General features: G+C 28.5%; 224 protein-coding genes, 3 tRNA genes, 2 pseudogenes, 1 CRISPR repeat array and 2 riboswitches (2 of these 232 only partly in view). Of the genes and pseudogenes, 88 read left to right on the top strand and 141 right to left on the bottom strand.

The window, feature by feature from the left end; all coding sequences use genetic code 11:
• The 24 genes from LN42_RS03485 to LN42_RS03370 form a co-directional block, all read right to left on the bottom strand.
• Nucleotides 1-445, bottom strand: the 5' portion of a protein-coding gene (locus tag LN42_RS03485; RefSeq protein ID WP_014296137.1) for a bifunctional ADP-dependent NAD(P)H-hydrate dehydratase/NAD(P)H-hydrate epimerase. Its footprint begins 1061 nt before the window's first position; 445 of the gene's 1506 nt are visible here — the first part of the coding sequence; it begins with the start codon at nt 443-445; its stop codon lies off the left edge, out of view.
• Between the two features lie 120 nt (nt 446-565).
• Entirely contained in the window at nt 566-2419 is a 1854-nt protein-coding gene (locus LN42_RS03480) for an FAD-dependent oxidoreductase (RefSeq protein ID WP_075780371.1), read from the bottom strand.
• A gap of 13 nt (nt 2420-2432) precedes the next feature.
• Nucleotides 2433-3545 (bottom strand): NADH-quinone oxidoreductase subunit D, encoded by a 1113-nt coding sequence (locus tag LN42_RS03475; protein ID WP_075780370.1) that lies wholly within the window; start codon nt 3543-3545, stop codon nt 2433-2435.
• Nucleotides 3542-4057, bottom strand: coding sequence for an NADH-quinone oxidoreductase subunit C (locus LN42_RS03470; protein WP_075780369.1), 516 nt, complete (start codon nt 4055-4057; stop codon nt 3542-3544). The genes LN42_RS03475 and LN42_RS03470 overlap by 4 nt, the downstream gene beginning before the upstream one ends.
• Complete coding sequence (gene nuoB, locus LN42_RS03465) at nt 4041-4586, bottom strand: NADH-quinone oxidoreductase subunit NuoB (RefSeq protein ID WP_075780797.1); 546 nt, start codon at nt 4584-4586, stop codon at nt 4041-4043. The genes LN42_RS03470 and nuoB overlap by 17 nt, the downstream gene beginning before the upstream one ends.
• Nucleotides 4587-4624: 38 nt before the next feature.
• Nucleotides 4625-5536: a respiratory chain complex I subunit 1 family protein gene (locus LN42_RS03460; RefSeq protein WP_014296132.1), complete on the bottom strand. Its 912-nt coding sequence runs from the start codon at nt 5534-5536 to the stop codon at nt 4625-4627.
• Nucleotides 5533-7374 (bottom strand): proton-conducting transporter membrane subunit, encoded by a 1842-nt coding sequence (locus LN42_RS03455; protein WP_075780368.1) that lies wholly within the window; start codon nt 7372-7374, stop codon nt 5533-5535. The genes LN42_RS03460 and LN42_RS03455 overlap by 4 nt, the downstream gene beginning before the upstream one ends.
• A gap of 1 nt (nt 7375) precedes the next feature.
• On the bottom strand, nt 7376-8776 hold the full coding sequence (locus LN42_RS03450) for a complex I subunit 5 family protein (RefSeq protein ID WP_075780367.1): 1401 nt from the start codon (nt 8774-8776) through the stop codon (nt 7376-7378).
• On the bottom strand, nt 8769-9113 hold the full coding sequence (locus LN42_RS03445) for a sodium:proton antiporter (RefSeq protein WP_014296129.1): 345 nt from the start codon (nt 9111-9113) through the stop codon (nt 8769-8771). Before LN42_RS03445 ends, LN42_RS03450 begins: the two co-directional genes overlap by 8 nt.
• The gene (locus LN42_RS03440; RefSeq protein ID WP_041638790.1) at nt 9114-9869 is read right to left on the bottom strand and encodes a Na(+)/H(+) antiporter subunit B; all 756 of its coding nucleotides are present in this window, start codon (nt 9867-9869) and stop codon (nt 9114-9116) included.
• A complete protein-coding gene (locus LN42_RS03435; RefSeq protein WP_014296127.1) occupies nt 9869-10114 on the bottom strand; it encodes a hydrogenase subunit MbhD domain-containing protein in 246 nt (81 codons plus the stop codon). The genes LN42_RS03440 and LN42_RS03435 overlap by 1 nt, the downstream gene beginning before the upstream one ends.
• Nucleotides 10101-10445, bottom strand: coding sequence for a monovalent cation/H(+) antiporter subunit G (gene mnhG, locus LN42_RS03430; RefSeq protein WP_075780366.1), 345 nt, complete (start codon nt 10443-10445; stop codon nt 10101-10103). Before mnhG ends, LN42_RS03435 begins: the two co-directional genes overlap by 14 nt.
• Nucleotides 10442-10690 (bottom strand): cation:proton antiporter, encoded by a 249-nt coding sequence (locus tag LN42_RS03425; RefSeq protein ID WP_014296125.1) that lies wholly within the window; start codon nt 10688-10690, stop codon nt 10442-10444. Before LN42_RS03425 ends, mnhG begins: the two co-directional genes overlap by 4 nt.
• Entirely contained in the window at nt 10687-11172 is a 486-nt protein-coding gene (locus LN42_RS03420; RefSeq protein ID WP_083635636.1) for a Na+/H+ antiporter subunit E, read from the bottom strand. Before LN42_RS03420 ends, LN42_RS03425 begins: the two co-directional genes overlap by 4 nt.
• Before the next feature lie 79 nt (nt 11173-11251).
• Nucleotides 11252-11563, bottom strand: coding sequence for a helix-turn-helix transcriptional regulator (locus tag LN42_RS03415; protein WP_014296123.1), 312 nt, complete (start codon nt 11561-11563; stop codon nt 11252-11254).
• A gap of 233 nt (nt 11564-11796) precedes the next feature.
• Complete coding sequence (gene fusA / locus LN42_RS03410) at nt 11797-13878, bottom strand: elongation factor G (RefSeq protein WP_014296122.1); 2082 nt, start codon at nt 13876-13878, stop codon at nt 11797-11799.
• A gap of 27 nt (nt 13879-13905) precedes the next feature.
• Nucleotides 13906-15768 (bottom strand): phosphodiester glycosidase family protein, encoded by a 1863-nt coding sequence (locus LN42_RS03405; protein ID WP_014296121.1) that lies wholly within the window; start codon nt 15766-15768, stop codon nt 13906-13908.
• On the bottom strand, nt 15768-17087 hold the full coding sequence (locus tag LN42_RS03400; protein ID WP_014296120.1) for a pyrimidine-nucleoside phosphorylase: 1320 nt from the start codon (nt 17085-17087) through the stop codon (nt 15768-15770). The genes LN42_RS03405 and LN42_RS03400 overlap by 1 nt, the downstream gene beginning before the upstream one ends.
• Nucleotides 17062-18357 (bottom strand): cell wall metabolism sensor histidine kinase WalK, encoded by a 1296-nt coding sequence (locus LN42_RS03395; protein WP_041638465.1) that lies wholly within the window; start codon nt 18355-18357, stop codon nt 17062-17064. The genes LN42_RS03400 and LN42_RS03395 overlap by 26 nt, the downstream gene beginning before the upstream one ends.
• A 59-nt stretch (nt 18358-18416) precedes the next feature.
• Nucleotides 18417-19145 carry a response regulator transcription factor gene (locus tag LN42_RS03390; protein ID WP_014296118.1) on the bottom strand — a complete coding sequence of 243 codons (729 nt, stop codon included), beginning with the start codon at nt 19143-19145 and terminating at the stop codon, nt 18417-18419.
• Between the two features lie 30 nt (nt 19146-19175).
• Nucleotides 19176-19598 (bottom strand): thioesterase family protein, encoded by a 423-nt coding sequence (locus LN42_RS03385; protein WP_014296117.1) that lies wholly within the window; start codon nt 19596-19598, stop codon nt 19176-19178.
• Nucleotides 19573-21480 (bottom strand): ATP-dependent zinc metalloprotease FtsH, encoded by a 1908-nt coding sequence (ftsH, locus tag LN42_RS03380; protein ID WP_075780365.1) that lies wholly within the window; start codon nt 21478-21480, stop codon nt 19573-19575. The genes LN42_RS03385 and ftsH overlap by 26 nt, the downstream gene beginning before the upstream one ends.
• Nucleotides 21467-22417: a tRNA lysidine(34) synthetase TilS gene (gene tilS / locus LN42_RS03375; protein ID WP_014296115.1), complete on the bottom strand. Its 951-nt coding sequence runs from the start codon at nt 22415-22417 to the stop codon at nt 21467-21469. Before tilS ends, ftsH begins: the two co-directional genes overlap by 14 nt.
• 119 nt (nt 22418-22536) lie before the next feature.
• Nucleotides 22537-22611: transfer RNA gene (locus LN42_RS03370), tRNA-Thr, on the bottom strand.
• Between the two features lie 121 nt (nt 22612-22732).
• Between LN42_RS03370 and LN42_RS03365 the strand changes: the two genes are divergently transcribed.
• The 7 genes from LN42_RS03365 (at nt 22733) to LN42_RS03335 (ending at nt 29022) form a co-directional block, all read left to right on the top strand.
• On the top strand, nt 22733-23623 hold the full coding sequence (locus LN42_RS03365) for an HD-GYP domain-containing protein (RefSeq protein ID WP_014296114.1): 891 nt from the start codon (nt 22733-22735) through the stop codon (nt 23621-23623).
• 64 nt (nt 23624-23687) lie between these two features.
• Entirely contained in the window at nt 23688-24380 is a 693-nt protein-coding gene (locus LN42_RS03360; RefSeq protein ID WP_075780364.1) for a response regulator transcription factor, read from the top strand.
• Nucleotides 24358-25794, top strand: a complete 1437-nt coding sequence (locus LN42_RS03355) for a HAMP domain-containing sensor histidine kinase (protein WP_175421113.1) — start codon at nt 24358-24360, stop codon at nt 25792-25794. The genes LN42_RS03360 and LN42_RS03355 overlap by 23 nt, the downstream gene beginning before the upstream one ends.
• Nucleotides 25787-26557, top strand: a complete 771-nt coding sequence (locus LN42_RS03350) for a DUF3919 family protein (protein ID WP_014296111.1) — start codon at nt 25787-25789, stop codon at nt 26555-26557. Before LN42_RS03355 ends, LN42_RS03350 begins: the two co-directional genes overlap by 8 nt.
• Nucleotides 26558-26594: 37 nt before the next feature.
• Nucleotides 26595-27725: a 1-deoxy-D-xylulose-5-phosphate reductoisomerase gene (gene dxr / locus LN42_RS03345; RefSeq protein WP_232223918.1), complete on the top strand. Its 1131-nt coding sequence runs from the start codon at nt 26595-26597 to the stop codon at nt 27723-27725.
• Nucleotides 27726-27743: 18 nt separating this feature from the next.
• Entirely contained in the window at nt 27744-28340 is a 597-nt protein-coding gene (locus tag LN42_RS03340) for a class I SAM-dependent methyltransferase (RefSeq protein ID WP_075780362.1), read from the top strand.
• 1 nt (nt 28341) lies between these two features.
• Nucleotides 28342-29022, top strand: a complete 681-nt coding sequence (locus LN42_RS03335) for a YjjG family noncanonical pyrimidine nucleotidase (RefSeq protein ID WP_075780361.1) — start codon at nt 28342-28344, stop codon at nt 29020-29022.
• 128 nt (nt 29023-29150) lie between these two features.
• Here LN42_RS03335 and LN42_RS03330 read toward each other — a convergent pair whose 3' ends face one another.
• The 4 genes from LN42_RS03330 to LN42_RS03315 are packed head-to-tail and all read right to left on the bottom strand — an operon-like array spanning nt 29151 to nt 33672.
• The gene (locus tag LN42_RS03330; RefSeq protein WP_075780360.1) at nt 29151-29957 is read right to left on the bottom strand and encodes an ABC transporter permease; all 807 of its coding nucleotides are present in this window, start codon (nt 29955-29957) and stop codon (nt 29151-29153) included.
• Nucleotides 29950-30741 (bottom strand): ABC-2 family transporter protein, encoded by a 792-nt coding sequence (locus LN42_RS03325; RefSeq protein ID WP_075780359.1) that lies wholly within the window; start codon nt 30739-30741, stop codon nt 29950-29952. The genes LN42_RS03330 and LN42_RS03325 overlap by 8 nt, the downstream gene beginning before the upstream one ends.
• Entirely contained in the window at nt 30728-31687 is a 960-nt protein-coding gene (locus tag LN42_RS03320) for an ATP-binding cassette domain-containing protein (protein ID WP_075780358.1), read from the bottom strand. The genes LN42_RS03325 and LN42_RS03320 overlap by 14 nt, the downstream gene beginning before the upstream one ends.
• Nucleotides 31688-31722: 35 nt before the next feature.
• Nucleotides 31723-33672, bottom strand: a complete 1950-nt coding sequence (locus LN42_RS03315; RefSeq protein WP_075780357.1) for an ABC transporter ATP-binding protein — start codon at nt 33670-33672, stop codon at nt 31723-31725.
• Between the two features lie 616 nt (nt 33673-34288).
• On the opposite strand from LN42_RS03315, the gene LN42_RS11105 reads away from it, so the two are divergent.
• Entirely contained in the window at nt 34289-34489 is a 201-nt protein-coding gene (locus LN42_RS11105; protein ID WP_232223916.1) for a hypothetical protein, read from the top strand.
• 48 nt (nt 34490-34537) lie between these two features.
• Here the strand turns inward: LN42_RS11105 and LN42_RS03305 are convergent, their stop codons facing one another.
• The gene (locus LN42_RS03305) at nt 34538-35275 is read right to left on the bottom strand and encodes a PfkB family carbohydrate kinase (RefSeq protein WP_075780356.1); all 738 of its coding nucleotides are present in this window, start codon (nt 35273-35275) and stop codon (nt 34538-34540) included.
• Nucleotides 35276-35277: 2 nt separating this feature from the next.
• Entirely contained in the window at nt 35278-36393 is a 1116-nt protein-coding gene (locus LN42_RS03300; protein WP_075780355.1) for a DUF362 domain-containing protein, read from the bottom strand.
• Between the two features lie 151 nt (nt 36394-36544).
• Here LN42_RS03300 and LN42_RS03295 point away from each other — a divergent pair, with 151 nt between their 5' ends.
• From LN42_RS03295 to LN42_RS03250, 10 genes are all read left to right on the top strand, one after another.
• Nucleotides 36545-38017, top strand: coding sequence for a GGDEF domain-containing protein (locus LN42_RS03295; protein ID WP_075780354.1), 1473 nt, complete (start codon nt 36545-36547; stop codon nt 38015-38017).
• Between the two features lie 178 nt (nt 38018-38195).
• A riboswitch (Lysine riboswitch) is annotated at nt 38196-38372 on the top strand.
• A gap of 109 nt (nt 38373-38481) precedes the next feature.
• Nucleotides 38482-39450 carry an aspartate-semialdehyde dehydrogenase gene (locus LN42_RS03290; protein ID WP_075780353.1) on the top strand — a complete coding sequence of 323 codons (969 nt, stop codon included), beginning with the start codon at nt 38482-38484 and terminating at the stop codon, nt 39448-39450.
• Entirely contained in the window at nt 39451-40689 is a 1239-nt protein-coding gene (locus LN42_RS03285; RefSeq protein WP_014296097.1) for a diaminopimelate decarboxylase, read from the top strand.
• On the top strand, nt 40682-41554 hold the full coding sequence (dapA, locus tag LN42_RS03280) for a 4-hydroxy-tetrahydrodipicolinate synthase (RefSeq protein WP_075780352.1): 873 nt from the start codon (nt 40682-40684) through the stop codon (nt 41552-41554). Before LN42_RS03285 ends, dapA begins: the two co-directional genes overlap by 8 nt.
• Complete coding sequence (locus LN42_RS03275; protein ID WP_014296095.1) at nt 41551-42204, top strand: 4-hydroxy-tetrahydrodipicolinate reductase; 654 nt, start codon at nt 41551-41553, stop codon at nt 42202-42204. The genes dapA and LN42_RS03275 overlap by 4 nt, the downstream gene beginning before the upstream one ends.
• Nucleotides 42205-42221: 17 nt before the next feature.
• On the top strand, nt 42222-42914 hold the full coding sequence (gene dapD, locus LN42_RS03270; RefSeq protein WP_075780351.1) for a 2,3,4,5-tetrahydropyridine-2,6-dicarboxylate N-acetyltransferase: 693 nt from the start codon (nt 42222-42224) through the stop codon (nt 42912-42914).
• 8 nt (nt 42915-42922) lie between these two features.
• Nucleotides 42923-44113, top strand: coding sequence for an aspartate kinase (locus tag LN42_RS03265; RefSeq protein WP_014296093.1), 1191 nt, complete (start codon nt 42923-42925; stop codon nt 44111-44113).
• Complete coding sequence (locus LN42_RS03260) at nt 44110-45249, top strand: aspartate aminotransferase family protein (protein ID WP_014296092.1); 1140 nt, start codon at nt 44110-44112, stop codon at nt 45247-45249. Before LN42_RS03265 ends, LN42_RS03260 begins: the two co-directional genes overlap by 4 nt.
• Nucleotides 45243-46352, top strand: a complete 1110-nt coding sequence (locus LN42_RS03255; RefSeq protein WP_075780350.1) for an amidohydrolase — start codon at nt 45243-45245, stop codon at nt 46350-46352. The genes LN42_RS03260 and LN42_RS03255 overlap by 7 nt, the downstream gene beginning before the upstream one ends.
• A 130-nt stretch (nt 46353-46482) precedes the next feature.
• Nucleotides 46483-47637, top strand: a complete 1155-nt coding sequence (locus LN42_RS03250) for a hypothetical protein (protein WP_014296090.1) — start codon at nt 46483-46485, stop codon at nt 47635-47637.
• 44 nt (nt 47638-47681) lie between these two features.
• Here the strand turns inward: LN42_RS03250 and LN42_RS03245 are convergent, their stop codons facing one another.
• Complete coding sequence (locus LN42_RS03245) at nt 47682-49397, bottom strand: phospho-sugar mutase (protein WP_075780349.1); 1716 nt, start codon at nt 49395-49397, stop codon at nt 47682-47684.
• A gap of 245 nt (nt 49398-49642) precedes the next feature.
• On the opposite strand from LN42_RS03245, the gene LN42_RS03240 reads away from it, so the two are divergent.
• Nucleotides 49643-50185 (top strand): DUF996 domain-containing protein, encoded by a 543-nt coding sequence (locus tag LN42_RS03240; protein WP_075780348.1) that lies wholly within the window; start codon nt 49643-49645, stop codon nt 50183-50185.
• Nucleotides 50186-50211: 26 nt separating this feature from the next.
• Here the strand turns inward: LN42_RS03240 and LN42_RS03235 are convergent, their stop codons facing one another.
• Nucleotides 50212-50652 carry an OsmC family protein gene (locus tag LN42_RS03235; RefSeq protein ID WP_075780347.1) on the bottom strand — a complete coding sequence of 147 codons (441 nt, stop codon included), beginning with the start codon at nt 50650-50652 and terminating at the stop codon, nt 50212-50214.
• A gap of 165 nt (nt 50653-50817) precedes the next feature.
• Here LN42_RS03235 and LN42_RS03230 point away from each other — a divergent pair, with 165 nt between their 5' ends.
• The gene (locus LN42_RS03230) at nt 50818-51204 is read left to right on the top strand and encodes a helix-turn-helix transcriptional regulator (RefSeq protein WP_075780346.1); all 387 of its coding nucleotides are present in this window, start codon (nt 50818-50820) and stop codon (nt 51202-51204) included.
• 20 nt (nt 51205-51224) lie between these two features.
• Here the strand turns inward: LN42_RS03230 and LN42_RS03225 are convergent, their stop codons facing one another.
• The gene (locus LN42_RS03225) at nt 51225-53318 is read right to left on the bottom strand and encodes a heavy metal translocating P-type ATPase (RefSeq protein ID WP_075780345.1); all 2094 of its coding nucleotides are present in this window, start codon (nt 53316-53318) and stop codon (nt 51225-51227) included.
• Between the two features lie 185 nt (nt 53319-53503).
• Between LN42_RS03225 and LN42_RS03220 the strand changes: the two genes are divergently transcribed.
• Complete coding sequence (locus LN42_RS03220; RefSeq protein WP_075780344.1) at nt 53504-54454, top strand: M23 family metallopeptidase; 951 nt, start codon at nt 53504-53506, stop codon at nt 54452-54454.
• A gap of 390 nt (nt 54455-54844) precedes the next feature.
• Here LN42_RS03220 and LN42_RS03215 read toward each other — a convergent pair whose 3' ends face one another.
• From LN42_RS03215 to LN42_RS03150, 14 genes are all read right to left on the bottom strand, one after another.
• Nucleotides 54845-56110: an IS256 family transposase gene (locus tag LN42_RS03215; RefSeq protein WP_075780256.1), complete on the bottom strand. Its 1266-nt coding sequence runs from the start codon at nt 56108-56110 to the stop codon at nt 54845-54847.
• 108 nt (nt 56111-56218) lie between these two features.
• Entirely contained in the window at nt 56219-56473 is a 255-nt protein-coding gene (locus LN42_RS03210) for an SHOCT domain-containing protein (RefSeq protein ID WP_075780343.1), read from the bottom strand.
• Nucleotides 56474-56484: 11 nt separating this feature from the next.
• Nucleotides 56485-56919: a SoxR reducing system RseC family protein gene (locus tag LN42_RS03205; protein ID WP_075780342.1), complete on the bottom strand. Its 435-nt coding sequence runs from the start codon at nt 56917-56919 to the stop codon at nt 56485-56487.
• A 40-nt stretch (nt 56920-56959) separates the two neighbouring features.
• Nucleotides 56960-57160 carry an SHOCT domain-containing protein gene (locus LN42_RS11195; RefSeq protein WP_198029631.1) on the bottom strand — a complete coding sequence of 67 codons (201 nt, stop codon included), beginning with the start codon at nt 57158-57160 and terminating at the stop codon, nt 56960-56962.
• A 15-nt stretch (nt 57161-57175) separates the two neighbouring features.
• Entirely contained in the window at nt 57176-57469 is a 294-nt protein-coding gene (locus LN42_RS03195) for an SHOCT domain-containing protein (RefSeq protein WP_075780341.1), read from the bottom strand.
• 18 nt (nt 57470-57487) lie between these two features.
• On the bottom strand, nt 57488-57871 hold the full coding sequence (locus LN42_RS03190) for a DUF302 domain-containing protein (protein ID WP_075780340.1): 384 nt from the start codon (nt 57869-57871) through the stop codon (nt 57488-57490).
• 83 nt (nt 57872-57954) lie between these two features.
• Complete coding sequence (locus LN42_RS03185; RefSeq protein WP_075780339.1) at nt 57955-58185, bottom strand: hypothetical protein; 231 nt, start codon at nt 58183-58185, stop codon at nt 57955-57957.
• 152 nt (nt 58186-58337) lie between these two features.
• Nucleotides 58338-58613, bottom strand: a complete 276-nt coding sequence (locus LN42_RS03180; protein WP_075780338.1) for a metal-sensing transcriptional repressor — start codon at nt 58611-58613, stop codon at nt 58338-58340.
• A 24-nt stretch (nt 58614-58637) separates the two neighbouring features.
• Nucleotides 58638-58844 (bottom strand): heavy-metal-associated domain-containing protein, encoded by a 207-nt coding sequence (locus tag LN42_RS03175; RefSeq protein WP_075780337.1) that lies wholly within the window; start codon nt 58842-58844, stop codon nt 58638-58640.
• A 12-nt stretch (nt 58845-58856) separates the two neighbouring features.
• A complete protein-coding gene (locus LN42_RS03170) occupies nt 58857-61349 on the bottom strand; it encodes a heavy metal translocating P-type ATPase (protein ID WP_075780336.1) in 2493 nt (830 codons plus the stop codon).
• A 172-nt stretch (nt 61350-61521) separates the two neighbouring features.
• Complete coding sequence (locus LN42_RS03165) at nt 61522-62955, bottom strand: GGDEF domain-containing protein (RefSeq protein WP_075780335.1); 1434 nt, start codon at nt 62953-62955, stop codon at nt 61522-61524.
• A 2-nt stretch (nt 62956-62957) separates the two neighbouring features.
• The gene (locus LN42_RS03160; RefSeq protein ID WP_075780334.1) at nt 62958-64223 is read right to left on the bottom strand and encodes an amidohydrolase family protein; all 1266 of its coding nucleotides are present in this window, start codon (nt 64221-64223) and stop codon (nt 62958-62960) included.
• 2 nt (nt 64224-64225) lie between these two features.
• A complete protein-coding gene (locus LN42_RS03155; protein ID WP_014296083.1) occupies nt 64226-65692 on the bottom strand; it encodes a GGDEF domain-containing protein in 1467 nt (488 codons plus the stop codon).
• A 58-nt stretch (nt 65693-65750) separates the two neighbouring features.
• Nucleotides 65751-66521 carry a metallophosphoesterase gene (locus LN42_RS03150; protein WP_075780333.1) on the bottom strand — a complete coding sequence of 257 codons (771 nt, stop codon included), beginning with the start codon at nt 66519-66521 and terminating at the stop codon, nt 65751-65753.
• Nucleotides 66522-66778: 257 nt separating this feature from the next.
• On the opposite strand from LN42_RS03150, the gene LN42_RS03145 reads away from it, so the two are divergent.
• The 15 genes from LN42_RS03145 to LN42_RS03075 all read left to right on the top strand — a co-directional run bounded on the left by LN42_RS03145 (nt 66779) and on the right by LN42_RS03075 (nt 82541).
• The gene (locus LN42_RS03145; protein WP_014296081.1) at nt 66779-67099 is read left to right on the top strand and encodes a hypothetical protein; all 321 of its coding nucleotides are present in this window, start codon (nt 66779-66781) and stop codon (nt 67097-67099) included.
• A 17-nt stretch (nt 67100-67116) separates the two neighbouring features.
• Entirely contained in the window at nt 67117-68157 is a 1041-nt protein-coding gene (locus LN42_RS03140) for a V-type ATPase subunit (RefSeq protein ID WP_075780332.1), read from the top strand.
• A gap of 4 nt (nt 68158-68161) precedes the next feature.
• Nucleotides 68162-70018 carry a V-type ATP synthase subunit I gene (locus tag LN42_RS03135; RefSeq protein ID WP_075780331.1) on the top strand — a complete coding sequence of 619 codons (1857 nt, stop codon included), beginning with the start codon at nt 68162-68164 and terminating at the stop codon, nt 70016-70018.
• Between the two features lie 19 nt (nt 70019-70037).
• Entirely contained in the window at nt 70038-70472 is a 435-nt protein-coding gene (locus tag LN42_RS03130; RefSeq protein ID WP_014296078.1) for an ATP synthase subunit C, read from the top strand.
• A gap of 2 nt (nt 70473-70474) precedes the next feature.
• Complete coding sequence (locus tag LN42_RS03125; protein WP_014296077.1) at nt 70475-70789, top strand: V-type ATP synthase subunit F; 315 nt, start codon at nt 70475-70477, stop codon at nt 70787-70789.
• Nucleotides 70782-71366, top strand: coding sequence for a V-type ATP synthase subunit E (locus LN42_RS03120; protein ID WP_014296076.1), 585 nt, complete (start codon nt 70782-70784; stop codon nt 71364-71366). Before LN42_RS03125 ends, LN42_RS03120 begins: the two co-directional genes overlap by 8 nt.
• Nucleotides 71356-73107: a V-type ATP synthase subunit A gene (locus LN42_RS03115; RefSeq protein ID WP_075780330.1), complete on the top strand. Its 1752-nt coding sequence runs from the start codon at nt 71356-71358 to the stop codon at nt 73105-73107. Before LN42_RS03120 ends, LN42_RS03115 begins: the two co-directional genes overlap by 11 nt.
• An 11-nt stretch (nt 73108-73118) precedes the next feature.
• Nucleotides 73119-74495: a V-type ATP synthase subunit B gene (locus LN42_RS03110; RefSeq protein ID WP_014296074.1), complete on the top strand. Its 1377-nt coding sequence runs from the start codon at nt 73119-73121 to the stop codon at nt 74493-74495.
• Nucleotides 74496-74525: 30 nt separating this feature from the next.
• On the top strand, nt 74526-75134 hold the full coding sequence (locus tag LN42_RS03105) for a V-type ATP synthase subunit D (protein ID WP_014296073.1): 609 nt from the start codon (nt 74526-74528) through the stop codon (nt 75132-75134).
• 131 nt (nt 75135-75265) lie between these two features.
• Entirely contained in the window at nt 75266-75658 is a 393-nt protein-coding gene (locus LN42_RS03100; protein ID WP_014296072.1) for a methylglyoxal synthase, read from the top strand.
• A complete protein-coding gene (locus LN42_RS03095; protein WP_014296071.1) occupies nt 75655-76311 on the top strand; it encodes a hemolysin III family protein in 657 nt (218 codons plus the stop codon). The genes LN42_RS03100 and LN42_RS03095 overlap by 4 nt, the downstream gene beginning before the upstream one ends.
• Before the next feature lie 9 nt (nt 76312-76320).
• Nucleotides 76321-77226 carry a phospholipase D-like domain-containing protein gene (locus LN42_RS03090; RefSeq protein WP_014296070.1) on the top strand — a complete coding sequence of 302 codons (906 nt, stop codon included), beginning with the start codon at nt 76321-76323 and terminating at the stop codon, nt 77224-77226.
• Nucleotides 77227-77315: 89 nt separating this feature from the next.
• On the top strand, nt 77316-78362 hold the full coding sequence (locus LN42_RS03085) for an ABC transporter substrate-binding protein (protein WP_075780329.1): 1047 nt from the start codon (nt 77316-77318) through the stop codon (nt 78360-78362).
• On the top strand, nt 78359-80179 hold the full coding sequence (locus LN42_RS03080; RefSeq protein ID WP_014296068.1) for a diguanylate cyclase: 1821 nt from the start codon (nt 78359-78361) through the stop codon (nt 80177-80179). Before LN42_RS03085 ends, LN42_RS03080 begins: the two co-directional genes overlap by 4 nt.
• Before the next feature lie 172 nt (nt 80180-80351).
• On the top strand, nt 80352-82541 hold the full coding sequence (locus LN42_RS03075; protein WP_075780328.1) for a methyl-accepting chemotaxis protein: 2190 nt from the start codon (nt 80352-80354) through the stop codon (nt 82539-82541).
• 37 nt (nt 82542-82578) lie between these two features.
• On the opposite strand, the gene LN42_RS03070 is transcribed toward LN42_RS03075, so the two are convergent.
• From LN42_RS03070 to LN42_RS03045, 6 genes are all read right to left on the bottom strand, one after another.
• Nucleotides 82579-82977, bottom strand: a complete 399-nt coding sequence (locus tag LN42_RS03070; protein WP_014296066.1) for a secondary thiamine-phosphate synthase enzyme YjbQ — start codon at nt 82975-82977, stop codon at nt 82579-82581.
• Between the two features lie 14 nt (nt 82978-82991).
• Nucleotides 82992-83285, bottom strand: coding sequence for a hypothetical protein (locus LN42_RS03065; protein ID WP_014296065.1), 294 nt, complete (start codon nt 83283-83285; stop codon nt 82992-82994).
• A 5-nt stretch (nt 83286-83290) separates the two neighbouring features.
• Nucleotides 83291-84115 carry a septum site-determining protein MinD gene (gene minD, locus LN42_RS03060; protein ID WP_014296064.1) on the bottom strand — a complete coding sequence of 275 codons (825 nt, stop codon included), beginning with the start codon at nt 84113-84115 and terminating at the stop codon, nt 83291-83293.
• Between the two features lie 175 nt (nt 84116-84290).
• Entirely contained in the window at nt 84291-84473 is a 183-nt protein-coding gene (locus tag LN42_RS03055) for a ferredoxin (protein WP_014296063.1), read from the bottom strand.
• Between the two features lie 81 nt (nt 84474-84554).
• The gene (locus tag LN42_RS03050; RefSeq protein ID WP_014296062.1) at nt 84555-85484 is read right to left on the bottom strand and encodes a D-2-hydroxyacid dehydrogenase; all 930 of its coding nucleotides are present in this window, start codon (nt 85482-85484) and stop codon (nt 84555-84557) included.
• 1 nt (nt 85485) lies between these two features.
• Complete coding sequence (locus LN42_RS03045; RefSeq protein WP_014296061.1) at nt 85486-86634, bottom strand: alanine--glyoxylate aminotransferase family protein; 1149 nt, start codon at nt 86632-86634, stop codon at nt 85486-85488.
• Between the two features lie 198 nt (nt 86635-86832).
• Here LN42_RS03045 and LN42_RS03040 point away from each other — a divergent pair, with 198 nt between their 5' ends.
• The 5 genes from LN42_RS03040 to LN42_RS03020 all read left to right on the top strand — a co-directional run bounded on the left by LN42_RS03040 (nt 86833) and on the right by LN42_RS03020 (nt 93579).
• A complete protein-coding gene (locus LN42_RS03040) occupies nt 86833-87420 on the top strand; it encodes an isochorismatase family protein (RefSeq protein ID WP_014296060.1) in 588 nt (195 codons plus the stop codon).
• A gap of 131 nt (nt 87421-87551) precedes the next feature.
• Nucleotides 87552-87926: a DUF2089 domain-containing protein gene (locus tag LN42_RS03035; RefSeq protein ID WP_014296059.1), complete on the top strand. Its 375-nt coding sequence runs from the start codon at nt 87552-87554 to the stop codon at nt 87924-87926.
• The gene (locus LN42_RS03030) at nt 87923-88858 is read left to right on the top strand and encodes a DUF4097 family beta strand repeat-containing protein (protein WP_014296058.1); all 936 of its coding nucleotides are present in this window, start codon (nt 87923-87925) and stop codon (nt 88856-88858) included. The genes LN42_RS03035 and LN42_RS03030 overlap by 4 nt, the downstream gene beginning before the upstream one ends.
• Nucleotides 88855-91515, top strand: coding sequence for a M1 family aminopeptidase (locus tag LN42_RS03025; RefSeq protein WP_014296057.1), 2661 nt, complete (start codon nt 88855-88857; stop codon nt 91513-91515). Before LN42_RS03030 ends, LN42_RS03025 begins: the two co-directional genes overlap by 4 nt.
• A 225-nt stretch (nt 91516-91740) precedes the next feature.
• The gene (locus LN42_RS03020) at nt 91741-93579 is read left to right on the top strand and encodes an alpha-amylase (protein WP_014296056.1); all 1839 of its coding nucleotides are present in this window, start codon (nt 91741-91743) and stop codon (nt 93577-93579) included.
• A gap of 51 nt (nt 93580-93630) precedes the next feature.
• Here the strand turns inward: LN42_RS03020 and LN42_RS03015 are convergent, their stop codons facing one another.
• The 5 genes and pseudogenes from LN42_RS03015 to LN42_RS02990 form a co-directional block, all read right to left on the bottom strand.
• Nucleotides 93631-94128: a hypothetical protein gene (locus LN42_RS03015; RefSeq protein WP_014296055.1), complete on the bottom strand. Its 498-nt coding sequence runs from the start codon at nt 94126-94128 to the stop codon at nt 93631-93633.
• Nucleotides 94121-94714 carry an ATP-binding cassette domain-containing protein gene (locus tag LN42_RS03010; RefSeq protein ID WP_014296054.1) on the bottom strand — a complete coding sequence of 198 codons (594 nt, stop codon included), beginning with the start codon at nt 94712-94714 and terminating at the stop codon, nt 94121-94123. The genes LN42_RS03015 and LN42_RS03010 overlap by 8 nt, the downstream gene beginning before the upstream one ends.
• A gap of 24 nt (nt 94715-94738) precedes the next feature.
• A complete protein-coding gene (locus tag LN42_RS03005) occupies nt 94739-95224 on the bottom strand; it encodes an integral membrane protein (protein ID WP_014296053.1) in 486 nt (161 codons plus the stop codon).
• A gap of 1334 nt (nt 95225-96558) precedes the next feature.
• A pseudogene (locus LN42_RS02995) lies at nt 96559-96838 on the bottom strand (uberolysin/carnocyclin family circular bacteriocin).
• Between the two features lie 602 nt (nt 96839-97440).
• On the bottom strand, nt 97441-99891 hold the full coding sequence (locus LN42_RS02990) for a hypothetical protein (protein WP_075780327.1): 2451 nt from the start codon (nt 99889-99891) through the stop codon (nt 97441-97443).
• Nucleotides 99892-100697: 806 nt separating this feature from the next.
• Between LN42_RS02990 and LN42_RS11215 the strand changes: the two are divergent.
• Nucleotides 100698-101212: pseudogene (locus tag LN42_RS11215) on the top strand (transposase).
• Between the two features lie 374 nt (nt 101213-101586).
• Here the strand turns inward: LN42_RS11215 and LN42_RS02980 are convergent.
• The 11 genes from LN42_RS02980 to LN42_RS02930 all read right to left on the bottom strand — a co-directional run bounded on the left by LN42_RS02980 (nt 101587) and on the right by LN42_RS02930 (nt 116840).
• Nucleotides 101587-103335, bottom strand: coding sequence for a M3 family oligoendopeptidase (locus tag LN42_RS02980; protein ID WP_075780326.1), 1749 nt, complete (start codon nt 103333-103335; stop codon nt 101587-101589).
• A gap of 18 nt (nt 103336-103353) precedes the next feature.
• Nucleotides 103354-104472, bottom strand: coding sequence for an MFS transporter (locus tag LN42_RS02975; protein WP_014296049.1), 1119 nt, complete (start codon nt 104470-104472; stop codon nt 103354-103356).
• Between the two features lie 115 nt (nt 104473-104587).
• On the bottom strand, nt 104588-106042 hold the full coding sequence (gene guaB / locus LN42_RS02970) for an IMP dehydrogenase (protein WP_075780325.1): 1455 nt from the start codon (nt 106040-106042) through the stop codon (nt 104588-104590).
• A 14-nt stretch (nt 106043-106056) separates the two neighbouring features.
• Nucleotides 106057-107571: a glutamine-hydrolyzing GMP synthase gene (gene guaA, locus LN42_RS02965; RefSeq protein WP_075780324.1), complete on the bottom strand. Its 1515-nt coding sequence runs from the start codon at nt 107569-107571 to the stop codon at nt 106057-106059.
• Between the two features lie 65 nt (nt 107572-107636).
• Nucleotides 107637-107738: riboswitch (purine riboswitch) on the bottom strand.
• 66 nt (nt 107739-107804) lie between these two features.
• A complete protein-coding gene (locus LN42_RS02960; RefSeq protein WP_075780323.1) occupies nt 107805-108563 on the bottom strand; it encodes a TlyA family RNA methyltransferase in 759 nt (252 codons plus the stop codon).
• An 82-nt stretch (nt 108564-108645) separates the two neighbouring features.
• On the bottom strand, nt 108646-109737 hold the full coding sequence (locus LN42_RS02955) for an ABC transporter ATP-binding protein (RefSeq protein ID WP_075780322.1): 1092 nt from the start codon (nt 109735-109737) through the stop codon (nt 108646-108648).
• Nucleotides 109738-109742: 5 nt separating this feature from the next.
• Nucleotides 109743-111947 carry an iron ABC transporter permease gene (locus LN42_RS02950; RefSeq protein ID WP_075780321.1) on the bottom strand — a complete coding sequence of 735 codons (2205 nt, stop codon included), beginning with the start codon at nt 111945-111947 and terminating at the stop codon, nt 109743-109745.
• 63 nt (nt 111948-112010) lie between these two features.
• Nucleotides 112011-113000 carry an ABC transporter substrate-binding protein gene (locus LN42_RS02945; RefSeq protein WP_075780320.1) on the bottom strand — a complete coding sequence of 330 codons (990 nt, stop codon included), beginning with the start codon at nt 112998-113000 and terminating at the stop codon, nt 112011-112013.
• Between the two features lie 26 nt (nt 113001-113026).
• Nucleotides 113027-114103, bottom strand: a complete 1077-nt coding sequence (locus LN42_RS02940) for an ABC transporter ATP-binding protein (protein WP_075780319.1) — start codon at nt 114101-114103, stop codon at nt 113027-113029.
• 15 nt (nt 114104-114118) lie between these two features.
• Complete coding sequence (locus LN42_RS02935; protein WP_014296041.1) at nt 114119-115810, bottom strand: iron ABC transporter permease; 1692 nt, start codon at nt 115808-115810, stop codon at nt 114119-114121.
• Nucleotides 115811-115856: 46 nt separating this feature from the next.
• A complete protein-coding gene (locus tag LN42_RS02930; RefSeq protein WP_075780318.1) occupies nt 115857-116840 on the bottom strand; it encodes an ABC transporter substrate-binding protein in 984 nt (327 codons plus the stop codon).
• A 251-nt stretch (nt 116841-117091) separates the two neighbouring features.
• On the opposite strand from LN42_RS02930, the gene LN42_RS02925 reads away from it, so the two are divergent.
• Complete coding sequence (locus LN42_RS02925; protein WP_014296039.1) at nt 117092-117988, top strand: 3-hydroxyacyl-CoA dehydrogenase; 897 nt, start codon at nt 117092-117094, stop codon at nt 117986-117988.
• 21 nt (nt 117989-118009) lie between these two features.
• On the opposite strand, the gene LN42_RS02920 is transcribed toward LN42_RS02925, so the two are convergent.
• On the bottom strand, nt 118010-118885 hold the full coding sequence (locus LN42_RS02920; RefSeq protein WP_014296038.1) for a LysR family transcriptional regulator: 876 nt from the start codon (nt 118883-118885) through the stop codon (nt 118010-118012).
• Between the two features lie 99 nt (nt 118886-118984).
• Nucleotides 118985-119059: transfer RNA gene (locus LN42_RS02915), tRNA-Gln, on the bottom strand.
• Nucleotides 119060-119165: 106 nt separating this feature from the next.
• Between LN42_RS02915 and LN42_RS02910 the strand changes: the two genes are divergently transcribed.
• The 6 genes from LN42_RS02910 (at nt 119166) to LN42_RS02885 (ending at nt 127549) form a co-directional block, all read left to right on the top strand.
• A complete protein-coding gene (locus LN42_RS02910) occupies nt 119166-120821 on the top strand; it encodes a nucleoside kinase (RefSeq protein WP_014296037.1) in 1656 nt (551 codons plus the stop codon).
• A gap of 36 nt (nt 120822-120857) precedes the next feature.
• Nucleotides 120858-122108 (top strand): S41 family peptidase, encoded by a 1251-nt coding sequence (locus tag LN42_RS02905; RefSeq protein ID WP_014296036.1) that lies wholly within the window; start codon nt 120858-120860, stop codon nt 122106-122108.
• 1 nt (nt 122109) lies between these two features.
• Nucleotides 122110-122805: a hypothetical protein gene (locus LN42_RS02900; RefSeq protein ID WP_014296035.1), complete on the top strand. Its 696-nt coding sequence runs from the start codon at nt 122110-122112 to the stop codon at nt 122803-122805.
• Entirely contained in the window at nt 122805-123230 is a 426-nt protein-coding gene (locus tag LN42_RS02895; RefSeq protein WP_014296034.1) for a hypothetical protein, read from the top strand. The genes LN42_RS02900 and LN42_RS02895 overlap by 1 nt, the downstream gene beginning before the upstream one ends.
• A gap of 5 nt (nt 123231-123235) precedes the next feature.
• A complete protein-coding gene (locus tag LN42_RS02890) occupies nt 123236-125599 on the top strand; it encodes an RND family transporter (protein WP_014296033.1) in 2364 nt (787 codons plus the stop codon).
• Between the two features lie 219 nt (nt 125600-125818).
• Nucleotides 125819-127549: a HAMP domain-containing histidine kinase gene (locus LN42_RS02885; RefSeq protein ID WP_075780317.1), complete on the top strand. Its 1731-nt coding sequence runs from the start codon at nt 125819-125821 to the stop codon at nt 127547-127549.
• 44 nt (nt 127550-127593) lie between these two features.
• Here the strand turns inward: LN42_RS02885 and LN42_RS02880 are convergent, their stop codons facing one another.
• The 26 genes from LN42_RS02880 to LN42_RS02755 form a co-directional block, all read right to left on the bottom strand.
• The gene (locus LN42_RS02880; RefSeq protein ID WP_014296031.1) at nt 127594-127941 is read right to left on the bottom strand and encodes a (Fe-S)-binding protein; all 348 of its coding nucleotides are present in this window, start codon (nt 127939-127941) and stop codon (nt 127594-127596) included.
• Nucleotides 127942-127954: 13 nt separating this feature from the next.
• Nucleotides 127955-128530 (bottom strand): electron transport complex subunit RsxA, encoded by a 576-nt coding sequence (gene rsxA / locus LN42_RS02875; RefSeq protein WP_014296030.1) that lies wholly within the window; start codon nt 128528-128530, stop codon nt 127955-127957.
• A complete protein-coding gene (rsxE, locus tag LN42_RS02870; RefSeq protein WP_014296029.1) occupies nt 128527-129144 on the bottom strand; it encodes an electron transport complex subunit RsxE in 618 nt (205 codons plus the stop codon). The genes rsxA and rsxE overlap by 4 nt, the downstream gene beginning before the upstream one ends.
• Nucleotides 129144-129851: an RnfABCDGE type electron transport complex subunit G gene (locus LN42_RS02865; RefSeq protein ID WP_075780316.1), complete on the bottom strand. Its 708-nt coding sequence runs from the start codon at nt 129849-129851 to the stop codon at nt 129144-129146. Before LN42_RS02865 ends, rsxE begins: the two co-directional genes overlap by 1 nt.
• Nucleotides 129848-130831, bottom strand: coding sequence for an RnfABCDGE type electron transport complex subunit D (locus tag LN42_RS02860; RefSeq protein WP_075780315.1), 984 nt, complete (start codon nt 130829-130831; stop codon nt 129848-129850). The genes LN42_RS02865 and LN42_RS02860 overlap by 4 nt, the downstream gene beginning before the upstream one ends.
• Nucleotides 130828-132156, bottom strand: a complete 1329-nt coding sequence (rsxC, locus tag LN42_RS02855) for an electron transport complex subunit RsxC (RefSeq protein WP_014296026.1) — start codon at nt 132154-132156, stop codon at nt 130828-130830. The genes LN42_RS02860 and rsxC overlap by 4 nt, the downstream gene beginning before the upstream one ends.
• Nucleotides 132157-132169: 13 nt before the next feature.
• Nucleotides 132170-133057: a radical SAM protein gene (locus LN42_RS02850; RefSeq protein ID WP_075780314.1), complete on the bottom strand. Its 888-nt coding sequence runs from the start codon at nt 133055-133057 to the stop codon at nt 132170-132172.
• A gap of 1 nt (nt 133058) precedes the next feature.
• Entirely contained in the window at nt 133059-133322 is a 264-nt protein-coding gene (locus LN42_RS02845) for a hypothetical protein (protein ID WP_014296024.1), read from the bottom strand.
• On the bottom strand, nt 133322-134350 hold the full coding sequence (locus tag LN42_RS02840) for a DUF4899 domain-containing protein (RefSeq protein WP_014296023.1): 1029 nt from the start codon (nt 134348-134350) through the stop codon (nt 133322-133324). Before LN42_RS02840 ends, LN42_RS02845 begins: the two co-directional genes overlap by 1 nt.
• Nucleotides 134351-134361: 11 nt before the next feature.
• Nucleotides 134362-135606, bottom strand: coding sequence for a glucose-1-phosphate adenylyltransferase (locus LN42_RS02835; RefSeq protein ID WP_014296022.1), 1245 nt, complete (start codon nt 135604-135606; stop codon nt 134362-134364).
• Nucleotides 135607-135622: 16 nt separating this feature from the next.
• Nucleotides 135623-136735, bottom strand: a complete 1113-nt coding sequence (gene glgD / locus LN42_RS02830) for a glucose-1-phosphate adenylyltransferase subunit GlgD (protein WP_075780313.1) — start codon at nt 136733-136735, stop codon at nt 135623-135625.
• A 4-nt stretch (nt 136736-136739) separates the two neighbouring features.
• A complete protein-coding gene (locus LN42_RS02825; protein WP_075780312.1) occupies nt 136740-137387 on the bottom strand; it encodes a hypothetical protein in 648 nt (215 codons plus the stop codon).
• 4 nt (nt 137388-137391) lie between these two features.
• Nucleotides 137392-138558 (bottom strand): class I SAM-dependent rRNA methyltransferase, encoded by a 1167-nt coding sequence (locus LN42_RS02820; protein ID WP_014296019.1) that lies wholly within the window; start codon nt 138556-138558, stop codon nt 137392-137394.
• Nucleotides 138555-139001: a nucleoside-diphosphate kinase gene (gene ndk / locus LN42_RS02815; protein WP_014296018.1), complete on the bottom strand. Its 447-nt coding sequence runs from the start codon at nt 138999-139001 to the stop codon at nt 138555-138557. The genes LN42_RS02820 and ndk overlap by 4 nt, the downstream gene beginning before the upstream one ends.
• A gap of 2 nt (nt 139002-139003) precedes the next feature.
• A complete protein-coding gene (locus tag LN42_RS02810) occupies nt 139004-139639 on the bottom strand; it encodes an ABC transporter ATP-binding protein (RefSeq protein ID WP_014296017.1) in 636 nt (211 codons plus the stop codon).
• Nucleotides 139629-140702 carry an ABC transporter permease gene (locus LN42_RS02805; protein WP_014296016.1) on the bottom strand — a complete coding sequence of 358 codons (1074 nt, stop codon included), beginning with the start codon at nt 140700-140702 and terminating at the stop codon, nt 139629-139631. The genes LN42_RS02810 and LN42_RS02805 overlap by 11 nt, the downstream gene beginning before the upstream one ends.
• Entirely contained in the window at nt 140699-141883 is a 1185-nt protein-coding gene (locus tag LN42_RS02800) for an LCP family protein (protein ID WP_014296015.1), read from the bottom strand. The genes LN42_RS02805 and LN42_RS02800 overlap by 4 nt, the downstream gene beginning before the upstream one ends.
• A 4-nt stretch (nt 141884-141887) precedes the next feature.
• Nucleotides 141888-142613, bottom strand: a complete 726-nt coding sequence (locus tag LN42_RS02795; RefSeq protein WP_075780311.1) for a hypothetical protein — start codon at nt 142611-142613, stop codon at nt 141888-141890.
• Nucleotides 142614-143189 carry a bis(5'-nucleosyl)-tetraphosphatase (symmetrical) YqeK gene (gene yqeK, locus LN42_RS02790; protein ID WP_014296013.1) on the bottom strand — a complete coding sequence of 192 codons (576 nt, stop codon included), beginning with the start codon at nt 143187-143189 and terminating at the stop codon, nt 142614-142616.
• A 9-nt stretch (nt 143190-143198) separates the two neighbouring features.
• Complete coding sequence (locus LN42_RS02785; RefSeq protein ID WP_041638455.1) at nt 143199-143477, bottom strand: DUF503 domain-containing protein; 279 nt, start codon at nt 143475-143477, stop codon at nt 143199-143201.
• A 2-nt stretch (nt 143478-143479) separates the two neighbouring features.
• Nucleotides 143480-144007 carry a cob(I)yrinic acid a,c-diamide adenosyltransferase gene (locus LN42_RS02780; protein ID WP_014296011.1) on the bottom strand — a complete coding sequence of 176 codons (528 nt, stop codon included), beginning with the start codon at nt 144005-144007 and terminating at the stop codon, nt 143480-143482.
• Between the two features lie 139 nt (nt 144008-144146).
• Complete coding sequence (locus tag LN42_RS02775; protein WP_014296010.1) at nt 144147-144422, bottom strand: thioredoxin family protein; 276 nt, start codon at nt 144420-144422, stop codon at nt 144147-144149.
• A gap of 94 nt (nt 144423-144516) precedes the next feature.
• On the bottom strand, nt 144517-145200 hold the full coding sequence (locus LN42_RS02770) for a metal-dependent hydrolase (protein WP_075780310.1): 684 nt from the start codon (nt 145198-145200) through the stop codon (nt 144517-144519).
• A gap of 12 nt (nt 145201-145212) precedes the next feature.
• Nucleotides 145213-146166: a calcium/sodium antiporter gene (locus LN42_RS02765; protein ID WP_255370594.1), complete on the bottom strand. Its 954-nt coding sequence runs from the start codon at nt 146164-146166 to the stop codon at nt 145213-145215.
• A gap of 6 nt (nt 146167-146172) precedes the next feature.
• Nucleotides 146173-146997: a hypothetical protein gene (locus LN42_RS02760; RefSeq protein WP_075780309.1), complete on the bottom strand. Its 825-nt coding sequence runs from the start codon at nt 146995-146997 to the stop codon at nt 146173-146175.
• Nucleotides 146952-147488 (bottom strand): hypothetical protein, encoded by a 537-nt coding sequence (locus LN42_RS02755; protein ID WP_041638453.1) that lies wholly within the window; start codon nt 147486-147488, stop codon nt 146952-146954. Before LN42_RS02755 ends, LN42_RS02760 begins: the two co-directional genes overlap by 46 nt.
• A 158-nt stretch (nt 147489-147646) precedes the next feature.
• Here LN42_RS02755 and LN42_RS02750 point away from each other — a divergent pair, with 158 nt between their 5' ends.
• From LN42_RS02750 to LN42_RS02725, 6 genes are read left to right on the top strand one after another with little or no spacing between them, the layout of a single operon-like run.
• Entirely contained in the window at nt 147647-148060 is a 414-nt protein-coding gene (locus LN42_RS02750; protein ID WP_014296006.1) for a PspC domain-containing protein, read from the top strand.
• Nucleotides 148057-148917 (top strand): hypothetical protein, encoded by an 861-nt coding sequence (locus LN42_RS02745; RefSeq protein ID WP_075780308.1) that lies wholly within the window; start codon nt 148057-148059, stop codon nt 148915-148917. The genes LN42_RS02750 and LN42_RS02745 overlap by 4 nt, the downstream gene beginning before the upstream one ends.
• A complete protein-coding gene (locus LN42_RS02740) occupies nt 148917-150293 on the top strand; it encodes a S41 family peptidase (protein WP_014296004.1) in 1377 nt (458 codons plus the stop codon). Before LN42_RS02745 ends, LN42_RS02740 begins: the two co-directional genes overlap by 1 nt.
• 59 nt (nt 150294-150352) lie before the next feature.
• On the top strand, nt 150353-151255 hold the full coding sequence (locus LN42_RS02735; RefSeq protein ID WP_014296003.1) for an ABC transporter ATP-binding protein: 903 nt from the start codon (nt 150353-150355) through the stop codon (nt 151253-151255).
• Nucleotides 151256-151266: 11 nt separating this feature from the next.
• Nucleotides 151267-152412, top strand: a complete 1146-nt coding sequence (locus LN42_RS02730) for an ABC transporter permease (protein ID WP_075780307.1) — start codon at nt 151267-151269, stop codon at nt 152410-152412.
• Nucleotides 152405-153454 (top strand): ABC transporter permease, encoded by a 1050-nt coding sequence (locus LN42_RS02725; protein WP_075780306.1) that lies wholly within the window; start codon nt 152405-152407, stop codon nt 153452-153454. Before LN42_RS02730 ends, LN42_RS02725 begins: the two co-directional genes overlap by 8 nt.
• Nucleotides 153455-153516: 62 nt before the next feature.
• Here LN42_RS02725 and LN42_RS02720 read toward each other — a convergent pair whose 3' ends face one another.
• The 13 genes from LN42_RS02720 to LN42_RS02660 are packed head-to-tail and all read right to left on the bottom strand — an operon-like array spanning nt 153517 to nt 165499.
• Nucleotides 153517-154722: an acetyl-CoA C-acetyltransferase gene (locus tag LN42_RS02720; RefSeq protein WP_075780305.1), complete on the bottom strand. Its 1206-nt coding sequence runs from the start codon at nt 154720-154722 to the stop codon at nt 153517-153519.
• 35 nt (nt 154723-154757) lie between these two features.
• Complete coding sequence (fabG, locus tag LN42_RS02715; RefSeq protein WP_014295999.1) at nt 154758-155495, bottom strand: 3-oxoacyl-[acyl-carrier-protein] reductase; 738 nt, start codon at nt 155493-155495, stop codon at nt 154758-154760.
• Between the two features lie 26 nt (nt 155496-155521).
• Nucleotides 155522-156322, bottom strand: coding sequence for an OAM dimerization domain-containing protein (locus tag LN42_RS02710; RefSeq protein WP_075780304.1), 801 nt, complete (start codon nt 156320-156322; stop codon nt 155522-155524).
• Nucleotides 156319-157875, bottom strand: coding sequence for a lysine 5,6-aminomutase subunit alpha (locus tag LN42_RS02705; protein WP_075780303.1), 1557 nt, complete (start codon nt 157873-157875; stop codon nt 156319-156321). The genes LN42_RS02710 and LN42_RS02705 overlap by 4 nt, the downstream gene beginning before the upstream one ends.
• Nucleotides 157868-159220 carry a DNA mismatch repair protein MutS gene (locus LN42_RS02700; RefSeq protein WP_075780302.1) on the bottom strand — a complete coding sequence of 451 codons (1353 nt, stop codon included), beginning with the start codon at nt 159218-159220 and terminating at the stop codon, nt 157868-157870. Before LN42_RS02700 ends, LN42_RS02705 begins: the two co-directional genes overlap by 8 nt.
• Complete coding sequence (locus LN42_RS02695) at nt 159208-160185, bottom strand: hypothetical protein (RefSeq protein WP_075780301.1); 978 nt, start codon at nt 160183-160185, stop codon at nt 159208-159210. The genes LN42_RS02700 and LN42_RS02695 overlap by 13 nt, the downstream gene beginning before the upstream one ends.
• Before the next feature lie 17 nt (nt 160186-160202).
• Nucleotides 160203-160610 (bottom strand): MaoC family dehydratase, encoded by a 408-nt coding sequence (locus LN42_RS02690; RefSeq protein ID WP_014295994.1) that lies wholly within the window; start codon nt 160608-160610, stop codon nt 160203-160205.
• Nucleotides 160607-161896, bottom strand: coding sequence for a lysine 2,3-aminomutase (ablA, locus tag LN42_RS02685; protein WP_014295993.1), 1290 nt, complete (start codon nt 161894-161896; stop codon nt 160607-160609). The genes LN42_RS02690 and ablA overlap by 4 nt, the downstream gene beginning before the upstream one ends.
• A 35-nt stretch (nt 161897-161931) precedes the next feature.
• On the bottom strand, nt 161932-162966 hold the full coding sequence (locus LN42_RS02680; RefSeq protein WP_014295992.1) for a zinc-binding dehydrogenase: 1035 nt from the start codon (nt 162964-162966) through the stop codon (nt 161932-161934).
• Nucleotides 162967-162979: 13 nt separating this feature from the next.
• Nucleotides 162980-163798: a 3-keto-5-aminohexanoate cleavage protein gene (locus LN42_RS02675; protein ID WP_075780300.1), complete on the bottom strand. Its 819-nt coding sequence runs from the start codon at nt 163796-163798 to the stop codon at nt 162980-162982.
• Complete coding sequence (locus tag LN42_RS02670; RefSeq protein WP_014295990.1) at nt 163791-164192, bottom strand: hotdog domain-containing protein; 402 nt, start codon at nt 164190-164192, stop codon at nt 163791-163793. The genes LN42_RS02675 and LN42_RS02670 overlap by 8 nt, the downstream gene beginning before the upstream one ends.
• A gap of 3 nt (nt 164193-164195) precedes the next feature.
• Nucleotides 164196-164846: a 3-oxoacid CoA-transferase subunit B gene (locus LN42_RS02665; RefSeq protein WP_014295989.1), complete on the bottom strand. Its 651-nt coding sequence runs from the start codon at nt 164844-164846 to the stop codon at nt 164196-164198.
• Nucleotides 164846-165499 carry a CoA transferase subunit A gene (locus tag LN42_RS02660; RefSeq protein WP_014295988.1) on the bottom strand — a complete coding sequence of 218 codons (654 nt, stop codon included), beginning with the start codon at nt 165497-165499 and terminating at the stop codon, nt 164846-164848. Before LN42_RS02660 ends, LN42_RS02665 begins: the two co-directional genes overlap by 1 nt.
• Nucleotides 165500-165803: 304 nt before the next feature.
• Between LN42_RS02660 and LN42_RS02655 the strand changes: the two genes are divergently transcribed.
• From LN42_RS02655 to LN42_RS02635, 5 genes are read left to right on the top strand one after another with little or no spacing between them, the layout of a single operon-like run.
• Nucleotides 165804-167276 (top strand): glycerol kinase GlpK, encoded by a 1473-nt coding sequence (locus tag LN42_RS02655; RefSeq protein ID WP_075780299.1) that lies wholly within the window; start codon nt 165804-165806, stop codon nt 167274-167276.
• 38 nt (nt 167277-167314) lie between these two features.
• On the top strand, nt 167315-167704 hold the full coding sequence (gene tsaE / locus LN42_RS02650; protein WP_050899148.1) for a tRNA (adenosine(37)-N6)-threonylcarbamoyltransferase complex ATPase subunit type 1 TsaE: 390 nt from the start codon (nt 167315-167317) through the stop codon (nt 167702-167704).
• On the top strand, nt 167701-168780 hold the full coding sequence (ychF, locus tag LN42_RS02645; RefSeq protein WP_014295985.1) for a redox-regulated ATPase YchF: 1080 nt from the start codon (nt 167701-167703) through the stop codon (nt 168778-168780). Before tsaE ends, ychF begins: the two co-directional genes overlap by 4 nt.
• An 18-nt stretch (nt 168781-168798) precedes the next feature.
• The gene (gene queA, locus LN42_RS02640; protein WP_014295984.1) at nt 168799-169833 is read left to right on the top strand and encodes a tRNA preQ1(34) S-adenosylmethionine ribosyltransferase-isomerase QueA; all 1035 of its coding nucleotides are present in this window, start codon (nt 168799-168801) and stop codon (nt 169831-169833) included.
• An 18-nt stretch (nt 169834-169851) separates the two neighbouring features.
• Entirely contained in the window at nt 169852-170727 is an 876-nt protein-coding gene (locus tag LN42_RS02635) for a DMT family transporter (protein ID WP_014295983.1), read from the top strand.
• A gap of 32 nt (nt 170728-170759) precedes the next feature.
• Here the strand turns inward: LN42_RS02635 and LN42_RS02630 are convergent, their stop codons facing one another.
• Both LN42_RS02630 and LN42_RS02625 read right to left on the bottom strand, forming a co-directional pair.
• Nucleotides 170760-171524, bottom strand: a complete 765-nt coding sequence (locus LN42_RS02630; RefSeq protein WP_014295982.1) for an exodeoxyribonuclease III — start codon at nt 171522-171524, stop codon at nt 170760-170762.
• Between the two features lie 14 nt (nt 171525-171538).
• A complete protein-coding gene (locus LN42_RS02625) occupies nt 171539-172312 on the bottom strand; it encodes a TIGR00266 family protein (RefSeq protein WP_014295981.1) in 774 nt (257 codons plus the stop codon).
• A 285-nt stretch (nt 172313-172597) separates the two neighbouring features.
• Between LN42_RS02625 and adhE the strand changes: the two genes are divergently transcribed.
• From adhE to LN42_RS02590, 7 genes are all read left to right on the top strand, one after another.
• Nucleotides 172598-175186, top strand: coding sequence for a bifunctional acetaldehyde-CoA/alcohol dehydrogenase (adhE, locus tag LN42_RS02620; RefSeq protein WP_369804766.1), 2589 nt, complete (start codon nt 172598-172600; stop codon nt 175184-175186).
• Between the two features lie 15 nt (nt 175187-175201).
• Nucleotides 175202-175474 (top strand): (2Fe-2S) ferredoxin domain-containing protein, encoded by a 273-nt coding sequence (locus tag LN42_RS02615; protein ID WP_075780296.1) that lies wholly within the window; start codon nt 175202-175204, stop codon nt 175472-175474.
• A complete protein-coding gene (locus LN42_RS02610; RefSeq protein ID WP_075780295.1) occupies nt 175467-175967 on the top strand; it encodes a PAS domain-containing protein in 501 nt (166 codons plus the stop codon). Before LN42_RS02615 ends, LN42_RS02610 begins: the two co-directional genes overlap by 8 nt.
• A gap of 13 nt (nt 175968-175980) precedes the next feature.
• Nucleotides 175981-177144: a SpoIIE family protein phosphatase gene (locus LN42_RS02605; RefSeq protein ID WP_075780294.1), complete on the top strand. Its 1164-nt coding sequence runs from the start codon at nt 175981-175983 to the stop codon at nt 177142-177144.
• A 12-nt stretch (nt 177145-177156) separates the two neighbouring features.
• A complete protein-coding gene (locus LN42_RS02600) occupies nt 177157-177408 on the top strand; it encodes a (2Fe-2S) ferredoxin domain-containing protein (protein ID WP_075780293.1) in 252 nt (83 codons plus the stop codon).
• Between the two features lies 1 nt (nt 177409).
• The gene (locus LN42_RS02595; RefSeq protein ID WP_075780292.1) at nt 177410-178819 is read left to right on the top strand and encodes a monomeric [FeFe] hydrogenase; all 1410 of its coding nucleotides are present in this window, start codon (nt 177410-177412) and stop codon (nt 178817-178819) included.
• 211 nt (nt 178820-179030) lie between these two features.
• The gene (locus tag LN42_RS02590) at nt 179031-180266 is read left to right on the top strand and encodes an iron-containing alcohol dehydrogenase (RefSeq protein ID WP_075780792.1); all 1236 of its coding nucleotides are present in this window, start codon (nt 179031-179033) and stop codon (nt 180264-180266) included.
• A gap of 55 nt (nt 180267-180321) precedes the next feature.
• On the opposite strand, the gene LN42_RS02585 is transcribed toward LN42_RS02590, so the two are convergent.
• Genes LN42_RS02585 through argS form a run of 4 tightly spaced genes read right to left on the bottom strand, consistent with a single transcriptional unit; the run spans nt 180322 to nt 184399 of the window.
• Nucleotides 180322-181053: a hypothetical protein gene (locus LN42_RS02585; RefSeq protein ID WP_075780291.1), complete on the bottom strand. Its 732-nt coding sequence runs from the start codon at nt 181051-181053 to the stop codon at nt 180322-180324.
• Nucleotides 181053-182234 carry a TIGR04013 family B12-binding domain/radical SAM domain-containing protein gene (locus tag LN42_RS02580; protein ID WP_075780290.1) on the bottom strand — a complete coding sequence of 394 codons (1182 nt, stop codon included), beginning with the start codon at nt 182232-182234 and terminating at the stop codon, nt 181053-181055. The genes LN42_RS02585 and LN42_RS02580 overlap by 1 nt, the downstream gene beginning before the upstream one ends.
• The gene (locus LN42_RS02575) at nt 182231-182677 is read right to left on the bottom strand and encodes a hypothetical protein (RefSeq protein WP_075780289.1); all 447 of its coding nucleotides are present in this window, start codon (nt 182675-182677) and stop codon (nt 182231-182233) included. Before LN42_RS02575 ends, LN42_RS02580 begins: the two co-directional genes overlap by 4 nt.
• A 15-nt stretch (nt 182678-182692) precedes the next feature.
• Nucleotides 182693-184399 carry an arginine--tRNA ligase gene (argS, locus tag LN42_RS02570; protein ID WP_014295976.1) on the bottom strand — a complete coding sequence of 569 codons (1707 nt, stop codon included), beginning with the start codon at nt 184397-184399 and terminating at the stop codon, nt 182693-182695.
• A 310-nt stretch (nt 184400-184709) separates the two neighbouring features.
• Here argS and dnaK point away from each other — a divergent pair, with 310 nt between their 5' ends.
• Nucleotides 184710-186530 (top strand): molecular chaperone DnaK, encoded by a 1821-nt coding sequence (gene dnaK / locus LN42_RS02565; RefSeq protein ID WP_075780288.1) that lies wholly within the window; start codon nt 184710-184712, stop codon nt 186528-186530.
• 30 nt (nt 186531-186560) lie between these two features.
• Here dnaK and LN42_RS02560 read toward each other — a convergent pair whose 3' ends face one another.
• Nucleotides 186561-187667: an alanyl-tRNA editing protein gene (locus LN42_RS02560; protein WP_075780287.1), complete on the bottom strand. Its 1107-nt coding sequence runs from the start codon at nt 187665-187667 to the stop codon at nt 186561-186563.
• Nucleotides 187668-187693: 26 nt separating this feature from the next.
• Nucleotides 187694-188407, bottom strand: a complete 714-nt coding sequence (locus LN42_RS02555; RefSeq protein ID WP_075780286.1) for a M48 family metallopeptidase — start codon at nt 188405-188407, stop codon at nt 187694-187696.
• A 153-nt stretch (nt 188408-188560) separates the two neighbouring features.
• Here LN42_RS02555 and LN42_RS02550 point away from each other — a divergent pair, with 153 nt between their 5' ends.
• The 6 genes from LN42_RS02550 to LN42_RS02525 all read left to right on the top strand — a co-directional run bounded on the left by LN42_RS02550 (nt 188561) and on the right by LN42_RS02525 (nt 193326).
• The gene (locus LN42_RS02550; protein ID WP_014295972.1) at nt 188561-189304 is read left to right on the top strand and encodes an ATP-binding cassette domain-containing protein; all 744 of its coding nucleotides are present in this window, start codon (nt 188561-188563) and stop codon (nt 189302-189304) included.
• On the top strand, nt 189301-190260 hold the full coding sequence (locus tag LN42_RS02545; RefSeq protein WP_014295971.1) for a SufD family Fe-S cluster assembly protein: 960 nt from the start codon (nt 189301-189303) through the stop codon (nt 190258-190260). Before LN42_RS02550 ends, LN42_RS02545 begins: the two co-directional genes overlap by 4 nt.
• 72 nt (nt 190261-190332) lie before the next feature.
• Nucleotides 190333-191379 (top strand): Rpn family recombination-promoting nuclease/putative transposase, encoded by a 1047-nt coding sequence (locus LN42_RS02540; RefSeq protein ID WP_014295970.1) that lies wholly within the window; start codon nt 190333-190335, stop codon nt 191377-191379.
• Nucleotides 191380-191410: 31 nt separating this feature from the next.
• On the top strand, nt 191411-191590 hold the full coding sequence (locus LN42_RS02535) for an HTH domain-containing protein (RefSeq protein WP_014295969.1): 180 nt from the start codon (nt 191411-191413) through the stop codon (nt 191588-191590).
• A 73-nt stretch (nt 191591-191663) separates the two neighbouring features.
• Nucleotides 191664-192941 carry an NAD(P)/FAD-dependent oxidoreductase gene (locus LN42_RS02530; protein WP_014295968.1) on the top strand — a complete coding sequence of 426 codons (1278 nt, stop codon included), beginning with the start codon at nt 191664-191666 and terminating at the stop codon, nt 192939-192941.
• A gap of 73 nt (nt 192942-193014) precedes the next feature.
• Nucleotides 193015-193326 carry a helix-turn-helix transcriptional regulator gene (locus LN42_RS02525; protein ID WP_014295967.1) on the top strand — a complete coding sequence of 104 codons (312 nt, stop codon included), beginning with the start codon at nt 193015-193017 and terminating at the stop codon, nt 193324-193326.
• A 443-nt stretch (nt 193327-193769) separates the two neighbouring features.
• Here the strand turns inward: LN42_RS02525 and LN42_RS02520 are convergent, their stop codons facing one another.
• From LN42_RS02520 to LN42_RS02495, 6 genes are read right to left on the bottom strand one after another with little or no spacing between them, the layout of a single operon-like run.
• Complete coding sequence (locus tag LN42_RS02520; protein WP_075780285.1) at nt 193770-194897, bottom strand: family 1 glycosylhydrolase; 1128 nt, start codon at nt 194895-194897, stop codon at nt 193770-193772.
• Between the two features lie 21 nt (nt 194898-194918).
• Complete coding sequence (locus LN42_RS02515) at nt 194919-195371, bottom strand: secondary thiamine-phosphate synthase enzyme YjbQ (protein ID WP_014295964.1); 453 nt, start codon at nt 195369-195371, stop codon at nt 194919-194921.
• A gap of 10 nt (nt 195372-195381) precedes the next feature.
• On the bottom strand, nt 195382-196452 hold the full coding sequence (locus LN42_RS02510; RefSeq protein ID WP_014295963.1) for a YqeG family HAD IIIA-type phosphatase: 1071 nt from the start codon (nt 196450-196452) through the stop codon (nt 195382-195384).
• Nucleotides 196427-196684, bottom strand: coding sequence for a DUF4911 domain-containing protein (locus tag LN42_RS02505; RefSeq protein ID WP_014295962.1), 258 nt, complete (start codon nt 196682-196684; stop codon nt 196427-196429). Before LN42_RS02505 ends, LN42_RS02510 begins: the two co-directional genes overlap by 26 nt.
• Nucleotides 196685-196744: 60 nt before the next feature.
• Nucleotides 196745-198028 (bottom strand): PhoH family protein, encoded by a 1284-nt coding sequence (locus tag LN42_RS02500; protein ID WP_075780284.1) that lies wholly within the window; start codon nt 198026-198028, stop codon nt 196745-196747.
• A 2-nt stretch (nt 198029-198030) separates the two neighbouring features.
• The gene (locus LN42_RS02495; RefSeq protein ID WP_014295960.1) at nt 198031-198597 is read right to left on the bottom strand and encodes a PolC-type DNA polymerase III; all 567 of its coding nucleotides are present in this window, start codon (nt 198595-198597) and stop codon (nt 198031-198033) included.
• Nucleotides 198598-198785: 188 nt separating this feature from the next.
• Here LN42_RS02495 and rpsF point away from each other — a divergent pair, with 188 nt between their 5' ends.
• The 8 genes from rpsF (at nt 198786) to LN42_RS02455 (ending at nt 203264) form a co-directional block, all read left to right on the top strand.
• Nucleotides 198786-199172: a 30S ribosomal protein S6 gene (gene rpsF / locus LN42_RS02490; RefSeq protein ID WP_014295959.1), complete on the top strand. Its 387-nt coding sequence runs from the start codon at nt 198786-198788 to the stop codon at nt 199170-199172.
• Between the two features lie 11 nt (nt 199173-199183).
• Nucleotides 199184-199690, top strand: coding sequence for a single-stranded DNA-binding protein (locus LN42_RS02485; protein WP_014295958.1), 507 nt, complete (start codon nt 199184-199186; stop codon nt 199688-199690).
• Between the two features lie 12 nt (nt 199691-199702).
• A complete protein-coding gene (gene rpsR, locus LN42_RS02480) occupies nt 199703-199927 on the top strand; it encodes a 30S ribosomal protein S18 (protein WP_014295957.1) in 225 nt (74 codons plus the stop codon).
• Between the two features lie 107 nt (nt 199928-200034).
• Complete coding sequence (gene rplI, locus LN42_RS02475) at nt 200035-200487, top strand: 50S ribosomal protein L9 (RefSeq protein WP_014295956.1); 453 nt, start codon at nt 200035-200037, stop codon at nt 200485-200487.
• A gap of 16 nt (nt 200488-200503) precedes the next feature.
• On the top strand, nt 200504-201334 hold the full coding sequence (locus tag LN42_RS02470) for an MBL fold metallo-hydrolase (protein WP_014295955.1): 831 nt from the start codon (nt 200504-200506) through the stop codon (nt 201332-201334).
• Nucleotides 201335-201361: 27 nt separating this feature from the next.
• Nucleotides 201362-201787: an NfeD family protein gene (locus tag LN42_RS02465; protein WP_014295954.1), complete on the top strand. Its 426-nt coding sequence runs from the start codon at nt 201362-201364 to the stop codon at nt 201785-201787.
• 16 nt (nt 201788-201803) lie between these two features.
• Entirely contained in the window at nt 201804-202730 is a 927-nt protein-coding gene (locus tag LN42_RS02460; RefSeq protein ID WP_014295953.1) for an SPFH domain-containing protein, read from the top strand.
• 18 nt (nt 202731-202748) lie between these two features.
• Nucleotides 202749-203264 (top strand): hypothetical protein, encoded by a 516-nt coding sequence (locus LN42_RS02455; RefSeq protein ID WP_014295952.1) that lies wholly within the window; start codon nt 202749-202751, stop codon nt 203262-203264.
• Nucleotides 203265-203302: 38 nt separating this feature from the next.
• Here the strand turns inward: LN42_RS02455 and LN42_RS02450 are convergent, their stop codons facing one another.
• The 11 genes from LN42_RS02450 to LN42_RS02400 form a co-directional block, all read right to left on the bottom strand.
• Complete coding sequence (locus LN42_RS02450; protein ID WP_075780283.1) at nt 203303-204472, bottom strand: ATP-binding protein; 1170 nt, start codon at nt 204470-204472, stop codon at nt 203303-203305.
• Nucleotides 204473-204668: 196 nt separating this feature from the next.
• A tRNA-Val gene (locus LN42_RS02445) sits at nt 204669-204743 on the bottom strand.
• Nucleotides 204744-204782: 39 nt separating this feature from the next.
• The gene (locus LN42_RS02440) at nt 204783-205934 is read right to left on the bottom strand and encodes a glycosyltransferase (protein ID WP_075780282.1); all 1152 of its coding nucleotides are present in this window, start codon (nt 205932-205934) and stop codon (nt 204783-204785) included.
• Nucleotides 205931-206941 (bottom strand): lysylphosphatidylglycerol synthase transmembrane domain-containing protein, encoded by a 1011-nt coding sequence (locus tag LN42_RS02435; protein WP_014295949.1) that lies wholly within the window; start codon nt 206939-206941, stop codon nt 205931-205933. Before LN42_RS02435 ends, LN42_RS02440 begins: the two co-directional genes overlap by 4 nt.
• On the bottom strand, nt 206925-207932 hold the full coding sequence (locus LN42_RS02430; protein ID WP_014295948.1) for a glycosyltransferase family 4 protein: 1008 nt from the start codon (nt 207930-207932) through the stop codon (nt 206925-206927). Before LN42_RS02430 ends, LN42_RS02435 begins: the two co-directional genes overlap by 17 nt.
• 10 nt (nt 207933-207942) lie before the next feature.
• Complete coding sequence (locus LN42_RS02425; protein WP_014295947.1) at nt 207943-209229, bottom strand: cyclic nucleotide-binding domain-containing protein; 1287 nt, start codon at nt 209227-209229, stop codon at nt 207943-207945.
• Nucleotides 209230-209249: 20 nt separating this feature from the next.
• Nucleotides 209250-210530 carry a Crp/Fnr family transcriptional regulator gene (locus LN42_RS02420; protein ID WP_075780281.1) on the bottom strand — a complete coding sequence of 427 codons (1281 nt, stop codon included), beginning with the start codon at nt 210528-210530 and terminating at the stop codon, nt 209250-209252.
• 135 nt (nt 210531-210665) lie between these two features.
• Complete coding sequence (thrS, locus tag LN42_RS02415; protein ID WP_041638749.1) at nt 210666-212588, bottom strand: threonine--tRNA ligase; 1923 nt, start codon at nt 212586-212588, stop codon at nt 210666-210668.
• A gap of 36 nt (nt 212589-212624) precedes the next feature.
• Nucleotides 212625-213425, bottom strand: coding sequence for a RidA family protein (locus tag LN42_RS11030; protein WP_198029627.1), 801 nt, complete (start codon nt 213423-213425; stop codon nt 212625-212627).
• Nucleotides 213426-213438: 13 nt separating this feature from the next.
• Nucleotides 213439-214509, bottom strand: a complete 1071-nt coding sequence (gene prfA, locus LN42_RS02405; protein WP_075780280.1) for a peptide chain release factor 1 — start codon at nt 214507-214509, stop codon at nt 213439-213441.
• A gap of 62 nt (nt 214510-214571) precedes the next feature.
• Nucleotides 214572-216113, bottom strand: coding sequence for an iron ABC transporter permease (locus LN42_RS02400; RefSeq protein WP_014295942.1), 1542 nt, complete (start codon nt 216111-216113; stop codon nt 214572-214574).
• 56 nt (nt 216114-216169) lie between these two features.
• Between LN42_RS02400 and LN42_RS02395 the strand changes: the two genes are divergently transcribed.
• Entirely contained in the window at nt 216170-217300 is a 1131-nt protein-coding gene (locus tag LN42_RS02395) for a metallophosphoesterase (RefSeq protein ID WP_075780279.1), read from the top strand.
• A gap of 171 nt (nt 217301-217471) precedes the next feature.
• The gene (locus LN42_RS02390; RefSeq protein WP_075780278.1) at nt 217472-218470 is read left to right on the top strand and encodes a LacI family DNA-binding transcriptional regulator; all 999 of its coding nucleotides are present in this window, start codon (nt 217472-217474) and stop codon (nt 218468-218470) included.
• On the opposite strand, the gene LN42_RS02385 is transcribed toward LN42_RS02390, so the two are convergent.
• From LN42_RS02385 to LN42_RS02365, 5 genes are all read right to left on the bottom strand, one after another.
• On the bottom strand, nt 218467-219138 hold the full coding sequence (locus LN42_RS02385) for a Crp/Fnr family transcriptional regulator (protein ID WP_075780277.1): 672 nt from the start codon (nt 219136-219138) through the stop codon (nt 218467-218469). The genes LN42_RS02390 and LN42_RS02385 overlap by 4 nt on opposite strands.
• A gap of 113 nt (nt 219139-219251) precedes the next feature.
• Nucleotides 219252-219581: an AAA family ATPase gene (locus tag LN42_RS02380; RefSeq protein ID WP_075780276.1), complete on the bottom strand. Its 330-nt coding sequence runs from the start codon at nt 219579-219581 to the stop codon at nt 219252-219254.
• 147 nt (nt 219582-219728) lie between these two features.
• Nucleotides 219729-220762: a CRISPR direct-repeat array (repeat unit 36 nt; unit sequence GTTTCTATCTCTTTCAGAGAGCAGTTATATTCGGAT).
• Between the two features lie 634 nt (nt 220763-221396).
• Nucleotides 221397-221909 carry a YkvA family protein gene (locus LN42_RS02375; protein ID WP_075780275.1) on the bottom strand — a complete coding sequence of 171 codons (513 nt, stop codon included), beginning with the start codon at nt 221907-221909 and terminating at the stop codon, nt 221397-221399.
• Nucleotides 221910-221936: 27 nt separating this feature from the next.
• Entirely contained in the window at nt 221937-222821 is an 885-nt protein-coding gene (locus LN42_RS02370; protein WP_075780274.1) for a hypothetical protein, read from the bottom strand.
• Nucleotides 222818-224182: a hypothetical protein gene (locus LN42_RS02365; RefSeq protein WP_075780273.1), complete on the bottom strand. Its 1365-nt coding sequence runs from the start codon at nt 224180-224182 to the stop codon at nt 222818-222820. Before LN42_RS02365 ends, LN42_RS02370 begins: the two co-directional genes overlap by 4 nt.
• A gap of 131 nt (nt 224183-224313) precedes the next feature.
• On the opposite strand from LN42_RS02365, the gene LN42_RS02360 reads away from it, so the two are divergent.
• From LN42_RS02360 to LN42_RS02345, 4 genes are all read left to right on the top strand, one after another.
• Nucleotides 224314-226638: a S1C family serine protease gene (locus LN42_RS02360; protein ID WP_075780272.1), complete on the top strand. Its 2325-nt coding sequence runs from the start codon at nt 224314-224316 to the stop codon at nt 226636-226638.
• Between the two features lie 20 nt (nt 226639-226658).
• Nucleotides 226659-227525, top strand: a complete 867-nt coding sequence (locus tag LN42_RS02355) for a hypothetical protein (RefSeq protein ID WP_075780271.1) — start codon at nt 226659-226661, stop codon at nt 227523-227525.
• Complete coding sequence (locus tag LN42_RS02350; RefSeq protein ID WP_075780270.1) at nt 227522-229714, top strand: DUF4230 domain-containing protein; 2193 nt, start codon at nt 227522-227524, stop codon at nt 229712-229714. The genes LN42_RS02355 and LN42_RS02350 overlap by 4 nt, the downstream gene beginning before the upstream one ends.
• Before the next feature lie 117 nt (nt 229715-229831).
• Nucleotides 229832-230572: a sulfite exporter TauE/SafE family protein gene (locus tag LN42_RS02345; protein WP_075780269.1), complete on the top strand. Its 741-nt coding sequence runs from the start codon at nt 229832-229834 to the stop codon at nt 230570-230572.
• A gap of 57 nt (nt 230573-230629) precedes the next feature.
• Here LN42_RS02345 and LN42_RS02340 read toward each other — a convergent pair whose 3' ends face one another.
• A protein-coding gene (locus tag LN42_RS02340) for an AAA family ATPase (RefSeq protein ID WP_075780268.1) crosses the window boundary here: on the bottom strand, nt 230630-230686 show its final stretch. Its footprint extends 1611 nt past the window's final position; only the last 57 of its 1668 coding nucleotides appear in the window; its start codon lies off the right edge, out of view; it ends in the stop codon at nt 230630-230632.

The following is a 230686-nucleotide window of genomic DNA, read 5'->3' as shown; positions in this document are numbered from 1 at the left end:
TTATTATATCAATAACGCCTTTAATTAAATCATTTGTATTTCCATTTAAACCAATACCAATTAAACCGTCAATTATACAATCTGCAGTGCTAACATGATTTTTGAAATCAACATTAAATTCAAAAAAGTCTAAGAATCCAAATTGTTTTAAAGTGTTTAATTGCTTTTTAAATAATCTACTACCTTTATTTTCATCACCTATAATACATACCTCTATGTTTTCATATCCTTCATTGTGTAGAATCCTTGCTGCAGCTAAAGCATCTCCACCGTTATTTCCAGTTCCAACCATAAATAATAAATGGGAATTTTTATTAAAGTCTTTTTGAATTTCACCAACAATGGCCATGGCAGCCTGTTCCATTAATACTTCTTCTGTGATTCCAAAATCTGTTGAAGTTTTTTTATCAATTTCTTTCATTTCAGTTGAGGTTAAAACATGCATTACAAAATGCCTCCTTTTTTTGGATGGTATAATTTAAGTCTCAATTTAATTTTACCACACAATGGAGTATTAAAAAAAACCCGAGAATTTAAATTCTCGGGTTTTTTAAAACAAATATTGTTATTGTTCTTTTTTGTCTTTATTATAACCAGTTAGGTAGAAATCTATACCTTGAGCTGCAGCATGACCGTCGGCTATACCGTGGATAATATCAGGTCCGTGTACAATGTCTCCACCAGCAAATAACCATGGAACACCAACTACTTGATTGTATTCATCTGTTTTAATTCTTCCTCTTACTATTTCAATTTTTTCTTTGATTTCTTCTGGTAAATAGGAATAATCAGGCATCTGACCTATTGATTCTACTACAAGATCTGCTTCTAATTCAAGAATTTGTGATTCATCATATTTTGGATTAAATCTTCTATTTTCATCAAATATAGATAATACTTTCTTAAATCTTGCTTTTTTAATCTTATCTCCATCTGTTACTATTTCAATTGGACCCCAACCTGGATGGAAGATTATGCCTTCTTCTCCACCTTCATGTTTTTCGTCCCAATCAGCTGGCATTTCATCCAAAGTTCTTTCTAAACTTACTACATGTACTTCTGATTTTCCATATTCTATGTTCTGTAATCTTACCATTGTTCTGGCAACGTCCATTGCAACGTTACCTCCACCGATTACTACAAGCTTCTTTGGAATATATGGTTTTGGTCCGTCACCAATAAGATAATATTTCATTTCTTTTAGTACAACCATAGCCTGTTTTACCATTGGATGTTCTGTTCCAGGTACTCCTGTTGTCCTTCCAAGAACAAAACCTGATGAAAGGAATACGGCGTCATAATTATCTTTTAATTCTTCAAGAGTTACATCTACTCCAACTTTTGTATTTAATCTAAATTCTACTCCTAATGATTCAATGTATTTCCAGTCTTTTTCAAATGATTCAAGAGGTAATCTGTAGATAGGTGCACCGTAATTTAAAACACCACCAGGTCTTTTTTCTGCTTCAAATACTGTAACTTCGTATCCCATAAGTACAAGATAATAAGCTGCTGACAAACCTGCAGGTCCTCCACCAACTACAGCTACCTTTTTATTAACTTTTTTGATTATCTGTTGTTTGTGTTGTAATACTCTATCATATTCTTCAGCAGGAATCTGATCTACAATGTATCTCTTTAACCATCTTATTGAAACAGCTTCACCTCTATGACCAATAGTACATGCAGTTTCACATCTGTGAGTACACATTTTACCACAAACTAAAGGTAATGGATTTGTTTTATATAACCATCTCATACCTTCTTCTACATTGTCATCATATACTGTTCTTATATAATCTGGAATATCCATATGTGCAGGACATGTTTTTGTACATATACCACAATCCACACATCTTGCAGCTTCTTCTATAGCCTGTTGCTTTGAGAAACCTTTTACTACTTCTAAGAATGATTTTTTTCTTGTATCTGCGTCGAGTATTTCCATAGGAACTCTTTCAAGATCAAGAAGTTCAGATTCTTCTGTTCTTTGATATGCTTTATCGAATTTAATTTTATGTATACCATCTTCTTTTGGTAAAAAGAAGAATGAATTTGGATCTTTTGAAAGATGAACATATTCTTTTGACATATTTAAAGAACCTGTAGTACAGATATCAACACACAAACCACAGAAAGTACATCTTCCGTAGTCAAATGCTGGTCTTTCAGGTTTTGATCCTTCTTCATCTGGTAATTCTGGTATTCTAACCATAGTTATAGCTTCAGCAGGACATATTCTTGAACAAGTTCCACAACCTATACATGTTTGCCAATCATTTGTATGAAAACCTCTATAATTGTCTGCAGCTTCTCTTGGATTATCAATAATATTTTCTAAAGGAATTGATATTGGTTTTTTTGTTAAATATTTCCAAGCTTTTGCTGGTGAAAAGAAACTTTTATTTATTTCAGCCATTTTCTCACCTCACCTACCTATCAATTTCTGGAGCACATACGCCCATAGTGTCTAACCATATTGCAACGTCATCAATTCTTGTTCCTGGTAAATATTTTTCTACTCCAAGTAGTCCCTGTGGATATGATGCTCCTCTAACTGCAATTCTATATGGCATATTTGAGCCATCTGATACTATATAATAACCATACTCTCCACGAGCACATTCAATATGGCTGAATACCTGTCCTTTTGGAACTCTCCATCTTAATGCACTACCTCTTGAGAAACTAACTCTAACAGGACCTTCTTTTGGCATTTTATCCAATACCTGTCTTAAAATTCTTATACTCTGTTGTATTTCTTTATATTTTATTGTTAACCTTGTATATGCATCAGAATATGTTGCTGTTGGAACGTCAAATTCAACTTCATCATATCTTGCATATGGATCAACTTTTCTTATATCATATGGTTTTCCTGATGAAGATCTTAATCCAATACCAGTTACACCAAGTTCCCAACATACTTCTTCTGGAAGGATTATATTATCTTTTGTTCTTGCCTGAACCATAGGATTTTTAAGAATTAAATCTTCATATTCTGGCAATCTCTTTTCTAAGTAATCTAAATATTTTTCTAATTTCATTTCAAGACCTTTTGGAAGATCTTTTCTAACACCACCAGGGACAATATACATATGATATATTCTTGCACCTGTAATTTCTTCAAACATATCAAGAATTAAATCCCTATCTGAAATAGCCCAGTTTGGACCTGTGTATAATCCAGTTGGACCACCAATTCCACCTAAAGCCATTAAGTGATTGGCAATTCTTGCAAGTTCGAGGATAATCATTCTTATCCAATGAGCTCTTTCTGGAATTTCGATATTTGCAAGAGCTTCTACACCTTGGGCATATACCATTTCATTGATATCTGGTTCTGGAACACATATTCTTGGTATTAAAGCAAGATTATTCATCCATAATCTTCTTTCCATTAATTTTTCAAATCCACGATGAAGCATTCCAGGTAATGGTCTTGCTTTTTCAACTATATCACCATCTACGTATAAATGAACACTAAAGTTACCATGCATACCTGGATGGTTAGGACCTAAGAATAACTTTACCTGTCTTTTCATTCTGCTTCACCTTCTTTCGGAATAAAATCAACTTTATATTCTCTAACATCGAATTTTTTCTTTGAATAAGCAAGTGGATCAAAATCTTTTCTCATTGGCGGTATATCATCCCATAATTCTAAGAATAAAGGTTTATTTGCCTTTTCATTTCCTTCAAATACTACACCAAAGAATTCATGTACATCTCTTTCATAATATTCTGCTCCAGGGAAGATGTCTATTATAGTTCTGAAATTTGGTTTGTCCCTATCTATTTTTGTTCTAACCTGTATAGTAATACCTTCATCCCAGTTAAAAAGAAGGTATACTAACTGGAATTTGTTTTCTTTTATCCAGTCTACACATGTAAGCATTGTTAATTGTTTCCAACCTTTTGATTTTAAATATGCCAATACTGAATGTATTTGATCGCTTTTAAAATCAAAGGATATTTGATTTTTCTTTGGTATTTCATGAAATTCTGGATTAAACTTTGCTTTTATATCTTCAATTATATTATTCATGGAATTCATCTTTTACATACACCTCCCCAAGGGCACGAATCTGATTCTTTTTATACCAATCATAGTACTTTTGATATCTTTTCCAGCCTAATGCTTCACCCTTTTTAATCATATCCATTAATTTTTTGAAACCGCTCATTACTGCTTCTGGTCTTGGCATACATCCAGCTATATATAAATCTACTGGCAAATAATAATCAAGTCTTGATATAACAGCATATGAGTCATAATATACTCCACCATTTAATGTACATGAACCAAAACCAACAACATATTTTGGATTTTGCATTTGTTCATATGTGTAAATAACCCTTCTTAATGTTTTAACACTTAAGTATCCTGTGATTAAAAGGACATCAGCCTGTCTTGGTGTTGCCATTGGTGCCATACCAATTCTTTCCATATCAAATCTTGAAGTCATTGTTGGAGGCAATTCCATAGCTCCACATCCTGTACAGTAGTGAAGCATCCAGATTGATTTACTTCTAAATATATTTCCAAATTTTTCCCAGAATGTAAGTGTATCTCTACAATCCATTTCATTAACATCTATTTCATTTATTTTTTCATTTTCATTTAAAGCCATATGCTCACCCCCAAACCGGTGAAGATTATAATTGCTGTTTGAATAAAGGCTAATGCAAGAGGTACTTTATAGTAAAATGCAACTAATTGATCAATTTTAAACCTTGCTACTACTGAAGAAATCATTGTTGCAAAAATATATACTACAAAATATTTGATTAAAAATTCTACAATTGTTCCACCACCAAGGAATAAATTTACAAATAATCCAACTTCAACAAATGTTGCAAAGTCGTGTTGAAGCATAAGCATACCAAGATGTTTTCCACCATATTCTACCAATGGACCTGAAGCAATTTCTGCAGGTGCAACAGGTGTATCATATGGTTTTTTACCAAGCATACCCATTAATGATATAAATCCAACTATTGTTCCTAAAGGCATTCTAAATAAATTCCAACCTAAAATGCCCATACCTTGTTGTGCTGCTGCAATAGCAGAAATAGATGCAGTTTTATTTGCAAAAATAATTCCAAATACTGTCATTATATATGGTAATTCATAACCGAGCATCTGAGTTAAAGCTCTCATAACACCTATTGAAGCCCATGGGTTTCCAGAACCAACAGCACTCATAGCCATACCCAATGAACCAACTGCTAAAAGATATACAATAACAAAGAAATTATCGAGATTTTTAAATACAACGATATTTCCCGCTGGAACGAAAATTAAAGTTGCTATTGTTCCTCCCAAAGCCATTAAAACACCGAAATCATATATAAAACCGTGTGAAATTGAACTTTTACTGAAAGCTTTGAATAAATCAATAAAGTTCTGGTACCATGGAGAACCAACTCTCATGTGTATTTTAGCAACTACTTTTCTTTGAATACCTGAAAGGGTTACCTGCCAGAAGAAGGCTAATAATACTAACCCTGTGGCCATAAAGAATGTTGTCATATTTTATCACCCCACATAAATATTGCAGTTATTACAATTGAAATCCAGAAAACAGTAAATGCTGGATTTTCATTGAAGAACCATGTTCTTACCAACTGTCCAAGTTCTTTTACCCTTAATGCAATTGCATCATAGAACTTTTCAACAGAAGGATGATTTGCATATAATCTTTCAAATGGGGCATAGTAATTTGCTGAATAGTGATATAAATCTGGATCATGAATAAATTCTGCTGATGTATAAGTATCCATTAATCCTACAGATTTTGATTTTGGTAATACGAAATAAAGTATTGTAGCTACAATAAATCCTGCACCAAATACCAATGTAACTATCCATGAATCCCACATACCATTTGGTGTCATAACTTTGAAACCATCAACTACTATAGGCTTAATTCCTACAACTTCCTGAATTTTAGCAATATATCTTAACATTAATCCTGGATATACACCATATAACAATGTTAAACCAGAAATAATTAACATTGGTAATTGCATCAAGAAAGGAACTTCTTTTACATCTTCATGTTTTGGAGATAATTGACCTAAAAATGCTCCTGCTAATGGTCTAAATACATACATAAATGATCCAACACTTCCAAAGAATGCAGCAAATGCAATGAACATATTTCCTTTTCTAATTAATCCCTGGAAGATTAACCATTTTGATGCAAATCCACTCATAGGTGGTATACCTGCTAAAGAAATAATTGCAATAAGATATGCTGTGAATGTTACAGGCATTTTTTTAATTAATCCACCAAGTTCTGAAATTTTTGTTGTTCCAGTTCTGTAAGCTACTGCTGCAAAAGCAAGGAACATTGCTGCTGAAGCCATAGCGTGATTAAATACGTGCATCATACCTCCAGCAAATGCTGTTTGATCTGTTAATGCAAGACCTATTAATATATAACCACTATTACTTACTGTTGAGTAAGCAATTAATCTCTTTGCATCGTCCTGTTTTATAGCCATTAATGTTCCAATTATTATACTAATTCCACCGAGTAACATTAAAATATAATTTTCAAATGGATGTCCCATAATCTGGAAATGATTTGAGAATACTTTAAATGTTGGGAATACAGCTGTCATTAAAAATGCAACAAAACCACCCATTTTTACAAGACCACCTGACAATACAGGTGAGAATGTATGTGGAGCATTACCGTGTGCAATTGGTAACCATGTATGGAATGGGAAAATACCCAATTTTGTTAAACCAGCCATTACAATTAAGAAGAAGAATAAAACTGCAAAGTTTGGATCTTCAGCCATTTTTGATACTGTTGTTGAGATATCAAATGTTCCGTATTTTGAATTTAATAATAATATTGCATATAACATTGAGAATGAACCTATTGTACTAATTCCATAATATACAACTGAAGCTCTTCTGGATTTACCTAAAGGAATAATAAACATTGATGACCAAACTACTAATTCCCAGAAGATGAATAAAGTTAAAAAGTCTTTTGAATAAAATACACCTATAGTTCCACCTAAAGATAATACATAGAAAAGATTATATGCTGCTGGATGTATTACCTTTTCCATCCAGTATGGATTAAAGAATGAAACCATTGCATATACAATAACCATTACAATTGAGAAGAACCATGCATATGATGAAGTTACAAGATCAAGTGAATAATTCCCGTATGTAAATACATTAAGTACTTCACCTGCTGAATCCTTTAATGTATATACAACAAATAATGCAACAACTGAGATTAATATTGTTAAATAAGCTCCTGCTTTATCATTGAACTTTGAAACTGCATATGTAACCAATCCGCCGAGTAATATAAATAAGATTAATGTATTTAAAGCCACGTCACATCCCTCCCGCTATGTTGGAAAGGTAATTGCTTATGCCTTGAGTAATAAATTCAGGATTAAAACTTACATAAATGATAAATGCTGCAACTACAACAGCTAAAAGTGCATAAGCAAATGTGTTTTCCAAGGATAATTTTGTTGTGTATTCGTCTTTTGATTCTTTTCCTTCTTCACCAGGATTCCAGAGTTTTACCAACATTCTGATGTAATAAATACCTTCAATTAAACTTGCAAATAAGATAAATGCAGGAATCCAGAAACTTTTTAATGTAAATAATGTTGATAAAGCAAATATCTTTACGTAGAAACCGTAGAATAGAGGTAATCCTACCAATGATAATGCTGCAACACTAAATCCAAAACCAATTAATTTATGTTTTTTAAATAATCCCTGTAATTTTTCTACATTATCTGTTCCAGTATATACAAACATTGCACCGGCTATTGTAAACATTATTAATTTTGCTAATGCATTATTAGCAACCTGCATCATTGCCCCGCCAGTTACACCTGATAAGAACAATGTTGCAATTAAACCAGCCTGTCCAACACTTGAAAATGCAAGAATACCTCTTACATTTCTTTGAGCAAATGCTGCAATTTCTCCAAACACAAATGTCAATACTGCAATTGTTAAGAATATTGTTTTAAGTGTTCCATCGACAACAAGGATTTGTGTAAATAATCTACCAAATACCATTATTGCCGTTGTTGCATATGCTGAAGCAAAAATAGCGCCATTTAAGTCATTTGTGTTTCCATAAACCATTTTTACCCAACCGTTAAATGGTAATAATTTAGATTCTACTGCAAAACCAGCAAAGATAAATGTAAGTGCTAATAATAATACATCGCTATTTATTCCAGAGAGTTTTGCGTGCATGTCAGCCATATTTAATGTTCCTGCAGTGGCATAAAGGATAATTATACCTAAAAGGTATAAATTTGAACCCAAGGCACCGAGGATAATGTAATTAAATGTTCCTTTGTAATTTTTTGTCATTGTAGAAAGAATATATGCTGAAATTGATGCAATTTCAAGGAAAACGAATAAATTGAATAAGTCACCTGTCATGAGCAAACCGTTTAATGAAGTTAATGAAACCAATAATACAGTTGAATATTTTTTAATTGATGACATTGAAGTTAATACTGCAAGTGCAAATACAACATTTACTATCATCAATCCATAAGCTGCATATTGATCAACAACAAGATTAATACCGAAAGGAGGCTTCCAACCACCTACGATAATAGTTCCCTGTTGTAAAGCAAATGAAGCAAATGCATTAAATAAAACAGCAATTATTAATAATGTTTTATCTAAAGTTTTAAACATTACAGATAAAAATGCGAATAGTAATGGTATCGCGATTAATAAGATAGGATTAATCATTGCTTTCACTCCCCATCTCGTCCAATTCTAATGTGCCGTATTTTGCGTATAATTTTCTTACAACTGTTAATGCCAATGCTGTTACACCAACACCAATAACAATAGCTGTAAGTACCAATGCTTGAGGTAATGGATCAACAAAAAGACTGTTTGTTGTTTTTACACCGTTGAATAATATAGGAGCAACACCATCATTTACATAACCAACTGAGATTATGAAAAGATTAACTCCTACTTCCAAAACATTTAAAGCTACAACAAGCTTTATTAGATTTTTTTGAGTTAAAAGACCATATATACCAATTAATATTAAAATTATAAATATGTATTGTATCATTTATTTCCCCTCCTCTGAGAGAAAATCTGAGATCAAGTTTGAAAGCTCAGATCCTACTTTTAAACCAACAAAGATGTAAATAATTGGAACAATACCTGCACTGAACAATTCACCAACAGTTCCTGTTGGAAGGAAGTTATAAAGGAAGTATCCTCCATATGCTAATCCTAATAAACCGAATATAAGATATAAACTTCCAGCAGTTCCTTCTAATAATTTAAATGATTTCATCTTTGTTTTAAATTCATCATCTGATAAATAGAATAATAATACTGCTGAAGCGATCATAGAACCGCCAGGAAAACCTCCACCAGGGGTAAGATGCCCATGAATGAAAATGTAAACACCTGTAATTAATATTACTCCAGCAATAACCCTAACTGCAGATTTTAAAATGAAATTAGGCGGTGTTTTAAATTTCATTCTTGATTTTCCGCTTAATAATAATCCAACACCAAGAGCAGAAACAAATAATACAGTAACTTCTCCTAAAGTATCAAAAGACCTGTAATTTACGACAATAGAAGTAACCATATTTGCTGAACCACTTTCTGGGTCTTTTGTTTCTTTATAAACAACTTCACCGTTATCACCGGTTACATTCTTTTTTACAAATTTGTCTGAAACCCTTTCACTTAAATTTGCCTTTCCAAATTCTGGAAAGAATTTTCCTTCACTGCTTTTTGGAGCATAAAGGCTTGTGAAGATAAATATTCCTAAAACTATTACAATTAAACCTGCAATAACTCTTTTCATCATTCTTTATCACCAGCCTTTTTCATGGAAAAGAGTGTAAAGATAAATACAGCGGTTACAAGACCTGAACCAATTACTGCTTCTGTAATTGCAACATCAGGAGCCTTCATAAAGATAAATGAAACAACAGAAAGCATACTTAATATTGATAAATAAATAACTGAAGTAATAATCTTTTTTGATTCAATTGCCAATATTGCGAATACTATTAATGTAATACCTACTAATAACTCAATTATCTGCATTTTCATCACCTCTACTTTTGTTGTAGAGTTCGTCTAACTCATTTTTTACTAATTTAAAAGGTTTTGCGCCGTAAATATATGAAGCCTTAGCTAATACAGAACTTCCAACAGGGTTGGTAATTGTAAGAAATACAACAATTAACAAAGTTTTAATAAACCATGCTGGTTGAACTATACCTACACCTAAAACCAATGAAAATGTTCCAAGGGTTGTAGCTTTTGTTGCTGCCTGAAGTCTATTGTAAACATCAGGCATTCTGTATAAACCCAAACCACCTAAAACATAAAAGAGCGCACCTATTATCATTAATATATATCCTATAGCACTCATTTTTTCCCCTCCAAATAACGAGCAATTACCACTGTTTCAAGGAATGATAATGCTCCATAAACTAATGCAATATCAAGATATAACTCACTTTTGAATAAGAAAGCAAGGAAAACTATTGATCCTGTGATAATAACGTTTAAAGTGTCGATAGCAACAACTCTATCAGGTGTCGTTGGACCTTGAATTAATCTGATAATAGAGAAAAAAGCTCCAATTGCGATTAATAAGCCTATTAATGTATTCATTCATAAATCCCTCCCAAAATCTTTTCAAATTTTCCAGAAACATACTTCTGATATTCTTCGGGAGTTTCACCTTTTACATCAATCCAGTGGATGTAAATATAATCGTCATCAGCATCAATAGATAATGTACCTGGAGTTAATGTAATGGAATTTGCAAGAGTTAATTTTCCAACGTTTCCTTTTAATTTTGTTGGAACCTTAACAAATCCAGGGTTTAATGGTAATGCTGGATTTAAAACCCTTGCTGCAACGTCGAAATTCGCCTTTACCATTTCAACAATAAACACAGGAACATAGATGAAAACAAACTTTAAAACCTTTGGAATTACAGAAAAACCAAATTCATAATCTACAGTTTTAGCTATAATTCCAGCTAAAACTAAAGATACAACTAGCCCTGTAAGTAATTCTGGAGTGCTGAAATTTGTTAGAGCAATCCAGATAACCCATAGGGTCAAAAATGTGGAAATAAATTTTTTCAATGTACTCCCTCCTTTAGGAAAAATTTGTGAAAAATATCTTTATTTTTGATAAAACCACTTTTTATTTCACAAAAAGCAATCAGGAATTCTTTATGATATCATGAGCTTCATTCAATTCTTGTGAAATTATTCTTTTTCCGTGGGATAAAAGTTCCAGTACACATTGATATTTTAGAATACAATATACAGAATTTCCTCGTTTCTTTTTTACAATGATACCGTTTTCTTCAAGGATTTTAAGATGTTGTGAGATACTTGATTGACTTGTTCCTAACCTTTCAACAATTTCATATACAGATAGTTCTTTTTCACTTAATAATTTTACGATTCTTAAACGAATAGGATGTGCGAGACTTTTGAAAACGTTTGATATTAATTTGCATTCATCCAAAATATCATCCCCTTATAGAAAATAAAAGAATATTAGAAAATTCTAATATTATTATATTACAAAAACACCAGATATTAAAACTATGATTTTAAACTGTTATTATCTATAATTACCTATAATACATTTTAATCTGCTATATTCATAAGAAATGCTAAAAAATAAAAAAAGAGCGCAAAATGCGCTCTTTAATCATATTTTTACAGGTATTTAATCTAAGACCAGTTATATCCTAATTACTGATTTTCTTTCTCTCTTTCTCTTTCCTGAATTATTTTTTGTTGTATATCAGGTGTTACTTCCTGATAAGTTGAAAATTTCATTGTAAAGTATCCTTTTCCACTTGTAATTGAGCTTAATCTTGGCGAGAAATCAAGCATTTCTGCAAGAGGAATTTCTGCTTCAATTTTATCAGTTCCTCTACCTAATGATTGCATTCCCATTGGCCTTCCGCGTTTTGAGGAGATTTCACCCATTACATCACCGGTATATTCTGTTGGTGTGTAAATTTCAACTTTCATTACTGGTTCAAGAATAACAGGATTTGCATTCTTCATACCATCTTTAAATGCCTGTCTTGCTGCAATCTGGAATGCTATATCTGATGAGTCAACTTCATGATAAGAACCGTCATATAGTGTAACCTTAATATCAACAACTGGATATTCAGCAACAACACCTTTTTTCATAGCTTCTTTTATTCCTTTATCTACTGAAGGAATAAAGTTCTTTGGAATTACACCACCAACGATTTTATCAACAAATTCATATCCTTCTCCTCTTGGAAGTGGTTCTAATTCAATTTTTACGTGACCGTATTGCCCATGACCACCAGTTTGCTTTTTATGTTTATATTCTGCTTTAACCTTTCTTCTAATTGTTTCTCTGTAAGCAATCTTAGGTTTTCCAACTTCTACATTTACCTTAAATGTTTTCTTTAATCTTTCTATCATAATTTCAAGATGTGTAGTTCCAAGACCAGAAACAATTGTTTCACCTGTTTCTGGATCAAATTCCCATGAGAATGTAGGATCTGATTCCTGTAATTTGGAAAGTGCATTATTAACTTTGTCAATTTCATTTTTGGAAGTTGGTTTTACTGATTTAGAAATCATTGGTTCAGGGAATTCAGGTACATCAACTTTTACCTGTCTGGAATTATGAGCTACAGTATCATTGATTTTACTCTTTTTAAGTTTTGGAACAACGATTATATCACCAACTCCAGCTTCTGATACTTCTTCATTTTTATCAAATCTAGGTATATATATATGAGATACTTTTTCATTGGAATCTTCCTGAACTTCAACAAATGAATCACCTGATTTTACCGTTCCAGCAAGTATTCTAATGTATGTAAGTTTTCCCACAAATGGATCAACGGCATTTTTTACAACAAGACCTACAAATGGCTCATCTTCTTTTCCTTCTATTACCAATTCTTTATCTTCATATTTTGCATTAAATGTTCTTTCATCTGGATGCATACCAACAAGATAAATCATTTCCATAAATCTATCTAAACCAATATTCTTTTCTGCTGAAGCAACAACTATTGGTACAACTTCATCATCTTCAAATGCTACGTGTAAAGCTTTAAAAACATTTTCAGGATTTAAAGCTTCTTCTCCCTCTTCTAAATATTTTTCCATTAATGCTTCATTTGTTTCAACAACATCTTCCATTAATTCCTGATGATATGCTTCATAATATTCTTTTGCTTCGGCTGGTATTTCATCTAATTTTTTATCTTTTCCACTTTGATCGGTTTCATAAACAAATGCTTCATGTGTTAAAAGATTTACAAGTCCTTTAAATTCAGGTCCTTCGCCAATTGGAACCTGTAAAGGAACAACCTTTACACCATCTTCAAATAATTCCTTTAATTCAGAAACTACATTACCAAAATTTACGCCTTCTTTATCCATCTGGTTTATTAAAATAAAGATTGGCTTTTTATTTTCCCTTGCAATTTTCCATATTCTTTCTGTTGTAACTTCAACACCTGATGAAGCATTTACAACAAGAACAACGTTGTCAACAGCATTTACTGCAACATCAATGTCTCCGAGAAAATCTGCCATTCCTGGAGTATCAAAGAAATAAAATCTTGAATCTTTATAATCTACTGACACAATATGATTTGAAAATGTTGAACCTTTGTCTTTTTCTACTTCTTCAATGTCTAAATAGCGCTGTCCAATCCTATCTGCGCTATCAAAGTTTTTTAATATGGCATCCATTAATGTGGTTTTTCCACATCCATGATGTCCAAATAACCCCACTATCCTTTTTTTATCTGACTTGATCATTCCCATATCAATGCACCCCCACTGTAGTAATCTTTATCTATCTTTTTTAAATACCCCTAAAAAAGCAGGTATTTTACTTCTCCAGTTTTCTGATCGATAATTTAAGATGGACCCGTTGTAATAGAATATAGAAGAACTTCCCCCATCAAGCATCATAGCCTGTTTTATATTTCCTATTTTTTCAAGGAGCAATATTGCTTCGTCATAATTTATTCCAGGATTTGATTCCATGTATCCATCTACTACAATAAATAATACCATATCATCGTTATTAATTGCAACTATCGTTCGAGGTGTTTTTCGGTTAATAATGCTCCATGAATAGGCTAATTTCTCTTCTTTCATCGCTTCTGGCATTATATCATTACTTTTAAGTAACGGTCCGCTTTCAATTAACTCTTTTATAGCAATATTTTGATTTATATCTATATCAAATATTACTTCATCTCCTTCTGCGACATCTTTTATGTACTTCAGGTATTTTCTTTCAATTAATAATAATTTTTGATTATTTATGGGTCTTTTTTTACCAATATATACAATATAATCATTTTCTATTAAAAGGAATAAATAATCATCTTCACTTTCTTTTATTTTTCCTTTATATGCACTGGTATATAGCTTTACATCCCCTTTCCATGCTGTATTTATAGCTTTTATCCAGAATGGGACACCTCTTATGTATATTGTGTATTCCATATTTACCTTTTTTATATACGGAACTCCATATTCATCAACAATAAAGCATGGTCTATAATATGAAGAAATGTGCTGAATTTTTCCATCTGTAATTATTTTTCCTATTGGTTCCAGAGTTGAAACATCAAAATATCCAGCATTAATTGCAACTAATGGATTTTCTTCATTTAAATATTTTTCAGCGTCTTCAGGATTTCCAAGATTGTTGAACATAACCTTTATTTCTAATTCTTTTGGATTAATTGTGGCGATATGCACAGGAACAATTCGACCGTTTAAGTCTATCATTTTATTTTCCACTTTTAAAAGTTTTGTATCAATTTGCAATTTTTTAGAGTTTTTTTCCTCACTTGCGTTATTATTGTTTGCTTTTTTATTTTCATTTATGGTGTTAGAATTATTTACTAAATCATTTTCTTTGGTTTCAATATCATTTTTATTTTCAGTTTTTTCGTTGATATTGTTTTCGATATTTTTTTTCTCAACTACATTATTACTTGAATTGACAGTTTTAATATTTTCAGGAGAATTATTGTTCTTCTGATTTAAAGTTAAGATTATACTTCTTCCTGAAATTTGAATATCATAATTATTAAAATCTTTTATTTCATATTCAACAACATTATCTCCCAGCATTTTAAAGTTAATATCTGATGGAACAGAATATTCATTAATAGCTGGAACTATTACTATACCGTTTTTATTTTTTATTACCATTTCTTTATGTACTATATGACTCACTGAGAAGATAATTTTATTTACCGAATAGTCTATCTTTATTATTCGAGGAATAGAAGCATAAATATAAGTATTTCCATTATAATCGAATTTTTGATATCCCATAAATTTCACAAAAGCATCAACAAGAAGATAATATTGATCATTGTTTTTTAACACTGCAGATGCAAAAGAATCATTAATATTAAAATTGATTCTAACAGTTCCGTTTATTAAATTTAGTTCAAGAACATCCATTTTACTTCCAATATGTCTGATGAGATAGATAATGTTTTTAGAAGGACTTTTCTTGAGGTTGAAGATTTTGGAAATCTCTTCAACCTCAAGATATTTGTTATTGGAAAATGTAATATAATTTAATTCTGTAGATTCTTTTGTTAAATCAACATAAATTATTTTTCCATATGAAATAATAGCAAATAATAAAATGCTTAATATAAAAAGCAATTTTTTAGGCATTATTTACCTCCTGAAATTTTTTCATATATTAATTTCATTTTATGTTCTGTTGGAGGATTGTCTGTAATTTCGTATGCTTCTTTCATTAATTCAAGCGATTCTTCTACATTACTTTTATCTGATACATATAATAAAGCAATAGTATCTCCTTTTTCAACCTTTGCACCTAATTTCTTCATAACCTTTATTCCAACTGAATAATCTATTTCATCTTCTTTTTTCTTTCTTCCAGCACCTAACACCATTGAAGCAATTCCAACTTTTTCTGCATCTATATGTGATACATATCCAGATTTTTCTGCTTTGAATTCAACGATATTTTTTGAAATAGGCAATATTTCTTCTGGATTGTCAACTACTCTTTCGTCTCCACCTTGAGCTTTTATCCATTTTCTCATAATTTCTAAAGCTTTTCCATTTTTGATGTTTTCTTCTAATATTTTTCTTGCTTCTTTATATTCATATATACCTGCAAGGTCAATCATGCTTGCGGCAAGTTCAAGACATAATTCAGTGAAATCTTCAGGACCATTTCCTTTTAATGTTTCTATTGCTTCCCATACTTCAAGGGAATTACCAACCATTTCACCAAGTGGTTGATCCATATTTGTTACAACAGCAACTATTTTTCTATTATTGAGCTCAGCAATTTCAACCATTGATTTTGCAAGAGCAACGGCATCATCAAGATTTTTCATGAAAGCTCCACTTCCAGTTTTTACATCTAAAACAATCCCATCAGAATTTACAGCAAGTTTTTTACTCATTATACTTGCAGAAATCAATGAAATTTCATCTACAGTATCTGTAACGTCTCTTAATGCATATAATTTTTTATCTGCTGGTGCAATATTTCCTGTCTGGCCAGCAACAACCATTCCTACTTCATTGGCAATTTTAAAGAATTCATCTTTTGAGATAGCTGTTTTAAATCCAGGTATGGATTCTAACTTATCTATAGTTCCACCAGTATGACCAAGCCCTCTTCCTGAAAGTTTTGATACCTTTAATCCAGCAGAAGCTACAAGCGGTCCTACAGCAAGAGTTGTTTTATCTCCTACACCACCGGTAGAATGTTTATCAATTTTAATTCCTTCAATTCCTGATAAGTCTATTATATCCCCGCTATTTCTCATGGTCATGGTAAGATAATATCTTTCTTCCTTATTCATTCCATTAAAATATATTGCCATTAGCCATGCAGAAATCTGATAATCTGGAATGCTTCCATCTACATATCCATTTACCATAAATTCTATTTCTTCTTTTGTATTAATTCCACCATTTCTTTTTTTATGAATTATGTCTACTGGTCTCATTTAAACTCCTCCCTTTAAATATAATCTTTATTAACGTACCCTGTTGTTCTTCACTATCTACTTCAATATATGCTCTATGTTTTTCAAGTATTTGTTTTACAATATACAATCCTATACCGGTTCCTGGAATTTGTCTTGATCTTGATTTATCAACTCTATAGAATAGATTAAATATTTTATTCCTTTCTCTTTCTGGAATTCCAATACCTGTATCTTCAACTTCGAATATTATTTCATCTTCTTTTCCAGAATACAATCTAATAAATATTTCTTTTGGACCATTTTCTTTTATATAGGTAAATTTCACAGCATTATCGAGAATATTGTAGGCAACTTGCATAAGCCTGTCTTCATCACCGGTAATAATTAATTCCTTTTCTATATCAAGATAAAGTTTTACATCCATATCTTTTACCAGAGATTCAAATATCATATATACCTTTTTTATTAAATTGGAAATATTTAATTCTTTGAAATGATATTCATAGTCCTTTCTTTCAAGACGACTTATATCCTGTAAATCATTAATTAATCTTGTTAGTCTTGAAGATTCATCTTCAATTATTCTCAAAAATCTAATTGCCTGTGGAGACATATTTTCATCGCTCATAAGCAATGTTTCTGCATATCCATGTATAGCAGTAAGTGGTGTTTTTAATTCGTGTGACATAACGGTGAGAAATTCTCTTCTCATTAAATCGAGTTCCTTTTCTTTCGTGATATCTCGTAAAATAACTATTCTATAGTTTTGTTCATGTTCTGTATCTAAAGTTACTTTTTTTATCTCGCAATTAAAGAAAGATTTTTTAGGGCTATATATAATGATCTCTTCCTTTAAGTTCTCATTTTTTCTATAACTTTTTAAAATTAAGTCTATAAGTGTATGATCTTCAAGGATTTCTGATAACGTTTTCCCTAAAAAATCAGAAGTTATGAAAAGATTTTGAGCTCCTTTGTTGGCATAATCAAGTATTAATCTATCAGAACTTTCATTATAAAAGACGAGCATTATAGCTTCAGAGATATTATTCAAAATAGAATAGATATTTTTTCTTTTTCTTTTTTCTATATCCATTTTTTTATTTAAGTCTTTTATCTTTTCTTCAAGAGAATGTACCAAAAATTCAGTGGCAGGATCGCTGGCACTGATTGATAATACTCTTGATATAGATGATTTTAATTTCGAAGTTTCTTTTTTTAAAGACATATATGCGGTTACAACATAATATAGTACAACCAAAAAAATGGATATTAATAAAAAGTATGTCACCATTTTATCACCTATTTCAAAAAAGCGACAGAAATCCTTCTGCCGCTTTTAGTTTTTTATTAGTCTAATTTTTCCTTTCCAGGATCTCTGAATTTATAACCTTTTCCTCTAACTGTAATTATGTATTTTGGATTTGAAGGATCTTCTTCGATTTTTGTTCTTAATCTTCTTATATGTACGTCAACTGTTCTTGTGTCTCCAAAATAGTCATAACCCCATAATTTATCCAATAATACATCTCTGCTGAATACTTTTCCTTCGTTTTTAGCGAGGAAGGTCAATAATTCAAATTCAAGAGGTGTTAATTCAACAGGGTTACCTCTAATAAGAACTTCATATCTTTCTGTATCAATTTCAAGATCCTTTGCAATAATCTTCTTTGGACCTTCTTCTTTTATTTGCATTGCCTGTTGTTGTCTTCTGAAAATTGATTTAATTCTTGCAATTAATTCTCTTACGTTAAAAGGTTTTGTTACGTAGTCATCACTTCCGAGTTCAAGTCCAGCAACTTTATCAGCTGGATCATCTTTTGCACTTAAAATAAGAACAGGTGCATTTTTGAATTTTTCATTGCTCTTTATTGTTCTTATGAAATCAAATCCATCCATTGAACCAGGTAACATAATATCAACTATGAAAAAGTCTACATCCTTTTCTTCTATTACCTTTACTGCTTCATCTGCATCTGAAGCTAATACAACATCATAACCTTCCTTTGTTAAATTAAAATTCAGCATTTCGGAAATTGCTGGATCATCTTCAATGATCATAATAACCTTTTTACCCATTTTAATTTCCTCCCTTCGAATATTGAAAATTTACATTAATTTTGTTGATTTGTCGTTTGTTCTTCTTTTTAAAGCTTTGCTGTTGACTATTACACGTTTAAATTCTACTTCTGCAATTTTTTCCATTTCATCAAAAACTTCTACAAAGAATTTTATCTTATTTCCCTTTACATATACAATCTTTATTTTCATATATACTTTAAAACCATATGGTGTTGGAGCGATATGATTTATTTTAGCCGAGGATACAACCATTACATGTTCAGGAATTAAAGGACTGACTATTTCTGTAGAAGCCCTAAAAACCTCTTCTAATAATGCTGTTGTTGATAATAGATGAAAATCTTTAAACTCTTCTTTTTCAGACCATAAGAAGCTTTCATCATTAACGGAAAAAGAGTAGTTAAATTCTTTCCCCTCTAATTCCTTAACTTCTTTCCAGATCACCTCCATCGTTTTCCACCCCCTCGGAATCTTCAATAGGTGAATCTTCATTTTTGGAATTTGATACACCCAATAACTCGTTTAATTCTTCACCGCTTAATGTTTCCTTTTCAAGCAATATTGCAGCAATAGAATCAAGTTTATCTCTATTGTCAGATAAAATCTTTTTTGCTTTTTCATAAGACTCTATAATAATTCTTTTTACTTCATTGTCTATTTCGCTAGCGGTTTCTTCACTGTAGTTTTTCATTTTTGCTAATTCTTTACCAAGGAATACTTCTTCTTCTTCAGCACCCCAGGCTACTGGACCAAGTCTTTCACTCATTCCAAATTTTAAAACCATAATTCTTGCATATTCTGTAGCTTTCTGGAGATCATTTGCTGCTCCGCTTGTTATTTGATTAAATACAAGTTCTTCTGCAGCTCTTCCGCCTAAAATACCTGTTATTCTATCCAATATCTCTTCTTTTGTCATTAAATATCTATCTTCAAGAGGTAATTGCAATGTAAAACCTAAAGCCTGATGACCTCTTGGAACTATTGTAACCTTATGGACTGGATCTGCATTTGGCAATAATGCACCAACTATAGCATGACCTAATTCATGATAGGCAATAATCTTTCTGGTTTTTTCAGATATTACCCTGCTTTTTCTTGCTGGACCTGCAATTATTCTATCAATAGCCTCTTCCATTTCTTCCATTTCAATAATCTTTTTACCCTTTCTTGCAGAAAGTAATGCCGCTTCATTAATAAGATTTTCAAGATCTGCACCTGAAAATCCTGGAGTTCTTCTTGCAAGTACATCAACATCAATATCTGGAGAAATAGGTTTTCCTCTCATATGTATTTTTAATATTTGAGCTCTTCCTTTTACATCAGGCATATCAAGGACAACTTTTTTATCAAATCTTCCAGGTCTTAATAATGCCTTATCTAAAATATCCGGTCTGTTTGTAGCAGCCATTATAATTATACCTGATCTTGGATCAAAACCGTCCATTTCAACAAGTAATTGGTTAAGTGTCTGTTCTCTTTCATCGTGGCCGCCACCAAGTCCTGCGCCTCTTTGACGACCGACGGCATCTATTTCATCAATAAATATAATTGCTGGAGCATTAGCTTTAGCCTGAGAGAATAAATCCCTAACTCTTGCAGCACCAACACCAACAAATAATTCAACAAAATCGGAACCACTTATATAAAAGAAAGGTACTCTGGCTTCTCCTGCCACAGCTCTTGCAACCAATGTTTTACCTGTACCAGGAGGTCCAACAAGTAAAATTCCCTTTGGCATTCTTGCTCCAAGTTTGTTAAATGATTGTGGATTTTTTAAAAACTTTACTATATCCTGTAATTCTTCTTTTGCTTCGTCAACACCAGCAACATCATCAAATGTAACTCTTTCCTTTTCTGGATCATATTTTCTTGCAGGACTTTTTGTAAAGTTCATTCCCTGTGGTCCTCTACCGGTAAGAGGTCTTAACATTATCATCCACAGGAATATTAGTATTACAAATGGAACTACATAGCTTAAAATTCCATATATCCATCCAGAAGTTACATCCTGTTTGAAATCAACTTCCACTTTATTTTGAATGAGTTTATCAATAAAGTCGTTATCTTTTAAAACAACTGGAGCAAAAAGTTCATAATTCTGACCATCAATAGTTTTTATTTTTACTTTACCTGTATCTTCAACAATTACCTTTGAAACTTTATGGTTATCAACGAGATCTAAAAACTGTGTGTAACTAATAGTAAGATTTGTTGTATCAACTGACATACCTTTTATAATAAAGAATATAATCAGACCAATTACTAAATATACAGAAATAATTCCTATATGCTTTTTGAAATTTTTTCCATCATTATTCTTATTTTCCGCCAAGAGAATTTACCTCCTTTGATATCTCTAACTTATCTTTATTCTTTATTATTATTAATCCGTTGATTTTTCTTTTTCCTTTTGATTTCATTTTTAATAATTTTTCTGTTTCTTCTTTTGAAGGTGGTAACTTGTTTAATTTTAAAAAAATAAGCCTTAGAATTTCATTGTCAATAAAGTCATTTTCTAAAGAAAGAATGTAAATGTTTTCTTTTATTTCAACTCGCGAATTAAAGATATTTTCTACGAAATTCCTGTATTCCCATGTTATTTCAGCAAATCTAAATATTGCATTTTCGTATTCTTCATTTATTTCTTTGAAATAAGGAAGGATTTTATGCCTTATTTTATTTCGGGTATATTTTGTATCAAAATTCGACTGATCAATTACATAGTTAACATTGTTAATTGTAACATATTTTTCGAGATTTTCAAAATTTAAAATTAATATCGGGCGTGTAACATTTTCGTTTATGGGAAGCAATCCTCCAATGCCATATATTCCTGTACCTTTTATCAGTCTATAAACTACAGTTTCGCTTAAATCTCTGGAATAATGAGCTATAGCTATTTTATTATATTTTTCTTTTTTTAAAATTTCCCTAAAATAATTATATCTTAAAGTTCTTGCAGCCTCTTCAATGCCAATTTTATGCGTTTTTGCATAGTTTTTAACATCTTCTTTTTTAGAATAAAATGTAATTTTTCTTTTTAATACTTCACTTTTTACAAAATCTTCTTCAGAATCTGCTTCTTTTCTGAGCGAATGATTAAAGTGCGCAACTCCTATCTCTATTTTCAAAATATCTTTTAATTTATCCATTATATCAAGCATTACCATTGAATCACGTCCGCCGGAAACCCCTAATAATACCCTATCTCCCGGAGAATACATATTATATTTTCTAATAAATTTTAATACTTTAAATTCAATTTTCATAAAATCACTCCATTTCAAAATTAATTATAACATAAAATTAACTCAGGAAAATGATATACAAAAAAGAATTATTATAATGAAAAAAACAAAAAAATCTCCTGTTTTAATACAGGAGATTCTGGAGCCGGTGAAGGGAATCGAACCCCCAACCTACTCATTACGAATGAGCCGCTCTACCGTTGAGCTACACCGGCAAGAATATTGACGAAATAATTATATATTTTAAAGATGATTTTGTCAAGTATTTATGCTTAAAAAACATAAATATGGTATAATTATATAGAAATAACATTTTTTTTGAATGGAGGCATGAAGATGGGATTCGAAAAACATAAAATCTACGATCCTACAGGATTAAGTAGAAAGGTTTTAAATAAATTTTTATTTGAATATGTAGATACCCCTAAAAATACGGTTATAAGAATTTCCGATAAGCAGATGGAATGTGAGATGCCCTACATTTTGATAAAAGATAAAGAAATACAGTTAATTAATGATGAAAGGTTTCCGAAATCAATTCCAAATTCTGAAAAGGCATTTCAACTTCTCTTATTGAGTATGTTATCTGATTCATTTGAGGAAGCTCCATTTGAACTTTTATATTTGCTTGAAGAAAAAAGAAAAGAGGTTGCAGAGTTTATAAAAAATTTAATAGTACTTCTTGAAGTTGAAGATAAAAAGACAAGTATGAGTCATACACAACGTGTAGCATTTTATTCAAAAAAATGGGCGGAATATATGAAAAAAGATCCTGAAGAAATTGAATTAATATATGATGTAGCTATGTTACACGATGTAGGAAGAATTGGTATTGAACAATTAATGCTATTTTCAAAAACAAGGGTTTTTGATTTAGAACAATGGGATTTAGAACATACAGTAGCAGGTTCTGTATTTTTAGGAAATAGAAAAGAACTCTGGTATGCCATGGATGTAGTAAGATCTCACCATGAGTTCTGGAATGGAACAGGATTTCCAGATCACCTAAAAGGTGAAGAAATTCCATATCATGCACGTTTAATAGGAATTGTTGATTGGTTTGATTGGGCCACTCACACAGCGACTTCTGAACATTTTGGAATTTTATCTCCGGAAGAAGCTTTAAATTATATTGAGTTTAATCTTGGAAAGAAGTTTGATCCAAATCTTGGACAATCATTTATAGATTTTATGAAAGATTTTCTTAAGACAGAAAAATTTATTTAAGTATTAAATATCCCCCATTTTCAAAAAGATGGGGGATATTTTTGTTAAAAAATGGGGGGATATAATGAAAATACTTATAATTGAAGATGAAAAAAGCATTCTTGATCTTATTAAAATGAATCTTATTTTAGAAGATTTTGAAGTTATTTCCTCAGAAAGAGGAGAAGATGGGATAAATTTGTTTAAAAGCGAAATGCCAGATCTTGTTATATTGGATTTAATGCTTCCTGATATTGATGGATTTGAGGTTTTAAAAGAGTTGCAAAATATGGATTATAATATTCCAATTATTATTTTAACTGCTAAAAATAATCAAAATGATAAATTATTAGGTCTGGAATTAGGGGCGGATGATTATATTACAAAACCATTTGACAGCAAAGAATTGATATTAAGAATAAGAAATATATTAAAAAGAATAAAAAAATCAAGATTTTCTAATGATGATAAAACAGCTCTTAATGTGAGGAATAAAATTTTAATTTATCCTGATGAAAGAAAGGTATTAATAGATTCAAAGGAAATATATTTTACAAAGAAAGAATTTGAATTATTCTATTTGCTTGTAAAAAATACAAACAAAGTTTTATCAAGAAATGCTATATTGGAAAAAATCTGGGGGTTTGATTCATCTATAGACACAAGAGCTGTAGATATGACTGTTCAAAGAATAAGAAAGAAGATAGGCATATGTGGATATTTAATAAAATCTTTATATGGAGTTGGTTATAAATTTGAAATTTCAAATGAAGAATAGCATTAGAAATGAGATATTATTTTTGAATATTTCTCTCACATTTACCATATTATTAATTATATTTTTTGTTATTCTGAATATTTTTCAGAATAACATTCTGGATAATGTAATAAAAAAAATGATAAAAAATAGTCAGGAATCACAGATATATATAATGGATACATTAAAAAATTTCAGTTTTGAAGATGTATATTTTCAACTTGAAGAACTCTCGCCATTTCTTGCCGATTATATCTCTAATAAATACAATCTTCGGGTTCAATTGTATAATAACAAAAAAAGACTGTTATTTGATACTGCTTTTTCAAATAAAAAGTATTTTGTTTATCAGGATATACATTATGCATCAAATAATATGAAAAATTATATAATAAAAAAATATGGAAAAGAAAAAATTCTTTTCTTTTCCTCACCCATATTATTTAAAAATGAGGTAATAGGGGTTATCAGATTTATATATCCAATGAATAATGAATTTAGAATAATAAATTCTATAGCTAGAAAGCTTATATTTCTTGATTTCATAGCTATAATTTTTGTTATATTATTGAATTATTATTTTTCTAACAGTATAGTAAGGCCAATAAAAAAATTAAAGTTAGAAACAGAAAAAATAGCAAATGGTAATTTTGACTCAAGAATATATATAAAAAGCAATGATGAAATAAATTCACTTGTTAATTCATTTAATAAAATGGCAGAAAACCTTGAAAAATATATATATTCTTTGAAAGAAGAAAAAGAAAAACAAAAAATGTTTATAGATAACGTAACTCATGAATTAAAAACACCCATAACCTCTATATTAGGACATGCTGAATTAGTAAAAAGATTAAAAAACAAAGAAGATATAAATAAATCCTTAGATTATATCCTTTCAGAAGGACATAGACTTTTAGATATGGTAGAAGAAGTATTATATCTTTCTAAAATAAACAAAAATTCATTTGATTTTGAATTTTCATTTATAAGAATCGAGGAACTTATAAATGATGTTATCTCTTTATTGAATCCAAGATTTAAAAAGTTTGGTATTAAAATAATAAAAAATTTTAAAGAAGAATTATTATGTATAGATTATCTCAAGATAAAAGAGGTTTTATTAAATATTCTGGATAATTCAATTAAACATAGTAAATGTACAGAAATATTTATCTCATCTTATAAAGAGTTAAATTATTATTGTCTGGTAATATCAGATAATGGAATTGGTATCGATGAAAAAATAAAAAAAGAAATTTTTCAGCCATTTATTTCGTCAAAAGGGAAAAACAGCTTTGGTCTTGGACTGACAATTTCAAAAGAGATTATGGCAAAGCATAATGGTGAAATTCAAATGGAGTCTTCGAATACCGGAACAAAAATAGTATTAAAGTTTCCGCTTGATAAAAAGAGGTGCAAAGATAATGAATAAAACCATAAAAAAATATATAATAATATTTTTATTTATAACGATTTTTATAGGTTTTTGGGGCGTTATTTCATTAAATAGAGTATTTGATAAAGTTTATTTTATAAATGATTCAAATGAAGTATTAAAAAAATATATGTCTTCAACACCAATAAAAATAACGTTTAAGATTGATTATTTGCCTCAATGTGAGATTACAGAGCCGGAGATTATTTTAAATGTATGGCGAAGAATTTCAGAACTTCCTGTATATAAATATATAGAAAGTTCTAATAATCCTAATTTGACAATAATTGGAAGTATCTTTTTTCTCGATGGTTCAAAAAAAGATTTTTTGGTTAATAAAGACCTTAAAATTGGAAAATATATATATGGTTCAGATGAAGATATAGAATTCTTTAAGGAGATATTGAAAGAAAAATTATTCAACATTTCAAATATTTCAAAATTACTTTTTGACAATAGGGCTAAAATAATTTTTTTTGATAAATTAAATGGTGCTTTAATAAATGATGAGAAGCTAATAATGGAAATATATAATACAATAAATACATCGCTTCAAATATATTCTTCAGAAAAGATAGGGAAAATTCTTCAAAATAAAAAAAATTCCATATATAAAGTAAAAGTTATTTTTGACAATATAGATGTTATAACCTTTGAAATATTTGATGCAGAGACTTTTGCTGTATATTATATGGACAAATTTTTGTATCTCAGAAAAGGAAACATATTAAAGGTATTGGAATTTGGGAGTAAAGAATAGTATGATATAATAAAATGTTAAAAAGAAATAATTAGAGGTGATAGTCTTGAAAATAGCTATAACAGGAGTTACTGGTTCTATTGGCACTCAAACGCTTGAAGTTTTGGAATTTCTTAAAAATAAAGGGTTTGATTTTGAAATTGTTGGAGTAAGTGCAGGTTCAAACGATAAAAAATTAATAGAAATTATAAAAAAATGGAATCCTGGATATGCAGCAATAGAAAATAAAGAATTACCTGAAAAAATAAACAATACAAAAATATTTTCTGGCAGTGGAGCAACATTGAAAATGCTTAAAAATTCAAAACCTGATTTTACTCTTGTTGCAACTGGTGGTGCAGCCGGGATACGCCATACATTAAAAGCAATTGAAGTTTCAAAAAGAATAGGCCTTGCAAATAAAGAATCAATAGTATGTGGTGGAAATATGCTCTTAAATTATGCAAAAGAGCATAATACTGAAATAATACCTGTTGACAGTGAACATAGCGCGCTTTTTCAATTAAAAAACGGTGATGATATTCCATATAAATTAATAATAACAGCATCAGGTGGTGCATTAAGGGATGTTCCACTGGAAGAATTAGAGAACGTAACAGTTGAAGATGTGTTAAATCATCCTGTATGGTCAATGGGAAAAAGGATTACAATTGATTCAGCAACAATGGTTAATAAGGGATTAGAAGTAATAGAAGCATATTATCTTTTTGGAATAAAGAATATAGATGTTGTAATAAATAGAAATAGTCACATTCATAGCATAATTGCATATAAAGATGGGGTTATGAAATTTCATTACGGTCTTCCAGATATGAAAATACCTATTGCATATTCAATTACATATCCAAAAAGAATATTTGAATATAAATTGCCAGATATAACCTTAGAACCTGTAAAGTTTGAAAAGGTGGATTATAATAGATATCCGGCATTAAAACTTGCTTTTGAAATTTTAGGGAATCAAAAGCTTCAGATAACTTTTAATGCAGCCGATGAAATTGCAGTTAAATTATTTCTCGAAAGAAAGATTAAATATACAGACATCTATAAAATTGTAAAGAACAGTGTTGATTATTTTGAAAAGCAAAATATAGTTTTAAATGACTTTGAGGATATTATTAATCTTGATAGAGAAGTTAGGATATACGCTGAAAAAATATTTTCTTAATTTGTGGAGGGGATTTAAATGACCCGATATGATTTTATTTCAAAACATTATGATACATTTTTAAGAAGCCTTGAAAGAAATACATTGGATATGTTCAGACAAAGATTTGTACCGATGATAAAAGGATATACACTCGATCTTGCAGTTGGAACCGGGAATAATATAAAATATTATCCTGAAAATTCAAAAGTTGTTTTAATAGATAAAAGTGTTAAAATGCTGGAAATTGCAAAACAAAAGTCTTTAGATAGAAAAGATCTGGATCTGAAATTTATAAACACATCTGTTGAAAATATGCCTTTTGAAGATGAGACATTTGATACTATATTATCTATAGACGTATTTTGTTCGGTAAAAAATCCATTTAATTCTATGTTGGAGGTTAAACGAGTTTTGAAAAACGGTGGAACCGGGATATTTGTTGAACATGGATTAACAGGAAATATTTTAAAGGATTTTATGTTATATCTTACAACGCTTATTACCTATCCGCTTGCAGGTTCTTCGATGGTTAGAAAACCTCTTGACTATATTAAGCATGCTGAAATTCAAATAAAGGAATATGGATATCTTAAAGGTTCTTTTTATTATTTTATTGTAAGGAAGGAGTTTTAAAATGAAATATGAAATAGTATATTTTGATTTAGATCATACGTTATTGGATTTTCCAAAATCTGAAAGATACGCATTATTTGAAGTGTTAAAATCTTTAAATGTTGAACCTAAAGAAGAATTTATAGAAATATATGTACCTATAAATGAAAAATGGTGGAAATTATTTTCTGAAGGGAAATATCCTAAAGAAGTGATTATAGTAGAAAGATTTAAAGAATTTTTTAAAGAAGCGGGCATAAATAAAGATGTGGATTTTCAAAAAATTTCTAATTTATATCTTGAAAAGCTTTCAAAAGCCGGTTTTTTCTTTGATGGAGCTGAGGAATTTCTATTTAAGTTAAGAGAAATGGGACAAAGAATGGCAGCAATTACAAATGGTGTTGAAAAGGTTCAACAGGGAAGAAGCAAAATTTTAAAATTAGATCGTTTTTTTGAATTTGTCTTAACTTCTGAAAAAGCTGGAAAACCAAAACCTGACCCCATTATTTTTTATAAAGCTGCAGAAATTTCTGGTGTTCCAATTGAAAAATCAATATATATTGGTGATAATCCTGATTCTGATTATCTGGGAGCCAAAAACGCCGGAATGGATTTTATACTATATGATCCAGAAGATATTCATCAGGATTTACAATGCAAAAGAGTAAGAAATTATGAAGAAATATTAAGGGAGTTATTATAAAAAATCCTGCACATAGAAGTGCAGGATTTTTTATAATAATATCCAACACTCTCGCAAATTTCATCAGGATTTATTTTTTTAATATTTGACACACCTGCATCAATAATGTATAGAACTATGCTGAGACACTAGTTTGAACCTACTGACCTGTATTTTTCAGTAAAGATTTGAAATAATATTATTCCTGTTAAAAATAAAATTATAGCCAGTAGTGTTGAAATACATAAATAATTTATTTTCACATTTTTATTCAGTATGAAAGAAATTGGTAAATAGGATATATAAGCATATGGAATAAAATAGGTTAGCAATATCTGAATGAACTTATCAAAAAAGCTTAATGGATACTTTGCAAATCCTGTTATAAGCGTTAAAAATGATGCTGGTGATTGCCTTGTTTTCATCACAAAACTAAATGAAGTTAGAATTATTGTCAATCCAAAAAGTATTAAAAATCCTGTTATTATATTCCAAAACATTAAAAATAAAGATAATATATTTAATTTTACATGTATCATTATCCCAAATATTATTGTAAGCGCTATATTGAAAATTAATGGAATTAATCTATAGAGAGATATATTTTCAAATATTAAAAGGCTTAATGTATTAAATGGATATGCAAGTAATTTATCAAATTTTCCGCGATGAATATACATATATGGCAATGTGAATAATCCACCGCTGAATATATAATATATATCCAGTATTATACTGGTATAAGAAAACAAAAACAATAATTCATACTGACTCCAGCCATTAATGATTATATCGTTTTTATATACAGTAAATATCAAAATTAAATTCATTAATTGAAATACAAGCGTTTGCAGGGAAGATATATATACCATATTTTTAGCTCTTTTTAACTTCCTAAATTTTATTTTTATATATTCCATAAATATTGTTGTATAATATCTTATTTCGCTATCCATTTATATACAACCTCTCTCCTATATGATTATGTATCCACTTTACAATAATATATAAGATTACTATCCAGAATATTTGAATTCCTATAATCCTGAAAAATATATTTTTATTAAAAGATATAAAAAGTATTATTGGTTCATATGCCATATATCTAAATGGTAAAATACTGGCTATTTTTTGCAACCATAAAGGAAAGAAATTTAACGGTATTAAAAAACCGGAGAATATTGAATATATCATTGTATATATATGCTTTACCATAGTTCCATATGTATTTGAAAAGCTTATAATGCCTATTATATAATATATAAAAAAATTCATTGTATATATTATTATTATCTCTATATACAATAATAAAAGCAGTTTTATCGATAATGAAAAATGAAAGATAAATGCCATTATTAAAATTGTAGGAATTCCCATTAAAATTGTATTTCCTATAACGTTTGAAAATGCTCGCGAGAAATAGTGTAAAATATAATTCATTGGTTTTGAATGAATTAATACCATTTTTCCATTATAATAATCATTTTTAATTGAGGCATGTACTTCTGTAAAGGTCAATTGTGAAATCAGAAAATTTATAATAAAGTATTGTAAAAGATTTTCTTTTGTAAAACCATTTATTATTTGTTTTTTGGCATAAAAAAGATTGGAAAATAAAGCGTACTGAATAAAGACCATTGTTACATTCATTATTAACATCATTATATATTCCTGTGTATATAAAAAATATCGCTTTAATTCTATTTTGAAATTTTCAAAATAATAATTAAAATTGGCCATATTTTTCACTTTCCTTTTTTGTGATTGAAATTATTATATCTTCAAGTTTTTTATTTGTCATTTCATTTATTCTCACCACATTATAATTCTTAAAGCAATAATTTATAAATTCAATATGGACATTATGATTATTTGATACAAAAGATATTTTATTATCGCTTGTTTTAAACTCAAGGAATTTATCTTTAAAATCTAAAAAGTTATTTATATCAATCTTCTTATCAAATTCAATCATAAATGATTCCGGTATTTTATAATTTTGTTTTAATTTTTCAACCTCACCTGAATATATTTTCTTTCCTTTATCTATTAAAATTAATTTTGTATTTACCTTTTCCACCCAGCTTATATCATGCGTGGTTATAAAGAATGTGGTTTTATTTTTCTCATTATGTTCCTTTATAAATTCGAATATTATCTCTTTTGATAATATATCAACCCCTATTGTTGGCTCATCAAGATATACAATTTCAGGTTCATGAATTAAAGCACATATCATATCAGATTTTACTCTCTCACCAAGAGATAAAAACTTTGCAGGTTTATTCAGTACATGTGTGATATTTAACTTTTCGGCCATATATTTTATCCGTTCATCTGATACTTTTTCAGGGACTTTATATAATTTCCCCACCAATTTAAGCGATTCTATAACTGGAATGTCCCATATTAAATGGGACTTGTTACCTATACTTATTCCGATTCTTTTCAAATATTCTTTTTTATATTTTTTCTTTAATTCATTATTGTTTATTAATATTTTTCCATCATCTGGTTTTAATATTCCAAGCAATAATTTTATTGTTGTTGATTTCCCAGCTCCATTTGGCTCGAGATAAAAACAGATATCTCCCTTTTCTATTTCAAATGAAATTCCTTTAAGTGCTGTTACCGCCTTATCTTTTTTTAACTTATATTCTTTTACAACATTTTCAAATTTTATCATTTTCTTCACTCCTGTTTACTAATATTATATATTAATTATACATTTTTCATTTTCACAAAGTTTTTATGTATTTTGCTATAAAGCTTTTGATTTTGAATTAATTCATCGTGTGTTCCTTTTTCAATTATTTTTCCTTTATCTATAACTATTATCTCATCTGCTAATTCTTTTATAATATTTATCTTATGAGATATTATTATTCCATTTTTGTTTTTTATATATTCTTTTAATATTTTGAGATTTTTTTCTTCAGATATCGCATCAAGACTTGTAAATGGTTCATCTATTATAAATGGCCCATTATGTTCTGGCAACAAAAATCTTGCCATACATACTCTATTTTTTTCACCACCGGATATTTTTTTACCTCTTTGCCCTAATTTTCTATTTCCCAATTTCTCAAGTTCCAATTCTTTTATTATATTTTCATATTTTTCCAGTATGTAGTAATCACGCGAGAATAATATTTCAGCCACAAATGAGACATTAATTTTGTTATCTTTTATTTTTTCAATTATTTCATATAGAAGATTTTCTTTCTCTACATAACAATCATTAATATTAAAGATTTCATATATCATATTTATATATTCATAATCAAGATTTTTTAAATTTAAAGGCTCTTTCATTGTCTTTATTTTTTTTATAAGTTTAAATAATTGTGCTTCATAATTTTTTAATTTTTCCATATATTCATTTTTAGATAGTCCAATTTTTCCAAGGGTTACATTAAAATTTAAATCTTCATCGAATATTTCCATTTCCTGTGAATAATATCTTATACTGGAATAAACAAAAGGTTTATGTATATTTCTTACATCTTTATTTCCAAATTCCACATATCCTCTAAGCGGTGAAATTTCTCCAAAAATCATTTTTAATATTGTGCTCTTTCCCTCTCCTGATAATCCAACAAGCCCTATTTTTTTATTTATCTCTAAATTAAGATTTTCTATTATTTCTGTATTAGAATATGAAAATGAACAATTGCTTATTTTTATTTTATTGTTCTCAGGTAAATCCAATTTAGGTTTCTTTAAAAGATTGTCTTCTATACGTTTGTAAAACATTTCGAATTTATTTATATTGGAATATATTTCCTGAATTGAATCTATGGGTTTAAACACTATAGGGAAATATGATAATATTGCTATAAATGCTGATAATTCAAGATTTCCTTTCTGTATTTGAAACATTGAAAGTATAAAAAATATTGTCAATACTATATTTTTTATTGCTACTATTGATGAATTACCAAATATTGATGCATATGATGCTTTTTTAAAATAATTATCTCTTTCTTCAAATAATTTATATATCCTATTTTCAAGCTTTAATATATTTCCATATCCGCTTATACTCCTTTTGTTTTCAATAAATTCCAGTACTTTTGGATTTGTTTCAAATACCAATTCTCTTGCTTTATTGAAATTACTTATATGAATTTTGTTTGTTATCTTTATTATTGAAAAAATCAATATATAAGAACCTACAATTAATAATGGAAAAGTTAATGTCCATTTTGCCGAAATTATCAATGCAAATAAACTTACTATAATACCTATAATCATAGAAAAATAATTCTTTTTTAATAGCATAGATATCTGTTCTGAATTACCAAAAAGACCTGTCATATATGCGCCAGGTCCTCTTTGGTCAATAATTTTATTATTTTGTCTTGTTATGGAAGTCAATAATTCATATTGTACGCGTCCCTTCAAATTTCTAAATAGTTTTTCTAATAATAATGATTCAATTATATATATCAACGAAATGGTTAATCCTGATATAAGAAAAATAAATATTAATCCATTTTCTAAATTACTCTTAACAATAGCGTCTATTATATTTTTTTGGAACAATGGCAAAATAATGGCAAGAATATTTGCAATTAGTGAGACTATTATTATTAAAAATACGTTCCTTTTTATTTTATTTCCTAATCTTGAATATATGAAATTTATAATATTTTTTATCTTTTTCATATTCAACTCCTTTCAAGAGAATATAAAAAACAAAAACGTGTATTTGTCAGTTAATATTTAAATTTTTGTAATTTTTTTATTTCTCTTCCATTTTTTAGAGGTCAGGCCGATTTATATATTTAAAGAAATATAAAGCATTTATTTAATGAAATTTATTTAGATAATTTAAATTTCACCTCTTATTTTGAATTTTACCATTTCTAACATGACTTGCAAGTGTTTTTTCAAAAATAAAAATCCGCTTTTTATCAGTATTTCAGAAGTTGATTTTTATTACATTTTAATTAACTCATGTAACATCGAAAAATCCGGGATTTTATTTCGTTTTTTAAAATACTTTTATATTCATTATTTTGTCTTTTTCTTAATTTTTTATTATGTTACAAGAGAATGTTAATTTTAAAGTTTCTTACTTTCAAAAAAGATTAGTAAAAATAGTTTTAACTTTTTGTAAGTTGGAGATTAAAAGAGTATTTGAAGAAAACTGAAAGGAAATTATTGAATTCTGAAGATGTTGAAGATACAGAATATAATATTTCAGCATTTTATTTAGCAAGAAAAAATTGAGAAATTTAAGGAATTTGTTTTTAATTATTTTAAGCTCAGCGATGAGGAAATGAAAGTTTTTGATGTGTTTTTAAGAAATTGTGTTCGATACGATATTAAATGGCCCATTACTCCTTATCCAAAAGGTAAGGTTAGGGATTTTGCCCTTAAATATGGTTTAGGTTATAAGCGTGTTGCTCTTGGTTATTACTCTTTTGAAGATGATGAAAGAGTTTTGATTGATGAGATCATTGATAGATTTTTAAAATAACCCTTCCAGAAATCTGGAAGGGTTATCAGATTGAAGAATCCTGCACTTCTATGTGCAGGATTCAATTTTTTGGTATGGAGTAGGTATATCAAGTACTTTTTCAACAGCGGTTATAGCATTATATACAGAGTTTTCAATATCGAAATTTTTAATATAATTATCGATAAAAAAAGCATCAAAAATATCTCCAAGTCCGGTGGTGTATTTTGCCTTTTTACCATTTGAAGGATATAATTTATTATTATAATAAACGCCGCGTATTCCTGCTTTTATAATATCAATTTTTTTATTAAATAATTTAGCTTCATTTTCATTTCCTAAAATAAAGACATTTTCAGAAAAGGAAATATCATTAATTAAAAAAGGTCTTGGTCCTATATCTATAAATATATAATCATAGTTTAAAGCTAATATTTTTTCAATATTTTTTATAGATATTTCACTTGTTATTACAGCAACTTCGCCATGTTTTTCAAAATCAGAAAATTCAATATCATTTATTTTTCTTTTTACTGCCAGTGGAATATCGTTTTTGGAAATGAAAACAGCTGTTTCCTGATTTTTAATTTCCTTTATATTCTTAAAAGGTGTTTTTTCTTTTAAAAAGTTTCCCTTAAAGTCATTTCCTATAACTCCATTGAAATAAACCTCATTTCCTAATTTATATAAAGTATAGGCAATATTAAAACCGGAACCTCCAGGAAATTCTAAAATCTCACTTTTATGTGGTTCTTCTCCGTAAATATAAATGTCATAAAATATAGCGCCATATACATCTATTTTCATAATTATACCTCAATTAATTCATAATTTCTTGATCCAAGTCCTATTTTCTCTCCGTGAATTAAACCAGCTTCCCAATCGGTATTTGGGTGAACAAATTTAAATTTATCCTCGCCTACAAATTCTTGTTGATGTTCGTGTGAATAAATTTTACTTCCAGGAAGTACCGGAGCACTTTTTACAAGATCAACACTGGCCATGTCAAGAGCAATTGGATCAAAAGATGCAGCAATTCCAATATCAGGAACAAGTGGATAATCATTATGTGACCAGCAATCACAATCTGGAGAGACGTTCATAATAAAATTAATATAAAATGCAGGTTTATCCTTTACAATAGCATAAGTATATTCAGCAATTTTTTTATTCATAATTTCTGAAGCCTCATCCCATACTACCTGAGCTGCATTATATTGGCAAACAGCCACACATTGACCGCATCCCACGCATTTGTCATAATCAATTACAGCAACTTTATTTTCGTTTAAATGAATAGCGTCATAAGCACAGCTATTTACACAAATACCGCAACCCACACAATTTTTGGTTTTTATAACAGGTTTTGAAGTAGAATGTAATTCGAGTTTTCCACCACGTGATGCACAACCCATTCCAAGATTTTTTAATGTTCCACCAAAACCAGCCTGTTCATGTCCTTTGAAATGGGCCATGGAAATTATTACATCACTTTCTGCAATTTCAGTTCCAATCTTTGCGGTTTTACAATATTCAAGATTTATTGGAATCTCTTTATAATTTGTCCCTTTTAAACCATCTGCAATTACAACATGACAACCAAGAGTATGTGGGTTAAAACCATTTTCATAGGCACTTTCTAAGTGGTCTAAAGCATTTGAACGTCTTCCAGTATATAGCGTGTTTGCATCAGTTAAAAAAGGCTTTCCGCCCAATGACTTTATAATTTTTACCAATCTTGCAGCGTAATTAGGTCGTATATAAGCAAGGTTTCCAGGTTCTCCAAAATGAATTTTTATTGCTACAAACTTATTTTTAAAATCTATATTTTCAATTCCAGCTTTTTTCACCAATCTTTCGAGTTTATCAAGCAAATTCATTCCAGGTCTTGTTCTTAAATTAGTAAAATAAACCTTTGATGACATATTAACACCTCCAGTATTTAAATCCATTCAATATCAATTATAACATAAAATATGTGTTGAATATTATGGATAATATACCTTGATTTTTTGTGAAATTATATTTATGATATAATATTAAATATAAAATATATTCAAATATTTGAGGTGAGTTATGAAAAAGAGTATTTTAAATACTATGGCTATAATCCTTGTTTTTTTAGGTATTTTAGCAATTTCAGGTAACTTTTTTTTACAAATCCAAAAGGAACAAAAAAGCCTGGTTATTTTAAAAAAATCAATAGAAGTTATTAAAAATACATCTAATGCGATATTTCATCTTCAAAAGGAAAGAGGATATATGAATATGCATATATGTGGAGATGAAAATATTATTGAAAAAATAAAACATGAGCAAAAAGAAGTTGATTTTTATCTCAATAATATAGAAAAAGCTTTTGTGGACGATAGTTGTTGTACAAATATTGAAAAAATCAAATACTCTATTGAAAATATTAGAAAGGAGAATTTTCAGAAAAAGAGTAATATAGATATATTTGTTGAATATACCAATATCATAAATGAATTATTGAGATTTTATTATTATCCATTAAAAGAAGATTCTTTTCCTGAGACAGCAAAAACTCTTTTATCTATATATCTAATAGAGGAAAATAAGGAATTTATCGGTGAATTTAGAGGAATTTTTTCTGCTCTGATTGTTGATAAAAGGCCACCATCAGAAAGAGAATTATATATCGTTAATAAGAGCTATTATGGATTAACAGAAATAATTAATTTTATGGAATTTCCATTTAGAGAAGAAACATTAAAAAAATTAAAAAATATTAAAAATATGGATCAATATAAAGATCTTGAAAATTATTACAAATCTCTTTTTAATTTAACTTATTATCATTTAAATGCTGGAGAGGTATTTGACAATTTATCAGAGCTTATTTCTTATACACAGGAAATAATTAATATTGAAATTAAAGAACTTGAAAGTAATGTGGCAAGTATATTAAAAGAAAAACAGAAGATGATAGTTCTTGATGCGGGATTTATATTATTTAATATAATTCTATTGACATTTATAGTATATAATTATATGGCTTTAAATAAAGTAAAAGAAAATCTTGACTACACGGCAACACATGATTCGCTTACAAAATTACCAAATAGAAAATTCTTTTTTGATAATGCAGAAAAAATGCTGGAATTGGGAAAAAGAAATAATTTAAAGTATGCAGTTTTATTTATGGACCTTGATAATTTCAAATCAGTAAATGATAATTTTGGACATGATAAAGGTGATGAATTACTAATTGATTTTGCCAATATTTTAAAAGCACATATGAGAAAATCAGATTTAATAGCAAGATTTGGTGGAGATGAATTTGTTGTTTTAATGCAATATAAAGAAATAGAAGATATAACTCTTGTTATAAAAAGGATTCAGGAGAGTACAAAAAGGGAATATAAAATAAAAAATAAAAGCTTTATTGTAACTACGAGTATAGGAGTTTCATTATTTCCTGAACATAGTCAGAAAATTGAAGAATTGCTTAAATTAGCGGATATGGCTATGTATAAAGCTAAAAAACAAAAAAATACCTACGTAATATATGAAATGGAGGAGAAATAATGACATTTTTTGAAAGATGGAAAATGAGATGTCCCATAATTAGATTTATTGAAAAAATAAGGATGAGAAAAGTTAAAATAAAAGTAAAGGATATAAACTTAAAAAAATAAATTTAATATTTAATTAAAATTTTTGTAAATCTTTTTTGTTAAACTACAGCAAAAGTTAATATGTATAACGAACAAACGGAGGCGCAACCAAGAAGAGTAATCTATCTATCGCCCGGGTAGGCTTGGGATAGATGAAAGGCGAGGTTGCCGAAGGGTACAGGACTTACCCATCCTGTATGCCTGGTTATATGGGGAATACCCATGTAACTGTCGCATTTGAGAAAATGCGGAGAGCCGTTTGGAATAAAGGTTGTTATATGCTGAAATAGTATATAACATAGATTATTTCAAATATAGGGTCTTCCGTATTTTCGGAAGACCTTTTTTTATATAAATTTTTAAGGAGGAGAGAGAATGAAGGTTGGAATTGTAGGCGCTACAGGTGAGGTAGGTAGAACAATGATAAAAGTTCTGGAAGAATCGAATTTAAAAGTAGATGGATTAAGGCTATTTGCTTCAAAAAAATCAGCAGGTAAAAAATTAAAATTTAAAGATAAAGAATATACAATTGAGGAAATATCAGAAAATGTTATGAGAGAAAAATATGATTATTTATTGTTTTCGGCAGGTGGAAATGTTTCAAGGAGATATGCACCAATTGCTGCTGAAGCTGGAAATGTAATTATTGATAATTCATCAGCTTTCAGAATGCAGGAAAATATACCATTGGTTGTGCCAGAAATAAATGGTGAAATAATAAAAAATTACAAAGGAATAATTGCAAATCCAAATTGCTCTACTATTCAAATGGTCCTTGCATTATCTGAAATTCAGAAACAAATAGGAATAGAAGAAATATTTGTAAGTACTTATCAGGCAGTTTCTGGAGCAGGTAATAAAGGAATTCAAGAATTGTTAAATCAACAAAATGGAATTAATAATACAGCCCATTTTCCGGATATAATTATAAATAATGTAATTCCGCAAATTGGTCCTATATTGGAAAATGGTTTTACTGAAGAAGAGATGAAAATGGTTAATGAAACAAGGAAAATTTTTAATGATGATTCGATAAGTGTTTATCCTACTGCAGTTAGAGTTCCTGTATTATATGGGCATTCAGAAAGCGTAGTTTTCAGGATAAAGAAAGATATTCCTTTAGAAACAATTAAAAATCTTATTTCCGCAACAGAAAATGTTGTATATACAGAAAAGTTGTTAACTCCTTTAATGGTTGCTGGAAGTAATATAACCTATGTTTCACGTTTAAGAAAAATGGGAAAAAATACCTTTTTAATTTGGATAGTTGCCGATAATGTAAGGGTTGGAGCTGCAACAAATGCGGTAAGAATATTATTAAAACACCTGGAAATGAGGGATTAAATGAAAAAAATACCTATACCTGAAGAAAAAATTTATGAATTATCTAAAAAATATCCAACACCATTTTATATATATGATGAAAAAGGAATCATAGATTCATTAAAAAGTCTTCAAAATGCATTTAATTGGTGTAATTACAAGGAATACTTTGCGGTAAAAGCAACGCCTACTCCATATATATTAAGAAAATTAAAAGAAAACAATTGCGGTATGGATTGTAGCTCTATGACAGAATTAATACTTTCAGAAAGGGTAGGAGCAGTGGGTGAAAATATTCTATTTACTTCAAATAATACTCCTATGGAAGAGTATAAAAAGGCATTGGAATTAAAAGCGATAATTAATTTTGACGATATTAATCACATTCAAAAGCTTAAAAGATTATATTCTCTTCCTGAAATTGGTTCTATACGGTATACACCTGAAAAAGCATATGGAACGGGAATTATAGGGAATCCTAAAGAAGCAAAGTTTGGGGTGCCATATAACAGGTTAATTGAAGGATATGAATTATTAAAACAAGAAGGAATTAAAAAATTTGGATTACATGCCATGATAATTTCAAATACTCTGGACATAAATATAATTGCCAGAAATACAGAATTGATTTTTGAAGCAGCTTTAAAAATATCCAAAAAATTAAATATAAATTTTTCTTTTATAGATATTGGTGGCGGATTTGGTATTCCTTACCATCCGCAGGAGAAAGAAATTAATCTTGAAGAATTGAGTATAAGGATTAAGGACTTATACTTTGAGTATTTTATAAAAAACAATATGAAACCACGTATTTTTACAGAAAATGGAAGATATATAACAGGTCCTCATGGTTACTTGATAACAAAGGTTTTGTATATAAAGGAAAGTTATAAAATATATGCCGGGGTAGATGCAAATATGTCCAGTTTGATGAGGCCTGCAATATATGGAGCGTATCATCATATAAGTGTGTTAGGAAAAAGCAAAACAAAAAAAGTTAGAAAATATGATGTTGTTGGATCATTATGTGAAAATAACGATAAATTTGCTATAAATAGAGAATTGCCAGAATTAGAGGAAGAAGATATTTTGATTATTCATGACGTTGGAGCACATGGCCATTCAATGGGATTTAATTATAATGGAAAATTACGTCCTGCGGAATTTATTTATGATGGTAAAGAATTTAAAATGATTAGAAGAGCAGAAACAATAGATGATTATTTTTCAACAATACAGGGAGGCGATATTTATGTTTAAAGGTGTAGGAACTGCAATTATTACTCCATTTGATAAAGATAAAAAAGTTGATTTTAAAGCATTAGAAAAATTTGTTGAATTTCAGGCAAAATATGTAGATGCAATTATAGTTCTTGGAACTACCGGTGAAGCACCAACAATTTCAGAGTATGAAAGAGAAAAAATTGTTAATAAAGTTGTTGAAGTAGTAGATAAAAAAATACCTGTAATTGTGGGGACTGGTTCAAATAATCCAGAACACGTAATTACGAATAATATGCTTGCTAAAAAGTCTGGTGCAGATGGGTTATTAATAGTTAATCCGTATTATAATAAATCCACACAAAATGGACTTGTTGAATATTACACATATATAGCCGAAAGAACAGATTTACCAATAATCTTGTATAATGTTCCTTCAAGGACAGGATCAAATATTTTACCAGAAACAGCAGTGAAAATATTTGAAAAAAATGAAAATGTAATTGGAATAAAAGAAGCAAGTGGAAATATATCTCAAATTGCAGAATTAATTTCAGTAAAACCGGAAGATATGAAAGTTTATTCCGGGAATGATGATCAGGCTTTACCTCTGATGGCTTTGGGAGGAGATGGGGTTATATCAGTATTTTCAAATGTTTTACCGGAAGTTATGAAAAAACTTACTCATGCGATAATAAAAAATGATTACAAAACTGCACAGGAAATAAATAAAAAATATAATGTTTTAATGAGAAAGCTATTTATTGAAGTGAATCCTATACCGATAAAATATGCCGTTTCAAAACTTGGATATTGTAAAAATATTTTAAGATTACCGCTTGTTGAATTAAGTGAAAATTCAAAAAAGATAATTGATAATTTGTTTAAGGAGTTGGGAATATGAAGTATGGATTAATTGGAAGAAATGGAAGAATGGGAAATGAAATATATAATTTATTTTCTGAAAAGGGACATCAGCTTGTTTTTTCATATGATAAATCAGGTGAGTTTTTTGAAGAAAAACCAGAAATATTAATAGACTTCTCTTTGCCAGAAGCTTTTAATAAAGTTATAGAATATGTTGATAAATTTAAGGTTCCTTTAGTAATAGGAACAACAGGATTAGATGAAAATCAAATTAAACAATTACATGAAATTTCGCAAAATATCCCTGTTGTTCAAAGCTATAACTTTTCAATTGGAATTCAGGTTTTATTAAGGCTAACAAAATTAGCAGATTCATTATTAAAAGATGTAGATATAGAAATTTTAGAAACGCATCATAGATTTAAAAAAGACAAACCTTCTGGTACTGCTAAAATGCTAAAGGATGTGTTAAATAAAGATGTAAATATTTCTTCGATAAGAGTTGGAAATGTTCCAGGAGATCATACAGTTTATTTTGGTACGCTTGGTGAGGTAATTACTATTTCACATAGAGCATTGTCGAGAAGGACATTTGCAGAAGGGGTTTTGAAATCTGCGGAATTTGCAATAAAAAGCATAGCAGGATTTTATACATTCAATGATGTGTTCAATCTAACAATAAATTAATAAATGAGGTGATATCTATGAATTCATATGAGATTATAGAGTATATTGCAAAATCAAAAAAAACAACTCCTGTTAAAGTATATTTAAAAGGAGATCTTAAAGATTTACCTTTTGATGATTATTTTGGCGATGAAAAAAGAGGGGTTTTATTTTGCGAATTAGAAGAGTTTGAAAGTTTTTTATCTGAAAATCGAGAAAAAATAGAAAATTATAAAATAGAATTAGATAGAAGAAATTCTGCTATACCTTTATTGAATTTGAAAAAAATTAATGCTCGAATAGAACCAGGTTCAATAATAAGAGATCTTGTGGAAATTGGAGATAATGCTGTAATTATGATGGGTGCTGTAATAAATATTGGGGCTAAAATTGGAAGCAAAACTATGATTGATATGAATGCGGTAATTGGTGGAAGAGCAATTATAGGGAACAATTGTCATATTGGTGCAGGTGCAGTTATAGCCGGTGTAATAGAGCCGCCAAGTGCAGATCCAGTAATTATAGCAGATAATGTATTAATTGGAGCAAATGCAGTTATTTTAGAAGGAATAAAAATAGGGGAAAATTCCGTTGTTGCAGCAGGTGCAATTGTAACCTCTGATATTGAGCCTAATTCGGTTGTAGCAGGAGTTCCAGCAAAAATAATAAAAAAAGTAGATGAAAAAACCAAGAGCAAAACACAAATTCTTGATGCTTTAAGAGAATTATAGGTGATAATATGAATATAGTTGTTCAAAAATATGGAGGTTCATCTGTTGCAACACCAGAAAAAATAAAATTTGTGGCGAAAAAAATTTCTAATAGAGTTCAAGAAGGCTTCAAAGTAATTGTAATAGTTTCTGCAATGGGAAAAACCACAGATAAGCTGATAGAGCTGGCAAAAAAAGTTTCCAATTCTCCACATCCAAGGGAATTGGATATGCTTTTAACAACTGGAGAACAAATGTCTGTTGCGTTATTGTCCATTGCATTAAATGATTTAAATATTTCATCAAAATCGTTAAATGCTTTTCAGGCAGGTATTTTTACAACAGGTGATTATAACAATGCAAGAATTCAAAAATTCAAAACAGATAAAATACTTTCTCTTTTTAAAATATATGATGTTCTTGTTATTACAGGATTTCAGGGAATTAATGAAGATGGCGACTATACCACACTTGGTAGAGGAGGTTCTGATACATCTGCAGTAGCTATAGCTGCTGCTTTAAATATTAATTGTGAAATATACAGCGATTTTGCAGGTATTTATACATTTGATCCTAAAATATATCCAGAAGCAAAAAAATTAAAATATATTACATATGATGAAATGTTGGAAATGGCAAGTTTAGGAGCTAAGGTGTTACATAGTCGAGCAGTGGAAGTAGCAAAAAAATTTAATGTAAAAATATACTGTGCCTCGACTTTTTTAAATGAGGAGGGAACATACGTGATAGCAGATAATATAGAAAATCCAGTTGTTACAGGAATGAGCATATTGGAAAATCAAACTCAGGTAACAATAACAAATCTACCACTTGATCATGAAAAGGTGTATAATATATTTGATAAGATTGCCCATAAAGGTTTTAATGTGGATATGATATCTATAATAAATATAAATAATAAATTGAATCTTTCGTTTACAATAATAGAAGAAGAAATGGAACATTTTGATAGATATTTAAAAGAAGCTCTGGAAGATGTAGATGGTTCTGAAATAAATTATGAACACGGATATGTTAAGGTTTCTGTTGTAGGAATTGGTATGAAAACAGAAAAAGGAGTTGCTTCAAGATTTTTTAGAGCTTTGAGAAATATACCTATAAAAATGGTTACAACATCTGAAATAAAAATTTCATGTTTAATTGAAAAGCAATATCTTTCAGAAGCTATAAATTCTATAACAAAGGAGTTTGAATTATGATTCTTGAAATGTATGATTATTTTGATATTGAAGTTGAAAAAGCAGAAGGAATATATATATACGACAAAAAAGAAAATAAGTATATTGATACATTTTCTGGAATAGGAGTAATGGCATTTGGACATTCATACAAACCATTATTACTAAAATTTCAGGAAAAAATGAAAAAATATATGCATATTTCAAATTTTTTTCTTGATGAAGATGCATTATATGTTGCAGAAAAACTCATATCTTTTACTGGTAAAAAAGGGAAAGTCTTTTTTACTAATTCTGGAACTGAAGCAGTGGAAGCAGCTCTAAAAGCAATAAAAAAGATTTCTCATAATAAAAAGAATAAAATAATTTATTTTAAAAACGGATTTCATGGAAGAACATTGGGAGCATTATCTATAAATGGTTTTGAAAACTTAAAAGCTCCATTTAGACCGTTGCTTTCAAAATGTCAGGAATTTTTATTTAATGATGTCAACGGATTTAATGATTATATGGAACATCATGGGGAAGAGGTTATTGCAATTTTTGTAGAACCAATTCAGGGTTCAGGAGGAATTATCCCCATAACTGATGATTTTTCAAAAGCAATTAATTTTTGGAAAGAAAAATATAATTATTTAATAATATCTGATGAAATACAGGCTGGAATAGGAAGAACAGGAAAATTTTATTCATATGAACATTTTAATTTGAAACCTGATATAATTACATTGGGGAAAGCCCTTGGTGGAGGATTACCATTAGGAGCTACATTATTTCTTGAAGAAACAGCTGAAATTTTAACAAAGGGTGATCATGGTTCAACATTCGCACCTAATCCAGTTTCAATAGCTGGTGCAAAATATATTGTTGATAATATTCCTCATATGTTAAATGATATTGAAGAAAAAGGTAATTATTTCTTTGAAAAATTAGAAAATTTAAATTCATTTAAAATTATGGATATTAGAGGAAAAGGTTTAATGATAGGAATCGAATTAGATGATTCATATCATGAATTAAAAAAGATTGCATTAAGTAAAGGATTATTATTAAATATGATTCAGAACAATTTTGTTATACGATTGCTGCCAGCATTAAATATCAAATATGATGAAATAGATAAAATAATTAATATTATGGAGGGTTTGATATGCTAAATGCTGTTGAATTAAGACATATTTTACATCAAAATCCAGAATTGGGATTTCAGGAAATAAAAACTACTGCAATGCTCAAAAAGTACATATCTAATTTAGCAGAAGCGTATGAAGTCGATATAAAAATTCATACACCATTAAAAACAGGATTGATTATAGAACATAGCCCTCTGGAAAATGAAAATGAATATATTTTATTTAGAGCGGATATTGATGCATTACCTATAAAAGAAGAAACAAATGCTATATTTAAATCATATAATGGAAATATGCATGCATGTGGTCATGATGTTCATATGGCAATTTTATATGGATTGATAGATTATGTTTTGAAAGAAAAAATTCAAAAAAATATTTTATTTTTATTTCAACCTGCAGAAGAAGGTGGAGGAGGAGCTTTAAAAATTATAGAAAGTGGTATATTGGATAAATTTAATATAAAAAGAGCTTATGCGCTTCATGTTACTGATGAATATGAAAAAGGAATTATTGCCACAACAGAAAGTATATTATTTGCATCGGCTGTTGAAATAGATATTGAATTTTTTGGTAAAAAGTCACATATAGCATTTCCACAAGATGGAATCAATGCATTTAATGCGTTAAGAACATTTCTTGATAATGTAGACAGATTGAATTTAAACCCTGTTGAGCCAATATTATTTGGAATTGGAAAGATAAAATCAGGAGATGTTAGAAACGTTATTCCTTCATATGCAAAAATAGAAGGAAGTATAAGATCATTAAGTTTGGAATATACAGATAAATATATAAAAAAATTAGAAGAAATTCTTAAATCAATTAAACAAAGCATGGGAATAAATTATAAAATAACTATTGGTTCAAGGTATAAGGAAGTAATTAATAATAAAAAATTGTATAAGGATTTTATAGAAAAAGTTTCAGATGATTTTAAAGTTATAGATTGTGGATATAAAATGACAGGAGAGGATTTTGGGTTTATTGCTGAAAAGTATCCGTCATTAATGTTCTGGCTTGGTACCAGAACTAATAAAAGAGTAGGTTTACATTCACCCCTTTTCTTACCCGATGATAATATTATTGAAATTGGAATAAAGGCATTTCAAAAAATATTAGTTTGATTTTTATAAACAAATTAGTTTCAATTTTGTAATTTTTGTGATATAATAAAAATGAGGAGCGATTATAATTAAAGTTTTTATAATAATAGGCGATATATATATTTGAAATTTTTGAAAGGGGTGGTTTAAAATGAAAAGAAACATTATTTTTATCCTTACCATATTTATGGTTATTACAGCATTTTCTGCCATTAACGCATTATCGCCATGGAACCGGGAAGTGAATCCGGCTTTAATAGCATGGTCAGCAAGAAATAATATTGAATTAGGAGGAACTTTAAACTTAGGAATAGTACAGGATGCAAATTTATCCTTTGAAGAAGCAATGGACTTGAATCTTGTTGGAAATATATCTGGTTTATATGATTTAGAAGAAGCTAATATTCTTGGAAGAAAACAAATTCTTGATTTATATTCAAAACTAAAGTTAGGTGCATTAGTAGTGGCTCCTGAATTAAATATAACAAATAAGGATTTTATCGATTATAACAAATTTCTTGAAAATTCATTATGGGTAACAGGAGGAGTTTATTTTGGATTAAAAGGAAAGGATTTTTCATTTGGAGCAACTGTAAAAAGTCATGTTCCTGTGTTTGATGTGAGATGTGATAGTGAAAGCGAAAAATTTATTGTAGTATCAGCATTTAAAGGAAGAATCCATGAACTTCCATATGACTATTCCCTTTTATTTGATGATATGAAGATATTTGAAGATATTGAAGATTTATCAGATAAACTTATGAATAATGGAATAATCACAATGGACATAGGATTTGTAGCAGGTAAAAATTACCCTGCAATAGGTTTTGGATTAAAGGATATTACAATTTCTCAGGGTAGTGATATATATAAATATGATACAAATTTTGTATATGGAGAAATGGACACTGAATATGTTGAATTTACAAACTTTGAAATAGGTAGCTTAACAAATGAAGAGCCATTTAAAAGTATGCCTCCATGGAAAATGACCTTCTTCCTGACATTACCTATAATATTTGATTTTGTTCCATTTATTGAATATGCACCAGATACAGAGGATACAGTATGGGGCGTTTCTGCGGGAAAAGCTTTATTCTGGGGATTATTACCAGTATGGGCAGAAATAAGAAATTACTCATATGATGGAGGAAATATAAATTTCTGGAGATTTGATGGAGGACTTGGAGTTAATGTTTTCTTTGGTGAATTAAATATATCAGTACAGTCAGAAGCACCAGATACAGACAAATTATTTGATGGTGTAAATACTGGATTAAATATTAATTTTGCTGTAGGATTTTAATGTATAAAATAAAAGCTCCCATATGGGAGCTTTTATTTATTATATTATTCAACAGAGTTAATAATTTCCATTATTTTTTCTTTCATAAGAGCTAATTTTTCTTTTGATTTTTCTTCATTTTTATCCTTTGAGTAAATATAAATTTTTAATTTTGGTTCTGTTCCTGACGGTCTTACAGCATACCATGAACCGTCATCAAAGAAAAATCTTAAAACATTGGATTTTGGTACATCTGTTTCTTTTTCTTCACCTGAAACAAGATCTTTATCCTTTCTTTCAAGATAATCTATATATCTTACAAGTTTCATATCTCCAATTTCTTTTGGGAATTCTTTTCTGTATGTTTCCATAATTCTCTTCATCTTTTCCATTCCTTCAAGACCTTCTATAATCAATGAGAAGTTGTTTTCAAAGTAATATCCAATTTCGTTGTATAAATCGTATAATACATCTACAAGTGTTTTCCCCTGTGTTTTATAATATGCAGCAGCTTCTGAAACAAACATTGATGAAATTACTCCATCTTTATCCCTTACAAATGTACCTGTTACATAACCAATACTTTCTTCATAGCCAAATTCAAAATCATATTTACCTTCTAATTCATTTTCAAGACCACAGATATTCTTAAATCCTGTTAAAGTTTCAAAGGTTACAATTCCATACTTTGCAGCAAGTTCCTTACCGAGATCTCCTGTAACAATAGATTTTATAATCATACCTTTATCTGATAAAGTGCCTTTTTCTTTTCTTCCTTCAATAATATATTTTATTAAAATAGCACCTGTTTGATTTCCGTTTAGAGGAACATATTCTCCATTGTGTTTAACTACTACAGCTGTTCTATCACAATCTGGATCAGTTGCAATAATTAAATCAGCATCTTTTTCTTTAGCCAATCTTTTTGCATATTCAAAAGCCTTTAAATCTTCCGGGTTTGGATAACCAACAGTTGTGAAGTCAGGATCTGGATTTTCCTGTTCAGGAACAACAAAAACATTTTTAAATCCTCTTTCTGCAAGTACTCTTCTTACAGGTTTATTTCCTGTCCCATTTAAAGGTGTATAAACAATCTTTATATCTTTATCAATTTCTTCTCTTATTGCAAGACCTTTTACTTTTTCAATATATTCGTCTTCAATTTCTTTTCCTACATATTCCAATAATCCTTTATTTAAAGCTTCTTCCTCAGTAATCTTTTTAATCATAGAGAAATCTGTTAATTTCTTTATATTTTCCATTACAGGAATAGCAACATCATCAAGAATTTGTGATCCCTGTTCCCAATATACTTTATAACCATTATAATTTTTAGGATTATGACTTGCTGTAATAACAATACCAGCAGCAGTTTTTAATCTTCTAACAGAATATGACAATAATGGAGTTGGTGCAATATGATCAAATAAATAAACCTTTATGCCATTTCCAGCTAAAACTAAAGCTGCTGTTTTTGCAAATTCAGGTGACATATGTCTAACATCATAGGCAATTACCACACCACGTTTCATATATTCTTCGCCTTTTGATATGATAAAGTCTGCCAATCCCTGAGTAGCCTTACCAACTGTGTATATATTCATTCTATTTGTTCCTGCACCAAGCACACCTCTTAACCCTGCAGTTCCAAATTCGAGTTCTTTGTAAAATCTTTCCATGATTTCCTTTTCATTATCCTTTATGGATAATAATTCTTTTTTTGTATCTTCGTCTACATATGGGCTATTTAACCATTCTTCATATACTTTCATGTAATCCATTTTCATCACTCCTTTTTTATGATTTTAATGGTATTATTTGTATTGATAACGTTTTCTGTTTATAATAATATTATACCATAACTTTTTAGAATTTATAATAAGAAACATTATAACGATATTTTATAAATTCTTGAAAAAAATGAAATATTATGATATAATATGCATGATTTATATATATATTCTTTTTTTAAAATAAAAATTTACACTAAGTTGTGAATAAATTCTCATTAAAAGGAGGGGATTTTATGAATAACGAATTAAAAACAGCGAAAATTTTAGCGGGAGTTGGGGCAATACTGAGTTTTGCAGGTCATTTTGGGATAATAGGAGCAATTCTCGAGTTGGTAGGAGTTTATAAGATAAGTCAGGTTGTAAGAGATAAACGTATTTTTAATTATTTGTTATGGCCAACTATATTTATTTATGCCATTTATGCATTTGGTTTTTTAGGAATTTTAAAAGATTTTCACGATACTGTCACAGGAATTAATTATTATAATGTGGAAACAAATTTCTTTTTTTCATCTTCCTTCAGGGTTTTATTATTATTTATTGCATTAATGATAATTCCTGTAATTTATAAAATTAAAGCATATAATCTTTTAGGTGATTATTTTGGGAATGATTATTTTTATAAAGCAGCAACTTTTACAAAATGGGGGCTTATATTATTTGTAATTCTTATAGGATTTGTTCTTTACTTTATTGCCTCTATATTTGTGATAATAGGTTATTTCTCTCTACCTGATGAATATTATCAACCAGAAAAAAATACAGAATTTAATTGAAGCCAGAGGAATTTCCTCTGGCTTTTTTAGAATGTTGAAATATTAAATTCAATTGGTGTAGGATTGCTTAAATTATCAGATACCGGACATCTTGATTCAACAATTTTTAGCCATTCATTTAAAGTATTTTTATCAGCTGTTGTTTCTAATTCAAAGGATACATTAATTTTTACATATCCTGTTCTATCTTTTGAAGGTTTTCCGAGAAATTTAGCAGGATTAAGATCACCATCAATGTTTATTTTCATTTTTTTAATTTCAAATCCCATTTCTTTTGCTACTAAATGACCTACAACGTTTAAACAACCAGCTAAAGATGCCAATAAAAATTCAACAGGATTTGCACCATCATCATTACCTCCAAGATTTTCTGGTTCGTCTATTATCATTTCGAAATTTCTAGCTTTTACTATAGTTTTGGTTGGTGTTTCGCTTTCAGATGTAATTTTAAAATTCATATATGCCATAATTTCACCTCCAAATTAAATATGATATTTTTTATCCAATTTAATTATACAATTTCTTTTTTACGAAAATATGTGAATTTAATAACATTAATATGTTGGATTTATTGACTTTTAAAGAAATTCATTATATAATATTTATAAACTATATTAAGAAGGTGGGAAAGTATGAAAAAAGCTGCAAAATCTAATAAAGATAGTATTGAAATATGTCAAACTATTGAGATTCATGAAGATATAGTAAAAAATGTTCGAGAAAATACTCCAGATGAAAAAACGTTAAATGAATTAACAGAATTATTTAAAGTAATTGGTGATAAAACGAGAATGAAAATTTTATATACTTTAATGCAGGTTGAAGAAATGTGTGTATGTGATTTGTCTTATGTTCTTGGAAAAACAATTTCCGCCGTTTCACATCAGTTGAGGGTTTTAAGACAGGCTAATCTTGTAAAATATAGAAAAGTTGGAAAAGTAGTGTATTATTCCCTTGATGATGAACATGTAAAAGAATTAATAGAAGTTGGATATATTCATATAAATGAAAGAAAATAACACTCGCAAAGTCGCGAGTGTTATTTTTTTAAAATTCTTAACGTATTAAATACTGCTATTAAAGTTACACCAACATCAGCAAATACGGCCCCCCACATGTCTGTTTTTCCTAATGCACCAAGTGTGAGAAATAATACTTTTATTCCAAGAACTAATATTATATTTTGCCAGGTTATTTTTAAAGTTTTTCTTGAAATCATTATTGAATCAACTAATTTGGAAATATCATCGTCCATAATAACAACATCAGCTGCTTCTATTGCTGCATCTGAGCCAAGACCTCCCATTGCAATACCAACATCGGCTCTTGTTAATACAGGAGCATCATTTATTCCATCGCCGACAAAAGCAGTAGAAACTCCATTTATAAATTTTTCAAAAAGTTTTATTTTATCCCCGGGAAGTAATTCGGCATAATATTCATCAATTTCAAGTTCTTTTGCAACAGATTCCGCTACTTTCTTATTATCTCCAGTAAGCATTACTGTTTTTTTAATTCCTAAATTCTTTAGATTTTTTATTACTTCAGCGACACCAGGTTTTATTCTATCTGATATTTCAATATATCCTGCAAATTTGCCATCAATAGCAACAAATACTATAGTTCCATTGTATTTAATTTCTGGAGTTTTTATTCCATACATACTCATTAATTTTTTATTTCCTACTAATATTTCTTTTTTATTTATTTTTGCTTTTATTCCATAACCTGAAATTTCTTCATAATCTTCTATATTATCTTTAGTTATATTTTTTCCAAATTTTCTTTTTATTGATTCCGCTATTGGATGATTTGAATGCTTTTCGGCATATGCAGCTATTTCAAGTATTTCTTTTTCTTTAAAATTATTAAAAGCTTTTATATCAACAACTTCAAAAACTCCCTCAGTTAATGTACCAGTTTTATCAAAAATTATTATATCTAAATTTTTAAGCCGTTCCAGGTAATTTCCGCCTTTTACAAGAACTCCACGTTTAGACAAGGCACCTACTCCTGCGAAATATCCAAGGGGTATGGAAACAACAAGACCACATGGACAGGAAATAACAAGGAAAATCAAAGCCCTGTATAACCATTCATTAAATGATGCACCTGTAATTAATGGAGGTAATGTTGCTAAAGCGATAGCCAGAAATACAACAACAGGTGTATAATACTTTGCAAATTTTGTTATAAGTTTTTCACTTTTTGCTTTTTTTGCTGCAGCATTTTCAACCATATCAAGTATTTTAGAAATAGTAGATTCTGCATATTCTTTATCAACCTTTATTGTAATAACACCATTAAGATTTATAAACCCGCTCATCACTTCATCATTTTCTTTTATTGTTCTGGGAACAGACTCACCTGTTAAAGCAGACGTGTCAACCATAGAATTTCCTTTTACTATAAAACCATCTAATGGTATTCTCTCACCAGGTTTTACAATTATTAGGTCACCTTTTTTAACTTCTTCTGGAGATACTTTTATTTCTTTTCCATTTTTCAAAAGATTTGCATAATCCGGTCTAATATCCAACAAAGCTTTTATGGATTTTTTTGAATTATCTACAGCCATGTCCTGTAATAGTTCACCGATTTCATAAAATACCATAACTCCAACTGCTTCAGGAAATTCACCTATTGAAAAAGCACCTATTGTTGCAACACTCATTAAAAAATTTTCATCAAAAATATTTCCACGTATAATATTTTTAAAAGACCTTATTAATACCTTTCCACCAGAAATTAAGTATGCAATAATGTATAATGAAATCTGAAGCCAAACAGGCTCTTTTACAAACAAGGCAGTTAAAAATATACCAAGTGCAGAAATTAATCTGATAATTTCAAATTTTCTGTTAAATTCTTCATCGCCATGATTATGACCGTTTTCATTATTTTTTTCATTTTTATTGTTTTTTTCGTATACCAATACTTCTGGTTCAATATTTTTTACTAATTTTTTTATTTCTTCTATTTTATCTTCATCATCTACATTAACAGACAATGTTTTGGTAATAAAATTTAATTCTACTCCTTCAACATTTTCCAAATTTTTTACGTTTTCTTCTATTTTTGCAGCACAACTTGCACAATTTAAACCGTCGAGTACAAGTTCCTTTTTTTTCATTTTTCTCACCTCTTTTATTTGAATACTTGAATGATTATTCAAATATATTATAGCAAAAAATTTTTTCAATGTCAAACAAAATAAATTAATTAAAAGTAAATTTACACAATATACATATTAGAGTTAATAAAATACTGATATTATTTAATTGAATATTTGTTCAAATATCAAAAAGGAGGTATTATATGAGATATTTATTAATTACACTATATATTCTAATTCTAACAATCTTTTTTTCTGAACTTTTTCAAATCCCAATAGAAAATTCATACATTACATCTTCTTTTGGAGAATATAGAAATACAGGAAATAAACCACATTTTCATACTGGAATTGATTTTTCTTCATTTTCAAAAGCAGGAATTCCTATACGCTCTATCGAAAATGGTTATGTTTATAAAATATGGTTAAATGAACCAATCTATGGCAATACTATATTTATTTATCATCCGTCAATAAATAGGCTTAGTGTTTATGCACATTTGAGTTCATTTAATGGAATAGTTCAAAATATAGTTGATTCTGTAAAAAAAGAATTTGGGAATAATTTTGCTAAAATTAATTTTCCTAAAAAAGAAATTGTTATTAAAAAGAGAGATATTATAGGTTTTTCTGGAAAAAGCGGTGAGGCACAGGTACCAAATGTTCATTTTGAAATAAGGGAAATTAAAAAGTTCGGAGATAATAAAATTGAAATTGTAGAAGATGCTCTTGAATATATAAATTATACAGATATAAGAAAAAAAGAGCTTGTTATTTCGAAGATTAGAATAAACAATAATATTTATAATTTATCTGAAAATGTTCCAGTTGAAATTCCTTTTTATTTATTTCCAAAAATTGAAATAAATATTTTTGAGAAAGTAGGAGAAAATACTAAAATAATTCCCAAAAGAGTATCTTTAAAAATAAATGATGAAATGATATATAAAATAGAATTTGATAAAATAAGAGATGATGAAATGTATTCACCTGACAGCATTTTTGGTTATGGTTCTAATTTATACAATTATTGGGTTAAATTGTATTCAACCTCAAAAATAACTCCGATTAAAATAAACCGATGGAATGAATTCTTAAATTTTTCAAAAGAAAGAAATTGCAAATGTCAAGTAACTTTTGACCCCCTGGGGTAAAAAATTGACCCCCTACTATATATTGATTTGAATAAAGGTTTTTCAAAGATTTATTTTAAGAATCATTGTTCCGTTTTAAAGTTTTTGGGACTATCCAAAATACTGTGTAAATTAATTATAGTTGGTTATAAGAGATTATTTGTGTTTAGGAATAAATATGATGTTTATTCTTAATAATTCAAGAAAATTCAATACTTTGTGAAATCAAAATATTAGAGTTATAATTTTTAATGAGATATTAAAAATTGTTTGAATAATTTTTTTAATAATCTTTTTGTTTTTTAAGAAGCTAATTTTTGAGTTTTCACTCCTTTTGCACAATTTAGTGCAATCTTTTAAGAAATATTCACTTTTCAAAGTTTAATATATACAGAATTTTGAATTTTCTTTTTAATCGTTTGTTCTGTAAATAGGCACTCTATCATCTCCAAAATATATTCTTAACTCATTTAATATTTGTCCCCAATCCCTAATTCTTGTAGTCCATTTTTCCGTTATTCTCATTGCTGCAAAATATATTGCTTTTATCAATGAGTCATCTGTTGGAAATACGCTTTTGTTTTTGGTTATTTTTCTAAATTGTCTATGAACATTTTCTATTGGATTGGTTGTGTATATCAGCCTTCTTATTGGTTCTGAATATTTAAAATAGGCTGATAATTTATCCCAATTATTTTTCCATATTTGTACTGCCAAGGGGTGAGTTTCGCCCCATTTTTTTTCGAAATCTTCAAGTGCAGCTTCAGCAGCTTCAAGACTTGGAGCTTGATATATAGGTTTTAAATCCTTAACAACAGCTTTTCTATGCTTATGAGGGACATATTTAAATGTATTTCTCAATTGATGGACAATACACATTTGAACTTCAGTATTAGGGAAAGCGGTATGGATTGCATCAACAAAACCATTTAACCCATCAACAGAAGCGATTAAAATATCTTTAACACCTCTGGCTTTTAAATCATTCAAGACATTCATCCAGAATCTTGAGGATTCAGTTTTTTCTATGTATATACCAAGGATATCCTTATATCCATCAAGATTAATACCTATGACGTTATATATAGCCTTTCTTTTAACAACACCATCTTCTTTTACTGAATAAAATGAAGCGTCCAGATATACAATAGCATATATCTCTTCCAAAGGTCTATTTCTCCAATCATTTATTAAAGGCATTACAGAATTAGTAATCATACTGATTTTCTCTGGAGAAACTTCCACATCATATATTTCTTTAATATGGTCTCTAATATCCCTGACACTTAATCCTTTTGAATATAGCGATAATACCAAATCCTCAATAACAGAAATATGTCTTTGTCTCTTTTTAACAATTTGTGGTTCAAATTCTCCATTCCTATCCCTTGGAACTGTTAATTCCATCTCACCATTTTTAGTTATTACAGTTTTTTTAGAATAACCATTTCGATAATTATCGTTATCCTCAGGTTTTCTGGAATACTTTTCATATCCAAGTTCATAATCCATTTCTGCTTTCAACATTTCTTCAAGCATTATTTTTACAAGCTTTTTGCTTATATCCTCAACATCATTCCAATCCTTAATTCCATTTTCTTTTATATATTGTTTTATGAAATTCCTATCCACATTGCCAAGAATCTGTTCATTTTCCTCTTTTCTTTTTCTCGGCATTACTATCCCCCCATGTAACCTTTTTTTCAAAATCCCCTTTCTCTTTCACCACACTCCTAGGCTTCCTTTTTTCACATATTCATTCTTTTTATTTTTCTATTTTTTTATTTACACACTTTTTATTATACTACCCTTTTTTCTAAGGTATTCTTCTTCAGTTATTTCGCCTTTAACAAATTTTTCATCCAATAAATCTAAAGCCTTGCTTTTCTTATTTTCTTCTTCTAATGCAGGTTGATACGTATTTTCATACTGGATTTGTTTTTCATGATTTTCATAATTTTCCCACTGTTTATCATAATTTTTATTTCTCCAATACCAAAAATTTCTTCTGTGAAATCCAAATAAACCTCCGCATGGCATTTTCTAACCTCCTATATACTGAAATTTTTATATACATTAACTTTTTTAATTATTTTTGGAATATATTTTGTTTTTGCTATATTTTTGTCATAAAGATATATGAAGTAATATGAGGCAATCATTCCGGTTAATCCAATAATAAATGAAAGTATTTCACTTAATCCTAATGAGAATAAAGAAACAGTTAAAATAACCATCATTAATAAAGGAATTCCATACATAATAAATGCTGCTTTGTATTCTAAAGAACTTTCTTTTTCTATATATACATATTCATTTTTGTTTAATTTCAATTTTTTAGGATTAAGTACCTTAATTCTTCTGTTTGAATTACCCATTAAATTACATGAACCTTTTATAGTACATGAAGTACAATTTAAAGCTTCTAAAGCATGTACATAAACATATTCATCATCTATATCTACTATTTTCATTAATTCGTTCATAAAATCACCTCATAAATTTCTTTATTTACAATAAATTTGTTCACTCAATAAGTTTCTTTTTTCTTAAATATTCTTCCTCGGTAATTTCACCATTTACAAATTTTTCATTTAAAATTTTTAAAGCTTCTTTTTTCGAATCTTCACTACTATACTGGAATTCACTTAATTTTTTTGCTGCTTCAGGATTTTTCATAAAATACCATATTATAATTATTATTAATAATAGACCAAAAAACATCATACCATTCACCTCTCTTTATTTTTTTTGAATTAATTCTTTTTTTCTTAAATATTCTTCCTCGGAAATTTCGCCTTTTACAAATTTTTCATTCAAAATTTTTAATGCGTTGGAATTATCATCTTTTTTATTTTGAAAATCATTTTTAAAATTAAAATTATTGCTAAAAAAAATCTTTTTTATAATATAATAAGTTATTACAAGAAAAAATATTAAAAATACAAAATTAAATATCATACCCAAAAAACTATAACCTCCAAAAGCTCCAAATCCATAATATGGTCTAACTCCATACCAGTTCCATCCATGCATAATATTCCACTCCTTTCTTTAAATTTTATTAATAACCTTTATTAGGGAATTTTCTATTTCATTGGCAATTTTAAAAACTTTATCATTATTTGTTGATTCCATTGCTATTGTTGGTTTTATTACAGCAATGCTTGTTTTGTTGTTTTTTTCATATATGATTACATTACAGGGTAAAAATAAACCAACATTTTCTTCTGCAATTATTGCCTTATGAGCATTTTGCGGATTACAAGCTCCAAGTATTGTGTATTTTTTAAAGTCTATTCCTAATTTTGCTTTGAATTTTTCATCAAGATCAATTCTCATTAAAATACCAAAACCTTCTTTTTTTAATTCTTCTTCAACCTTTTTTATAGCTTCTTCAAAATAATAGTCTGTTTCTTTTAATATTCCATAATTCATAACTTTTCCTCCTTGTTTGTATACTCCCGTACCCGGGGGGGTATAAATATCATAACATTACTTCCTTAAAAATTCCTTAGAATTTATTTATTTTCCAAAATTAATTTTTCAATGTAATTTATTTCATCAACAACATCATTTAATTTTCTTATAACAATGTTTACATTTAATCCTTTATCTATACAGCTTTCTTTTAAATTACTCATTTTTGCACAACATATATCAAAACCAAAATTTTTTAATTCATTAAATAACTTATTATCCATATCCATTATTTCCTTTAAACTCATATTTTCATTAATTTTTGTCAACATATTATCACTCCTTTCTTTTAATTTGTTGTTTGTTTAATCCCTGCACCCCTGTGATGGGGTATATACAGTATAACACCTTTTCCTTAAAAATTCCTTAGAATTTTTAATTTATTTAAATTATTTTTCTATTGAGAGTATAAGTAATAGTTCAATTATATATTCTTGTTTAGATATTCGATTACTTCTTCTAATTCAACTATTTTTTGATTTATTTCATCTTTATCATTTGAATAGGCAGCATTTTTTACACAGTGTTCAAGATGGTTAATTAAAATTTTTGAATTAGCTTTTTTTAATAGAGCAATTGATGCCAATATTTGTTTGGAAATGTCTATACAGTATCTATCCTCTTCTATCATTCTTATAATAGCTTCTACCTGTCCTTTAGCAGTTTTTAATAATGCTAAACTTTCTTTGTTATCAGGCATTTTATCACTCCTTGTTGTATGGATTTATTCAATAATTTTAATTTCTTTTATCTCATATCCAGCTTCATCAATAGCTTCTATGAGTTTTTCGTCAGATATATTACCTTTTATAACTGCTTTACCTATTTCCACAGAAAGAATATTTATATCTGGTAATTTTGTCAACTCTCTTTTTACATGCATTATACAATGCTCACAATTCATTCCACTAATAATTATTTCTTTTTTCATAGTCATTCCTCCTTAATTTTTTGGTTTAAAATTTTTTAATCTTAACGCATTTAACAATACAGATACTGAACTAAATGACATTGCTGCTGCAGCAATCATAGGACTTAATAATGGGCCTCCAAAGATATGCAATACACCTGCTGCTATCGGAATACCTGCTGTATTGTATCCAAATGCCCAGAATAAATTTTGTTTTATATTTCTTATTGTTGCTTTACTCAATTGAATTGCTGTTACTACATCTTCAATATCACTTTTCATTAAAACAATATCAGCTGATTCAATTGCAACATCTGTTCCTGAACCAATTGCTATTCCAACATCTGCTTGTGCTAAAGCAGGAGCATCATTTATCCCATCTCCAACCATTGCTACAATCTCTCCATCTTTTTGGAGTTTTTTTATTTCATTTGCTTTATCCTGCGGTAGTACTTCAGCAAGAACGATATCTATACCTACCTGTTTTGCAATAGCATTTGCTGTTTTTTTATTGTCTCCAGTTATCATTGCAACCTTTATTCCCATTTCATGTAATCTTTTTATTGCATGTTTGCTTGAAGGCTTTAAAGTATCAGCAACTGCTATTATTCCTTCTAATTTTCCATTTATTGCGATAAACATTGGAGTTTTTCCTTCTTCTGCCAATTTATTTGATTCTTTCATTAGGGTTATTTCAATTTTTTTATCTTTCATAAGTTTCATATTTCCAAGATAAATTTTCATACCTTCAATTGTCACTTCAATACCATACCCTGGAATAGCTATAAAACTATCAATTTTTTTTAAAGATAAATTTTTTTCTTCAGCAGCCTTTACTATAGCATCTCCAAGCGGATGTTCTGATCCTTTTTCAGCAGTTGCTGCAAAACTTAACAACTCATCTTCGGAATAATTTCCTGTTGTATATATATTTGTTACTTTTGGCTTGCCTTCTGTTATTGTTCCGGTTTTATCAAACACAATTGTTTTTATTTTATATGTTGTTTCCAGAGGTTCTCCACCTTTTATCAATACACCATATTCTGCACCTTTACCTGTACCAACCATAATTGCTGTAGGTGTTGCTAACCCCAAAGCACACGGACAGGCAATAACAAGAACAGAAATAAAAATAGTTAATGCGAATATTTGCCCTGCGCCACTTAGGTACCATGCTATTGCTGCAATTATTGCAATTGAAATTACTATTGGTACAAAATATCCGGAAATTACATCTGCCATCTTAGCGATAGGAGCTTTTGAACCCTGAGCTTCTTCAACTAATTTTATTATTTGGGCAAGTGCAGTATCCTTTCCAACTTTTGTTGCCTTAAACTTAATACTTCCATTTTTATTAATAGAACCACCAATAACTTTATCATTTACACTTTTTTCAACAGGAATGCTTTCACCAGTAAGCATGGATTCATCAATTGAAGTGTGACCTTCTATAATAATACCATCAACTGGAATTTTTTCTCCAGGTTTTACAATTAAGATATCTCCAATTTCTACCTCATCTACCGGAATTTCAATTTCTTTTCCTTCAAGAAATAAAAGAGCTGTTTTAGGCTGTAATCCCATCAATTTTTTAATAGCTTCTGATGTTCTGCCTTTTGTTACACTTTCAAGATATTTTCCGAGCAAAATTAAAGTTACTATAACTCCAGCTGTTTCAAAGTACAGATCATTTGCGTATTCAGTGTTTCCTAAATATATTTGATAAGTAGCAAATAAACCATATAAAATAGCGGCGGATGTACCAATCGCAATTAATGAGTCCATATTAGGACTAAATTTTATTAAATTCCTAAATCCAATAGTATAAAATTTATAACCAGCAATTACAATTGGTATAACTAGCAATAATTGAGAAAGTGCAAAGTTAAGAGGATTAGTATCGGGATTTATAATATTTGGCAAATTAATTCCAAGCAAATGTCCCATTGAAATAAATAATAAAGGTATAGAAAAGAATGCAGAAACTAAAAATTTGTTCCATAAAATTTTAATTTCTTTTTGTCTTCTTTCCTTTTCATAATCTATATTGTCTTTTGAAGATACATTCAGTGGTTTGTAACCTGCATTTTCTATTGCTTTTTTTATATTACTAATTCTAACTGTTTTAGGATCATATGAAACAATAGCTTTTTCTGTGGCAAAATTCACATTAACTGAAATAATACCATCAATTTTATTTATTGATTTTGTAATTGCGTTAGCACATGATGAACATGTCATTCCTTCAATTGGAATAGTAATGGTTTTATAATCTGACGGTATGTCTAAATCATAACCAACGTCTTTAACTATTTTTTTTATCTCATTTTCATCAACTTTTGTAGGATCGAATTTTAAAGATAATTTTTCAGTAGCAAAATTTACATTTACTTTTTCAATGCCGTCCAATTTTTCCAATTTTTTTTCTATTGTTCTTGCACATGAAGTACATGTCATACCAATAACACCTAATTCTTTTTCTACAATATTTTTCGAATTTTCATTTTTTAAAACTTCTTTTTTCATATTAATTCCTCCTTTTATACACCCCCTATATAGGGTGGGGTATTAATAGTATAACGTTTTTTATTTGCAAATATATTACAATTATGTCTACGAGTTTAATTTTAAATGTATATAAATATTAAATAAAATAAAAAAGCTCAGAAAATTCTGAGCTTTGAATAATGAATATATTTTATTTTTTTAGATAATTTTTTGCTTTCATTTCATACATTTCTTTATCAGCTTTTTTTAATGCTTCAAGGTAGTCTTCTCCTGAAAATTCAGATATTCCGTAAGAGATTCCAACTTCAAAATCAAATTCATTATTCTGAATATCTTCACAAATTTTATTCATTTTTTTCTTTATATGATTTATATCCGTTTCTGGAAAAACAATTAAAAATTCGTCACCACCATATCTAACAGCTATATCCATTTTTCTTATTCCATCATTTATCTTTTCTGCCACGTATTTTAGCACTTTATCACCAGTTAAATGCCCATATGTATCGTTTATTTTTTTAAATTCATTAACATCAATCATCACAAAAACAGAGTTTTTCTGACTTCTTTTCAGGTATTCTACATGTTTTATAATCCATTCATTAAAGAAGTATCTGGAATATAATCCTGTTAATTGATCTTTATTGGCAATACTTTTAAAGTATTCTTTTTCTTCATTATAATTTTTTATAACTCTTTTATATTGAAATGTAATATATATCTGATTCATAATTAGTGAGATTAATTTTTTATCTTCTTCCGAAATGGCTTTATTTTTGCCAAATATAAAGATTGCAGAAGCATTTTTGTCGCCGGAATGGTATAAAAATATTCTGGAATAAAATATTTTATTTTTAAATATTTCATGATTTAGTATGTATTTTCTATTGCCGATTTTTATTTCATTATTGAATATTGGCACATCTAATTCTTTCATATTGTTTTTTCTAATATATTCAAGGGCCAAATCAGGTGTGGGTTTTAGAATTCCATTATAAAACACGTTATTGTAATATATAAATTCTTCATAATAACCATTTTCTTTTTCATATTTAAAAACACCAAAAAGGTCTATCATATTTATTTTTTTCAAATAATTGTATATTATTCCTATGTCATTTTTTAGATCAAAATCTGTTGAATATGAAAGTTTAAGGATATCATTTAATATTTCTGTTTTTTCCTTAAATTCTCTTAATTCATTTTCTTTTTTTATTATTTCTGTCATATCTTTATAGATACTTAGAAATAATTGTTTTCCAAATACATCTATTTTTTGTGTATTTAAATAATAAATTTTATTGTTAATGGTTCTAAATCTATCTGGAACTTCTTTTCCCTGTTTTAACGCTTCATATGTTTCTATTATTTTTTTTCTTTCAGATTCAGGAAAGAGTTCAATATACTCTTTGCTTGTATTAATATCTTTTCCAATCATTTTTTTAAATTCTAAGTTGTTATAATGTATATTTTCTTTATCATGTATAACAATGGAAAACGGTAGCATATCAAGAATCTTATATGCATCTTTTATAATGTTGTTTAATTGTTCATGTCTTTTTCGAACAAAGTAAAGATGGAGAATAATTAGAATTATTCCAACAGATATAAAATACAATAACATCTTTAAAACTCCCTTTGAATTTCATCAGGATAGGTTAAATTAATTAAAGGATTTTCTTTAAAGATAATATAACCATTATTTCTATCTTTACTGTCAATTAATTTTGGCGAATAGATTATTGTCTTTAAAATATAATCCATGGGTAATCCTGAGAAATTTAAGATTTTTGCATCTCTTACCCAATCTGGTGTTTCAACTGGTGCATCAGAAGAAAAGAACATAGGAATATTATGATTATAAATTTCTTTAAATCTATATGTGAGAACTTTTCTATTTCCTAATCTTTCATTTAACATTTTATCATCGGATTTCATAAATTGCGGTTGCATATCTAAAATAAGTTTAAACCTTTTAATTTTTTCAATTTGTTCATCATGTAACATTGAAGCGTGAATAATTCTATGCCATTTTTCAGGTTTTAATTCCTCAAAAGAGTCAAGAATAATATCTATAGCCTTATCTCCTATTGCGTGCATTGCAAGGTGTAAATTGTTATTTTCACAAAATTCTATCACCTTTTTAAGTTCATCTTTTTTCCAATTTAATATTCCAAATGTATTTTTATTATCATTATATACTTCTCTTAAATATGCGGTTCTTCCTCCAAAAGAGCCATCTATATAAACTTTTACAGCTTTATATTTTTTGAATATTTTCTTATTATTTAATTGAATTAATTCATCAAAATTATTTACAGCTATTTTTTCATATATAAATAATTCCTCATCTTGTGGAAGTTCATTTATATCAATTCCGTGTAAATCATCAGAATGTATATAACCATATCCTCGTTTTAATAGATAATCTTTTGCAGTAGAAAATGCTTTATTAATATCAGAAAAATAGCCATATTTATTATAAATTTCTTCAAGTGCTTTTTCTTTTACTAATCCGGTTTTTACATCAATATTTTCTTTATTTTTAAAATCAATATCTTCAAAAACTTTAGAATTAACTAAAGCAATATGACCACAATTTCTTATCATAATAATAGGAATATCTTTGGTAATATTATCCAGCATACCAATATTTATTTTTGTATTCATCCAACCTCTTAGAATGATTTTTTCAGGTGCTTCATTTATTTTTTTTAGAATTAGCTCAATTATTTCATTATCTTTCATATGTAAAAGGTCAGGATTTAAAAGTTTTTCACCAAATCCCAATATATGCATATGTGTATCTGTAACCACTGGAATTGCAAAGCTTTTGTTATTAAATTTAGTGTTTTTATATATGAATTTTCCATCTTCATTGAAATAATACATAATTATCCCTCTTTAACATTTGAATTTTTTTTCTTTTTTTTCATTATATACATTTTTTCATCAGCTTCTTCAAAAGAAGTATAGAATTCTTTAAAATCAGAAATACCATATGAAAAGTCATAACCAGTTTTGTTTTTAAAAATATTTCTAATACGCTCTATAATATTTTCAGCATTTTTGGCATTAATAATTAATATAAATTCATCTCCGCCCATTCTTATTACATAGTCTGATTCTCTCAGATTGTTTTTTGCAATTTCCACAAATTCTTTTAATATTTCATCGCCTTTTTTATGGCCAAATTCATCATTTATCTTTTTTAAATCATCAAGGTCTATTAATACTAATTTCCCCTTATGTGGAATTTCTTCAAGAAAACTTCTATTATATGCATTGGTAAGTGGATCCATGATAGCTTTTTTATACATTTTATTACTATGTTCAGCAAGAAGTCTATAATTAATTACCAGATGAAAACCATAGCTTAAACTTACAATTAACATACCATAATTAAAGATTACCGGTTGATTTATTTTAAATAATACTACTATAATTGATTGAAATGACGTAAAGAGCAAAAACCATGTTGAAAAATAATAAAGGTTTAAAGCGTTTTGATGTATTCTAAATACCGCTGCCAAAAGATTTAAAATAATTATTAAATTGGATATGTCATAGACCTTTTTTAATATATAAAAGTTAGGAGTGGCCCAGATTATCAAAATAGCTAAAAATGTTAATATAATTAAAAATTTATCCTTTATATAGCTGTAAATATAGAATTCTACACTTTGCATTATATATAGAGAACTTAGAAAAGAAAAAGTTATCAGTATTTTCTTTAAAATAAAATATTGCATTAAGCTTCCATTGCTTACACGTGTATGGAAATCTATTAAATATAAACCCACAAATATTAGAGATAGCCCGAGAAAAAAGAAATGTTTTCTATTAATTTCTCTATAGGATAAAAGTATTAAAATAATACCGAGAATTAAAGAACTACCAATTATTATCAGGTAAATATCTTCGTTGAATATTTTTATCAATAAATAATATTTATTGGCTACATTTTCTGAAACCAAATATGGATAATATCTTAAACCATAATCATATGCACCTTCAATTACAAGTTTTAAAGTATTATTTTCATTTAATATATTTTTGTTGAAACGTACAAGAAAAGCTTTATTCCAGAGATTTCCAGAACTGCTTCCAAAATCATATATCATATTATTATTGATAAAAACCTGTATTCTTGTTCCCGCTATTTTTGGGATTATCAAAGAATTATAATCAACTTTTTTAAAAGTTGTTTCTAAGGTTATTTTATCTGGAGTTTCAAGAATTTTATAAAATGGAACTTCAATATTCCAATCTTTTAAAACATATCCTCTTGGTAGAAATAACCATGAAACAAAAAAAAGCAATGCCATAAAAAGAAGTAAAGAGGTAAGAAATTTTTTCATAACGGGCCCCCTTATTTTAATGTTAAAATAATTATATTAATATTATTATAATAATAGATTACAATCTAAAATCAATTCTTGAATTAATTTTAGCTTTTCCCATATTATATGTTTTTCCTAAAGCTAAAACAACAGCTAATTCAACAGGTAATCCAACATTTACAATTTTTTCTATGGTAGTTTTTACATTATATTTTACTTTAATGAATTCATAAGAATAAATGCCATTGAATATATCCATAATTAAATATGTAGCTAAGGGTTCCCCGTCTTTTGTTCTTCCTACACTTCCAGGGTTAAGTATAACTTTTCCATTAATATGTTTTGCCATCATTAAATGTGTATGACCAAATACAAATATTTCTGAATTATTATACAGGGATATTTTTATGAACTTTTCTGCATTATCAGAAGGTTTTATATACTCAAATAAATTATCAAAAGGGCTACCATGGGTTAGAAAAAATCTGAGATTTTCTTTTTCAAATTCCATATATAATGGTAATTCCCTTAAAAATTTTTTATTTTCTTTTGAAGTATTTTTTATAGTCCAGTTTATCGATTCATCACCAACTTCTGTTTCTCTTCCAGGGTTATATGCACATCCGCAGCTTTCTTTTTCAAATCCTATTGCATCATCATAATTTCCTCTGACACATTTAATATTTTTATTTTTAATTATTTCAATAACTTCATTTGGATTTGGACCATAGCCAACTATATCTCCAAGACAATAAATTTCATTTATTTCTTTTTTTTCAATATCCTTTAAAACAGATTCAAAAGCTTCTAAGTTTGCATGTATATCTGAGATAAAAGCTATTTTCATTAATTTGCTCCTTTCTATTTTAACTTTATTTTAATTATATCCATAAAAGGTTTATTTTATATTAATTAAAGTATCAGACGCGTTAAAAAAAATCAAGGATTAAAATCACGTTTTTAGATTTTTCAATGAGATATAATTAAATATGACAGATTATATCTTTAATTTTTTCTTAATAATATCTATTTATAAAAATCCATATTTTTATTTTTATTTTAATTTTTAAAGGAGTATAATGTATAACAGAAGGAGGTGTAAAAATGGAATATTCCCCAGAAGAAATAGTTAAAAAACTTGTAAATGCTGAAGTTGAACATTCTAAAAAATTGGAAACTGCTGAACAGGAATTAAAAAAGCTTTTTGAAAAAAAGAAAAAAGATATTGACAATGAAAAAGAAAAATTATTCCAAGAGATTGAAAACGAATGTAAAGAAATAATAAATTCTGCAAAGGAAAAAGAAAAAAAGCTTTTTGAAACGCTTGAAAACGATATCAAAAAATTAAAAGAAAGGTATGATAAATTAAATGATAATATAGATGAGATTAGTAATAAAATTATTGAAAAAATTATAATAAAATAAAATTGGAGATGATAGCCTTGAAATTTCCAGCCCTAATGTCAAAGGTTAAAGTCTTGCATTCAAAAATATTGACAGAGGAAGACTTTAATAATTTGATAAATACAGAAACGGTTACAGAGGTAACCGAATATCTTAAAGCAAATACACATTACAAAGAATATTTTGAAAATGTGGATATTTCAAAACTACATAGAAGAGATGTAGAAATACTTATAAGACAGGCAATTTTAAAAGATTTTTATAATATATATTTCTATCTTCCAGTTGAAGGTCAAAGATTCTTCAAATTAATGGAAAAGAGATTTGAAATAGAAAATATAAAATTTATCCTTCGTTCCCTGCATTCTGAACATCCTGAATATATTACAGAGGAGAAATTCTTCCCCTTATACCACCAGAGTATATCCACAGATACCCTGCTTACTATTAAATCTTTTGATGATGCATTAAATGTATTTAAAAATAGTGTGTATGGCTCCATATTTGAACCTGCTTACAGTAATTATCAAAAGAATGGAAAAATTCAATATCTTCTTAATGCTTTTGATTTCTGGTATTTTACCAATATGAAATCGATGTTGAGTTTAATGCCAATGTTTGGAAAAAACTTGAAATATCTTTTCTATGAACAAATGGATCTTGCTAATATACAGTGGATATATCGTTCAAGAATATTATTTAAGTTGTCTCCAGAAGAGGTTTTGAATTTTCTAATGCCTATACATTATAGATTAACTCAGGATGAATTAAGAGAACTTGCAAATGCTTCCAATACAGATGAATTTCTTGCAAAATTAACTGAAAATAAATATGGTGAATTCTTTAAAAATGTTGATCCGGAAATTTTTCCATATATTATTGAAAGGCTATGTGAAAGAATTTTGTTGAAATCATCAAGGAAGCTAATATCTCATACACAAAATGGATTTGATGTAATGAGTGGATATTTGTATATAAGGGAATATGAATATAAGGATTTAATAACATTAATTGAAGGAAAAAGATATAAATTGCCAAATGAAAAGATTAAAGAGTTTTTGTTATTAATGGGGGTGTAATAAGATGAAAAAAGAAATGATACCATTCACTATAATATCCAATAAATATGAATTGGAAATTATTTCAAAAAAGATTCTCGATTCTAATAATATAGAAATAGTTCCTCTTGAAAAGGTAATAGATAAAAAAATATTAAAACAATTGAAAACAGAAAAAGAAAATCCATATAAACAGATATATGATGATTTTATGAATATATTCAATAGTGTAAATAGAACCCCCAAACCAAAAGTTAAAGAAATAGATTTCCCTATGATTATAGATAAGGATGAAATAAGTAATTTTTCAGAAAAGTTGAATACAGAACTGGAAAATATATCAAATAAAATGTCAGAGTTAAGCGAAAAAAAAGAAATTTTGTCAAAGGAAATTGAATTATTTGAAAAATTGAAAAATATAGATATAGATGTATCAGATCTAAAAAAAATGAAACGTTTAAAATATAGGATAGGAAAATTAAATAAGCTTTATTTTGAAAGGTTTTGTGACAGTATAAAAAAGGAGAATATAATAAGCATTATCCTTGACTCGGATGAGGTAAATACCTGGGTTTTTATAATATATGATTCCAATTTAAAAATAGAAAAGATTTTATCCATAGCAAATTTTGTCGAATATAAGATTAATGAAGACTATGCAGGTTATCCAAAAGACATATTACTTTTATTATATGATGAATACAAGTCCATTGAGTATGAAATAGAAATGCTAAATATGGCAAAAAAGAAGATATTTTTCGAAAATAGAAGATTTATATACAAATATTTTGATTACATATTTGTTCTAAAAAACATATATGATCTTGCTCAAAATGTTAAGTTTACAGAAAACTTTTTTGTAATATCTGGTTGGACTACCAGAGAAACATATCAAGAACTTGAAAAACATGTAAATACAAATGATTACATATTACTTTTAAGATATGCATTTAATGATAAAGCACCAACTATTTTAAATAATAAGGGATTTTTCAAACATTTTGAATTTATTGTGAAAATGTTTGGTGTTCCATCAAGTGATGAAATTGATCCAACGCCGTTAATAACTTTAATGTTTTTGTTTTTCTATGGAATGATGTTTGGAGATGTAGGACATGGTTTTATACTTTCAGCATTAGGTTTTTGGTTATATAAAAAGAAAGGTTCCGATTTGTTTTATGTAATAGGTGCTTCAGGATTATCTTCAATGTTATTTGGAATTTTATATGGAAGTGTTTTTGGTTTTGAAGATATAATACAACCTTTATGGAAACGTCCAATGGATAATATAAATTATTTTTTACTAATTTCTGTATATTTTGGTATAGCAATTATAACTGTGGCAATGATTTTAAATATAGCCAATAGAATTAGACGTGGAGAAAAAAGCTTTTTGTTGTTTGACCCAAATGGCATCTCAGGAATAGCTTTGTACTGGATATTGTTGGGTTCTGTATTCTATATGATGAAAAATGGGGTATTTCCAAAAATAAGTTATATATTCATAATTACATTAGTAGTTTTAATATATTTAAGAAGTATTTTATTTGAAGAAGGGAAATTTGGAGAGAAAATTGTTCAGGGATTCTTTGATTTATTTGAAGTATTATTGGGATATTTGAGTAATACGCTTTCATTTATAAGGCTTGGTGCTTTTGCAATGAATCATGCAGGCTTGTTTTTGGCTTTTTATATGATGGCAAAAATGACAAATAATCCCGTATCGTCATTTGTTATTTTATTGCTTGGAAATATAATAATAATTGTTCTTGAAGGGCTTGTAGTATTTATTCAAACGTTGAGGCTTGAGTATTATGAATTTTTTACAAGATTCTTTAAAGGTGATGGAAAGGAATTTAATCCTATAAAATATAAATTTTAAAATCACGGAGGTGTTAGTTATGGCATATGTTATCTCATTGATGTTTTTAGTTATTTCAACAGTATGGGCAGGTTTTTACTTTTCAAAAAATCCAGAAAAAGCCAGATTATTTGCTAAAAAGGTGTTTGCCGGAAACATAGCTTTATTTGTGGCTATTTTAGTGTTTGCAGTAATAGGACTTTTCCCAACAAATGTATTTGCTGAAGGAACTACACAAGCAGCAGTAACAGATACAAATAACAACCTTGGATTAGGTCTTGTTGGTGCTGCATTGGCAACAGGACTTGCAGCTATTGGTGCAGGTGTTGGTGTAGGTATGGTAGGTGCTGCTTCAGTTGGTGCAATTAGTGAAAAACCAGAATTGTTGGGTAAAACATTGATATATGTTGGTCTTGCTGAAGGTATAGCAATTTATGGATTAATTGTTACTATTATGATTCTTGGGAGGATTTAACAATGAAATTCTTTCTTATTAGCGATAATATTGACACATCTATAGGATTGAGATTAAGTGGTGTCAATGGTGTTGTTGTTCATGAACGTGAAGAGATATTAAAAGAATTTAATAATGCAATTGAAAATAAAGAAATAGGGGTAATCTTAATAACTGAACTTGCTGCAAATAAAATACCTGAGGAGCTAAAAAATCATAAATTATCAGGTAAATTACCTTTGATTTTTGTAATTCCCGATAGACACGGTTGGCGTGGTGAAAAAGACTTTATTACCAGGTATGTTGAAGAAGCAATTGGGGTGAGAGTCCATGAGTAGTATAGAGAATAAATTAAATAAAATGATAAATTTATTAGAAAAAGATTTTGAAGTTGAATACGAATCAATGAAAGAACAATATGATGAAAAATTAGAAGAGTATAAAAAACAGATTAAAAAGGAAATTGAAGAATATAAGAATAAGAGGCTTTCAGATGTGAAATTTGAAAGTGAAAGGATAATAAAGATAGCAAAATCAAAAGTGGAATTAAAATTAAATCAAGAAAATACATATTTAAAAAATAAGTTTTTAGAAAGGATTTTAGAAAAGGTTAAGGAAGATTTATATAATCTTGATGCCAAAAGAAAAAAGTTTTTTTATCAAAAATTATATATAGAAGCAAAAAATTTAATAGATGAAGAATATGTTGTCTTATGTAATCCCGATGATATTGAAATTGTAAAGTCTTTTGTAATGGATCACGAAGTAATTGGTGATTCAAATATTGAAGGTGGAGTATTATTAAAAGGTGAAAAGGTGAATATAAGAAACACAATAGATTCATATATTGAAGAAATAAAGGGCGAAATATTCACTCTTGTTTTAGAAGAGGTAGGTGATTTAAATGCAAATTAAAGAAATAAATGGTCCTGTTGTTAAGGTAAAAGATGCAAAAACTTTATTTATGAATGAAATGGTAAGAGTTGGTAATTATAAGTTAATAGGTGAAGTTATTGGGATAGATGGAGATATTGCTACAGTACAGGTATATGAAGAGACATCTATGTTAAAACCTGGAGAACCTGTGGAATCTACAGGGAAAATGTTATCTGTAGCTCTTGGGCCGGGATTGTTAAGCAGTATATATGATGGAATACAGAGACCTTTAAATGAGTTGATAAAAAAGTCTGGATCGTTTATAGGAAGAGGAATAGATGCATTTGGATTAGATACCAATAAATACTGGGAAGTAAAGATAATAAAAAAACAAGGGGATTTGGTTGAAGGTGGAGAAGTAATTGCAGAGGTTCAGGAAACAGAACATCTTGTCCATAAAATAATGGTATCCCCAAATTTATCTGGTAAAATCGTTGAAATTGTAAATGATGGAAATTATAAAGTAACAGATATAATTGCAAAAATAGAGGATAATAATGGAAATATTCATGAAATAAAACTATATCAAGAATGGCCTGTAAAGGTCCCAAGACCTGTAAAAAAAAGATTGGAACCATCAATACCATTAGTTACAGGGCAACGTGTAATAGATATATTCTTTCCAATAAGTAAAGGTGGAACTGCAGCTATTCCAGGAGGTTTTGGTACTGGAAAAACAATTACGCAACATCAATTGGCAAAATGGTCAGATGCTGATATTATAGTGTATATTGGTTGTGGAGAACGTGGAAATGAAATGACAGAAGTTTTAGAAGAATTTCCACAGTTGAAAGACCCAAGAACAGGAGCACCTTTAATGAATAGAACTGTATTAATAGCAAATACATCTAATATGCCTGTTTCAGCAAGGGAAGCTTCCATCTATACTGGAATTACAATTGCAGAATATTTTAGAGATATGGGATATAATGTTGCGATTATGGCAGATTCAACATCAAGATGGGCTGAAGCTCTTAGGGAGTTATCAGGAAGACTTGAAGAAATGCCAGCTGAAGAAGGTTATCCTTCCTATCTTGCATCAAGAATAGGGCAATTTTATGAACGTGCTGGAATTAGCGAAAATCTCAATGGAACAAAAGGTTCTATAACAATTATAGGGGCTGTTTCTCCTCCCGGTGGTGATTTTTCAGAACCGGTTACTCAAAATACAAGAAGATTTGTAAAATGTTTTTGGGGATTGGATAAAAACCTTGCATATTCAAGACATTATCCATCGATAAACTGGTTAACGAGTTATAGTGAATATACGGAAGATTTAAATGACTGGTTTAAAGAAAATGTGAAATCCGATTGGAATGAATATAGAGATGAAGCAATGAAACTGCTTACAGAAGATGATAGATTACAACAAATTATTAAAATAGTTGGTGAAGATGTATTGCCAGATAATCAGAAATTAACGGTTTTAATAGCTAAGATGATAAAAATTGGTATATTGCAGCAAAGTGCATTTAGCGAGGTTGATTCTTATTGCCCGCTTGAAAAACAATATTATTTATTAAAAATAATAATGGATACGTATCAAAAGGCAAAGAAATATGTTGATAGGTCTATTGCATTAAGTCAGGTTTTACCACCTGAAATAATATCAAAGTTACTAACTATGAAGGAAGAAATAAAGGAAATAAAAGAATTTGAAGGTATTGAAAAGATGCTTGATGAACATTTTGAAAAACTTGAAAGTACCTATCATGATTAAGAGGTGATACAATGGCAGTACGCGAATATACAGGATTATCTCAAATAAAAGGACCACTTGCAATTATTGAAAATATAAAAGATGTAAAGTATGATGAAGTTGTAGATATAATTCATAATAATCAAAAAAGAAGCGGAAAAGTTATTATGGTTAGTGAAGATGCTGCTGTAATACAGATTTTTGAAGGTACTCAGGGATTATCTTTGGGAGATACAACAGTTAGATTTTTAGGGAAACCGCTTGAAATAAATCTCTCTCCAGATATTCTTGGGAGAACATTTGATGGTTTAGGTCGCCCAATTGATGGAATGGGAGAAATAATTTCCAAAAAAAGTGTTGATATAAATGGTTCCGCTATTAACCCAGCAGCAAGGGAATATCCAAGAAATTTTATTCAAACAGGAGTTTCGGCAATTGATAGTATGCTTACTCTTATAAGAGGACAAAAATTACCTATTTTTTCAGGAAATGGACTTCCTCATAATAAACTGGCAGTTCAAATTGCAAAACAGGCAAAATTAAAATCAAATGAAGAGTTTGCAGTTGTGTTTGGTGCAATTGGATTAAAGAAAGACGATGCAAATTTTATAATCAAAAACTTTGAGGAAAGTGGATCAATAAAAAATATGGTAGTTTTCTTAAACCTTGCCAGTGACCCAATAGTAGAAAGAATTGCAACTCCGAGAATAGCTTTAACTGTTGCTGAATATCTTGCATTTGAATTAGGAAAACACGTATTGGTTATATTAAATGATATGACAAATTATTGTGAAGCGTTAAGAGAATTATCAAATTATAGAGGTGAAATTCCAGGGCGTAAAGGATTTCCGGGTTATCTATATTCTGATCTTGCTTCAATATACGAAAGAGCTGGTATGATTAGAGGAAAAGAAGGTTCTGTTACACAAATTCCAATTCTGACAATGCCAAATGATGACATAACGCATCCCATACCGGATTTAACAGGGTTTATTACTGAAGGGCAGATAGTTTTATCAAGGGATTTACATAGGAAAAATATATATCCACCTATTAGTGTATTGCCTTCTTTATCAAGGTTAATGAAAGATGGTATTGGTAAAGGATATACAAGGGAAGACCATCCAGATATTTCATCACAGCTCTTTGCAGCATATTCAAGAGTATTTGAAATTAGGTCATTGGCAGCTATTATAGGTGAAGAAGATCTTTCTGATATCGATAAATTATATCTAAAATTTGGTAAAGAGTTTGAGGAGAAGTTTATTAATCAGGGATTTGATGAGGAAAGACCACTTGAGAAAACACTGGATCTGGCATGGGAAATGCTTTCAATTTTGCCAGAAACCGAATTAACACGTGTGAAAAAAGCATATATAGAAAAGTATTATAAACCTCAAAATGCATAAGTTTATTGCATTAAGAATGAAGGTGAAATTATGATATTCAATCAAACTATTCCAACAAAAGGAAATCTTATAAATTTAAAACAACAATATAAACTTGCCAAACAGGGGCACGATTTGCTTGAAAAAAAGAGAAATATAATAATGAAAGAGTTAGTTGATTTAATTGAACAGGCACAGGAAATACAGGAGAGAATACTTAAGATCTTTGAAATAGCTTATGAATCATTGCAACTTGCAAACCTTGATCTTGGAATAGAAAATGTAGAACAATACGCTAAGGGGGTTCCAGAATTCGATGGAATGAAAATACGATTTAGAAGTATTATGGGTGTTGAAGTACCTGAAATATATAAAAATGAGAAAAAAACAGAAATACCATATGAAATATATAGAACCGATGCAGCTTTAGATAAAGCGTATATATCTTTTAAACAGGTTCTTGAACTAATTACAGAGGCAGCAATGATAGAAAATAAAGTATATAAGCTTGCATATGAAGTAAAGAAAACAAAGAAAAGAGTTTCTGCACTTGAAAATGTTGTAATTCCACAGTTACAATCATCTATCAAATTTATTCAGGATACATTGGAAGAATTTGAGAGAGAAGAATTCTTTAAACTGAAAAAATTAAAAAAATAGTAACTTTTATCCTGTTGACAAAATATAAATTATATGATATAATAAGAATGAGATGTTTAAAAATTCGCGACCTGAGAAGAATCAGGTCGCTTTTTATTTATATCATAAATTTAAATTCAGGAGGAGAGAATGTGATTAATGTAGCATTAATAGCACACGATAAAAAGAAACTTGATCTCGTGATGTTTGTTAGAGAGTGGAAACATGTATTTGAAAGATGTAATTTATATGCAACTAATTCAACAGGAAGCTTAATAGAGGAAAAGGTTGGTTTAAAAATTACAAAATTTGCATCAGGACCATATGGTGGTGATTTACAAATAGGAGCGTTAATAACATCAGGTAATATGGATTTTGTTATATTCTTAAGAGATCCACTTACTGCTCAACCCCATGAACCAGATGTATCTGCTTTACTAAGAGTATGTGATGTTCATAATATACCTTTGGCAACAAATCTTGCAACAGCTGAAGGTTTAGTACTTGAAATAGAAAAAAAACTTAATAAGGGGGATGAAAAATGAGTACAAAAAATACTGAATACAAGGAATATACTCTTGGTGAAGAAATCGCCAACGCCATAACTCATGGTGTTGGTATTATCTTCAGTCTGGTGGCATTGATTATATTGATAATATTTTCTGCAAAAACAAATAACTTTTTGAAGACATTAAGTGTTGCTATCTATGGTTCAACTTTACTTCTTTTGTATACTGCATCTACAGTTTATCATAGCATTCAAAAACCACGAATAAAAAAATTTTTAAAAATAATTGACCACTCGTCAATTTATTTGCTTATAGCAGGAACATATACACCATTTACTCTTGTTACACTAAATGGAAAAATTGGATGGACGTTATTTATTACCATTTGGAGTCTGGCAATAGTCGGTATTATTTTAAAGATATTTTTTGTAAAGAAATTCAGAATCCTTTCAACGATTTTTTATCTGATGATGGGATGGTTAGTAGTCGTAGCTATAAAACCATTGGTTGCAAATTTACCATATGGTGGATTAATGTGGCTTGTAATAGGAGGACTTGCATATACAATAGGTGCTGTATTTTATATATGGAAAAAATTGCCATATGGACATATGATATGGCACTTATTTGTTCTTGCTGGTAGTGTTGCACATTTTATTGCTGTATTTTTCTACGTTTTACCGGAATAAAGTTTTAATATGAGAAGAAAGATTATTTTAAATATAATAATAATTTTTTCTTCTATGACATTTCCGTATAAAATTTTCATAACTCCTTCACAGGAACTCTTTTATTTTATAAAAGAGAAATCTTTTTTATCTGAAAATATAAAATTTGTTTCTTTAAGTATTTCACAACCATTTATAGATATACTCGATTCCAGAAAGACAGAAGGATTTATAGAAAATGATTTAAAGGGCAATTTAAATTATATATTGCCTGATAGAAACTATGAAGGTTATTTACACGAAAAGTTTATAATTTTTAACAATAAAAGCGTGTTATTTGGAACTGGAAATTTTACGTCAGGAAGTATTTTTGAAGACATAAATCTTTTTATATATTCTGAAGATATAAAAATTGTAAATTTATTTTTAAAAGAATTTAAAAATTTTGCATCAGGAAAATTTGGTAAGAAAAAAGAAATAATAAATGAAGAAATTTTTACAAAAGAATTTGGAAAAATAAAAATAGTTACCGGTCCTTCTGAAAACATATATAATACGGTAAAAGATTTTATTACGAATACAAATGAGTTTCTAAACATATATACCTTTTCTTTTACTGATTCAAGAATTGCGTATTTAATAGAGAAACTTTCAACAAGAAAAAATATAAAAATAAAAATATATGCAGATGATTGGAATCTGGAAAATATAAATATTCTAAGATACTTAAAAGGTGTTGAAGTAAAATTTATAAAGGATAATAAAAAAAATATGCATTTAAAAATATTAATTAATGAAAAAGGGGTATTAATTGGAAGTTATAATCTTACATATAGAGCTCGTGAAAAAAATGATGAATACCTTTTTATAGTTTTTAATAATAAATTTAAAGAAGAAATTCTTGAAAAAATTGAAAAAAGCTTACAAAAATATTAAGAATATCGAATGTTATAACTGAAATGTTTACAAATTTTATTTTTTTGTATATAATCTAAATGAAAAACTTTTTTTTGTGAGGGATTTCAATGAAAAAAAATATTAAAATACTATCTATTACTTTAGGAGCCATACTTATAATTTATGTCATATATTCAATTATGATGCCATTTAAGGTTGGGGTTATAGCCAGTCTAAATGGCAATGAAGCGTTTATGGTTTCTGATACAATAAATGGTATAGAATTGTTTAAAAAATTAAATCCTGATTCTAAAAAACTTGAAATTATTATAGAAGATGATGGGGGAAATGTCAAAGATGCGCAAAAAGCTTTTGAAAAATTAAAAAGAAAAGGTGTAAGGGTAATATTATTTGATTCATCGTCCACATTATTTGAACCTATATATAGAAAATTAAAGGATGAAAAGATTATAGGTATTGGCATTTCAATTACTGCAGATAAATTTAAAAACAAAAACGATAATTTTTTTAGGTTAAATATATCAAATGAAAATGAACAAAAAGCAATTGCTAAATATTTAAATAAAACAACAGATGAATTACTTGTGATAAAAGATTTTGAAAATCCGCTTTATATAAATAATTCTTTCGTTAATTTTAAAAAATATTATAACGGAAAAATATATTATGGTGTATTAAAAAATTCTGATATTTCAATATTGGAACAGGTTAAAAATATATACGAAGGACAGAACTTTGTGTATTTATTAATTAATTCTGTAACCAATACAGCAATGATAGCTAATTATCTTAAATCAATTAATAAAGATGTATATATAGTGATAACGCCATGGATTGATAAAAATCAACTCTCTGATTTATTAAATGTAAAAAAGAATGTTATATATTCATATTATTTAAGATATAAACCTCGAGAAGATGTAGAGTTTTTTGTAAAATATAAAGAACTATATCAAAGAGAACCAACAATATATGCATGTGGTACCTACGAGGCTCTTGAAGTAATATCTAAAATTATAAAAAATAAAGGTAGAGAAGTTAATGCGATAAGAGATTCATTTTTTAAATATAGGTTTAAAACAACATTTGGTGAATTATCCTTTGATGAATATGGTGAATCTAACCATACAATTCAATTAGGGGTGTTGGAATGAAAAAAGAAATGTTTCTTTTTTTTATTATAATAATAATGGTAACGATTACGATAGCAAGACCATTGACGGTGGTTATATATAGTGCACCACCGGTTATGTATATTGATAATGGGAAGGTAAAAGGTATATTTCCGGAAATATTTGATTATATAGCTAAAAAAGAAGGAATAGATTATAAATATATTTATTTAAATTTTGCAGATGGTCTTGAATATTTAAAAAATGATCTTGCCGATATTATGTTTGGTGTGGCATATACAAAAGAGAGAGCAAAATATTTTGAATATAGCAGAGAACCTTTGCTATTTGATTGGGGACAGATATTTTCCAGAGAAAATGTTACACTTCATGGTTTTATGGATTTGAAAAATAAAAGTGTTGCTGTATTGAAAAAAGATGTATATTATGAAGGACCACAGGGGTTAAAAAAGATAGATAGTGATTTGAATTTAAATATAAAATTTAAAGAATATAATTCATATGAAGAAGTTTTTAAGAGTTTGGAAGATGGTGAAGTTGATTATGCTCTTGCCAGCAGGATTTTTGGTCTAAATACCAGAAAAAAGTATGATATAAAAGAAACACAATTGATATTGAATACAGTTGATATATATATGATATATAGTAATAAATCATTAAAACCAATTATAGATAGACTTGATTTAAGACTTAAAGAATTAAAGAGAAATGATGAATCTTATTATTATAAAATTATCAATAAATATTTATATAAAAAGCAAATTCCAACCTGGATTTTACCGGTACTTTTGCTTATAGGCATAATAACCTTTATATTAATTATTTTTATTTATCTAATGAGAAGAAATATAGAAAAAAAGACAAAAGAATTGTTAGAAAGAAATAAAGAGCTGGAGAAAAATAAAAAGAAAGTTGAAAAATTATATAACACTTTAAAACATAATATGGAAGAGCTTCAAAATACCAAGGGGAAACTCGAAGAATCTCAGGCACTTCTGGAATCATTTATAGAACATAGTATAGATGGAATATTATTTGTAAATAAGAATTTTGATGTTATACTTGTTAATAATGTTTTTAAAGAGAGGACAAGAACGGATTTTCATAAAAATATCACAAAAGGTTCTAATTTAAGAAAAATTTTTGAAGGAGAATTGTTATTTTTATTAGAATTGGAAAAAGCATATAATGAAGAAAGAAGTTTCGTTATAGAAAAACCTATAAAAAGAAGAGATGGCAGTATATATTGGGTAAGTAATAGCTATTATCCAATATATAAAGGTGGAGAAAAATATGGAGTTGCTTTAATTAGCAGAGATATTACAAAGTTAAAGGAAAATGAGATTTTACTTGAAAAACTTGCTCATTATGATTCGTTAACAGGGTTATATAATAGAAGAGCTGGCATGGAAATTTTAAAAGAACTGGCATTATTGTCAAAACGAGAAAACAAGCCTCTTGTAATAGGTTTTGTGGATGTTGACAATTTAAAAACAATAAATGATGTATATGGCCATTCTAAAGGTGATGAAGCTATAAAAAATATAGCAAATATATTAAAATCTTCTGTTAGACATTCAGATGTTGTTGCGAGATATGGTGGCGATGAATTCTTTATGGGGTTATATAATTGTACTATTGAAGATGCAGAAAGAATTAGAGATACAATAAATAAAAAACTGGAGCATTTAAATAAATATAGTTATATTCATTATAGTATAAGTCTTGGATTTGCAAGATATATTCCAAATAGTGATATTGATGAGATTTTATTAAAAGCGGATCAGAATATGTATAGTTTAAAAAATATGAAAAAGAAATTAAAAGATAAAAGTTAATATAACAATGATTAATACCAGGTTTTAATGGTTTTGCATTAAAACCTGGTATTTTTGTTGTTTCATAAAATTAATATATCAATGATATATTAATTTTTATAAAAAATGTGATATAATATTAATAAGAAATTATATATATAATTTTTGTATATATGAAAAAGGGAGTGAAAGTATGAAAAAACTTAAATTTCATCAAACGTTAGGTTTTAAAGTAATTTTCTATGTAACAGTGGTTATAGTTCTTGGATTTTTAATAAATGGATTTTCAACACATAGAAATATTAAAAATCTAACAGACAGATATGTAAAAAATGGAATTTTAAAACAGAGTGTTGAGAGTATAGCAACAACAATGGAAACATACAGAGTTGGGACACAGGAATTACAAAATGAAATGATGAAAGCAGCTATTGATAGACTGGAAACATTAAATGATATAGCTAAAGATATAGTGAATGTATATATTGAAAAAATGAAAAAAGGAGAGATTTCAAGCGAAGAAGCAAAGAATATTATAAAGGAACAGATAAGGATTTTAAGATATGATAATGGAACAGGATATTATTTTATTTTTGATGAAACTGGAAAAACGATAATGCATGCGGCTTCACCATCTCTTGAAGGAAAAAATCTGTCTTCTTTACAATCTAAAGATGGAAAATATATAGTAAAAGAAATGATAGAGTTATCTAAAAAAGCATATGAAAAAGGGGATAATACAGCAACTCTTCAATATGAATGGGGAAAACCTGGAGAACCTGAAGATAAAAAGTTTCCAAAAATAAGTGTAATATTCTGGATTCCTGAATTTAAATGGTTGGTTGGAACGGGAGTATATATAGATGATATTGATAAAAAGTTAGCTGAAAGAAAAAAAGAATTTTTAAATAATTTGTATAATGATTTGTATACTGCTTCATATGTAGGAGATAATACATATCCTATAGTATATACCAGAGATGGTAGGTATTTTATATATAAAGATAAATCTAAAATAGGAAAGCCAGCAACGTCTGTTGATCCAAAAACAGGTAAAAAAATAGTTGATCTGGCTATAGAAAAAGGTGAAGGTTTTTATGAATATTATTATCCAAAGTCAAAAGATTCTGATAAATTGTATAAAAAGATAGCTTATGTAAAAAGGATGAGTGGGGATTTATATGTTGTTTTAGCAGCATATGAGGATGAAATATATAAACCTTTATATGATTCAACCATGCAAAATGCAGTTATTTTAGTTGCTATACTGGTTATTTTGGTTTTTGTTATTTTTTATATAATGAAGATATTAATTACAAAGTCAATAAATATGCTGGTATTAAATATTAAAAAAATTGAACAGGGAATATTAAATGAAGAAATCAAGATTACATCAAAATCAGAAATAGGACATCTGGAACAATCTCTTGAAAATATGAGAGTATCTCTTAAAAATCTTATAGAGTCAATTATAGCCGGTAATAATGAATTAAGTATAGAGAAAAACAATGTGTTAAACGCATCTAATAAATTGAGAGAAGTAACTCAAAAGGTTGAACAAACATTAGACATTGCATTAACAGAATCAGATAATGCAGCATCTTCCATTGAAGAAACAACATCAGGAATTGAAGAGGTTGCATCAGCAGCTCAGATGGTAAGCTCGGCCGCACAGAATTTAAGTCAGAAAAGTACAGATGTAGAAGAATCAGTTAAAATTGGGGAAAAAAGTATAAATGAAATTTTAGAAATAGCATTAGAGGCTAAAAATGCAGCGATAGAAAATACAAAGAGTGTAAAGAGCTTACAGGAAAAATCAGCAAATATTGGTGAAATTGTTGATACAATTATCAGCATTGCAGAACAAACAAATCTTTTAGCATTAAATGCTGCAATTGAGGCTGCAAGAGCTGGAGAAGCTGGTAAAGGATTTGCTGTTGTTGCAGATGAAATAAGAAAGCTTGCAGAAGAAACACGAAAGGCTACAGAAAACATATCAGATCTTTTAAAAGGAATAAAAGATGAAGCTGATATGGTAAGTAAGAAATCAATGAATGTTTCTGAAATAATAGAAAGGGTTTCTTCAAAAAGTTCAGAGGTTTCAAATGAATTTACAGCGATAAAAGATGCTGTTGTAAATATAGTAAGTATGGTCGAAAGTCTTGCTTCAAGCTCCGAAGAACAGAGTGCATCATCTGAAGAAATGGCAGCTGCTATGGATCAGGCATCGAAAAATGTATTAAACGTAAATGAATATGTAAGAGAGTCAAAAGAAGAATTTATTCATATAGAGAGGAGTAGTGAAGAACTTTTGAAAACTTCTCAAACATTGGAAGACTCAGTTAAAAAACTTGAAGATTTAATAAAAAGATTTAAAATTTAAATAATAAAAAAGGGACGTTTTAAACGTCCCTTTTTTATTATCCTTCGATTATTTTTACATAAAATTTTCGCATTCTTGGACCGTCAAATTCGCAAAAATATATTCCCTGCCATGTTCCTAAAAGCAATCTGCCATTTTCTATTATAACAGTTAAAGACGGACCTATTAGTGAGGATTTTATATGAGAATCAGAATTTCCTTCCATATGTGTAAATTCCTTTAAATTAGGAATAAGCTTGCTTAAAAATGATGTCATATCATATCTTACAGAAGGATCTGCATTTTCGTTTATTGTTATTCCAGCAGTAGTATGTGGAACATGAATAATTGCAATACCTTCTTTAACATTGGATTCAGAAATATAACTTTCAACTTGAGAGGTAATATCTATAAATTCATTTCTTGTAGAAGTTCTAATATGAAATTCTTTAAGCATCTAAATCACCTCTTTTACTTGAAAAAGATATTTGTTACTATTGTATAACCATTTTCATCTTTACTAATATGAATTTTGACATTTTTCTTATCAATTTTAGCTTTTTTATAAACATAATCCCTTATCATTTTTGACATTTCATTTACATTAATATTTACATTTGTTCTTTCCATAACAGCAACATTGCCTCTGCTTTCACTTGAGACAACCCTTGTTACCTTTTCTCTCCTATTTCCAACGAGATTTTGCATTCTTTTTAAAGCAATATCTCTACTTGCTTTTTTCTTTCCGAAATTAAACCAGCCCATTCATATCACCTGCCACCAAATATCTTTTGCAGGAATCCTTTGAATCCGGTTTTTGAGGATTCTTTTAATAAAGCAAGGTCGTTTTCAATAGGATTCTCTTCACCTGAGATTCTTTTTGCTATATTCATAAAGATTTTTGAAATCTTTGATTCATCTTCCATTGTAACAGGGATTCCTTTATTTGTTGCAATAATTATTTCTTCGCTATCCGGAACAATACCTAATAATTCAACAGCAAGTCCAGACCTTATATCTTCAGGAGATAGCATTTCATTTCTATTTACCATGTGAAGTTTTACTCTGTTTACAATTAATGATATACTATCTTCATCATATTTTTCATTTTCCAATAACCCAATTACTCTATCAGCATCACTAATAGCTGTTAATTCAGGAGTTGTTACAACAATTGCGTGTTGTGCAGCAACAACAGCATTTTTAAATCCTCTCTCAATTCCAGCAGGTGAGTCAACAATTATATAATCAAAATGTTTTGAAAGTTCATTTATTATCATTTTCATATCTTCTGGAGAAATCATATCTTTATTAGCTATTTGCGAAGATGCAAGTAAGTTAAGCTTTTTTAATTGTTTGTGTTTTACAACAGCTTCAAGAGGAGATTTTCCGCCTTTTACAACATCAAGGATAGTGTAAACTATTCTATTTTCCAATCCCAATACAAGATCAAGATTTTTTAATCCAATATCCGCATCTATTAAACATACATCATATCCCAATAAAGCAAGAGAAGTGCCTATGTTAGCGGATATGGTGGTTTTTCCTACTCCTCCTTTTCCAGATGTAACAACAATTACTTTGCTTTTTTTCATATTAGCCCCCTCCAGATTGTAATTAACAAAATTTCAATTCTTATTATACAACATTTTTTCAAAATATCAAAATCTATAATTCGCAAAACATGCATTTTGCAATTTATTGAATAAATTTTATATAAAATTGAATAAAAAAGACCAACCTTTTCCAAGGTTGGTCTGTAAGAGGATATTATTCTTCAATTGAGATAGCCTGTGTTGGACATGAATCAGCTGCGTCCTGTGCGCATGGTAAATCTGTTTCTTCCATTAATGTTTCTGCTTTACCTTCGTCATTGATTTTGAATACATCTGGACAAAGGTTTTCACAAACACCACAACCGATACATGCATCTCTATCTACGAATACTTTCACGGTTAACACCTCCATATTTTAAATTTTACAAGTATATTATAACTCAAAATATAGCAAAAATTATTAAAATAATTTAACAAATTACATATTTTTTACTATATCAACAATTTTATCTACCAATTCAAGCCCTACTCTTTTTTGCGCTTCTTTTGTTGTTGCGCCAATATGAGGGGTTGCAACAACCATTGGGTGATTTAATAATTTCATTTGTATTTCTGATGTTGGAGGTTCAGTTTCAAACACATCCAATCCAGCACCAAGAACCTTTCCGTTTTCGAGGTATTTTAATAATGCTTCTTCATCGACAACTCCACCTCTTGCTGCGTTGATAATTACAACATTATCCTTCATCATTTCAAATTCTTTTTCTGAAATGAGATGTCTTGTTTTTTCTGTTAAAGGTACATGTAATGTAATTATATCAGAGTTTTTAATTAATTCTTCTAAGGATACCTGTTTTACATTATATTCTTTTTGAACTTCTTCTGGAATTTCGAAAACATCAAAAACAAGCACTTCCATATCAAAACCTGTTACTAATTTTCTTACTAATTTTCCAATATTTCCAAATCCTACTATACCAAGGGTTTTTCCTGTTAATTCAAAACCCTTTAATTTTTTCTTTTCCCATTTTCCTTCTCTTAATGTAACTGTTCCTGTTACTAAATGTCTGTATACTGAAAGCATGTATCCAACAACTAATTCAGCAACTGATAATGAATTTGCACCTGGTGTATTTATAACCTTTATTCCTTTTTCTTTTGCTGCTTCAAGGTCTACATTATCTAACCCCATACCTGCCCTTGCAATTAATTTTAAATTAGTTCCATTTTCGATAACTTCCTTTGTTGCTTTAGTTGCACTTCTTACAACCAAAACATCAAAATCTTTAACCTTTTCAATTAATTCATCTTTTTCAAAATGTTCTATTGTTATTTTTGCTTCAGGTAAAGCGGCCTTAAGTTTTTCTGTTGCTTCACTATCAAGAGGGTCATTTATATGAATCCACATATTAAACACCTTCTTTCATGAATACTTCCTGTGCAGCTTTAACGCCTACACCTAATTCAACATCAAATCCGAATTTCTTTAATGCCATTTCAAGAGCACTTATTCCAACAATTACATCGTATTTTGACATATAACCAAGATGTGCAATTCTTATTATTTTACCTTTTAAGTGATTTTGACCACCAGCAAATGTTACTCCTTCTTCATCTCTTAAATATTTTAATATTTTACCTCCATCAACACCTTCAGGAACTTTTACTGAAGTTAAAACATTTCCAGGATTTTTAGCAAATAATTCTAATCCCATTGCTTGAACTGCAGCTCTTGTGGCATCAGCCATAATTCTGTGTCTTTCCCATACATTTTCAATACCTTCTTCTTCAATCATTTGAACTGATTTTGCTAATTGATATACTAGGTTAACTGGTGGTGTGTATGGTGAATCTGGATATTTCTTTTTGTATGCTTTTAAATCAAAGTAATAATGATAATTTTTATTTTCGTCGATTACTTTCCATGCTTTATCGCTAACTGATATTAAAGCGATACCTGGAGGCATCATAAATCCTTTTTGAACACCTGTTACTACAATATCAAGATTCCATGCATCCATTTCTAATGGTTGAGCTAACATACCACTAATAGCATCTACAACCATTATTGCATTTGTATCTTTAACTATTTCAGCAATTTCTTTTATTGGATGAACTGTACCTGTTGATGTTTCACTTAATGTTGTAAATACAGCTTTTACATCAGGATTTTTTTCTAATAATTCTTTTATTGTTTCTGGTTTTACATAATCTCCCCATTCAAGGTCAACTACTATTGGATCTATTCCATAAGCTTTTGCAATTTCCATCCATCTTTCTCCGAATTTACCTGCTACAACAACTATTGCTTTATCTCCTGGATTTAAGGTATTTGCAACAGCTGTTTCCATAGCTCCTGTACCTGAAGAGGATAAAATAAATACAGGATTTTCAGTTCTGAAAATATATTTAGCACCATCTAAAGCAACCTTTTGAATTTCTAAATACTGAGGTGTTCTGTGGTGAATTGTATCCTTTGCACCTTCTAATAATAAATCAATTGGAACTGGTGTTGGACCTGGTGCCAACAAATAATTTTTTCTTATCATCTTTGCCATTTTTATATCCCTCCTTATTGGATTGTAATTTTCCATCTTATTATACCATACTTATTTTACCTCAAAAACTTTACAAAGCAACGGTTATTCTCGAAATTTATCAAATAATGAAAAATTTTTCATTATATTTGTCTTTTTTGCATTTTTCCTATTTTTTAGTATAATTAAAGATGAATTAACAAAAAGGAGGTTTTTTATATGTATGTTGAAAAAATGAAAGATTTAAACTATGATATTAAAGATACTGCAATTTTATGTGTTGATTGCCAAAATGGTTTTACTCTTAGATGTCCAGAAGAATTGCCTGTAGAAGGTACGGATGAAAAATGGATAGAAAAGGTTAATGAATTTATAGCGGAAGCAAAAGATATTGGTTATACCATTATTGCAAGTAAAGATGATCATCCTGAAAATCACAAATCATTTAATGAATGGCCACCTCATTGTATAAAAGGAACATATGGAAATGAATTATTTATAAAACATTATGATTTCCTCGTAAAAAAAGGAACAACAGAAAATACAGATAGTTATTCAGCATTTTACGAGGATATGGAAACAAAAAATGAAACAGAACTGGATAAATTTCTTAGAGAAAATAACTTTAAAAAACTTATTATTTTTGGACTTGCTGGTGATGTATGTGTCCTTGCAACAATTAAAACTGCAATTAAAAAAGGATATGATGTTGCTGTAATTGAAGATTTCATAAAAAGTGTAAATGGAAAAAGTATGAAAGAAATTTTGGACTTAGAAAAATTAAAGGTTAATATTGAAATTATTTAAATTAAAATCATATAATAAAATTATTTGAATATGGATTTTTATTTTTTTAATAATACCACTTGACTTTTTTAAAGTTAAGTGGTATTATTTATTATGTAAATAAAAATTTTTAAATTCCTGGAGGTGACATGATGAAGAAAAAACGTTTAACCAGATGTCCTGTATGTGGTGGTGATCTTGTTATTTCTGAATTTAGATGTCCAACATGTGATATTACAATAAAAGGTAGTTTCCACCTTGATGATTTTGCAAAACTTTCAGATGAACAATTATATTTTTTAAAGATATTTATTAAAAACAGAGGAAATCTTTCTGATGTTCAAAAAGAAATAGGCATATCATATCCAACAGCAAAAGCAAGGCTTGAAGGTGTTGTAAGGGCTATGGGATTTGATGAGAAAAAGAATACAGTTGATACCTTGAAAATCCTTGAAAAAATAGAAAAAGGAGAACTTACTCCTGAAGAAGCCAAAGAAATCTTAAAAGGAAAGGGGAATAAAGAATGAATGGAATCTTAACGCGGGATGGAGTGAAGAAGATTGTTATTAAAGCAGTAGGTATTGATCTTGATGTTGTTTCATCAAAAAATGAAACAAATATTTTTGAGTATGATGATCTTCCATCGGATTGTGAAATTGTTGAAAACGTAAAAGGAGATACATGGATTATCGAGGTAAAAAAAGAAGAAAATTCCTTTTTAAAGAAATTTTTTGGATTTTCAGGTGGAGTATATGGTGATGCAACATTAAAAATTTCTAAAGATATTGAAGAACTTTCAATTAATAGTGTTACCGGTGATTGTGACTGTAACGGCATAACTTTAAAAAAATTTGATATAAAAACTGTTTCTGGAGATACTGACATAAATAACTCTTCCATTGATGTAATCAATTTTTCAAGTACCAGTGGTGATCTTGATATTTCAAAAACTCCATGTAAGGTTATAGACTTTAAGAATGTTTCTGGTGATTTAAGTGTGGATTATTTAATCGAAGACTTTGAAAAGGTTTATGTAAAGAATGTTTCTGGTGATTGTGATTTAGTTATTGCTGGAAATGAAAAGGTTTATGTAAATAAAAAAACAGCAAGTGGAGATATATATTTAAAAGGTATAGATGTGGAATTTAATCAAAAAAGAGAAAATAGAATAATTGATTTTATAAGTGTTTCTGGTGATTTAAATATTGAATTAAAAAGAATTGAAAATGTTGAAAAAATAAACAAGGAGAATAATAAAGTTAATGAAAATTTAAAAGACTCTTCTAATTTAAAGGAGGAAAATATGGTATTAACAATTGAAGAAAAGAAGATTTTAGAGTTATTGCTTACTGAAAAAATAACACGTTCTTTTGCCATAGAACTTCTTGAAAGTATAGGTTATACAGAAGAAAATGCTGTTAAATTCCTTGATGAAATGCTTGGAGGGGGAAATAAATGAAAAAGGTATTACTGATTATTATGGTTATATTATCTTTTGTGATAGTATTTTCAGCAAAATATACAATTGATTTAACCTTTCTTCCTGATGAAGCAGCTGTTTGGGGAAATATGACTGTTGAATTGGAAAATGGCGAAAAACCTCAATTTATATTATATCCAAATTTGGATAGCAAAGACAATCCATATCTAAATGCATTATTTGAATCTAATAGTAAAACAAAAATGGAGATTTTAACGGTTACTGATGAGAAAAATGAACCTCTGGATTATACAATTGGAGATTATAACTCTAAATATTTGAGAAAATATCAATTGAAAAATAGCGTGTTACTTGTAAAAACAGATAAAAGGAAGATACATATCAAGTTTAAAACATATTTTGTAAAAATGAACGGTGCTGATAATGTTGCATATCAGGACATATTTATATGGCGTTTTGGATGGTATCCAATGATACTTCCAGAGAATGGCGGATATGTATTAAAAGCGCATAATATAAAAGTTAGGTTTAATTCTATTAATAATAAAGATTATATTCCTGTATTTTCTGGCAAATATATAGATGGTTATTATGTTTCAGAAGGAAAATTTCGTTCTTTTCCAATAGTGTTTGTGAAAAAAAACGTTTATAATGAATTAAAGCTTAAAGCCAGAGATTATGAAATTTCTATCTGGTATAAAAAAGGCCAGGAACAAAGAGCTGCTGTAATGGCAACGCATGTAATAAAAGCGCTTGAAATACATACAGAAAATTATGGGAAATTAAAGTATTCTCATATAAATGTAGTTCAGGATCCATATCCGGGAATGTATGGAATGGCAGCAGATGGAATGTTTTTGCTTGGGGATGGATTTTTTACCACAGCAGATTTATTATTGCCGGGATTGACTGAGCCACTTACATTTTATGTAGTATCACATGAATTGGCACATCTCTGGTTTGGAATAGGTGTTGGCGTTGATTTTTTTGACAATAATTTCATGAGTGAGGCTTTTGCAGATTATTCTGCGCATATTTCCATGTTTGAAAAGTATGATAATGATCCATTAATGAACTTTTATTTGCCAGATTTTTTAACAGAATCTCTTGTTAAAAATATGCCCAAAACATTTTCAGAAATGGATCAAAAAAGTATATTTTATTTAGAGTATTTTGATATAGAAAATGCAGTTTCTGATAACATTGATGAAATTCCATATAACTTTGCTTCCTCAATTTATTATATAAAAGGAAAAAGAGCATTATTTTCTTTAGAAGAACTATTAACCAGAAAGAAATTCACAGAACTACTTGCGAAGTATTATAAACAATATAATGAGAAAGATCCTTCAGAGGAAGAATTTTATGAATTTCTTATAAAGAATGGAGTTAAAAAAGAAATTGTATATGATTTATTTGAAAGTAAAGAGAATTTCGATCCATCAATAAAATATCAGGATAATCATTTCGTTATAGATTTAGATAATAAGCATGTTCCAGTTAGAGTTCAGGTTATAACTAAAGAGGCTACAATAGATTTTGTAACAACAGATAGTACCGTATTAAAATACGATATTTCCAATATAAAAAGAATAGATATTGATCCTGATATGCATACATTTGATGTGAATAGAAGAAACAATCATTATCCTGTAATAATAAAATCAAATTTAATTCCTGAAAATTCAAATTATTCAGATTATGATTCGTATTCTATAAATTTTGAAACAGATTATGAACCAATAAATATTTTAGAATCAAAAAGTACGGCTTATTTAGCATTTGAAGCATATCCATATTATTCTTTAGGTGTAGGATATTTTTCATTAATGAAAAAACCAAAAGATTTCTATTCATGGTTTGATAAAAAACTAATATATGAAGGTATTTATTTTATTGGTAAATACAATCCGTCACCATGGCTTTCACTTTCATCGGACTTTTCATTTGATTATATTAATAAATTTCAGGAATTTAATGTTGATTTATTATTTGCATTATCTCAAAAACTTGATATAGGATTACCTTCAAAAATATTAACAGGGAATAAAGCTTTTTATGGTGGTTTAAAACTTTTTGATTTAGAAAATTATTATGTATATACTGGATTTGAAGTTTCTGAATTATTTAATTCAGGATTATATACAAATGGTAGTTATTATTTTATGAATGAAGATAATGAATATAATTATGGAATTATTGGAAATGCAGCATATTTCTTTGATAATTATTCAAAGTTTTTTAATTCTTTCAGTATAGAAGCTGCATATTCAAATGCTGAGATGTTTAATGCGCTTAATGGCAGGGAAGTAATATTTGATGAAGAATTTCCAAATACATTTACTTTTGAATTTAGCAAGGTTAAATATTATTATGGATTGGATGTTGAATTGTTTCATCAGACTTTTTATGCTGAAAATCGTTTAAATGTATATAATCTATTTTCTTTAGGTAATGTAAATATATCATTGAATGCTTTATATAAATATACCGATGAAAAGAATTTATTAGGGACATCAATTGTATTATCGCCAAAACTTTATTTCTTAACCGATTCAATGATTCCTTTAAATTTTGAATTTGCAGGATTCTATTCTCCAGAATTAAATAAATATAATTTAACCTTATCATTAACAACAACATTGAATGTAGCTATAAGAAATTTAATACAGTAATAAATTTAATTACTTTTCTCTAATGTGGGTATTTATTATATTTAATACCTGCATTAGAGTTTTTTATTATTATGATGTATTATTTGTTTTTATTATTGATTATAAGGTGATATTTTTAATTTTTGTATATTAACTTTTATTTTCTATCTTTTTAAAATTAAACTAAGAATTATATAATTTCTATACTTAAAAAAAAATAACATCTTTTATGAAAGGAGAGGAAAAATGAAAAAGTTAGTGGTAACTTTTGTTTTTATGTTTTTTTTATCTTTTTTTTTCATTTTAAATGGATGTGTTAACCAAACTCTGAAAACATCATATCATGAAAAGAAACAAATTTTAAAAGAAGTTAAAAGTGAATGGGGGAATGCATATTTTAGAGGCACACCAAACAATTGGGGAATTACTCATATGTCTAAAATAGGTCCTCATACATGGCAAATTATAATTAAATTTAATAATGGAGATGGTTATGGAAAACCAAGATTTAAGATAGATCATTTTGGTGATTGGAAAGAAAGTTATCCCGCTAATGATTATGAAGTTGAACCTTACACCACTTATAAAATAACTTTTTATGATGATACTCATTATATAAAAGTTGAAAAATATATAAAAGCTGTAAATGGTGTAATGCTACAGGCCTTTCAATGGTATTTGCCAGAATATAATGAGAAAACCAAAAGCGGATTATGGGTAGAGTTATCAAAAAAAATTCCAGATTTAGCCTTAATGGGGATAACGGCATTATGGCTTCCACCAGCATATAAAGGGCAGGCAGGAAAAAGTGATGTGGGGTATGGAGTCTATGATTTGTATGATCTTGGAGAATTCAATCAAAAAGGTACTATTTCAACAAAATACGGAACGAAAGAACAATATTTAAAATTAATTGAAAATGCCCATTTATATAATATACAGGTTTATGGCGATATTGTATTTAATCATAAAATGGGAGCAGATAATACAGAATGGGTTAATGCAACAAAAGTTTCATGGAATAATAGGAATATTGAAATTGAAAATAAAACAATAAAAGCATGGACACTTTTTAATTTTCCAGGACGAAATAATAAATATTCAGATTTTAAATGGAGATGGTATCATTTTGATGGTGTAGATTGGGATCAAAACACTGGTGAAAAAGCTATATTCAGGTTTAATGGAATTGGAAAGGCATGGGATTGGGAAGTGGATGATGAAAATTTTAATTATGATTATTTAATGGGTGCAGATCTTGATATGGATCATCCTGAAGTTGTACAAGAACTTAAAAAATGGGGTAAATGGTATGTTAATTTTACAAAAATTGATGGATTTAGATTAGATGCTGTAAAACACATAAAATTTAGTTTTTTTAATGATTGGCTGGATTATATGAGAAATGTATTAGGAAAAGAATTATTTACAGTTGGAGAATATTGGAGTACAGATATTAATAAACTAGAAAATTATATATCAAAAACAGAAGGTAGAATGTCTCTCTTTGATGTTCCATTGCATCAACATTTTTACGAGGCATCGAATTCTGGGGGCTATTATGACATGAGAAATATTTTTAATGGAACACTTGTTCAGAAAAATCCTATAAAAGCTGTTACTTTTGTTGAAAATCATGACACACAGCCTGGTCAGTCTTTATCTTCTCCTGTACAGGATTGGTTTAAACCTTTAGCTTATGCAATGATTCTATTGCGAAAAGATGGTTATCCATGTGTTTTTTATGGGGATATGTATGGTGCTCCTGGAATAAAAGAACAATATGGGACAATTAAAAAACTTATTGAAGCAAGAAAGTTATATTCATATGGAAAGCAATATGATTATTTAGATCACCAAGACATAATTGGTTGGACAAGATTGGGAGACGAAGAACACCCAAAAAGCATGGCAGTAATACTTTCGGATGGTCCTGGTGGAAGCAAATGGATGTATGTTGGAAAGAAAAAAACAAAGTTTATAGATTTGCTGGGGAATATAAAAGAGGAAATTTGGACAAATGATTATGGATGGGCAGAATTTAAAGTTAATGGAGGTTCTGTCTCTGTTTGGGTAGAAGAATAAAATTAATATGGTCACCAAAAAGGTGACCATATTAATTTTAAAAAATAAGGTTTATTTACCAAAATAATGGATAACAAAATTTATACTATATACTATGCCAAAAAATATACCATAATACAATTTTTTATTTTTTAATTCGTCAGAAAATAAAATAATCATTATCAGTATTCCAATAAAATTTGTAAATACAAGTAATATATAAAATTTTATTTTTATTTTTAAAAGGAAGATACCTATCAATATAGAGAAGATGTTACTTATTAAAATACCTATTGCTAACTTTAATTCTTTAATTTTCAAATAGAAAAAATCAAAAAATAATTTATTTAACCATATCTCTATTACAAATGAAAAGAAAAAAATAATAAAAGAAATAACTATAATTATTTTATCTAAATATAAAATATTTATATCTATATTTTGAGCTAAATCAACAATATTTTTTTTCATTTCAGGATTATTTTGAAAATATTCAAAAATAAAAGAAATAAATATATATAATGCACCAATATAAGTTAAAAGAAAAATAATGTGTTCTTTTTTAATCACAAAATATCCCTTCCTTTTTTAAGGTTAATTCTATAAATTTATGACTATTTAAAATTCCGTGATAAGTAAATATTATTATTGTTCCTTCAGATACTCTTTTTTTTAACTCATTAAATATAATATTTTGTGTTTTTATATCAATATGAGAAAGAGTTTCATCAATTACAATTAAACTCCACACTTTTGGTATAAAAATTAATGAAAAAATTGTTTTTAAATTTGTCCCCATAGACGCTTTATAAGGAAATATGGAAAAATCATTTATATTTAATTTTTTTAAAATCTCTTTAAAGGTATTTTCTGTAATTTTTATATTATGATAATACATAAATAATCTTATATTTTCTTCTAATGTTAGCCAGTCTTCATTAAGTGAAAATTCTGGAATATACAAAATTTTTTTAAAATTATTTTTATATATTCCTTCACTAAATTCTTCTATATTTGAAAGGCATCTAAGAAATACACTTTTTCCTATTCCGTTTTCTCCTTTTAACCAATATATATTATTATAAAAAGTATAGGATACATTTTCAAAAATAACTTTATTTCCATATTTCTTAGAGCAGTTTTTAAGTTCAAGCATTTAGAATTTTCCTCCTATTATTTATTAGGATATTAAACCTTCTACAAACCCACTTATTATAATAGAAAAAATATTTATTAATAAAATGCTCTTATATTCAGAAAATATTTTTAAAATCACATTGTATTTAAATCTATAAAAATTAAGCATAAGGCAATAGGATATATAAGAATAGATAATATAATTTGGAAATTCTATAACAATATGTGGAAAAAGTTTATCAAAAGTATTATATAAACCTACTGATTTTATACCAATATAAATACTCCAGGTTGTTGAAAATAGATCAATTATCCAGAATACTGGCATTAAAGGAAATAAAAATATATAAGATATAAAATTTTTTAAATTATTTAATATAATATCAATAGCTAATTTAAAGCTATGTTTTTGTGGTATTGCATATATTTCCCCGGATAAACAAAATATCTTATCATAAAAATATATTAATTCAAAACATAAAAATAGGTACAATATTAGATAAATAGAAATATGTCTTTTTCTTGGCATACATTCACCTTTTTTTAAAAATATAATCAGATATCAGTTTATGGATATTAAATATATTTAAAATCATCAAAAAGGTAATTTTAAAGAATTCTCCATATATTTTGCGATACCCTTGGATTTTAAAAAAGATTTTACTATACATATCAGGAACTTGAAAAATTATTGCCACAAATATTATAAATGCAAACAAAAAATAATGATTTATTTTTCTTTTATTTTCAAGAGATTTGTAATAAACGAAAATATAAGATTTTACTATGTACACCATTAGTAAAAGAAGATTTATAAAAAATAATAAAATGTAAAAATTTAATCCTTCAGAAAATACTATAAAAAACAAAAATAAAAATATAATAACGGTAAAAATAATTCCTATTTTCAATTCATATGAATTAAGAAACCAATTTTTATATGGACGTATTGTGGTTTTAAAAAATATATATTTACTATATTCTCTGTCAAAATTTAAAAAATTTTTTTCAAAAACTATCTCTAATTCTGCTAGTAACAAAATTATTAAAAAATATTCTGCTGAATATAATCCAAAAAAATGATAGGTAATAATTGCTCCAAAACAAACGAATATGAATTCAGCATACTCTTTTAATGGTAATCTCTTAAAAAAAAGTATTAAAGAGTGACATGAAGTAATTTTTTCTGAATAAAAAAGGTATTCTGAAAACTTTTTATCATTAATAATTATATTTTTTAATTGTGAAAACCATGTGCGATATAAAAATATAACATTAATAATAATAACAGGAATAAAAAATAATATGTTTATTTTTAAAATATACAATAAATAAAGAAAAACAAAAACTATAAGTATATACTTTTCCTTCTTTGTATATATTTTCACAAAAAATAAGGTAATTTGAAGTAAAAAATTAATTAACAAAAATAATAGTTTTTTATAATCATTGTAATATAATAAAAATAACAATATATTTGAAATAATAAATATACTGCTAAAAAGATTCAATCTTAAAAAAGTAAATATAACATATTTAGCAGTAACTTCCCTGGATACTAAATAATGTACATTTCTATACTGTTTTAATAGTGAAATAATATTAGGAAAATTATAGTCAAATAATAGAAATGAAAAAAAATAAATTATTAAAAAATTATTTTTATCTAGAAGAAAAATATATAGAAAAAAAGAACTTAAGATCATGAAAATATATACGAACAAAAAAATAAAGGAGTTTATAAATGTATCTTCAACTATTTTAAAATTATTTATCCAATATTTTATGAGTAATTTGATATTTATCTCCTCCTTGAAAAGGGAAGAATGATTAAATCATTCTTCCCTTTTTAATTAAAAAAGATTACCACATAGTTGCATATCTTTTGCCATATTTTTTTATCATTTTTTTTTGCAACAGCAACAAGTCCTGCTGTAATTGCTCCTGCTCCAATAACTGCTGTAATAATTGAAATAATTGTTGTTACCGTTGAAAATGTATCAATGATATCTATAACCTTTTCAGCTGCATGTTTTGAGATTCCAAGCATAGATGCTAAATTAATACTTGAAAAAGTAAAAAAGACACTAAAAAGACTAAGGGTTATAAAAATTTCTATAAAAAATATATTTTTATTCTTCATAAGACTCCTCCTCCTTTGCAAATGTCAACTAATAACTTTTGACCCCCTGGGGTAAAAAATTGACCTCTTACTTATAATATTGATTTGAATAACGGTTTTTAAAGATTTTTTTCTGTAACTATATCCATTTATACCAGCTATTATAATAATATCATTGATAATATTGTGAAATTTATAACTAATAATTCATAATAAAACCTAACAAATATATATTTTTAATATTTGTTACACTATAATCAAAAGATATTAGTTTTTAATTATTTATTTCACAATCATTATATCAAAAAGAAAAAAAGATATCAATATATAATGTGAAATCCGAGTAAAATTATAATTAATTTTTCTTTTTTTGTCGCATATTTAGAACAACAAACCTCTTTGCTTGATTTAGCAAAGAGGTTTGTTTTCAGTCTATCAGACACATAATATATGGCTGTTTTCTTTTTATAACTTATTAATTAGTTCTCTTTCTATATATTTAAAGCCTTTTTCCCAGAATTCTTTTTTAGTAATATCAATATCTAATTTTGCCAATAATTCTTTGTATTTTCCTCACTTCGACCCTCGAATATCGTAGGTGTTTTTGCAACTATTCTATTAAATTAATAACCACAAAGACTATAAGCATTAAACCAGAGCATATCATAAGCTAAAGTTGGATTAGTTGGATCAGAAATATCAATTATTACCAAACCATTATCCCCATCCGCAACAAAAGCATAGTTGTCTTTAACATATATATCTGTTGTACCCTCAGTATCAAAATGCCAGATTTGAGAAGGATTAGAAGGATCAGAAATATCAATTATTACCAGTCCATTACCACCATCCGCAACAAAAGCATAATTGTCTTTGATATATATACCTCCTGCCCAACCATAATCATCATCGAAATGCCCAATTTGAGAAGGATTAGAAGGATCAGAAATATCAATTATTACCAGTCCATTATCCCCATCCGCAACAAAAGCATAGTTGTCTTTAACATATATGCCAAATGAATAACCATTAGTATCAAAATGCCCAACTTGAGAAGGATTTGCAGGGTCAGAAATATCTATTATTACCAGTCCATTATCACTATCCGCAACAAAAGCATAATCGTTTTTTATATATACAGCTTTTGCATTAATAGTATCAATATGCCCGATTTGGGAAGGATTTGCAGGATTAGAAATATCAATTATTACCAGTCCATTACCACCATCCGCAACAAAAGCATAGTTGTCTTTAACATATATGCCAAATGAATAACCATTAGTATCAAAATGCCCAACTTGAGAAGGATTTGCAGGGTCAGAAATATCTATTATTATTACCAATCCATTCCAGGAATCCACAACAAAAGCATAGTTGTCTTTGATATGTATTTCTTCTACCCTACCACCAGTATCAAAATGCCCAACTTGAGAAGGATTTGCAGGGTCAGAAATATCTATTATTATCAATCCATTCCAGGAATCCGCAACAAAAGCATAGTTGTCTTTGATATATATTTCTTCTGCCCTACCACCAGTATCAAAATGCCCAACTTGAGAAGGATTTGCAGGGTCAGAAATATCTATTATTATCAATCCATTCCAGGAATCCGCAACAAAAGCATAATTGTCTTTAACGAATATTTCCCATGCAACTCCATCAGCAACAAAATGTCCAATTTGAGAAGGATTGGAAGGATCAGAAATATCTATTATTACCAATCCATTATAATAATCTGCAACAAAAGCATAATCGTTTTTTATATATACAGCTTTTGCATTAATAGTATCAATATGCCCGATTTGGGAAGGATTTGCAGGGTCAGAAATATCAATTATTACCAGTCCATTATCCCCATCCGCAACAAAAGCATAGTTGTCTTTAACATATATATCTGTTGTACCCTCAGTATCAAAATGCCCGATTTGAGAAGGATTAGAAGGATCAGAAATATCAATTATTACCAAACCATTATCCCCATCCGCAACAAAAGCATAATTGTTTTTGACATATACATCTTTTGCATCATAATTAGTATCGAAATGCCCAATTTGAGAAGGATTGGAAGGATCAGAAATATCAATTATTACCAATCCCTTACTACCATCTGCAACAAAAGCATAATTGTCTTTGATATATATACCTCCTGCCCAACCATAATCATCATCGAAATGCCCAATTTGAGAAGGATTAGAAGGATCAGAAATATCAATTATTACCAGTCCATTACCACCATCCGCGACAAAAGCATAATTGCCTTGGATATATACGTCTATTGCATACCAATTAGTATCAATATGCCCAACTTGTGATGGATTAGAAGGATTAGAAACATCAATCAAAACAATTCCTTCATTTCCTGCTGCAACTACCATAATATTATGATTTTTTATTTCTTCTTCAGACTTTTTAGTTGTAAAAGACCAGATGGGACCATTTGTAGAATTCTCATTATCATCTTTAGCAACTATTTTCCAATAGTACGTTGTATTTTCTTTTAACATTTTACCAAGTGGATATTTATTATTTGTATAATCGGTTGCTATTTGAGTAAGTTTTTCTTCATTATCTCCAAAATAAATATCATATATCAAAGGATCTCCATCTTGATCAGTGCATTCCCAACTTAATAATAAAATATCTATTGAAGTATTAATTGCTCCATTTGCTGGTTTGGGATTTTCTGGTTTATTTGGTGCTTGATTTTCTATTTCTGTTGTAAAACTCCAGATTGGGCCTTCTATCTTATGATTACTATTATCCTTAGCAACGATTTTCCAATAATATGTTGTATTATATTCAAGAGAAGTAAGTTTATGTGTTGTTTCTTCATAATTTTCTTCTATTAATTTTAAATCATTTATATATGTTCCAAAATAGATATCATAAGTTAAGTTATCTTTGTCAGGATCAAAGCATGACCATTTTAAAGTTACATTTATAGAGACATTTGTTTCATTATGTCTTGGGTTTATTGTTACAGGTATTTCTGGTGGTTTATTCTTTACTATACATGAATTTAGACTAAGTAATATTACTAATAATACAAACACCAATACTATATCCTTTTTCATTTTTACTTATTCCCCCCTCGTATAATAAGTTATGTATAGATAAAATATTTATTATATTTTTTATAATTAAGTTCTTTGAAAAGTGAATATATTTATATAATCTTATATACAATTTTTGTATATACTTCTTTATTGTTTTTAGTTTTATTCTGTAATTCTTGTTTTTAGTTTTTACCTCTGTTAAAATAGTTTTAGGTGATCCCCCCTTGAGACTTTGTTCTCTTAAAATAGATTTCTAAGCTCGCATACAATTTTTCACTTGCCGGAAAATGTTTCTCGCTGGATTTATTTTTTTGCGAGGATGTGAGGTTGTATGCAACTGGAGGTGCTTTTATGTTTATTTTAGCTATCGATGTTTCCAAGAGCTCTCTTGATTTTTTTCTAATTTCATCGGTTCAGGCTCTGTAGAAAACTTACCTCAAGGCATTTTTAAATTTTTTGATAAAGCTATTTCTGTTTCTAAGAATTTCTTCCTTGTTCTTGAAACCACTGGCGTTTATTCTTTTGATGTCGCTTCTTATTTTTACAACCATTCTATCAAAGTCTTTTAGGTTAAAACTGATAAAATTGATGATCAATTAATTTTTGATATCGCTCTTAAATTTCAAGACTCTCTTGTCCCTTTTGTTTTTAATTCTGAGATTATCAATGAACTTAGATACCTTACCAGACTTTACCTTAAGTTCAATGAAGCTATTGCTTCTAAACCTATCGATGAACTCTTTGAATATATCACCAGAGTTTCTAAACATCGTGTTTCTTCTCATGTTTTAGCTCAAAAACTCAAAGAACTTTCTAAAAATGCCTTGAGGCTAAGACCTAAACCTTCTAAGTCTCTTAGACTTTCTATTATTTCCACTCTTGAACTTATTGACACTTATGAAAAACAAATTAAAACTATTAAATCTGAAATCTCTAAACTCTTTAAGAGAATCCCTAATACTCTTACTACTGTTAAATGTATCGGCGATATTACTGCTGCTGGTATTATTGCTGAAATTGGAGATATTAATCGTTTTAAAAATGCTGCGCTCTTGCTTTTTATGCCGGTTTAACCTGGTCTGTTCATCAAAGCGGTAATTTTGCCGCTCAAGATACATTTTTAAAAAAGAAATGCAACAAATATCTTAGAACCTATCTCGTTTTAACGGCTAATTCTCTAAAGATTTATGACCCTGTTTTTAAAGACTATTACTGGAAAAAATTCAAAGAATCTTACAAACATCATCATATGAGAGCTCTTATTTTATCCGCTAGAAAGCTTGCTAATCTCGTTTTTTATTTACTTAAAAATAATACACCTTATGTTATTAGGAAATAGTTTTTTCTTTTAAATTTCTTTATTTTTTTCAATTTCATACTTTTATCTGATTTTGCCTTTTTTATGGCTATTTATTCTCCTTTTGCTCTTTTTTACTTTTTTGACTCTTTACCGGAAATCTTTAGTTTTATTGAAATTTATAAGTTGTTGTCTATTTTTTAATATCTTTACTTATTTAATATATCTTAGATTAGTTTGTATAGTTAATTTTTTTAATTAGAATGATTTTATTAAAATATATCTTTTTTTATAAAAAAATAACATCAAAACATTTCGGTTCAATTATATCAAAAAAATTAATATTCTGTCAATATTTAATTATAAAAAATAAACCGCCTGAAAGCGGTTTAAAACATTATAAGATATTAAATTATCTACAATTTATTAATTAGTTCTCTTTCTATATATTTAAAGCCTTTTTCCCAGAATTCTTTTTTAGTAATATCAATATCCAGTTTTTCAAGTAATTTTTCTGGAGCTGCATTTCCACCGCTGGATAATAATTCTTTATATTTCGGGATAAATGCTTTTCCTTCTTCAAGATATTTTTCATATAATGCAATTACAAGAAGATTTGCAAAGTTATATGCATATACATAGAATGGTACTGCAAGCATATGAGGTATTGTGCTCCATTCGTATTTGTATTCTTCAGGGATTTTTACAGAATCACCAAACATTATTTTTAATTCTTTTTCATATAATTCTGACAATTCTTCCCATGAAGCCATTCCATTTTCATCAATCATTTTGTGTGACTGTATTTCGAATCTAGCAAACATGTTTTGCCTGAACATTGTTGCGAACATATCCTCTATTTTTGAAGCTATAAACATCTGTTTTTCTTCGCCTTCTAATTCCTTTAGTAATTTGTCCATTACGAGCATTTCGCCAAATACAGAAGCTACTTCTGCCATTGTTAATGGTGTATGATAATTTAATAATGACTGTTTTGAAGATAATGTCCCATGCACACCATGTCCTAATTCATGTGCTAATGTCATTACATCTCTCATGTTTCCTGTATAGTTGAGTAATATAAATGGTTTGTAGTTAGGAATATTATATGAACAGAATGCTCCACCACGTTTTCCAGGTTGAATTTCAGAATCAATTCTGTTTTCATCAAAGAATGATTTTACAATATCCCCAATCTCTTTGTCAAATTCATAGTAGGCATCAAGTACCAATTTTTTTGCATCTTCAAAGGATATTTCCTTTTTTACCGGTTTTAACGGTGCATAGATATCAGCAAGGGTTATATCGTATCCAAGGAAATCTCTTTTCCATTTATAGTATTTATGAACAATAGGTGTTTGCTCTGTGGTTACATCTATTACCATTTTTACAATTTCATCTTTAACCTCATTTGCCATATTTCTCATGGAAATTGGTTCTGGATAGTTTCTTAATTTGCTTTCTGTATCGTAATATTTTGCAACTGAATTAAATGTGCTTTCTAATATGATTTTATCCTTTTCATATCTTTCAAAGAACATTTTCATTGCTTTTTGTCTTAAGTTTTTGTCAGGATGCTGTCTTAATGAACGAATTTCAGCACCTGTCATTGTTTTTAATTCACCGTCAATTTCAATTTCAAATGTATATGAGGAAACTAATTTTTCATATAACTTGCTAAATGCTCTTCTTCCAGCAGGTTCTAAAGCAGATAAAGCTTTTTCAGCGTCTTCACTTAAAACATGAGGTTTTTCTTCAATTAATACTTCAAGTACATGTTTATACTTTTCTAATTCAGGTGAATTTTTTAATTCTTCAAGCTTTTCAAGTGAATGGCTTAATAATACAGGTTTCCAGAATGAAAGTTCCATTTCTCCTTTTGTAAGGTAATCCTGTCCCATAGCAACTAATTTTTGAGCTGTTTTATCCTGAGTATTTGCAGAGTATAATAAACTTGCATATTGCATTGCAAAATATGGTTTTTCAATAAGTTTTTCCAATTCTTCAAGAAAATTTTTAACCTCTTTAGCTGATAATTCTTTTGAAGAAAGTATAGGATAATATTTTTCTTTTAACTTTTTTGCTCCTTCAAGCGCATTTTCAAAATCCTTTTTAATTTGTTCATTTTCTGGTGAATCATAGAAAAAAGTTAAATCCCACTTCATTTTCACACCTCCTGAAATTTAATTATTAAATCTTTTTTTATTTTTATAGTATATAGGATATATTATACCAAGAAATATGGAAAATATGCTAACGCTATATAAAACAAAAGAGACGTTATTTCCAAAAATTGCAGCATATCCACTGGATATGAAATTTCCTATAGCCCAGGCAAATCCCATTGATACCGATGAAGCAAAACTTTTATTTTTAGGCATTAGACTCTGTGCCTCAACAATATTTGCTGACATTGTTAAAAATCCAAAGGCATCAAATAATGCAAAGGCTATTATTCTTAAAAATGATGTATCAACCATTAATAATAATATACCGGCAATACCCATTCCAAGGAAACCAATTAAATTTATAAACCTAATACCTATTTTTTCCATTAATTTTGTTCCATAGAAATTGGTAAACATTCCGATAATCATACCAATACTTAAAGTAGCACCACCTACAACAAGACTGGCACCGTGCAAATTAACGTATATAGGTACAAATGTATGGAATATATCCATTACAAAACCTCTTAGGGTTACCATTAAAAAAATAGGAATTAATGTAAGTGCTTCAGAAAGTTGAGGGAATCTTTTTTCTGCTATTTGTTGTTTTTCATATTTCCATAATTTTTTATATAAATAAGGAATAAATAATAATGCTATAAGCCCAACGTAATAGATTTTTTCAAATCCAACTATGCTGAGATACATTGTAATAAATATTGGTCCCATTGCAGCTCCAAATGTTCCAAATACTGAGAACCAGGCAATATGATGTCCTTTGTTCTCTCTTCCTGCAAAACTGGCACCAATAGGATGAAAAGCAGAATTAAACAATCTTGTAAAAAATATTACTATCAGTGAAATCCAGAAACTGTTTACAAATCCTAAGATAGAAATCAATATTATTTCCATTATCAATATAGAAATAATATATACACCATCGCGTTTTCTCCTATCAAAATATAATCCAAAAAATATTTGCAAAATCGATGACAATGCACCTATTAAAGAAAGTAAGCTTGTAAATGTTCTACTGTCAATATTATATCTTTCAATGAAGTATGGACCTAACGGTTTAAAGAAAGAGTTTAAAAAGTCGGCTAAAAAATGAGCAATTGAAATGGCGAAAGTCACTGTATCACCCCTTTGTTAGTTTTACGAACAAAATTATACCACAAAAATTAAAAATTGTCCAATAATTTATTATATATATAATGCGGCTACAAATGTAGCCGCATCATAAATAGTATTACTTTATTGAATAATTTGGCGATTCTTTGGTGATGGATATATCATGAGGATGACTTTCTTTCATACTTGCAGCTGTGATTTTTATAAATTCTGCTTTTTCATGCAATTCTGCAATATTTTTTGCGCCTATATATCCCATTCCAGCCTTTAATCCGCCAAGCAATTGATAAATTACTTCTTTTGCTTTTCCTTTATAAGGCACCATTCCTTCTACACCTTCTGGTACCAGCTTTTCTGTTTCTTCTACATTGCTCTGGAAATATCTATCTTTACTGCCTCTTTTCATTGCTCCAATTGAACCCATTCCTCTATATGTTTTGTATTTCCTTCCCTGATAAAGTATAGTTTCACCGGGAGCTTCTTCTGTTCCTGCAAATAAACTTCCAAGCATTACGGTATTGGCACCAGCAGCCAATGCTTTTACTATATCTCCTGAATATCGTATTCCCCCATCGGCTATTACAGGTATATTATGTTTTTTTGCAACGCTAACTACATCCATTATTGCTGTTAATTGCGGAACACCTATGCCAGCAACTATTCTTGTTGTACAAATAGAACCGGGACCAATTCCTACTTTTACAGCATCTGCACCGGCTTTTATTAAGTCTTTTGCTGCTTCTGCTGTTGCAATGTTTCCAGCAATAATAGGTACTTCAGGATATTTGCTTTTTATTTTTTTCAATGTCTCCAGTATATTTTTTGAATGACCATGTGCTGAATCGAGTACCAATACATCAACACCTGCTTTTATAAGAGCTTTTGCACGTTCTAACCCATCAGAAACCCCAATTGCTCCACCAACTAATAATCTTCCCTTTTTATCTCTTGAAGCATTTGGATGTTCAACTACGGATATTATATCTTTTATTGTTATTAAACCAATTAATTCATTATTTTCATTTATAATAGGTAATTTTTCTATTTTATTTTGATGAAGTATTTCTTTTGCCTCAACTACTGTAATGTGTGGCCCTGCGACAACAAGGTCTTTAAAAGGTGTCATTAATTCTTTTGCCTTTTTTGATGTGTTTTTTTCAAAACGCATATCTCTATTTGTCAATATTCCCAATAATTTATTATTTTCATCTACAACAGGTAATCCCCCTATTTTGTATTCAGCCATTAATTTTTCCGCTTCGTATATTGTTGTGTCTGGAGTTATTGTTATTGGATCGTATATTATGCCATTTTCCGCTTTTTTTACCTTTTCTATTTCATGAGCCTGTTCTTCTATAGTTAGATTTTTATGAATTATACCAATACCGCCTTCATGGGCTATTGCTTTTGCCATTAAGCCTTCAGTTACTGTATCCATTGCTGCTGAAAGAAAAGGTGTGTTTAAATATATATCTTTAACAAGTATGGATTTTGTTTCAACTTCCGAAGGAATTACTTCACTGTATTTTGGTAATAATAATACATCATCAAATGTCAATCCTTCTCTAAACATTTTATCGCTCCTTTCTATTCCCATTCAATTGTTGCCGGGGGTTTTGAGGTTATGTCATATACAACTCTTCCAACACCATTTACTTCATTTACAATACGACTTGAGGCTTTTTCAAGTATTTCAAAAGGGATTTTTGACCAATCAGCAGTCATTCCTTCTACGCTATCTACAGAGCGTATTGCAAGCACATAATCATAACTTCTTTCATCGCCAACAACGCCAACGCTCTTTATTGGTGTTAAAACAGTAAAAGCCTGCCATACTTTGTTATACCAGTTAAACTCTTTTAATGTTTCTATAAATATATGATCTGCTTTTTTTAATATGTTTAGCTTTTCTTCTGTGATTTCTCCAATTATACGTATTGCCAATCCTGGACCAGGAAATGGATGTCTGTATAATATGTGTTCAGGTATTCCCAATAATTTTCCAACTTCTCTTACTTCATCTTTGAAAAGATTTCTTAAAGGTTCTATTATCTTAAATTTCATATCTTCAGGTAAACCGCCTACATTGTGGTGGCTTTTTATTTTGGCTGTATTTTTTCCTGATGCAGCACTTTCAATTACATCAGAATATATAGTTCCCTGAACGAGAAATTCATATTCATCAGTTGCTTCATTTTCAAATACGCGTATAAACTCTTCTCCTATTATTTTTCTTTTCTTTTCAGGGTCAGTAACACCGCTTAATTTAGATAAAAATCTTTTTTGTGCATCTACAACTGTAAGATTTATACCTAATAATTCATTGAATATCTTTTTTACTTCAATTTCTTCATTTAATCTCATTAATCCATGGTTTACGAATACAGCTTTTAATTGTTCTCCTATTGCTTTGTGTACCAATACTGCAGCAACAGAAGAATCTACTCCACCAGAGAGTGCAATAATAGCTTTTGAGTCACCAACTGCTTCTTTTATTTCTTTTATTTTGTTTTCAATGAGATTTTCAAGAGACCAGTTTTTTTCCAGTTTTGCAATTTTAATGAGGAAATTTTCAAGTATTTCAAATCCAAATTCTGTGTGTTTTACTTCTGGATGAAATTGAATCCCGTAAATTTTTTCAGAAAACTTTACGGCAGCATTTATTCCATTATGAGTAGTAGCAATAATTTCGCTTCCATCTGGAAGTGCGACAACAGAATCGCCATGACTCATCCAAGTTATAATTTTTTCCGGTATTTCTGAGAATAATACGTTATTGTTTACTTTTATTTCTGTTTTTCCATATTCAGAAACTTCTGTTTTCTCAACTTTGCCTCCAAGTTTTTTTGCCAATGCCTGCATTCCATAACAGATTCCCAATATTGGAACATCTAACTTGAATATCCAATCAGGAATTTCCAATGCATCCTTATCGTTAACGCTTTTTGGACCTCCAGATAGTATAATAGCTGTTATATCTTCCAAATTGGTGATTTTAGCATCATGAGGAACAACTTCAGAATAGATTTCCATTTCTCTAATACGTCTTGCTAATAGTTGTGTATATTGCGAACCATAATCAATAATCAATACTTTTTTCATAGGCACCTCCTATAAAAAATAATGCACCTCTCAGGAAAAGAGGTGCATTATATATTATTATATATATTAAGCTCCTCTTTTCCTATAGTCAGATGGTTTACGGCCATCTGGTAGAAACTTCCGGACCATATTACCGGAATTATATAGGAAAAGAAAAATTCCAGAATATTTAATTTTTTCTGTATTTTAACAGATAAAAACGTTATTTTTTTTGCTTTATAATTAATACTCTGTTAATTGATTTTCTTTATATAGACCAGATATTCAATATTGCCGTCTTTACCTCTAATTGGCGATTCTACCATTCCTTTTATTTCAAATCCATTTTCAATTAATGAATTAAAAACCTTTTTTATAGCTTCTTCTCTATATTCATCCTTTTTAACTATACCTTTTGATAATTTTGATGGTTCCAATTCAAATTGAGGTTTTATGAGTATTATTCCCTCCGCATTATTAGCAGTAATTTCTTTTATTGATGGAATAATTTTTGTAATTGAAATAAAAGAAACATCACTGGTAAAAAATTCTACAGGTTCAAAATCTTCTTTTCTAAGGTATCGAGCATTTGTGTTTTCCATTAAAACTATTTTTTCATTATTTCTCAAGCTTTCGTGAAGCTGATTTGTTCCTGAATCTATACAGTAAACTTTTTTTGCATCATTTTCCAGTAATACCTGAGTAAATCCTCCAGTAGAGGAACCAATGTCTGCACATATTTTGTTATTTATTTTAGGTTGAAATTCTTCAATAGCCTTTAATAATTTATATGCAGCTCTGCTTACATATTTTTCCGTTTCTGTAATTTTTATTGTAGCCTTTTCATCTACTTTTTTAGATGGTTTTGTAATTTTTTGATTATTTACATAAACTTTTCCTTCTTTTATAAGCCTTTGTGCTTTTTCACGTGAATCAACATATTTATTATTAACTAAAAATATATCCAATCTAATTTTTCCATCACCCTTTCTATAAAATTCAAGATTTTTCAATAAGCCTTTTATTAAATTATATCATACCGTGCTTAAAATGAAATGAGGCTTTTTATTCAAAGCCTCATTTGCAATAATTTTATTATTCCTTAAATACCTTACACAATTCAGGGACAACGTCTATAGAAACTGCAGCACCTTCTGGGAAAATCTTTTTTTGTCCAGGATTATCAATTTGAACCATTATTTCACCGTATTCTGTATCAATAAACGATTCTACAGTATTTCCGAGATATACGTTTATTTTTATTTTTCCTTCTATTAATCCTTCTTTTTCTTCTTTTAAGATTAGAGACTCTGGTCTTGCCATTAAAACACCTTTATCTCCTGGATCTAAATCATTATCATATTTTTTCATAATTAATTTTTTCCCTTTAAAGTCAATTATTATATTGTCATTTTCTTTTCCTATTACATCAACTGTAAAAAAGGCAACTTTCCCTATAAATCCGGCTACAAATTTAGAGATTGGATCTTCATATATTTCAACAGGTGTTCCAATTTGCATAATTTTCCCGTCTTTCATTACTATTATTCTATCAGACAAACTCATTGCTTCAACACGATCATGTGTAACGTATATGGCTGTAATTCCTAATTTTCTCTGTATTTTTTTAATTTCAATTCTCATTTGTTCCCTTAGTAATGCGTCTAAATTGGAGAGTGGTTCATCAAGGAGCAATATAGCCGGTTCTACTATAATTGAACGTGCCAGTGTAACCCTTTGTTGTTGTCCACCAGATAATCTTGAAGGTGCCCTTGAAGCTAAGTCCTTTAATCCAACCATTTCAAGCGCTTCAAAAACACGCTTTTCTATTTCTTCCCTGGATAATTTCCTTAATTTCAAACCATATGCCACATTGTCAAAAACTGTCATATGTGGAAACAATCCATAACTCTGGAAAACGGTTGCAGTATCTCTTTTATTAGGAGGTAGGAAAGTTACGTCTTCATTTCCTATATATATTTTTCCTTTTGTTGGTAATTCAAATCCAGCAACCATACGCAATGTGGTAGTTTTTCCGCAACCAGATGGTCCAAGTAATGTAATGAGTTCTCCTGGTTTTATTTCAAAGGTAGAATTGTTTACTGCTATTACCTCTGTATTATTTTTCTTGTCCTTGAATATTTTGGTTACATTTTCCAATCTTAAGGATACCTGTTTTTTCTTCATATTTTTCACCTCTCACCGGAAACGGTTTTTTCAAGTGTTTCGCTTTGTCTTACTATTAATCGCATTAATCCAAAGGCTATAAGCACTATAATGATTAATGTTGTTGCAAGAACGCTGGCTAAACCAAATCTCAGATTTTCTGAGAAATTATATATCAAAACAGTAATGTGATACCATTTTGCTGATATCAAGAATATTACAGCACTAACAGCTGTCATTGACCTGACAAATGTATAGGATAAACTTGAAATAAATGCAGGCCTTAATAATGGCAATACTATGGTTTTAAATACCGTTGGTACATCGGCACCAAGATCCTGAGCAGCCTCTTCTATTGAAGGATCTATTTGTCTTAATGCTGCAACTCCACCTTCAACGCCAACAGGCAATTCTCTGATAACATAATTTATAACTATAATAGCTCCTGTTCCTACTAATATTAGTGGTGGTTTGTTAAATGCAAGGATATAACTGATACCTATTAAAGTTCCTGGGATAGCAAATGGGGCCATTATAAGTATTTCAAATATTCTCTTTCCTTTAAAGTTTTTTCTAACAAGAATTAATGCTGTGAGCATTGCAAGAATTCCAGCAAGAGGTGTTGCAATTGTTGCAAGGGTTACAGTATCTGTAATTGCATCTTTACCTCTTTGAAGAGCCTCTTTGATGTTTTCAAGTGTAAATGTATAATCGATACCCCAATTTTTCACGAAACATCCAGCTACAATTGTACCGTATAATGAAATTAAAAATACTACTATTAATACCATTAAGGTTACTAATGTTACTTTAACAGGCTTTGACACCAATTCTGTGATACGTGGTGAAGGTTTTCCTGTCACGGTAACAAATGATTTTTTTGATACCCAGAACCTTTGGACGAGAAAAGCTGTAATGGTTGGCATTAATAACAATAATGATAATGCTGCACCATTTCCCAATCTATTCATACCAGTAACTTCAAGATAAGCCTCAACAGAAAGCACTCTATAATTTCCGGATAATATTAATGGATTTGCAAAATCAGCAAGTGAATTGGTAAATACAAGAAGCCATGCACTTAATATTCCTGGTACTGACAACGGTAATGTAACCGTTAAGAATGTTTTTAATTTTGATGCGTTTAAATCAAGTGCAGCATCTTCAAGTGTGGAATCTATTGCATGAAGTATTCCTGCCATAGTTAAATAAGCTATTGGGAACATTCCCATTGTTTGAACAAGGGTTAATCCCGTTAAACCGTATATACTAAAATTTTGCAAATGCAATATTTTTTTTGTAATAAGTCCATTGTTTCCAAATAGCAATAATATGGATAATGTCAAAGAAAATGGTGGAGAAATAACAGGTAATGTAGCCATTGTACTGAAAAATTTCTTTCCTTTTATAGATGTTCTTGTTAAGGTAAATGCAAATAGAAAACCTATTAATGTTGATAATGTGGCAGTTGAAATACCAAGTTTAATACTTCCCCAGAAAGCTTTTAAATATTGATCAGTGGTGAGTATTTTTTTCCATATTTCCATGGAAAACTCACCGTTTTTTATAAATGTAAGCCTTACTGCCTCAAAAAGAGGATATGCAGTGAATATACCTACAATAACAAATAATCCAAGTATAATGAAATTCATTACAGGATCTCTTGAAAATAGGATAATTCCATATATTAAAACGAATGCCACTATTATTGAAATAGCAAAGATATTTAACAATCTATAGAATTTTAAATATCCTTCCATATTAAAAAACATTATTCCTATTCCTACTATATCGTATTCAGGGGTTAATATAGGAGCAAAAACTATCTTGTATTGCGAATTATCTAACGAATACATGTTATCCGTTAAAAAGTATTCGCTATACACAGCGCTTTCTAATCCCTGTTCAAAAATGGGATCCGAAAGTTTAGATTTATAAAATTCATAGAATTCTTTGTCTTTATAAAATTCTGTGGTTTCCTCAAATTGAGGAAGACCTTTTATATATATAATTCGTATATTTTCATAATTGTTTTCAACGTTAGAAATCCATGAATCTATATCCTCTGTTTTATCAGAAACAGAAGAAAATATTATCTTCCCAGTTTCGAGAATATTACTATTTATTATCTTTGTATATGAATTCTTTATACTGGAAAATATCCATATATCTGCAGAAGCAACAATAAGTAAAAATAATAGAAAGTATATTATTTTCTTTTTTGTGAACATATTTTCAACTCCTGAATATTATTTTAACCAGACGGCTGTTTAGCCGTCTGGTGGGTTTAATTCTTATTTTGCACCAATTTCTTTATTCCATCTTTCTACTAATCTTTCTCTGTTTGCAGCATCCCATACAAAATCTTGATTTACAATTCTTAAATCGTCAATATTCAAAGGAGCTTTATCTTTTGGAGCAAGTTTTGATACAGGAATTACAAACCATTTTGCTATCATAGCCTGTGCCTCTTTTTGAAGCATCCAGTTATATAATTTTTTTGCATTTACTGGATTTGGTCCGTTTTTAATTAATGACATTGAAGCAAGTTCAAAACCTGTTCCTTCTTCAGGAACTGTAACCTTTAATGGAGCACCATTTGCGATTAATTTAAATAAATCATGTGCATAACCTATTGCAAATGGAATTTCACCTATAGCAGCCTGTTTACCTCCAGCTGAACCTGATTTTGTATATTGATCTATGCTTCTATCGAGATGATGTAAATACATAAAGGTTAATTCTTCGTCTTCATGGAATAAATGAAGTATTGTTGTAATAACATTATAAGCTGTTCCTGACGTATTTGGATTTGCAACTCTTACAAGGCCTTTATATTTTGAGTCAATAATATCAAACCAGCCTTTTGGTGCTTCTAAACCTAATTCTTTTGCTCTTTCTTCATTTGTAGCAAATGCAAGTACACCTATATATAAGCCAATCCAATAATTTTCTGGATCTCTAAACTGTGCAGGTGTATACTGTGCAAGAGGTGATTTGTAAGGTGTGGTTAAGCCCTTTTGTTTTGCTTCAACGTGTCCAAGACCTACTCCTCCTACCCAAATTGATGCTTGTGGATTTTCTCTTTCTGCTTCAAGTCTTGCTACTGTTTCACCTGTGGATAATCTTACCCATTCAACTTTTATCCCTGTTTCTTCTTCAAATCTGTCAAATAATTCCTTGGCAAGTGGTTCTTCAAGCGTTGTATAGGCCTTTACAACATTCCCTGAAAATGCCATAATGCCAACAATTAACAAAACTACCAAAAAAATACTCTTTTTCATAAAAACACCCCCTGTGATGTGATGGTTTAATTATTTTTTATTATCCATGCAGCTTTTTTGCTGAAATATAATTTTATTTCTTTACCAATTGGCGGGATTTCATTTTCAATAGGATTAAAGAGTACCACGTCTATTATTTGATTGTTTTTTAGTTCTACTTGATACTCTACATGTGCCCCAAGAAAAACTACTTTTTTTATAATTCCTGTTATATTGTTTTCCTTTTGTTCTGTATTTATAGCTTCAGGTCGCAAGGCTATTAATACAGAATCTTTTATATTAAAATCTTCTCCACCAATTCCTATAAAACTTTGATTAAGCGATTCATTAAATATTACATATCTATCTTCTTTTTTTTCAACGATTTTACCTTCAATAAAATTAACTTTTCCTATAAAATCTGCAACAAATTTATTTTTGGGTTTTGAATATATTTCAAGAGGATTCCCAACCTGCATAATCTTTCCCTGATTCATTACAACAATAACATCTGAAATGCTCATTGCTTCTATTTGATCATGAGTTACGTATATACTGGTAATATTGAGTTCCTTTTGTATTCTTCTAATTTCAGAACGCATACTTTCACGAAGTTTGGCATCAAGATTTGAAAGTGGTTCATCAAATAACAATACCTTTGGTTCCATAACAAGACTTCTTGCAAGTGCAACACGCTGTTGTTGACCACCGGAAATTTGGTCAGGTCTTCTGTTTTCCATGCCTTCAAGATTGGTTAATTCTATTATTCTTTTCACTTTTTCAGTTATTTCATTTCTTGATAATTTTTTTAATTTTAAACCAAATTCTATATTTTCTTTTATAGTCATATGAGGAAATAACGCATAGCTTTGAAACATCATAGAGATATCTCTCTTGTTTGGTGGCATATTGGTAATATCTTCTCCGTTGAGAAATATCCTTCCATTGGTAGGAATTTCAAATCCTGCAATCATCCTTAATGTAGTGGTTTTTCCACAACCTGAAGGCCCTAAAAAGGTTACCAATTGCCCTTCTTCTACTTTTAGATTAAAATCATTTACAGCAACTGTTTCTGTCCCTTCGCTTTTAAATATTTTATAAATATTCTTTAATTCTAAACTCATGGGTTATACACCTGCCTATTCTGAAGCAAAATTTTCATTCATCAGAGAAACTTTATTTTTTAAGAATACCTTTAATAGGGAAATAAATATTATAATTATCATTATTAAAATTACAGAAAATGCACATGCTTCTGATAATCTTCCTGAATCCGTTTGGCTTAATATTTGAACAGTCATTAAATTCCAATCCGCAGAAACAAGGAATATAGCAGCACTAATTGCCGTCATTGCCCTCACAAATGAATATACAAGAGCTGAAAAAAATGCAGGAACAATGAGAGGTAAAGTAATCTTTGAAAATACCTGTCTATCATTAGCTCCAAGTGTATATGCAGCCTCTTCTATTGCCGGATCTACCTGATTTAAAAGTGAAATTCCAGATTGAATACCTACTGGCACATATCTAAATATAAAATTCAATACAAGTATCGCAAAAGTCCCTGTTAATAACAATGGCTTTGAATTAAATGCTAATATATATCCAATACCAACTACAGTTCCCGGAACTGCAAAGTTTAATAACGAGACAAACTCCAAGGTTCTTTTACCGGGAAATGTTTTTCGTACAATTAAGAATGCAATAATCATTCCAAGTAATGCAGAAATAGGAGTGGAAGTTAAAGCAATTGTAAGCGTATCTTTAATAGCTTCTCTTCCAACGTCAAATACATATTTAAAGTTCTCCAATGTAAATTCATTATTCATACCCCATATTTTTGTAAATGCACCCCAGAAAATGGTTACATAGATTAATAATATGAATAATGAGACTATCATGCACAGGGAAAATAATACCCATTTTGCACCTTTGCTAACGCTTTTTAATTGAGATGTATTTGGTTTTCCGGTAACAGTAATATATTTTTTCTTTCCTATCCAGTATTTTTGTATGATAAAGGCTATTAAAGAAGGTAATAATAACCATACAGCAAGAGCTGCACCGCTTCTCAAATCGAACATGCCGGTTATTTGAAGATATGCCTGAACAGAAAGAATAGGAAATCTTGAACCAGCTAATATTAAAGGATTACCAAAGTCTGCAAGCGATTCTATAAATAATACAAGCATTGTACTGGCTATTCCCGGAATAGATAATGGAAGAACAACCTTAAGGAATACCTGTAATCTTGTTGCTTTTAAATTAAAAGCAGCATCTTCCAGTGTTGGTGAGATTGTTGAGATTACACCATCTAAGGTTATAAAGGCTACAGGGAAAAAAGTAATTATTTGTGCTATTAATAATCCCCATAATCCATAAACAGGGAAGGTTCTTATACCAAAGATTTTTGCAGTAATTAAACCATTAAAACCAAAAAGCATTATTATTGACAATGCCCCTATAAATGGTGGGAAAACCATTGGAATTACTGCAATTGTTCTGAAAAACCGTTTAAAAGGTATATCTGCCCTGTTTATTGTATATGCATATAAATATCCTATTAATGTTCCTAAAATAGCTGTTAAAGAGGCTACAAGAATACTGTTTCTAAATCCCTGTTTCATATAATCATTGGATAACATATCCTTATATGTCTGCAATGAAAAATTGTTTTCATTATCTGTAAAGCTTATTATAAAGACCTTCAATAATGGAAAAATTATAAATATAAATAGCGATATAAATATTAGAATAAGCAATATAATTAATGAAGGGTTCTTCAGCATATTTTTGAATTTATTTGAAAACTCTTGATTAGCGATATTCATTAAAATCCCTCCAAAAAAAGGGGGAGATTTCCCCCTTTTTATTAAATTACTTTACAGGTAATACCTCTTTTATCCATCTATCTACAATTCTCTTTTTATTCTGTGCAGCCCAGTTTTCATCAACACTGATTAATTTTATAGTTGATAATGGTTGTAATGCTCCAAAATCAACGTCTGGTCTTACAGGATAGAAAAATGTTTTTGTATCAACAATTGTTTGTTGTCCTTTCTTTGAAAGTAACCAGTCAACAAGTACTTTTGCTTCATATTTGTGTTTTGCACCTTTTACAATTGATACACATGCTGCCTCATATGGAACGCCTTCAACAGGGAATACAACTTCTATAGGATACCCCTGTTCTTTAAACTGGAAGAATGCAGGTGTAAATTGAATTCCCAATCCTGCCTGACCTACACCTACTGATTTTGAAGGACCTGTTCCACTTTGTGTATATGACTGAACGTTCTTTGCTAATTTCTTTAAATAATCAATCATGCCATCTTCTCCATAAATTTCAATAAGTCCTGTGATAAATGCATATGCAGTACCTGAAGTCTGAGGACTTGGATATTGAATCATATTTCTATATTCTGGCTTTAATAAATCCTGCCAGCTTTTTGGCATATCTGCCTTTATCTGTTCCAAAACCTTTAAATTAATTCCAATACCAAGAGGATTCATATAGAATGCGTGATAATAACCTTCGATATCATAGAAATTTGGAGCTATTCCATAAATGCTGGTTGTTTTATAAGCTTCTGTAAGCCCTCTTTCTTTTGCAATAATATGATTTGGCATTGGAGCTCCAAACCATACGTCTGCCTGTGGATTCTTTTTTTCTGCTTCAAGTCTTGCTAATGCAGGTCCAGAAGAAAGGAATATATATTTTACTGTAATGCCTGTTTCTCTGGAAAATGCGTTTAAGATTTTTCTTGCATTTGCCTCATCAACACTACTATAAATAATCAGTTCAGCAAATGAAACAGTTAAAGCGAAAATCAAAAATAATACTAACATCAATCTTTTCATCAGTAATACCCCCTTATGTAGAATATGAAATAACATTCTACTATTATATTAAATAAAAAAATCATCAAAATATCCACAAAATTGTATTAAAAATGTAACAAAATTTTATGTGATGAATTTTGAATATATAAATTAATATTTATATACATATATATATTTTTGTATTAGATTTCTTTGCAATTGTGTAATATAATTAAGAATATGAGAATATTAGAAATATTTAAAATTCTAAAGTAAGGGGGAAGATAATTATGGATATAAAAAATGTAACTATTATTGGTGGAGGTGTTTTAGGTTCCCAAATAGCTTGGCAGGTAGCATATAAGGGATTTGATGTAATTGTTTATGATATTAATGAAGATGCTTTAGAGAAATCAAAAAATTTTCATAAAGGATATGCACAATATTTTCTAAAAAATAAAGGGGCAACTTCAGAAGAAATTGAAGCAACCTTTTCAAGATTAAAATATACTACTGATCTTAATGAAGCAGTAAAGGAAGCTGATCTTATTAGTGAATCTGTTCCAGAAGTATATGAAATAAAAAAGGATATTTATCAAAAACTTGCTGCTGTTGCACCAGAAAAGACTATTTTTACAACCAACTCTTCAACTATGTTGCCTTCACAATTAGTGAACTTTACAGGAAGGCCAGAAAAATTTCTTGCTTTACATTTTGCCAATCCGGTTTGGGAAGCAAATATTGGAGAGGTTATGGGTCATGAAAAAACATCAAAAGAAGTTTTTGATACGGTAGTTGAATTTGCTAAAGCCATTGGAATGGTCCCAATTCCATTGAAAAAAGAACAAAGTGGATATGTTTTAAATTCGCTTCTTGTACCTTTATTACATGCAGCTGAAACATTGTATTTTGATGGAGTAGCGGATTATAAAAGTATAGATAAAACCTGGATGATAAGTACCGGCTCTAAGTTTGGACCATTTGGAATTATTGATTTAATAGGAATGAACACACTTTATAATATAATAAAAATGCGTGGTGAAAAATTACAGGATGAAAAAATTTTAAAACGTGCAGAAAAAATAAAGGAAATGTTTATTGATAAGAATAAATTAGGAGTAAGTACAGGCGAAGGGTTCTATAAATATCCAAATCCAGAATATTTAGATCCAGAGTTTTTAAAATAAGGCTGTCCGTATGGGACAGCCTTATTTTATATTATAATATTTAAATACACAATCTTTAAATATTTTCAATGTATCAACCATATATTTATTTTTTAACCATGAAAATCCTATTGTCCATTTAAATTTTGGTTCTTTGAGTTTTAATGTTTTTGCAGGGAAGTCTGAATATAATTCAACTATGGATTTTGGAACAAGGGCAACTCCAACACCTGATTTCATTAATTTTTCTAATAAAGATAATTCACCCTCAAAAACGATATTAGGTGTAAAACCTGCTTTTTTATAAATTTCATCGGTTACTTTTCTAAAGTCATAATGATCTACAAGATTTATAAATTTTTCATCTTTTAATTCATATAGACTTATTTCCCTATTTTTAGAAAAACGATGATTTTCTGGAATTACAAGCATTATTTCATCTTCAAATAATATAACAGTTTCTATGTTTTCGGATTTCAGTGGAGGATAAGTAATTGCAAAATCTATTTCCCCTTTTTCTAACAGCTCAATAGCCTCTTCATTATTTGAAATAAATTGTTTTAAGTTAATATCCTTATTTTTTTCTAAAAACTCAATAATGAAATTTGATAAAAATATGGTTCCGGTGGTTGCTAAAATTACCTTTTTATGACAGGCTTTTTTTGCTTCTTTAATTTCTTCTCTGGCATATTCCAGTTCATTAAATATAGTATCAACGTGTTTTAAAAAAATTTTCCCATATTCATTTAAAACAATTCTTCTACCAATTCTATCAAATAATTTTACTCCCAATTCTTCTTCGAGTTTTGAAATAGTAATACTTAAAGATGGCTGAGAGATATGTAGTTTTTCTGATAATTCAGTCATGTGCTGGGAGTATGCCAATTCCCTGAAATATTTTAATTGTAAGAGGTCCATTTCCTCATCTCCAATTATCAAATTTTTAAAATTTATGATATAATTAATATCGTCAAATTTTGGAGTTTAGATATAAAAAAAGCCGGCTTTCGCCGGCTCTGGCTGGGGCGGATGGATTCGAACCACCGAATAACGGAGCCAAAATCCGCCGCCTTACCGCTTGGCCACGCCCCAATCACAATACTTATTATATCATAATTTTTGATTTTGTCAACACCAATATGTTTCTGGATTTAAATAAGATTATTACGAAAAAATAAAAAATGGAGGAGGTATTTTTATGAGATACGAATTGAAGATAAAAGATAAAATTTTATATGCAGAGAAAGGAACAAAGTATATAGAAATTATTAGAAAGATTCAAAAGGAACATCCTTTTAAAATTCTTGCAGTAAAACATAATAATAATATAAAAGAGTTGCTTAAAGAAATAGAGGATTCTGGAGAAATAGTACTTTTGGATACTTCTACGCTTGATGGATTTAGAATTTACCAAAGAGGTGTATTATTTTTATTGTATATGGCATTAAAGGATCTTTATCCAGAAGATAAATTATATGTTCATCATAGTATAGGAAGCGGCTTATACTGTGAATTAAGAAGTGGAAAACCTTCACAGAAAAAACTTGAAATGTTAAAAGAAAAAATGTTAGAATATGTAAAGGAAGATCTCCCTTTTGAAAAGAAAACAATTTCTAAATTTAGAGCTATAAAGATGTTTGAAAATGTTGATTTAGTAGATAAATCTAAATTATTTAAATATAGAAAGAAAGATAAGGTTAATATTTATATATGCGATAAATATTTCAATTATTTCTATGGTTATATGCCACCATCTACGGGATATGTTGATTTATTTGATTTAAAATCTATAGATGATGGATTTGTAGTATTGCATCCAACACCAAAATCTCCTGATAAAGTTCCTGAGTATAAACATTATCCAAAATTATCTTATACCTTTAACGAATATAAAGAATGGTTGAAAATATTAGAAGTAAGTACTGTTGGCGAATTAAACAGTTTAATTGCTAAGGGACCAGAAGAGGCAACTGAATTAATTAGGGTTTCTGAAGCTTTGCATGAAAAGAAATATGCGCAAATTGCAGATGAAATTATTAAAAGAAAAAATATAAAGGTTGTTTTAATTGCAGGACCTTCTTCATCAGGTAAAACAACAAGTGCTAAAAGACTTGCTTTGCAACTAAAAGTAAATGGATTAAAACCTATTCCAATATCATTGGATGATTATTTTGTTGATAGGGAAAAAACACCTCGTGATGAAAATGGAAATTATGATTTCGAATCTATATATGCACTTGATTTAGATTTGTTTAATACTCACCTTTCAAAATTATTAAAAGGTGAAGAAATAGAATTGCCAAAGTTTGATTTTGTTCATGGAAAAAGAGTTTGGAGTGGAAATAAGATTAAAATGGAAGAAGATCAGGTTTTGATTATAGAAGGAATTCATGGGTTAAATGAGCTATTAACAGAAAGTATTCCAAGAGAATTTAAATATAAAATTTATGTAAGTGCGTTAACGCAAATGAATCTTGATTCAATGAATAGAATTACCACAACTGATACAAGGCTTATTCGAAGAATTGTTAGAGACTTTAATTTTAGAGGACATTCCGCTTTAGCAACACTGAAAATGTGGCCAAGTGTTAGAAGGGGTGAAGATAGAAATATTTTCCCATTCCAGGAAGAAGCGGATATTATGTTTAATTCAAATCTTATTTATGAATTATCTGTTTTAAAGATATTTGCAGAACCATTATTATTAATGGTAGATAATTCAAATCCAGAATATTCAGAAGCAAAAAGATTATTAAAATTTCTTGATTATTTCTTGCCAATTACTGTATTGGAAGAAATACCAAGAAAGTCTATTTTAAGAGAATTTATTGGAAGAAGTACATTTAAATATTAATAAATTAATTTATGAGGTTGAAAGGAGAGATTTTCTTTGAGTAAAAAAATGAAAAGTATTATCACAGTCGTTCTAATTATTTCCTCTTTTGTTTTGTTATTAGCTAACACAAAAACTGATACAAGAGATATAGAAAAAATATATCTTGAAAAATTTCAGAATCCTATATATAGTCTTTTATATTATATTGAACATATGTACTATGAAAGAGATAAAGTTGATTATGATAAAGTTTTAGATTCAACATTAAAAGGGTTAGTTGATGGTTTAAATGATCCTTTTGCATGGTATCTTGATGCTCAGCAGGTTAAAGAAAGTGATATTGAAGAATCTGGTGAATATGGCGGCCTTGGGATATTGGTAAGTTATGATTCAAAATTAGAGGCAATCAGAATAGTCAGTCCAATGGTTGGAACACCTGCATATGAAGCAGGATTACAGGCTGATGATTTAATTATAAGTGTTGATGGATCACCAGTTTCTGAAATTGGATATATGGGTGCAATTAACAAGATGCGCGGAACACCAGGAACAACAGTTGAAATAGAAGTGTTTAGAGAAGGTTGGGAAGAAGCTAAAAAAATAACGCTTGTTAGGGCAAAGATTGAAACTATTACAGCAAAATATAAAGTTTTTGAAGATAATGGATTTAAGATAGGATATATAAAATTAACCAATTTTGGTGAAAAAAGTGCGTCTGAAATGAGAAAGGCATTAAAGGCTATTGAAAGGGAGCATGTAGATGGAATAATTTTTGATTTGAGAAATAATCCAGGTGGATATTTAAATGTTGCAATAGATATAGCAAGTATGTTTATTAAAGATAAAACAATAGTTACAGTGCGTTATTTTGATGGTTCTGAAGAAGTGGTTAAGCCAAAAACATTTGAGCATTTTGATTTTCTTGATAAATTACCAATAGTATTATTGGTAAATAAATCCTCAGCATCAGCCTCTGAAATTATGACAGGTGCTTTGAAAGATAATAAAATTGCTACAGTAATTGGAACCACAACATATGGTAAAGCCGCTGTTCAAAGACCAATTCCTCTTGAAAATGGTGGAGAAGTTTGGTTGCCAATAGGACATTATTTCACACCAAATGGAAATGATATACATTTAAAAGGTATTGAGCCAGACATTAAAATTGAAAATCCCAAAAAAGAACTTAAGAATGTTGAAAAATTAGAAGCTAAAAATACAACTACATATGAAGCTGTTATTGATCCAGAAAATGATGTACAACTTAAAAAAGCCATAGAAGTTTTAATAATGGGGGGAAAATAAATTGAGAATATATGGAATGGTAATAGTTTTTTCTATTACCATTCTTTTGTTGAGCTCTATTGTATATTTTCTTTTTGCAAATATTGACGTTGAAAATGTTGTTAGAGAACCAATGCCAGTATATACAATAAATACTTTTCATCAGGGAATAAAAGATTCCCTTGTTAATATTACTATTAATTCCAAAAATTTATCTACTATGTTATTTATTATTGAGGATCTTGGTGTGTTTATAGGGAAAATTAAAATAGATTATCTTAATAATCATATTACTATAGCAGTTATTAATGATGAAATGTTTCAGGAATTAAAGACATCTTTAAAATCCTTTGATTCAAACATAAAAGAAATTCAAAAAAATGTTTTTTATTATGGCTTAAAACTAAAAAAAAGTATTGTTTATTCAAAGAATTTTACTTTATTAAATTATCCCACAATAGCCATTATTGATTTAAATAATCTAACAAATGAAGAATTGACATTTTTAAAATTAAAATATTATGTTATGGATAAAAAAAGTTATAAATCTTATTCATTTAAAACCAAAGTTCTTGAAGCTTTGAAGAATGAAAATGGGGTTATTATAGATAAAGAAATACTTGATTATCCGGGAATTAAACCATTACTTGATGTTTTTGAAAATCTGGGTTTTTCTGTGGTCTATGATATGAAAGTTTATACCGGAGGTTTACACTGATGCTTGAAAATATTTTTAAAATTATTTTTACTCCTCATAGAATAAAAAATGTGAAATATGAAAATATATTTGTGGGAATAATTACATTTATTTTTTTATCGTATTTTCTTTTAATACGTAATTTTTCATATTATATATCATTAAAAAAAATCTTTTTCCTGTTTTTGTTTTTATTTGTAAATAATGCAATAAGAGCATTTCTTTATCCTATTGAAGAATTTAGAAAAATTTTTCCTTATTATATATTAACCTCTGCTGTATTTTTAATGATGGGATTTTTTTCGTTTTATAATAATTTTTATTATTATCCATTTATATGGTATGAAATATTAAAAGGAGTTAAGGACATTAATGAAAAACGATTTTATGCATTGATAGTAGGAATTGTGATTGATATTTTACTATATTATATAATCTGGAGTTGAAAGGTATGCAGAAAAAGTATTTGAAACTATCAAAATTTTTGACAGATCACTACAAGATTATATTATTATTATTTTTAATATTTTCAGTTCTTTCTATTTTAAATTTAAAGAATTTGAAAATAAATTCTGATTTATTGACAATACTTCCGGAAGATGATCCTATAGTTCTTTCTTTAAAAGAGGAAGAGAAAACCAAGAGCAATTCCTCAGTATTGATAACAGCATTTTTTATTGATGAAAATACAGATTATAAAAAAGTTGCGTTGGACTATTATAATAATTTGAAAGAACTTCCGGATTTTAATGGGTTGGCAAAGACAGATCTTTCACTTTTGCTTTCATATGGTTTTTTAAATGTTTCAAATTCAAAATTAATAGATGATCTTGTGAAAAACCTTGAAAGTACGTTTGATTCGTTTTCGAAATTAAATCCATATGATTTTAAATCATTTGAATATATAAATACTACACTTTCGCTTCTAAATCAGGTTGATACAAATTTTAAAGCATCAAATGAGAATGATCCTTTATTAGGTTATTATACTTTGTCTCCTGATAAAAAGGTTATGGTTATGGGATTAACCTTTTTAAAACCAACTTCAGATCTTAACTTTGTTAAATCGATAATTCCCAGGGTAAAAAAGATATCTCAGAATATTTCTCAAAAATATAATATAAGATCTGGTTTAACAGGTTCTTATATATATGATTATGAAGCGAACGAAACTGTAAATTTTGATTTTTCAATTACAACATATCTTTCAATGTTTTTGATAATTTTAATTTTTTATATTACTTTTGCCAATTTACCTTCTACAATAATTGTTTTTATTTCTTTAATTTTATCGACAGGAATTTCTTTAGGTATTTCTACATTAATATTTAAAGAATTAAATATTATTACATCATTTGTTGCGGCTATTACATTAGGTCTGGGTATTGATTATGGAATCCACATTACAAGCCGTCTTATTTCTGAATATAAAGAGAGAAAAAATTATATTGAAGCATTGTCTATAACTTATGAAACTGTATTAATTCCTTTGTTTTATGGCGTGGCAACTACAATTCTTGTTTTTCTTTCTTTAATTTTAATGAATTTGCCGGGATTTACCCAGATGGCGATCATAAGTAGCATAGGACTTATTGTGTTTTTTATAAATATGATTTTTATTGTACCTGTTTTATTTTATCCATTTAGAAATATGATTTTAAAATCATATAAGGAAAATAAAATAAATTTATGGTTTCAGAAACTTGGAGTTTATATACCTAAAAAAAGAAGGTTTATTCTTACGCTTTTGCCATCAGTAATAATTTTCTTTTCAATATTTGGAATAATTAATTTCTCAAATTTTTCATATACACCACCAGGATTGGCTCCGACTAATTCAGAAAGTATAAGGGTTTTCAATGAACTTGCAGAACATTTTGGTGCATCATTGTTTAATGATTTAAAGTTTATTGTTAAAATAGATGAAGATTCTGACAAAATTATTAAGGAGTTAAAAAAATCGCCTTATATTGAGAAAGTGGAAAGTTATCTTGATGTTTTAAAAAAGCAAATTGGAGATTTTAACAAATTAAAATTAAAGACACAGGAAATTTCAAAATTGGTAAATGATCCATTTTCTGTTTCTGTATTGAAAAAATACAATATATATTCTGATACCCTTAAAATTATAGATCTTGCATCAAAATCAAAAAATCAAAAGGATTTTATTCTTGGAATTACATCACTTATACCAGAAGAGTTAAAGCGAAGTATTATGATAACAAAAAATAATCAGGAATATTTTATTATCTATGTTACACCTAAAATTTCCCTTGCAAGAGATAACGGATTAAAATATTTTTTTGATTCAGTTGGAAAGTATCGAGAGAGGTTTTTAGGAGAAAGAAAAGCTTTATATTATATAATGAAATTAATAGAAAAAAAGTTCCCGTATGTTATAGTTGTATCAATTATTTTAATAGGAATATTGACATATATGTCCAGAAAATCACTTAATGAAACCTTTATTGCAATATTTGGATTGTTATTCTCGATTTTAGCTACATTTGGTATTATTTACTTTTATAATATTAAGGCAACCTTCTTAACAGTAATTTCATTTCCATTAATATTTGGTATAGGTGTAGATGGTTACATACATCTTTTCCATGCAATAGATGAAGACAAAGTGCATTATTGGCACACTTTAAAAGCTACAACTCTTTCGTTCTTAACAACCATGTCTTCATTTATAACATTTCAATTATCTCGTGGTGAACTGCTAAAACAGTTTAGTTTAACTATGGTTTTAGGCGTTTTTATTGTGTGGCTTATGACAGTTATTTATATTCCAGCTTTAAAAATAAAGAGATAATTTTAATTTACATTACTGATTTTTTTGTTACTTAGAAAATTCACAATTAATATAAAGGTATTGAAAAGTAACATTTGATTTTGTATACTATAGATGTAAAAAGAAAATCCCCCTATCCCCCCCTGAAATAGATGGATAGACATTTAGCGGATCCGTTGGATCCGTTTTTTTTTATTTGTGATATAATAAATGTGTATTATATTTTTTGGAGGAAAAAATATGAAAAATTTCAAAATATTTTTTTATTCAATTTTTTTATTAATTGTCATTACGTTATTTTCATTTTCTATATATATAAAAAATGAGTTGAATATTTTTGTAGCAGATCAACATCAAACAGCGATAAAAAATGAATTTTTAAAGCTTAACAATAAAATAGAAAGTGGAATATCTTCTTATTTAAAAAATAAGAATTTTACATTTAAAATTCTTGATATTATTATCTGGGATGAAAATAAACATATTGTGTATAATGATTTTTATATAAACTCTATAAATGAAATCAATAAAAAACTTTTTATAATAAAATCTCTTATTATTAAAAATAAAAAGTATTTTTATGCATATAGAGTTTCAGATTTAATAGATTTTTTAAATGCATTTACACCTCTTCCAATAATAGCAGTTAAAAAAGGAATATATATAAATAAAAGTGGTGAAATTAATGAGACCTTTTTTGACAGTGATTTAATAAAAATCTTAACCTTTAATAATATTGATTTCTATTTTCTAAAAAAAGTGCAATTTCTTGATATATTTGAACCACATATAATATTGATTTATGTGCTGTTGCTTTTCTTTGAGTTATTAATGCTATATTTTCTTATTAAATATACAAAAGAATATACTACTATTGATTTAAAATTTTTAAATGAAAACTTTGATAAATTAGAGGAAGTAGAACCAAAATTAGATGAAGCATTAAAATTAAAAAATAAAATAATAAAAACTCAAACTGAATTGAAAAATAGTTTGGAAGGAATAGAAGAGTTAAGAGAACAAATGGAGACATTATATGTATCATACAAAAGTTTTATTAATGATTTTTCCCATATGATTAATAATCCACTCCAGAATATTTTAGATTATATATTTTTAAATGGCGGTGATGAAAAAAGTATAAAAATAATTAACAATAACATTATAGAAATTAGAAATATTGTTCGAAAATTTCAGGATATTTCAAAATTTGTATATCTTGAGAACGATAATACATTATTTATCTTTTTTAAATTAAATGGATTGCATAATGAACTAATATATTCAATATCGCCAATTTTAAATAATAAAAACATAAAAATTATTTCAGAAATAAAAACTGAAAAGGAATATGTTTTTTCAAATAAAAATGCAATTTTTAGAATAATGTATGAATTGCTTTCGATGTTACTTCAAAATTCAGATAATTGTGATATTACTATTGAATATATAATGCTAAAAAATAATTTAGAGATAAAAATAACTACAACAGATACATTATTAAATGATTTCTTGTTGCTGTTTAATAATAAAAATATAACTAAGATAATAAATTTCGAAGTTTATGGAGTATTGATAATAAAGGAATATTTAAAAATATTGCGAGCTACATATTATATAAATCAAACTTCTGAAAATACATCTATATTATTTAGGATACCGATTAATTATAAAGAATTTTTTGATAAATTTGATTTTGAAAATTTAAAATCAAGGTATATTGAATATCTTGTTGAGAAGAAATACACAGTTTTGCAGGCTGAAGAATTAATAAATGAAATATTGGAATTATACATAGAAATATTAAAAGAAACGAATATTAATAATTCAAAAGAAGTAGGGAGATTAAAAGATTATCTAAATAATTATGAATTTACTGAATTGTACAATTGGTTGAATTATATAGAACAAAATCCAGAAGATAAAGATGTTTTATTTTTTAAAAAAATATTATTAGAAAAACTTTCTTAAAAAATAAAAGAGGCTTGAATCATCGATTCAAGCCTCTTTTAACATTAAAATTTTTCTTTTATTTTATCTGGATCTTCACCAATTTCTTCCCAAATTTTTTCTAATTCTTCGTCAGACATTTTTGCAAGTTTTTGAAGTTTTTCAGGCACTCCCTGTCTTTTTCCAGGTAAACATCCATCAGCTTTTACATCGCCATTTACAAATCCTTTTGCAAAACCAGGACATCCAGGATATCCACAAGCACCACAGTTAATACCGGGTAATAAATTTTCTGCGAATATTACTCTAAGATCTTCTTTAACTTCAAATTTCTTTTCAGCAAAAGCAAGAAATGTTCCTGCTAAAAACCCCAATATAGCAAGCAAGATTACTGCATTTATGATTATAGACATTATAACTCCTCCCTTATATTTTTATGAGACCGGAGAATCCCATAAATGCCATTGATAACAATCCAGCTGTAATTAATGCAATTGCTGTTCCTTTAAATGGTTCAGGAATATCATAATAATCCAATCTTTCTCTCATAGCAGCAAAAATTATTAATGCCATACCAAAACCAAATCCTGCACCTAAAGCATTTATAATTGTTTCAACAAGTGTATATCCATTCATTACATTAATTAATGCAAGACCTAAGATAGCACAGTTTGTTGTAATCAAAGGAAGGTAAATACCCAATGCTTCATAAAGATTTGGAGATACCTTTTTTATGTAAAATTCTATAAATTGAACTAATGTGGCAATAACAAGTATAAATACAATTGTTGTTAAGAATTCAAGGCCAAGTTTTACAAGCAATAAATTCAAGAACCATGTTATAGTACTTGCAACAACCATAACGAAAATAACAGCCATTGACATACCTGAAGCTGAACTAATTTTTTTAGAAACTCCAAGGAACGGACATATACCAAGGAATTTAGATAATACAAAATTATTTACTAAAATTGCTGATAAAAATATAAAGAAAAGCTTCATTTCTTATCACCAGCCTTTGCCTTTTTTCTGTTATTAATTGCAATAGCATTAAACATTGCAAGTAACATACCTAAAACTAAGAAGGCTCCTGGTGGTAATATCATAACATATAACTTCATAGCATCTCCCCAAATTGGGAAACCGAAAATAGTTCCATTACCGAGTAATTCTCTTACTGAACCAAGTAATACTAACGCTCCTGTAAAACCTAACCCCATACCTAAAGCATCGTATATAGAATCGAGGATAGAGTTTTTTGAAGCAAATGATTCAGCTCTACCGAGGATTATACAGTTAACAACAATAAGAGGAATAAATAAACCTAAAGTTTTCCATAAATCATATGTATAGCCATGCATTAATAAGTCAACCATAGTAACAAATGATGCGATAACTACAATATAAATAGGAATTCTTATGTTTTTAGGTACCCATTTTTTAATTATAGAAATAACAATATTTGATAATGTTAAAACTGATAATGTAGCAAGTCCCATACCTAAAGCATTTTCTGCATTTGTTGTAGTTGCAAGTGTTGGACACATGCCCAAAACCTGAACAAATACAGGGTTTTGCTGTACTAAACCAGCTTTAAAATTTTTAATATCAGCCATTATTGAATCACCCCTTTAGATTTGAGGTACTCAAATCCAGCATTTATTGAATCTGCTACTGCTCTTGGTGTAATAGTAGCACCTGTCATAATATCACTTGTTTGAACAATACCTTTTTCTTTTCCTTCTTTCATTTGTTCTGGTGTAGAAAGAATTACTCCAGCATCTTTATTAACCTTTACACCGTTTAATAATCCTTCATAACTTATAGGATAAAATCTCTTTTTTACCTTATCTAAAGCTATATTGGCACCTAAGCCAGGAGTTTCCTGTGAGTATGAAATTACTTCAAGATTATTGAAATATAATTCTTTACCTTCTTTTACAAAAGAAATTACAGAGATAACTTCACCACCGAATCCTATACCTGAAACTGTTAATACATATATATCTTTACCATCTTTATTGGTATATTTATATACAGGTGAATAAACCTTTGTACTTTTTCCTTCGTATAATATGCCTGTATCTGATGAATCCCATTCTGCACTTTGTAATTGTTGTAAAGAAGTTGGGATTTTATCTTCAGAAAGCAATAATCCACCGTTTCTTGAATCAATTAAAACCTTTTTTATAGCTTTTAATTTTGCATTTAATTCTGCATTGTCAATTGCAGGTTTTGTAGATACATAAACTGTTGCAACAATAAATCCAGAAATAACTATAAATAACATTAATATAAAACCTGTTTTCATATATTCCTTCATTTTTTACCACCTCTTGTTGTGCCAAAAATACGTGGCTTAGCATATATATCAATAAGAGGAACTAGAGCATTCATGATTAATATTGAGAATGAAACTCCTTCTGGATAAGCTCCAAAAAGTCTAATAACCATTGTAATAATACCTAAACCTATACCAAATATAATATGTCCTTTTGGTGTCATAGGACTTGTTACCATATCTGTAGCCATAAATAATGCACCTAACATTATACCTCCACTTAAAATGTGGAATAATGGACTTGCGTATTTTGTTGGATCAATTAAATAGAATATACCAGAAATTACGAATACAGTTGTTATATATGAAACAGGAATCAAAATCTTTATTCTCTTTTTATATACAAGATATGCGAATCCTAATAATAATGCTGCTGCACTAACTTCACCAATTGAACCAGGAATTGTACCAATAAATAATGTTTTTAAATTTATTGTATAGTCTGCCCAGTTGTTTAATGAGTCTAAACCTTTTTCTTTTAATATAGCAAGTGGTGTTGCTGTTGTAATAGTGTCATATTTGTAATAAAATGGTCTATACCATGTGGTCATTGCAACAGGGAAAGAAATAAGCATAAACACCCTTCCAACTAATGCAGGGTTAAAGATATTTCTTCCAAGACCTCCATATACATGTTTTCCTAAAACAATAGAAACAAATACACCTATTAATATTTGCCACCAGGTTACTGCTAAACTTAAATTCATTGCCAATAATAAACCTGTGACTGATGCACTAAAATCAGGTTTAAAGTCTTTTTTCTTTCTTAAAACTCTCATTATATAAAATTCAAGAGCTTCTGCTGCAACCATTGAGAATAACATAATCCATACAGCCCTGAATCCAAATACCCAAGCTGATACGAGGAATGATGGGATGAGGGCTATTAATACATCAATCATTACCTTTCTTACACTATCATCTGTCCTTAGATGTGGACCAGCTGCCATATTTAACTTCATTTTTTGGCCCTCCCTTTTAAAGCTCTTGCAACTTTTTTACCTGTTTTAAATGTTTTTACAAGATCAATATTTGCAGGACATCCATATGAACAAGAACCACATTCTATACAATCCATAAGACCATATTCCATAGCTTTATCATATTCTCTCTTATCAATTTGCATTTTAAGCAAATAAGGTAAGAGATTAATTGGACATGCCTGAACACACTTTGAACATCTTATACATGGATATGTTTCTCTATTTGGAACTACATCTTTGGTCATTACAGTTAATGCATTGTTTCCTTTAAATGTTGGTAATTCAATGTTAGGAAGTGGGATTCCCATCATTGGACCACCATATAATATTCTATCGATTTTATCTTCTTCAACAAGACCTACATGATCCAATAAGTCTTTTGCTAATGTACCTATTCTATATATGAAATTACCTGGTTTTTTAACGCCTTCTCCTGTTAATGTAATTCCTCTTTCAACAAGCGGTTTTCCTTTTTCAACAGCTTCGTAAATAGCATATGCTGTTGAAACGTTAAAAACAACAGCTCCAACATCAAGAGGTAATCCCCCTGAAGGAACTTCTCTATTGGTTATTGCATAAATTAATTGTTTTTCAGCACCCTGTGGATATTTGGTTTGAAGAACTTTAATCTCAATAGGTTCACCTGAAGCAGCTTTTTTCATTTCTTCAATTGCATCAGGTTTGTTGCTTTCAATTCCAACATATGCTTTATCAACGCCAATAGCTTTCATAATAATTTTTATACCTTTGATGATGTCTTTTGATCTTTCGAGCATCATTCTGTGGTCTATTGTTATATATGGCTCACACTCTGCAGCGTTGATAATTAAAAACTCTGCTTTTTTCCCTTCTGGAATTGACATTTTTACATGTGAAGGGAACATAGCTCCACCAAGCCCAACAATACCAGCTTCTTTTACAATCTCAACAATTTCCTGAGGTGATTTCTTTGTGTAATCACCGTGGTTTGGAATTAATTCCCATTCATCTTCTCCAGTTCTTTGAATAACGATAACGTCATTCTTTGTACCAGTAGCAGCGTTTGTCATTTTTGTAATTTCCACTACTTCACCGGTAACAGGAGAATGAATGTTTGCTGAAATAAATCCGTTAGCTTCACCAATCTTCTGACCTGTTTTAACCTTCTGACCAACCTCAACAATAATCTTAGCAGGTGCTCCAATATGATTTGTAGTATAAACATATACCTTTTCTGGTAAAGGTAATACCTTAATTGGAACATGTTCTGCTAATTCTTTTTTTTCTGGTGGATGAACCCCACCTTTAAAGGTTAAAAATCCCATCGCCAGCCTCCTTTCAGAACTTCCTACTTTCTGGAATATTATATAATACCTTATTTGGCTTTTCGTTATAATATGGTCGTGTACAATAACTACATCCACTGGTTTTTATTGCTTCTTCTACATCAAAATCTATGTGAGGTAATCTTACTAATTTTTGATTTTCATCAAATACAAAATCTTCTATTGAAACATCGTTTTTTTCTATTATTTCACGAGCATATTGTATAATTCTATATCTTTCAATAGAAGGAGGCTCAAGATTTTCCAATTTAGTGCCTTTTATTGGAGTGAATGAAAATAAAGAAACCAGTACATTTATTTTTTTCATTTCTAGCATTAGTTCAACTAAATCTTTATCACTTTCACCAAGACCAACAATTATATGTGTTGTAATCTTATTAGGATATTTCTTTGATGCATCTGTCAACATACCAAAGAGGAAGTCAAAACTTCCTCCTCTAATTTCAGAATACAAATCTTTATTAGCAACATCAATGGAAATACCCAGATTATCTATTCCATATGAAAATATTTCATCTATTTCGTCAAAATCTTTTGGCCTTAATGAAACTGCTTTTAATACATTAAAATCTTTAATTTTCTCCAAAAAACTTTTTAATTCTTCAAAATATCCAATAGAATTTACTACTTGAATACATAATCTTTTAAATGGATTAAGTTCTTCTAATTTGTTTAAAAATATTTCAACATCATATTCTGGCCATTTTATTCTTGATAAATAATCAACATCTGATTTTGCATCTTTTGCCTGAGCACAAAAACTACAATTATATTGACATTTTTCACCAAGCATTAAATATGCAGTAGGCATTTCAAAGTTGATTTTTCCTTTTTTTAATCCCAAAATTGCAGCTGTTGCATAGGATAATTTTATTTTCATTTTATTCCTCCTGAATTTTTATCCCCTCCACCCCATTGTCGAAAATTAATTTTATTAATGTAGCCTCTTTTGAAGAATATATTATAAGTGTTTTATAATCGCCATTTGAAAACATTTTTTCTGTTTCATTTATTTTTTTTAATCCATTTTCAAATTCTTTATTCCTATATACAGCATTTCTATATATATAATTTACCATATATAAATTAAATACAATACCTATAATTATTAAAGAAATTATTAAGAATAAAGAGTAAATTTTCACTAAAAGACCCCCATCCAGATTCCAAGGAGCAACGCTCCTACAATTAATCCTAATGAAAGTCCTAATATTATAAGAATATCAGATGTTCTAACCTTATTTTCTGGTAAATTTGCTTCTTTTTTTAAACCTGCAATTGAATCTTTTATAACATCGCCTATTATTTTATCTTCTGGTGGATTAAAATATTCTTCTCTTTTTTTATGCATTTCTTCAATTTTTTTTGCATCGACCATCATTTTTAGATTTTTTGATATTACAGCTTTTCCAATAAGCCCACTTCCCAGATCGACCTTAATGAAGAAATAGTCTGTTTCAGGAATCAATTCTTTAGCTACAAGCTGAGATTCAATAGGCATTATATTTTTTCCGCTATCATCAAATTTATCTGGATAAAGTTCCTTTAATTTGTTTACATTTGCAGGATCTATTGGATCAATAACCAATGAATAAATAGGGTCTCCAACATCGAGATTGTTAATGGTTAATCCGGTTAATGGATCAGATAAAGGTAAAACTTCAGGTGAGTTTTGAACATCAATTCTATTTAAATATGATTTTTCTTTATCAGTAAAACTTCTATTTTGTGTCATTAACCATACTAAATCCTGATATGTAAGTTTTTCAGCAACAACTTTTATGTTTACTTCTCCTTCCCATTCTTCCAGGATTTCAGAAAGTATAGCTTTTACAATAATAATGTCTGAATCTCGCACTCCTAAAAACATTTTAGCATTGATAATTTCAGGACCATATTTTTTTATTGTTGATTGAACAAAAGCTAAAAATTGCTTATTTAAGTCAAGAACTGTTGAATCCTTGATAGCATTGTAATAAAGTTCTTCAATTTTAGATTTATACTCAATATATGAGAGATTAATATCCGGTATTTCAAACTTCGGAAGTTTGGATTTTGGTATTGATAACATTTTATATTCAGGGGCACCCTTTTGTTTACCAAACATATACCCAACTATTACTTCGGCTGTTAACGATGATGTTGCAAAGAACTTAACTGCATAAAAATCCATAATTTCCCCTCCTAAAGAATATACCCTCCTGAAGGAATATTGTTTTCAATTTCCTTCACACCATTTCCAATTAAAACATTTTTCCCAATTTCAATTCCTGAAGGGATTTTTACATCGAACCCTATTAAAGTTATTTCAGAATTATAAACTTTTGAATTATAAGAGTTTTCTGCATATTCACCTATACCTATTTTAGAATTTTCACCTATTTCAGCTCTTTCACATATTATAGCTTTTTCAATATAAGCACCTTTTTTTATTACACAGCTGTTCATTATAACAGAATCTTTTACCACAGCACCCTCTTCGATTATTACACCCTGGAAAATTACAGAATTTTCAACAGAGCCATACACTTCACTTCCTTCACTTACAAGTGAACCAATTAAATGGGCTTTTTCTGAAATATATGCTGGGGGTAATTCTTCAGATTGTGTATATATTTTCCAGTTAATTTCATGTAGATTTAATAATGGCATAGGTCCTAATAATTCAAGATTAGATTCCCAGTATGATTGAAGAGTTCCAACATCTCTCCAATAGCCTTCATAATTAAAAGCATATAATTCATTTTTGTTTTCAAGCATTTTTGGTATTATATTTTTACCAAAATCATGATCTGAATTTACGTCTTCAGCATCTTCTATTAATAATTTTCTTAAAATTTCCCACGAAAATACGTATATTCCTAGAGAAGCAAGGTTTCCTTTAGGTTCTGCTGGTTTTTCCTGGAATTCAACAATTTTTCCAAAAGAATTTGTAACCATTATCCCAAATCTATGTGCTTCTGAAATAGGTACTTCCATACAGGCAATTGTTATATCAGCACCTTTTTCAATGTGGTAATCAATCATTTCATTGTAATCCATTTTATATATGTGATCACCTGAAAGAATTACTACAAAATCAGGGTTATGGCTATCAATATATTCTATATTCTGGTATATGGCATCTGCTGTTCCTCGATACCACGATTGATCGGTATTGCTTACGTAAGGTGGAAGTATAGTTAATCCTCCGGTTTTTATATCAAGATCCCATGGACGACCTATTCCAAGGTGTTTATTTAAAATATGGGGTCTATATTGAGTTAAAACTCCTACATTATGTATTCCAGAATTTACACAATTACTTAAAGCAAAATCTATAATTCTATATTTTCCTCCATATGGAACTGCTGGCTTTGCAAGGTATTCGGTAATAGCGCCAAGTCTTGTCCCCTGACCGCCAGCAAGTATTAAAGCAACAACATTCATCTTTCTCCCCCCAATACTATATAATAGTACCTTTCTCAATTACTTTAATGCCATTTTCACCAATAATTTCCCTGCCTTCACGTATTTCACAGTCTTTATCAATAATGGCATTTCTTATAACGCTTCCTTCAGAAATTATTGTGTCCTGTAATATAATGGAATTTTCCACTACCGCACCTGCTTTTATTCGAACACCTCGTGAAATAATGGAATTTTTAACCATTCCATTTATTATTGTTCCATCGGCAATAAATGAATTTTTAACGCTGGCATTAATGTTAATTTTAGGTGGCGCATAATCTTTTAATTTGGTATATATTTTATTTTGATAGAATAATTCCTGTCGTATTTCCTTTTTCAATATATCCATATTTGTATTATAATAAGTTTCTATGGATTTTTTTATATTTGACCAGTATCCTTTGAAATCATAGGCATATACTCTTAATTTTTTTAGATTCGGAATTATAATATCTTTTACAAGGTCTTTACCGCCATTAGGAATACTGGTGTAAAGTAATTCTATTAAAAGTGCTTTATTTATAAAATAAACTCCAAGTGAAATTCTTTTTGATTTTATTTCTTCAGGTTTTTCGTAGAATTCTGTAATTCTTCCATCATTTTCTGTAATTACCTGGCCATATTGAGACAATTCCTTTTCATTATCAATTTCTTTTGTTAATATGGATATATCAGCAGCATTTGAAAGATGAAATCTATATAATTCTGAAAAGTCAAAATTATATATATGATCACCAGAACCAATTAAAACGAAATCTTCGTCACCACGCCTTAATAACGTCATATTCTGAAATATGGCATCAGCAGTACCTTTATAAACAGGGATTTCGTCTTTTTTTCTAAAAAAAGGTTGTAAAATAAATAAACCGCCTGTTTTTCTGTCGAGATCCCATTCTTTACCGCTTCCGAGATGATCCATTAAACTTCGTGGATAATATTGTGTCAGCACACCAACTTTTTTAATTTTTGAATTTACAAAATTACTAATTGTAAAATCTATAGCTCTATACTTTCCAAATACCGGAACTGCTGCACTGGCTCTTTTCATTGTTAATTGTTCAATACCGCTTTTTGATGAACCTGCCAGAATTAAACCGAGAACTTTCATTCTATCATTCCCCCTCAAATAAGTCGAAAAATTCCCTTTCAAGATGTTTTAATTTTTCAATATCCTTGTCTTTGATATCTGGATATAAATATGAATAATCCAGGCCAATTAATTTTATAACAGACATTAAAAGATTTTTTTTGAATATTGGATATTGAAATAATAATTTTAAATTTTTAAGCATTTTTTTGTACGCATAACCATAACTTATACCTGTTATTCCAAATTCTTTTTTTAATACATCATTGAATTTTCTGTCAATAATTTCTATATTTTCAATCTGTAGAATTTTCCACCATTTTTGTTCAATAAAATGCATTCCATATATTTTTAAAGATAATAATTCGTCAAAATTATATTCAAAATGCGTATGAGAAATTGGTTCTGAATAATATGAATTAATGATACCATGTAATTTTTCATCAAGTTCCATATGCAATATGAAACCTTTATAAAAATCATTCGGGAACCCTTTCATTATTTCTTTAAATTCATTAGATGATATTTTATGCAATATATCTCCAATTTCTTTATATTTTTTTTCATTTGCGTAAAAGAATACATCTGGCCCTTGAGCTCCAAGGTATAGTTCCGTGTTCCAATTATTGTGTTTTTTCATTGCGTATATAATATGTGCAAGCATACTTGGCATAAATTCACCTCAAAATTCTTATCCACATACATTTCAAATATAAGCTTTCAGGTATTTGAAGTATCCATGGATGATCGTTAGATTGAGTAATGATATCTATTGCATTTAATCTAATTCCTTCAAATTCAACACTTCTTCTTAAAGATTCTACCAACAAATCTATATCTGCCTGATAGGCGCAGCTACATACGCTTAATATGCCATTATCTTCGAGTTTTAGAATACCGGATCGAGATATTCGTTTGAATATTTGAACGCCTTTATGCCTTTCAGTTTTCTTTTTTATTAAAGATGGTGGGTCTAACATCATAAGATTAAATTTATAATCTGTATTTTCAAGATATTTTTCTACATCTCCATATATTGCTTCGATTTTATCTTCTACACCATTCAATTTTGCATTTTCCTTTAATAATTCAATAGCGTATTCATCTTTATCAACAGCAACAACGCGTTTTGCGCCAAAAACAGCCATGTTTAATGCAAAACCACCTGTATATGAATATCCGTCAAATCCTGTAGCATCTTTTGAATATTGTCTTATATATATTCTATTTTTTCTTTGATCGAAGAAAAAACCAGTTTTTTGGCCATTTTTTATATCGACAATATATTTTATACCTTCTTCTTCAATAGTAAATCTATCTGGTGGATTTTCTCCATATAAAAGACCCACATTTCTTTCAAGATTTTCTTTTGAAGATGTTTCAAAATCACTTCTTTCATATATTCCTTTAATTTCATTTCCAAATAAGTCAATCAATGCATCTATAATTTCATTTTTGAAATTTTCTACACCTTTATTTCTAAACTGAATTACAAGAAATTTTTCATATTTATCTATTATTATTCCAGGAATTCCATCAGCTTCTGCATGGAAAAAACGATATGAATCTCCATATCCTTTTCTTATTAATAATGCGGTTTTGAATTTATTTAAGAAGAAATTTTTATCTATATTTTCATCTTTTAAGGTTAAGATTTTTACAGCAATATTTGAGCTATTTGAAAAAAATCCTTTTCCTATATATTCAAAATCTTTTGAAAAAACATTGCACAATTCACCGTCTTTTTTTTCACCGGTGATTTCGGAAATTTCATCTTTAAAAATCCATAAATATCCATTTTTAATCTTTTTTTCTTTTCCTTTTTTTAAAGTCACTACTATCATAAATCGCCCTGCACATCCAATCTATAGTTTAAAATTTCCTCTTCACTGAAGAAGATTTTCATTTCTCTTTCTGCTTTTTCTGGTGAGTCTGAAGCATGAACAATATTTTTTGTAACACTCATTCCAAATTCTCCTCTTATACTTCCTGGAGAAGCTTTTAATGGATCTGTTGCACCTATTATGTGTCTTACCATTTCTATAACTCTTGGTCCTTCTACTACCATAACAACAGAAGGACCAGATAATACAAAATCAATTAACTCATTATAAAAAGGTTTATCTTTGTGTTCTTCATATAGTTTTTCAGCCTGTTCTCTTGTAAACTGTATCATTTTTAAGGCAATAATCTTTATTCCTCTTCTTTCCAATCTACTGATAACTTCTCCTGTTAATCCTCTTCTTATAGTGTTGGGTTTCAAAAAAATAAATTCTCTTTCTACCATACTTAAATCCCCCCTGTCTCCTTGATTTTACCATTTTCTAATTTTATTGAATAATCACAGTATTGAAGAAGTTTTGATTCGTGAGAAACAACAACAATTGTTTTGCCGATATTTTTTAACTCTTTAAAAAGGTTAAAAACAATTTCTTTGTTTTTTAGGTCTAAACTTCCTGTTGGTTCATCTGCTAAAATTATTTTTGTATCACCAACAATGGCTCTTAAAATACTGGCTCTTTGTTGTTCACCACCAGATATTTCATGAGGATATTTATTTATAATTGATTCTATTCCTAATAAATTAGCATAATCCATAATTTCATTTTTATTTTCTTTTTTTACGCGTATTAATTGAGCTAATCTGGCATTTTCAAAAATAGTGAGCTCGTTTATTAAATTGAAAAATTGAAAAACAAAACCAATTTTTTTCTTATGAAATTCAAAATTATATTCAATTGTTCCAGTTTGAATTTTTAATAAGTTTCCAATTAAAAATAATAAAGTGCTTTTCCCGCTTCCAGAATGACCATAAATGCCGAAATATGAATTTTCCGGAATTGAAAAATTTATATTTTCTAAAACATTATGATTTCCATCATATGAATATGAAATATTTTTTATCTCAATAATATTATTCACCATGAAGCACCTCTACAATATCAAAAGAAAGAAGCTTTCGAGATGAAATAAAAGAAAAAGTAAAAGATAATAATGTGATAAATATAAAGGCTAATATTATATCTGTTGAGGATAAATAAAATGGGATTTTATCGATATAGAAGATATTTTGTGGTATAGGAATATTAACATTTTCAAGTATTTTTACTGTAATTATTGATAAGATGCTTCCAAAAACAAATCCTACAAGAGCAATTATCATACTTTCTCCAATAAAAACCATAGCTATTTTTTGTTTTCCCATACCAAGCGATTTTAAAATTCCAATTTCTCTTTTTCTAACAAAAATAGAGTACATAACAGAATTTGAAATGCTAAATCCGCTCATAAAAACTACAAAAAAGGTAATTAACATTGCAAAATATGAATCCATTTCAACGGCTTTGGCAAAATTTTCATTTTGCTCTTCCCAGGTTGTAGATAAGATTCCATTTAAATATTTACTTTTAATTTCCTGAGCTTTTTCTGGATTTTTTAAGTAGATACCTATATAATTATAAGATTTTTTAGTTGATTCTTGTAAAATGAAAGCAGAATCTACAATGTATATTCCTGATTTGAATATTCCAGAAACTTTTAGTATTTTCATCTTAATATTTCCAGAGTCATCTGTATATATAAGATTTAAATTGTCCCCAATATCTATATTTAAATTTTGAGCTAAAGCATTTCCTATTACTGCTTTTTCAAAGGAACCTTTTACCAATAACTTTTTAAATATTGTTATATCATCTACTTCCATTAAACTTGCGCCGATTTTTTTACCGTAAATATTAAAAAAACCCTGATATGTGGAAAATTTTATTCTTGAAATTTCTTCAGGAATTTTTTTGTTATATTGTTGAAAAATGGTGATGTGTGGATTAAAAGAGGTAATAGACCTTATTAACAAAACATCAAAACCTTTTATTACAGATATAACAACAATCATTCCCCAAACACCTATCAAAATGGATAAAAAAGGAAACAAGAAATGTTTCCTGTTTTTTTTCAAAAATCCTTTAATAAGTATAACTATTTCTTTCATAAATTACTCCCCACTAATATAATAGCATCTGATTTTAAAGTGTTATAGTAATTATTGCTTAAAAATTTTATCAGAGAAAAATACACCATCTCATTTCCTTTTATATCAACAATTTCAAAGGTTTCATTTTTATATCTTTTGCGTATTTCTTCTAATATCTTTTCCTTGTATTCCGGAGTTTTTATAAATATGTATGATTTATTATGTTTTATTCCATCGACATTTGGAAGTATATCTACTATTTCAATTAAATATCCACGCGCATTTGTCCATCTGTTTCTGGTTACAGTATAAAAACTTAAACCAAAACTTTCCATGTTGTTTATTAATGTTACCCATATTTTCTTATTTTCTTTTGGTTCTTCAAATTTTACAAGGTATTGATGCATATATTCTGCATTTTTGGAAGAAAGCTTTACGTAATCATTAACGATTTCAACAGGCAAATTCAAAAAATTAATTTCTGCATTTTTTGAAACCAGAAACAGAGAGAATAATTTTTTAAAATCAAATGAATTTACTGTGTTTTTTAAAACTATATCAATGGATTTAATTATTTTTGACATTCCTGAGCTTTTTGCTGCGTTCATTAAGGCGAATAATACGTCCTTTTGTCTTTGAATTCTCCCTAAATCACCCATTGCATCATGTCTAAAACGAGCGTAATATAAAAGCTCTTCTCCATTTAAATAGTTATATCCCTGCTTAAAGTCTATATGCAAATTTTGATGATAATCCTCATAATACATATCTTTTGGAACGTATATTCTTACAGGTGCAAAAAGATTTCCGACTTCTTTAAATAATCCATAGTCAAAAACAAGATAATCAGATATTTTCACCTTAAACATATTTTCTAATAAATTTATTAATTCTTTAGCGCCGTATTTTACATATATTGCATTTACTCTTAAAGTGTTGTTATTTATAGTAACAAGTAAATCTCTGGGAATTGGTAAAACCAGTATTTTTTCTTTTTTTGTATTTACTCCAACTAACAATATAGAATCTGTCCTTGAAACCTTTTCATTAACATCTGTTGTATCCATCCCAAGAACTAAAAAATAATATGTTTCAGGAAGTTTTTCTATATTTGCATATGTTTTTACAAAAGGATATATCATGGAAATGATAACCATGATTGAGAAAATAATTCCCAGAAAATACATAAAATATTTCATTTAATCACTCCATAATAGTCTTCAATGATTCAATATTAGTTTTATCTATATAATTCCTTTTTACATCTTTTTTTAAGTCTGGTAAGTTAATCTCTATTGGCTGAGATAAAAGTGTTTTTATTTCCAATTTATCATAACCAGTAATTGAATATTTTGAAAAAGCCTGTAATAATGCAAACATTCCATTATAAGAGATATTTGTGCTACCATCTTTTCTGATTATGTCTATTAACTTATTAATTGTAAACATATCCATGAGTCCTGATTTTCGAGTTTTTAATGTATCAAAGAAATTATCGATGGTTGTTCCACTTCCCTTTAACTTTGCAACTAATGAAGGAACTGTATCTTTTTTTACTGAAAAGTAGTATTTTATTGTTGATGGATTGATTTCAAAAATTTCTTCAAAATTTGTTAGAGCTTCCTCCGGTTTTAAAGAATCAATATAAAGGTTTTTTTCTGAATAATAAACATTATCAGGACTCTTTACAATAAATATTTTTCTTGAATTATTTTTTATTCTAACAAAATAAATTTCCGTATTCTTTCCATCTTCATATGAAATGAGATAACTAATTGAGTCGGCCTTTAATTCTGTGCTGTTTTTTAAATTATTGTAAAAATAATATACTCCACCAATACCTGCAATTATTATAATTAATAAAATTATCCATATAAGACTTCCTGATGAACCTCTTCTTGTATTTCCAACCTGTAATCTTGTTGCCACTTACTCCACCTCCATAATATTATAATTCCATGCTTCAACAGTTTCATACAGCAATAAATGTTTTTTTTCAATAGCATAAATTATTTTATTTTTTAATATTTCTATATAAGCTTTTTCAATATCTCTTTTTGCTAATTCTCTCAAATACTCAACATTTTCATAATTCCTTGTAGGTTCAATTGAATCTGAAATAAATAATATCTTTCCAATTATATTTGTATTAAAGCATTTACAGCCACTTGTATGAAAATATATAGCCTCATAAATATCATTACAAATATTATATTTTTTTTTCAAGAATTCAGCGGCTATTTTTCCATGCAATAATATTGGATTTTTGACTTCTACCTTGGAGAGTTCCAATCCATAACTTTTTGCCATATTTAAGAAACGATAAGGTTTCACATCCCTAAAAAGGTCATGCCCAAAGGCGGCTATTTCAGCTTTTAATTCAGATACACCATATAGGTTTGCGAGTATTTTTGACATATATGCTACACCCATAATATGTTTTAATCTATAAGGGCTTACGAGTTTATTTAATAGTTCTTTTATTTCTTCTTTTATTGTTTCCAATATATCACCTCATAAAATTTCAAATTCTGAAGAATAAAGTGTAAAACCTTCTGTTTCTATTTCTTCTTCTATGGTTTCAAAAAAGGATATAAGGAAATCTTTATCTTTGGAAAGCGTAACTATAGATATTTCAAGCAATTGTTTATTGTCATGGAAATCGCTTTCAGTTATTGCAAGATTAAATTTTTTTCTCAGTTTATTTATAAGTCGTTTTACAATGCTTCTTTTTTCTTTTAATGAATGTACATCAAATAATCTAATTTGATAATATGCCAATAAAACTCTCATATTCACCACTTTTTATATTCGATTTTATCTTCGATGTATTCTTCAAATCTTGCCATAATAAATAAAAGATCAGATAATCTATTTACGTATTTTATAAGGTATTCATTTACTTTATTTTTTTTAGAAAGAGTTATTATTCTTCTTTCTGCACGCCTTGCTATAGTTCTACAAATGTCAAGTTTTGCTGATTGTATAGTTGTTCCAGGTATAACAAAGCCTTTTAATTGCACTGCATCTTCAAAATAATGGACAAGTTTTGTGATTTCATCTACATCTTCTTTTGTTATTGGTTGAACAAAAAGTTTGCTTTCAGATGCAAGTTCTCCTGCAACCCTGAAAAGGTTATCTTGAACTTTGTGGATAATATCTTTTACTTTATAGGATTTTACATAATGTTTTGCTTCTCCTAAAAAAGATGATAATTCATCAATAGTTCCGTATGCTTCAACCCTGGCATCATCTTTGTCTACTCTTTCGCCAGACCATAAACTTGTTTGACCTTTATCTCCACCGCCAGTGCTAATTGACATTATCTTCCTCCTTCCAGAATCTTTTTCACATATATTATACCATTTTAAGTTACAAAAACAGAAATTAAAATTCAAAAAGTTTTTGAGAAAATAAAAAATACCGCCAGAAGATTTTTCAACTGGCGGTATTTTTATAAAATTATGAGTTTATTATTTCCATATATCTGTCTACAAATGCCTGAACTTCATGCATACCAAAGTTTCTATAGAAACGTGTAATTTCTTTATTATCCTCATCAACAAATACAAGTGTTGGTACAGAGAAAACAAGCATTTGACCTGCGACTTCCATTTTTTCATCAATATCCACATATTCTACTTCAATATTGTTTTCTGCCATTAAAGCTTCGACCTTTGGCCATAATGCCTTACATGTTCTGCATGTTTTGTTTGCAAAGTACATAGCTTTTATCATTTCATAACCCCCTTACTTTTTATTTTTTCTTTCAGGGGGATTTTAACAAATAGACTTTAAATATTAAAGAAATTTTGTTAACAGTGCTTGAAATTTAAAATTCAATATATTCTCCTGGTCTTAAAATTTCACAATTTACTCCGAGACTTTCTACTTTTGTTTTAAATGCCTGTGGATCAGCACTGATAATATCCCATGTATTATAATGGAATGGAACTACTACTTTTGGTTTTATCATCTTTGTTGCAATTACTGCATCTTCAACATCCATTACGAAATTTCCGCCAATAGGTAAGAATGCAATATCAATATTTTCAAGTTCCAATAATTCCATATCTTTAGTTAATCCTGTATCACCAGCATGATAAATCTTTTTTCCATCTATTTCTACAATAAATCCTCCAGGATTACCACCATATATTATTTTATCTCCTTCTATAATTCCAGAACCATGTAAAGCAGGGGTCATTTTTAATGAACCAAAATCAAATTGTTTTCTTCCTCCTATATGCATTGGGTGTATATTTTTTACTCCTTTTGAACCAAGATATTCACAAATTTCAAAGTTTGATATTACAACTGCTCCAGTTTTTTTCGCAAGCTCTACTGTATTTCCAAGATGATCTAAATGACCATGCGTTACAAGAATATAATCTAATTCTTTTACATCGTCAACTTTTAGTGTTGATTGTGGATTGTCATTGAGAAAAGGGTCAATAATAAACTTTTTGCTTCCTTCTATTAATACTGTAGCATGCCCGATAAAAGTTACTTTCATAGTATCCCCTCCTTAGCCGATGTTAATACTGATTCCAATGTATATACAATATAACAACAACAAAATTAACCCCTTAAAAAATCCCATTTCTCTTTTTCTAAACATAAATAATTCTGTTAATATTATTATTCCAACCATATAATAAGCATCGAATATTACATTTCTATCAGGTACAATTGGATGAATACTTGCAGAAATTCCAAGAACAACTAAGATATTAAAAGCATTAGAACCTATTAAATTGCCAACAAGAATATCGTTTGTTCCTTTTTTTGCTGCGATAATACTTGTAACAAGTTCTGGTAAAGAAGTTCCTAAAGCTATAATAGTTACACCAATAAGTGTTTCGGACAATCCCATCGCTATAGCCAGTCCTGATGCTCCATTAACAGTTACGTCTCCACCAATAGCCAACATTACAATACCAAGCAATGATAAGAATGTAATTTTACCCCAGGACATATCTTTAGTTTCTACTTCATTTAATTCTTCAGAAAATTGTTCCTGAAAGGTTTTATCCATTTTTGCCATATTATACATATAAGCTATAAATATAATTAAGTATGTAAGTAGCATAAAACCATCGTAATTTGAGAGAGAACTATTTCCATCAAGCAACATAAATAACAATGTCATAGAAATAAGAATAACAAACGGTATTTCATATAATAAAGTGCTTTTTTTTATTATGCTCTTTCTAACCATCGATGAAAGCCCAAGAATTAAAGCAATATTTGCGATATTACTTCCTATTACATTTCCTAAAGCAATACCTGCTGAACCTTTAAAAGCAGCACTTATACTAACAAATAATTCTGGAGCACTTGTGCCAAAAGCAACTAATGTTAGTCCTGTAAATAATTCTGAAACTCCCATTTTTCTTGAAAAGCCAACAGCACCGCTAATAAGATAATCTGCACCTTTTATTAGTAAAATCATTCCAATCACTACAAGGACAAAATCCAATAACAATTATTCCATCTCCTTTCTGTATTTATCCAAAAGACTAAAAAACTCATCATCAGACATCTTTTTATTATAATATTGTTCTTTAAAAGTAGATATAAATTGATATATATTATTCACCAATATAGGATAATCTAAAACTTTACTATATATATCCGCATTTTTAGCTTTATCTTCAATAACTTTTTTATACAAATTTCGGTTTGTTGATTTTAAATAGTTTAACCTTATTGCTTCAGCAATTAATTCAGGCCATATATCGTTTTTTTTCTTTTTTTGTATTTTATATCCAAAAACATAGTGCGAGAGTTCGTGCACAAAAATACCGTTTTTGAAATCGATATTTCTTAGAAATATATAGTTCGGATAAAGAAAAAAGGATTGTGCATATTCATTATTAAATATATATAACTCTTCTGGAAGTTCAATATTTACTGATTTTAGGAAAATAATTCCCTCTGTTATATAAGAAACATCGAAATTATCTTCATAATATATTTTAGTATTATCTAAAAGAATTTTATTTTCAGGAATTGAATATGCAATATATAACTTATTTGTATATCTTACTTCAAAATCAGTGTTTATTTTAATTGGTATATGTATAGTATAGTTTTTCTGAAAATTAATAAGCATAATTTCATCTATTTTTATTCTTTTTATTCCAAAATTATATTCAGTAAAATCTTTCCCATTGAAAAACTCTATAGTTTCAAAGGGATTTAAATTAATTATGGTAATGCTATCCTTTTTAAAAATTATAAAGTTAAAGAGAAATAGAAAAATTACCAGGAGAAAGAGATAAATCCTTCGAGATTTCCACCAACCCATTTTTTATCACCTATTTTTATATGTGTTTTTCCAAGATGCGGTTGAGTTAAATATACATAATTTTCAAAAGCCTTTATATTATCGATATTTTCAATTTCAAAATTAGGATTTATAATTACATTTAATTTTTTATTATTATCTTCAATATTTGAATTTACAGCAATTATTTTGCCGCTATTCAATTTTAATTCAAAATCTTTTTTTATTTCCAATTCTTCAAAAGGTTTTTGAATAAGTAATTGATATTTCTTTTGATAAAATTGCCCTGTAATAATTGTTAAATTATTATAGTCTGCAATTGCTGATAGGAAATCAGATATTTGTTCTAATTCATCATCGTTTATAGAACCATTTTTAAAAGCATTTCCGTTTATAAACATAAAAGAAGGATTTTTATGATAAACAAAATCTACCATTCCTTCAATAAACTCTATATTTTCTTCAAGGGAATTTAAAGGGTTAAACTGCAAAACAAGAAAATTCAAGTTCATAATTCACCTCCGAAAGTTTTTCTTTCTATAATTATATTATAAAACAAAAATATGACATTTCAAATAAAAAAATGAACGTTATGTCGGAAAACTTATAAAAAAAATAATATTTAGGTGTAAAATATAATTGTTAATTAATTTTAAAAGGGGTGGAGATTGTGAGAAAACAACTTTATCGTTCGAGAAAGGATCGTGTAGTTGCAGGAGTTTGTGGTGGCATTGCTGAATATTTTGATATAAGTTCTATTATAGTAAGATTAATATGTATAGCTTTATTTTTAAGTAATGGTATTGGAATATGGGTATATATTATTGCGTGGTTAATAATCCCTACGGAACCTTTAAATAACAAGTTTGAAACTGAAACTATTGAAGGAAAAAACTATAAAAAGAGAAATAGAGAGATGGAAAGCATATTTATAGGCTCAGCGTTTATTATAATTGGAATACTTCAAATACTTTATAATTTTTTTCCTGAAATTGTTCATTTTTCTTCAGCTCTAATAGCAGGTATAATACTTGTATTTTTGGGTATATATTTAATCTACAATGAATGGGGTGAAAAAAGATGAAATATGTAATGGGGATATTTTTCGTATTAATGGGTATTTTTCTTATTTTAAATGGTTTTGACATTGATTTATTTACAAGAATAGTTTTCAATTTCACAAGATTCTGGCCGTTTATTTTTATTATGATAGGAATTTCCATATTATCTTCAACCAAAAAGCTAAAATGGATGAAGCATCTTAATACTGTAGTTGGAATTATATTTATTTTACTCTTATTATTCTGGAATAAAAATACCTTTGATACATCTTTTTCATTTGATTATAATGAAGAGAAATATGAAAAAAATTATTTTGAAATATTGCCAGATGAGTATGAGAATAAAACCTTTAAAATGGATTTTTCTGCAGTAACTGTAAAAGTAAATATTAGAGATGATATAGATAAAATAGAAGGAACATATTATGGTCCTGAGCCTCTTGAAATAAGGAATAATGGTAATGTAATAAAGATTAATTCTGATACTTTTTTAAAAAACGGATATAAAATTATTTTGGATCTTCCTTCAAAATATACATATAATTTTGATATTAATGCAGGTGCCGCTAACTTTGAATTAAAAGAACAATATAATAATATAGAAAAAATTTCAATAGACGCTGGTGCCGCTAATATAAAAGGAGAAATAAGAGAAGGATTTAACATTCCGCTTGTAATAAATACAGATAGCGGAGCTTTGAAATTATCTTTGAAAATACCAGAAAACAGCACATATTTTTATTCTCTTGATGGTTTGGTGAAAAATACTCATATTGATTCTGGATTGATAAAAACAGATATTAATCCAGATATAAGAATTATTTCTGATAGTGGAGTTTCAAGTATCTCATTGAAAATTGTAGGAGAGGTGGGAAATTAATGAAAAATAGAATAGTAGTTTTTTATATATTATTCTTTTTTTCAACAATATTTTTTGGTATTGAGGCAATAAACGATAATTATAGACAGAGTTATGATAACAGAAAGATATTACCAATTGATACAAAAGTTACACCACAGCAGATGAAAAAGGATATTGATTATCTGGTTAATATTTTAAAAGAAGTTCATCCTTCTACTTATTCTGGATTTTCAGATGAACAGGAAAAAATAATAAAAAATGCATATAATAAGATAACTCAACCAATGAAAGTATTTGATTTTTATTTTATTTTAAATGAAATAATATGTTCAATTAAAGATTCTCACACTCATCTTGTATTTCCATCTCTTACAAATTATATATTTTATGATTTTCCTATTATATGGCTTAATGATGGTATATATGCGTTGGATAATATTTATGAATTAAAAAAAGGAGATAAAATACTTACAATAAATAATAAATCATCCGAGGAAATTTTAAAAGAACTAAGAAAAATAATTCCATCAGAAAATGATTTTTGGATAAAACAAAATGCCCGAAGTATACTTTCTTCAGAATTATATTTGGGATATTTAAATTTAATAGATAATGGAGTTATTAAATTAACAATAATGAGAAATAATGATATAAAGACATTCAATATAAAATTACAAAAATACAAAGGAATTCATAAACAAAAATCAGACTGGATATCTTATAAAATAGATATTTCTAAAAATATTGGCATATTAAAAATAAAGAAATGTATATATGATGAACATTATAAAGAAATCTTATTTAAGTTTTTTAAAGATGTTTCACTAAATAATATTAAAAATATTGTTGTTGATTTAAGATATAATTTAGGTGGAAATTCTCTTGTGACAGATGAATTTTTAAAATATATTGATATTGAAAAATATAAAACATATGGTGCTGAAATAAGATTCTCCAAACCTGTGGAAAAACAAAGAAAAATATATGGAACTGGATATAAGAAATATTTACCGTCAATTCAACTTAATGAAAAAATAGAAGATAAATCTTTATTATTTAAAGGGAAAATTTATGTACTTATTTCTGGAAAAACATATAGTAGTGGTAATTGGTTTGCTGCTGTATTGGGAGATAATAATATAGCAATGTTAGTAGGAGAACCAACCGGAAATAAACCTTCACATTATGGAGATATTTTATATTTTCAGACACCAGAAGTTGGAATACCATTTACAGTTTCATTTAAAAGATTTATTCGTCCTGATACCTCAAAAAATGATGAAGATGCTTTATATCCAGATATAACAGTTTTTACAACTATAAATGATATTATAAATAAAAGGAATCCTCAACTTGAGAAGGTAATAGAAATTATAAATTCATCTCAAAAGTAAATTTTCTATAATATGAATAGAGCTTTTATATAGTCTAGATTATCCTGGAGAGTGAAAGTATGAAAAAAATAATTGAGATTAAGCACTTAAAAAAGTATTATAAAAATGTTAAGGCTGTAGATGACATTTCCTTTGATGTATACGAAGGTGAAGTGTTTGCTTTTTTGGGGCCAAATGGTGCAGGAAAAACCACTACACTTGAAATTATAGAAGGACTTAGAAAAAAGGATTCCGGAGAAATAATATATTTTGATAAATATACTGACCCTTCGGATAATTACATAAAACAAAGAATAGGTGTTCAATTACAAAACAGTGCTTTTTTTGATAACCTTACAGTATATGAAACATTAAAAATGTTTGAAGGTTTATATCCCAAAACCAGAGAAGCGGATGAAATACTTGAAATTATGTCATTAAATGAAAAGAAAAATTCAAAAGTAAAGAAATTGTCCGGTGGTCAAAAGCAACGTCTTGCTATAGGCGTTGCTTTAATCAATGATCCTGATATACTGTTTCTCGATGAACCAACTACAGGACTTGACCCACAGTCAAGAAGAAATATATGGGAAATTGTTTTAAACCTTAAAAAAGCTGGTAAAACCATAGTTTTAACCACACATTATATGGAAGAAGCTGAATATCTTTCAGATAGAGTTTACATAATAGATCATGGAAAAATAATTGCAAATGGCAGTGTTAATGAATTAATTAAATCTCTAAATAAAAAATCAATTATTACATTTGAAACAAAAACACCTGATCTTTTTTTAGATAAGTTTAGAGAAATAAATGTTACGAATGAAAAAGTGGAAATAGAAACAAATGAAGTTGAAAAAGTATTATTTGAAATATTGAATTTAACAAAAAAATCAGAAATTACTGTTGATAACTTAACTATAAGAAAACCAAATCTTGAAGATGTTTTTCTACATCTTACCGGTCGTTCATTAAGGGATTGAGGTGAATGACTATGTCTAAATTAATCATATTGACTAAATCAATGTTAAAAAACAATATTAGATCGTTTGATAGTTACTTTTGGGCATTTATCTTTCCTGTGGTTCTTTTTGTTATCTTTGTAATGATTTTTGATAATATTAATTATAGTGAAGACCTTTCTTTTAATTCATTAAAAGCAGGAATTGTATATGAAAAAAAACTTACAGGATTTGGGAAAACCATTATCTCTCAAATGCTTAAACATACAAATTTCAAAACAGAAAATATAAATACTTTAGATGAAGCATTAAATGAATTGAAAAATAAAAAATTGGATATTATAATTTACTTTCCAGATGATTTTTCTTTAAATCTTAATTCTTCATTGTTTGGAATAAAACAAAAAGAAGCAAATGTGGATATATATTATGTAGAAGGCAGAAATAACTCAGAAGTATTAAAGGAAATATCAAAAATCTTTTTTGAATACTCAAATATAGAGATAATAAAAAATGTAAAAAAAATAAAAGAGCCTGAAATAAAAAAAATTGCTATAGATTCAAAAGATGTTTTTAGATATAGGGATTTTTTATTTCCGGGAATATTGATTATGTCCATAATGTCTATAGGATTCTTTTCAATTCCATATGACATATTATTTTCGAGGGATTCTGGCATTAACAAGAAAATGCTAACCACACCGGTAAATGGTTTTACATATTTCTTGAGTATACTTTTAAGTGATTTAATTATAGTAATGTTATCCAGCATATTTTTATTTTTAGCTGGAATTATAATGCATGTTTCTTCAGAATTTTTCTCTGTAAGATTTTTTCTCTTATACCTTTTTTCTATAATTACTATTTTTTCTTTTGGATTGTTAATAACAGCATTTTCGAAAAATATTAGTTCAACTATGTCAATTTTAAATATTCTTTTTCAAATATTTATGTTTTTAGGGGGATTATATTTTCCTGTATTTAATATTCCCTGGGCAATAAAATGGATAGTATATATAAACCCTATTACATATCTTGTAGAAGGTATGAGAAGAACAATAGGAATGAATATATCTCCTATTTCAAATGCCTGGCTAATAATAGTTCCGATGCTATGGATTATTATGTCTTTTATGGCGTTTTCAATAAAATATAGGAAGGTGATGGGATATGAATAAGATTTATATTTTAAGCAAATACATCACCAGAGATATAATAAAAAATAAAGGGGATATGTTCTTTGTTATATTTTTTCCTGTAATATTACTTATTATTTTTGGTTTTGTTTTTGAACAGCAAAACTCTAAGTCTATTGTTGCATTATATGCTGATAGTAACTATTATAAAAATGAATTAGATAAAATATACAATGTAATTCCGGAAAAGTCTGAAAACGATGTAAAAGATTCAGTAAAAAAAGGAAAAGCAAATATTGGAATATATATTTCGGAATATAATGCAATTATTTTCTATAATTCTTCAGATATAAAAAATTCTCAGGATATAAATTTTCTCGAGTTAACCTTAAAAAAATTACTTATAAAAAATCGTTCTAATATTAAAAATGATTATATAGTTGTCAGAGAAAATAAAGTATTAACAACTGAAAAAGAGCATGAATATATAGACTTTCTTTTAGCTGGTTTAATTGGGATTTCCTTACTTTCAAATGGAATGTTTTCTGTTATTACATTGTTTGGGAAATATAAAAAACAGAATATATTAAAACGTTTTATACTAATTCCAATGAATCCAATTGAATTTGTGATTGGATTTTCAATATCAAGAATTTTTATGACATTTATTTCCTCAATAATACTTATATATGCCGGAAAAATAATATTTTCTTCTACAATAACAGTTAATTGGAATGCGTATATTATATTAGCTTTAAATGCTACATTTGGAATGATGGGGCTTGGCTTATTGTTTTTATTCTTTTTTAAAAATACTGAGACAGCACAGAATGCTGCTTCTGCATTCTTTACATTAATGATGTTCTTTTCCGGAGTATATTTCCCTATAGAATTTTTACCCAAATATTTTCAACCATTATCCTATATACTTCCAACAAAATATGTTATAGATGGAATTCGTTATACATTTGGAATTGACAATATGAAAATTCAATATCTTGTTTTTTTAAATATCGTCTTGTTAATAACAGGAATTTTTCTTCTCATAATTGCATCAAAAAAATTCTTAATGCCGGAAAAGTGAGATAAAAATAGCAAAAAAAATAAAAAGAGAGGGAATTATCTCCCCTCTCTTTTTTATGTTTATTATAAATTCTTAATTACCATAGCAGTTCCCATTCCGCCGCCTATACATAATGAAGCAAGACCATATTCGAGATTTCTCTTTTTCATTTCATAAAGCAATGTAACGGTGATTCTGTTTCCAGAGGCTCCTATTGGATGTCCTAAAGCAATAGCTCCACCATTTACATTTGTTCTTTCCATAAACCAGTCTTTTGAAAGGCCATATTTTTCTCCGAGTTCTTTTATTACTGCTAATGATTGTGCTGCAAATGCTTCATTTAATTCCAATAATTCCATTGCTTCTAACTTTATGCCTTTCTTTTCAACAAGGTTTGTTATAGCTGCAACAGGACCAATTCCCATTATACTTGGATCAACGCCACCTTGCTCATATGCAACTATTTCTGCTAATGGAGTTAAACCGTATTTCTTTACGGCTTCTTCTGAAGCAAGGATTATTGCACTTGCACCATCGTTGATTCCTGAAGAATTACCTGCTGTTACTGAACCATCTTTTTTAAATGCTGGCCTAAGTTTTGCAAGTGTTTCCTTTGTAGTTCCAAATCTCGGATATTCGTCAGTATCAAATATTATTGTTTCTTTTCTTGTTTTTACTTCTACAGGAACAATTTCATCTTTGAATTTTCCTTCCTTGATTGCTTTTTCAGCTCTTTGCTGACTTGTTGCAGCAAATTCATCCTGTTCTTCTCTTGTAAGATTGTATTTTTCAACAAGGTTTTCTGCTGTAATTCCCATATGATATTGATTAAATACATCTGTTAATCCGTCGTATACCATATGGTCAATCATTTCAATGTTTCCAAATTTTAATCCGGCTCTTGCTTTTGCTGGTAATAACATTGGAGCATTTGACATACTTTCCATACCAGCTGTTACAACAATATCTGAATTACCTAGTTTTATTTCATTTGCGCCAAGCATAATTGCTTTCATACCGCTTCCACATACCATATGAACTGTATATGCAGGTCTGTCTACAGGAATTCCTGCGTATATTGCAGCCTGTCTTCCTGGTCCCATACCCTGACCGGCCATTAATACATTACCAACTATTGTTTGATCAACATCTTCAGGTTTTAATCCAGCCTGCTCTAAAGCACCTTTTATTGCGACAGCACCTAATTCAGCTACTTTTTTGTCTTTTAATGTTCCAAGAAAACTTCCAATTGCTGTTCTTTTTGCACCTACAATATATACTTTACTCATTATTTATTTCCCCCTTTTTTTACTTTTATTTATTTTTAAAGTATAAGTCCTCCATCTACACCAAGTACTTGACCTGTTATAAATTTAGCTTCATCACTTGCAAGGAAACATACGGCATTTGCTATATCTTCAGGATCCCCCATTTTTCCAAGAGGTGTTTTGCTTACAACATAGTCTATAACCTTTTGAGGTACCACTTCTGTCATAGGAGTTTTTATAAATCCTGGTGCAACTGCGTTAACCCTTACCTGAGCACCCTTTCTTGCAAATTCTTTTGCCCATGTTTTTGTCATTGCAATTACACCACCTTTTGTTGCTGCGTAATTTGTTTGACCAACATTTCCATAAATACCAACTACGGAAGAAATATTTACAATAGCGCCTTTTCCGGCTTTCATCATTTCAGGTGCAAAGAATTGTGTCATATTGAACACACCTTTTAAGTTTACATCAATTACAATATCCCAATCTTCTTCTGACATTTTTTGAATTAATGCATCTCTTGTTATACCAGCATTATTTACAAGTACGTCAACATGTCCTTCTTCTTCCATTACTTTATTTTTAAACTCCTCTATTGCTTTTCTATCGGTTACATTTAATACATAACCCTTTACATTTGAATATTCTTTTTCTAAATCTTTTAATGCTTCTTCATTTAAATCACAAGCATATACTACTTTTGCGCCTTCTTTTGCAAATTTTTCAACCATTGCTTTTCCGAGACCTCTTGCTCCACCTGTTACTATACATACTTTTCCTTCCATTCTCATTTTTTCAACCTCCCATTTATGTTGAATTATTTATTTTTTCCTTCCTGTATTCTTCTGTATAATTCCTGTGCAATATATGAAGCAACATCATCAGCATATGTATTTGGACCAAATCCTGCGTCATAACCTATTTCCTTTACAAGTTCATGTGTAATTCTTGGACCACCGGCTATAAGAATTACTTTATCCCTTATTCCTTCAGCTTCCAATATTTCCACAAGTTCTGTAAGATTCTTTATATGAATATCCTTTTGTGTTACTGTCTGGGATACAAGTAATGCATCTGCATTGAACTCTATAGCCTTTGCAACAAATTCTTCATTTGGAACCTGACTGCCGAGATTTAAAGCTTCAAACATTTCATATCTTTCAAGGCCATAATGCCCTGCATATCCTTTCATGTTCATAATTGCATCTATTCCAACTGTATGTGCATCTGTTCCAGTACTTGCACCAATTACTCTTATTTTTCTTCCGATATTTTTTCTTATAAATTCATCTGTTTCTTCCATTGACCATGTTGTTGATTCAACCTTTGGAACATGGATTGCTGTGTAATCTACTGTATGCGTACAGCTTCCGTAAGCAATTATAAATGTAAAGTCTTTTGTAAGTTCTTTATGATATACAACCATTGGATCTTCGAGCCCCATTTTTTTCATAAGCTGTTTTGCAGCTTCTACAGCTTCATCACCATCTGGAACTGGCAAAGTAAAGCTCAATTGTACTTTACCATCGTTCATAGTATCTCCATATGGTTTTATTGCCTTTAAGTTTAATGTTTTATCAAAATTCTTTTTTTCTGTTGAATATAATCCTCCACTCATGGTCTTTCCGCCTCCAACATCTTTTTGATAAATGGATTAAAGTAATGTGTTCCTTTTTCAAATACACCGTCTAAACCTTTACCGCCGTCTATAGGTCTCTTGATATTTGCAAATGTGCCTTTTGAAAGAGAAACAAACAATCCATCTTTTACCATTTTTTCAAGTAATTCTATTGATTCATCGAGTACTTTTTGTGCTCTTTTCTGGATAATTCCATCTTTTTTGAATTCTATTTCATCACCGATATTTTTTAGGTTATTGAAGATATATCTTGCATTTTCAATTGAAAGATATCTGTCTGACATAAATGGTGTGTGTATTGCTTCTGTTAACATACCAAGCAATTGAATTCCCTGATGTGTCCAGATTGATATAACATTGAATAATGCATCCTGAACATGACCTCTGAAAATATTTCCTGTCATATATTTTGTTGGTGGCATATATTTTAAAGGTGCTTTAGGGAATATTTCTCTTAGCATCTGTGCCTGTGCCAATTCGTATAAAAATCCATTTGTAAGGTCAGGATTCATTTCAAATGCATGTCCTAATCCCATTTGTTCTTCCGGTATTCCTGCCATTAAAGCGAGTTGCTCATTTATTAAATCTGAAGTTAATACAGTATGTGCTTCTTCATAGGCATCAGCTGTTGTAAGATAATTATCTTCGCCAGTATTTATTATAATGCCGGAAAAACCATTTATTACCCTTGAGAAGTATTGGTCAATTATTGTTCTTTGCATATTTATATCTCTAAATAATATTCCATATAATGCATCATTAAGCATTACGTCTAATCTTTCAATAGCTCCCATAGCTGAAATTTCTGGCATACATAATCCTGATGCATAATTAACGAGTCTTATATATCTTCCAACCTCTTCTCCAACTTCATCAAGAGCTTTTCTCATTATTCTGAAGTTTTCCTGTGTTGCCATTGTTCCACCAAATCCTTCTGTAGTAGGGCCATATGGAACAAAATCAAGCAAACTCTGACCAGTAGTTCTAATAACAGCAATTATATCTGCACCCTGTCTTGCTGCAGCCTGGGCCTGAACAACATCTTCATATATATTTCCTGTTGCAACAATTACATATAAATATGGCTGAGGACCTTCTCCGAGTTTTTCTATATATTCATTTCTCTTTTTTCTATTATTTTGTATAAGTTCTATCATTGAGTTCACATAAGGTTCAATAGCTTCTCTAATTTTGTCATCAGAATTTATTTTTAATTTTGAAAGGTCAAGTTCTTCCTTTGCTATTTTTTCAGCTATTTCCTGTGGTGTATAGCCTGTTTCTATTATTGCATTTCCAATTAAATAAGCAGCACCTTCTTTTAATAATCCTTTTTCTTTTATATGGTCTACAAGTACGTTTGGTAATGGAACTTCATTTTCATCTACTCCATCTATTCCCAATAATCTACATACAGTTCTTTCTACTGAAACTGTGGAACGTTTATCTACGAAATTTTGAACATCTTCAGCTATTTTCCTTGCAAGACTTCTTGCATATTCAACCTTTTTAAAATCAAGTCCTAATTTACTCATGGAATGTTTCCTCCTTTTTTATTCTTTCAATAGTATCGAGTAACTCTTTGTCAATATTCAAAAGTCTGGCTATTGTTATTGCTTCTTCAGGAACTATTTCTTCGTTTTCCTCGATTAATGAATAATCGATTATTTCGGTTATATTTTCAGGATTTATATTTTCTGTTAGTTTTTCCTTTTTTATTCCTTTTATTCTTAGTTTTCTAATCCCTTTATCTGCAACGTTATTAAAGTGTGTAGTGATAAGAGATATGGATTTTTTATTGTTTAATATTTCTATGACGCCCTTTACTATTAATTTGCCTTCATGTGGATTCGTGTTTCTTGCAAGTTCATCAAGGAGTATAAGAGCATTTTCATCAGTTTTGATATATTTTAGTATTTCGTTAATTTTTAGCATTTCTGCTGCATATGATGAAAGACCTGAGAATAATGATTGATAATCACCGGAAATAAGAAAGATTTTATTGACAGGATATAGCTTTGCGCTTTTTGCTGGTATATAAAATCCATATTGAAACAAATTTTGCAATAAAGCTATGGTTTTTAATATTACTGTTTTTCCTGTCATATTGGCTCCGGTAATTAATGTAACTCCGGGTTTTAAGGTTATATCAACGGGCTGATACTCTTTATGTTCTTCTTCCAGTTTTTCTTTTATAACAGGATTAAACATCCCTTTTATTTCATATGTTTCTGATATTTCCGGTTTTGTAAGATTAAACTTTTTGGTAAAATAAGCTTTAGCAATTGTAAAATCCAATTCCGCTATATCTCTCAATCCCTGTTCTATATCAGAAGCATACGTTCTTAATTTCTTAGAAAGTTCTTCTCTTATCTCATCTTCAATTTGCATTTCTAATTCATATAGTTGTTCTCGTTCTTCTTCATTATCAGTCTTTTTTCTTTTTTTTCTTATTTCTGATAATTCATGTGAGTATGAATCATAGATATAGAATGTTGATAATCTATTTCCATCTGGATCGAGGATATTTATTACTTCATTTAGAGTTGGAAATGAAAGAAAATCCAAAGGATTTATTTTTTTAATTTCTTCATATGTAAGAGCAAATGATTTTAATTCAAATAATTCAATATCGTCAAGTATATAACCGGATTTTAATCTTTCAGTTGTTCCAGAGATATCCTTTATATTCATTAATTTTAGTTTTATATTTTCTATTGTATCTTTTTTATTCTCATAAGCTTTTATAGCTTTTTCAAGCTTGATAATTTCATTGTTTATTTCATCTTTTGATTTAAGAAATTCTATATTTCTTAAAAATTTTTGTCCCAGAGGGGTTATTATTTCCAGTTTTTTAAAAAGATATTCTAATTCAACCATAATTTATCTTCCCTTACATTTATTATTGGAAGGTTTATATGCTCTTTTAATCTTTCTTTTATTACTTTTGAATCAAGCATATAGCCTCGTGGTGAATATGGGTTTATTGTTATTGCAATTAAATTTGTTTTTTGCAATACCGATATCTTTCCCCCTTTTTTTATAAATCTTCTGTATGTTTCAGGGGTTATGAATATCTTTGTGAAATCATTTACTATTATTTCAGTTTCGTTTAATCCCTTTTGTTTTGTAAGATAATCAAGGAATTTATCGGTTAATGCACCTGTTATATATATCTTTTTACCATATTCCAATATATGTTTGTCGAGCGATTTAAAGGATAGTAATGATTTTATGGGCAATTTTGTTATTTTATTATTATCTATAACATATACTCCATCTTCTACTTCTGGAATTTTACCGTTATATTTTTCAAGTTGTATCATTTCTACCACATGCTTTGTTTTTTTTACTAATTCGTTTATATTTATTGTTAATGCTGCTCCTGTTGCAAGAATCATTGCGTCAGTTATAGTGGGAGAAGCGGGGCTGAGCCTTGATAGCGCCCCATCTACCAAAACCTGTTCAGCCCCAAGCTCAAGCATTTTATTAATCACTTTCTTTATATTTTTTGTGTTTTGAGGACCTGCTAATATAATCTTTCCTCTTTCTTTAGCTTTTGCAATTACTATTCTTCCAATAGATGTACGTATATCTTCAATGCTTAATATTTCAGCAAGGAATCTTTTTTGTCTGTAGAATTTCTCGGCAGTAGCAAATATTGTTCCTTCTATTATTTCAATTTCTGGTTTAGGTGTAGAGGTTACCTGATCTATGGATTCACCATCTATACCTATTGAGGTTAATCCGAGTTTTTTATTTATATGTTTTATAATGTAATTTAATGTTTCGGTCTTTCCCGTATTTTTTTCGAGACCAACTACAGAGACGCTTTTATATTCCAATTTGCAAATCTCCCTTATTAATTTTTAAATAATACAAGTGCTTCTCCATCTACAGCAATATCACCATTTTCATTGAAAATTTGAGTTGTAAGCAATAGCCTTGATTTTGCTTCTATTTTTTCTTTTACTGTTATTTTTATTGTGATTTCTTCATCGATATATATAGGTTTTAAAAATTTTGTATCCTGCTTCATATATATTGTTCCAGGGCCTGGAAATTCCATTCCCAAAACAGCTGAAATTAAACCTACACTTAAAATTCCATGTGCGATTCTCTTTTTAAATATTGTTTTGCTTGCATATTCTTCATCGAGATGCACAGGGTTTTTATCCCCTGTGATCTCGGCAAAGGTTTCAACCATATGTGCTGTTATTTTCCTTTTTACTTCATATATCTGACCTAATTTTATTTCATCATACTTCATTTTTTATCACCCAAATGTTCATATTTTTCCCTCAATTTAGCTCTTTCATGTCTTTCAAGATGGCTTGGTTCAAGACTGATTCTTTCTTTATTATCAAATAATCCCGCTACACCGTACCATTTATATTTTTCTCTATATTCTGAATCATCTACATCTGTTGAAGTATCTTCTGGTTCATGATATGTTGTAATTACGCCTTCATAATTTCTCAGGATAACTGTATGATCTGTTTGAGAAATAAGATAGTTTGGCATTAATCTAATCTTACCTCCGCCACCTGGTGCGTCAACAACAAATGATGGAACTGCGAATCCAGAAGTATGTCCTATTAATGATTCCATTATTTCAAGACCTTTGGCAACAGATGTTCTGAAGTGTTCTATTCCCTGTGAAAGGTCACATTGATAGATGTAGTAAGGTCTTACTCTTATTTTTACCAATTCATGCATTAATGCCATCATGATATATCTGCTATCGTTTACACCTCTTAATAATACTGTCTGATTTCCAACAGGAATACCTGCATCTACAAGTTTTCTAACTGCTTCAGTTGATTCTGGTGTAATTTCTTTTGGATGATTGAAATGTGTGTTTAACCATATTGGATGGTATTTCTTTAACATATTTACCAATTCATCTGTAATTATCTGTGGGAATACAACAGGTGTTCTTGACCCAATTCTTATAATTTCGACATGAGGTATCTTTCTAAGTTCACTAATGATGTATTCAAGCATTGGTACCCCAACCATTAAAGCATCTCCACCAGATAATAATACATCTCTTACCTGTGGTGTATTTCTTATATATTCAATTGCTGCGTTAATATCATCCATACTTTTATGTGCATCTGTTTGTCCAGCAAATCTTCTTCTTGTACAGTGTCTACAATACATTGAACACATATCTGTAATTAAGAAAAGTACTCTATCAGGATATCTATGTGTCAATCCAGGTGCAGGTGAATCTTCATCTTCATGAAGAGGATCAACCATATCCCACATGCTTTTTACCAATTCTTTAGATGTTGGTACTGCCTGTCTTCTTATTGGACATTTTGGATCATCTGGGTCCATTAATGACGCATAATATGGTGTAATTGCCATTCTTAATGTTTTTAATGCATTTCTTATTCCTTCTTCTTCATCGGGAGTTAGGTTTATTACCTGTTTTAATGTATCAACGTCTGTTATTCTGTTTCTCATTTGCCAGTGCCAATCATTCCATTCCTCTTCCGTTACATCTTTCCATAATGGTATTTCTGTATAATGTCGCCTTTTAGCCATTTTAACGTCTCCTTTCTTTTCTTCTTTTTTGATATTTAAATATATAATTTTTCAAACAGTTCTCTAATTTCCTTTGATTCCCTTAAAATATCAAGGGTTAATTCAGCATGTCCTTTTGTATATCCGTTTCCTATAATCATTGTTATATCTTTTCCAACACCTTCAGCACCAAGTGCGGCTTTTGTAAATGATGTTGCCATAGAGAAGAAATAAACTGTACCTTCATCTTTTGTTATTAATATTGATGACATTTCGGTATTTGGTACATTTACGTTATTTATTGTGATATCACAATATTTTCCTCCTGTTACATCTAATACTTTTTCATATATGTCTACAGGTTTTGTAGCATCTGCAACAATTACTTCATGTGCAAGGTTCATATCTTTAATTCTTTTGGCATTCTCTTCTGAATATTCTACAACTATAACTTTTCCAGTATTACCAGCATTTTTCATAGCCTGATATGAACACAATACCCCTGATTTTCCTCCACCACCGATAATACAAACAGTATCTCCTTCATTTACGAGCTTGTTTACCTGTGCTGGTGCTCCAGCAACATCTAATGCTGCAAGAGCTAATTTTTCTGGTATATCTTCTGGCAATACTGCATATAATCCAGTTTCAAATAATATTGCCTGTCCTTCAATATCAACCTGGTCATTTTCTATGTTAATCTTTTTGATTTTTTCAATCTTTAATGGTGTTAAGGATAAAGATACAAGTGTAGCGATTTTATCTCCAACCTTTAATTTTTTGTCTGGAAAATCAGGTCCAATTTCTTTAACTATACCAATTAGCATTCCACCAGAACCTGTAACTGGATTTTGCATTTTTCCTCTTTCATTTACTATGTCAAGAATCATCTTTTCCATTTTTTCTACATCATGATCACATGCTTCTTTGATTTGAGTAAAGCTTGCTGAATCGATATTTAATGTAATTACATCAATCAATATTTCATTAGAATAAATTTCCATTGTGTTATCAATTTTTTTAGCTGCTTGTGGTAATAATCCTTTTGGTTCTATAACTCTGTGTGTACCAAATGGACAACCTTTTTTCATTATTTTCCCTCCATTATTTTCTTTTTATATTTAAAATTTCTCTTGCTTCATCTGGTGTTGCTACTTCTCTCCCCAATTCTTTTGCCAATCTTACAATTCTTTCTACTAATTGAGCATTGGATTTTGCCAATTCTCCTTTTTTATAGTAGATATTATCTTCAAATCCAACTCTTACATGTCCCCCCATTAATATTGCATGAACGGCAAGTGGAAGTTCGTATCTCCCTATTCCAGCAACTGTCCATGTGCTTCCCTGCGGGATTCGGCTAACAAGATATACCAAATCCTCAATATCTCCAGGTATAGCTCCAGGAACCCCCATAACAAAATCAAAATGGATAGGCATATCTAGCAGACCCTTTTTTACCAATCTCAACGCATTTGCAATATGACCTCTTTCGAACACTTCTATTTCCGGTTTTATTCCTCTTTCCTTCATTTCTGCTGCAAATTTTTCCATGTATTCCTGCGTATTCATAAATACATCTTCACCAAAATTTGTTGTTCCAGCAGAAAGGGTTGCCATTTCTGGATTTAATTCAAGTGGTTGTTTTCTTTGTTCGAAAGTATGATATACCGCTCCCCCAGTAGATGGTTGAAAAATCATATTGCATTTTGCTTCTATTTTTTCCTTTATTTCTTTATATACTTCATAGGATTGTGTGGGTTTTCCATCTTCATCTCTTGCATGAACGTGGGCAATTGATGCTCCTGCAAGATAACATTCATAAGCAGCTTCTGCAATTTCATCAGGTGTAACAGGGAGATTTGGCTGTTGTTCTTTTGTAACCTCTGCACCTGTTAAAGCAACTGTGATTATCAATTTATCCATTTTCTTTTCCCTTCCTTTGTTTGTCTTTTGGTACTACACATGTACCACTTGCTCTACAAACAACTATAGGCTCTTCAAGATAATCTGCAGCTGAATCAGAGATATCTGGTCTTGGAGCAATTACCTTTCTTGCTTCAAACACCATTTTTCTTGATGTATTTCCAACCTTTACTATTTCTCCAACTGCTTCTATATAATCACCTGCATATACAGGAGCTATAAATTCTATATTGTCATATGCTTTAAATAATCCTTCATCTCCATCGTGTCTTATTAAAAGTTCTGTTGCCACATCTCCAAAGAGTTGTAAAATTCTCGCGCCATCAACAAGATTTCCACCATAATGTGCATCATGTAAACTCATTCTTACTCTTATCATTACTTTTTCACCCATATTTTAAACCTCCATCGTTTTTAAATCTTCTGGAATTATAAGTTCAGCATCAGTTATTTCTTTTAATTCTTCTAATGTAATATCTGGAGCAATTTCTTTTAATAATAAACCATTATCAACAGGCTCTATTACAGCATATTCAGTAACTATTAAATTTACTCTTCTAACTGAAGTAAGAGGGAGATCGCATTTTTTTACTATTTTAGGTTTTCCTTTTGCTGTATGAGTCATAGCTACTATAACCTTTTTAGCTCCAGTAACAAGATCCATCGCTCCACCCATACCTGGAATTAATTTTCCTGGAACCATCCAGTTTGCTAAATGACCTTCTTCATCAACCTGTAATCCTCCTAAAACAGTGAAATCGAGATGACCTCCTCTAATTAAGGCAAATGAAAATGCTGTATCAAACACCATTGCACCTGGTAAGGTATCAATATATTTTGCGCCAGCATTTGTCAAATCAGGATTTGCAATTTCTTCTGGTACTTCAGATCCAATTCCTAATACACCGTTTTCTCCATGAAAGAATATATTCATATCTTTTGGAACGTAATTAGCAACTAATGTTGGTAATCCAATTCCAAGATTTACTATATTTCCTGGTTTAAATTCTTTTGCTACTCTTTTAGCAATTCTTTCTTTTGCATTCATTATTCTCTCCCCCTTATTACAACATAATCAACAAGTGCTCCAGGGAATTGCACTTCTTCAGGTGTAATTGTACCTACTGGAACCAATTCATCTACTTCAACAATTACAGTATCTGCTGCCATTGCAATTATAGGGTTAAAATTACTTGCAGTAAATGAAAATGTAAGGTTTCCAAGATGATCAGCTTTTTTGGCTTTAACAAGTGCAACCTTTGCTCTTATTGCCTTTTCAAGAATATATTTTTTTCCATCAATTTCTATTATTTGCTTTCCTTCTTCAACAATAGTTCCAATACCTGTAGGGGTAAGAATGCCGCCAAGACCAACTCCACCTGCTCTTATCTGTTCTATTAATGTTCCCTGAGGAACAAGTTCAACTTCAAGTTCTTTTTCAATCATCTGTCTCTGTGTTTCTTTATTTGTTCCAATGTGTGAAGTTACAACCTTTTTAGCAAGTTTGTTGTATATAAGTCTTCCGATTCCTTTTGTTTCAAAGGATGTGTCATTACAGATAATTGTTAAATCTTTTTTCTTTTGCTTAATAATTTCGTCTATAAGCGTTTCTGGAGTTCCAATTGTTAAGAATCCTCCAATCATAATTGAATCGCCATCATTAATAACTTTAATGGCCTCTTCCGCCTTAACAACTTTCAACTGAATCACCTCTTTTTTTAAATTTCGATGAAAAATATTTCATTCATATTATATCAGTTTTTACAAACAGATAAAAATATAGTTTCAACTAAATAATCATTATTAATAGTCTTAAATCATTCTTAATTATGTGAAATGAATCTTTTCTCACTTTCACAAATTGTTACATAGAACTATAGCTAAATAAAAAATTTTTTTAGAACATTGTGAAAAAAGAAGCAGAGTTTTCATAAAGTAAATAAAATATGAAGAGATTGTGTTATAATTAAATTATAAAAATCATAATTTTTTAGGGGGGAGAAAAATGGCTTACTATCTTGCAATTGATGAGGGAACAAGCAGTACAAGAACGTTATTGTTTGATGAAAAATTTAACCTTATAGACTTTTCTCAAAAAGAAATAAATATGTATTATCCAAAACCTGGATGGGTAGAGCAGGATGCTGAAGAATTGTATCAAAAAACTGAAGAAACAATGTTAGAAGTTTTAGAAAAGAACAATATATCCTGGAATGAAATAATTGGGATTGGAATTACAAATCAAAGGGAAACTGTTGTAGCCTGGGATAAAAATAAAGGAAAAGCTTTAACTCGAGCAATAGTATGGCAATGTAGGAGGACAGATGAATTAATTAATAGATATTCTGCATCATTCTGGAATGAAGTAAAGAGGAAAACAGGATTGGTAAAGGATCCATATTTTTCAGGTTCAAAAATAGTGTGGATGATAGAAAATGTTCCAGCAGTTAAAGAAGCATATGAAAATGGAAATTTAAAAGTGGGAACAATAGAATCCTGGTTGGCATTTAAACTTTCTGGAAAACATATTAGTGATCTTTCAAATGCTTCCAGAACGCAATTGTTAAATATACATACATTAGATTGGGATGATGAAATATTAAACACATTTGGTATTAAAAAAGATATTCTGCCTCAGTTGGTTAATACAGCTATTGAAGGTGGAATTGAAACGAAATTTGGCCCAAAAATTTATGGAATGATTGGTGACCAGCAATCTGCATTATTTGGACAAAGAGCATTTGAAATTGGTGATTCAAAATGTACTTATGGAACAGGTGCTTTTGTATTAATGAATTCAGGTAATACCCCACCCAAACCACATCCAGGATTATTAACTTCAATTGGTTGGAAAATTAAAGATGAAACTATTTATTCTCTTGAAGGAAGTATATTTACCGTTGGTGCATTCTTTAAATGGTTAAAAGATATAGAGATTATAGATGATTATCCTGATCTTGAAAAATATTCTCTTGATAATGACAACGGAGGAGTTTATATTGTTCCAGCATTAAGTGGTCTTGGAACACCATATTGGGATGCAGATGCAAGAGGTTTAATAATAGGGTTAACCAGAGGTACTAAAAAAGAAAATATAATCAGGGCTGCTTTGGAATCAGTAGCTTTTAGTGTTAGAGATGTTATAGACTCAATGCAGGAAGCAGTATGGACAAAGATTAAAAAAATGAATGTTGATGGTGGAGCTACAAAAAATAAATTATTGATGAAAATACAAAGTGATTTGTTAAATGCAGAGATATTTGTTCCAGAATTTCAGGAGATAACAGCATTAGGTGCAGCATTTATGGCAGCAATTGGTTCAGAAAATCTTTCTATTAATGAAATAAAAAATTTGCAATTTTCAGGTATAAAGATAATGCCAGAAGAGAATGAAAAATTAGAAAGGGATTATTATATCTGGAAGGAGGCAGTATTAAGATCAAAAGGCTGGATAAAATCAACGAACATAAACTTTTAGAAATAGCAAGAGTAATAGCAGAATATACATTTCCTGGAATGAATATCCTTTTATATGGAGATTTAGGTACAGGAAAAACTACTTTTACCAAAGGATTTATCAGAAGTTATTTAGGTGATGAAGAGATAAACGTTACATCACCCACTTTTGCGTTAGTTAGAATATATGAAAATTCTGTAAAAATATATCATGCGGATTTATACAGGTTATCTGATCCAGAGGAAATACCTTATGTAGGTTTATTCGATGATTCTGACGGAATATATTTAATAGAATGGCCTGAAAGATTAGAATATTATATGCCTGACGAATATCTAAAAATACAATTATATTACAATGAAAATATAGAATATAGAGATATAGAAATATCATATGTTGGAGAAAAATACGAAAAAACATTTGAAAAAATAAAGGAGGAATTACAATGAAGATAGGAATTTTAGGGTTACCTATGACAGGAAAAACAACAATATTCTCGTTATTGACAAATAAACCATATGACGGAACATATAAGCAAGATGCAGAAGAAAGAATTGCTAATGTTAGAGACGAAAGGATTGAAAAACTTACAGAAATGTATAATCCTAAAAAAACAGTATATGCAACATTGAACTTTATAGATATTCCAAGTTATAATCCTTCAGCCGATAGAAAAGAAAAAAATAGAATCTTACAGATGATACAAACTGTTGATGCAATTATACTTGTTATTAGGGCATTTGAAAATGATTCAGTTCCATTTCCAGAAGGTTCAGAAACACCTTTAGATCAGCTTGATACATTAAAAACGGAAATGATAATTAGAGATCTTGAAGTAGTTGAAAATAGATTATCAAGATTAATAGAACAAAATAAAAAGAAGAAACCTACCAAAGAGGAAGAGAGACAGGTAAAAATATTGGAAGAGATTAAACCTGTACTTGAAGATGGAAAATTTGCATCAAAGGTTGAATTATCAGATGAAGATAAAAAATTAATAAGCTCTCTTGCATTATTTACATTAAAACCAATAATCGTAGTTGTAAATGTTGATGAAAATCAATTGATGGAAAAGAATTATCCAGGAAAAGAAGAATTAATGAAAACATGTAAGGAAGAAAATTTTGCATATATTGAAATATGTGGTAAAACCGAAGCAGACCTCATAGAATTAGACGAAGAAGAAAGAAAAGAATTTATGGAAGAATTGGGAATTGAAAGACCAGGAATCGATAGGTTGTCTAAAACAGTATATGATCATTTAGGTTTAATCACATTCTTTACAGTTGGTGAAGATGAAGTAAGAGCATGGACAATTAATAAAGGAACTACAATGAAAAGAGCAGCAGGTAAAATACATTCAGATCTTGAAAAAGGTTTTGTAAAAGCAGAAGTAATGCACTACGATGATTTAATAAGACTAGGAAGCGAAGATGAAGTGAAAAAAGCAGGATTATGGAGATTAGCTGGTAAAGAAGAAATTGTAGAAGATGGAGAAATATTAACCATAAGAGCAAATGCTTAAGTGTTTATGGAGGGAGAAATGAGAAAACCATTATACAAAGTAGAAGATTTTGATTATCATTTGCCTGAGGAATATATAGCTCAAAAACCAGCAGAACCAAGAGATTCTTCAAGGTTAATGGTATTAAATAGAAATATCAGAACTATAGAACATAAAATTTTTAGAAATATAATTGATTACTTAAAACCTGGAGATTTAATGGTATTAAACAATACAAAAGTAATTCCAGCAAGATTATATGGTCGGAAAACAACAGGTGCAAAGGTTGAAGTATTATTGCTCGAGAAAACACACGAAGAAAATACATGGAAAGCACTTGTTAAACCCGGTTCAAAATTAAAAAAAGGTGCAGAAATAAAATTTTCTGACCATCTATATGCTAAAATAATAGAACATAATAGCGATGGTTCAAGAATTATTCATTTTACATCTGATAAAGATGTATGGGAAGAAATTGAAAGAGTTGGAAATATGCCTTTGCCACCATATATAAAAAGCACTGATGTTCCAGGTGAAAGGTATCAAACAGAATATGCGAAAATTCAGGGAGCTGTTGCGGCACCAACAGCAGGGTTGCATTTTACAAAGGAATTATTAAATAAGATAAAAGAAAAAGGAATTGAATTTGCTGAAGTAACTCTTCATGTTGGTCTTGGTACATTTAGGCCTGTAAAAGTGGATAATATAGAAGAACATGAAATGCATGAGGAGTATTATGAAGTTCCAGCAGAAACAATGAAAAAAATACGTGAATATAGACAAAATAAAGGAAGAATAATCAGTGTAGGAACTACTGTGGTTAGAACACTTGAAACAATAGCACAACTTCCAGAACAGGAATCCTATATGGGGACTACGGATATATTTATATATCCGCCATATGAATTTAAATTAATAGATGCATTGATAACCAATTTTCATTTACCAAAATCCACACTTTTAATGCTTGTTGCAGCATTTGGAGGATATGATTTTATAATGGAAGCATATAAAAAGGCTGTTGAAGAAAAATATAGATTCTTTTCATTTGGTGATTCAATGTTCATATATTGATATTCAGAGGGTGATAAATTGAAAAATAAAACCAGGGGTTTAATTTATATGTGGATCACTGTAATATTCTGGGGGATTTCTTTTGTAGCAACGAAAATAATAGTTAATACCGTTCCACCGATAACAGCAGCATTTTTGAGATTTTTTCTTTCAAGTTTAATACTTGTATTATTTATAAAAACTAAAATAAAATATGAAAAAAAAGAATATGTTTATATGCTTTTATCAGGTTTTTTTGGAGTTACAGCATATTTCTTATTTGAAAATTCAGCTTTGCAATATACCACAGCAACAAATGGTTCTCTCATTATTTCGGCTACACCGGTAATATATCTATTATTTTCAGATATACTAAGAAAAAGCTTTTCACATAAAATTCGATATTTTGGAACATTACTGGCATTTTTTGGTGTTGCATTAATTGTGCTTAACGGAAGATTTGTTTTAAAATTAAATCCACTTGGAGATTTATTAATGTTTGGTGCAGCATTTAGCTGGATTTTATACACTGTATTTATAGAAAAATTGCATCATCACGATAATCTGGCAATTACAAGAGATTTGAATTATTACGGAATGTTATTTTTTATACCATTTTCTCTTTATGAATTAAAAAGTGCAGGCACATGTCCAGCATTTGAATTATGGTTAGATCCAGTAGTAATAACAGCATTCTTGTATCTCGGTATATTCTGTACAGCCCTTGGATATATATGGTGGAATAAAGCCATTAGGCTTGCCGGAGCTAAAACAACAACAAATGGAATATTTTTTATACCAATAGTTACTGTTATTGCCGATGCAGTATTATTAAAAAATTATCCAAATTTTTATACATTAATAGGTGCATCTCTTGTATTAGCAGGAAATTATATAGCAGAAATAAAAGATTAAATGGTGCAGAAAATCTGCACCATTTAACATTATTATATATCAATTTCAATACCTATTGGACAATGGTCAGAACCCATAATTTCTGATAATATAAAAGCATCTTTAACCTTTTCTTTTAAAGAAGTACTAACAAAAAAATAATCTATTCTCCAGCCTACATTTCTTTCCCTTGCCCTTGTTTTATAATCCCACCAGGTGTAATTTCCAGGTTCTTTATTGAACATTCTAAAGGTATCAACAAATCCACTTTCAAGCAGTTTATCAATCCATTCTCTTTCAATTGGTAAGAATCCCGAAGTATTTTCATTTTCTTTTGGTCTTGCAAGGTCTATTTCTTTATGTGCAGTATTAACATCTCCACAAATAATTATATTTGGTTGTTTCTTTTTATAATCTTCAAGAAATTCTAAAAGATAATAATAAAAATCCATTTTATATTGTAGCCTTTCTTCACGAGCTTTTCCATTTGGAAAATAGATATTAAATAAGGAAAAATTATCATATTCAGTAATTAATGTTCTACCTTCAGAATCAAACATTTCATTACCTAAACCTTTTAAAACATTTTTAGGTTTAATTTTTGTAAATGTTGCAACACCACTATATCCCTTCTTTTCAGCAGAAACAAAATATTTTTTCCAATCACCGTAAGTTAAAAACTTTTTTGTTAATTGCTCTTCTCGCGCTTTAGTTTCCTGAACGCATAAAATATCAGGATTTTCCTTATCAAGAAAATCTAAAAATCCCTTTTTTATAGCTGCTCTAATTCCATTAACATTCCAGGATAATATCTTCATCTTTAGTCTCTCCTTTAAAATCTGGTGTCTCCCCCAAATAATCCTCCTAAGAGGTTACCGCCTATTCCATCAATACCTTTTGTTTCGCCTCTATTTGAAAAATTAGCTGCAGAGTAAATCCTATCAGCCAATCGCGAGAATGGTAAACTCTGTAAATAAACGGTTCCAGGTCCAGTTAAATGAGTTAAGAAAATACCTTCTCCGCCAAATAAAGCATTGACAAATCCACCAACAAATTGAATATCATAATCTACAGTATTGGAAAATCCAACAATACAACCAGTATCAACTCTTAAGGTTTCACCAGGCATTAATTGCCTTTCTATAATAGTTCCACCAGCATGTACAAAAGCAAGGCCATCGCCTACAAGCCTTTCGAGAATAAAACCTTCACCCCCAAAAAGACCTGCACCAATTTTTTTAGTAAATGTAATTTCAATATCTATTCCTGCTGCAGAACAAAGATAACTATCCTTTTGACATATAAATTCTCCTCCAAATTTTGTCAAATCAATAGGAATAACCTTTCCTGGATAAGGCGCTCCAAAAGCAACGTGAGATTTTGAATGTCCGGTATTTAAAAAATTGGTTATAAAAAAGCTTTCACCAACTAACATTCTTTTTAATCCGCCGAAAATTCCTCCTGTTGCCTTTGTCTGCATTTCTATACCAGGTTCCATATACATCATTGCACCTGCTTCAGCTCGAACTCCTTCCCCCGGATCCAATTCAATTTCAACAATCTGCATATCATCACCATAAATTTTATAATCAATAACATCAGCCATAATTTCACCTCCAATAATTCTAATAATAATTATACCATTAATTTATAAATTTTGTAAAAAGTAATTATAACTCTATAATAAGCATATGAATAGAGTTATAAAGATGACTTCTTATAATGTGATTTTTTTAACGTGAAAAAAATAACATTGAAACAATGATGATTGCAATTTAATATTTCATATGTATAATTATATACGAAAAAAGAATTTTTAGGTTTATATTTGTGATTTTTTTATCAAAATAATATAAGTGATTTTTTTCACGTCAGGAGGGAGAGTATGAATATGAGAAAGATTTCAACTGTAGAAGATTTAGAAAAATTAATTTATGATGTAAAAATTGCACAAGAAGAATATTCAAAGTACACTCAAGAGCAGGTTGATGAAATTTTTAGAAGAGCAGCTATTTCAGCAAATTCATACAGGATATGGTTAGCGAAAATGGCTGTGGAAGAAACAAAAATGGGAATAGTCGAAGATAAAGTTATAAAAAATCATTTTGCTGCGGAGTATATTTTTAACAAATATAAAAATGAAAAAACATGTGGTATTTTAGAAAAAGATGAAAGTTTTGGAATAATAAAAATTGCTGAACCAGTTGGTATAATTGCTGGAATTGTTCCAACGACTAATCCAACATCGACGACTATTTTCAAAGCCTTATTAGCTTTAAAGACAAGAAATGCTATTATTTTTTCACCTCACCCACGAGCAAAAAAATGTACCGTTGCAGCAGCAAGAATTATATTAGAAGCTGCTATCGCTGCAGGTGCTCCTGAAAATATAATTGGATGGATTGATGAACCAACAGTTGAATTATCTCAATATTTAATGAAACATAAAGATATTAATTTAATATTGGCTACCGGTGGTTCCGGAATGGTAAAAGCAGCATATTCATCCGGTAAACCCGCAATTGGTGTTGGTGCTGGAAATACTCCAGCTGTTATAGATGAAACAGCGCATATAAAAATGGCCGTAAATTCAATATTATTAAGTAAAACATTTGATAATGGAACTATTTGTGCTTCGGAACAAGCGGTTATTGTTGTTGACAGTATATATAATAAAGTTAAAGAAGAATTTTTAAATAGAGGGGCTTATATTTTAAATGAAGATGAAAAAAATAAGTTGGGTGAAGTAATAATAAAGGATGGAAAGTTAAATAGTTTAATAGTTGGTCAAAGTGCTTATGATATAGCTAAAATGGCAAAAATTAAAGTTCCTAAAGATACAAAAGTGTTGATTGCTGAAACTAATAAAATTGGTGCAGAAGAACCTTTCGCATATGAAAAGTTATCTCCTGTTCTTGCTTTATATAAAGCCAAAGATTTTGAGAATGCTGTTGAGAAAGCGGTTGGATTAGTGGAATTTGGAGGAATTGGTCATACAGCTGTGTTATATACTGATCCGACCAATAATGAAAGAGTAAATTATTTTGGTAATAAGTTAAAAGCTGGACGAATTTTAATAAATATGCCATCTTCTCAAGGAGCAATTGGAGATATATATAACTTTAAATTAGAGCCTTCTTTGACTTTAGGTTGCGGTTCTTGGGGTGGAAATTCTGTTAGTGAAAATGTTGGTGTAAAACATTTGTTAAATATTAAAACAATAGCTGAAAGGCGTGAAAACATGTTGTGGTTTAAGGTTCCACCAAAGATTTATTTTAAAACAGGATGTCTTTCAATAGCACTTCAAGAATTAAAAGATAAAAAAAGAGCTTTTATTGTTACTGATAAGTTCTTATATGAAAATGGATTTGTTACAAAGATTGAAAGAACATTGGAAGAAATGGGGATTGAAATTGAGGTATTTTATGAAGTTGAAGCCGATCCGTCGATTGAAACCGTAAAAAAAGCTTTGAATATAATCAATGTTTTTAATCCAGATGTTATTATAGCTTTAGGTGGAGGTTCTCCAATGGATGCTGCAAAAATCATGTGGTTAATGTACGAGTATCCTGAAGTTAAATTTGAAGGTTTAGCTTTAAGATTTATGGACATTAGGAAAAGAATTTATGCATTTCCTAAGTTAGGGAAAAAAGCAGTAATGATAGCAATTCCAACTACTTCTGGTACAGGTTCTGAAGTTACTCCTTTTGCTGTTGTAACAGATAATAAAACAGGATTAAAGTATCCTATAGCTGATTACGAGCTTACTCCAGATATGGCGATAATAGATCCTGAATTATCAATGAGTATGCCTAAGAATTTAACTGCTTATTCAGGAATTGATGCATTGGTTCATGCAATAGAAGCATATGTATCGGTTTTTTCAAATGAATTTACCAACGGATTGGCATTAGAAGCAATTAGATTGATATTTAAATACTTACCAGATTCTTATAAAATGGGTGAAAAAGCAGTAAAAGCAAGGGAAAAAATGGCTTATGCTTCTTGTGTAGCTGGAATGGCATTTGCTAACTCATTTTTAGGTTTATGTCATTCAATGGCTCATAAACTTGGTTCAGCATTTCATATTCCTCATGGTTTATCAAATGCTTTATTGATATCACATATAATAAAATATAATGCTACAGATAAGCCGCTAAAACAAACAGCATTTCCTCAATATAAATATCCATTAGCAAAAGAAAGATATGCAAAGATAGCAGATTATTTAAATCTTGGTGGAAGCAATATTGATGAAAAGGTAGAAAATTTAATTAAAGCAATAGAAAAATTAAAGAAAGAGTTGGATATTCCGAAATCTATAAAAGCTTTAAATATTTCAGAAAAAGAATTCTATGAAAAGTTAGATGAAATGTCTGAGCATGCATTTGACGATCAATGTACATCAGCAAATCCCAGATATCCATTAATTTCAGAAATAAAAGATTTATATATAAATGCTTATAACGGAAAGTTATAAAAGGAGTAGATAGTTATGGTAGAAATATATATTTGTATGGGAAGTGCATGTTTTTTAAAAGGTTCTGAAGAAATAGTAAAAATTTTTAGTGAAGAAATAGCAAAAAATTCTTTGAATGCCCAAATAAAGTTAAAAGGTTCATTTTGTTTAGGACCATGTAATCAAGGAGTTGTTGTGAAAGTAAAGGATCAATTTTTTAAACACATAAATCCTGAAAATGCCAGAACTATATTTTATGAGCAAATAATACCATATATAAAAAAAATAGAAGGTGAAGAAAATGGGTAAAAATATATGGGAATTATTATGGGATTATGACCCTAATGGACTTGTAGTAGTTGATAAAGAATTTAAAATAAAAATTATTAATCCAGCTTTTTTAAAAATGTTTCACCTTGAAAATGAAGATGTAATTGGAAGATATATTTTCGAATTTTTTAGTGATACAACTGATTTGGAAGCTATTTTAAAAGATAATAAAAAGATAGTTAAAAGAACTAAAGAATATTTCGAGTTTAATATCACAATATCTGAAATAGCTTTTTTAATTGATGATGGAAGTGAAATACTTCTTGCAAAAATATTTCATGATATTTCCGATCAAGAAAGAAAAGATAAAGAGTTGAGAGAATTAAAATTTAAAATAATTGATGAAGTCCAAAAAATCGTGGATAAACAAATGAAAACAGGACAAGAGATAGCTTCGATTCTTGGTGAAACGACAGCAGAAACAAAAGCGAGTTTAATGAAATTATTATCAATAATAAAAAAAGAAAATTAGGGAGAGGGTATTTATGACATCAGCTGTCGTGTATAAAAGAAGTATAAATAAATATGGAGAACAGGTTTGTGGCGATAATTTTCAGATAACAAAAAATGATGATTCAAAAATTATAGTTTTATCAGATGGCTTGGGAAGTGGAATAAAAGCAAGCATATTATCTATTTTAACAACTGAAATTATAAGTACTATGTTACAAAAAGGTGTAACAATTTCTGAAGTAGTAAAAACAGTTGCAAAAACTCTTCCAGTTTGTAAAGTTAGAGGAATAGCATATTCTACATTTACAATTGTTCAAATATATAAAAATGGAACTATAAAACTTGTTAATTACGATAATCCTGAACCAATAATATTTAAAAAAGGAGAAAGATTTATACCACCGTATAGAGAAGAAAATATAAGTGATAAGAAGATAAAAATTGCTACTTTTAATCTGGAATCTGAAGATTTTATATTTATTATGAGTGACGGAGTAGTACATGCAGGTTTAGGAAATTTGATGGATTTTGGTTGGGGAACTGAAAATATTGCAAATTATTTAAAAAGAATGTATCGAAAATCACGGAATGTAAAATATATGGTTGATAGTTTAATTGAAGTTACAAATAGTTATTATGAATTCAAACCCGGAGATGATGCCACATTGGTTGGAATAAAAATGACAGAAAAATCAAGTGTTTTAATATTTACAGGTCCACCGTTGGATCCTAAAACAGATAGATATTATGTGGAAAAATTTTTAAATTTTGATGGTAAAAAAATAATTTGTGGAGGTACAACTGGAAATATAGTATCTAAAATAAGTAATAGAAAAATAAATATAGAATTAGATAATTCAATTTCAAATGAATTACCACCATATGGTGAAATGGAAGGAGTTGATTTAATAACAGAAGGTGTATTAACTTTAAAGGCACTAAATGAATTGCTTGAAAAATGTAAAAATAATATGTTTGAAATTGATATTGATGAAGAAAAAGCAAATGCTGCAGAAAAACTATTTTTAATATTGAGAACATGTGATGAAATAAAATTTTTAGTAGGAAGAAAAGTTAATGTTTTTTATCATAATCCGGCATTACCTTTTGATATGTCGATTAGATCAAATTTAATACGGGATATAGCTAAAAATTTAAAAAAATTAGGTAAAAAAGTAGAGGTTGAATATTGTTAAAGGAGGGATAAAATGAAAATTCAAATTTGTGTAGGAACAACATGCCATCTTATGGGATCAGCAATGTTAAGTGAAGCAATTAATGAATTACCAGAAAAAATAAAAAATAAAATTGATGTTGAATATAGTACATGTTTTGATTTATGTTATGGTGAAATGAAGCCACCAATAATAAAAATAGATGATAAATTTTATGAAAATCTAAATCCAGAAAAATTAAAAAAAATAATATTAAATATACTTAAAAATAGTGGGGATGAGTAATATGAGAAACTTTGTTTTTAATGAAGTAATGAAAATAAGAAGACAAACATTAATGAAATTAGCTCAGAATTTTGAAAGCGGAAATTATGAAAATATATTAAAAATTCCAAAAGAAATATATCCATTAGACAAAAATGATCCTAATATTTACAGAGATAGAGAAATATTAAAACAGAGAATAAAAATATTATTGGGAATGGATTATGAAAAATCAAAGGATATTGAATTATATGAAATAGTGAAAAATATGGATTTAATACTTTCAGAAAAAAGTCCATATTCACCCGATAACAAATATATTCAAATAATAAAGGAAGCCTGTGATATGTGTCCATCTGGAAGGTATTATGTAACTGATTTGTGTAGGAATTGTGTAGCACATTCCTGTGTAAATGTATGTCCGAGAAATGCAATTACTTTTGAAAGAGATAGAGCGCGTATTAATTATGATATTTGTGTAAATTGCGGGATGTGTGCTAATGCATGTAGTTATTATGCAATTGTAAAATTAGAAAGGCCCTGTAAAAAGGCATGTCCAGTAGATGCAATAACAGAAGACGAAAATGGAGCAGCAGAAATAAAATATGAAAATTGTGTAAATTGTGGTTCGGGCTATATTTCATGTCCATTTGGGGCAATAGAAACTCCATCAGATTTATTAAAAGTATTGAATGAAATGAAAAAAAATAATGAAGTTATTGCTATATTTGCACCCTCTATAATTTCGCAATTTGGTCCAAGAGTAAAAATTGGACAATTAAAGAAAGCCTTAAAAGAAGTTGGATTTTCTGATGTGTTAGAAGTATCCATTGGAGCAGATGAAGTAGCAAAGGAAGAAGCAGAATTAATAAAAAATAGCAATAAATTATATACAACATCATGCTGTCCAGCGTTTGTTGAATATATAAAAAAATATCAAAAAGAATTTATAGATAATATTTCACCTGCATTATCTCCAATGACAACATTGGCTCAAAAATTAAAGAATAAAACAAATGCAAAAATTGTGTTTATAGGTCCATGTATAGCAAAAAAGAAAGAAGCAAAAGATTTTAAAGTAGTAGATTATGTTTTAACTTTTGAAGAATTAGGAGCATTATTTATTTCTAAAAAAATAGAACCATCTAATTATGAAGAAGAAGAAATAAACGGAACGGCTTATGGATGGATTTTTGCAAAAAGTGGCGGTGTATCTGAGGCCGTAAAAGAATATGCTAAAAAAGACATTAAAATATTAAAAATAGATGGATTAAAAAATGCAAAAGAAGTTTTTATGAAAGTAAAAGGTGAAGAATATAATTTAATAGAAGGTATGGCATGTGAAGGTGGCTGTATAAGTGGTCCTGGAATTATTACAAATCCTAAATTAGCAAATAACGCATTAAAAAGGTTTACAAATATAAATATATAATATCAAAAGATATAATCGTGAAAATTGCATTAATTGAAAAATTAATTTCATATTTTTTTAAAACAGAGAAAAAAAGTCTTAAAAAAGAAAAGTTATAATATCTATGAAAATATATATAGATGTATTGAAAATATATTCTTATATAAGTGAAAAAATGCACATAAATGGATTGTGGGGAGAGAAACCTATAAATTTTTATGGAGGTGAAATTATGTTATTAAATGGTGCATGGGAGAGTAAAGTAGATATTTACAATGTTTTTGAGTTAAGATGTAAAACAACAGCTTATTTTGGAATAGGGGCCATAAAAAAATTTAAAGATATTTGTGAATTTTTAAACAAAAAGGATATGAAAAAAATTTTAATTTTAACCGACGAAGTTGTATATAATGTGACAGGAATAAAAGAAAAAGTTGAAAAGTTTTTAGGTGAAGCTGGTATTGAATATATTGTATATTATGGAATTAAGCCAAATCCAAATGTAAAAATGATTGATGAAGCAAAGAAGATGGGATTAGATTTTGGAGCAAAAGCTGTTATAGGAATTGGTGGCGGAAGTCATATTGACACAGCAAAGAGTGTTGCAGTATTATTACATGAAAAATATAAGAATTATACAGGTTCTGACTTATATGAATTAAAATTTATACCAGAAGAAGCATTGCCAATAATTGCAATAAATACAACTCATGGTACAGGTACTGAAGTTGATAGATTTGCAGTTGCAACAATTGAAGAAAAAGGTTATAAACCAGCAATTGCATATGATAGTATTTATCCAATATTTGCTATTGATGATCCAGAAATTACAAAATCATTACCCTGGTCACAAACAACATACACAGCTATTGATGCAATAAACCACGTTACAGAAGCAGCAACAACATTAGCAGCATCTCCATATTCAATTTTATTAGCTAAAGAAACAATAAGATTAGTTTCAAAGTATCTTCCTCAAGCTCAGGCAAAACCAGGAGATTTAACAGCAAGATATTTCTTATTATATGCTTCAACAATAGCTGGTATTTCATTTGATAATGGATTGTTGCATTTTACACATGCTTTAGAACATCCACTAAGTGGAATCAGACCAGATTTACCACATGGTTTAGGATTAGCAATGTTACTACCAGCAGTAGTAAAAGCAATTTATTCTGCACAGGCAGAAGTGCTTGCAGAAATATATAGTCCAATTGTTCCAGGTTTAAAAGGAGTACCAGGTGAAGCAGAAGAAGCAGCAAAAGGAATTGAAAAATGGTTATTTAATATTGGAGTTACACAAAAATTAACAGATGAAGGATTTAAAGAAAGCGATATAGACAAATTAGTAGAATTGGCATTTAATACTCCTTCACTTGATTTATTATTGAGCTTAGCACCTGTTAAAGCTACAAAAGAAATTGTAAAACAGATTTATATGGATTCATTATATCCTTTAAATAAATAATAATAGCGGGGGATGGGATAAAATAAAAAATGCAGGTGCTCAGCACCTGCTATTTTTATTGAACATTAACATATATAGTTTTTGAAACTTCAAGCCATAATAATTTGTCTTTTTTTACAGAATAAATAAAGTGAAGATATCCTATACTATCAGCATGATATAATCCGGAAATTGCTATGCTCCCTTTTAATTCATATGTTCCATCATTTCCAAAATCAAAAGGTTCTAATTCAGAAAAACCACCTATCATAAGTTCATTGTAGTTTTTTATAAATCTTCCATATTGATCATAGGCTTTAATTTCCTGATATAATTTTTTTCTGTCTGAAAGGTCAAGGTATGTAAAGGCATCTTTATAGCTAATAACTGCTTTGTATTGATCCATAAAAAATCCTTTAATATCTTTGATAAAGGGTTTTATATTATATTTTGTCAAATTGTCACCTGTGTATAAATATAAAGCATAATTTATATAATTTCCACTTCCGCCACTTCTTGTTGTTAATAAAATATCATCATATCCATCGCCATTAAAATCAAAATATTCTATTTTAGGGCTATATCCATCTAATCCTGTTAAAATATCAAATGTTTTTCCGTCATCTTCAATACTTAAAAGGAAATTTCCCCAATAAATTTCACTTACTTTTTCACCTTTTAAAGTTATATGTTCAAGTGATCTGTCTGAATCAAGATTAAGTTTTGTGCTATAAACTACCTGATAATCATCTGCAAGAACTAAAATGCTGGTTATAACCAGAAGAATTATAAAAAAACTTTTTTTCATTAAATCTCACCTCCATGAAAGTAATTGAATATTTTTTGAGATAATTGTTCCTGCTTATGCCAATATCCGGCGAGTTTTTCATTTCTTGACAAATCTCCAAGCTTTTTATAATATTTTTTATTTAATTTGCCGGGTCCAACATTGAATAAAGGCGTTCCTGGTAATGGCATAAATGTATGTGAATGTATTACAGCATTATATTTTTCTGTAATTTTGTCCATAAAGTCAAAGGTCTTTTTAATATCTTCATCTGTTTCAAATGGGAACCCAAAGATAAAATCTACATATGGTATAAATCCGTGAGCCGAAACAAGGGATAAAGCCCTTTCTATTTTTTCTAAAGAGTGTCCTCTATTTATTTTTTTTAAAATTTCATTGCTACCACTTTGTGCTCCTATGATTATCATCTTGTTATCAACATATTTTTTTATAAGTTTTAAAACTTCTTCAGTTACAGATTCCGGTCTCACATCAGAAGGGAATGAACCAAGATAAATTTCTTCTATACCAACTTTTCTCAAACCAAATAACAATTCTTCGAGTTTTTCTATATTAGGTGTAACACCATTTTTTGAGCCATAACCAAAAGAATTTGGGGTAATAAACCTCGCAATTTTCCTATTATGTTTAACTCCTAATTTTGCATATTCATGAATAATTTCCGGATCTCTATGACGAACAATTCTACCAAAAAGATAAGGAGTTTGGCAATATCCACATCCGAAAGGACATCCTCTTGTAATTTCTATTGGCATAAAATGTTTGTTTTTAATAGCAAATGGCGGGTAATAATTTAAATCAACAAATTCTTTTGATACTATAAATTTTTCTGATATTTTGCCCTTTAAAAAATCGGTGAAGGTTTTTTCACCTTCACCAATAAAAATATGGTCAAATCCTATCTTTTCTGTTTTTTCAGGCATTGCACTGGGGTGTGGCCCACCAGCAATAACCTTAAATCCTTTTTCTTTTAATACAGGAATTTCTTTTTCAACCTGAAAAATATCAAAACTCATAAATGAATAAGCTATTAATGTATCTTCAGGATTATATTCTAGTATTTTTTCAAAGTTTTTTTCAAGTATAGTTTCTATTTCTATATTTTCTTTTTCCATTGCTGCAATAAGAGCTGTGATAGAATACCTATTTGATTTTAGAAGTCTGAAAACAATTCTTTTCAAGAATTTTCTTCCTCCTCTGTATTTTTTTGAGGCATAATATCCCTGTATCCAGCTAAGAATACGAGAACAGCTATTAAAATTGCTCTGCTTAAAGAAACATTCAAATATACATACGTTCCAATAGCTATAGCATTGAATAACCAGGCTAATACAATATATAGTTTGTTGTTTTTAAATGAAAAAAGAGATGAAAATGTTGTAGAAATTAGTGTAATTACCATGAATAAATCAACAGCATATCCTCTTATATATCCAAAACCAGCTAATAACAATCCTATGAATAAAAATACTATAGTCAATTTATCGTATTTTTTTGAAAGAAATGAAAAAAACGCTGTAGCTAATGCAAATATACTCATCAATGCAATATATAATACAGAACTTTTAAATAAGACAACAGCTAAAACTGGAAAAATAATTGAAAAAACTATAGAGTAAATCACTTAACACACCTCACATTACATTTTATCTACTACTCTTATTCCGAGCAAGTCAAGGCCTCTTTTTAATACTTCTCCAGCTAAATGAGATAATAATAACCTTGATTTTAATGTTTCTTCCTCTTCCTTTAATACAGGAAGATTATTGTAGAATGAATTATATGTTTGTGCTAATTCAAAGAGATAATCAGCAATTAAATTAGGTTTATAATCTTCAGCAGCTCTAATTGCAACAATTGGTAACTGGGTTAATAACAATCCCAATTTTCTTTCGAGTTTTTCTGTTATTTTTAGATTTGCATTTTCAAATGTATAGCCTTTTTCTTCAGCTTTTCTTTTTAATGATTGTATCCTTGCATATGTATAAAGTAAGTAAGGAGCTGTATTTCCATCAAAGGCGAGCATTTTATCCCAGTCAAATATAATATGGCTTATTCTGTTTTGACTGAGGTCAGCATATTTTACAGCACCGATTCCAATTGCTTCTGCAATTTCTTCTTTTTCTTCTGGAGACAATCCTGGATTCTTCTCTTCAATGATTTCCTTTGCTTTTTCAACAGCTTTATCAAGTAATTCTTCTAATTTTATCACATTACCTTTTCTTGTAGAGAAAACACCATCAGCAAATCTCATTAATCCAAACCATATATGCTGATAATTATCATCCCAGCCTAACTTTCTTGCAATATTAAATACCTGTTTGAAATGTGTTTGTTGTCTTTCATCAGTTACATATAATATTCTATTAGGATTATATGTTTCTCTTCTAAATTTTATACATGCAAGGTCTGATGTTGCATATAAGAAAGCTCCATCCTTTTTCTGAATAATTGCTGGAGGTAGATTTTCTTCTTCGTCAAAAAATACAACAACAGCACCTTCACTATATGTTGCAATACCTTTATCAAGAAGCATTTTTACAATTTCAGGCATAATATTGTGATAATGTGATTCTCCATAATATGTATCAAATTCTATATCCATTCTTTTATATATTTTATTATATTCTTTTAATGATAAATCAATAAATTCCTGCCATAATTTTCTATTTTCTGGATCTCCATCCTGTAATTTTTTGAGTTCCTGTCTTGCTTCTTCTAAAAGATCAGGATTATTTTCAGATTCTTTTTCGAATTTCACATAAATTCTTTCCATTTCACCAATAGGATCTTTTTCATAATTTTCCTTATCAAGCCATAATCTATAACCTACAATTAATTTTCCAAATTGTGTTCCCCAGTCACCAAGGTGATTATCTCCAATTACATTATAACCAAGATATCTATAAATTCTTTTTATAGCATCCCCAATAACAGTACTTCTTAAATGACCAATATGCATAGGTTTTGCAATATTTGGTGAAGAATAATCGATAATAACATCGCCTTCTCTATCAATAAATGAAAAATCAGGATTTTCTTTTTCAATTTTTGGCAAGTATTCAGTTAAAAATACATCTTTTACATAGAAATTTATAAATCCTGGTCCTGCTATTTCGATTTTTTCTATAATATCATTTTCGGGGAAATTATCAATGATTTCTTGTGCTATCATTCTTGGAGCTTTTTTTAAAACCTTGGCATTTATCATAGCAAAATTTGTTTGAAAATCACCAAAGTTATCATTAGCAGTTCTTTGTACTACAGGTTCTTTTAATTCAACATTATATAAATTCTTGATAGAATCCATTAACAACTCTTCGAGCATTTTTTCAATTAATTTCATAATATCACACTCCTCTTTCTTTATTTTTTATAATCATATTATATCATAACTTGTTAAAAAAATAATAAATCATAGATGTATTTTTTGCATATAATCAAAATTTTAACCATAAAAAACTGTATTTAATAAGCAAATAAAAGTTAAGAATGCTATAAAATTTAGTAACGTTAAAATTATAACAAATAAAATGTAGTAATAATAAGTGTTATAGAATAATATTAAAAAAATATTTCAATTGAACAATTTTGCTGATTTTGAAGTATAATATATACGGAAATCAAAAAACGATGAAAATAAGGAGGGTGATAATATGGCTGAAAAAGAATACGTAGTTGGTATCGACCTTGGTACAACTAACTCAGCTATAGCATGGATGAAACCAGATGGAAATGTAGAAGTTATTCCTAATGCAGAAGGAAAAAGAACAACTCCTTCTATAGTACATTTTTCAAAAGATGGAACTGTAATTGTAGGTGAACCTGCAAAAAGACAGGTAATATTACATCCAGATAGAACAATCAGATCAATAAAAAGAAAAATGGGTTCTGATTATAAAGTAAGTATCGATAGTAAAAGCTTTACCCCACAACAGATAAGTGCTTTTGTATTACAGAAATTAGTAAGAGATGCAGAAGCATATCTTGGTGGGAAAATTAAGAAAGCAGTTATTACAGTTCCAGCATACTTTAACGATGCACAAAGACAGGCAACAAAAGAAGCTGGTGAAATTGCTGGTTTAGAAGTATTAAGGATTATCAACGAACCAACAGCAGCTTCAATTGCATTTGGTTTAAACAAAACACATGAAGATAAGAAAATAGTAGTATATGACCTTGGTGGAGGTACATTTGATGTATCAATACTTGATGTTGGAGAAGGTGTAATCGAAGTTGTATCAACATCAGGAAACAACCACTTAGGTGGGGACGATTTTGACCAGAGAATTATCGATTGGTTAGTTGAAGAATTCAAGAAAGAACATGGTTCAGATATTTCAAATGACAGACAGGCAATGCAGAGGTTAAAGGAAGCTGCAGAAACTGCAAAGATTGAATTATCAACAAAACTCGAAACAGAAATTAACTTACCATTCTTAACAGTTGTTAATGGTCAGCCAGTACACTTACAGAAAACATTAACAAGAAAGAAATTCGAAGAATTGGTAAGAGATTTAATTGAATCAACAAGAGGTCCAATTGAAACAGCATTAAAAGATGCTGGACTTTCACCAGAAGAAATTGATGATGTATTATTAGTTGGTGGTTCAACAAGAATTCCAGCAGTTCAGGAATTGGTAAAATCAATATTCCACAAAGAACCAAGTAAAGGTGTTAACCCTGACGAAGCTGTTGCAATAGGTGCTGCTGTTCAGGCTGCAATTATGACAGGAAATACAGATCAGGACTTAGTACTTGTAGACGTTACACCACTTTCACTTGGGGTTGAAGTAAAAGGTGGATTAATGGAAATTATTATTCCTAAGAACAGTAAGATACCTATTAGAAAGAGTAAGGTATTCACAACAGCTGCTGACTTCCAGACAGAAGTTGAAATCGGAGTATTCCAGGGTGAAAGGCCAATTGCTAAGGATAACTTCTTCCTTGGAAGCTTTAAATTAACAGGAATACCACCAGCACCAAGGGGAGTGCCACAAATAGAAGTTTCATTTGATATAGATGCTAACGGTATAGTAAATGTTTCAGCAAAAGATTTAGGAACAGGAAAACAGCAGTCAATGGTTGTAACAGGTAGAAATAAACTTTCTTCAGAAGATATTGAAAGAATGATACGAGAAGCTCAGGAATATGAAGAGCAGGATAAGAGAAAGAGAGAAGAAATCGAACTCAAAAACCAGGCTGACGACCTTGCATATCAGGTAGAAAAGTTAATCAATGAAAATAAAGATAAAGTACCAGAAGATCAGAAAGCAAGATTAGAAACATTAATTAACGATGTAAGAGATGCTATAAATAACAATGATATTGCAAAATTAAAGATAGTAATGGAAGACTTAAAGAACGAATCAATGAAACTTGGTCAGTTGATTTATCAACAGGCACAGCAAACAGCTAATGCTGACGCAGGCGCAGGAGGACCAAATCCTGAAGACACACAAAATCCAAATAACTAATAAAAAAGCCGGATTTTGAAATCCGGCTTTTTATTTTATATAATTTTTAATAACTTCTATGTCAATATTTCCTATAATACTTCCCCTATTTTTACCACCGCCACCTTTAAGTTCAGGATAATCTTTTCTAATATTGTTTATTAATTCCTTACAATCAATGATTCCTGAAGATATTTCGTATCTGTTTTCTTTTTTTGTAACAAATAAAATTTCATTCATCGGAAGGAATTTGGGAAGATAATTTATATAATCTTCGTTTGAATCAATATAGATAAATTTTATATTATTTATTGTTTTAGCATTTTCTAAGAATTTTTTAGCCATTATTTCAGCATATTTTTCGCTTAATTTTTCATATGCGCTTTTATATTCTTTCATTTTTTTCAATGTTTCTTCAACTCTTATAGGTGTTTCTTCTATTTTAGCAGTTAAAATATGTGAAATATCTTTTGTAATATTAATTCTTTTTTCATAATCCTCAATGGCCCTGTTTCCAGCTACAAAATATAATCTCGTTAGATTCCCTTTTACCTTTTCCTTTGAAATGATTTTTACCAATCCAATTTCGCCTGTATTTTTTACATGAAATCCACCACATGGATTTATATCAAAATCACCAATCTTTATTAATCTTACATCTCCTTGAACCTTATCGCTTAACTCTTTTCTGAGATTATATTTTTTTATTTCTTCTTTTGAAGTAATAATTTCTTCAACAGGTAAACACTTTTGTATTATTTCATTGGATAATCTTTCAGCTTCTTTTTCTATTTTTTCATCTAATTTTGCGGTGTTTAAATCTATTGTAGTATATTCTTCAGCCATTCTAAAACCAACGGTATCAAGATCAGCAATTTGTTCAAAAGCAGCTGATAAAATATGTTGAGCTGTGTGTTGTTGTGAAATATCCTTACGTCTTTTTAAATCGATTTCATAATCATATTCTCCGGGTTCTATTTCTTTATCGATTTGATGATAATATTTGTTATTTTTATATTCCACAAAAAGCACGGTTGCTTCTCCTATTTTTCCTCTATCTCCAAGTTGTCCGCCTTTTCCGTCTGGATAAAATGGTGATTCTAAAGAGATTGCATATATTTTCTTTTTTTCTTTTATAACTTCTTCAATCTTTATCATATTGCACCTCCTGAGATTATAATAGATTATAATATCAAATATCGTCCGTTTTCTCTAAACCATTTTCTGCTTTCCTGATAATCCTCACAGTATTTTTCTACATAATTCCAGAAACTTTTTTGATGATGTTTATATATAATATGAGCTAATTCATGTATAATAATATAATCCAATTTTCTTTTTGGAGCCATGATTATTTTATAGTTAAAACTGAGATTGTTTTTGCCTGAACAACTGCCCCAACGTGTTTTTTGATCTCTAATGAAAACTTTGCCGTATTGTAATTTCATTATTTTTGAATAGTATTCCAATCTTTCGTTTATTATCTTTTTGGCCTGATTTTTATACCATTTTATAACCATATTCCTTTTTAAATCATAATTGTCGAAAAAGTCTTTTTTTAGTGAAATATATAAAAAATCATCTAAAATTCCAACGCCATAATTCCCTTCCATAATCATTAAAGTATATGTCTTACCAAGATACAAAAACTTCTCTCCTGAAACATATTTTCTTTCAGGAATTTTTTGTTTTTTAAATATCATTAGTTTCGAAACAATCCATTCTCTTTTGTTAAATACAAATTTCTTTGCTTCGTAATCTGAAATCCAATTTGGAATTCTAACAATTACTTCACCGTCTTCGGAGATTATTATAGACATTGTTTTTCTTTTTGGTGATTTTATTATATTATATTCAATATCAAAATATTCCGTTTTCAAGATATTCTGTTTCTTCACCGTAACACACCTCTAATATTTATTCAGTGTGAATTATAACATATTAATACACTTTTTACAAACTATTATATTTTCGATATTTTATGTCAGGAATTTTTACAATAATTTGATAGAATTATAATAGTAATCCTAAAAGATCAGGGAGGAAGTATAATGTTAGAATTACAAAATATAAGTTTTAATGTAGGACCAAGAAAGATTATTGAAGATATATCTTTTAAATTTGAAGAAAAGAAAATATATGCAGTTTTAGGGAATAATGGTGTTGGAAAGTCAACCTTGGCAAGAATAATAATGGGACTTGACGGATATAAAGGAAATCATGGTGGAAGAATAATATTTAATGGTGAAGATATTACAGATTATTCGATAACTGAAAGAGCTAAATTGGGAATTACAATGGCATGGCAGGAACCAGTGAGATATGAAGGACTTGGAGTAAAGGAATATCTTACATTGGGAAAGAGGATAAATTTAAGTGATGCGGAATTAATAGAGATATTAAACCTTGTGGGTCTTAATCCTTTTTATCTTCATAGAAAGGTTGATAAGACACTTTCGGGTGGTGAAAGAAAGAGAATAGAATTAGCATCATTAATTATATTAAAACCAAAATTTGCTATTTTTGATGAACCGGATTCCGGAATAGATATGATGTCAAATATAATGATTGAAAGAATATTCAAAATGATAACCTCAAATGGCGGAAGTGTTTTAAGTATTACTCATAGGGAGGAAATTGCAGAAATAGCCGATGAAGCATTTTTAATCTGTTCAGGAAGAATTAAATCACAGGGAGATCCAAAAATTGTTTCTGAAGTATATAAAAGCACATGCGATAATTGTGCACATATAAATGTACCTGTTGAAGATATGGATAATGAGGTGAAATTATGAACATAGAAAAAAATTATGCTAAAGAATTTGAAATGATAGAAAAAGCCTATGAACAGGCTGGTGGTGATATAAGTAACTTATTAAGTAAAGATATAGTTTCTATTATTATCAGTGGAGATAAAATACTTGGTAAGAATACTGTAGAAGGAATAAATATAATAATTCATAAAGCAGAAGATGGTGTTGTTGATTATGAAATGATTATAGATGATGGAGTTAAAATGGATAAACCTATTCATTTATGTGTTGGCTTTTTAAGGAATCAAGGAGAACAATACATAAAGGTTAAATATACAATAGGAAATAATTGTGATGTAAAATTCCTTTCTCATTGTTCGTTCCCGTTTGGAAAGATTCACCATAAAATGGATTCAGAAATGTATATTGGTGAAAACTCTATTGTATTTATGGAAGACGAGCACTTTCATAATGAAAAAGATGGAATATTTTTAGAAACATATTATTATACAAAGGTTGCAAAAAATTCTGTATTTGATAGCAGATTTAGATTAACGAAATCAAGAGCTGGTGAGTTAAAAATTGAAATGACAGTGGATCTTGACGAATCTTCTAAAGCATTGCTTGAATCCAAAGTCTGGGGTAAAAAAGATGATAAGATTAATATAAAAGAAGTAGTGAATTTAAATGGCGAAAAGGCTTCAGGTATTGCCAAAACATATGTTTTTGCTCAGGATTCAACAAATGCAGAAGTAATAAATGAAGCTTATGGTAATGCACCATATTCAAAGGGGCACATTGAATGTACAGAAATCAGTAAAGGTTCAAATGTTCATGTAAGTACAATTCCAATATTGAGAGTTAATAACGATTTAGCAGAATTGACTCATGAAGCATCCGTTGGAAGAGTTAATCCACAGCAATTAGAAACGTTGATGGCTAAAGGACTTACAGAAGATGAAGCCACGGAATTGATTATAAAAGGAATTTTAAAATAATGTATTCTTGACATAAGAAATAAATTTTTTTATAATATTTCATGATAAATATATTTTTAAGGGGGGATCTAAATGGGGATGGAAGATCAACTATTTAAAAATATATTATCTGATAAGGAAATGCTTGTTGAATTTATAAATATATTTTTACCAAAATTGAGATCCTATAACATAAAACCAGAAAATATAAAAATAGAGAATACACGTTTCACTGATTTAGCCTATGGAGATAAGGAAAGTGATTTATTGTTTAAAATAAAGTATGATGAAAGAGAAATGTATTTATTTTTGTTAATTGAACATCAGTCAAGTGTTGATTATTTGATGCAATTTAGAATATTAGAATATATGATTAGAATATGGAGAGAATATATAAAAAGTTTTAAAAAAGAATCAAGAACAAAAGGTTTCAAGCTTATACCTATAATCCCCATAGTATTCTATACAGGGAAAAGAAAATGGACAGCCGAGAATTGGTTTATGAAAAAAGTAGAAAATTGGGAAATGTTTTCAGAATATGTACCATCATTTAAATATGAAATAATAGATCTAAGTCAATTAGAGGAAGAAAGGTTATTAAGAATAAAAAATGCATTGGGACTATTATTAACCTTAAATAAGTCGGAAACAGAAAGGATAATAGAAACGTTAAAAGAGATAAAGAAAGAATTAGAAACTCTTCCGGAAACTGAAAAAGCGAAATTTAAAGAATATGTAGGTATAGTAATTAATGTATTAACGAATAAAACTGGAATCGATAAAAAAGAACTCGAGATATATGAAAATGAGGAGGTGGAGGGAATGTTTGAAAACTTTATAAGAACAGTTGAAGAAGCGATAAAAGAAAGTAAAGAAAAAGCAATGATTGAAGGAAGAAAAGAAGGTTTAGAGCAGGGATTACAAGAAGGATTACAACAAGGATTACAGCAAGGATTACATAGCGCAAAAGTTGAAGATGTAATAAAATTATTAAAAAGAAAATTTAAAGAAAAAGATATAGAAAAATTAAGAAATAAAATTGAAAATCTGGATATAGATGATTTAGATTATATTATAGATAATATTTTCGAAATTTCATTTGATGAATTGAAAAAATACTTAAATAAAAGAATGAATTAATAACATAAAGATTTATTAGGAGGAAGATATAATGGATAATATAGAATTAGTTGTTAAGGTATTATCTGAATCAAAAGAACCTTTAAAATCTGCGGAAATAGCAGAAAAAGCGGGAATTGATAAAAAAGAAGTGGATAAGGCAATAAAGAAATTAAAGAAAGAGGAGAAAATTGAATCTCCAAAGAGATGCTACTATACTATAAAAAAGTAATCTAGACTGAAACCTTTAAGGTTTCAGTCTATTTTTTTGTAAGGGAAATATACATTTGAAAGGAGAGGTTTTAATGAAAATAGCAGTTATAGGATTTGGTGCAGCAGCTGTTGGATTTTTGAAGGAAATAGACACATCTAAACATGAAATTACAGTTTTTGAAATGAATGCAGATATTTATTCATCCTCTATTAGTGGAATTAGAGCTGATGGGAAGCTCTTTGTCTCTTCAGAAATGGGAGGAGATTTAGAGGAAATTTTATATAATAAAACATTGCAAAAAGAAATTGTGGATTATTATTGTAAGCTTGCAGAGACAGAACCTGAAATTGGATCTAGAGAGAATCTTGAAGAACTACAAAAGAAATTTTTTATTAACGGCTTTAAACTTGTAGAATCAGAATTTTTTCATATTGGAACAGATAAATTGAAGATTTTTCTAAAAAATGCACATGAGGAATTTTCTAAAAAAGGAATAGAATTTAAATTTAATTCCTTTGTTAAAGATATTGAAGTTAATGAAAAAATATTAATTAAATATATCGATAGAAAAAGTCGTGAAGAAAAAAAGGAAGAGTTTGATAAAGTGTATATTGCAGTTGGAAGGAGTGGATTTAAGCTAATAGATACCTTAACAGAGAAATATCCGGATATAATATTATCGAATACAAAGGTGGATTTAGGAGTAAGATTTGAATTGCCGGATATAGTTGTTAAAGAGCTTAATGAGGCATTATATGAATTTAAAGTGAAATTTAAGTCTTCAAATGGTCAATTGGTAAGAACATTTTGTAATAATCCTTCGGGATATGTTGTTACAGAAAAATACTCTGATTTTATTACTGTAAATGGTCACGCAATACATGATCAAAAATCGACAAATACTAATTTTGCAATTTTGGTAACTCATTCGTTTACAAAACCTTTTAATGATCCAAATGGATATGGTTCATATATAGCAAAATTATCCAATATTTTAGCAGGCGGAGATAAAATAATACTTCAAACATATGGTGATTTTAAAAAAGGAAAAAGAACAAAAAAATTATGGAAGGTATTTCCAACTTTAAATAATGATGAATATGTTCTTGGTGATCTTAATTTAGTTTTTCCAAGTAAGACCTCTACATCATTAATAGAATTTATAGATAATTTAGATAAAATAATTCCTGGAATTGCAGATGAAGAAAATTTATTATATGGAGTAGAAGTAAAATTTTATGGTAAAAAATTAAATAACGATTTATTTGAAAATCTTAAATTTATAGGTGATTGTTCTGGACATACAAGAAGTATAGTTCATGCTACAGCACACGGTATTCTTGAAGCGCGAAAAATAGCAGAAAATTAATTTTTCCTTGAATATATCGTAAAACTAAAACTTTATACTTTACTTAGAAATACTAAAAGATGGAGTGTTGAATATGGATAATTGTGATTTATTAGCAGATATATTTAAAGCTTTATCTCATCCTACAAGATTGAGAATTTTAAAAATATTAAATAATAAAGAATGTAATATTCTTGAGATTTCTGAAAAGCTAGGGCTTACGCAGTCAAGCATATCTCAACATATAAAAATTCTTGAAGATGTTGGTTTAATTAAAAAAGAAAAGGTTGGGAATATTGTATATTGTGAATTAAAATATCCGCATATTTTTGAACTCTTTGATGATGCAAAAAATATTATTCATTCAGAACTTAAAAGTGCACATAGTATTATAAATAATGAATAAAAAGAAGCTCCGAAAATTTCGGAGCTTCTTTTTTTAGGAAGGAGTAGCAATAAAAGTTACAATTGATATCTTTTCATTTCTAATAATACATCTTTTAATTCAGTCATTGAATCAAATCCTTCGTAGTATGATCTTGTCTTTTTTTCTTTTAAAAAATGTTTTTTTCTTTTCAACATATTAAAACCCCCTTTTTAAAAAATATTATTATTTAATTTCTCTCCATCTTAATAGACGTGGTTATTTTAATTTTATTTATATATACTTTAATTTTTATAAGTTCAACCCTATTATAACAAAAAATTTTTATTTGTCAATAGTAAATATTAAAATAGCATAAATTTTTTTATAGAAAATTCAATTTTTTTATAAGTGACTTTAAAAAAATTAAAGTATATATTATAAATAAAAAAGTCAGGCGTTAAGCCTGACCTTTCAAAATACAATTATTGAGTATATTTGATTAAATGAGGTGGTATTTTATTCGATTGAACTATATTGGAAAAAACTTTAGCGCTATGTCGAGGATTTATGCGATTATTTATAGAATCAAATTCAAATAATCCGTATTCGGCACTAAACCCTTCTTCCCATTCAAATAAATCAAAGATATTTTTGTGAAAATACCCCATAATCTTAATATTATTGTTTAATAACTCATGAATATAGGAAATTGTTTTTATCAAAAATTGAGATCGATAAATATCGCTTTCATCAGCAATGCCGATAGAAGAAATTACAATAGGTTTATCATATTTCTTTAATTCTGGTATCTCAATATTCAATTTTTCTGGATAAATATTATTTCCAATATCATCTTTTTGAACTGTACGGGGTAAACCTGATGTTTTATCATCGTAAAATGTAATTCCCAGAAAATCCATATAATTTTTTAAAACATTAAAAAAAGTATTATCATAATTTGTATTTTTGATAATTCCGACCTTGGAATAAATATTATTTTTGTGTATTAAAAGATATAATTCCTTATAAACTTTTATTATGTTTTCTTTAACTATTTCAGAAATTTTTTCATCGCTAATCCCCGGAGGATATAAACCTTTTTTATACGCATAATCAATATATTTTAAAGGTTCATAAAAAGGAATATAGTAATCAACTATATCTTTAAATTCATTTACTATTTCTTCAGTGTATGAAATTAAAAATTTAAGATTTTCATCATTCTGAAAACCACCTTTTTCTTCAAACCAGATTGGAAAAGTAAAATGGTTTAAAATTAAAAATATTTCAATTCCTTCTTTTTTCAGAGATAGGATAAAGTTTTTATAACTTTCTAATTTTGCACGATTGATATATCCCATTTCAGGATATATTTTTGCCCATTCTATTGAAAACATTAAGGAATTTAATCCTATATTTTTAGAAATTTCAAAAGTTTCAGAAAATAAATTCTTCTGAAACTTTTCTATGATTTTTAATGTAGTACCGTCTTTTATTTTTCCTTTTTTCTGCCATTCATCCCAGTTTGTACGATCATTCATTTTTTCTATTTGATAAGAATCAAATACTCCACCCCATAAAAATCCGTCATAAAAATAAACTTTTTCCATAAAATCCCCCATTTATTTCATTTATTTTGAGATTCCAAAAGCTTTTAATATAACCCTTTTTCTTCTTTGTCCGTCAAATTCAGCATAAAAAATCTCCTGCCATGGTCCCAAATCAAGATCACCATCTGTTATAGGAACTATTATTTGATGGTGCATAATTAGATTCTTTAAATGAGCATGACCGTTGACCTCACCTGTCCAATGATGTTTATATGGATAATTTTGAGGAGCTAATTTTTCTAACCATTCTTTAATATCTTCAATTAATCCGGACTCATAATCATTAATATAAACTGATGCTGTAAGATGCATAGCGGAAACCATTACATATCCATCAATAATACCGCTTTCTTTTACAAAATCTCTGACTTCATCTGTTATATGAATTATTTCTATGGGTTTTTCAGTATTGAACCATAAATATTTAGTAACGCTTTTTACAGAATTTCCGTAGACTTCTTTATCAAACGCCATCTTCCCCCTCCTAAACTTTAGGTTTTTCTCTCATTGATTTCATGGCAATCTTTTCGAAAAATCTTAGTATTTTGGTAAATACTCTTTCATGCTTTGAAATTGGTTTAACTTTTATTGTATAAAAATTATTTTTATTACCTGCAATTATATCAGTAAATAATTGATCACCAATTAAAACACATTGAGATGGAGGAATATTATATTCCTTAATTTTTTTTCTAATCTTAAAAGGAAAAGGTTTTAGAGAATATCCCATTACATCGATATTATATCTTTTTAATTCTTCTCTAATATTATGAAATCTATGCTCTTTGCCATTAGATGCAATTAGAATTTTAAAATCTTTTGATAAATTATCAAATAAATTTAATATCTCATCTGGCAATTTTTCATTTCTCCAGGTAGTTAATGTGTTATCAAAATCAAAAATCAAAAGTTTAAAACCTTTATCTTTTAATTTTTTATAGTCTATTTCAAAAACATCGTTAACAAATTCGTTTGGTATAGTATGATCAAGCATTCTAAACAACCACCCCAATGTATAAAAAAATGTATAATATAAAATTTTAGAAAGAAAAGCGGCAATTTTTTTAAAAAAAGAATCAATTTCGTATGTATATGGATTAACCAGAATAGTATATAATCCCAATCTGTTTCCTAATAAAATATCTGTAAAAAATAAATCTCCAATTATCACAGTTTCAGCAGGTGTTGTTTTTAAATCTTCAAAGATTTTTTTAATTTTTATAGATAACGGTTTATGCATACGCCAATATATATGGATATGTTCTCCAGCTTTTTCTTTTACATGTTTTATTCGTTTTTCTGGGGCATTTGATACAATTGCAATCTTAAATCCAAGATTAGATAATTTTTCAAATAAAACAATAGTTTTATCATCAATCTGTTGTTTCCAAGGAGCAAGAGTAAAATCATAATCAAATAGTAAAGTTTTAAAACCGAGTTTTTTTAATCTGTTATAATCAATTTCAAAAATACTTGGATAATTTTCATAAGGTATAGGGATAATTCTATATATCCCTTTTTTTCTGGAATTAGACTTCCCCGTTGTTGGGTTCAATCTTTACAACCTCCAGATCAGTCATTTCTTTTAAAGAATTTATTAATTTTAAAGATTCATCAAGAGTATCTTTTGGACATATGATTTTCATCATGTTGTTTTCAACAACATTTCTTACATTCATTAAATTATCAACAGACTCAAGTAAATAAGTGACAAGATGTATATCCTCTTTTTTTACTTTAACGTATACATCATATTCTAAAACATCAGAATTATTCATTTTTCTCATCCTTTCTCATATTTAGATTTTCTATATTTTACCGAATTATTCTTAAATATATTTTACAAATCACAGAATTTCTGCTGCTTTAGATGCAAGTTCAGACCTTTCTCCTTTCAAAAGATACACATGAGCAGCTAAAGGAGATTCTCTAAATTTTGAAGAGACATATGTAAGACCATTTGATGAAAAACCTAAATATGGATTATCAATCTGGAATGGATCACCGGTTAATACTATCTTTGTATTTTCTCCTACTCTTGTAATTATAGTTTTTATTTCATGAGGAGTCAAATTTTGAGCTTCATCAATAATCATATATTGTTCCGGAATAGATCTTCCTCTAATATATGAAAGAACCTCTATTTCTAATATTTCTCTTTTTTCAAGGTATTCATCGGGTTTTTTCCCTTTTCCCTGGAATAAATAATCAAGATTATCGTATATAGGCTGCAACCATGGTTTCATCTTTTCTTGAATTGAACCAGGTAAAAAACCTATATCTTTTCCAACAGGAATTACAGGTTTTGAAACAAGTAATTTTTTATATTTTTTCTCATCTAAAACCTTGAAAAGTCCCACTGCTAATGCCAATAACGTCTTTCCGGTTCCAGCGCTTCCAACAAGAGTTACAAGTGGAATTTCATCATTTAGTAAAGCATCAAATGCAAAAATCTGTTCTCTGTTTCTCGGATTAATCCCAAAAACTTCTGTAAATAATGAAACATCAAGTTTAACCAAGGCTTTTTCTTTTTCAGAATATCTATAATAATTGCCATTATTAAGATCAAAATATGTGTTAGGTGAAATGTTTTCGTGATTTTCAATGAGGTTTATATTTATCTTATCCTTTTCAATAAGTTTTTCTTCAACATTTAACTCCATAAATCCTTCAAAATAATCTTCATATTCAATACGATCTGTAAGGTAGTCTTGAGCCACTATTCCAACGGCTTCTGCTTTTATTCTAATATTAATATCCTTAGAAACAAGATAAGTTTCATGTTTTTTATCGTGTTCCTTTAAATACATTGCATACATTAAAATAAAATCATCCATCTTTCTCCCTAAATATTTAGGAATCTTAAAGCCATTTTCTTCAAGGGTTAATATTCTTAAACAACCTCCATTTTCGAGTTTTACGCCTTTTCTTAAATTACCGTCTTTTCTTAATCCGTCTAATACTCTATTTACTTCTCTAGCAGCGGCACCTGTTCTTTCACCGCGTGTTTTTAAATTGTCAATTTCTTCTAAAACAGGAAATGGAATAATAACATTGTTGTCCTGGAAATTAAAAATAGCTTTTGGATCATGAATTAATACATTTGTGTCGAGCACAAAGTTTTTTACCATAACTATCCCCTCCATCTTTTTATGAAATCAGATAGACTCTTTAAGCCAAAACGTTTTATAAAAATTAAAAATAATTTTGCAGTCATCAAAGCATCGTCATATGCCCTATGAGATTTTCCCTCATATATTTTGAAGCGTTTTGATAAATGTTCCAATGAATATGGGCCTGTTTCCAATAAAGCTTTTGACAATTCCAGAGTATCGATATAATAATTGTTTAAAGGTAAAATACCGCTTTCTTTTGCAGCAACATCAAGAAATTTCATATCCATTCTTGCATTATGGGAAACCAAAATTGTACCTGAGACATATTCTTTGAACCTTGGAAAAACCTCTAAAATAGTTGGTGCATTTTCTATATCAGTATTATTAAGCTTATGGAACTGTGAAACTTCACCAGGAATTCTAATATTTGGATTTACCAATGTATGAAATTCATATTTTCTTTTTATTCTCCCATTAAATATAGGAATAGCAGCTACCTCAATAATTCTATCTCCTAAATAGGGTTTTAACCCGGTAGTTTCAAGATCAAAAGCAACAAAAACCTGTGTATCTATTCTTTCCATTAGAATACCTCCTAATATAAGTATAACACAAATTTGATATGCAAAACAATGAAGAGTTTCTATAATTTATTTTTTTTGATAATTTTATGTTAAAAGCTTTTTATTTGAGACTTTTTTTGATATAATAATATGGCAAAAATTCCGCTCTTTTAAATAAGGGCCAAAAATGTCCGAGGAGGTGTATGGTAGTGAAAAGGATTTATGAAGTTATGTTTATTGTTTCTCCAGAATTATCTGAAGAAGCAAGAAACGCAGAAGTAGAAAAAGTTAAATCATGGATCGAAGAAAAAGTTGGTGGAGAAATTGAACACTGGGAAAGATGGGGTATGAGAAAATTAGCTTACAGAACCCATCAAGGTTATACAGAAGGTGACTATGCTTGGGGAATTTTCAAAGCAGAACCAGATAAGGTAAACGAATTAGACGGTCTTTTCAGAATTAACAGCCAGAACACATTCAGATGGCAGGTATTCAGAAGAGAAGACTTAGAAAAAGCTGAAAAAAACAAAGCAAAAAAAGCTGAAGAAACACAGGAAGTTATTGTTGAAGAACCAGTAGCTGCTGACGAAGAATAAGGGATGATATTATGAGCTATTCATTCAACAGGGTTATACTTGTTGGAAGACTTACAAGAGATCCAGAAGTAAGAATGACAACTTCAGGAGATAAAGTCGCAAATTTCACACTTGCTGTAGATAGACCAAATTGGAATAATGATTTCAACGGTCAAAAAACTGACTTCATAAGGGTTGTTGTTTTTGGAAAAAAAGCAGAATTTGCTGAAAATTACCTCAAAAAAGGTGTTTTGATTCTTGTTGAAGGTGCTTTAAGAATAAATACCTGGAGAGATCAAAACAATAATTATAGGGAAAGAGCAGAGGTTTCAGCTTCCACAATACAATTTATGGAGTCAAAAGCAAGCAGAGATGCATATATAACAAATAATTTTGAAGATAATTCAAATATAGAAGTTATTGAACCGACTATCGACGAAGTAAATGATGATTTTGATGACTTTTCAAATGATGAATTTCCTCAATTTTTCCCAATTGATGATGCGGGAACTGAGGATGATACCCCACCAAATTTTTAGGAGGTGAACAACATGGCATTTAGAAGACCAAGAAGAGTAAAAAAATGTAAATTATGTTCTCAAAAAATAGAATATATTGATTATAAAAACGTTGATTTATTAAAAGATTTCATTAACGAAAAAGGTAAAATAATTCCAAAAAGATTAAACGGAAATTGTTCAAAACACCAGAGAATGGTTAAAAAGGCAATTAAAAGAGCAAGACACATGGCATTATTACCATTCATTAGTGACTAATAATATAAGGAGGCTGAGGCCTCCTTTAATTTTTGTTATTCCATTTTCACATTAAATTTAACTAAATTGTGATATACTTAATAAAGAAAGAAACAAGGAGGGATTATATGAAAGTAATGTTATTGAAAGATGTAGCAAAAGTTGGTAAAAAAGGGGAAATAGTAAAAGTTTCTGACGGTTACGGAAGAAACTATTTAATACCAAGAGGACTTGCAATTGAAGCGAAAGAAGGAGAAATAAAACACGTTCAAAAAATACAGGAAGTAAAAAAAGAAGTAAAACAAAAAAGAAAAGAAAAAATGGAAAAATTACTTAAACAACTCCAGGAAAAAGTTTATAAATTAAAAATAAAATGTGGAAAAAATGGAAAATTATTTGGAGCAATTACAGCAAATGATATTGCAAAACATATAAAAGATAGTACAAATATCGATTTTGATAAAAGATGGTTTACAGAAAAGGTTAATATTAAAGAAGTAGGGTTATATACACTAACAATAAAACTTCCAGAAGGTGTAAAAGGAGATATTAAGGTTAAAATAGAACCGTTAGAAGAATAATGGATGGTGAAAAATTTTGGAATTTATAATTCGTTCAAAGGCATTATATACTACATGGGTTTATTATAAACCTGATAGGCTTTTATTTGATGTAGGCGAAGGAATAAGCGCTGCGTTAGGAAACAAGATATACAGTATAGAAAAGATATTTATTTCACATTCTCACGTTGATCATATTGCAGGTTTGTGGGGATTTATAAATACCAGAAACAATGCAATGGGAAGTCGAGAAAAAGGGTTAACAATTTATTATCCTAAAGGTTCTAAAAATATAGAAGAATATCTAAACTTTATCCAGAGAATGAATAAATATTTAAGATTCAAACTTGAATTTATTACCGTTGAACATGGTGATATTATCCCTTTAAAAAATAACAGATATTTAAAGATTTTCAAAACAAGGCATACTCCAGGCGAAAAATCTGTTGGTTTCCAGATTCTTGAAAACAGAAAACGTTTAAAAAGTGAATATCAAAATCTATCTGGAAATGAAATAAAGGAATTAATAAGTAAAATGGGTAAAGAAAATATATTGGAAAAATATACAAAAAAATTAGTTACTATTAGCGGAGATTCGTTACCTGTATCACCGGATATTATAGAAGATAGTGATATATTGGTACATGAATGTACTTTTATAAGAGAAAAAGATAGAAAATTGCGCAATCATACATCATTAGACGAAATAAAAAAATTATTAACACAAATTAAGCCAAAAAAGGTTATTCTTTATCATATTTCAAGCCGATATACAAGGTTAATTAAAAAAACAAAAGAAGAATTATCCAGTGAATTTAAGGATATAGAGTTTCATATTGTACATCCAGAAGAAATTTCCATAATATAGCGAAACATATGGAAAGGGGGAGTTAAAATGCTGGAATGGCAATTCTGGATAATATTGGGGATTATTTTTGTTATTCTTGAAATTATTACACCAACATTTTTCTTTTTATGGTTTGGAATTAGTAGTTTTATTACTGCCATATTAGGAATATTTACAACAAACAAAATAATTACAACCACATTTTTTATAATACTATCCTTTATACTTGTGATTTTTTCAAGAAAAATTGTAAGGCCATGGCTTAAAAGTTCTGAAAATAGAAAATTCAGTCTTGATGAATTAGAAAATGCAACAGGAATTGCAATTTCAGATGTTGGGAAAAATAAATCTGGAATAGTAAAAATTTTCGGTGAAGAATGGAAAGCAATGTCGGATGAAGAAATAAAATCAGGGGATAAAATTGTAGTTTTAAAAAGAGAAGGTAATACATTAGTTGTAAAAAAACTTTCTTGAAGGGGGATGATTAAGGATGTATTTATTAACTATTATAGCTGTATTTGTCATTTTAATAGCAGCTACAAGTTTAAAAATTATAAGGCCATATGAAAAAGGTTTAATTGAACGTCTTGGGAAGTTTCATAGAGAGGCTCAACCAGGATTACAGTTTATTATTCCTTTCCTTGATAGAATGATAAAGGTTGATATGAGGGAACGTGTAATTGATGTTCCACCACAAGAGGTTATTACAAAAGATAATGTTATTGTAACCGTTGATGCTGTAATCTATTATGAAATAACAGAAGCATTTAGAGTTATCTATAATGTAAATAATTTCCAGCTTGCAGCTATAAAACTTGCACAGACAAATTTAAGAAATGTAATAGGTGAACTCGAACTTGACCAGACATTAACCTCAAGGGAAATGATCAATACCAGATTAAGAGAAGTGCTTGATGACGCCACGGATAAATGGGGTGTTAAAGTAACAAGGGTAGAAATTAAAAAGATTGATCCACCAGATGATATAATGGAAGCAATGAGTAAACAAATGAAGGCTGAAAGGATGAAAAGGGCTGCAATATTAGAAGCTGAAGGTTATAAACAGGCAGCTATCTTAAGAGCTGAAGGAGATAAACGTTCTGCTATATTAAAAGCCGAAGGTGAAGCTGAATCTGTAAAAAGAGTTGCTGAAGCTAAGAAATACAAATACGAAGTTGAAGCAGAAGGTCAGGCAAAAGCTATTATTAACGTATTCAAAGCAATACATGAAGGTCAGCCAACAGAAGATTTATTAAAGGTAAAATACTTAGAAACTTTACAGGAAATGGCAAATGGTCAGGCTTCAAAATTATTTATACCTTATGATATAATGGGCGTTTTAGGATCTGTTGCAGCAATGGTTGAATCAAAATTGCCACAGGAGAAAAAAGAAGAAAAAAAGGAAACTTCTGAATAAAAAGAAAGGAGTTTTTTAATGACGTTTTATTACATATATTTGATTTTTGAATGTTTTGTAGCATCATTTCTGGCATTCTTCCTTGCACAGTATTTTATAATTTCAAACAAAAGACCTTTCTTTATAATTGAATTCTTTAACATGTATAACTTTTTAGGAAGTGTTGTGCTTCTAAAAATGCTAAATGTGGAATATTATAAGTTAAGTAATCTATTATTGTTTATTTCGCTTATTCTATTTTATACAAGATCATTTATGACAGCTAAGGATAAATTTGATAGCAGATTTAGATCAATGATACTTTCATTTGGATACACAAGGGAATCATATTTCTATCGTTTTCTTATGAAAAGAATCTTGATTAGAGGACTTGAAGGCTTTTTCTTTTCAATAGCGGCGATATTAATGATTAATAAAATTCCATTCTGGTATAACTTTTCAAATAATTTTGATGAATTTATGTATGTTGTGTTATTTTTATTTGGTGCTGGACTTATTAAATCATCTAACTATGGAAAAATTTCAAGAACATAAATCAAAAAAGCTTCCTGATTTTCAGGAAGCTTTTTTGATTAATATAAAAAGCCTATAAGCCAGAGAGGAATGGAATTTTTAACTGGAATTTCAATGTCATCTTTTAAAACAAAATCAGCCTTTTTAATTTTTTTATTTTTCCCACCAACTTCAATAAGTTTTCCATCAATTACAAAATCACCATATTCTTCTTTTTTAGATGAATATACCTTCATTCCTGCTTCTGAAAAGAGTGCAGCAACATATGCTTCTCTTAAGTTTCCAGAATCACCATTAAAAATTTTATATATTCCAGGATCATATAAAAATATTTTTGAACCTACAGAATTGAGTTTATAATCTTTTTCATGTCTTATAATTCTTATTACTTTTATAGCTTCAAGAGCATTTAGAAGTTGATAAAGCTTTTCTTTTCCAATTGAAAATTCTTTACACAGTGAATTTATTATAAGTCGTGGTATTTTAGCTAATGCTAGATATCCAATGATTGCATTTATTATTCTTAAATAATTTTCTCGTAATTGTGGAAGTAAAAATAAAATATCTGATTGTATGGACTTTTCTACAATTTTTAAAAGCTTATTATCATACATATGTAAATCTTCAAGAAAAATTGGTCTAAATCCATGGTCTATATAGTCTCTATATAATGAGAGTACGTTAATTTCGGAAATTATTTTCTTGATGATTTTGGGATCATAATCAAAAGGATCGATTATAGGATAAAGTTTTCCATCAACAAGATAAATAAATTCGCGAAGTGAAAGCAAAGGAATTTCTATAATTGGGAAACGTCTTGAAAGATCAGAAACTCCTTTTTGTAAAATTATACTGCTACTATCACTTACCCATATATTCTTATCAGGAAAGACATCATAAATTCCTTTTAAATGAATACTCCAATCATTTGCAAAATGAACCTCATCAATAAAAACACTTTCATAGCCTTTTAAAAATGCAGCTTCTACAAGATCAAATAATGGTATTGTTGAAACAATAGGGTTATCTGCTGATATATATAAAGCATTTTTTTCTTTTAAATTTTTTAATAAAAAGGTTGTTTTTCCAGTTCCACGAGAACCAACTAACATTAAATTTTTTGTATCTTTGTTAATAGTATCAAAAAAAGGTCGGAATTTTTCAGGTAAAATATAAAGCAGTTTTTCCTGAAAAATTTCTAATTTTTCAATTATTAGATCTTTGTTCATCCTTACCACCTCTTTAAGTCCTGAATCAGAACTAAATATGCATAAAATAGTTCTATATAAATATATTATACCATAAAAATACATAATTTAAGAACATATTGGTTCTGCCTCAGAACTAAATATGCATAAAACGGTTCTGTCCCAGAACTGTTTAAAGAGTATATATAATAAAAATAAAAAGCCCTTAAAGGGCTTTTGGTGGGTGCTGCAGGGATCGAACCTGCGGCCTCTTCCGCGTCAAGGAAGCGCTCTCCCACTGAGCTAAGCACCCTAATTACCGTATAAATTCTACCATAAAGAGATTATTTTGTCAAGAATTTAAAACATCTTTATATACCTCTATAATTTTTTTAACCGATACTTCTATTGAATAATTTTCTTTTACAAATTTAATTCCATTTTCTGACAATTGTTTATGCAATTCATGGTCTTTTAATACTCTTAAAATTTCGTGAACAAAATCATCTTCATTTAATTCTTTGATCATTATTCCACCAGCATTTTCGTGATTTAAAAGATCGTAAACTCCCATTTTTCCAAGTGCTACAACAGGAGTTCCTGCTGCCATAGATTCTAAAACCACAAGACCTTGAGTTTCTGTATATGAAGCAAATACAAAAATATCAGCCTGTTTATATGCTTCTAATACCTTTTCACGTGGTTGACCACCTGTAAAAATAACCTTTTCCTGTAAACTTAAATTAACTACCATTTCTTCTAATTTTTCCCTCTCTACTCCGTCACCTATAATGACAAATTTAGTATTCTTTTCATTATTTACAACTTTTGAAAATACATTAATTAAGAAATCTATATTTTTTTCTGGCCCAAGCCTTCCTACAAATAATAAAATTCTTTCATCAGGCATTATATTATACTCTTCTCTAAGATTCCAGGTTATTTCTTTATTAAAAATTTCTGTTTCTATTCCAGTAGGAATAACCACTATATGGTCTTCAGGAACACCATAATCAACTAATACTTCTTTTATATTTTCTGTAGGTGAAATTACCTTGTCTAATTTCAAACACCAATTTCGTATCATTTTTTGAGTTTGTTTTAAAGTTGGTCTAATAATTAAAGGTAAATATTTTCTATAATATTCATACATTGTATGATGGGTTCCAACATGTTTTATTTTTAATAATTTTGCTAAAAATTCTGCAAGAATTCCCATTGAAAAAGGATCTTGCGAATGAATTATGTCTAATTCTAAATCCTTTATTTTAAAAATATCTCCTGAAATTGGAATGGCAATTCTTTGTTCTTTTTCAAATAAGAATTTAATTGCAGGAAATTCAAAAACGTTTTTTTCATTTCTTTTATAATTATGAGAATATCTTGGTACAAATAAATATACATTATGTCCTAATTTTTCCATTTCCTGTTTATATAATTTTACAGCAGTAGATACACCATTCTTTTGTGGGAAATATACATCTGAAAATATGCCTATATTCATTGTTCCACCTCTTTAAAAAATAATTTAACGAAAACTCTTAATAAACTTGCAAATAAAATTTGTAGATAATAAGTGGCAAATCTCCATCCAATAATAGAAATTAATACACCACTTTTTATAGAGAGAATTGATGAAAATACTAATTGATAAGAAGCTTCTATACTTCCGCTTGCACCGGGAGTTGGAATATAATATACTACCATATTTAATAATGTCATTGCTCCTAAAACAATCCAAAAATTAAATAAATTTATTTCGATATTTGTATATTTATAAAACATATAAAAAAGAGAAAAAGCTTGAACAATGAGAACTAAAAAATTTAAAGATATATCTATTATCATATATCCTAACTTTTCACTCCATAAAAAGGAAATACTTTCTTTTAGATTAGAAGACCATTTTTCAAATTTGCTTTTAAGTTTTTTTATTCGTTTAGTTGGAAATAAATTTAAAATTTTTAAAATCCATTTACTATTCAAAAATAAAGTAAGAATCAAAATAGTAATTGCTACAGAAATAAATAATCCCATATTAATTAATATAGATTCTATATTTGTATTTTTTAGAGAATAAATCACTTTATTGTAGGATATAAAAGCAATAAATAAGTTTAAAAACATTAATGTTATAAATCTAGAGATAACAATGTTTGTAGAATGTTCTAAATCTAAACCATATTTGTTTAAATGATAAATTTGATAAGGTTGCCCCCCGGCAGCAAAAGGTGTAAGAGATGAAAAAAGAAGTCCCATTACATTATTATAAAATAATTGAAAAAAAGAAATTTTTGTTCCAAATTGTCTTATAATTATTTTATACCTAATTGTATCAATAAAGTACCCTATAAAATAAATAAAAAAAGAAATCATTATATCCTCTATTTTAAGTTTTTTTAATTCATGGAGTAAATTAGCATCAGTTAGTTTTTCAATCATAACTATTGTGAAAATAGCAATAAAAATGGAAATTATTAGAGAAATTAAATTTTTATACTTTTTCAGCATATAAATCACCATATATGTTTTTAAGTTTTTCACCGATAACTTTCAAATCCCTTTCAAGAGCAACAATCCTTTCGTTTTCTTTAAGTTTTTCAACATCAATTTCTTTATTTATTATCTTGAATATATTTTTTTCAAAATCTTCTAAAGAAGAAGATTTTAGACAATTAACTTCATTTGTAAGCCAATCTTTATATACAGGAATATCCCTTATTATTAAAGGAGTTTGAGATGATAAGGCTTCTAAAACTACAATTCCTTCATTTTCTTCGTAGCTAGGAAATAAGAAGATATCTGCAGCACTATATGCATTAATTAAATCTTCTGTAGGAATATATCCGGGAAATAGTAAATTTTTAATAGATTTTTCATTTAAGATTTTTCTAATTTTTTTGGGTACTATTTTCATTTTAGCTCCTAACCAGATAAATTGGAATTGAGGGAGCTTTTTTGCTAATTTATAGAAATCTAAAATACCCTTTCTTTCAAAAGGCAAACCAACTGAAAGGATTAAGGGTTTATTTAATTTATATTTTTCTTTGAATTTTATTGCAGACTTTGCATTATATTTAAATTTATTTGTGTCTACACCGTTTGAAACTACAGCACTTTTGGTTTTTATACCATAACTCCTTACAAGATTTTGAGTATATTTAGTTGGCGATATTAAAAAATCCGCATTAGAATACATTTTTATTAATCTTTTTTTTATGAAAAAAGCTAATTGGTTGCTGAATATAAAACTATTTCTAAAATCTTCATATGTAGTATGTGTATGCACAATAATTTTTTTTCCCTTTTTTTTAGCTTCTTTTAAGATTTTTTCGCTTGTAAAACCAATAGTATTTATATGAACAATGTCATAATTATCTTCTGGGTTAAGAGTATAATCAACTCCAGCTAACTTTAAAGCTTCTTGTTGAAGCTGTAAAGCTTTCCCTACTCCTGATCTTTGAAACATATTTTTTCCTTCAGAAAATAATAAAATCTTCATATGTTCCTCCTTATATAAATTTCAGTGTTCCATCTGTTCTCAATCTCGCAATATTTGATTTAAAAAGGTAATCGATAACTTCATTTGGTTTTTTATCAGTAATTCTAAACAAACTCAATATTTCTTCAATTTTTAAATGAGATTTATTCAATGTATTTTTACCATATTTTTTAATCATATATGTTAATTTTTCGTCAAAATTCATTGGAGAAGCCCAATATCTTTCGAATTCTAGTCTCATAATAAGCTTCTTTACTATTTTTAATCCAAAACCAGGATCATTGGTAACCAATGAATCTAAATTATTTTTTTCAATTTTTATCATTTGTAAAGGTGTTGAAGTAAATACAGTTGCAGTTCTTTCAACATCTTTAAAACAAGCAATTTCACCTACTATTTCTTCATTTGATAAAATTGCTAACAATTTTTCACCGTGAGGTGAAAATTTTGATACTCTAACATTTCCCGAGAGAATCATAAATGCCCAATCTCCTTCTTCCCCCTCATGAAATAATACAGTATGAGATGGAAGCAAATATCCACTTTTTAAGTAAGTGACAAGTGGTTTTATTAAAGGTTTATTTGTAATAACCGACTCAAAAACCATAAATGAAAATAACTCTTTTATAAACGGATATTTTTCTCTTAGAGTTTTTTCAAGATAATATTTTTTATCTGGAGAGATTAATATCATGCACAAATCTTTCCAGATTTCAACTTCTGCCTGAAAATACATATCGAATTTATTAAATTGAATCTTTTTAAATTCATTTAAAGCTTCCTTTATTTTTCCTGCATTAAAAAGTTTTCTACCGTTTTCATATAATTGTATGTTATGATCTTTTATACTTGTATATTCCCTTCTTCTATGTCTTTTAAGGTATTTTTTCGAAATATCAACAACATCTAAGTTTTTATCAATAAGATGCTCCGAATTTTTCTTATTCTCATTTTCCTTCTTTATATCTCCGAATATTTTTTTATTTAAACTAATAATTTTTTCTATATACTTTTTTATAAGATATATAACCAGACTGGAATTTGATAACAAAAATTTTTCTACGAGTTCTTTTTCCAATAAAAGAACCCTACTATTTTCAATAACTCTTATTGATTCAAAAGATTTTATCCCTGGAATAAGCAATTCAGCACCAAATATTCCTTTAGTTTCATATGAATGATGAGCACAAAAAGAAGATGTTGTTTCTAACATCCCTTCTTTTAAAATTATCAAGTTTTCAACTTCGTTTCCCTCATTTACCAAAATAGTTTCCGGAGCATATAACCTTTCTTTCATATAATCACATCCCAAAAATATTATTTAAAATAAAGAGTTCCATCAGGTCTAATTGTGGATATTTTATTTTTGGATAATATTGTTATAAATTCAGAAATATCCATTGTTAAACCTGATAGATTTAAAAACTGTTGGGGGGTTAGCTTAAATTTATTTAATCTTTGACGGCTGTATTTATTAATCAATACTTTTGTTTTATCGATTAAATCTGTATTAGCTATTAGTTTTTTTTGAAAATCAACTCTTTTAATAAGGGCTTTTAAAATATTTCTACCCAATAAATAACTTTCATTTATCAAACTTTCCAGATTATCTGAGGTTATATAAATAAACTGTAAAGGAGTTTTTGTAAAGACGGTAGCTGTTCTTTGAACATTTTCAATTACAGCAATTTCCCCTACAATTTCTCCTTCAGTAAGAATATTTAATAATATTTCTTTATTGTCTAAAAATTTTGAAATATATACACTCCCGCTAACGTTTAAAAAGGACCAGTCACCTTCTTCTCCTTCGAAGAACAAAACGGTCTTGGCGGGAATTAAATACCCTTTTTTAAAATAAGTTTTTAAGTTGCTGTCAATTTTTTTATCCTTTATGCTTTTATTTAAAATAAAGAAAGATATAAGTTCATTTAAAAAATCATATTTATAATGAAGCGTTTCAAACATTTTTTCATAGTTATTATTTTGCATAAAATAAAGGCAATATATTTTCCAGATTTCTATTTCGGCTTTAAAGTATTTATCTTCTATATTTGATAAATCTATATTTTTTAAGTTTTCATAAGCTTCTTCATATTCTTCAGATAATATTAATTCTCTTGCTGATATATATTTTTGTATAAAATCATCAGAAAAATAATGCCAGTTATATTTATATATTTTTTTAAAAATCTTTTTAACTTCTTCAACCTCAATTTCAGTTTTGAAATCTTCAGCAAGTCTTCGTTGATTTTTTTTGGTAAAAAAATCAGTAGCTATTTTATCATTCATATTAACAAGCATTTTTATTCTCTTTTTTATAGCCAGACTTAATAATTCTTTATTATTTTTTAAAAATTCTTCCGCTTCTTTTTTATCTGTAATTAGTTCGACTTCCGAATTTCTAACATTTCTCAGCGATTCAATGGTCTTTATGTTAAAAAGGAATTCTTCAGAAAAAATCCCCTTTTTAATAAAGACTTTTTTATAATTACAAAATTTTGATTCACTTAACAAATGGCCGTTTTTTAAAACAACCAAAGCTATTGGGTCCTCGTTTTCTAATTGTAATATTTCGTCATTTTTATATTTTTTTATCATAAATATTCCCCCAATACTCTCCATTATAATTATACTCTTTATAGATTTAAAAATCAAATAAGGGAATTTCCATTTTTTGAAAATAAAAATACAGTTGCGGCTTATTTTTTAAACCGCAACTGTACTTAATTAATTTTAATAGCTTAACTTTAAGCTTCTATTTTTCACTTCTTCATGTATAGTTTTAATAATATCTTCAAGAGAAATATCTTCTACAGTATTACCTTCTCTTGTTCTTACATTAAATTTATTTGATTCAACCTCTTTTTCACCAATAACAATCATATATGGAATCTTTAATAATTGTGCATTTCTAATTTTGTATCCTACTGTTGCATTTGAATCATCAAGTTTTACTCTTATTCCTTCTTTGTCTAATTTTGCTGCAATTTCTTTACTGAATTCAACATATTTATCAGAAACAGGAATTACTGCAACCTGTTCTGGTGCAAGCCATGTTGGGAATGCACCTGCAAAGTTTTCAATTAAAATTCCAAAGAACCTTTCAATAGAACCATATATTGCCCTGTGTATCATAACAGGTCTTTGAAGTTCATTATTGTGGTCTACATAGTGAATATCAAATCTTTCTGGCATCTGGAAATCAAGCTGAATTGTAGCACATTGCCATTTTCTTCCTAATGAATCCTTAATCTGGAAGTCGATCTTTGGACCATAAAATGCACCATCACCCTCGTTAATATTATAATTTATTCCTGATTTTTCAAGTGCAGCCTTTAATGCATTTGTAGCGATTTCCCAGGTTTTTTCATCACCCATATGGTCTTCAGGCATTGTACTTAAATTTGCTTCATATTCAAAACCAAAAGCGTTGTATAATTCATTTGTAAAGTCCATAACCTTGATTACTTCTTCTTCAATTTGATCTTTTGTACAGAAAATATGTGCATCATCCTGAGTAAATGCTCTTACCCTGAATAACCCATGAACAACACCGCTTCTTTCATATCTATGAACCTTACCAAATTCAGAATATCTTATTGGAAGGTCTCTATAACTTACAACCTTTGATTTATAGATTAAAATATGTCCAGGACAGTTCATAGGTTTAATTGCATATTCCATCTCATCTTTTTCTGTGAAATACATATTTTCTTTATAATGATCCCAGTGACCTGACTGATGCCAGAGCTTTACATTCATCATTAATGGTGTGAGTATTTCTTCATATCCATATTTTTTATGTAATTCTCTTGAAAATTCTATAAGCTGATTGATAACTTTAGCTCCTCTTGGTAAGAAGAAAGGCATTGCAGGTGCCAATTCGCTATCAAACATAAATAATTCGAGTTTTGGACCTAATTTTCTATGATCCCTTTTCTTTGCTTCTTCAAGCATTTTTAAATATTCATCTAATTGTGCCTTTTTAGCAAATGCTGTACCATAGATTCTTTGAAGCATTTTATTTCTTTCATCGCCTCTCCAGTATGCTCCTGATACAGATAATAATTTAAATTGTTTAATTTTCCCTGTTGAAGGAAGATGAGGACCTCTACAAAGATCAATAAATTCTCCTTGTTTATAGTATGTAACTGTATCATCTTCTATATCTTCGAGCAATTCAACCTTATATGGTTGATTCATTTCTTCAAACATTTTCTTTGCTTCTTCTTTTGAAATTTCAAATCTTTCGATTTTTAAATCTTCTTTTATTATTTTCTTCATCTCTGCTTCTATTTTTTCGAGGTCTTCTTCGGAAATCTTTTCTTCCATATCAAAATCATAATAAAATCCATTTTCTATTACAGGACCAATTGCAAGTTTTACATCTTTTCCATATATTCTCATTACTGCCTGTGCCATAATATGAGCCATTGTATGTCTGAAAATTACAGGTGCTTCAGGATCTTTATCTGTAATTAATTTTACTGTTGCATCAACTTCAATAGGTCTTGTTAAATCATATAATTCTCCGTTTACCAATGCACCTACTGATTGTCTGTATAATCCTTCAGAAATTCCTTTTGCAATTTCTGCTGCAGTAATTCCTTTTTTATATTCCTTTTCTGAACCATCAGGCAATACAATCTTTATCATTTCCATATATAATCACCCCTTCTTTATTATTATTTATTACTTTTTAGCAATACATGCAATTTCAACCATTGCATCTTTTGGTAATTTAGAAACTTCTATAACAAATCTTGCAGGATAAATTTTTTTAAAGTAATTTTCATATACAACATTAAATTCATTAAACTTAGACATATCAGTAAGAAAAACCTGCACCTGAACAACATCTTTTAATGAAAAACCAGAAGATTTCAAGATAGTTTTAATATTCTCCATAACTTGTTTTGTCTGTTCAACAAAACTTTCAGGCATTTCATTTGTTTCATAATTAATTGGCAATTGACCTGATATAAATAACTCATCATCTTTTAATATTGCATGAGAGTATGGACCAACAGCAGAAAAATTCTTTGGTGTTACACTCTTTTTATTATTAAAGAGTTTTAATCTCATTTGATGACCATCAAAATAATCGAAATAACTTAAATTTAGAGTTTTTAATAAATCCTTCAAATGGTCTTTTTCCTCAAAATACTTAAAGTAATTATTTAATATAAATGCGTATAAAACATTATAGAGCATATAATATACAGTAAAAGTATATACATTTAATTTTATTAATGACATAGAAATCATATACGCAGAAGCAATTACTATCATACTAAAATAATGTATTATTGTATGTAATCCATCTTTTGTTCTTGAAAATAAATATGTTCCTGTCAATAATATTAAAGTAGTTAAAGTAAAAAAGAATAAGAAAAATCCTGTAACCCCAGATGATGTGCTAACACCAGAGAATCCAATTATAAATGTCAAAATCCAGGACAGTTTATAAGCAACATCAATATAAAACTTCATACTCTCATCCCCCTTAGATTTCCAGATTTTCCAATTTTTCTGTTAAATCCCATTCCATTAATTTATCGATTATTTCATCTAAATCCCCGTCGAGTATAAATCCTAATCTATATGATGTATAACCTATTCTATGATCTGTAACTCTATTCTGAGGGAAATTATACGTTCTAATTTTTTCACTTCTTTCCCCGGTTCCAATTTGCGATCTTCTTTGAGAGGTTAATTCTTCATGTTGTTTTCTTAATGCTTCTTCATACAACTTTGCCCTTAAAATACTCATAGCAGCTTCTTTATTTTGATGTTGTGATCTTTCATTTTGACATGTAACAACAATCCCTGTCGGTAAGTGGACAATTCTCACGGCAGACTCTGTTTTATTGACGTGTTGTCCACCAGCACCTCCCGCTCTATAGGTATCAATCCTTAAATCTTTATCCTCTATTTTAACATCAACATCTGTTGCTTCAGGCAATACTGCAACAGTTGCTGTTGAAGTATGTATTCTTCCTCCTGATTCTGTAACAGGAACTCTTTGAACCCTATGAACACCACTTTCATATTTCAATCTACCAAAAACACCTTTACCTTTTATTTTTATAACTGCGTTTTTTGTTCCGCCAATACCTGTATCGCTTAATTCCATTATTTCATGTTTCCAACCCTTATTTTCCGCATATCTTAAATACATTCTCATTAAATCGGAAGCAAATAATGCAGCTTCTTCTCCGCCTGTACCAGCACGGATTTCCATAATTATATTTCTTTCATTTATTTCATTTCCAGGTATTAAAAGGCTTAAAATTTCAAGATAATAGTTTTTGAGGTTTTTTTCAGCTTCTTCAACCATGGAATTATATTCTTCTTCATCTATCTCTTCAGCGTGTTTTAATTCTTCAAGCGCTTTTATATCCTCATTAACACTTTCATATTTTTCAAATAATTCCTTTAATGTTGAAAGTCTGTTATGCTCTTTTCCAAGAGATTGTAATAAATCGAGGTTAGAGGTTACCTCAGGATCTGCGAGTTTCTCTTCAACCTCTTTTAATTTTTCTAAAACCTTTTCTTTAAAAGATAATATTTCCATATGCACACTCCTTATACCCTTTTTTGCTATTATATCATATTTTTATATATTCTTGAATACCTTTAAACTTCTTCTTTTAATAAAGATGTGGAAATATAGAATATTAAAAATATTATTATTACAGTTATTGAGGACATTGCCTGACTTTCCAGATAATATCGTGCGTTTGATAGAGTGTAATTAATATTGGATACTATGGGGAAATAATTTGAAACTTGCATTGTATAAGAAATTGTAAATTCACCAAAAACTATGGCAAATATCTGTAAAAAAGAACTTATCAGGGAATTTTTTAGTATAGGCATTTCAATAAAAAGAAATGTTTGGAATTTATTTGCTCCGTCAATTTTAGCAGCTTCAATAATTGAGTTATCAAAGGATAAAACTCTTTGTTGTAAAAATGTGTATCCAAGAGGTATTGAAATTACAAGATATCCAATAATCAATAAAATAGCATAAGGAATTGAAAATTCAATATTTAGAATAAGCAAACTCATAGCAATAAATGTTGAAGACACTCCCAGAGAAGAGATAATAAAAATATTTGCAAATCTCATATCTTTATGATTCTTAATATTCCTTAAAATGATATAAGATAAAAAAATAGAAATTATTCCTACTATTAACGCGATAAGTGTTGTATTATAAATACTTTTTATGACAGGATAATATTTGTTCAAACTTTTAGAAAACAGATTATATAATCCTTTTATTGTAAATCTATTATTTATAAAATCATAAAATCCTGAAAAAATTCCCACAAATACAATACTATATTCAAATAATACATAAAATATAGAAATAAAAAAGGTTATCATAGAAGTTTTAGAAACATATAGCTCTTCTGATGGAATTTCATGGATCTTTGGAAGTGAAATTATAAAATTAAGAATAATTAGAATTAAAAATTGAATCAATGCGTAAGACAAAGCTTTTGAAAAATTCAAAGAACTTCTTAAAGTAGTGAAAATCGCAACCTCAAATGTGGAATATTTTATTCCACCAAGTGAAAGAACAATTGCAAAACTAACAAATGAATACATAAAAACAAGAAATCCACCTTTTAAAACAGAAGGGATAATAAGCGGAACCTTTATAAATCTTATTATATCCTTTTTGGAAGCACCGTCTATTATTGCATTTTCAATATAATTTTTAGGTATATTCCTTAATGCGTCTGAAATGTATTTTACAAATATTGGAGAATTATAAAACGAATGAGCTATTATAATAGCTGTTAAGGTGTATAATATATTCAAACCAAAAATTTTATTTATAATTCCATTATTTCCATATAAAATCGAAAATGAAATTATCGTTGAGATTGGTGGAAAGAAAAATGGAATAAAAAATGAATTTTCAAGGATTTTACTTAATGTATTTTTATTATTAGCAACATATATTGCAGGTAATATCGAGATAATAAATGAAAATACAGTTGATAATGAGGCTTGATAAACAGTGTTTTTTAGTATCCTTAATGTTCTTGCTCTAAAAAATACATTTAAAAAAGTATGAAAATCAAAGTAGTTAATCATTAAGATGGATACTGGAAAAACCCACAATATAGCAAATATTATTATATATAAATGTATTCTTCTCATAATGTCCTCCTGAAAAAAAGTTATAAACCAAATAATTGTATATTTGAGGTGAAAGAATGAAAAAATATATTCTATTATTCATATTATTATTTTCAGCTTTATATCTCTTTTCAAAATCACTATTTTTATGGCCACCATACATTACATATAATGGTAAAGATTTATTTTTAAATTTCAAAACAAATGGAATAATTAAAGGACTTTCCATTCATATTATAGATAAAAATCTAAACGAAGTATATTCTATTAAATTACAGGAAAATGAACTTTATCATATGCCAATAAATATTGATTATGTTAATGAAAATTTTGAATATATTATAAAACAAAATTCAAAAGTTATATACAAAAATACATTCAACGAATTTAATCCGTTAAAAAAGGATTTTACATTTGTTGTATATGGAGACACCAGATATTATGATAAACTTCATAGAATGATAGTAGATAAAATAATAGAAGAAAAACCAGATTTTGTAATTAATGTTGGAGATATGGTTGAAAACGGAGAAAATATCAATTATTGGACCAATTTTTTCAATACAATAAAAGGACTAAACATTCCATATTTCCCTATTCCTGGTAATCATGAAAAAAATTCAAAATATTATTATGATGCCTTTATATTGCCAGAGGGCGGAGGATTTCAAAACAAACAATGGTATTCATTTAAATATGGGAATTTAAATTTTATTCTTCTTGACTCAATTATTATCAATAATTCAGAACTATTTAAACAGGAAACAATATGGCTTGAACAAACTTTGAAAAACAATAAGAACTATATAAATATAATAATTTTCCATTATCCGTTTTGGAACAATTCAATTTATGCATGGAGAAGAGATAATAAAATACTTGAAAAAAAATGGCGTCCAATATTTGAAAAATATAACGTTAAACTTGTTTTTAATGGACATGTTCATGCATATGAACGATTTAAATTAAATGATATTACATATATCACCACTGGTGGTGGCGGTGCGCCGTTTGATCCGGGGCATAAAGAAAAATTAAATCCATACACTCAAAAGATACATTATGGATATCTTGAATATGTTCTTTTAAAAGTAAAAGCTGGTAAAATCACAGTCATAACAAAAGCAGTTGGAAAATCGGATAATTATAAGATGAATAATGTAAAATCTTTAGATATGGTTTTAGATTTTTTTGAAATTGATAAATAAACAGTATTAATATTATGCATACAATAGCTTAAAAGAAATTTTTGCTCATATTTAATTATATCCTATAAACATTATAAAAGATTGAATTTCACTTTATTTTAAATTTGTGATATCCTATAATTACGAAAACGTTTTCGAAACTACAAATAAAACAATGGGAAGGGATTCAATATGAAAAGAATAAATATCAAAGATGTAGCAAAGGAAGCTGGAGTCTCGATCTCAACAGTTTCAAGAGTAATAAACAAAAGTGCTCCTGTAAAAGAAGAATTGAGAAAAAAAGTAGAAGAGGCAATAAAAAAATTAGAATATAAACCCAGTATAGTTGCAAGAAGTCTTAGAAAAGGGAAAGCGAAAACAATAGGACTTGTTATTCCAGATATTACAGACCCTTATTTTCCACATATAGTTAAAGGCATAGAAGATTATTTAAAAAAAGAAGATTACACATTACTATTGAGTAATTCCGGTCAGGATTTAGAACAGGAAACAAAAATCATAGAAACATTTGAATCAAATCATATAGATGGAGTTATTTTTATAGGTAGTGGTCTTACCAATCCTTATTTAAAACATTTAAAAGAACGTGGGATAAAAGTTGTATATCTCGACAGAATATTAAAAGGGATAGATGTTTCTTATGTAGTAAGTGATAATAAACAGGGAATGCATGATTTGCTCCAATATTTATACGATACAAATCATAGAAGTTTTCATTTTGTAAATGGTAATGAAAATACATTTAGCGCTCAGGTGCGTTACGAAGCTTTTGCTGAATTTATGGAGAAAAATAATATTAAATCATATAAACATATATATTCCTGTTTTTCATATGATGCAGGGTATCAGTATGGAAAAGAAATAGATTTAAAAAAACTTCCAGATGTTATAATGGGTGGTAATGATCTTATAGCTTATGGATTAATGGATGCCCTTGATGAAAGAGGTGTGAAAATACCTGATGATGTTAGCATTACAGGATTTAATGACATTCCATTTAGCAGACATTATAAACCATCTTTAACTACAGTAAGACAGCCAATATATAAAATGGGATATACAGCAGCTAATCTTATTATTCAAATAATTAATTCAGATGGACCGGTATTCAAAGGTATAGTTCTGAAAACTGAATTAATAATAAGGAATTCAACTAAAAAAAGAGATTAAATATCTTTAAAGATATTTTTATTCAAAATATAAATTTTATTTCCTTCCTTTTTTATAATACCTTCCTCTTCGAGTTTAGAAAACGCTCTTGAAAGAGATGGTCTTGTAACGCCAAATAAATGAGATAATTGCTCAACAGAATATTCGAGTATTACATAATCATCAGAAGAATCTTTTAATTTTCCTTTTATATGAAATAAGATTTTATCTTTAATATTGTTAAGAGTGATAAACCATAATCTTTGTGAAATAAAAACAAATTTTGTACCCAGATATTCGATCAATTCCTGCAGAAAGTCTTTATTATGCATACATAAATTTAAAACTTCATCTTTATTTATAAACGCCACTGTAGATTTCTCAATTGCAATTATATCAACAGGAATTATAGAATTTTTAGAAAATGTGGCTCCAACAGCAAGAAGGTTTGGAGCCTTTATTTCTTCTATTTCTATGATCTTTCCCTGAGTATCAGACATTTCAGCCTTAACCTGTCCTGATAACAAAATCATTACTTCATTAACCTTTTCTCCACGAAATCTAATAATTTCATCCTTTTCATAAGATTTTATAATCATCTTTTCTGAAGAAATTAACTCTTCTATTTCAGTTATTTTTAATGATTTAAAAATAGGAGTTTTCGATATTTGCTCAAAAATTTGTTGCATAATTTCCCACCTTTATTTCAGACGCTCTAGATTATCAATTGAATTATATCATAATAAAATTTATTCTCGACACTGATAATTTAATATAATATAAATAATTAGTTTTACGAATTTTAGGAGGATAATTGCAAATTTCGACCTGATCCCTGAAAACTAATAAATATAACAGGATATTTATTTAAATACTTTTCTAATATTTCCTTTTCATTCCAGATTTTTAAATCTTTAAATAAATTCACACTGTTTTCTTTCATTGGAAAGAAATGTTCTAACATGCTTATATTTAATGTTTTTTCAAATCTTCTTGGTCGAGTGATTAATATTACTCTTCCTGCTGATAATATATCTTTTATGAGCATACTTTTATCTATGAAATACATATTGTTTTCTATTATGGTTTTAAAGTTGCTTTCTCCCAGAGGAAGATTTTTTAATTCCTTCATTTTTTTCAACCCAACGGCGTTATTATACCATATACAAAAACTCCTGCATTGAAAAATGCAGGAGTTTTTTGTCTCTTTTAGAGAGTGGTTGTAAGTTGGATGATGGTGAAAAGTTTAAACACTATGTTTTCAAACAATCATAGTTTCGTTTCTATCTCTTTCAGAGAGCAGTTATATTCGGATTAAGAAAGTTTTAAACGTTGAATGGGATTCTATTCAACGGTTTCTATCTCTTTCAGAGAGCAGTTATATTCGGATCTGATGATGAAGAATTAATCCGTTATCAATGGTATGATAATGTTTCTATCTCTTTCAGAGAGCAGTTATATTCGGATGTAAAAAAGATTTTTATATGGGATGACGTTGTCATCCCAGAGTTTCTATCTCTTTCAGAGAGCAGTTATATTCGGATTGATTCACTAAGAATAGTTGTTGATAATAGTGTTATATATGTTTCTATCTCTTTCAGAGAGCAGTTATATTCGGATTGATGCCCACCTTAGAATATTCGGGTGGGTAGAAAGAGAGTTTCTATCTCTTTCAGAGAGCAGTTATATTCGGATAAGACACGAGACTACGTCCCTTTTGTATATGAAGGGGTTAGGTTTCTATCTCTTTCAGAGAGCAGTTATATTCGGATTAATATGATACAACCTAATAATAAAAAAGAATTAATTGAGTTTCTATCTCTTTCAGAGAGCAGTTATATTCGGATACGGGTGAATTTGTGCGTCACGCCCACCACATAGAGGGAAGGTAGTTTCTATCTCTTTCAGAGAGCAGTTATATTCGGATGACCAAGCTCTTACTAATGTTTCTGAACGCATGATAAGAGCGTTTCTATCTCTTTCAGAGAGCAGTTATATTCGGATAAAGAAGGATTTAACTCAATGGAGGAATGGTTGGAATACTAGTTTCTATCTCTTTCAGAGAGCAGTTATATTCGGATATAAAACCTATATTAGATACACATATGAAATTCATAAAATAGTTTCTATCTCTTTCAGAGAGCAGTTATATTCGGATAGAAACAGAAGATTGGGATATAATCATATCCAACGGAGATAGTTTCTATCTCTTTCAGAGAGCAGTTATATTCGGATAGCCTCTACGATGGAAGTTTTGATAAAAAGTTTCAAATCAGTGTTTCTATCTCTTTCAGAGAGCAGTTATATTCGGATAGCTGGTTTCTAGAGTGGTTATTATTAGCGTTTTTTAGAAGGTGATTTTTCGAACCTTTTTTTTAATTTTGAAATTTTCAGCATTTTTTCGAATAAAATCTCTGTAATCCGCTTTTTATCTATATTCGTACCTGTTTTTCAGTTTTTCTTTGTTTAAGCTACTTTCAGAGATTTTGTGTTTTTTGATTTAGGTCCGTATACGAACTATTTTTATTATAACATTCTAAAATCCTTTTGTCAAGTGATTTTTGAAAAGTATTACAAAATCATAAACCTCTGCGAACCTCATAGATATGTTTTAGTTTATTTATGCGTATTTTATGGTTTTGTTATTTTTGCGGATATCTTTCTTTTGTTTTTCTTTTATATTTAGTTTATTTATAAATTTCTTATTTCCGAATATTGCTGTTTTTTTTATCCATTCTTTATTATTGCTTATATTCCCTTGTACATTGTAATAATCTCATATGCTTCCATTATTGTTTTCATCCCCCATTCTCCTTTCGACGAGTTATATTTCTATTTTACTACTCATCATAAGCTTTTTCTTCCTTAGAGAGGTCGATTTATTTTACCATATACATACCATATACAATACTCTCCCTCTATTTTGAAGGAGAGTATACAAAAAGTCTTATTTTTTCTTCTCTATATTTTTGGAAAAATATGACATCACACTTCTAAAAATTTTACTATCAATAATGGTTTGAATATTATCAATCATTACCGAGACATTTTTTAAAACTTCTTTATCACCCGGCCATTTTTCTTCTACATACTCATATGGCAATTCCTTTAAAAGAGTTCTGAGGAATAATAATCCCATTAATACATCATCTAAATATCCAGCTGGTCCCAAAACCATTTCAGGCATAATATCTATTGGGGAAATAAAATATGCAAGATATCCAGTGATTTTTAGCTTATAGTCAACATATACATCTTTATCTTTTAAAACGGTAAGAAAAAAATAAAATAAATCTGGCGCAAGCAATATATATTCAAGGATTTTATTATCTTTATTCTTCCCAGCCCATTTTTTAATTTTATTTCTTAATTTTTTATAAAACGAACCGGACTCTATTTCAACTTTATTTTCATAACTATTTACTTCATTTTCAAAGTCTTTGAAATTATTATTTGGCATAAGTACACTCCTTTTAAATTTTTTATTTCAGTATAGAAGATTAAAGGATTTTTTAATTTTATTTATTTCAGTATCTATTGTTTGGCTTAATAATTTTTTGACAATATTTGAAATATTATCTGCATATTTTTCTATTTGCGAAGAAATTTCTACAGCTAACTCTTCCTTTTTAATATTGTTTTTTTCACTGTTTAAAGTGAGGATAATAGTGTAAAATATACTTGTTGCTGCAAAGATAGGGTTTTGGGTACTAAGACTAATCAAGAATGAGCCAACAATACTTCCTGATTTTAATGTTGCAGAGAATAACTTTTTTTTTAATATGGAATTTTGATGAGTTGAAACTAGATTTATTATTTGTTCAGAAAAAATTTCATTATTGTTTTTGAAAATTCCATTTACATCAAAAGCATTTACAAAAGATTTAAAATCATCATCATTTTCAAGTATTTTTTTATCTTCCATACTTAGTTTTTTATCTAAATTTTCTATAAAAGTATATAATTTTTCATTGATTTTTATGTTGAAAATATTTATCTCGTCTACTATTATTTTTTTAATTTTTTCTTCATTGAAAAAATGATGTTCAAACATTTTTTTTATATAATTTTCATAGCTATTAGAATTTCTTTTTATTAGTTTTAGAAGAGAATCTTTTGACATATAATAAATAGATTTTGAAGTGCTTCCGAGATCGGTAATATCCTCCACAAAAATTTTTGAATATTTTTCATAATCTGCAATTTTATTGTATATTTTCTCAGTTGTATTATCTATTTCATTAATAACTTCTATATTAAAACGATTTAATTCTTCTTCAAGAATTTTTTTACCTTCTGTTGAAAGAAGAGTTTGCGCATAAACAAAAACAGTTAAAAATGATAACAAAAAAAATAAAAGAATTTTTTTCATACATTATCCTCCTCAAACAATTCTTTTTTCATCAAAACATTTGCAAAATAATGCCCTAAGGCACTAAATATATTAAAATCTTCATTATCATCATACGAATTATATTCATCTAGATTCTTTATAAAATCTTCTATAAATACTTTTAATATTTCAGGTGTGTATATTTCTCTGATAATGAATTGATAAATGATTTCAGCTTTTATCTCAGGATTTTTTTCAAATTTATATATATCCAATAACATGTTATATCTTCTTTTTGAGCTTATAATGATCAGATTATGAATTATATTTAATTTTGTATCATATGAAAAAGTTGAAAATTTTTTATATATTATATCCTCCGCATATGGAGTATCAAATAATGAAATAGCAATATAATCTTCTTCCCTTAAATTTTCAAATTTAATATTGTCCTGTTTTTTACAATTATTTTCATATTTTAATATATATATCAGTGTTGCCAGTTCTTTTAAAGGTAGATAATCTGATTTCATTGCTTCCTTTGTTATTTCAAATAATTCTTCTAATTCATATTTTAATAATATTTTGTATGTAATATATTTTAATTTATCATTTTGTGTTTCAAAAAATAAATCTTTTATATCTTCAGATAATTCTTCAATATAAAATCTGTTTATAGTTTCAAGATATGTAATTTTATCTTCGTCATCATTCAGCATAAAAATATCATAAATGTCTATTAATCTGTTTATATATTTTTCATTATAATAAACAGCTATATTCTGGCTCTCTTTAATCCTTATTAATGCATATACAGAAGCTAATTTACATTTTGGATCCAAAAATTCATATAAAAACATAGAGCAATACTCATCGGTTAAAACATCTATAATTTTTTTTATAAAAAAAACTAGTTCTTCATTAGGTATTTCACAAAAAATTCTTTTTGCTATATTTGTTTCTAATAATAAATTTTTGGGATGTTTTAAAAATTTTTCTAAGAATTCCTGTATTTTCTGTTTATTCTCAGCATCTTTTAATATATCTTCAAATACTTTTTCAATTTCTATATATTTAAAATTTTCTGTATTTTTTAAATCCGTATTTAAATTTTGTTCTAATATTTCATCAAAATATTCTACTATTTCTTCTCGGTCTAAGCGTTTAGCTAAAATATATGGATTTAAAATATCATTATTGTTTAAAAGAGCATAAACTATATTATATCCGCTTTTTTCCATGAGCTTTATAACTTCTATGTTATCTGAAATAATTGCTGCATGAAGAGGAGTAATAGTTGTTTCTATACTTTCTCCAAATAAAAATTCATTATTTAAATACTTTTTATATATTATATCATTTTCGTGATTTAATATACTAAATATAATTTTTTCATCCATATTTTCCCCTCAATTTATTTAATCGAAACTCTTTTTGTTATTATAATTAAAGTTTTTGTATTATAATTATAACAAGAATATTTTGAAAAATCAATTATTATTTCAAAATCCATTAAAAAGGAGCTGGTTTTATGAAAAAATCATTTTTTCTACTTTTTATAGTATTATTAATTTTTAGTATTTTTTCTTTTGGGGATATAAAAATACTTAATATTTCAATGGAAGATAGAGATGAACTTTTTTATTATGCGCCTATAGTTACAAATAATTATATTATTTTAGCTTCTCCAGGAACTCCGGATAAAGATTATAATGATGCGGGAATATATTTATTAGATAAAGAAAATTTGGAAATTCTTGATGTTTTTAAGACGTATTCTCCCGTTTCAATAGTTTCTGGTGAGTGTTTTTATCCAGGATATTTTAGTACATATTATGCATATTATGATAATACATTAATTTCTTTTTATGTATCAGATTCTGAAAAAATCAGTGTTGAATGGAAAAAGTCATTTGAATATAAAGATATTGAGATAACCAATGATTTTGACAATGATTTTATTATTAAAGAGAATAAATTAAATGCAAGAAAGAACGATATTATCATAAAAATTAACGATGAATATCTATATAATTATTCCGATATGGCAAAATATCTTGAAAATTATTCTGAGGATGTAGCTACATTACATCTCTTAAGGAATAATAGTAATATTTCTTATGTTTATAAAACCAATATTGTTACAAAACCTGATTATATAATTTCAGGTGTTATTTATAGGGATGAATTTGATTTTTCTGATAATTTGTTTATCCAAACTGAAAAATATATATACCAATTGGATTATGAAGGAAATATAATAAATAGATATTATGCTGAAAAAAAGTCTCATAAACTCCCTCCTACATTTTCAGACCTTAATCAGGATGGGAAAATTGAAGTGGTGTTTTTTGAAGATAATTATATTAAAATATTGGATAATGGTAATTTGATAAAAATAGATTTTGATTATTGGTATCAAGATGAAGAGGATATTTTTGCACCAATTTCAACAGTTTATTACGCAGATGTAGATAATGATTATTATCCAGAAGGCGTTTTTGTAGATAAAAATTTTACTATCAATTATATAGAATATGATCCTACAACAAAGTCTTATTATATATCTTATAGTGAACTTCCCAATAAAGGTAATTATAAGTATCCGTTAGTTTCAGGGAATGTTGTTTATGACTTTAATTTTACTGGAGATTTATTGACGTTAATTACATATAATAAGGAAATATATATGCTGTCGTCTAATGAAAAAATAATTTCAAAAAAGATTTTAAAATTTCCAATTATTTCAAGGCCATATATTTATTGGAAAAATGGTTGGTTTATTGTTTTAACACAATATGATTTTGACAATGAAAAAACATTTTTAACTAAATTAAAATATAAAGATGAGAAGTTTGAAATAATTGATACATATGAATATAATGGTTTTTATTTATTGGAAGGTTATATACCTTATAATGATAATATTTATGCTTTATTGTGTAGTTCTGAAAATACTATTTTACAATATATAGAAAAAGATGGAACTGAGATTTTTGAGGCATACGAAACATATATGTCAAACAACAATAATTTTATTGACTATATACAAACTTTTAAAAAACATGATTTAAAAAATAAATTATTAATAGCGGAAAGCGGAGAAGAAATTATTTCTCCAGAAGAGATTGCAAAGAAAATGGAGAGTGTTGTAAGAATAAATAATTATGTTTATTCTTCTGATGAAGAATTGGAAGCTTCAGGTAGCGGTTTTATAATTGCTGAAGATGATTTTTACTATTATATTGCAACAAATGCACATGTTGTTTCCACAATAGGTGAAGATATAACGAAAGATATATCTTATTACGGACTTTCTATAACTTTTTTTAATGGCGAAACTGTTTCTCCAGAAGAAGTTTTTATAAATACTACATTTAAAGATATAGCGATTTTAAGCATATCTAAATTTTATCTTGATAACACATATCCGGTATTGCCTTTAGGATTATATTCTCATACTATTGGAACAAAGGTTTATGCTTTAGGAAATCCGAAAGGATTAGATTTTTCATTTACACAGGGGATTATATCAGCAATAAGATTTGCAAGGATTAATGAAGCTTATAAAATAAATAATGACAAATTTTTTGAATTGATCCAAACAGATACCGCAATAAATCATGGTAATTCCGGCGGGCCTCTTGTTGATAAGTATGGAAATGTAATAGGAATCAATTCTTTGGGGGGGGATAAAAATATTACCGAAGGCTTAAATTTTGCTATTTCTGCTAATGATCTATATTATGAAATTAAAAAAGATAACTTTATAAAATTATTTTATGATTCCAGATTACCAAATGATTGGCTTTTTAAAACGTTAAAGAATAAATTTAGTAAATATTATAATTATTGATAAAAAACAGGAGGGATTTTATGGACGAGCAGGACAAAGTTAAAAAGAAAAATGGAATGTTAAAAAGATTTGCTGTAATCCTGTTTTATATAGGGATTTTTATATTATTTGTTTTTATTTTTAATTATTTCTTTCCCGTAGAAAATGAAGTATCAGCTCCCAAGAAAAGTTATTTTGACAATATAGAATATATTGTGTTTAAAGAAATTCAATTTAATAATTATATTGTGTATAAAGATAATAATCAAAGCAAGGCAAGAGTTTATTATATTAAAGGTAGAGCAGAAATAAAGTTTAATGTAGAAGATTTAAAAAAGAGAATCGAAAGTGATCCGGTAACAGGTAAGGAAATAGTGTATATTTCTATTCCACAAAAAGATATGTTGAAAATTGATGTTGAAATAGAAAATTCAAAAGAAATTGATACATTTCCAATTGAAATAAAAAGTAATAATAGTAATTTGATGGATATTACAGAAAAATTTTCACCAGTAGTAGGAACAGTTTTGGGAGCCTGGATTGGTAGCAAATTAACGAATATTTCTATTTTAAAGAATTTTAAAGCTATAAATATTGTTGGAACATTAGGTGGAGCTGTTGGAGGATATCTTCTAACGAAGCATTTTGTTAGAAAATTAGAAAAATCTTCTTCTCAAAGCTCAAATACAGTTAATGACCTTTCACTTGGATTAGACGAAGAGATAAAAGCAAAAGCAAAAGATTTAATAGCTCTTGAGTTTTTATATGGGAATGATAATGAATTTAAAAAAGATATTATAGAATACTATAAATCAGAATTCTTAAAAGCTGTAAAACCACTATATTCAATTCAAGATGAAAATGTTGAGGTTGTATGGGATAATAGTTTATTGGAAGTGATACAATGAAGAAAATGATAATTAGAATACTAACTCTAGCATTAATAATAGGAGCTGCCTTTTTAGTTTCAAGATATAATATAATTTCTAATTTTTTTGCTAAATCTAAAGAAGCTTCAGTACAAATTCCAAGTCTGAATATTGAAGCTATAAGAGATTTATCCCAATTAAGAGTGTTCTCATATAATATGGATTTTCTGTTTATAGCCAAGGATGAAAATAATAATTATTATGTCGCTATATATCCATATACTGTTGAAGCAGGGATAGATTTGAATAAGATAAAATCAGAAGAAAAAGTTTATTCAAAAGGAGTAATTTATTTTCCAAGTCCTGAAATTTTCTATTATGGTGAATCTTTTGATAAAAAACCTATTATTGTAACCGATCAAATAAAAATAGATTCTTCTTATTATAAAGACAATATAAAAGAAGGATTTAAGATGTATTCAAGGGATGTTGCAATAAATAAAGGAATTTATGAAAAAACAGAAAAAGCGTTAAAAGAATATTTGAAAAAGTTTGTTCCTGAAGAATATGATTTGAAATTTTCCGAACCTGATAATAACTTTACAAAAATTAATGCCGAACGTTTTCAAGCGTATTTTAAATTAACTAATGAGTTATATAGAAAATACAAGTTTTCTGATGAAAATGGCAAATATTTTGCAGAGTTTTTAAATAAAGAAGATCCAGAAATTAAATTTACTTTTAATTTTTCACAAGAATATAAAAAGGATCATAAAACATTTTTTAATGATGTGGAATCTAAGTTTAAAGGGGAATTATGTTATAAACTGGTAAACCCAGATAATCCTTTTGATTATAATTATTCCTTTAAAATCAATCGAAATAAAAATACCTTAATTGGATTCATATTAAATGGTGGAGATTTAATAAATTTCAAATTTAATACTCAGAATGAAGAGGATTTTAAAAAGTATACATCAGATTTTATTTATTACATGTTTTCATATAGAAATAGTCAAAATAAAAATTATACAGAAGTTGGAAAATATAAGGATTTTATAAATTATTTATACAAGAGCCAGATTGCAATAGATGAAGAAAAAATAAATACGCTCGAAAACTTAGGGGAAAATATTCTTTCCTTACAAAGAGATGTTTATAGTGAATATGGAAATTTATTTATTAACCTTGAAAAATTGATAGAGAAAAATATAGATACTTCAGAAAATATAAACGATTATAATTTGAAATTATTAGCCAAAGCGTATTATTACATAAATAATAAGGATAAACGTATAATTGAATTAATAGATGATTTAAAAACATGGTTTGAAAAAAATGAAAATATAGAAAATGCTTTTGAGCCTTATCTTATGCAGGAATATTATAATTGGAATATAAATGAAAAAATAAGTTTATTAAAAGATAAAGTGATGACTTATTTGATGATTAACTATAAAAATTATTTAAAAAATGATGAAATAGAAAAATATAAAAGAGAAATAATCAATGAAGGAATTTATTATTCAAATGTATGGAATAATATTATTAATTCCGATATAGAACGAAAAGAATATCTAAAAAGAATTTATCTTAATATTGTAAAAAATCAGAAATTAGAGCATTATCTCTATTATGATAAAGATAAGAAATTAGTTAGAATTAAGGATTTTAACGATCCAGACTTTTATCTTTCTGATATTTATTATGATTTTCAGGTTAAGGATAAATATAATAACATTATTCTTGATTCAGATTCATTAGCAAATGCCTTTGTTGAAATGTATGAAAAGTTTTCTGAAAAAGAAAAGGAAAATTTCAAATCTTTAATTAAAGATAATTTTGATGATGAATATTACTTTTTTAGTGATGTAAATTCAAAAAAATTCTTTAAGAATAACTTTATTATTGTATTAACTCGAAATGCTTTTAACCTTCCAAAAAATGCATTTAAAGTATATACGGTATTTGTATTTGGAAAAAATGGTTTGCTTCTTTTTGAAACATCAAAGAAAATATTTGGAGATGGATTTAAACTAAAATATCAGAAATTTATTGAATATTCTGAATTACCAGAAAAATTGGAACATAAAAACGCTTCTATTAAAGCTATATTGGATGTTTTAAATGATACTGAATCAAACAATCTAACAGAAGAAATATGCGAAAATCTCAAGTATCTTATTCGATTTATTCTCAGAAATAAGGTTAATGTGTTTGTATTATAAACAAAAAGGCTCTTCAAAACGAGGAGCCTTTTTTATTTAATTTCAACTTATTGACTTAATCTATTTGTTTTAGTATAATAAAATTAATTAGTTTTACGAATTTTTAGGGGGGATAATATGTTATATATTCTTGTTTTTTTAGCAGGTTTATCCAGTGGATTTATTAATATAATAGCTGGTGGAGGCTCATTAATCACATTGCCAATATTAAACCTTTTAGGTCTTCCAATGGATATTGCAAATGGAACAAATAGAATAGGAATAATATTTCAAAATATTACAGCCACGACAAAATTTAAAAAAAGTGAGGTTTTGGATTTAAAAAGAGCTATATTTTTAGCAGTTCCTGCAACCTTAGGTGCTTTAGTAGGGGCAAGTATCGTTGTTAATATAGATAAAACATTGTTAAAAAGCATAGTTGGATTTATTTTAATAATCATGAGTATATTTTTAGTAAAGAAACCTGATTTATGGACCAAGGAAAGAGTCGTAAAGCGCAATAATATTTTGAGTTTTATTGTTTTTTTCATAATAGGAATCTATGGCGGTTTTATTCAAGCGGGAGTAGGCTTTTTTTTAATGATTGCATTGGTTTTATTAGAGGGATATGATTTGGTAAAAACAAATGCAATAAAGGTTTTTCTTGTATTGATATATACTATATTTGCATTTATTATTTTTGCAGTTAATGATCAGGTAAATTATTTGGCTGGATTTGTATTAGCATTGGGTAGCATAACTGGTGGATATTTTGGAAGTGCATTCTCTGTAAAAAAAGGGGCAAAATGGATCCAAAAAATCTTATTTATAGTGCTTATTGTAATTGGATTTTATTATATCTATAATGCTTTAAAATAAAAAATTAAAATTAGCCACCGTAGTATTTCAATATGGTGGCTATTTTATATTGGAACATTATTTAATTACAATTTCAACATCTTTCTTATCAAAAGCAATAGCAACTTTTATTAT

The sequence above is a fragment of the Marinitoga sp. 1137 genome (assembly GCF_001941525.1).
GTDB lineage: Bacteria > Thermotogota > Thermotogae > Petrotogales > Petrotogaceae > Marinitoga > Marinitoga piezophila.
The sequence above is the reverse complement of the archived record's forward strand: the minus strand, read 5'-3'. Positions and strand labels throughout refer to the sequence as shown.

Excerpts from the sequence above, each read along its gene's own strand:
- LN42_RS02440 (WP_075780282.1), bottom strand. The coding sequence starts at position 205,934 with ATGAATATAGGCATATTTTCAGATGTATATTTCCCACAAAAGAATGGT.
- LN42_RS03285 (WP_014296097.1), top strand. The coding sequence starts at position 39,451 with ATGAAAAAAATACCTATACCTGAAGAAAAAATTTATGAATTATCTAAA.
- LN42_RS02990 (WP_075780327.1), bottom strand. The coding sequence starts at position 99,891 with ATGAAAAAGGATATAGTATTGGTGTTTGTATTATTAGTAATATTACTT.
- LN42_RS02655 (WP_075780299.1), top strand. The coding sequence starts at position 165,804 with ATGGCTTACTATCTTGCAATTGATGAGGGAACAAGCAGTACAAGAACG.
- LN42_RS03080 (WP_014296068.1), top strand. The coding sequence starts at position 78,359 with ATGAAAAAAGAAATGTTTCTTTTTTTTATTATAATAATAATGGTAACG.
- LN42_RS03130 (WP_014296078.1), top strand. The coding sequence starts at position 70,038 with ATGGCATATGTTATCTCATTGATGTTTTTAGTTATTTCAACAGTATGG.
- LN42_RS03245 (WP_075780349.1), bottom strand. The coding sequence starts at position 49,397 with ATGGATTACATGAAAGTATATGAAGAATGGTTAAATAGCCCATATGTA.
- LN42_RS02760 (WP_075780309.1), bottom strand. The coding sequence starts at position 146,997 with ATGGGTTGGTGGAAATCTCGAAGGATTTATCTCTTTCTCCTGGTAATT.
- LN42_RS02560 (WP_075780287.1), bottom strand. The coding sequence starts at position 187,667 with ATGATAAAGATTGAAGAAGTTATAAAAGAAAAAAAGAAAATATATGCA.
- minD (WP_014296064.1), bottom strand. The coding sequence starts at position 84,115 with ATGAAAAAAAGCAAAGTAATTGTTGTTACATCTGGAAAAGGAGGAGTA.
- LN42_RS02500 (WP_075780284.1), bottom strand. The coding sequence starts at position 198,028 with ATGGTAAAAAACTTTGTGCTCGACACAAATGTATTAATTCATGATCCA.
- thrS (WP_041638749.1), bottom strand. The coding sequence starts at position 212,588 with ATGATAAAGATTGTATTGCCTGATGGTTCAGAAAAGGAATATAAAAAA.
- LN42_RS02625 (WP_014295981.1), bottom strand. The coding sequence starts at position 172,312 with ATGGCTGATGTTATTGATTATAAAATTTATGGTGATGATATGCAGATT.
- LN42_RS03045 (WP_014296061.1), bottom strand. The coding sequence starts at position 86,634 with ATGGCAAAGATGATAAGAAAAAATTATTTGTTGGCACCAGGTCCAACA.
- LN42_RS03010 (WP_014296054.1), bottom strand. The coding sequence starts at position 94,714 with ATGCTTGAACTTAAAAACTGCTCTAAGAAATATGGAAATAAAGTTATT.
- LN42_RS02360 (WP_075780272.1), top strand. The coding sequence starts at position 224,314 with ATGAAAAAATCATTTTTTCTACTTTTTATAGTATTATTAATTTTTAGT.
- LN42_RS03385 (WP_014296117.1), bottom strand. The coding sequence starts at position 19,598 with ATGGAGGTGATCTGGAAAGAAGTTAAGGAATTAGAGGGGAAAGAATTT.
- LN42_RS02605 (WP_075780294.1), top strand. The coding sequence starts at position 175,981 with ATGACATCAGCTGTCGTGTATAAAAGAAGTATAAATAAATATGGAGAA.
- LN42_RS02935 (WP_014296041.1), bottom strand. The coding sequence starts at position 115,810 with ATGAATATCGCTAATCAAGAGTTTTCAAATAAATTCAAAAATATGCTG.
- LN42_RS02595 (WP_075780292.1), top strand. The coding sequence starts at position 177,410 with ATGAGAAACTTTGTTTTTAATGAAGTAATGAAAATAAGAAGACAAACA.
- ychF (WP_014295985.1), top strand. The coding sequence starts at position 167,701 with ATGAAGATAGGAATTTTAGGGTTACCTATGACAGGAAAAACAACAATA.
- nuoB (WP_075780797.1), bottom strand. The coding sequence starts at position 4,586 with ATGGATTGTAGAGATACACTTACATTCTGGGAAAAATTTGGAAATATA.
- LN42_RS03330 (WP_075780360.1), bottom strand. The coding sequence starts at position 29,957 with ATGGATAGCGAAATAAGATATTATACAACAATATTTATGGAATATATA.
- LN42_RS02745 (WP_075780308.1), top strand. The coding sequence starts at position 148,057 with ATGAAATATGTAATGGGGATATTTTTCGTATTAATGGGTATTTTTCTT.
- LN42_RS02890 (WP_014296033.1), top strand. The coding sequence starts at position 123,236 with ATGCAGAAAAAGTATTTGAAACTATCAAAATTTTTGACAGATCACTAC.
- LN42_RS02700 (WP_075780302.1), bottom strand. The coding sequence starts at position 159,220 with ATGGTTGAATTAGAATATCTTTTTAAAAAACTGGAAATAATAACCCCT.
- LN42_RS03240 (WP_075780348.1), top strand. The coding sequence starts at position 49,643 with ATGAATAACGAATTAAAAACAGCGAAAATTTTAGCGGGAGTTGGGGCA.
- LN42_RS03450 (WP_075780367.1), bottom strand. The coding sequence starts at position 8,776 with ATGATTAATCCTATCTTATTAATCGCGATACCATTACTATTCGCATTT.
- LN42_RS02630 (WP_014295982.1), bottom strand. The coding sequence starts at position 171,524 with ATGAAGATATTATCCTGGAATGTTAATGGAATTAGAGCAGCTATAAAA.
- LN42_RS02430 (WP_014295948.1), bottom strand. The coding sequence starts at position 207,932 with ATGAAGATTTTATTATTTTCTGAAGGAAAAAATATGTTTCAAAGATCA.
- LN42_RS03030 (WP_014296058.1), top strand. The coding sequence starts at position 87,923 with ATGAATGGAATCTTAACGCGGGATGGAGTGAAGAAGATTGTTATTAAA.
- LN42_RS03180 (WP_075780338.1), bottom strand. The coding sequence starts at position 58,613 with ATGCCTGATAACAAAGAAAGTTTAGCATTATTAAAAACTGCTAAAGGA.
- LN42_RS02780 (WP_014296011.1), bottom strand. The coding sequence starts at position 144,007 with ATGTCAATTAGCACTGGCGGTGGAGATAAAGGTCAAACAAGTTTATGG.
- LN42_RS02820 (WP_014296019.1), bottom strand. The coding sequence starts at position 138,558 with ATGATAGTAGTGACTTTAAAAAAAGGAAAAGAAAAAAAGATTAAAAAT.
- LN42_RS03190 (WP_075780340.1), bottom strand. The coding sequence starts at position 57,871 with ATGAATTATGGAATATTAAAAGAAACAGACTATTATTTTGAAGAAGCT.
- LN42_RS02615 (WP_075780296.1), top strand. The coding sequence starts at position 175,202 with ATGGTAGAAATATATATTTGTATGGGAAGTGCATGTTTTTTAAAAGGT.
- LN42_RS03275 (WP_014296095.1), top strand. The coding sequence starts at position 41,551 with ATGAAGTATGGATTAATTGGAAGAAATGGAAGAATGGGAAATGAAATA.
- LN42_RS03320 (WP_075780358.1), bottom strand. The coding sequence starts at position 31,687 with ATGATAAAATTTGAAAATGTTGTAAAAGAATATAAGTTAAAAAAAGAT.
- LN42_RS02525 (WP_014295967.1), top strand. The coding sequence starts at position 193,015 with ATGGATAATTGTGATTTATTAGCAGATATATTTAAAGCTTTATCTCAT.
- LN42_RS02735 (WP_014296003.1), top strand. The coding sequence starts at position 150,353 with ATGAAAAAAATAATTGAGATTAAGCACTTAAAAAAGTATTATAAAAAT.
- LN42_RS03165 (WP_075780335.1), bottom strand. The coding sequence starts at position 62,955 with ATGTTATTGTATTTTATATCTGTTGGAATAATTCTAATTATTCTCCAT.
- LN42_RS02880 (WP_014296031.1), bottom strand. The coding sequence starts at position 127,941 with ATGTCTATAATCATAAATGCAGTAATCTTGCTTGCTATATTGGGGTTT.
- LN42_RS02940 (WP_075780319.1), bottom strand. The coding sequence starts at position 114,103 with ATGAGTTTAGAATTAAAGAATATTTATAAAATATTTAAAAGCGAAGGG.
- LN42_RS02375 (WP_075780275.1), bottom strand. The coding sequence starts at position 221,909 with ATGCCAAATAATAATTTCAAAGACTTTGAAAATGAAGTAAATAGTTAT.
- LN42_RS03295 (WP_075780354.1), top strand. The coding sequence starts at position 36,545 with ATGAAAAAGAGTATTTTAAATACTATGGCTATAATCCTTGTTTTTTTA.
- mnhG (WP_075780366.1), bottom strand. The coding sequence starts at position 10,445 with ATGAGTGCTATAGGATATATATTAATGATAATAGGTGCGCTCTTTTAT.
- dnaK (WP_075780288.1), top strand. The coding sequence starts at position 184,710 with ATGGCTGAAAAAGAATACGTAGTTGGTATCGACCTTGGTACAACTAAC.
- LN42_RS03350 (WP_014296111.1), top strand. The coding sequence starts at position 25,787 with ATGAATAAAACCATAAAAAAATATATAATAATATTTTTATTTATAACG.
- LN42_RS02350 (WP_075780270.1), top strand. The coding sequence starts at position 227,522 with ATGAAGAAAATGATAATTAGAATACTAACTCTAGCATTAATAATAGGA.
- LN42_RS03255 (WP_075780350.1), top strand. The coding sequence starts at position 45,243 with ATGCTAAATGCTGTTGAATTAAGACATATTTTACATCAAAATCCAGAA.
- LN42_RS02885 (WP_075780317.1), top strand. The coding sequence starts at position 125,819 with ATGAAAAATTTCAAAATATTTTTTTATTCAATTTTTTTATTAATTGTC.
- LN42_RS03150 (WP_075780333.1), bottom strand. The coding sequence starts at position 66,521 with ATGAAAATAGCTTTTATCTCAGATATACATGCAAACTTAGAAGCTTTT.
- glgD (WP_075780313.1), bottom strand. The coding sequence starts at position 136,735 with ATGAAAGTTCTCGGTTTAATTCTGGCAGGTTCATCAAAAAGCGGTATT.
- LN42_RS02805 (WP_014296016.1), bottom strand. The coding sequence starts at position 140,702 with ATGAAAGAAATAGTTATACTTATTAAAGGATTTTTGAAAAAAAACAGG.
- LN42_RS02355 (WP_075780271.1), top strand. The coding sequence starts at position 226,659 with ATGGACGAGCAGGACAAAGTTAAAAAGAAAAATGGAATGTTAAAAAGA.
- LN42_RS03445 (WP_014296129.1), bottom strand. The coding sequence starts at position 9,113 with ATGATACAATACATATTTATAATTTTAATATTAATTGGTATATATGGT.
- LN42_RS02380 (WP_075780276.1), bottom strand. The coding sequence starts at position 219,581 with ATGAAGGAATTAAAAAATCTTCCTCTGGGAGAAAGCAACTTTAAAACC.
- LN42_RS02850 (WP_075780314.1), bottom strand. The coding sequence starts at position 133,057 with ATGAAAATAAAATTATCCTATGCAACAGCTGCAATTTTGGGATTAAAA.
- LN42_RS02435 (WP_014295949.1), bottom strand. The coding sequence starts at position 206,941 with ATGCTGAAAAAGTATAAAAATTTAATTTCTCTAATAATTTCCATTTTT.
- LN42_RS02910 (WP_014296037.1), top strand. The coding sequence starts at position 119,166 with ATGAGATACGAATTGAAGATAAAAGATAAAATTTTATATGCAGAGAAA.
- LN42_RS02610 (WP_075780295.1), top strand. The coding sequence starts at position 175,467 with ATGGGTAAAAATATATGGGAATTATTATGGGATTATGACCCTAATGGA.
- LN42_RS02465 (WP_014295954.1), top strand. The coding sequence starts at position 201,362 with ATGCTGGAATGGCAATTCTGGATAATATTGGGGATTATTTTTGTTATT.
- LN42_RS02945 (WP_075780320.1), bottom strand. The coding sequence starts at position 113,000 with ATGAAAAAGAGTATTTTTTTGGTAGTTTTGTTAATTGTTGGCATTATG.
- LN42_RS03085 (WP_075780329.1), top strand. The coding sequence starts at position 77,316 with ATGAAAAAAAATATTAAAATACTATCTATTACTTTAGGAGCCATACTT.
- LN42_RS03185 (WP_075780339.1), bottom strand. The coding sequence starts at position 58,185 with ATGTTGACAAAAATTAATGAAAATATGAGTTTAAAGGAAATAATGGAT.
- LN42_RS03300 (WP_075780355.1), bottom strand. The coding sequence starts at position 36,393 with ATGTCATCAAAGGTTTATTTTACTAATTTAAGAACAAGACCTGGAATG.
- LN42_RS02390 (WP_075780278.1), top strand. The coding sequence starts at position 217,472 with ATGAAAAGAATAAATATCAAAGATGTAGCAAAGGAAGCTGGAGTCTCG.
- LN42_RS02835 (WP_014296022.1), bottom strand. The coding sequence starts at position 135,606 with ATGAATGTTGTTGCTTTAATACTTGCTGGCGGTCAGGGGACAAGACTT.
- dapA (WP_075780352.1), top strand. The coding sequence starts at position 40,682 with ATGTTTAAAGGTGTAGGAACTGCAATTATTACTCCATTTGATAAAGAT.
- LN42_RS02365 (WP_075780273.1), bottom strand. The coding sequence starts at position 224,182 with ATGGATGAAAAAATTATATTTAGTATATTAAATCACGAAAATGATATA.
- LN42_RS02865 (WP_075780316.1), bottom strand. The coding sequence starts at position 129,851 with ATGAAGGAATATATGAAAACAGGTTTTATATTAATGTTATTTATAGTT.
- LN42_RS03365 (WP_014296114.1), top strand. The coding sequence starts at position 22,733 with ATGGGATTCGAAAAACATAAAATCTACGATCCTACAGGATTAAGTAGA.
- LN42_RS03160 (WP_075780334.1), bottom strand. The coding sequence starts at position 64,223 with ATGTATTATTTCAATGAAGATGGAAAATTCATATATAAAAACACTAAA.
- LN42_RS02730 (WP_075780307.1), top strand. The coding sequence starts at position 151,267 with ATGTCTAAATTAATCATATTGACTAAATCAATGTTAAAAAACAATATT.
- LN42_RS02485 (WP_014295958.1), top strand. The coding sequence starts at position 199,184 with ATGAGCTATTCATTCAACAGGGTTATACTTGTTGGAAGACTTACAAGA.
- LN42_RS02725 (WP_075780306.1), top strand. The coding sequence starts at position 152,405 with ATGAATAAGATTTATATTTTAAGCAAATACATCACCAGAGATATAATA.
- LN42_RS03115 (WP_075780330.1), top strand. The coding sequence starts at position 71,356 with ATGCAAATTAAAGAAATAAATGGTCCTGTTGTTAAGGTAAAAGATGCA.
- LN42_RS02710 (WP_075780304.1), bottom strand. The coding sequence starts at position 156,322 with ATGAGTGGAGGATTATATTCAACAGAAAAAAAGAATTTTGATAAAACA.
- LN42_RS02720 (WP_075780305.1), bottom strand. The coding sequence starts at position 154,722 with ATGAGTAAAGTATATATTGTAGGTGCAAAAAGAACAGCAATTGGAAGT.
- LN42_RS03005 (WP_014296053.1), bottom strand. The coding sequence starts at position 95,224 with ATGCCAAGAAAAAGACATATTTCTATTTATCTAATATTGTACCTATTT.
- LN42_RS03305 (WP_075780356.1), bottom strand. The coding sequence starts at position 35,275 with ATGAAAATAGATGTATATGGCGCTATATTTTATGACATTTATATTTAC.
- LN42_RS11030 (WP_198029627.1), bottom strand. The coding sequence starts at position 213,425 with ATGAAGTTTTATATTGATGTTGCTTATAAACTGTCCTGGATTTTGACA.
- LN42_RS02920 (WP_014296038.1), bottom strand. The coding sequence starts at position 118,885 with ATGGACCTCTTACAATTAAAATATTTCAGGGAATTGGCATACTCCCAG.
- LN42_RS03125 (WP_014296077.1), top strand. The coding sequence starts at position 70,475 with ATGAAATTCTTTCTTATTAGCGATAATATTGACACATCTATAGGATTG.
- LN42_RS02395 (WP_075780279.1), top strand. The coding sequence starts at position 216,170 with ATGAAAAAATATATTCTATTATTCATATTATTATTTTCAGCTTTATAT.
- LN42_RS02670 (WP_014295990.1), bottom strand. The coding sequence starts at position 164,192 with ATGGGTGAAAAAGTAATGATAAGAGTAAGAATGAGTTTACATGATGCA.
- LN42_RS02705 (WP_075780303.1), bottom strand. The coding sequence starts at position 157,875 with ATGAGTAAATTAGGACTTGATTTTAAAAAGGTTGAATATGCAAGAAGT.
- prfA (WP_075780280.1), bottom strand. The coding sequence starts at position 214,509 with ATGGAAATATTATCTTTTAAAGAAAAGGTTTTAGAAAAATTAAAAGAG.
- LN42_RS03230 (WP_075780346.1), top strand. The coding sequence starts at position 50,818 with ATGAAAAAAGCTGCAAAATCTAATAAAGATAGTATTGAAATATGTCAA.
- LN42_RS02345 (WP_075780269.1), top strand. The coding sequence starts at position 229,832 with ATGTTATATATTCTTGTTTTTTTAGCAGGTTTATCCAGTGGATTTATT.
- LN42_RS03105 (WP_014296073.1), top strand. The coding sequence starts at position 74,526 with ATGATATTCAATCAAACTATTCCAACAAAAGGAAATCTTATAAATTTA.
- queA (WP_014295984.1), top strand. The coding sequence starts at position 168,799 with ATGAGAAAACCATTATACAAAGTAGAAGATTTTGATTATCATTTGCCT.
- LN42_RS03020 (WP_014296056.1), top strand. The coding sequence starts at position 91,741 with ATGAAAAAGTTAGTGGTAACTTTTGTTTTTATGTTTTTTTTATCTTTT.
- LN42_RS03155 (WP_014296083.1), bottom strand. The coding sequence starts at position 65,692 with ATGAAAAAATTTCTTACCTCTTTACTTCTTTTTATGGCATTGCTTTTT.
- LN42_RS03145 (WP_014296081.1), top strand. The coding sequence starts at position 66,779 with ATGGAATATTCCCCAGAAGAAATAGTTAAAAAACTTGTAAATGCTGAA.
- LN42_RS02800 (WP_014296015.1), bottom strand. The coding sequence starts at position 141,883 with ATGAAATATTTTATGTATTTTCTGGGAATTATTTTCTCAATCATGGTT.
- fusA (WP_014296122.1), bottom strand. The coding sequence starts at position 13,878 with ATGGGAATGATCAAGTCAGATAAAAAAAGGATAGTGGGGTTATTTGGA.
- LN42_RS03110 (WP_014296074.1), top strand. The coding sequence starts at position 73,119 with ATGGCAGTACGCGAATATACAGGATTATCTCAAATAAAAGGACCACTT.
- LN42_RS02895 (WP_014296034.1), top strand. The coding sequence starts at position 122,805 with ATGCTTGAAAATATTTTTAAAATTATTTTTACTCCTCATAGAATAAAA.
- LN42_RS02680 (WP_014295992.1), bottom strand. The coding sequence starts at position 162,966 with ATGAAAAAAGGTTGTCCATTTGGTACACACAGAGTTATAGAACCAAAA.
- LN42_RS02505 (WP_014295962.1), bottom strand. The coding sequence starts at position 196,684 with ATGAGAAAAATGAATAATTCTGATGTTTTAGAATATGATGTATACGTT.
- LN42_RS03435 (WP_014296127.1), bottom strand. The coding sequence starts at position 10,114 with ATGCAGATAATTGAGTTATTAGTAGGTATTACATTAATAGTATTCGCA.
- LN42_RS03175 (WP_075780337.1), bottom strand. The coding sequence starts at position 58,844 with ATGAAAAAAGAAATAATTATTAGTGGAATGAATTGTGAGCATTGTATA.
- LN42_RS02860 (WP_075780315.1), bottom strand. The coding sequence starts at position 130,831 with ATGAAGTTAAATATGGCAGCTGGTCCACATCTAAGGACAGATGATAGT.
- LN42_RS03040 (WP_014296060.1), top strand. The coding sequence starts at position 86,833 with ATGTATGTTGAAAAAATGAAAGATTTAAACTATGATATTAAAGATACT.
- LN42_RS02690 (WP_014295994.1), bottom strand. The coding sequence starts at position 160,610 with ATGAAGTATGATGAAATAAAATTAGGTCAGATATATGAAGTAAAAAGG.
- LN42_RS03480 (WP_075780371.1), bottom strand. The coding sequence starts at position 2,419 with ATGGCTGAAATAAATAAAAGTTTCTTTTCACCAGCAAAAGCTTGGAAA.
- LN42_RS03195 (WP_075780341.1), bottom strand. The coding sequence starts at position 57,469 with ATGCATGGATGGAACTGGTATGGAGTTAGACCATATTATGGATTTGGA.
- LN42_RS03205 (WP_075780342.1), bottom strand. The coding sequence starts at position 56,919 with ATGAACGAATTAATGAAAATAGTAGATATAGATGATGAATATGTTTAT.
- LN42_RS02495 (WP_014295960.1), bottom strand. The coding sequence starts at position 198,597 with ATGGAAAGAATAGATACACAGGTTTTTGTTGCTTTTGATCTTGAAACT.
- LN42_RS03220 (WP_075780344.1), top strand. The coding sequence starts at position 53,504 with ATGAGATATTTATTAATTACACTATATATTCTAATTCTAACAATCTTT.
- LN42_RS02950 (WP_075780321.1), bottom strand. The coding sequence starts at position 111,947 with ATGTTCACAAAAAAGAAAATAATATACTTTCTATTATTTTTACTTATT.
- LN42_RS02450 (WP_075780283.1), bottom strand. The coding sequence starts at position 204,472 with ATGAACAAAGATCTAATAATTGAAAAATTAGAAATTTTTCAGGAAAAA.
- LN42_RS02600 (WP_075780293.1), top strand. The coding sequence starts at position 177,157 with ATGAAAATTCAAATTTGTGTAGGAACAACATGCCATCTTATGGGATCA.
- LN42_RS03260 (WP_014296092.1), top strand. The coding sequence starts at position 44,110 with ATGATTCTTGAAATGTATGATTATTTTGATATTGAAGTTGAAAAAGCA.
- LN42_RS03075 (WP_075780328.1), top strand. The coding sequence starts at position 80,352 with ATGAAAAAACTTAAATTTCATCAAACGTTAGGTTTTAAAGTAATTTTC.
- rplI (WP_014295956.1), top strand. The coding sequence starts at position 200,035 with ATGAAAGTAATGTTATTGAAAGATGTAGCAAAAGTTGGTAAAAAAGGG.
- LN42_RS03090 (WP_014296070.1), top strand. The coding sequence starts at position 76,321 with ATGAGAAGAAAGATTATTTTAAATATAATAATAATTTTTTCTTCTATG.
- LN42_RS03235 (WP_075780347.1), bottom strand. The coding sequence starts at position 50,652 with ATGGCATATATGAATTTTAAAATTACATCTGAAAGCGAAACACCAACC.
- ndk (WP_014296018.1), bottom strand. The coding sequence starts at position 139,001 with ATGGTAGAAAGAGAATTTATTTTTTTGAAACCCAACACTATAAGAAGA.
- LN42_RS02515 (WP_014295964.1), bottom strand. The coding sequence starts at position 195,371 with ATGGCGTTTGATAAAGAAGTCTACGGAAATTCTGTAAAAAGCGTTACT.
- LN42_RS03290 (WP_075780353.1), top strand. The coding sequence starts at position 38,482 with ATGAAGGTTGGAATTGTAGGCGCTACAGGTGAGGTAGGTAGAACAATG.
- LN42_RS02425 (WP_014295947.1), bottom strand. The coding sequence starts at position 209,229 with ATGAAAGAAAGGTTATATGCTCCGGAAACTATTTTGGTAAATGAGGGA.
- LN42_RS02980 (WP_075780326.1), bottom strand. The coding sequence starts at position 103,335 with ATGAAGTGGGATTTAACTTTTTTCTATGATTCACCAGAAAATGAACAA.
- LN42_RS03095 (WP_014296071.1), top strand. The coding sequence starts at position 75,655 with ATGAGTACAAAAAATACTGAATACAAGGAATATACTCTTGGTGAAGAA.
- LN42_RS03475 (WP_075780370.1), bottom strand. The coding sequence starts at position 3,545 with ATGAAAAGACAGGTAAAGTTATTCTTAGGTCCTAACCATCCAGGTATG.
- LN42_RS02460 (WP_014295953.1), top strand. The coding sequence starts at position 201,804 with ATGTATTTATTAACTATTATAGCTGTATTTGTCATTTTAATAGCAGCT.
- LN42_RS02370 (WP_075780274.1), bottom strand. The coding sequence starts at position 222,821 with ATGAAAAAAATTCTTTTATTTTTTTTGTTATCATTTTTAACTGTTTTT.
- LN42_RS02550 (WP_014295972.1), top strand. The coding sequence starts at position 188,561 with ATGTTAGAATTACAAAATATAAGTTTTAATGTAGGACCAAGAAAGATT.
- LN42_RS03400 (WP_014296120.1), bottom strand. The coding sequence starts at position 17,087 with ATGAGACCAGTAGACATAATTCATAAAAAAAGAAATGGTGGAATTAAT.
- LN42_RS03025 (WP_014296057.1), top strand. The coding sequence starts at position 88,855 with ATGAAAAAGGTATTACTGATTATTATGGTTATATTATCTTTTGTGATA.
- LN42_RS02585 (WP_075780291.1), bottom strand. The coding sequence starts at position 181,053 with ATGAAAAAAAGTTTTTTTATAATTCTTCTGGTTATAACCAGCATTTTA.
- LN42_RS02545 (WP_014295971.1), top strand. The coding sequence starts at position 189,301 with ATGAACATAGAAAAAAATTATGCTAAAGAATTTGAAATGATAGAAAAA.
- rsxA (WP_014296030.1), bottom strand. The coding sequence starts at position 128,530 with ATGAAGCTTTTCTTTATATTTTTATCAGCAATTTTAGTAAATAATTTT.
- LN42_RS03065 (WP_014296065.1), bottom strand. The coding sequence starts at position 83,285 with ATGGGCTGGTTTAATTTCGGAAAGAAAAAAGCAAGTAGAGATATTGCT.
- LN42_RS03215 (WP_075780256.1), bottom strand. The coding sequence starts at position 56,110 with ATGCCGAGAAAAAGAAAAGAGGAAAATGAACAGATTCTTGGCAATGTG.
- LN42_RS02675 (WP_075780300.1), bottom strand. The coding sequence starts at position 163,798 with ATGGATAAATTGATAATCACAGTTGCTTTAACAGGTGCAGAGGTTACA.
- LN42_RS02590 (WP_075780792.1), top strand. The coding sequence starts at position 179,031 with ATGTTATTAAATGGTGCATGGGAGAGTAAAGTAGATATTTACAATGTT.
- LN42_RS03070 (WP_014296066.1), bottom strand. The coding sequence starts at position 82,977 with ATGCTTAAAGAATTTCATATTAGAACTTCTACAAGAAATGAATTTATA.
- rsxE (WP_014296029.1), bottom strand. The coding sequence starts at position 129,144 with ATGGCTGATATTAAAAATTTTAAAGCTGGTTTAGTACAGCAAAACCCT.
- LN42_RS03170 (WP_075780336.1), bottom strand. The coding sequence starts at position 61,349 with ATGAAAAAAGAAGTTTTAAAAAATGAAAATTCGAAAAATATTGTAGAA.
- LN42_RS03315 (WP_075780357.1), bottom strand. The coding sequence starts at position 33,672 with ATGAAAAAGATAAAAAATATTATAAATTTCATATATTCAAGATTAGGA.
- LN42_RS03340 (WP_075780362.1), top strand. The coding sequence starts at position 27,744 with ATGACCCGATATGATTTTATTTCAAAACATTATGATACATTTTTAAGA.
- LN42_RS02535 (WP_014295969.1), top strand. The coding sequence starts at position 191,411 with ATGGATAATATAGAATTAGTTGTTAAGGTATTATCTGAATCAAAAGAA.
- LN42_RS03225 (WP_075780345.1), bottom strand. The coding sequence starts at position 53,318 with ATGAAAAAAAAGGAACTTGTACTCGACGGTTTAAATTGTGCAAGTTGT.
- fabG (WP_014295999.1), bottom strand. The coding sequence starts at position 155,495 with ATGAGAATGGAAGGAAAAGTATGTATAGTAACAGGTGGAGCAAGAGGT.
- LN42_RS02540 (WP_014295970.1), top strand. The coding sequence starts at position 190,333 with ATGGGGATGGAAGATCAACTATTTAAAAATATATTATCTGATAAGGAA.
- LN42_RS03360 (WP_075780364.1), top strand. The coding sequence starts at position 23,688 with ATGAAAATACTTATAATTGAAGATGAAAAAAGCATTCTTGATCTTATT.
- adhE (WP_369804766.1), top strand. The coding sequence starts at position 172,598 with ATGAGAAAGATTTCAACTGTAGAAGATTTAGAAAAATTAATTTATGAT.
- LN42_RS02530 (WP_014295968.1), top strand. The coding sequence starts at position 191,664 with ATGAAAATAGCAGTTATAGGATTTGGTGCAGCAGCTGTTGGATTTTTG.
- LN42_RS03250 (WP_014296090.1), top strand. The coding sequence starts at position 46,483 with ATGAAAAGAAACATTATTTTTATCCTTACCATATTTATGGTTATTACA.
- LN42_RS02785 (WP_041638455.1), bottom strand. The coding sequence starts at position 143,477 with ATGAGAGTTTTATTGGCATATTATCAAATTAGATTATTTGATGTACAT.
- LN42_RS03335 (WP_075780361.1), top strand. The coding sequence starts at position 28,342 with ATGAAATATGAAATAGTATATTTTGATTTAGATCATACGTTATTGGAT.
- LN42_RS03390 (WP_014296118.1), bottom strand. The coding sequence starts at position 19,145 with ATGGGTAAAAAGGTTATTATGATCATTGAAGATGATCCAGCAATTTCC.
- LN42_RS03460 (WP_014296132.1), bottom strand. The coding sequence starts at position 5,536 with ATGACAACATTCTTTATGGCCACAGGGTTAGTATTATTAGCCTTCTTC.
- LN42_RS11105 (WP_232223916.1), top strand. The coding sequence starts at position 34,289 with ATGAAAGTTTTTGATGTGTTTTTAAGAAATTGTGTTCGATACGATATT.
- LN42_RS02455 (WP_014295952.1), top strand. The coding sequence starts at position 202,749 with ATGACGTTTTATTACATATATTTGATTTTTGAATGTTTTGTAGCATCA.
- tsaE (WP_050899148.1), top strand. The coding sequence starts at position 167,315 with ATGAATATCCTTTTATATGGAGATTTAGGTACAGGAAAAACTACTTTT.
- LN42_RS02755 (WP_041638453.1), bottom strand. The coding sequence starts at position 147,488 with ATGAACTTGAATTTTCTTGTTTTGCAGTTTAACCCTTTAAATTCCCTT.
- LN42_RS03035 (WP_014296059.1), top strand. The coding sequence starts at position 87,552 with ATGAAGAAAAAACGTTTAACCAGATGTCCTGTATGTGGTGGTGATCTT.
- LN42_RS03265 (WP_014296093.1), top strand. The coding sequence starts at position 42,923 with ATGAATATAGTTGTTCAAAAATATGGAGGTTCATCTGTTGCAACACCA.
- LN42_RS02840 (WP_014296023.1), bottom strand. The coding sequence starts at position 134,350 with ATGGATTTTTATGCAGTTAAGTTCTTTGCAACATCATCGTTAACAGCC.
- LN42_RS03050 (WP_014296062.1), bottom strand. The coding sequence starts at position 85,484 with ATGTGGATTCATATAAATGACCCTCTTGATAGTGAAGCAACAGAAAAA.
- LN42_RS02925 (WP_014296039.1), top strand. The coding sequence starts at position 117,092 with ATGGATATAAAAAATGTAACTATTATTGGTGGAGGTGTTTTAGGTTCC.
- LN42_RS03425 (WP_014296125.1), bottom strand. The coding sequence starts at position 10,690 with ATGAATACATTAATAGGCTTATTAATCGCAATTGGAGCTTTTTTCTCT.
- LN42_RS02420 (WP_075780281.1), bottom strand. The coding sequence starts at position 210,530 with ATGATAAAAAAATATAAAAATGACGAAATATTACAATTAGAAAACGAG.
- LN42_RS02400 (WP_014295942.1), bottom strand. The coding sequence starts at position 216,113 with ATGAGAAGAATACATTTATATATAATAATATTTGCTATATTGTGGGTT.
- ablA (WP_014295993.1), bottom strand. The coding sequence starts at position 161,896 with ATGGCTAAAAGGCGACATTATACAGAAATACCATTATGGAAAGATGTA.
- LN42_RS11195 (WP_198029631.1), bottom strand. The coding sequence starts at position 57,160 with ATGATGTTTTTTGGTCTATTATTAATAATAATTATAATATGGTATTTT.
- tilS (WP_014296115.1), bottom strand. The coding sequence starts at position 22,417 with ATGAAAATTGAATTTAAAGTATTAAAATTTATTAGAAAATATAATATG.
- LN42_RS02770 (WP_075780310.1), bottom strand. The coding sequence starts at position 145,200 with ATGAAAGTAACTTTTATCGGGCATGCTACAGTATTAATAGAAGGAAGC.
- guaA (WP_075780324.1), bottom strand. The coding sequence starts at position 107,571 with ATGAAAAAAGTATTGATTATTGATTATGGTTCGCAATATACACAACTA.
- LN42_RS03405 (WP_014296121.1), bottom strand. The coding sequence starts at position 15,768 with ATGCCTAAAAAATTGCTTTTTATATTAAGCATTTTATTATTTGCTATT.
- LN42_RS02740 (WP_014296004.1), top strand. The coding sequence starts at position 148,917 with ATGAAAAATAGAATAGTAGTTTTTTATATATTATTCTTTTTTTCAACA.
- LN42_RS03210 (WP_075780343.1), bottom strand. The coding sequence starts at position 56,473 with ATGCCATGCGGAGGTTTATTTGGATTTCACAGAAGAAATTTTTGGTAT.
- LN42_RS02955 (WP_075780322.1), bottom strand. The coding sequence starts at position 109,737 with ATGAAGAAAAAACAGGTATCCTTAAGATTGGAAAATGTAACCAAAATA.
- LN42_RS03440 (WP_041638790.1), bottom strand. The coding sequence starts at position 9,869 with ATGAAAAGAGTTATTGCAGGTTTAATTGTAATAGTTTTAGGAATATTT.
- LN42_RS02385 (WP_075780277.1), bottom strand. The coding sequence starts at position 219,138 with ATGCAACAAATTTTTGAGCAAATATCGAAAACTCCTATTTTTAAATCA.
- dapD (WP_075780351.1), top strand. The coding sequence starts at position 42,222 with ATGAATTCATATGAGATTATAGAGTATATTGCAAAATCAAAAAAAACA.
- LN42_RS03120 (WP_014296076.1), top strand. The coding sequence starts at position 70,782 with ATGAGTAGTATAGAGAATAAATTAAATAAAATGATAAATTTATTAGAA.
- LN42_RS02930 (WP_075780318.1), bottom strand. The coding sequence starts at position 116,840 with ATGAAAAGATTGATGTTAGTATTATTTTTGATTTTCGCTTTAACTGTT.
- LN42_RS03135 (WP_075780331.1), top strand. The coding sequence starts at position 68,162 with ATGAAAAAAGAAATGATACCATTCACTATAATATCCAATAAATATGAA.
- LN42_RS02810 (WP_014296017.1), bottom strand. The coding sequence starts at position 139,639 with ATGGTGAATAATATTATTGAGATAAAAAATATTTCATATTCATATGAT.
- rsxC (WP_014296026.1), bottom strand. The coding sequence starts at position 132,156 with ATGGGATTTTTAACCTTTAAAGGTGGGGTTCATCCACCAGAAAAAAAA.
- LN42_RS03470 (WP_075780369.1), bottom strand. The coding sequence starts at position 4,057 with ATGAATTCCATGAATAATATAATTGAAGATATAAAAGCAAAGTTTAAT.
- rpsR (WP_014295957.1), top strand. The coding sequence starts at position 199,703 with ATGGCATTTAGAAGACCAAGAAGAGTAAAAAAATGTAAATTATGTTCT.
- LN42_RS02665 (WP_014295989.1), bottom strand. The coding sequence starts at position 164,846 with ATGAATGCAAAAGAAAGAATTGCTAAAAGAGTAGCAAAAGAATTTAAA.
- LN42_RS02825 (WP_075780312.1), bottom strand. The coding sequence starts at position 137,387 with ATGCCAAGTATGCTTGCACATATTATATACGCAATGAAAAAACACAAT.
- argS (WP_014295976.1), bottom strand. The coding sequence starts at position 184,399 with ATGAAATTAATTGAAAAAATGCTCGAAGAGTTGTTAATGGATTCTATC.
- guaB (WP_075780325.1), bottom strand. The coding sequence starts at position 106,042 with ATGTTTAGAGAAGGATTGACATTTGATGATGTATTATTATTACCAAAA.
- LN42_RS03325 (WP_075780359.1), bottom strand. The coding sequence starts at position 30,741 with ATGGCCAATTTTAATTATTATTTTGAAAATTTCAAAATAGAATTAAAG.
- LN42_RS02775 (WP_014296010.1), bottom strand. The coding sequence starts at position 144,422 with ATGATAAAAGCTATGTACTTTGCAAACAAAACATGCAGAACATGTAAG.
- LN42_RS02520 (WP_075780285.1), bottom strand. The coding sequence starts at position 194,897 with ATGGAAAAAGTTTATTTTTATGACGGATTTTTATGGGGTGGAGTATTT.